The sequence below is a fragment of the Indolivaga capnocytophagoides DSM 22835 genome (assembly GCF_000426485.1).
In the GTDB taxonomy this organism is placed as follows: Bacteria; Bacteroidota; Bacteroidia; order Bacteroidales; family Dysgonomonadaceae; genus Dysgonomonas_A; species Dysgonomonas_A capnocytophagoides.
Map to the genome: position 1 here is coordinate 57,672 of NZ_AUFL01000004.1, position 230,686 is coordinate 288,357.

General features: G+C 36.3%; 196 protein-coding genes, 2 tRNA genes, 1 pseudogene and 1 riboswitch (2 of these 200 only partly in view). Of the genes and pseudogenes, 97 read left to right on the forward strand and 102 right to left on the reverse strand.

Going from position 1 to position 230,686, the window contains the following annotated elements:
- The 21 genes from K322_RS20510 to radA all read left to right on the forward strand — a co-directional run.
- Window positions 1-552, forward strand: the 3' portion of a protein-coding gene (locus K322_RS20510; protein ID WP_084158479.1) for an ABC transporter ATP-binding protein. 735 nt of this gene lie to the left of the window's left edge; 552 of the gene's 1,287 nt are visible here — the last part of the coding sequence; its start codon lies off the left edge, out of view; its stop codon occupies window positions 550-552.
- 18 nt (window positions 553-570) lie between these two features.
- Window positions 571-1,590, forward strand: coding sequence for a class I SAM-dependent methyltransferase (locus K322_RS0100255; RefSeq protein ID WP_026625046.1), 1,020 nt, complete (start codon window positions 571-573; stop codon window positions 1,588-1,590).
- A 13-nt stretch (window positions 1,591-1,603) separates the two neighbouring features.
- Window positions 1,604-2,479, forward strand: a complete 876-nt coding sequence (locus K322_RS0100260; RefSeq protein ID WP_026625047.1) for an N-acetylneuraminate synthase family protein — start codon at window positions 1,604-1,606, stop codon at window positions 2,477-2,479.
- A gap of 7 nt (window positions 2,480-2,486) precedes the next feature.
- Window positions 2,487-3,662, forward strand: a complete 1,176-nt coding sequence (locus K322_RS0100265) for an acylneuraminate cytidylyltransferase (RefSeq protein WP_026625048.1) — start codon at window positions 2,487-2,489, stop codon at window positions 3,660-3,662.
- A gap of 8 nt (window positions 3,663-3,670) precedes the next feature.
- Window positions 3,671-4,543 carry a 6-hydroxymethylpterin diphosphokinase MptE-like protein gene (locus K322_RS0100270; RefSeq protein WP_026625049.1) on the forward strand — a complete coding sequence of 291 codons (873 nt, stop codon included), beginning with the start codon at window positions 3,671-3,673 and terminating at the stop codon, window positions 4,541-4,543.
- Window positions 4,544-4,553: 10 nt separating this feature from the next.
- Window positions 4,554-5,240, forward strand: coding sequence for a CatB-related O-acetyltransferase (locus K322_RS21275; protein ID WP_035330968.1), 687 nt, complete (start codon window positions 4,554-4,556; stop codon window positions 5,238-5,240).
- 111 nt (window positions 5,241-5,351) lie between these two features.
- Window positions 5,352-6,917: a glycosyltransferase gene (locus K322_RS20050; RefSeq protein ID WP_051290530.1), complete on the forward strand. Its 1,566-nt coding sequence runs from the start codon at window positions 5,352-5,354 to the stop codon at window positions 6,915-6,917.
- An 8-nt stretch (window positions 6,918-6,925) separates the two neighbouring features.
- Window positions 6,926-7,834 (forward strand): glycosyltransferase, encoded by a 909-nt coding sequence (locus K322_RS0100285; RefSeq protein ID WP_026625051.1) that lies wholly within the window; start codon window positions 6,926-6,928, stop codon window positions 7,832-7,834.
- Entirely contained in the window at window positions 7,834-8,814 is a 981-nt protein-coding gene (locus K322_RS18225; RefSeq protein ID WP_051290531.1) for a glycosyltransferase family 2 protein, read from the forward strand. The genes K322_RS0100285 and K322_RS18225 overlap by 1 nt, the downstream gene beginning before the upstream one ends.
- Before the next feature lie 5 nt (window positions 8,815-8,819).
- Window positions 8,820-9,650, forward strand: a complete 831-nt coding sequence (locus tag K322_RS0100295; protein ID WP_026625052.1) for a glycosyltransferase family 2 protein — start codon at window positions 8,820-8,822, stop codon at window positions 9,648-9,650.
- Between the two features lie 2 nt (window positions 9,651-9,652).
- Window positions 9,653-10,564: an alpha-1,2-fucosyltransferase gene (locus K322_RS0100300; protein ID WP_026625053.1), complete on the forward strand. Its 912-nt coding sequence runs from the start codon at window positions 9,653-9,655 to the stop codon at window positions 10,562-10,564.
- Between the two features lie 20 nt (window positions 10,565-10,584).
- Window positions 10,585-11,856: a glycosyltransferase gene (locus tag K322_RS0100305; protein ID WP_026625054.1), complete on the forward strand. Its 1,272-nt coding sequence runs from the start codon at window positions 10,585-10,587 to the stop codon at window positions 11,854-11,856.
- 17 nt (window positions 11,857-11,873) lie between these two features.
- Window positions 11,874-12,719, forward strand: coding sequence for a class I SAM-dependent methyltransferase (locus K322_RS18230; protein ID WP_051290533.1), 846 nt, complete (start codon window positions 11,874-11,876; stop codon window positions 12,717-12,719).
- Between the two features lie 11 nt (window positions 12,720-12,730).
- Window positions 12,731-13,894 carry a glycosyltransferase family 4 protein gene (locus tag K322_RS0100315; protein WP_026625055.1) on the forward strand — a complete coding sequence of 388 codons (1,164 nt, stop codon included), beginning with the start codon at window positions 12,731-12,733 and terminating at the stop codon, window positions 13,892-13,894.
- Window positions 13,891-14,700 carry a glycosyltransferase family 2 protein gene (locus K322_RS0100320; RefSeq protein WP_026625056.1) on the forward strand — a complete coding sequence of 270 codons (810 nt, stop codon included), beginning with the start codon at window positions 13,891-13,893 and terminating at the stop codon, window positions 14,698-14,700. Before K322_RS0100315 ends, K322_RS0100320 begins: the two co-directional genes overlap by 4 nt.
- Window positions 14,700-15,605, forward strand: a complete 906-nt coding sequence (locus K322_RS18235) for a hypothetical protein (protein ID WP_051290534.1) — start codon at window positions 14,700-14,702, stop codon at window positions 15,603-15,605. The genes K322_RS0100320 and K322_RS18235 overlap by 1 nt, the downstream gene beginning before the upstream one ends.
- On the forward strand, window positions 15,602-16,483 hold the full coding sequence (locus tag K322_RS18240) for a glycosyltransferase family 2 protein (protein ID WP_051290535.1): 882 nt from the start codon (window positions 15,602-15,604) through the stop codon (window positions 16,481-16,483). The genes K322_RS18235 and K322_RS18240 overlap by 4 nt, the downstream gene beginning before the upstream one ends.
- Before the next feature lie 11 nt (window positions 16,484-16,494).
- Entirely contained in the window at window positions 16,495-17,313 is an 819-nt protein-coding gene (locus tag K322_RS0100335; protein ID WP_026625057.1) for a glycosyltransferase family 2 protein, read from the forward strand.
- 75 nt (window positions 17,314-17,388) lie between these two features.
- Entirely contained in the window at window positions 17,389-17,916 is a 528-nt protein-coding gene (locus tag K322_RS0100340; RefSeq protein ID WP_026625058.1) for a shikimate kinase, read from the forward strand.
- Window positions 17,917-17,935: 19 nt separating this feature from the next.
- Window positions 17,936-19,672, forward strand: a complete 1,737-nt coding sequence (locus K322_RS18245) for a T9SS type A sorting domain-containing protein (protein WP_051290536.1) — start codon at window positions 17,936-17,938, stop codon at window positions 19,670-19,672.
- 2 nt (window positions 19,673-19,674) lie between these two features.
- Window positions 19,675-21,039, forward strand: coding sequence for a DNA repair protein RadA (gene radA, locus K322_RS0100350; protein WP_026625059.1), 1,365 nt, complete (start codon window positions 19,675-19,677; stop codon window positions 21,037-21,039).
- Here the strand turns inward: radA and K322_RS0100355 are convergent.
- The 3 genes from K322_RS0100355 to K322_RS0100365 all read right to left on the reverse strand — a co-directional run bounded on the left by K322_RS0100355 (window position 21,028) and on the right by K322_RS0100365 (window position 23,175).
- Window positions 21,028-21,708 (reverse strand): RluA family pseudouridine synthase, encoded by a 681-nt coding sequence (locus tag K322_RS0100355; protein ID WP_026625060.1) that lies wholly within the window; start codon window positions 21,706-21,708, stop codon window positions 21,028-21,030. The genes radA and K322_RS0100355 overlap by 12 nt on opposite strands.
- 89 nt (window positions 21,709-21,797) lie before the next feature.
- A complete protein-coding gene (gene fabG, locus K322_RS0100360; RefSeq protein WP_026625061.1) occupies window positions 21,798-22,544 on the reverse strand; it encodes a 3-oxoacyl-[acyl-carrier-protein] reductase in 747 nt (248 codons plus the stop codon).
- A 37-nt stretch (window positions 22,545-22,581) separates the two neighbouring features.
- Entirely contained in the window at window positions 22,582-23,175 is a 594-nt protein-coding gene (locus K322_RS0100365) for a TetR/AcrR family transcriptional regulator (protein WP_026625062.1), read from the reverse strand.
- A gap of 458 nt (window positions 23,176-23,633) precedes the next feature.
- On the opposite strand from K322_RS0100365, the gene rplU reads away from it, so the two are divergent.
- Together rplU and rpmA are read left to right on the forward strand one after the other, a co-directional pair.
- Entirely contained in the window at window positions 23,634-23,945 is a 312-nt protein-coding gene (gene rplU, locus K322_RS0100370) for a 50S ribosomal protein L21 (RefSeq protein ID WP_026625063.1), read from the forward strand.
- Window positions 23,946-23,966: 21 nt separating this feature from the next.
- Window positions 23,967-24,236: a 50S ribosomal protein L27 gene (gene rpmA / locus K322_RS0100375; protein WP_026625064.1), complete on the forward strand. Its 270-nt coding sequence runs from the start codon at window positions 23,967-23,969 to the stop codon at window positions 24,234-24,236.
- A 95-nt stretch (window positions 24,237-24,331) separates the two neighbouring features.
- On the opposite strand, the gene K322_RS0100380 is transcribed toward rpmA, so the two are convergent.
- Genes K322_RS0100380 through K322_RS0100390 form a run of 3 tightly spaced genes read right to left on the reverse strand, consistent with a single transcriptional unit; the run spans window position 24,332 to window position 27,159 of the window.
- Window positions 24,332-25,057, reverse strand: coding sequence for a DUF4276 family protein (locus K322_RS0100380; protein WP_026625065.1), 726 nt, complete (start codon window positions 25,055-25,057; stop codon window positions 24,332-24,334).
- A 15-nt stretch (window positions 25,058-25,072) separates the two neighbouring features.
- Window positions 25,073-26,215, reverse strand: coding sequence for an AAA family ATPase (locus K322_RS0100385; RefSeq protein ID WP_026625066.1), 1,143 nt, complete (start codon window positions 26,213-26,215; stop codon window positions 25,073-25,075).
- A gap of 44 nt (window positions 26,216-26,259) precedes the next feature.
- The gene (locus tag K322_RS0100390; RefSeq protein WP_035330972.1) at window positions 26,260-27,159 is read right to left on the reverse strand and encodes an AAA family ATPase; all 900 of its coding nucleotides are present in this window, start codon (window positions 27,157-27,159) and stop codon (window positions 26,260-26,262) included.
- Between the two features lie 488 nt (window positions 27,160-27,647).
- Here K322_RS0100390 and mdh point away from each other — a divergent pair, with 488 nt between their 5' ends.
- From mdh to K322_RS0100430, 8 genes are all read left to right on the forward strand, one after another.
- A complete protein-coding gene (gene mdh, locus K322_RS0100395; RefSeq protein WP_026625068.1) occupies window positions 27,648-28,589 on the forward strand; it encodes a malate dehydrogenase in 942 nt (313 codons plus the stop codon).
- A gap of 119 nt (window positions 28,590-28,708) precedes the next feature.
- Complete coding sequence (locus K322_RS0100400) at window positions 28,709-29,461, forward strand: hypothetical protein (protein WP_035330975.1); 753 nt, start codon at window positions 28,709-28,711, stop codon at window positions 29,459-29,461.
- 12 nt (window positions 29,462-29,473) lie between these two features.
- On the forward strand, window positions 29,474-30,196 hold the full coding sequence (locus K322_RS0100405) for a hypothetical protein (RefSeq protein WP_157279356.1): 723 nt from the start codon (window positions 29,474-29,476) through the stop codon (window positions 30,194-30,196).
- A gap of 142 nt (window positions 30,197-30,338) precedes the next feature.
- The gene (dnaN, locus tag K322_RS0100410; protein WP_026625071.1) at window positions 30,339-31,463 is read left to right on the forward strand and encodes a DNA polymerase III subunit beta; all 1,125 of its coding nucleotides are present in this window, start codon (window positions 30,339-30,341) and stop codon (window positions 31,461-31,463) included.
- An 81-nt stretch (window positions 31,464-31,544) separates the two neighbouring features.
- Entirely contained in the window at window positions 31,545-32,315 is a 771-nt protein-coding gene (locus K322_RS0100415; RefSeq protein ID WP_026625072.1) for a 3'-5' exonuclease, read from the forward strand.
- Window positions 32,316-32,444: 129 nt separating this feature from the next.
- Entirely contained in the window at window positions 32,445-33,029 is a 585-nt protein-coding gene (locus K322_RS0100420; RefSeq protein WP_026625073.1) for a 50S ribosomal protein L25/general stress protein Ctc, read from the forward strand.
- A gap of 11 nt (window positions 33,030-33,040) precedes the next feature.
- Entirely contained in the window at window positions 33,041-33,604 is a 564-nt protein-coding gene (gene pth, locus K322_RS0100425; protein ID WP_026625074.1) for an aminoacyl-tRNA hydrolase, read from the forward strand.
- 113 nt (window positions 33,605-33,717) lie between these two features.
- Entirely contained in the window at window positions 33,718-34,143 is a 426-nt protein-coding gene (locus tag K322_RS0100430) for an RNA-binding S4 domain-containing protein (protein WP_026625075.1), read from the forward strand.
- 59 nt (window positions 34,144-34,202) lie between these two features.
- Here K322_RS0100430 and K322_RS0100435 read toward each other — a convergent pair whose 3' ends face one another.
- Complete coding sequence (locus tag K322_RS0100435; RefSeq protein WP_026625076.1) at window positions 34,203-36,749, reverse strand: ATP-dependent Clp protease ATP-binding subunit; 2,547 nt, start codon at window positions 36,747-36,749, stop codon at window positions 34,203-34,205.
- Window positions 36,750-37,524: 775 nt separating this feature from the next.
- Between K322_RS0100435 and K322_RS0100445 the strand changes: the two genes are divergently transcribed.
- From K322_RS0100445 to yidC, 8 genes are all read left to right on the forward strand, one after another.
- Complete coding sequence (locus K322_RS0100445) at window positions 37,525-39,075, forward strand: peptide MFS transporter (protein WP_084158480.1); 1,551 nt, start codon at window positions 37,525-37,527, stop codon at window positions 39,073-39,075.
- A 102-nt stretch (window positions 39,076-39,177) separates the two neighbouring features.
- Window positions 39,178-40,593: a peptide MFS transporter gene (locus K322_RS0100450; RefSeq protein WP_035330977.1), complete on the forward strand. Its 1,416-nt coding sequence runs from the start codon at window positions 39,178-39,180 to the stop codon at window positions 40,591-40,593.
- Window positions 40,594-40,755: 162 nt separating this feature from the next.
- Complete coding sequence (locus K322_RS0100455) at window positions 40,756-41,196, forward strand: YbaN family protein (RefSeq protein WP_026625079.1); 441 nt, start codon at window positions 40,756-40,758, stop codon at window positions 41,194-41,196.
- Between the two features lie 120 nt (window positions 41,197-41,316).
- On the forward strand, window positions 41,317-41,619 hold the full coding sequence (locus tag K322_RS0100460; RefSeq protein ID WP_026625080.1) for a DUF3467 domain-containing protein: 303 nt from the start codon (window positions 41,317-41,319) through the stop codon (window positions 41,617-41,619).
- Between the two features lie 350 nt (window positions 41,620-41,969).
- Window positions 41,970-43,517, forward strand: a complete 1,548-nt coding sequence (locus tag K322_RS0100465; protein WP_026625081.1) for a cytochrome ubiquinol oxidase subunit I — start codon at window positions 41,970-41,972, stop codon at window positions 43,515-43,517.
- 52 nt (window positions 43,518-43,569) lie between these two features.
- Window positions 43,570-44,733 (forward strand): cytochrome d ubiquinol oxidase subunit II, encoded by a 1,164-nt coding sequence (gene cydB, locus K322_RS0100470; protein WP_026625082.1) that lies wholly within the window; start codon window positions 43,570-43,572, stop codon window positions 44,731-44,733.
- A gap of 544 nt (window positions 44,734-45,277) precedes the next feature.
- Window positions 45,278-46,891, forward strand: coding sequence for a CTP synthase (locus K322_RS0100475; protein ID WP_026625083.1), 1,614 nt, complete (start codon window positions 45,278-45,280; stop codon window positions 46,889-46,891).
- Window positions 46,892-47,051: 160 nt separating this feature from the next.
- Complete coding sequence (gene yidC / locus K322_RS0100480; RefSeq protein WP_026625084.1) at window positions 47,052-49,010, forward strand: membrane protein insertase YidC; 1,959 nt, start codon at window positions 47,052-47,054, stop codon at window positions 49,008-49,010.
- Window positions 49,011-49,077: 67 nt separating this feature from the next.
- On the opposite strand, the gene pyrF is transcribed toward yidC, so the two are convergent.
- From pyrF to K322_RS0100565, 17 genes are all read right to left on the reverse strand, one after another.
- Window positions 49,078-49,902: an orotidine-5'-phosphate decarboxylase gene (gene pyrF / locus K322_RS0100485; protein WP_026625085.1), complete on the reverse strand. Its 825-nt coding sequence runs from the start codon at window positions 49,900-49,902 to the stop codon at window positions 49,078-49,080.
- A 6-nt stretch (window positions 49,903-49,908) separates the two neighbouring features.
- Window positions 49,909-51,618, reverse strand: coding sequence for a BACON domain-containing protein (locus tag K322_RS0100490; protein ID WP_026625086.1), 1,710 nt, complete (start codon window positions 51,616-51,618; stop codon window positions 49,909-49,911).
- A 21-nt stretch (window positions 51,619-51,639) separates the two neighbouring features.
- Window positions 51,640-52,347, reverse strand: a complete 708-nt coding sequence (locus K322_RS0100495; RefSeq protein ID WP_157279358.1) for an outer membrane beta-barrel protein — start codon at window positions 52,345-52,347, stop codon at window positions 51,640-51,642.
- 37 nt (window positions 52,348-52,384) lie between these two features.
- Window positions 52,385-53,470: a peptide chain release factor 1 gene (gene prfA / locus K322_RS0100500; RefSeq protein ID WP_026625088.1), complete on the reverse strand. Its 1,086-nt coding sequence runs from the start codon at window positions 53,468-53,470 to the stop codon at window positions 52,385-52,387.
- A 239-nt stretch (window positions 53,471-53,709) separates the two neighbouring features.
- A complete protein-coding gene (locus K322_RS0100505; RefSeq protein WP_026625089.1) occupies window positions 53,710-54,282 on the reverse strand; it encodes a terminase small subunit-like protein in 573 nt (190 codons plus the stop codon).
- A 127-nt stretch (window positions 54,283-54,409) separates the two neighbouring features.
- Window positions 54,410-55,102, reverse strand: a complete 693-nt coding sequence (locus K322_RS0100510; RefSeq protein WP_026625090.1) for an LrgB family protein — start codon at window positions 55,100-55,102, stop codon at window positions 54,410-54,412.
- Window positions 55,086-55,442: a CidA/LrgA family protein gene (locus K322_RS0100515; RefSeq protein WP_026625091.1), complete on the reverse strand. Its 357-nt coding sequence runs from the start codon at window positions 55,440-55,442 to the stop codon at window positions 55,086-55,088. Before K322_RS0100515 ends, K322_RS0100510 begins: the two co-directional genes overlap by 17 nt.
- Window positions 55,443-55,715: 273 nt before the next feature.
- On the reverse strand, window positions 55,716-56,543 hold the full coding sequence (locus tag K322_RS0100520; RefSeq protein ID WP_026625092.1) for a UDP-2,3-diacylglucosamine diphosphatase: 828 nt from the start codon (window positions 56,541-56,543) through the stop codon (window positions 55,716-55,718).
- 95 nt (window positions 56,544-56,638) lie between these two features.
- Window positions 56,639-56,956, reverse strand: a complete 318-nt coding sequence (locus K322_RS0100525) for a metal-sulfur cluster assembly factor (RefSeq protein ID WP_026625093.1) — start codon at window positions 56,954-56,956, stop codon at window positions 56,639-56,641.
- 198 nt (window positions 56,957-57,154) lie between these two features.
- The gene (gene radC, locus K322_RS0100530) at window positions 57,155-57,859 is read right to left on the reverse strand and encodes a RadC family protein (RefSeq protein ID WP_026625094.1); all 705 of its coding nucleotides are present in this window, start codon (window positions 57,857-57,859) and stop codon (window positions 57,155-57,157) included.
- 78 nt (window positions 57,860-57,937) lie between these two features.
- Window positions 57,938-58,504, reverse strand: coding sequence for an elongation factor P (gene efp / locus K322_RS0100535; RefSeq protein WP_026625095.1), 567 nt, complete (start codon window positions 58,502-58,504; stop codon window positions 57,938-57,940).
- A 202-nt stretch (window positions 58,505-58,706) separates the two neighbouring features.
- The gene (gene epsC / locus K322_RS0100540) at window positions 58,707-59,528 is read right to left on the reverse strand and encodes a serine O-acetyltransferase EpsC (protein ID WP_026625096.1); all 822 of its coding nucleotides are present in this window, start codon (window positions 59,526-59,528) and stop codon (window positions 58,707-58,709) included.
- Window positions 59,529-59,534: 6 nt separating this feature from the next.
- Window positions 59,535-60,476: an acyltransferase family protein gene (locus tag K322_RS0100545; RefSeq protein WP_026625097.1), complete on the reverse strand. Its 942-nt coding sequence runs from the start codon at window positions 60,474-60,476 to the stop codon at window positions 59,535-59,537.
- 2 nt (window positions 60,477-60,478) lie between these two features.
- Window positions 60,479-60,664 (reverse strand): hypothetical protein, encoded by a 186-nt coding sequence (locus K322_RS0100550; protein WP_026625098.1) that lies wholly within the window; start codon window positions 60,662-60,664, stop codon window positions 60,479-60,481.
- A 1-nt stretch (window position 60,665) separates the two neighbouring features.
- Window positions 60,666-61,919, reverse strand: coding sequence for a glutamate-5-semialdehyde dehydrogenase (locus tag K322_RS0100555; RefSeq protein WP_026625099.1), 1,254 nt, complete (start codon window positions 61,917-61,919; stop codon window positions 60,666-60,668).
- 5 nt (window positions 61,920-61,924) lie between these two features.
- Complete coding sequence (proB, locus tag K322_RS0100560; protein ID WP_026625100.1) at window positions 61,925-63,019, reverse strand: glutamate 5-kinase; 1,095 nt, start codon at window positions 63,017-63,019, stop codon at window positions 61,925-61,927.
- A gap of 208 nt (window positions 63,020-63,227) precedes the next feature.
- Window positions 63,228-64,859 carry a C69 family dipeptidase gene (locus tag K322_RS0100565; RefSeq protein WP_026625101.1) on the reverse strand — a complete coding sequence of 544 codons (1,632 nt, stop codon included), beginning with the start codon at window positions 64,857-64,859 and terminating at the stop codon, window positions 63,228-63,230.
- Between the two features lie 416 nt (window positions 64,860-65,275).
- On the opposite strand from K322_RS0100565, the gene K322_RS0100570 reads away from it, so the two are divergent.
- Entirely contained in the window at window positions 65,276-66,061 is a 786-nt protein-coding gene (locus tag K322_RS0100570; RefSeq protein ID WP_035330981.1) for a hypothetical protein, read from the forward strand.
- Between the two features lie 20 nt (window positions 66,062-66,081).
- Here K322_RS0100570 and K322_RS0100575 read toward each other — a convergent pair whose 3' ends face one another.
- Window positions 66,082-68,301, reverse strand: coding sequence for a tetratricopeptide repeat protein (locus K322_RS0100575; protein WP_026625103.1), 2,220 nt, complete (start codon window positions 68,299-68,301; stop codon window positions 66,082-66,084).
- A 33-nt stretch (window positions 68,302-68,334) separates the two neighbouring features.
- Window positions 68,335-70,620 carry a cation:proton antiporter gene (locus K322_RS0100580; protein WP_026625104.1) on the reverse strand — a complete coding sequence of 762 codons (2,286 nt, stop codon included), beginning with the start codon at window positions 70,618-70,620 and terminating at the stop codon, window positions 68,335-68,337.
- 371 nt (window positions 70,621-70,991) lie between these two features.
- On the opposite strand from K322_RS0100580, the gene K322_RS0100585 reads away from it, so the two are divergent.
- The 5 genes from K322_RS0100585 to K322_RS0100605 all read left to right on the forward strand — a co-directional run bounded on the left by K322_RS0100585 (window position 70,992) and on the right by K322_RS0100605 (window position 77,749).
- Window positions 70,992-71,546, forward strand: a complete 555-nt coding sequence (locus K322_RS0100585) for a helix-turn-helix domain-containing protein (RefSeq protein ID WP_026625105.1) — start codon at window positions 70,992-70,994, stop codon at window positions 71,544-71,546.
- Between the two features lie 150 nt (window positions 71,547-71,696).
- On the forward strand, window positions 71,697-73,343 hold the full coding sequence (locus tag K322_RS0100590) for an AMP-binding protein (RefSeq protein WP_026625106.1): 1,647 nt from the start codon (window positions 71,697-71,699) through the stop codon (window positions 73,341-73,343).
- A 412-nt stretch (window positions 73,344-73,755) separates the two neighbouring features.
- Window positions 73,756-75,291 (forward strand): Do family serine endopeptidase, encoded by a 1,536-nt coding sequence (locus tag K322_RS0100595; protein ID WP_026625107.1) that lies wholly within the window; start codon window positions 73,756-73,758, stop codon window positions 75,289-75,291.
- Window positions 75,292-75,487: 196 nt separating this feature from the next.
- The gene (locus tag K322_RS0100600; protein ID WP_026625108.1) at window positions 75,488-76,348 is read left to right on the forward strand and encodes a sigma-70 family RNA polymerase sigma factor; all 861 of its coding nucleotides are present in this window, start codon (window positions 75,488-75,490) and stop codon (window positions 76,346-76,348) included.
- Between the two features lie 144 nt (window positions 76,349-76,492).
- Window positions 76,493-77,749, forward strand: a complete 1,257-nt coding sequence (locus tag K322_RS0100605; protein ID WP_026625109.1) for a cation:proton antiporter — start codon at window positions 76,493-76,495, stop codon at window positions 77,747-77,749.
- A gap of 8 nt (window positions 77,750-77,757) precedes the next feature.
- Here K322_RS0100605 and ybaK read toward each other — a convergent pair whose 3' ends face one another.
- Complete coding sequence (ybaK, locus tag K322_RS0100610; RefSeq protein ID WP_026625110.1) at window positions 77,758-78,237, reverse strand: Cys-tRNA(Pro) deacylase; 480 nt, start codon at window positions 78,235-78,237, stop codon at window positions 77,758-77,760.
- Window positions 78,238-78,625: 388 nt separating this feature from the next.
- Between ybaK and K322_RS0100615 the strand changes: the two genes are divergently transcribed.
- The 11 genes from K322_RS0100615 (at window position 78,626) to K322_RS0100665 (ending at window position 89,176) form a co-directional block, all read left to right on the forward strand.
- Window positions 78,626-78,961, forward strand: a complete 336-nt coding sequence (locus tag K322_RS0100615; protein ID WP_026625111.1) for an RNA recognition motif domain-containing protein — start codon at window positions 78,626-78,628, stop codon at window positions 78,959-78,961.
- Between the two features lie 247 nt (window positions 78,962-79,208).
- The gene (locus K322_RS18250; RefSeq protein WP_246037253.1) at window positions 79,209-80,978 is read left to right on the forward strand and encodes an LptF/LptG family permease; all 1,770 of its coding nucleotides are present in this window, start codon (window positions 79,209-79,211) and stop codon (window positions 80,976-80,978) included.
- A 5-nt stretch (window positions 80,979-80,983) separates the two neighbouring features.
- Window positions 80,984-82,201, forward strand: a complete 1,218-nt coding sequence (locus K322_RS0100625; RefSeq protein ID WP_026625112.1) for a bifunctional 3,4-dihydroxy-2-butanone-4-phosphate synthase/GTP cyclohydrolase II — start codon at window positions 80,984-80,986, stop codon at window positions 82,199-82,201.
- 120 nt (window positions 82,202-82,321) lie between these two features.
- The gene (locus K322_RS0100630; protein WP_026625113.1) at window positions 82,322-83,515 is read left to right on the forward strand and encodes a pyridoxal phosphate-dependent aminotransferase; all 1,194 of its coding nucleotides are present in this window, start codon (window positions 82,322-82,324) and stop codon (window positions 83,513-83,515) included.
- Between the two features lie 222 nt (window positions 83,516-83,737).
- Window positions 83,738-84,838 carry an alanine dehydrogenase gene (ald, locus tag K322_RS0100635; RefSeq protein WP_026625114.1) on the forward strand — a complete coding sequence of 367 codons (1,101 nt, stop codon included), beginning with the start codon at window positions 83,738-83,740 and terminating at the stop codon, window positions 84,836-84,838.
- A 364-nt stretch (window positions 84,839-85,202) separates the two neighbouring features.
- Window positions 85,203-85,784, forward strand: coding sequence for a thymidine kinase (locus K322_RS0100640; protein WP_026625115.1), 582 nt, complete (start codon window positions 85,203-85,205; stop codon window positions 85,782-85,784).
- A gap of 176 nt (window positions 85,785-85,960) precedes the next feature.
- Window positions 85,961-87,349 (forward strand): magnesium transporter, encoded by a 1,389-nt coding sequence (gene mgtE, locus K322_RS0100645; RefSeq protein ID WP_026625116.1) that lies wholly within the window; start codon window positions 85,961-85,963, stop codon window positions 87,347-87,349.
- A 74-nt stretch (window positions 87,350-87,423) separates the two neighbouring features.
- The gene (locus K322_RS0100650) at window positions 87,424-87,933 is read left to right on the forward strand and encodes a DUF3806 domain-containing protein (RefSeq protein ID WP_026625117.1); all 510 of its coding nucleotides are present in this window, start codon (window positions 87,424-87,426) and stop codon (window positions 87,931-87,933) included.
- A 164-nt stretch (window positions 87,934-88,097) separates the two neighbouring features.
- Entirely contained in the window at window positions 88,098-88,286 is a 189-nt protein-coding gene (locus K322_RS0100655) for a hypothetical protein (RefSeq protein WP_026625118.1), read from the forward strand.
- Window positions 88,287-88,344: 58 nt separating this feature from the next.
- Window positions 88,345-88,815, forward strand: coding sequence for a CPBP family glutamic-type intramembrane protease (locus K322_RS21315; protein WP_026625119.1), 471 nt, complete (start codon window positions 88,345-88,347; stop codon window positions 88,813-88,815).
- Window positions 88,816-88,825: 10 nt separating this feature from the next.
- The gene (locus K322_RS0100665) at window positions 88,826-89,176 is read left to right on the forward strand and encodes a hypothetical protein (protein WP_026625120.1); all 351 of its coding nucleotides are present in this window, start codon (window positions 88,826-88,828) and stop codon (window positions 89,174-89,176) included.
- A 41-nt stretch (window positions 89,177-89,217) separates the two neighbouring features.
- On the opposite strand, the gene K322_RS0100670 is transcribed toward K322_RS0100665, so the two are convergent.
- From K322_RS0100670 to ileS, 4 genes are all read right to left on the reverse strand, one after another.
- Window positions 89,218-89,988 carry a DUF4296 domain-containing protein gene (locus K322_RS0100670; RefSeq protein WP_026625121.1) on the reverse strand — a complete coding sequence of 257 codons (771 nt, stop codon included), beginning with the start codon at window positions 89,986-89,988 and terminating at the stop codon, window positions 89,218-89,220.
- Entirely contained in the window at window positions 89,988-90,611 is a 624-nt protein-coding gene (locus K322_RS0100675) for a lipoprotein signal peptidase (RefSeq protein WP_026625122.1), read from the reverse strand. Before K322_RS0100675 ends, K322_RS0100670 begins: the two co-directional genes overlap by 1 nt.
- 327 nt (window positions 90,612-90,938) lie before the next feature.
- Window positions 90,939-91,319 carry a TraR/DksA family transcriptional regulator gene (locus K322_RS0100680; protein WP_026625123.1) on the reverse strand — a complete coding sequence of 127 codons (381 nt, stop codon included), beginning with the start codon at window positions 91,317-91,319 and terminating at the stop codon, window positions 90,939-90,941.
- Between the two features lie 132 nt (window positions 91,320-91,451).
- The gene (ileS, locus tag K322_RS0100685) at window positions 91,452-94,865 is read right to left on the reverse strand and encodes an isoleucine--tRNA ligase (protein ID WP_026625124.1); all 3,414 of its coding nucleotides are present in this window, start codon (window positions 94,863-94,865) and stop codon (window positions 91,452-91,454) included.
- Between the two features lie 187 nt (window positions 94,866-95,052).
- Here ileS and K322_RS0100690 point away from each other — a divergent pair, with 187 nt between their 5' ends.
- The 5 genes from K322_RS0100690 (at window position 95,053) to K322_RS0100710 (ending at window position 101,155) form a co-directional block, all read left to right on the forward strand.
- Window positions 95,053-96,582: a capsule assembly Wzi family protein gene (locus K322_RS0100690; protein WP_051290538.1), complete on the forward strand. Its 1,530-nt coding sequence runs from the start codon at window positions 95,053-95,055 to the stop codon at window positions 96,580-96,582.
- Between the two features lie 59 nt (window positions 96,583-96,641).
- Window positions 96,642-97,421, forward strand: coding sequence for a hypothetical protein (locus K322_RS0100695; protein ID WP_026625126.1), 780 nt, complete (start codon window positions 96,642-96,644; stop codon window positions 97,419-97,421).
- 26 nt (window positions 97,422-97,447) lie between these two features.
- Window positions 97,448-98,455 (forward strand): UDP-N-acetylmuramate dehydrogenase, encoded by a 1,008-nt coding sequence (gene murB, locus K322_RS0100700; RefSeq protein WP_026625127.1) that lies wholly within the window; start codon window positions 97,448-97,450, stop codon window positions 98,453-98,455.
- Between the two features lie 209 nt (window positions 98,456-98,664).
- A complete protein-coding gene (murA, locus tag K322_RS0100705) occupies window positions 98,665-99,969 on the forward strand; it encodes a UDP-N-acetylglucosamine 1-carboxyvinyltransferase (RefSeq protein WP_026625128.1) in 1,305 nt (434 codons plus the stop codon).
- A 28-nt stretch (window positions 99,970-99,997) separates the two neighbouring features.
- Window positions 99,998-101,155 (forward strand): iron-containing alcohol dehydrogenase, encoded by a 1,158-nt coding sequence (locus tag K322_RS0100710; RefSeq protein ID WP_026625129.1) that lies wholly within the window; start codon window positions 99,998-100,000, stop codon window positions 101,153-101,155.
- Between the two features lie 145 nt (window positions 101,156-101,300).
- Here K322_RS0100710 and scpA read toward each other — a convergent pair whose 3' ends face one another.
- The 3 genes from scpA to K322_RS0100730 all read right to left on the reverse strand — a co-directional run bounded on the left by scpA (window position 101,301) and on the right by K322_RS0100730 (window position 106,773).
- A complete protein-coding gene (gene scpA, locus K322_RS0100715; RefSeq protein WP_026625130.1) occupies window positions 101,301-103,448 on the reverse strand; it encodes a methylmalonyl-CoA mutase in 2,148 nt (715 codons plus the stop codon).
- A gap of 51 nt (window positions 103,449-103,499) precedes the next feature.
- Entirely contained in the window at window positions 103,500-105,362 is a 1,863-nt protein-coding gene (gene mutA, locus K322_RS0100720) for a methylmalonyl-CoA mutase small subunit (protein ID WP_026625131.1), read from the reverse strand.
- 490 nt (window positions 105,363-105,852) lie between these two features.
- Window positions 105,853-106,773, reverse strand: coding sequence for a glycosyltransferase family 2 protein (locus tag K322_RS0100730; protein ID WP_035330984.1), 921 nt, complete (start codon window positions 106,771-106,773; stop codon window positions 105,853-105,855).
- Window positions 106,774-107,062: 289 nt separating this feature from the next.
- Here K322_RS0100730 and K322_RS0100735 point away from each other — a divergent pair, with 289 nt between their 5' ends.
- From K322_RS0100735 to K322_RS0100765, 7 genes are all read left to right on the forward strand, one after another.
- Window positions 107,063-109,723: a DNA gyrase/topoisomerase IV subunit A gene (locus K322_RS0100735; protein ID WP_246037284.1), complete on the forward strand. Its 2,661-nt coding sequence runs from the start codon at window positions 107,063-107,065 to the stop codon at window positions 109,721-109,723.
- Window positions 109,724-109,818: 95 nt separating this feature from the next.
- The gene (locus K322_RS0100740; RefSeq protein WP_026625134.1) at window positions 109,819-110,667 is read left to right on the forward strand and encodes a DUF3316 domain-containing protein; all 849 of its coding nucleotides are present in this window, start codon (window positions 109,819-109,821) and stop codon (window positions 110,665-110,667) included.
- Between the two features lie 132 nt (window positions 110,668-110,799).
- Entirely contained in the window at window positions 110,800-112,461 is a 1,662-nt protein-coding gene (locus tag K322_RS0100745) for a hypothetical protein (protein WP_035330986.1), read from the forward strand.
- Between the two features lie 15 nt (window positions 112,462-112,476).
- On the forward strand, window positions 112,477-112,767 hold the full coding sequence (locus K322_RS0100750) for a putative quinol monooxygenase (protein ID WP_026625136.1): 291 nt from the start codon (window positions 112,477-112,479) through the stop codon (window positions 112,765-112,767).
- 98 nt (window positions 112,768-112,865) lie between these two features.
- Window positions 112,866-114,179: a hemolysin family protein gene (locus K322_RS0100755; RefSeq protein ID WP_026625137.1), complete on the forward strand. Its 1,314-nt coding sequence runs from the start codon at window positions 112,866-112,868 to the stop codon at window positions 114,177-114,179.
- A gap of 18 nt (window positions 114,180-114,197) precedes the next feature.
- Window positions 114,198-115,328: a tRNA guanosine(34) transglycosylase Tgt gene (gene tgt, locus K322_RS0100760; RefSeq protein ID WP_026625138.1), complete on the forward strand. Its 1,131-nt coding sequence runs from the start codon at window positions 114,198-114,200 to the stop codon at window positions 115,326-115,328.
- Window positions 115,329-115,417: 89 nt separating this feature from the next.
- A complete protein-coding gene (locus K322_RS0100765) occupies window positions 115,418-116,494 on the forward strand; it encodes an LptF/LptG family permease (RefSeq protein WP_026625139.1) in 1,077 nt (358 codons plus the stop codon).
- A gap of 69 nt (window positions 116,495-116,563) precedes the next feature.
- On the opposite strand, the gene araJ is transcribed toward K322_RS0100765, so the two are convergent.
- The gene (gene araJ, locus K322_RS0100770; RefSeq protein WP_026625140.1) at window positions 116,564-117,715 is read right to left on the reverse strand and encodes an MFS transporter AraJ; all 1,152 of its coding nucleotides are present in this window, start codon (window positions 117,713-117,715) and stop codon (window positions 116,564-116,566) included.
- A gap of 418 nt (window positions 117,716-118,133) precedes the next feature.
- Here araJ and K322_RS0100780 point away from each other — a divergent pair, with 418 nt between their 5' ends.
- On the forward strand, window positions 118,134-119,114 hold the full coding sequence (locus K322_RS0100780) for a 3-oxoacyl-ACP synthase III family protein (RefSeq protein WP_026625141.1): 981 nt from the start codon (window positions 118,134-118,136) through the stop codon (window positions 119,112-119,114).
- Window positions 119,115-119,313: 199 nt separating this feature from the next.
- Here the strand turns inward: K322_RS0100780 and K322_RS0100785 are convergent.
- Both K322_RS0100785 and K322_RS0100790 read right to left on the reverse strand, forming a co-directional pair.
- Window positions 119,314-119,397: transfer RNA gene (locus tag K322_RS0100785), tRNA-Leu, on the reverse strand.
- A 41-nt stretch (window positions 119,398-119,438) separates the two neighbouring features.
- Window positions 119,439-119,511: transfer RNA gene (locus K322_RS0100790), tRNA-Gly, on the reverse strand.
- A gap of 90 nt (window positions 119,512-119,601) precedes the next feature.
- On the opposite strand from K322_RS0100790, the gene dprA reads away from it, so the two are divergent.
- Window positions 119,602-120,720 carry a DNA-processing protein DprA gene (dprA, locus tag K322_RS0100795; RefSeq protein WP_026625142.1) on the forward strand — a complete coding sequence of 373 codons (1,119 nt, stop codon included), beginning with the start codon at window positions 119,602-119,604 and terminating at the stop codon, window positions 120,718-120,720.
- A 48-nt stretch (window positions 120,721-120,768) separates the two neighbouring features.
- Here the strand turns inward: dprA and K322_RS0100800 are convergent, their stop codons facing one another.
- The 10 genes from K322_RS0100800 to yiaA form a co-directional block, all read right to left on the reverse strand.
- Complete coding sequence (locus tag K322_RS0100800) at window positions 120,769-122,415, reverse strand: diphosphate--fructose-6-phosphate 1-phosphotransferase (protein ID WP_026625143.1); 1,647 nt, start codon at window positions 122,413-122,415, stop codon at window positions 120,769-120,771.
- A gap of 448 nt (window positions 122,416-122,863) precedes the next feature.
- Window positions 122,864-123,724, reverse strand: a complete 861-nt coding sequence (locus K322_RS0100805) for a M48 family metallopeptidase (RefSeq protein WP_026625144.1) — start codon at window positions 123,722-123,724, stop codon at window positions 122,864-122,866.
- Between the two features lie 241 nt (window positions 123,725-123,965).
- Window positions 123,966-124,754 carry a metal ABC transporter ATP-binding protein gene (locus K322_RS0100810; RefSeq protein ID WP_026625145.1) on the reverse strand — a complete coding sequence of 263 codons (789 nt, stop codon included), beginning with the start codon at window positions 124,752-124,754 and terminating at the stop codon, window positions 123,966-123,968.
- A gap of 67 nt (window positions 124,755-124,821) precedes the next feature.
- Window positions 124,822-125,664 carry a metal ABC transporter solute-binding protein, Zn/Mn family gene (locus K322_RS0100815; RefSeq protein WP_026625146.1) on the reverse strand — a complete coding sequence of 281 codons (843 nt, stop codon included), beginning with the start codon at window positions 125,662-125,664 and terminating at the stop codon, window positions 124,822-124,824.
- Window positions 125,665-125,734: 70 nt separating this feature from the next.
- Window positions 125,735-126,376 (reverse strand): carbonic anhydrase, encoded by a 642-nt coding sequence (locus K322_RS0100820; RefSeq protein ID WP_026625147.1) that lies wholly within the window; start codon window positions 126,374-126,376, stop codon window positions 125,735-125,737.
- A gap of 70 nt (window positions 126,377-126,446) precedes the next feature.
- On the reverse strand, window positions 126,447-127,037 hold the full coding sequence (coaE, locus tag K322_RS0100825; RefSeq protein ID WP_026625148.1) for a dephospho-CoA kinase: 591 nt from the start codon (window positions 127,035-127,037) through the stop codon (window positions 126,447-126,449).
- Window positions 127,030-127,914, reverse strand: a complete 885-nt coding sequence (locus K322_RS0100830) for a YbbR-like domain-containing protein (RefSeq protein WP_134435201.1) — start codon at window positions 127,912-127,914, stop codon at window positions 127,030-127,032. Before K322_RS0100830 ends, coaE begins: the two co-directional genes overlap by 8 nt.
- A 235-nt stretch (window positions 127,915-128,149) precedes the next feature.
- Window positions 128,150-128,482, reverse strand: coding sequence for a preprotein translocase subunit YajC (yajC, locus tag K322_RS0100835; protein WP_026625150.1), 333 nt, complete (start codon window positions 128,480-128,482; stop codon window positions 128,150-128,152).
- Window positions 128,483-128,592: 110 nt separating this feature from the next.
- A complete protein-coding gene (gene nusB / locus K322_RS0100840; RefSeq protein ID WP_026625151.1) occupies window positions 128,593-129,537 on the reverse strand; it encodes a transcription antitermination factor NusB in 945 nt (314 codons plus the stop codon).
- A gap of 135 nt (window positions 129,538-129,672) precedes the next feature.
- Window positions 129,673-130,095 (reverse strand): inner membrane protein YiaA, encoded by a 423-nt coding sequence (yiaA, locus tag K322_RS0100845; RefSeq protein WP_026625152.1) that lies wholly within the window; start codon window positions 130,093-130,095, stop codon window positions 129,673-129,675.
- 99 nt (window positions 130,096-130,194) lie between these two features.
- Between yiaA and K322_RS0100850 the strand changes: the two genes are divergently transcribed.
- The 3 genes from K322_RS0100850 to K322_RS0100860 all read left to right on the forward strand — a co-directional run bounded on the left by K322_RS0100850 (window position 130,195) and on the right by K322_RS0100860 (window position 132,269).
- Entirely contained in the window at window positions 130,195-131,361 is a 1,167-nt protein-coding gene (locus K322_RS0100850) for an AIR synthase related protein (protein WP_026625153.1), read from the forward strand.
- Window positions 131,362-131,436: 75 nt separating this feature from the next.
- The gene (locus K322_RS0100855; RefSeq protein ID WP_026625154.1) at window positions 131,437-131,811 is read left to right on the forward strand and encodes a CD225/dispanin family protein; all 375 of its coding nucleotides are present in this window, start codon (window positions 131,437-131,439) and stop codon (window positions 131,809-131,811) included.
- A 50-nt stretch (window positions 131,812-131,861) separates the two neighbouring features.
- Window positions 131,862-132,269 (forward strand): DUF2752 domain-containing protein, encoded by a 408-nt coding sequence (locus K322_RS0100860; protein ID WP_026625155.1) that lies wholly within the window; start codon window positions 131,862-131,864, stop codon window positions 132,267-132,269.
- Between the two features lie 4 nt (window positions 132,270-132,273).
- Here the strand turns inward: K322_RS0100860 and K322_RS0100865 are convergent, their stop codons facing one another.
- The 5 genes from K322_RS0100865 to K322_RS0100885 all read right to left on the reverse strand — a co-directional run bounded on the left by K322_RS0100865 (window position 132,274) and on the right by K322_RS0100885 (window position 136,085).
- The gene (locus K322_RS0100865) at window positions 132,274-132,795 is read right to left on the reverse strand and encodes a KdsC family phosphatase (protein WP_026625156.1); all 522 of its coding nucleotides are present in this window, start codon (window positions 132,793-132,795) and stop codon (window positions 132,274-132,276) included.
- Entirely contained in the window at window positions 132,792-133,562 is a 771-nt protein-coding gene (locus tag K322_RS0100870; protein WP_026625157.1) for a Rossmann-like and DUF2520 domain-containing protein, read from the reverse strand. The genes K322_RS0100865 and K322_RS0100870 overlap by 4 nt, the downstream gene beginning before the upstream one ends.
- A gap of 9 nt (window positions 133,563-133,571) precedes the next feature.
- Window positions 133,572-133,895 carry a LiaF transmembrane domain-containing protein gene (locus K322_RS0100875; protein WP_026625158.1) on the reverse strand — a complete coding sequence of 108 codons (324 nt, stop codon included), beginning with the start codon at window positions 133,893-133,895 and terminating at the stop codon, window positions 133,572-133,574.
- Between the two features lie 126 nt (window positions 133,896-134,021).
- Complete coding sequence (locus K322_RS0100880; RefSeq protein WP_026625159.1) at window positions 134,022-134,549, reverse strand: nitroreductase family protein; 528 nt, start codon at window positions 134,547-134,549, stop codon at window positions 134,022-134,024.
- A 165-nt stretch (window positions 134,550-134,714) separates the two neighbouring features.
- On the reverse strand, window positions 134,715-136,085 hold the full coding sequence (locus tag K322_RS0100885) for a sugar transferase (protein ID WP_026625160.1): 1,371 nt from the start codon (window positions 136,083-136,085) through the stop codon (window positions 134,715-134,717).
- A 191-nt stretch (window positions 136,086-136,276) separates the two neighbouring features.
- Between K322_RS0100885 and K322_RS0100890 the strand changes: the two genes are divergently transcribed.
- Genes K322_RS0100890 through K322_RS18260 form a run of 8 tightly spaced genes read left to right on the forward strand, consistent with a single transcriptional unit; the run spans window position 136,277 to window position 144,281 of the window.
- Entirely contained in the window at window positions 136,277-137,353 is a 1,077-nt protein-coding gene (locus K322_RS0100890) for a glycosyltransferase (RefSeq protein ID WP_026625161.1), read from the forward strand.
- 7 nt (window positions 137,354-137,360) lie between these two features.
- The gene (locus tag K322_RS0100895; protein WP_026625162.1) at window positions 137,361-138,422 is read left to right on the forward strand and encodes a glycosyltransferase family 2 protein; all 1,062 of its coding nucleotides are present in this window, start codon (window positions 137,361-137,363) and stop codon (window positions 138,420-138,422) included.
- A gap of 6 nt (window positions 138,423-138,428) precedes the next feature.
- Window positions 138,429-139,706: a hypothetical protein gene (locus tag K322_RS18255; RefSeq protein ID WP_051290539.1), complete on the forward strand. Its 1,278-nt coding sequence runs from the start codon at window positions 138,429-138,431 to the stop codon at window positions 139,704-139,706.
- The gene (locus K322_RS0100905; protein ID WP_035330989.1) at window positions 139,669-140,712 is read left to right on the forward strand and encodes a glycosyltransferase family 4 protein; all 1,044 of its coding nucleotides are present in this window, start codon (window positions 139,669-139,671) and stop codon (window positions 140,710-140,712) included. The genes K322_RS18255 and K322_RS0100905 overlap by 38 nt, the downstream gene beginning before the upstream one ends.
- Complete coding sequence (locus tag K322_RS0100910) at window positions 140,712-141,557, forward strand: hypothetical protein (RefSeq protein WP_035330991.1); 846 nt, start codon at window positions 140,712-140,714, stop codon at window positions 141,555-141,557. The genes K322_RS0100905 and K322_RS0100910 overlap by 1 nt, the downstream gene beginning before the upstream one ends.
- 4 nt (window positions 141,558-141,561) lie before the next feature.
- Complete coding sequence (locus K322_RS0100915) at window positions 141,562-142,608, forward strand: glycosyltransferase family 4 protein (protein ID WP_026625165.1); 1,047 nt, start codon at window positions 141,562-141,564, stop codon at window positions 142,606-142,608.
- Between the two features lie 9 nt (window positions 142,609-142,617).
- Window positions 142,618-143,460, forward strand: coding sequence for a beta-1,6-N-acetylglucosaminyltransferase (locus K322_RS0100920; RefSeq protein WP_026625166.1), 843 nt, complete (start codon window positions 142,618-142,620; stop codon window positions 143,458-143,460).
- Window positions 143,461-143,462: 2 nt separating this feature from the next.
- Entirely contained in the window at window positions 143,463-144,281 is an 819-nt protein-coding gene (locus K322_RS18260; protein ID WP_051290540.1) for a glycosyltransferase family 2 protein, read from the forward strand.
- 15 nt (window positions 144,282-144,296) lie between these two features.
- Here K322_RS18260 and K322_RS0100930 read toward each other — a convergent pair whose 3' ends face one another.
- The 11 genes from K322_RS0100930 to K322_RS0100980 form a co-directional block, all read right to left on the reverse strand.
- On the reverse strand, window positions 144,297-145,622 hold the full coding sequence (locus tag K322_RS0100930; protein ID WP_026625167.1) for an NAD(P)/FAD-dependent oxidoreductase: 1,326 nt from the start codon (window positions 145,620-145,622) through the stop codon (window positions 144,297-144,299).
- A gap of 217 nt (window positions 145,623-145,839) precedes the next feature.
- Entirely contained in the window at window positions 145,840-146,511 is a 672-nt protein-coding gene (locus K322_RS0100935; protein ID WP_026625168.1) for a DedA family protein, read from the reverse strand.
- A 136-nt stretch (window positions 146,512-146,647) separates the two neighbouring features.
- Window positions 146,648-147,292, reverse strand: coding sequence for a thiamine diphosphokinase (locus tag K322_RS0100940; protein WP_026625169.1), 645 nt, complete (start codon window positions 147,290-147,292; stop codon window positions 146,648-146,650).
- Complete coding sequence (gene pnuC, locus K322_RS0100945) at window positions 147,289-147,888, reverse strand: nicotinamide riboside transporter PnuC (RefSeq protein WP_035330994.1); 600 nt, start codon at window positions 147,886-147,888, stop codon at window positions 147,289-147,291. Before pnuC ends, K322_RS0100940 begins: the two co-directional genes overlap by 4 nt.
- Before the next feature lie 10 nt (window positions 147,889-147,898).
- Window positions 147,899-150,109, reverse strand: coding sequence for a TonB-dependent receptor (locus tag K322_RS0100950; protein ID WP_026625171.1), 2,211 nt, complete (start codon window positions 150,107-150,109; stop codon window positions 147,899-147,901).
- Between the two features lie 112 nt (window positions 150,110-150,221).
- A riboswitch (TPP riboswitch) is annotated at window positions 150,222-150,314 on the reverse strand.
- A 368-nt stretch (window positions 150,315-150,682) separates the two neighbouring features.
- A complete protein-coding gene (locus K322_RS0100955; protein ID WP_026625172.1) occupies window positions 150,683-151,258 on the reverse strand; it encodes a superoxide dismutase in 576 nt (191 codons plus the stop codon).
- A 410-nt stretch (window positions 151,259-151,668) separates the two neighbouring features.
- Entirely contained in the window at window positions 151,669-152,964 is a 1,296-nt protein-coding gene (locus tag K322_RS0100960; protein WP_026625173.1) for a tetratricopeptide repeat protein, read from the reverse strand.
- Window positions 152,965-152,991: 27 nt separating this feature from the next.
- Entirely contained in the window at window positions 152,992-155,562 is a 2,571-nt protein-coding gene (gene gyrA, locus K322_RS0100965; RefSeq protein ID WP_026625174.1) for a DNA gyrase subunit A, read from the reverse strand.
- 218 nt (window positions 155,563-155,780) lie between these two features.
- Complete coding sequence (gene secA / locus K322_RS0100970) at window positions 155,781-159,083, reverse strand: preprotein translocase subunit SecA (protein WP_026625175.1); 3,303 nt, start codon at window positions 159,081-159,083, stop codon at window positions 155,781-155,783.
- Window positions 159,084-159,159: 76 nt separating this feature from the next.
- Complete coding sequence (locus tag K322_RS0100975; protein WP_026625176.1) at window positions 159,160-160,746, reverse strand: alkaline phosphatase family protein; 1,587 nt, start codon at window positions 160,744-160,746, stop codon at window positions 159,160-159,162.
- Window positions 160,747-160,881: 135 nt separating this feature from the next.
- On the reverse strand, window positions 160,882-162,078 hold the full coding sequence (locus tag K322_RS0100980; protein WP_026625177.1) for a lipoprotein N-acyltransferase Lnb domain-containing protein: 1,197 nt from the start codon (window positions 162,076-162,078) through the stop codon (window positions 160,882-160,884).
- Between the two features lie 243 nt (window positions 162,079-162,321).
- Here K322_RS0100980 and K322_RS0100990 point away from each other — a divergent pair, with 243 nt between their 5' ends.
- Window positions 162,322-162,957: a SagB/ThcOx family dehydrogenase gene (locus K322_RS0100990; RefSeq protein WP_026625178.1), complete on the forward strand. Its 636-nt coding sequence runs from the start codon at window positions 162,322-162,324 to the stop codon at window positions 162,955-162,957.
- 62 nt (window positions 162,958-163,019) lie between these two features.
- Here the strand turns inward: K322_RS0100990 and K322_RS0100995 are convergent, their stop codons facing one another.
- The 5 genes from K322_RS0100995 to K322_RS0101015 form a co-directional block, all read right to left on the reverse strand.
- Window positions 163,020-163,931 carry a dihydroorotate dehydrogenase gene (locus K322_RS0100995; RefSeq protein ID WP_026625179.1) on the reverse strand — a complete coding sequence of 304 codons (912 nt, stop codon included), beginning with the start codon at window positions 163,929-163,931 and terminating at the stop codon, window positions 163,020-163,022.
- Window positions 163,919-164,698: a dihydroorotate dehydrogenase electron transfer subunit gene (locus K322_RS0101000; RefSeq protein ID WP_026625180.1), complete on the reverse strand. Its 780-nt coding sequence runs from the start codon at window positions 164,696-164,698 to the stop codon at window positions 163,919-163,921. The genes K322_RS0100995 and K322_RS0101000 overlap by 13 nt, the downstream gene beginning before the upstream one ends.
- 147 nt (window positions 164,699-164,845) lie before the next feature.
- The gene (locus K322_RS0101005) at window positions 164,846-165,331 is read right to left on the reverse strand and encodes a helix-turn-helix domain-containing protein (RefSeq protein ID WP_026625181.1); all 486 of its coding nucleotides are present in this window, start codon (window positions 165,329-165,331) and stop codon (window positions 164,846-164,848) included.
- Between the two features lie 566 nt (window positions 165,332-165,897).
- Window positions 165,898-169,236, reverse strand: a complete 3,339-nt coding sequence (locus tag K322_RS0101010; RefSeq protein WP_026625182.1) for an AAA domain-containing protein — start codon at window positions 169,234-169,236, stop codon at window positions 165,898-165,900.
- Between the two features lie 2 nt (window positions 169,237-169,238).
- On the reverse strand, window positions 169,239-169,769 hold the full coding sequence (locus K322_RS0101015) for a hypothetical protein (RefSeq protein ID WP_026625183.1): 531 nt from the start codon (window positions 169,767-169,769) through the stop codon (window positions 169,239-169,241).
- A gap of 191 nt (window positions 169,770-169,960) precedes the next feature.
- Here K322_RS0101015 and K322_RS0101020 point away from each other — a divergent pair, with 191 nt between their 5' ends.
- From K322_RS0101020 to K322_RS0101035, 4 genes are all read left to right on the forward strand, one after another.
- Complete coding sequence (locus tag K322_RS0101020) at window positions 169,961-170,572, forward strand: TetR/AcrR family transcriptional regulator (RefSeq protein WP_026625184.1); 612 nt, start codon at window positions 169,961-169,963, stop codon at window positions 170,570-170,572.
- A gap of 84 nt (window positions 170,573-170,656) precedes the next feature.
- On the forward strand, window positions 170,657-171,634 hold the full coding sequence (locus K322_RS0101025; RefSeq protein WP_157279360.1) for an Acg family FMN-binding oxidoreductase: 978 nt from the start codon (window positions 170,657-170,659) through the stop codon (window positions 171,632-171,634).
- A 431-nt stretch (window positions 171,635-172,065) separates the two neighbouring features.
- Window positions 172,066-174,087: a TonB-dependent receptor plug domain-containing protein gene (locus K322_RS0101030; protein ID WP_026625186.1), complete on the forward strand. Its 2,022-nt coding sequence runs from the start codon at window positions 172,066-172,068 to the stop codon at window positions 174,085-174,087.
- Between the two features lie 127 nt (window positions 174,088-174,214).
- The gene (locus K322_RS0101035; RefSeq protein ID WP_026625187.1) at window positions 174,215-174,616 is read left to right on the forward strand and encodes an acyl-CoA thioesterase; all 402 of its coding nucleotides are present in this window, start codon (window positions 174,215-174,217) and stop codon (window positions 174,614-174,616) included.
- Window positions 174,617-174,687: 71 nt separating this feature from the next.
- On the opposite strand, the gene K322_RS0101040 is transcribed toward K322_RS0101035, so the two are convergent.
- The 4 genes from K322_RS0101040 to K322_RS18265 form a co-directional block, all read right to left on the reverse strand.
- A complete protein-coding gene (locus tag K322_RS0101040) occupies window positions 174,688-175,521 on the reverse strand; it encodes an energy transducer TonB (protein ID WP_026625188.1) in 834 nt (277 codons plus the stop codon).
- Window positions 175,522-176,014: 493 nt separating this feature from the next.
- Complete coding sequence (gene rimM, locus K322_RS0101045; protein ID WP_026625189.1) at window positions 176,015-176,530, reverse strand: ribosome maturation factor RimM; 516 nt, start codon at window positions 176,528-176,530, stop codon at window positions 176,015-176,017.
- 18 nt (window positions 176,531-176,548) lie between these two features.
- A complete protein-coding gene (locus K322_RS0101050) occupies window positions 176,549-177,139 on the reverse strand; it encodes a DUF4290 domain-containing protein (protein ID WP_026625190.1) in 591 nt (196 codons plus the stop codon).
- A gap of 173 nt (window positions 177,140-177,312) precedes the next feature.
- The gene (locus K322_RS18265) at window positions 177,313-179,079 is read right to left on the reverse strand and encodes a S41 family peptidase (protein ID WP_051290541.1); all 1,767 of its coding nucleotides are present in this window, start codon (window positions 179,077-179,079) and stop codon (window positions 177,313-177,315) included.
- A 629-nt stretch (window positions 179,080-179,708) separates the two neighbouring features.
- Between K322_RS18265 and K322_RS0101070 the strand changes: the two genes are divergently transcribed.
- The 3 genes from K322_RS0101070 to K322_RS0101080 all read left to right on the forward strand — a co-directional run bounded on the left by K322_RS0101070 (window position 179,709) and on the right by K322_RS0101080 (window position 184,025).
- Complete coding sequence (locus K322_RS0101070) at window positions 179,709-181,553, forward strand: 2-oxoacid:acceptor oxidoreductase subunit alpha (RefSeq protein WP_026625192.1); 1,845 nt, start codon at window positions 179,709-179,711, stop codon at window positions 181,551-181,553.
- Window positions 181,554-181,558: 5 nt separating this feature from the next.
- On the forward strand, window positions 181,559-182,587 hold the full coding sequence (locus tag K322_RS0101075; RefSeq protein WP_035330999.1) for a 2-oxoacid:ferredoxin oxidoreductase subunit beta: 1,029 nt from the start codon (window positions 181,559-181,561) through the stop codon (window positions 182,585-182,587).
- A gap of 88 nt (window positions 182,588-182,675) precedes the next feature.
- The gene (locus tag K322_RS0101080) at window positions 182,676-184,025 is read left to right on the forward strand and encodes a DUF4026 domain-containing protein (protein ID WP_026625194.1); all 1,350 of its coding nucleotides are present in this window, start codon (window positions 182,676-182,678) and stop codon (window positions 184,023-184,025) included.
- 81 nt (window positions 184,026-184,106) lie between these two features.
- On the opposite strand, the gene purL is transcribed toward K322_RS0101080, so the two are convergent.
- The gene (gene purL, locus K322_RS0101085; protein WP_026625195.1) at window positions 184,107-187,793 is read right to left on the reverse strand and encodes a phosphoribosylformylglycinamidine synthase; all 3,687 of its coding nucleotides are present in this window, start codon (window positions 187,791-187,793) and stop codon (window positions 184,107-184,109) included.
- Window positions 187,794-188,042: 249 nt separating this feature from the next.
- Window positions 188,043-188,357 carry a hypothetical protein gene (locus K322_RS18270; protein WP_035331002.1) on the reverse strand — a complete coding sequence of 105 codons (315 nt, stop codon included), beginning with the start codon at window positions 188,355-188,357 and terminating at the stop codon, window positions 188,043-188,045.
- A gap of 132 nt (window positions 188,358-188,489) precedes the next feature.
- On the opposite strand from K322_RS18270, the gene K322_RS0101095 reads away from it, so the two are divergent.
- Complete coding sequence (locus tag K322_RS0101095) at window positions 188,490-188,846, forward strand: cupin domain-containing protein (RefSeq protein ID WP_026625196.1); 357 nt, start codon at window positions 188,490-188,492, stop codon at window positions 188,844-188,846.
- A gap of 31 nt (window positions 188,847-188,877) precedes the next feature.
- Here the strand turns inward: K322_RS0101095 and K322_RS0101100 are convergent, their stop codons facing one another.
- The 9 genes from K322_RS0101100 to K322_RS0101140 form a co-directional block, all read right to left on the reverse strand.
- Window positions 188,878-190,164 (reverse strand): solute carrier family 23 protein, encoded by a 1,287-nt coding sequence (locus K322_RS0101100; RefSeq protein ID WP_026625197.1) that lies wholly within the window; start codon window positions 190,162-190,164, stop codon window positions 188,878-188,880.
- A 102-nt stretch (window positions 190,165-190,266) separates the two neighbouring features.
- Complete coding sequence (locus tag K322_RS0101105) at window positions 190,267-191,388, reverse strand: aspartate aminotransferase family protein (RefSeq protein ID WP_026625198.1); 1,122 nt, start codon at window positions 191,386-191,388, stop codon at window positions 190,267-190,269.
- Between the two features lie 184 nt (window positions 191,389-191,572).
- Complete coding sequence (locus K322_RS0101110; protein ID WP_026625199.1) at window positions 191,573-192,928, reverse strand: MutS-related protein; 1,356 nt, start codon at window positions 192,926-192,928, stop codon at window positions 191,573-191,575.
- Between the two features lie 128 nt (window positions 192,929-193,056).
- Window positions 193,057-194,025 carry an N-acetyl-gamma-glutamyl-phosphate reductase gene (gene argC / locus K322_RS0101115; protein ID WP_026625200.1) on the reverse strand — a complete coding sequence of 323 codons (969 nt, stop codon included), beginning with the start codon at window positions 194,023-194,025 and terminating at the stop codon, window positions 193,057-193,059.
- Window positions 194,026-194,097: 72 nt separating this feature from the next.
- Entirely contained in the window at window positions 194,098-195,297 is a 1,200-nt protein-coding gene (locus K322_RS0101120) for an argininosuccinate synthase (protein ID WP_026625201.1), read from the reverse strand.
- 71 nt (window positions 195,298-195,368) lie between these two features.
- Window positions 195,369-196,004, reverse strand: coding sequence for a GNAT family N-acetyltransferase (locus tag K322_RS0101125; RefSeq protein WP_185095076.1), 636 nt, complete (start codon window positions 196,002-196,004; stop codon window positions 195,369-195,371).
- A gap of 29 nt (window positions 196,005-196,033) precedes the next feature.
- Window positions 196,034-196,498: an arginine repressor gene (locus K322_RS0101130; protein WP_185095077.1), complete on the reverse strand. Its 465-nt coding sequence runs from the start codon at window positions 196,496-196,498 to the stop codon at window positions 196,034-196,036.
- Between the two features lie 254 nt (window positions 196,499-196,752).
- Window positions 196,753-198,273 (reverse strand): replicative DNA helicase, encoded by a 1,521-nt coding sequence (dnaB, locus tag K322_RS0101135; RefSeq protein WP_026625204.1) that lies wholly within the window; start codon window positions 198,271-198,273, stop codon window positions 196,753-196,755.
- Between the two features lie 134 nt (window positions 198,274-198,407).
- Window positions 198,408-199,430, reverse strand: a complete 1,023-nt coding sequence (locus K322_RS0101140) for a gliding motility protein GldB-related protein (protein WP_026625205.1) — start codon at window positions 199,428-199,430, stop codon at window positions 198,408-198,410.
- A gap of 292 nt (window positions 199,431-199,722) precedes the next feature.
- Between K322_RS0101140 and tsaD the strand changes: the two genes are divergently transcribed.
- The 3 genes from tsaD (at window position 199,723) to K322_RS0101155 (ending at window position 202,777) form a co-directional block, all read left to right on the forward strand.
- Window positions 199,723-200,739: a tRNA (adenosine(37)-N6)-threonylcarbamoyltransferase complex transferase subunit TsaD gene (tsaD, locus tag K322_RS0101145; RefSeq protein WP_035331006.1), complete on the forward strand. Its 1,017-nt coding sequence runs from the start codon at window positions 199,723-199,725 to the stop codon at window positions 200,737-200,739.
- Window positions 200,740-200,897: 158 nt separating this feature from the next.
- Window positions 200,898-201,554 carry a hypothetical protein gene (locus K322_RS20055; RefSeq protein WP_051290542.1) on the forward strand — a complete coding sequence of 219 codons (657 nt, stop codon included), beginning with the start codon at window positions 200,898-200,900 and terminating at the stop codon, window positions 201,552-201,554.
- Window positions 201,554-202,777 carry a M48 family metallopeptidase gene (locus K322_RS0101155; protein ID WP_026625208.1) on the forward strand — a complete coding sequence of 408 codons (1,224 nt, stop codon included), beginning with the start codon at window positions 201,554-201,556 and terminating at the stop codon, window positions 202,775-202,777. The genes K322_RS20055 and K322_RS0101155 overlap by 1 nt, the downstream gene beginning before the upstream one ends.
- 53 nt (window positions 202,778-202,830) lie before the next feature.
- Here K322_RS0101155 and K322_RS0101160 read toward each other — a convergent pair whose 3' ends face one another.
- Both K322_RS0101160 and gltB read right to left on the reverse strand, forming a co-directional pair.
- Window positions 202,831-204,255: a glutamate synthase subunit beta gene (locus K322_RS0101160; RefSeq protein WP_026625209.1), complete on the reverse strand. Its 1,425-nt coding sequence runs from the start codon at window positions 204,253-204,255 to the stop codon at window positions 202,831-202,833.
- A 58-nt stretch (window positions 204,256-204,313) separates the two neighbouring features.
- Window positions 204,314-208,819: a glutamate synthase large subunit gene (gene gltB / locus K322_RS0101165; RefSeq protein WP_026625210.1), complete on the reverse strand. Its 4,506-nt coding sequence runs from the start codon at window positions 208,817-208,819 to the stop codon at window positions 204,314-204,316.
- 280 nt (window positions 208,820-209,099) lie between these two features.
- Here gltB and asnB point away from each other — a divergent pair, with 280 nt between their 5' ends.
- The 4 genes from asnB to K322_RS0101185 all read left to right on the forward strand — a co-directional run bounded on the left by asnB (window position 209,100) and on the right by K322_RS0101185 (window position 215,436).
- Entirely contained in the window at window positions 209,100-210,773 is a 1,674-nt protein-coding gene (gene asnB / locus K322_RS0101170) for an asparagine synthase B (protein WP_026625211.1), read from the forward strand.
- Between the two features lie 338 nt (window positions 210,774-211,111).
- Window positions 211,112-211,951 (forward strand): diaminopimelate epimerase, encoded by an 840-nt coding sequence (gene dapF / locus K322_RS0101175; protein WP_026625212.1) that lies wholly within the window; start codon window positions 211,112-211,114, stop codon window positions 211,949-211,951.
- Between the two features lie 44 nt (window positions 211,952-211,995).
- Window positions 211,996-213,228: an LL-diaminopimelate aminotransferase gene (locus K322_RS0101180; protein WP_026625213.1), complete on the forward strand. Its 1,233-nt coding sequence runs from the start codon at window positions 211,996-211,998 to the stop codon at window positions 213,226-213,228.
- 24 nt (window positions 213,229-213,252) lie between these two features.
- Window positions 213,253-215,436, forward strand: a complete 2,184-nt coding sequence (locus tag K322_RS0101185) for a glutamine synthetase III family protein (RefSeq protein ID WP_026625214.1) — start codon at window positions 213,253-213,255, stop codon at window positions 215,434-215,436.
- A gap of 80 nt (window positions 215,437-215,516) precedes the next feature.
- On the opposite strand, the gene K322_RS0101190 is transcribed toward K322_RS0101185, so the two are convergent.
- The 17 genes and pseudogenes from K322_RS0101190 to hisH all read right to left on the reverse strand — a co-directional run.
- Window positions 215,517-216,164, reverse strand: coding sequence for a hypothetical protein (locus tag K322_RS0101190; RefSeq protein ID WP_026625215.1), 648 nt, complete (start codon window positions 216,162-216,164; stop codon window positions 215,517-215,519).
- A 3-nt stretch (window positions 216,165-216,167) separates the two neighbouring features.
- Window positions 216,168-216,305 carry a hypothetical protein gene (locus tag K322_RS20765; protein WP_157279362.1) on the reverse strand — a complete coding sequence of 46 codons (138 nt, stop codon included), beginning with the start codon at window positions 216,303-216,305 and terminating at the stop codon, window positions 216,168-216,170.
- A 286-nt stretch (window positions 216,306-216,591) separates the two neighbouring features.
- On the reverse strand, window positions 216,592-218,049 hold the full coding sequence (rodA, locus tag K322_RS0101200) for a rod shape-determining protein RodA (RefSeq protein WP_026625216.1): 1,458 nt from the start codon (window positions 218,047-218,049) through the stop codon (window positions 216,592-216,594).
- A 9-nt stretch (window positions 218,050-218,058) separates the two neighbouring features.
- On the reverse strand, window positions 218,059-219,987 hold the full coding sequence (mrdA, locus tag K322_RS18275) for a penicillin-binding protein 2 (RefSeq protein WP_051290543.1): 1,929 nt from the start codon (window positions 219,985-219,987) through the stop codon (window positions 218,059-218,061).
- Window positions 219,980-220,492, reverse strand: coding sequence for a rod shape-determining protein MreD (gene mreD / locus K322_RS0101210; protein ID WP_026625217.1), 513 nt, complete (start codon window positions 220,490-220,492; stop codon window positions 219,980-219,982). The genes mrdA and mreD overlap by 8 nt, the downstream gene beginning before the upstream one ends.
- A complete protein-coding gene (gene mreC, locus K322_RS0101215) occupies window positions 220,482-221,339 on the reverse strand; it encodes a rod shape-determining protein MreC (RefSeq protein ID WP_026625218.1) in 858 nt (285 codons plus the stop codon). The genes mreD and mreC overlap by 11 nt, the downstream gene beginning before the upstream one ends.
- 71 nt (window positions 221,340-221,410) lie before the next feature.
- Entirely contained in the window at window positions 221,411-222,436 is a 1,026-nt protein-coding gene (locus K322_RS0101220; RefSeq protein WP_026625219.1) for a rod shape-determining protein, read from the reverse strand.
- Window positions 222,437-222,467: 31 nt separating this feature from the next.
- Window positions 222,468-223,991: a bifunctional phosphoribosylaminoimidazolecarboxamide formyltransferase/IMP cyclohydrolase gene (purH, locus tag K322_RS0101225; RefSeq protein ID WP_026625220.1), complete on the reverse strand. Its 1,524-nt coding sequence runs from the start codon at window positions 223,989-223,991 to the stop codon at window positions 222,468-222,470.
- Window positions 223,992-224,150: 159 nt separating this feature from the next.
- Window positions 224,151-225,116: an ROK family protein gene (locus K322_RS0101230; RefSeq protein WP_026625221.1), complete on the reverse strand. Its 966-nt coding sequence runs from the start codon at window positions 225,114-225,116 to the stop codon at window positions 224,151-224,153.
- 192 nt (window positions 225,117-225,308) lie between these two features.
- Window positions 225,309-226,406 (reverse strand): methylmalonyl Co-A mutase-associated GTPase MeaB, encoded by a 1,098-nt coding sequence (meaB, locus tag K322_RS0101235; protein WP_026625222.1) that lies wholly within the window; start codon window positions 226,404-226,406, stop codon window positions 225,309-225,311.
- A gap of 165 nt (window positions 226,407-226,571) precedes the next feature.
- A complete protein-coding gene (locus tag K322_RS0101240) occupies window positions 226,572-226,958 on the reverse strand; it encodes a DUF1573 domain-containing protein (RefSeq protein WP_026625223.1) in 387 nt (128 codons plus the stop codon).
- A gap of 72 nt (window positions 226,959-227,030) precedes the next feature.
- Entirely contained in the window at window positions 227,031-227,576 is a 546-nt protein-coding gene (locus K322_RS0101245; protein ID WP_026625224.1) for a GNAT family N-acetyltransferase, read from the reverse strand.
- Between the two features lie 119 nt (window positions 227,577-227,695).
- Window positions 227,696-228,397 carry a cell division ATP-binding protein FtsE gene (locus K322_RS18280; RefSeq protein WP_035331010.1) on the reverse strand — a complete coding sequence of 234 codons (702 nt, stop codon included), beginning with the start codon at window positions 228,395-228,397 and terminating at the stop codon, window positions 227,696-227,698.
- Window positions 228,398-228,402: 5 nt separating this feature from the next.
- Window positions 228,403-229,002 (reverse strand): annotated as a pseudogene (gene hisIE, locus K322_RS0101255) (bifunctional phosphoribosyl-AMP cyclohydrolase/phosphoribosyl-ATP diphosphatase HisIE); the annotation flags it as partial.
- 86 nt (window positions 229,003-229,088) lie between these two features.
- The gene (gene hisF, locus K322_RS0101260) at window positions 229,089-229,841 is read right to left on the reverse strand and encodes an imidazole glycerol phosphate synthase subunit HisF (protein WP_026625226.1); all 753 of its coding nucleotides are present in this window, start codon (window positions 229,839-229,841) and stop codon (window positions 229,089-229,091) included.
- A gap of 66 nt (window positions 229,842-229,907) precedes the next feature.
- On the reverse strand, window positions 229,908-230,636 hold the full coding sequence (gene hisA / locus K322_RS0101265; RefSeq protein ID WP_026625227.1) for a 1-(5-phosphoribosyl)-5-[(5-phosphoribosylamino)methylideneamino]imidazole-4-carboxamide isomerase: 729 nt from the start codon (window positions 230,634-230,636) through the stop codon (window positions 229,908-229,910).
- Window positions 230,633-230,686: the 3' portion of an imidazole glycerol phosphate synthase subunit HisH gene (hisH, locus tag K322_RS0101270; protein WP_026625228.1), read on the reverse strand. The gene runs 537 nt beyond the window's last position; only the last 54 of its 591 coding nucleotides appear in the window; its start codon lies beyond the right edge, outside the window; the stop codon is at window positions 230,633-230,635. Before hisH ends, hisA begins: the two co-directional genes overlap by 4 nt.

The window sequence follows — 230,686 nt, forward strand, 5'->3', positions numbered from 1 at the left end:
TATGCAACAGCTTCAGGGTCAATAGATGAGATAACAGATCTTTATTTAAGTAAAACTATCGAAAAAGAAGGCCGTTCAATTGTTTTTGAAGAGAAAAAGAAACATCCGGTAACATTAAAGGGATTATCTATTTATGCCAAAGGCAAAGATGCTGATTGGGCATTTGATACTACTGATACGCTGATAATAAAAATAAAATATGCGGTTCATTCTTTTGTAAAGGGAGCAAATCTTTCTTTTTCGTTATTAAGAGATGGTGTTGTCGTTTTTAAAACATGGGATATTGATCATGAAACCCATTTGTTCGAAGGACGAGAGCAAGGGACTTATGAGACCGAATTTATCTTACCTGATTTTTTATCTATTGGGCGTTATTCCATATTATTGGAAAGCGGTCAGGTTGGTGTTGGTGTTTTTGATAGATATGAGGATTGCTTAGTTTTCGATATTGAAAATGTTTATATTGATGGAGCTGCAAAAGGATTCTCTAGAGGAGGAATTGCAAAAGTCGATATAAAATGGAATACTCAGATGGTTAGTCATAATGTATAATACAAAACTTCAGCGAAAATGTTAAATAAACGGTTCAAGCAGGATGGAGTTGCTCACATACAATTGAATAAATTGCAATGTATAGCTAAGGAGCATGTTATGCGTGATGTTCTATCCGGAAAGTATTCATTTGAAACGATAAGCTGCCCTATTTGCAACAATAAAACAGACTTCGAATGTTTAGCAGAGAAAGATCGATATGGTCTTGATTGTCAAACCCTAATGTGTGTGAAATGTGGGTTGTTGATGACTAATCCAAGAATGAATCAGGATGCGTATAATGATTTTTATATGAATGAATATAGACAACTTTATACAGCATCAGAGATTTCTTCGGATCACTTTTTTGAGGAACAGGTTTATCATGGGACACAAATTTTGAGATACATTTTAGAACAAACAAATCTGAAAAATGTCTCTGATAGGAAAATTATAGAAATAGGCTGTGGTGCAGGTGGAATTCTAAAAGCATTTAAAGATAGTGGTAGTACTGTTCTCGGAATGGATTTAGGAGAAAAATATTTAAACTATGGTATTTCTAATTGGGGATTGGATTTAAGATTTGGAACAATTCAGAATCTGACAAAGTCTGACTCTCCTGATATTATAATTTACTCTCATGTATTAGAGCATATTTTGGATTTGGAGAAAGAATTAATCCATATAAAGGAAATATGTCACAAATCGACTCTCATTTATATTGAAGTACCCGGATTACTAAATATTCATAATGCATATAACGGAGATTTTCTGATGTATTTGCAAAATGCGCATACATTCCATTTTTCATTGAGAACATTGAAAAATTTATTTGCAAAATATGGATTTGAATTAGTACAAGGCAATGAATATGTACGAGCTATTTTTATCTTGTCGGATAAGAGTCTTGAAAATGGAAGTATTGTGAGTAATGAATTCAATACGAATTTGCAATATTTGAAAAAAATTGAGCAACGTTATCAACACCCAGTTGTGACGAAGGTAAAAGATAAATGTTATAATATTTTACGAAGATGTTATCATTTAGTAAAAAAGTAAGATAATAAAAATAATGAAAACTCCACAAATTATAGCTGAAATAGGATGCAATCACAAAGGGGATATTGAGATTGCAAAAGAAATGATTTATGTTGCTGCTAAATTTTGTAAAGCAGATGTGGTAAAATTTCAGAAAAGAAATAATAGAGAATTATTGTCCGAAGAAGAATACAATAAACCTCATCCTAATCCTTCGAACTCTTATGGTGAAACATACGGTGAACACAGAGAGTTTCTCGAGTTTTCTTTGGAACAGCATAAAGAACTGAAAGAGTGGTGTGAATCTAATGGTGTAGTGTATTCTACATCGGTATGGGATATTGCTTCTGCAAAAGAAATTGTAAGCCTAAACCCTCAATTGATAAAGATTCCATCAGCATGTAATCTTAATAAAGCTTTATTGACTTATTTATGTGATAATTACGAAGGGGAAATTCATCTTTCTTTCGGAATGACAACCCACGAAGAGGAAGAGATGATAGTACAACTGTTCGAAGAAAAGAATAAAGCAAAAAATCTGGTTATTTATAGCTGTACATCAGGATATCCAGTTCCTTTTGAGGATATCTGTCTGTTCGAAATAAAAAGACTATACGAAACATTTGGGTCCAGAGTAAAATCGATTGGTTTTTCAGGGCATCATTTGGGTATAGCCGTTGATTCTGCTGCTGTAGCATTAGGTGCAGAGTGGATCGAACGTCATTTTACGCTCGACCGTACATGGAAAGGAACAGATCATGCAGCATCTTTAGAACCTGATGGGTTACGGAAGTTAGTACGTGATTGCAGAGCTGTATATAAAGCTCTGACTTATAAAAGCACTGATATCTTAAATATAGAGGAGGAGCAGCGTAAAAAGCTGAAACGTAATCAGATAAAATGGAAATAAGAAGAATATGTCAGTCATAGCTTTTATACCGGTTAGAGGAGGTAGTAAATCCATACCCTTAAAAAACATCAAATCGTTTTGTGGTAAACCTTTAGTGTATTGGAATCTGGAAGCCTTACAGTCTGTTGATGTGGTAACTAAGATAATCTTAGCTACAGATTCTCAACAAATAGAGGACTGCGTTTCAGATTTTGGTTTTAGTAAAGTCGAAATATATCGTCGTTCCGCGTCTAATGCACAGGATCAATCAAGTACAGAAGATGTTATGTTGGAATATCTATCTGTTACAGATTTATCATCCGACACCACCTTTATGCTTGTACAGGCTACATCTCCGTTAACTCAGACAAATGATTTTATCGGAGGACTGGAATTATTCAATAAAAAAGAGATAGATTCGGTGTTGAGCGCAGTACCTTTTAAGCGTTTTATCTGGAATGTAAAAGGGCATCCTCTCAACTATGATTATAAACATAGACCCAGAAGGCAGGATTTTAATGACAGTTTTCTCGAAAACGGAGCATTTTATATCAATACTGTGGGGAATATATTAGAATCTAAGAACCGGTTATCAGGAAATATCGGAGTATACGGGATGCCCGAATATACTTCCATTGAGATTGATGAGCCGGAAGATTGGGTTGTGGCTGAAAGTATAATGAAAGAGCATATCCTTTCAAAGATGATAGATTACAAATCTTCTGTAAAACTTTTTCTGTCAGATGTTGATGGTGTGTTGACCGATGCCGGTATGTATTATTCGGAAAAAGGCGATGAACTGAAGAAATTTAATACCAGAGACGGTCTTGCTTTCAGATTATTGAAAGAACGTGGTATCAAAACTGGTATCATAACATCCGAAGATACTCAAATAGTAAAACGCAGAGCTGAAAAGCTTAAGTTAGATTATTTATATCAAGGACACATCGCAGGAGGTAAATTGCAAGCGGCTTTGGATATCTGTAAACAAGAAAATATTTCGATAGAAGAGGTTGCCTATATAGGGGATGATGTAAATTGTCTAGATTTATTGAGTAATGTTGGCTTTGCTGCCTGTCCCAGAGATGCAGTATCGGAGATAAAGGGTATAAAAGGTATAAATCTTCTTGACTCTAAAGGAGGAGAAGGTGCTGTCCGCGAATTTGTGGAATATCTGATAAAAAATCATCTGCTGGCTATATAAATTATAAGATGAAGGAAAAATTAAAATATTGGCTGATTCCTCCCGGTTGGATTAATCTGAAAGACAGACTGATAAAAGGCAATGTCCCGATTGTTGAAAAATACTTGCCGGAGAGTGTTACTGAAAAATTGAAAGAAGTAAAAGATATTCATAAAGGAGAGAGGTGTTTTATTTTAGCTTCGGGTCCTTCTATCAATAAGCATGATCTTTCAGTTCTTCAAGGCGAAACATGTATTGCCGTCAGCCAGTTCTTTCTGCATCCGCAAATCGAATCGATCAGGCCGAAATATCATTGTTTTGCTCCTCAGCATGAGCCGTTTGACGATACTACTAATCGCATTATCTTCGATAATTATAGAAAGTTTTACTCGTTTCCGGTCAAATGCTTTATAGGAACAACACCGTTTACTTATTCCTATTATAATTTCTTAGCCAAGAATCCGGAATATAATGTTGATTCATATTTTATCGATTATAGCAGAGCTGCTGATTTAAACGAACATAATTTCAGATCAAATGAAGTCTGGGATATAACAGAGCGTCCTTTCCTGATAAGAACTGTTATTTATGAGGCTATTCAACTAGCTTACTATATGGGGTTCAAAGAGATTTATTTACTCGGAGTCGATCATGATTATTTGAAAGACGTAGGACGTGTGACAAATCACCATTTTTACGATGATGGAAAGAGTTTTAGTGATGAAAAACATTTAGCTCAGATAACTAAAGAAGACTGGTTTTATATCTACCATTTGAGATGGAAACAATATCGGCTGATGCATACTTATCTGCACGAACAGGGTGTATCTATCAAAAATTTAACACCTGATAGTATGTTAGATGTATTTCCTTTTTCTACATTGGAAGAAGTTTTGAATTAATATCTTTTTTATGAAATACTTTATTCAGAGGGTTATACGGAAATTAGTGAACAAAATATATGGACAAGACTCACCTGTTTCTTGTTTGTTCGGGAGTACAGATGGCGATAATTTATTTTATAATAAGAATATTTGCTTTAACTCTTCTTTCCATAAAGATGCAAAGGTATATTCTAAATATACGGTTTTAGATTCTTACATTGGAAGATATACTGTTGTAGCTCAAAATGCTACTATAAGATTGAGTAATATCGGCAAGTTCTGTTCTATCGGAGCCAATTTTGTCTGTGGTTGGGGTATTCACCCAACAAATGGTATATCGACTTCTTCTATGTTCTATTCTACTCAAAAACTAAATGGTGTAACATTTAGTAAAACAGATAAGATAAAAGAGACACTGCCAATTTATATTGGAAACGATGTTTTTATCGGGATGAATGTAACTGTATTGGATGGTGTAACAATTGGAGATGGAGCTGTTGTAGGAGCTGGAAGTATTGTTTCGAAAGATATTCCTCCTTATGCAATTGCTTTTGGAAATCCTATAAGGATACATCGTTACAGATTTGATGACCATATTATAAAAGATTTACTGCAGATTAAATGGTGGGATTGGGATACGGATAAATTGAAGGATGTAGAAGAATCGTTCTTTGATATTGAATCTTTTATTGCTAAAGCAAAGAAAGACTTATAACCTAATTTTTAAGGTCTCAGAGCTATTTTTTGTTTTGGTAAGTGAAACAACCAAAGTTTTTTATAAACTAAAAGTATATAATTAAATACTTGCTGTTACTTATTATTCAAAATGAAATTATCTATAATAACCATAAATTACAATAATTCTGAAGGTTTGGAGAGGACTATTAATAGTATTATTAATCAGTCTTTTTCCGATTTTGAATATCTTGTAATAGACGGAGATTCGACAGATGGAAGTGTGGATGTAATAAGTAAGTATTCAGAGAATATCGATTATTGGATCAGTGAATCCGATTCGGGTGTATATAATGCCATGAATAAAGGCATTAAGCGAGCTACGGGAGAGTATGTCCTTTTTATAAATAGTGGCGATCTGCTTTATAATAATGATGTGTTGACGGAAGTCTTTAAGCATAATATCGATAATGATTTGATATATGGCGACCTTTGCCGGACTTTCCCTGATGGGCATTCCGACTTTGTTCAAATGCCTGATTTCGTAGGATGTGACCAACTGATGGAAGCGACCTTAACACATCCCACAACTTTTATTCGTCGAAGCTTATTCGAAAAATACGGGTTGTACAGAGAGGATTTGAAAATAGTTTCTGATTGGGCTTTTTTTCTGAAAATAATTGTTTTTTCGAATGTTTCACGAACCCATCTTCCTATCGTTATCTCTATTTTTGATATGGGAGGAATGAGTAGTTCGCAAGCTAATCTGGTACAGGCTGAACGACAAAAAGTGATATCCGAATCTTTCTCTTATGAGTTATATAATATTTACTATACTCATGGAGCCTACCGCGATTTTTATAATCATAAATTGTTTAGAGGAATAAGATCTGTAAAACATTGGGTTAAGAATATAATATCAAAAAAATATTGGTATGATTATATACACCGAACCCGCAAACATTCTCTTATTAAGGTATTCAATAAGAAGGTAAAAGAACAAAAAAAAAGCCCGTTATCCATACCTGTTATAATAATCAATTACAACAGATTAAAGGATCTGAAAGGACTTGTTTCATTTTTATTAGAGCGTAAACACGAGAATATTATCATAGTAGATAATAAATCTTCTTATCCGCCATTATTGGAGTATTATGAGCAGATAAAGGGTCGGGTTAAGATCGAAAAAATGGATCAGAATTATGGACATTTGGTATTCTGGAAAAATAAAGAATTGTATAATAAATATGCTTCAGGATATTATATCATTACAGATTCGGATATTCTTCCGAATAAGAATCTTCCGAATAATTATATAAACTATCTGATCAAAACCTTAGATGCTCATAAGGATGTGACAAAAGTAGGTTTTGCGTTGAAAATAGATGATATCCCTGATTCGTATGAACTCAAAGATAAAGTAATACATTGGGAGCAGCCTCATTGGCAAGGTAAAATTGGGGATGATTTATTTAAGAATGAGTTAGATACGACTTTCGCAATTTATCCTCCTTATTTTAATTATTCGACATTGAAAGAGTTTTATCCCAGCATAAGGATTGCTGGTAATTTTGAGGCTAAGCATATGGGATGGTATATTGATAATAATAATCTGACGGATGAGGATAGATATTATTATCAGAGTGCAAACAGTTCGAGTTCATGGAAATTTGACGAGCAAGGGAAATTTACAGGCGATTCGATATATACAAAATAATATAGGCTATGATATCTGTTATTATCCCCAATTATAATCATGCACCCTATCTGAAACAAAGGATTGATTCGGTTCTGAATCAAACTTATACGGATATGGAAGTAATTATATTGGATGATAAATCGACAGATAACAGCATCGAAATAATAGAACAATACCGGAGCCATCCTAAAGTAGTACAAATAGAATTGAATAAACAAAACAGCGGAACTACTTTCAAACAATGGCAAAAAGGTATAAGCCTTGCAAAAGGAGAATATATCTGGATTGCTGAAAGTGATGATTATGCCGATGAAACATTTTTGGAGAAAGTTGTCGGTTCGATCAATAAATATCACTCCGTATTGGGATGTGCCTTGTCTCATGTGGTGAACGAAAATGGGCATATCAAACGACCTCGTGCTGAGATTATTGAAGGCGAATATTGTGATAAAGATACATTAATAAAGAAACACCTGCTTCTTGGAAACGTAATTTACAATGCAAGTACGGTTGTATTTCGTAAAGATGCCATAGATCCGTCTATTTGGAAAGAGGTTACAAAGTTGAAGTATTGTGGTGATTGGCTTTTCTGGGCTACACTGATAATGAATCAGTATCAGGGAGTTTCGGAAGTAAAAGAATATCTGAATTATTTCAGAACTCATAGTGCCAATGTTTCAAACAGATCAGAGCAAAATGGATTAACATTTCTCGAAGGTTTTCCTATATCGAAGATGATTGCCAAGAAAGAGCATATCTCTTGGGATAAAACTTTCAGGCAGAAGTGGTTCTTCGAATGGCAGCATTACAGAACCTTTTATGGTTTTACAAAAAAGACAAGCTTTAAAATATTGATGATGTTTGCTCGAAAAGAGCCTATTCTTGTGTTTTATGAATTCAGACGTATTATTATAAGATTTTTCGGAAAAAGCTAATGACAGACAAACAATATCCATATCTGGTATCGGTATTGATGCCCGCATATAACGCATCCTTGTATATCAGGCAGGCGATTGACAGCATTTTATCCCAGACTTTTTCCGATTTTGAATTTCTTATTATAGATGATGGGTCTACTGACAATACCATAGATATTGTTAAAAAGTATACTGATACTCGTATCAAACTGATTCAAAATGAACAGAACAGAGGATTGGTATATACCTTAAATAAAGGATTGGATATAGCTCAGGGTAAATACATTGCCCGCATGGATGCTGATGATATTTGTACTTCGCATCGATTGGAGAAGCAAGTTGCGTATATGGAACGCCACTCCGGTGTCGCTGCATTGAGCTGTGCATTTCGGTTTATGAACACACCTCACGAAATACATTTCCCGACGGATAGTGAGCGTATTTATATAAAGCTGTTGGATAATACAGCTTTACTACATCCGGGTGCAGTACTGAGATCCGAAGTTTTAAAGCAAGAAAATATCCGCTACAAAGCTGATTATAAACATGCCGAAGATTATCATCTGTGGGTTCAGTTTGCCGAAAAGGGACTGGAACTTGGGAATCTGGATGATGTATTAGTTGAGTACCGTCAGCACGAAGGGCAGGTCAGCACAACCAAACAGGCAGAACAAGATCAGATAAAAGACAAGATTAAATTGGAGTTTTTGTCTTATTTCTTTAAAGACTTTTTTTCGGAACAGAAGTTACAGTTGGTAAATAAAGTGGATGATATTCCTTTTACTGAAAAAGTGATTCTGATTAATTCATTGAATAAGGTAAACCGAAAACAAAAATTTTTCAATCCTGCTTTATTCGAACATTATTTAAAGCAATTATTATATAAAAATAGAAAATCTGCAAACAATGCAGATTTCAAAAATTTTTTGAAAATGTTCCGAAAGAATGTTAGCTTTACGTTTATAATAACCGCTTTAATGATAAAAATGAAAGCATAATGCTCATGGGGAATCCTTTGATATCTATAATTATACCTTGTTACAATCAGGCTCAGTATTTGCCGGAAACTTTGCAATCGGTTATGGAGCAGGTGTACCCCAATTGGGAGTGTCTGATAGTAAACGATGGTTCACCCGATAATACCGAAGAAATAGCATTGGATTGGTGTAGGAAAGATACAAGATTCCGATATTTGTCAAAGCCGAATGGAGGTCTTTCCGATACCCGTAATTTTGGAATAAAGCATTCATCAGGTAAATATATACAAGTGTTAGACTCTGATGATAAGGTTTCGAGTGACTACTCCAAAGAGGCAATAGAAATACTGGAACAAAATCAGAATGTTAAATTGGTGAGTTGTAAAGTAATGCTTTTCGGTGATGATAGCGGTGTTTGTGAAATGCTGCCCTATACTTACGAGAACCTTCTTTTTAAGCGAAATTGCTTTTATCATTCATGTATCTATAGACGATCAGATTATGATAAAACGATAGGCTATAACACTAACATGAAAAAAGGCTGGGAGGATTATGATTTCTGGATAAGTCTTCTCGACAAGAACGATAAAGTAATAACCTTGAATAAGGTACACTTTTATTATAGAACAAAAGCAGTTTCGATGCGGACTCTTATATCTCTAGAAGATGAAGCGCAGCTTCGTATACAGATATTCAAAAATCATATAGACAAATATTTAGCGGAAATAAATCCGATAGAACAATATAAGGAATTACAGAAATTCAAGCTGATTGAGAACTCAACCCAGTATAGGCTGGGTGGTTATATATTAGCTCCTTTCAGATTAGTAAGTAACTTATTCCGAAAAAAGAAATAAAGATGATCTATATCGAATTAAATGGCAGGTTAGGCAACCATTTGTTCCAGATTGCAACCGGAGCATCTTTGGCTCGAAAATACAATGTCGGATATAAAGTCGTTTGTCATGACGGCTATAAACTGGCTCCGCCCGACAACTGCTATGTAAAGGAGTATATCGAGCAATTCCGCCCGAATATACTTCGGAATATAGATATTCAGATAGGGCGTCCGCAGACCGATTGCGATTATTATTACGATATAGAATATATATACAAAGAGATTCCCTATTCGGGGCGTGATATGCTTTTATATGGAGCATTTCAGTCCGAAAAATACTTTGATAAACCATTTGTTCGGGAATTGTTTTCTATCCCCGATGACGTAAAAGAATATATTCTTGGAAAATTTGGTGATATTATCCGCCAAGGAGTAACGTCTATTAATGTGAGGCGTGGAGATTATTGCCGTTTGCCGCATCAGTATGCCGTTTGCGGTATGTCTTATTACAATAAAGCCATCGATTTTCTGGGGCGTGATAAAATGTATCTGATAATCAGTGATGATATTGATTGGTGTAAACGGAATTTTAAAGGTGCTAATTTTTACTTTGTCGACGACGAAGAGCCTATTATCGATCTGTATATACAAACGCTTTGCGATAATAATATAATCAGCAACAGTACTTTCAGCTGGTGGGGAGCATGGCTCAATCCAAATAAAGATAAAGTGGTTGTATGCCCTGATCCGTGGTTCGGAAAATCATACAGCAATTACAGTACACAAGACCTGATTCCGGAGGAATGGGTACAGATAGAAAACAACCTTTCGTTCGATTTAAAGTGTTTGGCTATCTACCTGAGAGGTATAGAAAAGCTTCGGTCTTTAGTGCCTAAATCATTAAAGCATAGATTGAAACAATTAAGAAAATAAGGTTTAAAACCTAAGATAATATGAAAGTCGTAACATTAAGCACAAAAGATTCATTCGGCGGAGCTGCCCGTGTTGCTTTTCGCTTACATGAGGAGATAAATAAACTGGGGATTGATAACATGCTCTTGGTAAATAACAAGAGAAGTAATAGTCCAACAGTTCGTCTAGCTTCTGATTTTCATGATCATTTGAATCGGTTCGAGCGAAAATTGATGATGCTTGGACTAAAATATAAGGAACAAAGACGCAGACGTAACTGGGCCAAATATCCTAGAATGCAAAACAAAATATTGTCGGATATTGTCCTCTCTTTACTGAAAAATTCATTGGATAAGATACCCTTTGACCTTATACATATGCATTGGGTAGGGGAGAGCTATGTCGACTTTACGGAATTCGGATCGGTCAAACATCCTATTATATGGACATTGCACGATTGTTTTTCGTTTACTGCTCTTTGCTCATATTTTGAGGATTGCGATAAATATAAAACCCATTGTGGAGCATGTCCTCAATTAGGTTCTACTAAAGAGAAGGATTTTAGCTATAAAGTATTCGACATGAAACGGCAGAGATACGCCTCTCTTAACTTTGTTATAGTAACGCCCAGCCGATGGCTGGCTAAAGCTGCATCAGAGAGTGTATTGTTAAGGAAATATCCGGTAAGAGTTATTCCCAATGGATTGGATACGGAGGTTTTCAGACCAAAAGATAAAATGGAGGCAAAGAAATCATTATCTTTACAATCTGGTAAGAAAACAATCTTGTTTGGAGGGATCTCGGCGATGGGAGATCCTCGCAAGGGTGGACATCTACTGAAAGATGCGTTAAAATTATTGGCTGAAACCGAACTGAAAGACCAAATTGAATTGTTAATATTTGGTGCAGAGCAGAAGAATGGCGATAATCTGGAATTTCCGGCAAAGTATTTAGGGTATATTTCCGATGAAGATCAATTATGTGAGGCTTACAATGCCGCAGATGTAATGATTGTTCCTTCTACTTATGAGAATCTACCAAATACGATCTTAGAAAGCCTGTCATGCGGAACACCTGTTGTTGCTTTTGATATAGGAGGAAACCCCGATATGATAGATCATACCATTAACGGATATTTGGCTGATCCGTATGATATAGCCGATTTAGCGGAAGGTGTCAGGTTTTGCCTGAACAACAATAAGGACAATCAACTGGGGGGAAATGCTCGAAACAAAGTTCTGGAAAACTTTCGGATAGAAGATATAGCAAAGCGTTATATTGAATTATATAACGAAGTTTTAAATAAAGATTAGGGATAAGAATATACTTTATGGATAATATAAAATGTCTGATTTGTAATAATAATACAGAACCTGTCTTCTCAACGCGTGTATTGCATAAGTATGATGTAGCATATCATCGTTGCAGCTGTTGCGGATTTATGCAGACGGATACTCCATATTGGTTGGATGAGGCATATAGTAGTGCCATAACCTCTATGGATATAGGGCTTGTGTACCGCAATCTGGTATATTCGCCACAGGTGGAACATGTAATAAAATCGTCATTCGACTACAATAAGAAATTTTTTGACTATGCCGGAGGTTATGGCTTATTTGTCCGAATAATGAGAGACAAAGGTTTTGACTTTTATTGGGATGATAAATATTGTGATAACTTGTTTGCTCAGTATTTTACCTTAAACGAATTACCCGATGGGCAGAAGTTTGAAGGGGTTACCGCTTTCGAGATATTCGAACATTTAGTAAATCCGCTGGAAGAGATAGAAAAACTGTTCAGCTATGCTGATTCCATCATTTTTTCAACAGAACTTATTCCTCATAAAACAATAAAATCATATAACGATTGGTGGTATTTTGCACCCGAAGGTGGACAGCACATTGCATTCTATACTGAAAAATCATTTGCCGTAATTGCCGAAAAATTCGGCTGTACATTTTATACTAATGGCAAAGATCTGCATATCCTAACTAAGAAACGATTAGCTAAAAATCCATTGGCTTTTACTAAACGTACAACCTGGGATAAGATTGTAGATCGTTTGACCGGAATTTTGCAGCGTACAAAAAATAACAACCCCGTACCCGTCTACCTTCCGAGTAAGATAGGGCAGGATGTACAGTATATAAGAAATATAGTTCATAAAGAAAATTAACCAGTTTTACGATGAAGGTATTGTACGATCATCAGATTTTTGAACATCAGCGTATTGGTGGTGTATCCCGTTATTTTGCGGAGATCATAAGGAATATGCCCGATGATATTGATGTGGAGGTATCGGTGCAATACTCGTTCAACGAATATCTCAAAGGGCTTGATATTCCTTTTACATGGAAAGATCAGCTTGTATCTTATTATTCGTTTCTGCCTAATTTCAATTTTAAAGGAAAGAGACAGTTATACACTTATTTACAGAAAAACAATCCGGAGAAATATCCCGATTATTTCAAGGTTAATAAGCAAAAATCAATAGATAGCATCCAAAAAGGAGACTATGATATATTTCATCCCACTTTTTTTGAAGACTATTATTTAGATTGTCTGAATGGTAAGCCTTATGTGCTTACTGTTCATGATATGATTATCGAACTGTACCCCGAATTTATCAACAGCCCGTTATTTATCCAGCGAAAAAAGAAACTGGTGGATAACGCAGCTCATATAATCGCCGTATCGGAGAATACAAAGCTGGATATTATTCAGGTTTTCGGAACAGCCGAAGATAAAATCTCGGTAGTATATCATGCTTCGAGTTTATCAGACGAAGGAAAAATACCTTCGGGGCTGCCTTTTAAATATTTGCTATATGTTGGAGATAGGCGCATGGGATATAAAAATTTCAATTTTTTTGTATCTTCAATAAAGCCTTTGTTATCTGAATATAATGATTTGCATATTGTTTGTACCGGAGATAAATTTACGGATGACGAGTTAATATTCTTCCGACAATTGGGGCTTGAAGACTGTATGCATATTATATTTGCCCGTGATAACGAAATGTACCGATTGTATCAGTCTGCTCAGATGTTTATCTATCCTTCTTATTATGAGGGATTCGGGATTCCTGTTTTAGAAGCTTTTCAGGCAGGTTGTCCTTTAGTATTGGCTAATGCAAGTTGTTTTCCTGAAGTGGCGCAGGATGCAGGACTATACTTCAATCCGAAATCTCCGGTTGAATTAAGAAGTGCAGTTCGTGAAATTCTCGATAATAAAGAAGTCGGAGATACGCTGATTGCAAAAGGCAGAAAAAGATTATCTGATTTTTCGTGGCAAAAAAGTGCTGTACAGACATCCGAAATTTACCGTAAGGTTTTGAATGAAAGGTCATGACGAAAGTATCTGTAATTACAATTTCATATAATAATGCCGAAGGGTTGCGACGCACTATCGAGAGTGTTGTTGCTCAGAATTATTCCGATTATGAATATATCATTATAGACGGTGGTTCCACCGATAACAGCCTTCAGATTATAGAATCGTATGCCAGTCATATTTCTTATTGGGTGAGCGAACCGGATAAAGGAGTATATAATGCTATGAACAAAGGAATTGCTCAGGCAAAAGGCGAATACCTGCATTTCCTGAATTCGGGAGATTGTTATACTTCGGATCATGTGTTGAGCACGGTATTTTCGAAAGAATACAATGTTCCGTTATTAAGAGGTGTTCAGATTTGTGATTACGGGGATAGAACCGAACGCTGGGAGAATCTCGGCAACAGGGATGTAACTCTTTATGATATGTTTGTGAATACCCTTTTGCATCAGGCGACCTTTATCCGGCTGGATATGTTTGATAAATATGGCGGTTATGATGAGAATCTGAAAATAGTTTCGGACTGGAAATTCTTTTTTAAAGCCATTTTAGGCGGAGAGAAGACAGTTTTTCTTAATACAGATATTGTTCTCTTTGAGATGGATGGTATAAGCACTAATCGATCTTATGGAGAAAAACATCTCGAAGAGCGCAAAAAAGTAATATCCGAGCTTATGCCGCCTAATCTCTTAACCGATTATGAACGTCTGAGGACTTTAGAGAGCGATGCTTATATAATAGATACAATAAAGAAGCACAGTTTGATGTGCTTTGTGTTCAGAGCATTAAGCAAGGTGTATAAACTTCTGAAAATAAAATAATGACAAATAGCGAAATAAGGGTTGGTTATTTGATTTCATACGATTATGATTATATCAAAAACTCTCTGCCTCTGGTTTACGACGAGGTAGACTATATTGCTATCGCTGTAGATATAAACCGCAAAACGTGGGTCGGAAAGTCTTTTGAGATTCCCGATACGTTTTTTCAGTGGTTGAAAGATTTTGATAAGGACAACAAAATACATTTATATGAAGATGATTTCTGCGATTTGAATTTGACCCCCATGCAATGCGAGACCCGCGAACGCAATATGCTTAGTCGGTTTATGGGAGAAGGCGGATGGCATGTCCAGATTGATACGGATGAATATTTTATCGATTTCAAGGGATTCAAAAACTATGTATCCCGATATATGGACTATGATATTGAGCAGGTTTTATTAGTTCCTTTCTACACTATATTCAAAGAGGATAATACGGGCTTTTTTGTGGTGAAAGATGCCGAAGAATATGTTCCGGTAGCATTTAATAATCCGAAGTTTATCAGAGCCAGATATACCGAATGTAAAAGAACGCATGTTGTGCCAAGTCCTATATTGCATCAGAGTTGGGCGAAAGATGAAGTTCAGATTCGTAAAAAAATAGAAAATTGGGGGCATAAAAATGACTTTGATACCGAAAAGTATTTCCAACTTTGGAAGTTTGTGGATTCATATACTTATAAACGGTTGAAGAATCTGCATCCGTTAGCCGAAAATGCGTGGAAAGAATTGGAATATATTCCGACAACAAATATTGTGGAACTTATCGAAATACTGAAAAAGCAAGATCTGGAAAAGAGGGCAGAAACAGCTGTCTCGCAAAAGATAAAAGGCTCCGACTTTTTCCCGCCGATCTACTATCGGATAAAACGTGTATTGAAACGAAAGTTGAATAGAAGATGACAGATTATCCTAAAATATCTATTATTACACCTAATTATAATCAGGCGAAGTATCTCGAAGAAACAATTCTTTCAGTTTTGAATCAAGGGTATCCCAATCTTGAATATATTATTATTGATGGAGGAAGTACTGATAATTCGGTCGAAATAATAAAGAAATACTCTGATCGGTTGGCTTATTGGGAAAGTGTTCCTGATAAAGGAATGTATGACGCTATACAAAAAGGATTTGCCAGATCTACAGGTGAGATTATGGCATGGATCAATTCGGATGATATGTATCAGTCTAGATCATTTTTTACAGTAGCCGAGATATTTCAAAAATTTAATAAGGTCAATTGGCTTTTAGGTTTTCCGTCTGTTTATGATGCTCAAAGTCGTATTGTTGAATGTCCTCATACTTTGAGGCAATGGTCTAAATATGATGTTTATATAGGCCAATACCGCTGGATACAGCAGGAATCTGTATTCTGGAGAAGATCATTGTGGGATAAAGCTGGTTCGAAAATAGATGCTTCGCTGAAATATGCCGGAGATTTTGAATTGTGGAACCGCTTTTTTCATATTGATCACTTGTACGTGACAACTGCTATTTTAAGTGGTTTCAGAATGAGGGACGATATGCAGCTTTCTATGTCTCAGAAAGATGCTTACGATGACGAAATAAAGTCTGTTTTATCACAAAATATCTATACTGAAGAAGAACAATCAATATTAAAGAAATACAGTAAATACCGTTCTTTTTCTACTTTTCTGTCACGTTTCAAAATATTCAATAGTAAGTTGTTCCTGGATAAATTTAAGTTGGAAAATTTCGATTATCCTCCTGTTATCTATTTTGATCGGAAGATACAGGAATTTACAATTAATGCTAAATAAGTAAGTCTGATATGAAGCTCTCGATAATTACAATAAACAGAAATGATGCAGTTGGATTGGATAAAACAATCCGAAGTGTAGTTTCTCAGTCTTTCAATGATTACGAGTATATTGTAATTGATGGGGCATCGACTGATTCCAGTTTAGATATTATAAAGAAATACGAAGATCAGATTTACTATTGGGTGAGTGAATCCGATTCGGGTATTTACAATGCCATGAATAAAGGAATTCGTAAAGCAACGGGTGATTATCTTTATTTTCTCAATTCGGGAGACACATTGGTTGCTGAGGATGTTTTATCTAAAGTTTTTGAAAACGAATTGACCGAAAACTTTGTTTGTGGTAATATAATCTGGGATAAACGTGGCGATTTAATTGAAGATAAATGCTACAAAAACAGAGACTGGACTTTCTCACTTTATGATTTGTATGCCGGTTTTTTATCTCATCAGGCTTTTTTTATTCATAAAAATATGTTTGAAAAGTACGGATTGTACGATGAGCGTTTACGTATAATGTCCGATTGGAAACTCTTCTTTATAGCAATAGGAATTTATAGAGAAAGAGTCCAATATGTGGATGTTACCTTATCCGTCTACAATACAGATGGATTGAGCAGTACAATTGGAGGAAAAGCTATTCTCGAGGAAAAAAGGCTTGTTGCCGGAGAAGAACTTTCGCCTCAGGTTTATAATGAAATCGACAGGCTCTACTATTTAAGCCGACATGGCTTTTGGGTAGATTTTGTTCATTCGAAAAAGTGGATTCATTTTATGTCAAGAGCTTTTTTAAAGTTATGTACTTCTTTGCGTTTATCTAAATTGTAAAGAGACATAGATGAAATTATTATTAAATAGACTGTGTGAAGCCTATATTTTAGTTATTTTTGCAAAAAAGGCTTTATGAAACGTATTTTTCTGATAGGTTACATGGGAGTTGGCAAGACTACTGCCGGACGGGAATTGGCTAGGGTGATGAATCTTGAATTTATAGATCTTGATCACTTTATTCAAACCCGTTATAATAAGACAATTGCACAATTGTTTGAAGAGGGTGGCGAAGAAAAATTCAGAGAGATAGAGAATAAAGTCTTGAAAGAAGTCGCCGAGTTTGAAGATGTGGTAATATCGACAGGAGGGGGAGCTCCTTGTTTTTTTGATAATATAGAAGTAATGAATGCTGCAGGAACGACTGTATACCTTAAAGCAACACCCGAGTTGTTAGCTGCGCGATTAAATACATGTAAAGAAAAACGTCCTCTGATAAAGGATAAAAGCGAAGACGAATTATTGGCTTTTGTAGCCGCTAATCTAGAAAAAAGAGAGCCTTTTTATGGACGGGCTAATCTTATTTTCGAGACCGAAGAATTAGTAAACCGGGAAGATGTAGGGGCGTATGTACTTAAGCTGATGACTAGGATAAACGAATAATATAACGAGGGATATTTAAATGAAACAATACTTAAAATATATATTCTTGATGGTAATTTTTGCTCCATCGATGTTCTTAAAGGCACAAATCAGCGAGGGAGGTGTACCGCCTAGTTTTCAAGTCATGAATAAGTTAAGATCTTCTCAGATTGTCCCTATACATACAGTTCCTGTTAATATAGATGTTAAGAGATTAATATGGGAAGATAGTATTGCCGAAAGAAATCATAGTACCATACGTGTTGCAGAAGTATTCCCTGTTACTTTAAATATTGATAGTACCGGTATCTGGACATCTCTATCGGATACTCAAAAAATCTGGCAGCAAACAGTGACAGCCTCTGGAGCTGAGGGGCTAATTGTCAGTTATAAAGATTTTTATATCCCCGAAGGTGGAAGACTATTTATCTATAATGGAGATAAGTCTCAGGTGTTGGGTGCATATACACATGCAACAAATAAAGAAGGGGGTAAGTTTGCAACCGAAATTATACATGGAGATAGTTTTACTCTGGAATATGTTACATCTGAAAAATCACAAGAGAAACCCCGCATCGAATTACTTGATGTCGGATATGTTTATGATATCAGTTCTTTGTTGAGGTCTTCTACGGATATTAATATAAATTACGGTGTTAAAAGTAATGCTTGTATTCCCAATATAAATTGTTATCCTGAGAATAATAAATGGAAAGATAATAAAAGAGGAGTTGTATTACAGCTGGTAAAAAAAGAGACGGACAGAGGACCTGCCTGGTATGCTTGTACCGGAAGTTTAGTCAATAATACAAAAGAGGCCGGTGAACCTTATATACTTACAGCTGCTCACTGTCTGATCGGCGATAGCCCATCATCTATGCAAGGCAGTTACGATGCCAGTGTATTTTATTTCAATTACGAAGAACCTAGTTGTTCAAACGGTGTGTCGCAGCCTTCGCTTTCCCAGACTATGGTGGGATCGACCATCAAAGCATTTATTCCATTAAAGGCGGGCAGTGATGCTGCATTACTTCTCCTGAATTCACGTATTCCGGATAGTTATCAGGTGTATTTTAATGGATGGGATTACCGGAATAAAGTTCCTACTGATGGAGCGGTAATTCACCACCCGAACAGAGACGTGAAGAAAATAGCGAAATATGAGCCGGATGGAGCTAATCCAGCTGTGAATATTGCTACAATTACAGTGGAAGGTGTTACATGTGCTTCTTCAGCGCATTTTAAAGTTATTTATAATGGAGAAGGTGTTACTCAAAGCGGTTCATCGGGAGCACCCTTGTTCAATGAGGATGGCTTGATAGTCGGAACTCTTACTGCAGGAGGCAGTTCTTGTGATGAGCCTAAAAAGGCAGACTATTATGGTCGTTTTTATATGCACTGGGACAAATATCAGTCAGATGAATCAAATCCTCCGCAAACCAGAAATCTGAAAACTTATCTGGATCCGGATGGAGTAAGTTCCGGGTATCTGGGCGGATTCGATCCGAATGGAACTTCCGGTAATCATGAAATTATCAATGATCAGGTTGATTTTGTCCTTTTTCCGAATCCTGCTGATAAAGAAATAAATATAAATGCAAAATCATTGATCCGCTCAATACGTATATTCGATGTTGCAGGCAGGCTGTTATATTCACAAATGAATTACAATGCGTCTACTATAGCCGTAAATGTAAATGGATGGAGCAAGGGGGTATATAATGTTGTAGTACAAACATCCGAAGGTAAGATATCAGATAAATTTATAAAAAGATAAAAATGGCAAAGACTAAGTCTGTATATGTATGTAGTAATTGTGGTAATGATTCTCCTAAATGGCTGGGTAAATGTCCTATTTGCGGAGAATGGAATACATATGTAGAGGAAGTTATTGCAAAAGATACGGACAAAAAGAGACCCGGAGTTTTTCTTGATACACCAAAGGCCAGACCTATGCTGCTGAAGGATGTAGAAACAGGAGAAGATCCCCGGCTAGATCTTCAGGATGATGAACTGAACCGTGTATTGGGCGGCGGGCTTGTACCCGGATCTCTTATTCTTTTGGGTGGTGAGCCCGGTATCGGAAAATCTACATTAATTCTCCAGACTGTACTGTCGTTGTCATCATTAAAGACCTTATATATATCAGGGGAAGAAAGTGCCCGTCAGTTAAAGTTAAGAGCTGACAGGATAAATCCGTCTTCACAGAACTGTTATATTGTTTGTGAAACTAACCTCGAACAGATATTTGTTCATATACAAAATACTAAACCCGATTTTGTCGTGATAGACTCTATTCAGACGGTATTTACTGATGTTGTGGAATCTTCTCCCGGAAGTGTTTCTCAGGTAAGGGAATGTTCTGCGGCTATATTAAAATTTGCAAAGGAAACCGGTACTCCGGTTATTCTGATAGGGCATATCAATAAAGAGGGTAGTATTGCGGGTCCTAAAGTATTGGAGCACATCGTAGATACTGTTTTACAGTTCGAAGGAGATCAGCATTATATGTACAGGATACTCCGAAGTATTAAAAATCGTTTTGGAAGTACTGCCGAATTAGGTATTTATGAAATGCGTCAGAACGGATTACGTGAGGTAAGCAATCCATCGGAATTGTTGTTGACTCAGAATCACGAAGGGTTAAGCGGTGTTTCTATTGCTGCTGCTATAGAAGGGGTGCGCCCGTTTTTGATTGAGACACAGGCTTTGGTCAGTACCGCTGCATACGGAACACCTCAAAGATCGGCTACTGGCTTTGATATTCGCCGGATGAATATGTTATTGGCTGTATTGGAGAAACGTGCAGGCTTTAAGTTGGTCCAGAAAGATGTATTCCTTAATATTGCCGGAGGTCTGAAAGTGAATGATCCGGCTATAGATATGGCTGTTATTAGTGCTGTGTTGTCTTCGAGTCTTGATATATCAATAGAACGGAATGTCTGTATGGCAGGTGAAGTCGGATTATCGGGCGAAATTCGTCCTGTAAACAGAATTGAGCAGCGTATTCTTGAAGCCGAAAAATTAGGATTTACTAAAATACTTATACCTCATAATAACCTTAAAGGTTTTACGACTAAGGTAAATATCGAGATTATATCGGTTCGTAAAGTCGAAGAGGCTTTCCGTCAATTATTTGGATAACTGTTTCTCAAAAGCTTTCCATAGATTATCTTCCGGAACAGGAGCTGTGACTTCTATCAGTTTTTCCGACACGGGATGCATAAAGCTGATACTTCTGGCGTGCAGGCTGATTCCTCCATCAGGATTCGAACGGTCTGCCCCGTATTTTAGATCTCCTTTTATAACACATCCTATTTTTGCAAGCTGACATCTTATCTGATGATGACGACCTGTTTCTAAATCTACTTCCAGAAGATTGTATTTGTCGGATTTAGCAATTAGTTTGTAATGTAGAATTGCTTTCTTGGAGTTTGGTTTTTCTGTATCGTAAGCGTATGATTTGTTTTGCTTTTCATTTCTTACAAGATAATCCGCTAGAGTACCTATAGGTTCTTTCGGTGCATTTTTAGAAATAGCCCAATAGGTCTTTTTTATATCCTTTTCCTGAAACATCTTGTTTAAACGGGGAAGAGCTTTACTTGTTTTGGCAAATACAACAATACCACTCACTGGTCTGTCAAGACGATGAGTTACACCACAAAATACGTTTCCCGGTTTATTGTACTTTTCTTTTAACCATTCTTTGACTGTTTCAGATAAAGGTTTGTCTCCGGTTTTATCTCCTTGTACGATTTCGGATGTTGTCTTATTAACTATGATGATATGATTGTCTTCGTATAATACTGTCATTGCCTAAACTATAAATAAAAAATAAAGACACAAAGATAAACTTTATGCCTTTATTTATTTGTATTTTATATAATAAATAGGTTTCCCTTTTACATATTCATTCCACCGCAAACAGGAATAGCTTGTCCGCTAACATATGAAGATAGGTCTGAACCTAAGAATACTGCTACATTTGCAACATCTTCGGGTGTACCTCCTCGACGAAGAGGTATTTGTTCAGCCCATTTTGCCTTTACTTCGTCAGAAAGCGCACCAGTCATTTCAGTGATGATAAATCCCGGGCAGATAGCATTTGCACGGATACCACGAGATCCTAGTTCTTTAGCGATTGATTTAGCAAGACCAATCATACCTGCTTTAGATGCCGAGTAATTTGTTTGTCCTGCATTACCAGAAAGTCCAACAACAGAACTCATGTTGATGATGCTTCCTGATTTTTGTTTCATCATAACAGGAGTCAAGGCATGGATAAAGTTAAACGCTGATTTCAGGTTCACATTGATAACCATGTCCCATTGTTGTTCGCTCATACGCATCATAAGACCATCACGGGTAATACCTGCATTGTTTACAAGAATATCCACACGTCCGAAGTCTTTTACAATTTCGTCAACGACTTTGTGTGTATCCTCAAAATTAGCGGCATTGGATGCATACGCTTTCGCTTTAACTCCTAAAGCTTCGATTTCTTTTTCTGTTTGTTTTGCGTTGTCATCCACAGCTAGGTCAGTGAATGCGATATTTGCTCCTTCCTGAGCATATTTTAATGCGATAGCTTTTCCAATACCTCTGGCAGCACCTGTTATAATGGCTGTCTTACCTTCTAATAATTTCATAATAGGTTATTAAATTAATTATTAATTACTTTATTGATCAATCTTTTTTCTTTTTTATGCCTTCAAATATAAGGTGTGATATGTTCAGATATCTTCTCTTATTATCGGAGTCAATCGGATTTATAAGTCCCCGTATGTAGGGTACTTCCAAGCCTCTTAAGGCATTATGTAATATTTCGGCCGTAAAATCTACATCAGGCATGGATAAAGAACCTTCGTCGACTCCTTTTTGGAGTATTTCTTTAAGTATCTGGGTTTCTTTTCGGTCGAATGTCTTTCTTACATTTTGTACGCGCCATATATCTCTGAAAAAGTCGGCACGGAGATTACCGTTTCGGGCAACAACTTTTTTTACTGCATCTAAACGGGTGTAGAAGAATAGCATGAGCTTTTCATCAGCAGGAAGGTCTTTTGCCGCAACATCTTGCAACGCCTTCACCATATTGTCGAGTTCGGTCTCAACAACGGCTTTATATACCTCGTTTTTATTGTTGAAATAGGTATATAATGTACGTCTACCTTTATGAGAAGCTACTGCTATATCGTTCATAGTTGTGTTTTCCACACCAAGCTTTGCAAAAAGTTGGCGGGCAACGTCAATAAGCATATTTCTGGTTTTGGTAATTGCCATAAATTATGAAATTGCACAATGATTGATATTGTGTGCAAAAGTAATAGAAAAAAATTAAGTACGCATTTTCATCGACTTTTTATTTTAAGGTCTCAGGCCTTTTTGTTTTTTTTATCTATAAGTAAAATGTTCTCTGAAGTCACAGACTTTTCTTGTTAAAGAGCGTTTTTTTGATAAGTGGACAATGTTTTTTTAGGGGTTTCGCAAGAAAAAAAGGTATCATTCAGAAAAGTGCAGTTTCTCTGTAACTTTTGTAACCTTTTCTTTTCTGTATGGGGAGGATTCTTCTAACAAGAAGACAGTAATTAATTTGATATGTTTTCCCTAAAATTCAAAAGAATAGTTTGTTCGGTTCTGAATTTTTTCTTATTTTTGCACCCTGATTGCTAATAGGCTGACAAGTAATTGCATAAAGTGATTCGCCTCAGGCACATAACTTGTATAAATTTATATTGCAAATGTACGCAATTGTAGAAATTCAAGGACAACAATTTAAAGTAGAAAAAGGTCAAAAGTTGTTCGTGCATAAAGTAGCTGGAGACAACGGATCTGATTTCGAAGTAGAAAAAGTATTATTGGTTGACAACAGTGGAGCTGTAACAGTTGGTGCTCCTTATGTAAGTGGTGCTAAAGTTGTACTTACAGTCGGAGATGATGTGAAAGGCGAAAAAGTTTTAGTTTTTCACAAAAAAAGAAGAAAAGGACATCGTAAATTGAACGGTCACCGTCAACAATTTACTGAAGTTACAGTTAAAGATATTATTGCTTAATCAGTTAAAATTTAGAAGAAAATGGCACACAAGAAAGGTGTAGGTAGCTCGAAGAACGGCCGTGAATCGGAAAGTAAACGATTAGGCGTTAAAGCATTTGGTGGTGAAACAGTAAAAGCTGGAAATATTATCGTTCGTCAAAGAGGAACAGCTCATCATCCAGGTGAAAATGTGGGTATCGGTAAAGACCATACTCTATATGCATTAGTTGATGGAGTAGTAGTTTTCCGCAGAATGAAAAACGAAAGATCATTTGTATCTGTTCTTCCTAAGACGGAAGCAGAAGCTTAATCTATTTGATCTTAATCATATAAAGCAGACTGAATGTAAATTTAGTCTGCTTTTTTATATATAAGTCGAATGATGTATGTGTATGGGGAGTAAAGTTATTGTGCAGGTGATTTTATCTTTTTTACCGATTCTATAGCCTGAATAAGAGTGTCCAAAGATGGTAGTTTTTTTCTTACATCATGCCGAAGTTTGTTGAAATCGAGTCTGTTTACCATTTTTTCTACCTGCCATTGTTTTTTAGTATACGATTTACCTACTAATTTGTATATACGATTTAGATCTTCCGATGGATGTTCTCTGGATACTGGATCTACAGTATAAGGATCGAATCCTAAGTGATGCTCTATAAAGCGACCTGTAAGTCTTTTATCTATTTTCATAAAGTGGCTGGTTTCGGCAAGAAACCATGTTTCAACTTCTCTTACTGCGACAACTATATCAAAGGGGCTATTCAGGTTTCTTAATGCGTATGGCAAAAATTTTAAACCTTTTTCGAGTCGGGGCAACTCTTCTATCGGCAATGGGTATAAATCCCGAAGTCCTACAATGTAGTTGTAACCGCTTTCCCGAAGACTGTATATATTATCGAGTATTTCGGATTTTACGCGGTTGTCCGAGCCACAATCGTATATGAGGACTGTGTATGTGGGCTTGCGTGAAATACTGTAATTCCTCACAAACTCCCGTTTCGGAGCATTAGTTCCTCCTGATATTTTCTTTTGTATAATGGTAACATTACCGCTGCCAATAATCTCTTTTACAAGCCTATTGACAAAGATTTGTTCGGTTTGTCCTTCGACAAAGAATGCAATCTTTTTCATGTGAGTTGCTTGAGACTATTCTTCTTCTTGGTTTTCGAATCCGTGCAAGTAAAAATCTGTAGCAAGGAAATCGAAGTTGTTCAATCCGGTATATTTATAATCATCAAAAATATCCTTCGAATTGACGTAATTGTAGAATAACGAATATTTAGGTAAACGTTCTATAATTGTCCAGTATTTAAGGGGTATCTTATTCATTATGTACCGATCGTTGGTAGTTATGAATATCTGGAGGTATGAGTTATTTATTTTATGAATCAGTATGTCGATAAGTGATTTGGAGCGTGCAAAGTCCAATCCTTCACCAAGATCGTCAATAAGCAGACATACCGACATTTTGCTCATTAATGAGTAGTTGAGTTGTATGATAAAAGACAGTGCACGGAACATCCCTTGAGACATATCGACTTGCAGGGTAGGGGTTGGCAGTTCTTCTTCCTGTACGGATATGCCGATTCCTTTTTTGTTCTTTAGAAGATCTACCTCGCTGATGGAGTACCCTATCTGATTCATGTCGGCGATTATCGCCTGAATAAAACCGGCTCCAAAATCTTGTTTTCCTTTTGAGAATAAAGAGATTATATTATCAGGGTCAAGTCCTTTAGCTAATAGCAGGTTGTCGAATTCATCCTCTGAAACCAATAACGTGTTTTTTTCTATCTGATTAGTGAATGTATAATAACGGAGAGCATTACTCCACTCATAAATTTCTGCTATGTAGGGGAAATCTTCTTGGTTTGCGTGCAGCGATGTAATGAATTCGTTGTCTGATAAATCAAGCGGAATATTACCTTTTGCTTTTTCCGAAAATATACTGTTCTTTTCCCTGTTTATCTTCTCTATTCCGTTTACTGAGAGAATTTCACTGGTTATGGTAAAATCTTCAATAGTAATAGTATATTCGTATCTTGTGGAGTCTTCTTTGAGGGTTATCTGGTACTTTACATTTGGGTACTTAATCTGTGTGATTTTTTTACGTTCCGATAGTAGTCTTGCTATATCGCAGATTACCGCCAATGTACGGCTTTTGCCAACAGCATTCTTTCCCACAAACAAGTTGATATTTTGGAAGTCTGCCGGGTTGCCATTCTTGTCTTCGATACCCCATTCGTATGGTTTACCTTCGTATCTTACATATCTTAGGCTTTCGATGATCATGATTTGTCCTTTATTTTCAGTCGTTTATCAAACGGGCTATGATCTTATTTTTCTAATGAGAATGACTTAGACCCGATACGGTTTCCATCTGCAAAGATATCAACACGGTATGTTCCGGGCATTAAGAATTCTTCTACTTTCCAGAAAAGAGAAACATTTACCTCTTCTCCACCGTATTCTATTACACGTTTTATAGAATACTGAATGTTTCCGTTTTCGTAAGGGAATGTATTCGCTCTATTCTTTACTAATACATCGTCATCGGGTTTCATTATACGCACATAAATAGTTCTTTCCCCGGGTTCGGCTGTAATATTTTTGGTTACTGTAAATGAGACAATCAGTTGTTCTACTTTCTTTATCTTTTTCTGATCTTTACCTTTTAGATTTGTTGCCCGTACACTAATGGCGGTGGCATCTAGTTTGGCTGCACGAGTCACTTTTTCGTTTAGATTAGCTTTTTCCTGAGATACCTGATTTAAAGTACGGGTTGTTTCCTGATACTTATTAGTAATTTCTTCTTTCTCTTTCGTTAATTTTTCGTTAGCTCTATTTAGAGAATCAATCTGGGCAATATAAGATTTCAGTATTTTTCTGAGACTTGCCAATTCGTTGGTTAAACGGCTTATTTCAGCTTTGTCCGTTGCTTTTACAGTTCTCAATTCTTCTCTTAAACGCTGAACCTTAGCTTGCTCATTGCTTAATTGTTGTAAAAGAGAATCATTTTTGATTGATATCTTGAACCCTTCGTATTGTGTGTCAATACTGGCATATTCATCTTCGAGCTGCTGTTTTGATATCTCGTTTACCTGCTGCATTTCTTCTAATTGAGATTTTTGGTTAAAGATAAAATACGCAGCAATACCCATCGCGACCAGTAACGCCACGATTATTGCTATTAATATTTGATTCTTTTTGGAAGATGTGCTTGCTTTTTGTTCCATAATTTCGTTTACTGCTAATTAGGCTTTTTAGGTCTCAGACCCATTTATTAATATCGTTCTGTTCGTTTAAGCTTTCAGATCTTTTGGTTGGCTTATTAAGTAAGCCTGCAACTATTTGTTGTGTCTGAAAGTAGGACGTTAAATACTTGCTTCTACTTTATTTTAGTACAAATATATTATGTTTTCGACAGATAATATATATGTTGTTAAATACTTTATGATACTTTATACTTAAATTGATGTATTTAAAGAAGATAACAGACTGTACCAGTTGTGCTTGTCGGAGAAATAAAAAGGTCTCTCATCTATCTTTCATTATTTTTAATAAAAAGTAAAAAATTAAATGTCCAAAATCTTCATATATTACAAATAACAAGCTAATTTTGTTTCTCTATAGAGTAATAGAACTTATTTATAACGAAAATAAGGATACTCTCGTAAAAAAAATGAACATAATAATATTAATATAAATACTAAAATAAGAAACCATGTCTAAAGTAACAGTCGTAGGAGCCGGAAATGTAGGTGCAACTTGTGCTAATGTTTTGGCCTTTAAAAAAATTGCAGACGAAGTTGTAATGCTTGATGTTAAAGAAGGTGTTGCAGAAGGAAAAGCAATGGATATGAACCAAACTGCTCAATTATTGGAGTTTAGTTCAAAAATAAAAGGTGTAACTAACGATTATGCGGCTACAGCTAATTCGGATGTGGTAGTTATCACTTCAGGTATTCCTCGTAAACCAGGTATGACTCGTGAAGAACTGATCGGGGTAAATGCCGGAATCGTGAAAAGCGTTGCCGAAAATATATTGAAATATTCGCCTAATGCAGTTCTGGTAATCATCTCTAATCCGATGGATACTATGACATATCTTGCATCTAAAGTTACGGGTCTTCCTAAACATAAAGTAGTAGGTATGGGTGGTGCTTTGGATAGTTCTCGTTTTAAATATTATTTGAGTGAAGCGCTAGGCGTTAATCCTACCGAAGTTGAAGGTATGGTTATCGGAGGTCATGGTGATACTACTATGATTCCGGTCACACGTTTAGCTACATATAAAGGAATTCCTGTATCGGAATTACTATCAAAAGAAGCCTTGGATAAAGTGGTTGCGGATACTATGGTTGGTGGTGCTACCTTGACAGGCTTGTTAGGTACATCTGCATGGTATGCACCAGGAGCAGCCGGTGCGTCGGTTGTGGAAGCTATTCTGCATGATCAGAAAAAGGTAATTCCATGTTGTGTTGCTTTAGACGGTGAATATGGTCAAAGTGATATCTGTATAGGTGTACCTGTTGTACTTGGTAAAGGTGGATGGGAAAAAATTATCGATCTGAAACTAACAGCAGACGAAAAAGAAAAATTCGAAGCTTCTGCTGCAGCTGTACATAAAACAAACAGCGTACTAAAAGAAATAAAAGCTATTTGATTAGACTAAATAGCGAAAAGGTCTAAGACCTGAAATTTTTAATGATAAAGGAAATTCCGTATGGGATTTCCTTTATTTGTTCTATTTTTGCCATAATAATGAACAACACTTTTATTATTATGTATATTAGAGAATGGTATGTATTGATACTATTGATTTTCATATGTTTGCTTATTGGTTGTGATGACAATCAAAAAAAGATTTCAGAGATAGATCAGAAACTTACTGTTTTATATGATCGAGGATGTGATATCTCAGATTCATTAGAGTTTAGGCTTGAGTTTGAATCGGCTTTATCAGATCCGCGGACTTTCTTTAATCATCTGGATAGCTTATCGACCCGAATGAAAATAAAACAGTTTAATGATATTAAATCATATGAATTGGCTATGCCTGAATGTACAAAGGTAAGCGAATCTTTTGCTGTTCAGAGTGATGAAGATTGTATATATATTCAATATCAAGGGGAGGATAAAAATGCTTACTGGCTCAAGATCGCAGAGATAAACGAAGGGCGTGCCATATATAGAACGAAAGAATGGGTCAGAGATATTTATACCTTAGATGAGCAAGGTAAGAAATATTATGCAGTGGTGACATTTTTGTATAACGAAGAAGACGAGTTACAAACAGAAGAAGATTCTGGAGGAATGATACGTGTATATCGTAAAGATGGAAACGTATTAGTAAAAACAAATGAGTTATTCCCTTCTCGTAATATGTTTAATGAAGTACTAAGTCTGAGAATGGATAACTTTGCTTTTGATCCGAAAACAAAAACAGTATCTTATGATGAATATGGTTATACGCCGGGTGTAGATGGGGATATGAAAATTATAGGACGTATAGAGTGGCAGTTGAGATATCATTGATTTAATCTGTTTATGAGAAATAAATTATTAGGGGTGCTATTTATGTTAGTATTTCTTACACCAGATATTTTGTCTCAGGAGGTAAGAAATATTCCAAGAGTATTAGAAAGTGTCTGGAATAAGAGACATCAGGTAAATGTTATACCAGATGATGCTTTGTCCGGAAATTACGAAATCTTAGTATATCCTTATATTCTGAGGGATGATGAGCAGGATGGAATTATCTATGCATTGGAGGTTTCGTGGGAAAGTGCGGCTATAGGCGGACGTTATATAATAGAGATTACTCCATTACAGGTATTGCTTTATAGTCAGCATGACAATCCTAATTCAAATTATTTATATTGGATGCATAATTTGCAAGATGGAGAATATCAGGTCATAAAAGCGCATCTCGAAAAACTGGCATCCGACGAGACCGATATTTTGACTGATTCTTATTCCGGTAAATTGTGTTTCATGTATAACTGGCTCTTTACGGATCCGGCCTTGCGGAATCCTGATAAGGTTGCTCGGTTAAGAGAACATACTATATACGAAAAGTTATATGATCAGGCAATCAGAGATCATTTGTATCTGAATGCTTTCGTCGTTGTGAAAGAAATAAATGAATGCTTGAAGAACAATCATATTGATTTTCCTGAAAAGGACGATTTTTTCAGAACAAAAATCATCCGTATGATAAATGATAAGAGCGAGTTGAATGATACCGGAATAAGTGCAGATCTAGAATAACTATAGTACACTTTTATAGCTAAATATAAAAGTTTTCCACATCAATGTCAATGAGAATTTATTGCATTTGGGGATAAAAAAAAATATCGTTACTTTTGTTTAAATTAATCTGATTTTATTGTAACTTAATAAAACTAAATATATGAGATTTGTTGTATCTAGTACTGCTTTACTAAGTCATTTGCAGTCAATAAGCAAAGTAATCAATTCAAAAAACACATTGCCTATATTAGATTGTTTCTTATTAGAACTGAACGACTCTAAACTGACGCTTACAGCTGCAGATACAGAAACACGTCTTGTAACCTCGCTCGAAGTCGGTGAAGTTGAAGGTTCCGGAAAACTGGCTATCAATGCCCGTAATCTTTTAGATCCGTTAAAAGAACTGCCCGATCAGCCATTGACATTCGAGATCAATGACGATAATCTCGAGATATTTATTTATTTCCATAATGGAAAATATAATTTTATAGGTCAAAGCGGAGAAGAATATCCACAGCCTAAAGAATTGAAAGAAACAGCTATCAGTCTGACAATTGATCCTCAGTTGCTGTGTACTGCTATCAACCGTACATTGTTTGCCAGTGCTGATGATGAGTTAAGACCTGTAATGAATGGTATCTATTTTGATATCACAACCGAAGATCTTACATTCGTTGCTTCTGATGGGCATAAGTTGGTTCGAAGTAAAACTTTGTCGGTAAAAGGTTCTGAAAGAGCTTCTTTTATCCTGCCCAAGAAACCTGCGAACTTATTGAAGAGTTTGCTTCCCAAGGAAAATGAAGAGGTAAATATCAAATTTGACGAAAATAATGCTTATATAACTCTGTCGAGCTATACTATGACTTGCCGTTTTATAGAAGGACGCTATCCTAATTATAATTCGGTAATTCCGAAAGACAATCCCAATAAAGTAGTAGTAGACCGTCTTTCATTTCTGAATGCATTGAAGAGAGTTTCGGTATTTTCTAATCCTGCAAGCAGTCTGGTGCGTTTGCAGTTATCAGACAATCAGATGTTGGTATCGGCTCAGGATATTGATTTTTCGACAGCAGCCGAAGAAACAATTCCTTGTCAATATGAAGGCACTGCAATGAATATCGGTTTTAAATCAAACTTTCTGATTGAGATATTAAACAATATTCCGGCAGCGGAAGTTTCATTGGAATTGTCAGATCCCTCAAGAGCAGGACTTATATTTCCAATTGAAAAAGAGGAGGGTGAAGATTTGCTGATGCTTCTTATGCCTATGATGCTAAACGATTAAAAGAAGTTACTAACACAAAATATCTAAAGCATTATCATTTCCGGCTTCGGAGATGATAATGCTTTTTAAAGGCTTATAATAATGGAATTAAATCTAAAGAATCCGATCGTTTTTTTTGATCTGGAAACAACCGGAACTAACATTACTCATGACAGGATCGTCGAAATTTCGGTCTTGAAGGTTTTCCCGAATGGAAAGCAAGACATAAAGACAAAACGGATCAATCCTGAAATGCCCATCCCTGCGGAATCGACAGCAATACATGGTATTACAGATGAAGATGTAAAGGATGCTCCGACTTTTCGTCAGGTTGCAAAATCATTGGCAGACCAAATCGAAGGATGTGATTTAGCAGGTTTTAATTCCAGTCGATTTGATATACCTTTATTGGCAGAAGAATTTTTGAGAGTTGGTCTTGATGTCGACTTTTCAAAGAAAAAGCTGATAGATGTACAGATTATCTTTCATAAAAAGGAACAACGTACATTAGAAGCTGCATATCGTTTTTATTGCGATAAAAATTTGGAAGACGCACACTCCGCTGAAGCAGATACTTTAGCAACTTTTGAAGTTCTGAAGGCTCAGCTCGATAAGTATGATGATTTGCCGAATGATATGGCAAAATTGGCAGAAGAATATTCGTTCTTTAATGATAATGTCGATTTGGCAGGACGTATTATCCGAAATGAGAACGGAATCGAAGTTTTCAATTTTGGTAAACATAAAGGAAAGCCTGTGTCGGAAGTTCTACGTGTTGAACCGAGCTTTTATGCCTGGATGATGGACGCAGATTTCCCATTAAATACCAAACAAGCCTTAACTAAAATCAGGCTGAGAGAAATGAATAAGTAAACTATTCAACTATACCCGATTGTATATTCTAAATAATAGACTATCTTTGCAGTCGCTTTTCCGGCAAGCCCGTGTGATGGGAAATAAGGAATAGTCCTTAATTTTGAGTAACACATTTAAAATTAGAAAATGAAAACATTTGAATTAAAAGGATCTTTAAGATCAGATTTAGGAAAAAAGGCTACAAAAGCTGTTCGTAAAGAAGGAATTATCCCTTCAGTAATTTATGGTGGTGAAAAATCAACAGAAGCTATATCTTTTGGTGTTGCGGCATCGGATGTGCGTAAATTGATCTACACTCCAGAAATTTTCTTGGTAGATTTAAGCCTTGATGGAAAAGCTTACAAAGCTATATTGAAAGACATTCAATTTCATCCGGTAACAGATGAAGTTCTTCATTTAGACTTCCTTCATGTATTCGAAGATAAACCAATCGTAATAGAAGTACCTGTTGTGCTTGACGGTCTTGCTGAAGGTGTGAAAGCCGGGGGTAAATTGTCATTAGATACTCGTAAGTTGAAAGTTAAAGCATTGTATAATGCCGTACCTGAAAAACTTCATATCAATATCGAGCATTTAGCATTAGGAAAATCTATTCAGGTTGGAGAACTAAGCTTCGATGGACTTGAATTATTGAATGCTAAAAATGCTGTTGTATGTCGTGTTCAATTGACTCGTGCTGCAAGAGGTCTTGCTGCTAAGGGCGGTAAATAATAAGAAAATTGATGAAGTACTTAATTGCCGGTTTGGGCAACATTGGTGCAGAGTACCAACATACCCGCCACAATATAGGATTCAGAGTATTGGACGCTTTAGCTAAAGCGTCCAATATTGTTTTCACGGATAGACGTTATGGTGAAGTTGCTGAGCTGAAAGTAAAAGGCAAAACTTTGATACTATTGAAGCCATCGACCTATATGAATCTAAGTGGAAATGCTGTAAGGTACTGGCTGAAAGAAGAAAAAATTCCGGTTGAGAATTTGCTGGTTGTAGTTGATGATTTGGCTTTACCTTTTGGTTCCCTTCGTCTGAAAGGAAAGGGGAGTGATGCCGGACATAATGGATTGAAGAATATTCAATCTGTATTGGGTACACAAGTTTATTCGCGTCTGCGTTTTGGTATTGGCAGTGAGTTTTCAAAGGGGCGTCAGATAGATTATGTATTAGGCGAATTTTCGGATGAAGAAGAAAAGGCTCTTCCCGAGAGACTCGAAACTGCAGACGAAATAATAAAAAGTTTCTGTCTTGCAGGCTTGCAGAATACAATGAATCAGTATAATAACAAATAGGTGAATTGACCTGCTAAGGTCTCTATTTATTGCTTTAGTAAATAAAAATAGCTAAAAGCTGTTATAAACTCTAAGTATATCAATAAAATACTTTCTTTTACAGATCTATTGTTATGAAAGAAGGAAAAAATGAGGTTCGTATAGATAAGTGGCTATGGGCAGTCAGACTTTTTAAGACTAGGACAATTGCTGTAGAGGCTTGTAAAAAAGGACGTATAGCTATATCCGGAACAACTATAAAACCATCCCGAAATATTAAAGTCGGAGAGGTAATACAGGTCCGGAAGCCTCCTATAACATATTCGTTCGAAGTTTTGGCTTTGGCTGATAAAAGAATGGGAGCCAAGTTAGTCCCCGAATTTATGAAAGATGTCACCCCGGCTTCGGAGTATGCTATACTTGAAGTTAGTAAAGCAAGCGGTTTTGTCGATCGTGGCAGAGGTTTGGGACGTCCTACCAAAAAAGAAAGACGAGACCTTGATGAATTTATAGACGATTCATTTTTTGATGAATGGGACTTTGATTCGGATGAAGGATAATGATAAAAAAGGTTGCAAGAATATAACTTGCAACCTTTTTCTTATTCATATTTCTATAATTATTCTGCGTTAACAGGAGATTTCTGTACAACCTTGATCTTATTAGTTTCCTTGTCAAGAGTTGCTTCTATTATATCACCTTCTTTCAGATTACCTGTCAATATCAACTCTGCAATCTCATCTTCCAGATATGTTTGTATAGCTCTTTTCAAAGGTCTGGCTCCAAATTGGATATCATATCCTTTGTCTGCAATGAAACCTTTAGCTTCATCTGTCAGAACTAATGTGTAACCAAGCTCTTTGATCCGGTTGTTGAAGTCAGACATATCGATATCGATGATCTTATTAATAGACTCTCTGCTCAATTGGTCGAATGTGACAATGTCATCAATACGGTTCAGAAACTCTGGTGAAAATGTCTTGTTTAGGGCTTTCTGAATTATACCTCTTGAATATTCATTATTGATATTGTCAATTGCATTTCCAGCACTGAATCCAACTCCCTTACCGAAGTCTTTCAGCTGACGTGTTCCTACGTTGGATGTCATAATCAGAATAGTATTCTTGAAATCTATCTTATGTCCCAAACTATCGGTTAAATGTCCTTCGTCCAACACTTGCAAAAGCAGGTTAAATACATCGGGATGGGCTTTTTCGATCTCATCAAGCAACACTACAGAATAAGGTCTGCGACGAACTTTTTCAGTCATCAAACCACCTTCTTCATAACCTACATATCCGGGAGGCGCTCCGACTAAACGGGATACAGTGAATTTTTCCATGTACTCACTCATATCGATACGGATAAGTGCATCCGGAGAGTCGAACAACTGTTCGGCTATCTTTTTAGCTAGGTGGGTTTTTCCGACTCCGGTAGGGCCTAAGAACATAAATGTTCCTATCGGTTTATTCGGATCTTTCAGTCCGACACGGTTGCGTCGTATTGCCTTGACTATTTTATCAATAGCATTGTCTTGTCCTACAACAGCTTTTTTCAGGGTGTCACCCATGCCCAGAAGTTTTAAACCTTCGGCTTCAGCAATACTTTGTACCGGAATTCCGGACATCATAGAAATAACCTCCGCTACTTTTTCTTCATCTACGGTCTGTGGTTTTTCTTTAAGCTGTTGTTCCCAGTTAGTTTCTTCCTGTTCGAGTTGAAGCAATAGCTGACGTTGTTTATCTCTGAAACTTGCTGCCAGTTCGTATTTTTGAGCTTTTACTGCATTCGTCTTCTGGTCTACTATTTCTTTTAAAGAATTCTCTAATTCTTCGATGATGGGCGGAACGTGTATGTTAGACAAGTGCATTCTAGAACCGGCTTCATCCAAGGCGTCAATAGCCTTATCCGGGAAGTTACGGTCGGTAATATATCTGTCGGTCAGTTTTACACAAGCCTCAAGAGCGGCATCAGTATATTTTACATTGTGATGCTCTTCGTAACGTTCTTTGATGTTCTTTAATATCTGAAGAGTTTCTTCGGCTGTAGTAGGTTCTACCAATACTTTTTGGAAACGTCTTTCGAGTGCGCCGTCTTTTTCGATATTTTTACGGTACTCATCCAAAGTGGTTGCTCCAATGCACTGTATTTCACCTCTGGCCAATGCCGGTTTCAACATATTAGCGGCATCTAGAGAACCTGTTGCTCCTCCAGCTCCGACAATTGTATGAATTTCATCTATAAACAAGATGATATTCGGATTTTTAGACAACTCATTCAGAATCGCTTTGATACGTTCCTCGAATTGTCCTCTGTACTTGGTTCCGGCTACAACCGATGCCATATCCAGAGAAATAACCCTCTTGTCGAAAAGAACTCTCGATACTTTCTTTTGTATAATTCGCAAAGCCAGTCCTTCAACGATAGCCGATTTACCAACGCCAGGTTCACCGATCAATATCGGATTATTTTTCTTGCGGCGGCTAAGTATCTGTGCCAATCGTTCTATTTCTTTCTCGCGACCTACTATCGGGTCTAACTTATTTTCTTGCGCAGCCTTTGTCATATCCGTACCGAAGTTGTCGAGTACAGGTGTGTCTGAAGCTTGACGAGACTGCTGGGTATTGACATTCTGGTATGGCGCAGCATTGTCCAGAGAGTCATCATCCTCGTCGTCGGTAAAATCTGCCCCCATTTTAGGTGACAAATCTTTATCTATTTCTTCTTCTGTTGAATTTTTGATATACATAAATGCTCCTGCGTAATTAAGGTTTCTCGATTCTAAAGTCTGTGCGGCAATGTTGTCACTATCTTTTAATATCGCCAGTAACAGATGTTCCGAATCGGTTTCTTTACTTTTAGTTAAACGAGCTTCTAATATGCTCAATCTTAATATTTTTTCAGTGCTTTTAGTTAAAACTACCTCTTTGTTATCTGAATTGAGAGGCATATCTTGTTGGCTGATAATGCGACTGTCTACATCCAGCTTCAGATCATTCAGGTCTATCCCGAAGTCATTCAATGCCTGTACGGCCAATCCTTCCCCATTTCTAAGAATACCGAGCATCAAATGTTCAGGTCCCAGATATGAGTTCTGAAGACGTCCTGCTTCTTCACGGCTGTAGCTCATGATCTTGCGGACTCTTTGCGAAAAGTTATTTTCCATAATCTTTTATACCTTTTATTTGATGTTTCCATTTTTTGATATACAAATTCAACTTATAATGTTGCTATTTTTATATCCACAGACTATAAACAAAAATGATGCCATAAAAGTTGTAGTCATATTTATTATCCATATTCAATAGATGTATGCTATGATACCACCATATTTTACAAGCATATGAGATGAGTTAATCTGCCTTGTAAACTAAATATAAATATAGCGTTTTGAAGGATATCCTCACTCTTAAATATCAAATAATTGTCTTATGTCTGTTTTATTTCTTATTATTTTAATCTTTTCATAAATAATAAGACTCTAAATAATTGATATTGTTGCACAAATAACAGACAGGTAAAAATGATGTTTTTGCTTTTGTCTACTTGTTAGTGTATTTGTGTTTATATATGAATAAATAGGTCTTTGACTTTAAATATATAATACTTTTTGTAAAAAAAATAGGCTTTAAATGGTTAAAAGTGTAAAATTGAGTGCTTTTTTGATTTAATTCCAGTTTAAAATTTAGTGGTATGTTTTGAAATGGTGAGAAGTAGCTGCTTTTATGCTTGATAGGTAAATAAAATAGGCTGAGAACTTAATATCTTTTATTTTGATAAAGATTGACAAAAGGAGAGCAAACTCAATTATTTTTTTTATTTTTGTCACTCATGTATCAGCCGGAGTTAAACGTTTCTGTTTTTGATTAAAACAAACTCTTGCTGTTATGTTGGGTTAGTTAATAAATAGGTCTGTGACCTTAGTATAGATAAGTATAATAATGAAGACGTCAGAGCCTGAGCAAAACTCTTCGGAGTCAGCTCCTAAAGATGGAGGTGTGTCTGCAAAAAGTGCAGCATTGACCTTGGATCAGATTCAAAATTTTGAAGGAAAGTATCCCAAACAGTTGTGGTATCTGTTTACGGTCGAAATGTGGGAACGGTTTTGTTTCTACGGAATGCGTGGAATTCTGACTATTTTTATGGTCGATCAGCTATTCCTTCACGAAAAAGAAGCTAACCTCAAATATGGGGCAATACAAGCTTTTGTTTATGCCTTTACTTTTCTGGGTGGTATCTTTGCCGATAAAATTCTCGGATTTAAAAAATCGTTGACTTTTGGTGCATTGATGATGATACTTGGTAATTCATTAATTGCAATAGCTCCACACGATTTCTTTTACATAGGTATCACTTTATCTGTTATAGGTACTGGTTTCTTTAAGCCGAATATATCATCTATGGTCGGTTTTCTTTACAAGGACGGAGACTCTCGAAAAGAAGCTGGTTTCAGTATGTTTTACGCGGGTATTAATGTCGGAGCTTTTCTGGGAGGAGCAATCTGTGTCTGGCTAGGTAAAGATCACTCATGGAGTTTGGCCTTTTTGGCTGCTGCTATCGTTATGTTTTTAGGCTTGGTAACCTTTACTTTCACTAAAAAATATCTTGGACCCATTGGTGATAGTCCTCTGAAAGAGGCTTTGCCAAAAGTGAGATTGAAAAAAGAAATATTTGTATATATCATCGCTATTCTTACTATTCCTTTAATATATATAATGATCCAGAATACCGATTATACTGATTATTTCATGTATACAGTCGGACCTTTAGCTGTTATTTATTTTGGTTATCAGTTTTCGAAAATAGCTTCGAGTGCCGAACGTAAGAAGCTTACTGCAGCTTTTATCCTGATCCTTTTATCTATTATATTTTTCGCATTATTTGAACAAGCAGGAGGATCTTTAGCCTTGTTTGCTAAAAATAATCTACACGATAAACTTCTTTTCTTTCATGTCGATCCTAATATTGTAAATAATGGAGCTAACGCTCTTTTTGTGATCTTGTTCAGTCCATTACTCGGATTGTTATGGGTCTGGCTCGATAAGAGACGTTTGGAACCTAATACAGTTGTTAAATTCGGTATTAGTTTCGTTTTATTGGCTTTATCATATTATATATTCTTTTCTACAAAATTATTTGCTGATGGTAATGGTATGACATCTTTGAATGTGTTTACCGGAGCTTATTTTGTTATGACAATATCGGAACTTTGTTTGTCGCCGATAGGATTGTCTATGATAACAAGTCTTTCACCAAAACATCTTTCGGGTATGATGATGGGACTTTGGTTTTTGGCAAGTGCCTACGGACAATATCTGGCAGGGTTGATCGGAGCTGGAATTTCTAATCCGAATGAAAATGCTTCATTATTGGAAAAACTGGATTCTTATACAAGCGGATACGGACAATTGGCTCTGTATGCAATTATAGTAGCTGTAGTAGTGCTTGTATTTGCTCCAATGGTAAGAAAACTGATGCAGGAAGTGAAATAAGGTCTCAGGCCTTTTGATTAAGTTTGTTTTAAAATGCATCTAAAATGTCATATTTGGAAAATCAATAAACGGGTCTATGACCTTAATTAAAATAAATAATTTATGTCGACTGAAACAAAAGTGTATAGAGAACCCTCCGATAAGACCTTTCTAGGGCACCCTGTAGGTCTCTATTTATTGTTCTTCACTGAACTATGGGAACGCTTTTCGTATTACGGAATGCGTGCTATCTTGGTGTTATATTTGACCAAATCGTATATCGAAGGAGGTTTAGGATTCGAGGAATCTTATGCCAGTCTTTTATATGGATCGTTTACCGGCTTGGTTTACTTTACTCCGCTTATCGGGGGATGGCTTGCCGATAAATACCTTGGACATCGTAAGGCTATAACTATAGGTGGTATCACCATGTTCTTGGGGCAGATGGTTTTGTTTCTGGTGGCTACTAAAGCCGGAATGTATTCCGGGTTATTCTTGCTGATTATAGGTAACGGTTTTTTTAAGCCTAATATATCTACTCTGGTAGGTGGTTTGTATAAGCCGGGTGATGCAAAACGTGATTCTGCATTCTCTATCTTTTATATGGGTATCAATGTCGGAGCATTCTTTGCGCCTCTTGTAGTCGGTCTTTTTGCTAATCAATGGTTTGCAGATGTAGACGGAGTTACTGGAGAGATAATCCGTCATGCCTATAACTATGGTTTTCTGGCAGCTGCGATTGGTATGCTTGTAGGGCAGATATTGTTTAATACATTATCTAATAAATATCTGGGAGATCTCGGTGTTGATCCTGTTGGTGATGGTGCTGAAGAAGAAGCGGTCGCTGAATTAGACAAAGTGGTTGAGCATAAAACTCCTCTAACAAAAGAAGAAAAACAACGTACAATTGCGATTTTTGTATATTTCTTCTTTGCAATATTCTTTTTTGCAGGTTTTGAGCAAGCCGGATCTTCATTTACTCTTTATACTGAAAAATTCTTAGATAGAAGTATCGGAGGATTTACAGTGCCTACAGAATGGTTTCAATCTATCAATCCTCTCTTCATCGTTTTATTGACACCTGTATTTGCTCTGTTCTGGCCTTCGAAAGCCGGACAAAAAGTGACTACTCCGGTCAAGATGGGTATGGGGCTGATGCTTCTTGGTGTCGGATTTTTATTTATGGTCGGCGCATCGGCTAGTAGAGGAGGAGACTCTGCTGATATTGCAGTTAAAGCAAGCATGTGGTGGATGGTCTTTACATATCTGTTGCATACAATGGGTGAACTATGCTTATCGCCGGTGGGTCTTTCTACAGTAACTAAGTTGGCTCCGGTTAAATTGGCTTCTTTGTTGATGGGGGTATGGCTACTATCTTCTTTCTTCGGAAACCTTATTGCCGGTCAGGTGGCAGCGGCTACAAGCTCAATGGGAGCAGGAGCTGTTTATCAGGTTTTAGCGATTGCCGCTATAGCTTTTGGTGTGGCATTGCTATGTCTTAACAAAGTTTTGCTGAAAATGATGCATGGAGTAAGATAAATAATAAAGATATAATAAGCAACAGACGGCTTTCGAATTCTTATTCGGAAGCCGTTTTTGTGTCTATGTGTATATTTAACACTAGGCTTTCGTCTTTTCATCTGAAGAAATAATATTTTTGTGTATAACTAAATGTGTGTTGCGATGAAACTTAATAATAAAATGAAAAAATATATCTTTATCATATGTGGAACAATTAGTCTCTTCCTCGGACTTTTAGGACTGATTACTCCCGGATTGCCTACTACTCCTTTTATCTTACTTACAGGAGCTTTGTATGCTAAAAGCTCTCCAACTTTATATAAGAAACTAGAGGGTAATAAGCTTACCGGTATGTATCTAAAGAGACTCGAAACCGGACTTAGCTGGAAGGTGAAAATTATTTCTATCGGTTTTATGTGGGTAATGATATGTATCTCAGCTTTCTGGGTTTTCAGAGATAATTATACGATGCACTACTTGATGTTAGGGCTAGGGGTGATAGGTACTGTGGCTCAGTTGATAGCCCTGAGAAAGAAAAAACCGAAGGTTGTGACTCAGGAAATCCCTGTGGAGATCAATAATTCCGAAAATATAGAAAGTATTGATGAACAATATAAATAAATTATAAGTTATATAGGGAAATGGTTTATCAAAAATTTTGCCATTCTGTTAGATTTAATTTTCTTTGTGTAAGTAATATTAACGGATAAACCTACCCAAATATAAACTTATCAAATAATTATGAGCGAAAAAGATCAACAAAATCAGATACAGATCGAATTAACTGAAGATGTGGCACAAGGTTCTTATGCTAATTTGGCAGTAATCACACATTCATCGTCTGAGTTTGTGCTGGACTTTATCCGGATAGTACCCGGTGTCCCTAAGGCTAAGGTAAAATCTCGTGTAATTTTGTCTCCGGAACATGCTAAACGCTTGCTGTTAGCTTTGAATGACAATGTTAGCCAGTACGAAAAAATACATGGAAAGATAAATCTGGAAGGTGGGTCTGTTGGGGATTTTACTCCGGTAGGACAGGCTTAATTCCGTGTTTTGTTGACTTAGTCATAGACCTGTTTTACGCACGGGCTAAGAGGAAATCGGCACATCGATATATATTTTTTGAGTGAAGCTGGTTAGGTTTGGTTTTTCGGAATCGGACTATATCGTTTTCTATTAAGAATAGATGTGCATGTAGATTCCTCTTTTTTTAATTTTTGAACCTGAACTGAATACTATGAATTATATAAATAAATTAGTAATGGTGAAAATAAATTACGTTTGAATCCGGTGTTTTATACTTATGTTCAATCATCTTTTATGTGTCAGAAAATGAATGGCAAATCGGATGTGAAAAAACGAAAAATAGAATTAACTAATATATCGTCTATCTTATGGAAATTTTAAACTCTTCACTGATTGACTGGTCGAGAGCACAATTTGCTCTGACAGCTATGTATCACTGGCTGTTTGTTCCATTAACATTAGGACTCGGGGTCATAATGGCTATAATGGAAACGGCATACGTCCGCACAGGAAACGAGCAGTGGAAAAAAACTGCAAAATTCTGGATGAATATTTTCGGGATAAACTTTGCAATAGGTGTTGCAACAGGTATTATCATGGAATTTCAGTTCGGAACCAACTGGTCTAATTATTCGTGGTTTGTAGGGGACATTTTTGGTGCACCTTTAGCTATTGAAGCTATTGTTGCATTTTTTATGGAAGCCACATTTATCTCCGTTATGTTTTTCGGATGGACTCGTGTAAGCAAAAAAATGCACTTGGCTGCAACATGGTTGACAGTTACAGGTGCGACACTTTCAGCATTGTGGATATTAATTGCTAATGCTTGGATGCAATACCCTATAGGTATGGAGTTCAATCCGGACACTGTTCGTAATGAGATGACAGATTTCTGGGCAGTTGCTTTATCGCCCGTTGCGATTAATAAGTTTACTCATACAGTCGCTTCGAGTTGGGTATTCGGTGCTGCATTTGTAGCCGGAATTACAGCTTGGTATATGTTGAAAAAAAGAGAACCCGAATTTACAAAGCAAAGCATGAAAGTTGCGGCTATTTTTGGTTTTGTGGGTATTATTCTGACAGCTTGGACTGGTCATGGATCTGCACAGCAAGTAGCCGAGAAGCAACCAATGAAACTGGCTGCAATGGAAGGTTTATACGAAGGTAAGGAAGGGGTTGGACTTATAGCCTTTGCTATACCGAATCCCGATAAAAAATCTTATGATGACGGAGTAGAACCATACATCCTGAAAATTGAAATACCTAAAGGATTATCTGCCCTAGGGTTTAGTGATTTCGATGCATTTGTACCGGGTATAACAGATATTATAAAAGGAGGGTATAAAGACTATAAAGGCGATGTTCAATTGTCTTTTGCAGAAAAACAAGTTGCAGGTAAAAAAGCTATTCAGGCTTTATCTGATTACCAGACCGCACAAAAAGATGGCGATGCAGTTGCTGCCGAAAAAAATAGAACTATTCTGAAAGAAAATTATGCATATTTCGGTTATGGATACTTAGATAGCCCCGATCAGCTAGTGCCTAATATTCCGTTGGTATTTTGGTCATTCCATATAATGGTTTATCTGGGAGGATTCTTCGGTGCATTCTTCTTATTACTATGGTTCCTAAACTATAAGAATAAGCTCGAAAATACTAAATGGATGCTATGGATTTCGATTCTTTCTGTTCCATTGGTTTATGTTTGTAGTCAGGCAGGCTGGTTAGTTGCCGAAATAGGTCGTCAGCCATGGACTATACAGGATGTGCTGCCTTTACAGGCTGCTGTTTCAGCGTTGAGTGTTGAGTCTGTGAAAATTACATTCTTTATATTCTTTGTACTGTTTACTGCTCTTCTGATCGCTGAAATACGTATTATGTTGAATCAGATTAAAAAAGGACCTAAGGCCGAATAAGGTTGGATGTCATAATAAATAAGAGGTCTTGGACTATAAAAATATAATAACTATGATTGATTATTCATTTTTGCAACATTACTGGTGGTTCATCATTAGTTTGATTGGAGGTATATTCGCATTCTTACTATTTGTACAGGGAGGACAATCTATGTTGTTTTCTTTAGGAAAAGAAGACCGCCACCGTTTTTTGATGGTAAATGCTCTGGGGCGTAAATGGGAGTACACATTTACAACTCTGGTAACTTTTGGAGGAGCCTTATTTGCTTCGTTTCCCTTATTTTATTCGACTAGCTTCGGTGGAGCATACTGGGTTTGGATGCTTATCTTATTCTGCTTTGTTATTCAAGCGGTATCTTATGAATACATGTCGAAACCCGGTAATACATGGGGGCGTAAGACTTATCAGACGTTTTTATTTATTAATGGGTTATTGGGGACTTTCCTTGTAGGTGTGGCTATAGCAACATTCTTCACAGGTGCAGAGTTTGCTGTGAATAAAGGTAATATAGCGAATTTGGGAGTGCAAAATGTAACCGGATTGGTTATAAGCCAATGGCAAAACCCCTTACACGGACTCGAAGCTCTTGGCGATTTCCGTAACTGGTGCTTGGGGCTCGCAGTATTCTTCCTTGCACGTACCATTGCCTGTTTGTTCTTTATCAATCGTCTGGCTGATGAAGAACTTGTAGCTCGTTCCCGTAAATTTTTAGTATATAATGCAATTCCTTTTGTGGTATTCTTCCTTGCATTTGTTATTTGGACCTTATTATCTAAAGGATATGCGGTCGATCCAACAACAAAAGTTGTAAGTGAAGTTGCTAATAAATACTTCTTCAACCTGATTCAATTACCGATAGTTGGTATTGTATTCTTAGTTGGAGTTGTGTTAGTGTTATTTGGTATTATTAAAACGGTTATCTCTAAAACGTTCTCATCAGGTATCTGGTTTAGCGGATTGGGTACAGTATTAGCCGTTTGCAGTTTGTTGTTGATTACCGGTTTTAATAACACTCCTTACTATCCATCATCGGTGGATCCCCAAAGCTCATTAACTATACAAAATTCATCGTCAAGTGAGTTTACTCTTACTGCTATGTTTTATGTATCGTTGCTGGTGCCTTTTGTATTAGGATATATTATCTATGCTTGGAATGCTTTAGAAAAGAAGAAATTCAAGAAAGAAGATTTGAAAGAAGACGGACACGTTTATTGATTCGGATCTGATAATAAGAATAGGATAGGGGATGACAATGAAGTCATCCTCTATTTTTTTATCTATACTTAAAAAATACACATTACAATTATGGCAAAATACACAGAAGAACTAGGCACGAAAATACACCGATTTCAAAGAAATGACAGATGATGCCCGTACCGATATTCGATAAGTAATGAGAATGAATAATGATCAACAATTATTATTCACTGATCTTGTTACTTTTGTTACCTTTTAAGAATGTTTCTTAAATCAATATACCTTATCAAAAAATAGGATAAGTTTTCAGATTGAATCTAATGATATTTTTGTACTTTTGCATACTTAGAAGTCGCAGAGTTATTTGTTGCTTTGACAAATAAACGATATTAATTAAGGTTTTATCCTTTTTAATCACTTTGATAAGAGGAAGATACAAAAAGTATTATTACTAAAAGCTATTTTGATAAATATTACTTTTGCTTACTCAGGATGAAGTGGTATGTTTGTTTGTGTTTGTTTTTTATTGATTTTATAAATATCTATAATAAAATATACAATCGTGACTGATACTAAGTACATTTTTGTAACCGGGGGCGTTATATCTTCTTTAGGGAAAGGTATTATAGCATCTTCACTCGGTAAACTACTCCAAGCAAGAGGTTATAAAGTAACTATCCAGAAATTAGACCCGTATATCAATATTGATCCGGGTACCCTTAATCCTTACGAACACGGCGAATGTTATGTTACGGTTGATGGTCATGAAGCTGACCTTGATCTAGGGCATTACGAACGTTTTTTGAACGAGCCGACTCACAGAGATAATAACATTACCACCGGACGTATTTATCAGAATGTGATAAATAAAGAACGTAAAGGTGATTATCTAGGGAAAACAGTTCAGATCGTACCCCACATTACGGACGAAATACGACGTAATATCAAACTTTTGGGTGCAAAATATAACTATGATTTTGTTATTACCGAAATCGGAGGTACTGTCGGTGATATAGAATCCCTGCCTTTTATCGAAAGTGTTCGTCAACTGCGTTGGGAGCTGGGTGCAAAAAACAGTTGCTGTATACACTTAACGTATGTGCCTTATATTGCTGCTGCCGGGGAGGTTAAAACCAAACCGACCCAACATTCTGTTAAAAGTTTGCAATCTTCAGGAGTACAGCCTGATATGCTGGTTCTTAGAACTGAGCATCCATTAAATAAAGACATTCTTCGCAAAGTTGCTCTTTTTTGCAATGTAGAAGCTGACGCTGTGGTACAATCAGTGGATGTATCAACCATCTATGAAGTACCATTGAAAATGCAAGAACAGGGTATGGACGAAACCGTATTGCGTAAACTTGGTATTGAAGCCGGACCTAAACCGGACCTGAAACCTTGGAAAGATTTTCTGGATAAGAAAAAGAATGCAAAAGATACAATCACTATCGGACTTGTTGGGAAATATGTGGAGCTACACGATGCTTATAAGTCGATAAATGAATCATTGTTGCAGGCCTCGATATACAACGATCGTAAACTGGATTTGCAATTTATACATTCGGACAAATTGACCGATGAAAATGTCGCTGAAAAGCTGTCACATCTCGATGGCATAGTTATTGCTCCTGGATTCGGACAAAGAGGTATCGAAGGAAAATTCATTGCGTTGAAGTTTGCCCGTGAAAATAATTATCCGACTTTCGGTATTTGCTTGGGTATGCAGTGTATGGTGATCGAATATGCCCGCAATGTTTTGGGGCTGGATGATGCCAACTCTACAGAAATGAACCCTCAGACTTCGTATAAGGTAATAGACTTGATGGAAGAACAGAAGAATATTACGAATATGGGAGGATCAATGAGGCTTGGAGCATATAAATGTGCATTAGGTAAAGGAAGCCTTGTACATGAAGCGTACGGAAAGGATGTCGTAGAAGAACGTCACCGCCACCGTTTTGAATTTAATAATGAATTTAAAGCTCAGTTCGAAGAGTCGGGAATGAAATGTACAGGTACTAATCCCGAAACAGGATTAGTGGAAGTCGTGGAAGTTCCTTCTCTCAAATGGTTTTTAGGAGTACAATTCCATCCTGAATATAATAGTACAGTATTGGCTCCGAATCCGTTGTTTATGAGTTTTATTAAAGCTGTCATTGCTAATAAACAACATTAAGTATTAATGCAACTCTAGTTGGAGATTTTATTCTCTGTTGTATTTATACCAAGTAAGAGAATAAAGGTCTTAGACTTAAATAATAAGTGCAGCACATCCTTCTGACTTTAGTATTCGTTATAAGGATTGTTGTTTAATTTAGAAATTTACATAATAATCAATGGATAAAAACACAGGTATTGGCTTCGTTTTAATAGCCGCTATAGTGATTGGTTTCACCGTACTAATGAAACCCAGCCAAGAGGAGCTTGCTAAAGAGCAGAGATATCAGGACTCTATACAGAATGTACAAGCAAAGCAGGTCAAGGATGATATTAAAACCGCCGATTCTGCGGATAACGCATCAAAATCGGCGGTTGGTGAGTTCTTCGAAACAAATACCCAGGTTAGTAATGATACTGTAGCAGTTGCAGATAGCGACTCTTTGGCTGTCAATGCTTTTAAACAACAAAGTAACGCGGAACAAATTGTTTCACTCGAGAATGAGAAGATAAAGATTAATATTTCTTCTAAAGGTGGACAAATGATTAGTGCTCAACTCAAGGAGTACAATACTTATAAGGGTGATTCTTTGTATCTGTTTAAAAATGACGCTCGTTTCGCTTTGGAACTGATGAATAAGAAAGGGGTTACTCTTAATACATCTGAGGCAGTTTTTAGAGTAATCAAAAGTTCGGGTAACGAGCAGACTGTTGTTATGCGGATGAATTATTCCGAAAATCAGTATATTGATTTTATCTATGCTTTGGCACCTGATGATTATATGGTCAAATTTGACATTGCTGTTGTTGGAATGCAGGATATGTTAAGTGTTGATTGTTTGGAGAGATTTAAACTAAATTGGAATCAAAATCTTCGAAGGCAAGAAAAAAGCGAAAAGAACGAGCAACGTTATGCCCGTATCCACTATAAAGGAACAGATGGCAGTTTTGAAGAATTGAGTGATAGTCATGACGAATCGAAAGAAGTTCCAACCGGAGCAAAATGGGTTGCTTTTAAAGATCAGTTCTTTGCTTCGGTACTTATTGCAGATAATGAATTTACTTCTCCTACGTTAAATACAATGATGCTTCAGTCCGAAGATTATCTGAAAAGCTATTCCGCATCGCTGTACTTTAAACCTACATTAGGCGAAAAGGGAGCATTAGTCGGTGGATTCAAATATTTTCTGGGACCTTTGGAGTATTACATGCTTAAAGGCTATGATGATGGTGTCAAAGATAATGCACAGCAATTGGAATTAGATAAACTAATACCTTTAGGATGGTCGTTGTTCCGTATTATAAACCAGTATTTTATAATTCCACTCTTCAATATGTTGGAAAATACGGGTATGCAAATGGGACTTGTTATCTTATTACTTACGGTTATCGTTAAGATCATCATTTCCCCTCTTACATACAAGTCGTTTATGTCATCAGCTAAAATGAGAGTGTTAAAGCCTCAAGTGGATGAACTTAATGAGAAGTATCCCGGACAGGAGAAAGCAATGGAACGTCAGAAAGCGGTTATGCAGTTATACAGCCAAGCCGGAGTGAACCCGATGAGTGGATGTATCCCTATGTTATTGCAGATGCCTATCTTATTAGCATTGTTCTCGTTTTTCCCGTCTGCGATAGAGTTGCGTCATGAGAGTTTCCTTTGGGCTTCGGATTTATCGACATACGATGCTATTATAGAGTGGAATACTAATATTCCATTCATTTCAAGTTGGCTTGGTAATCATTTGAGTTTATTCTGTATACTGATGACTGTGACTAATGTTATCTATACTAAATTCAATATGGATGCCACAAATACTGGACAGCAACAGATGCCGGGTATGAAATGGATGATGATGTTTATGCCGGTTGTATTCTTCTTTGTCTTGAATAACTACCCTTCAGGCTTGACTTACTACTATTTCTTGTCTACTTTGATGACTATTATCATTACTTTAGTTTGTCGCTGGGTAATCGACGAAGATAAGGTATTAGCCAAATTGGAAGAAAACAAGAAGAAGCCTAAGAAGAAAGGTTTTATGGCTCGCCTTCAGGAGCAAGCAGAACAAGCTCAAAGAACACAGCAGCAACAAAAAGGAAAGCCTAGTTCAACAGCTAATAAAAAGAAAAAGAAATAAGGTTTTCAATTCTTTAATATAACAGAAAAGCGATTATCTATTGACAATCGCTTTTCTGTTGTTATACCTAGAAAATAGATGTTAGATACCCCGCCATTTCTGCTTGTATCTTTTTAGCTTCTGAAGCTGCTCTGTTTGCAAAGTCTTCAGTATTATCAGCATAAATAATACCTCTTGAAGAATTAACCAATAAGCCGCACTCTTTAGTCATCCCATATTTTACAACTTCGGCAAGAGATCCACCTTGAGCTCCGACTCCCGGTACAAGCAGAAAATGATTAGGTGCGTGTTTTCTTATATCAGCGAACATAGAACCTTGGGTTGCTCCGACAACATACATCAATTGTTCATCTGTTGCCCATTCCTGAGATTTTTTCAGTACCTTTTCGAAAAGCCTTTCACCATTACTGTCTTCTGTGAGCTGAAAATCAGCTGATCCTTTGTTAGATGTTAAAGCCAATAATATTACCCATTTATTAGGATAGATAAGAAAAGGTTTTACACTATCTTCTCCCATATAAGGAGCTACAGTTATAGCGTTTGCCTTTAGGTGTTCAAATGCTGATTTAGCATACATTTCGGACGTATTTCCGATGTCTCCTCGCTTAGCATCAAGTATAATAAACTGCTTAGGGTATTTAGTCCGAATGTATTCTATCGTTTTTTCTAAGGCCCATATACCTTTTATGCCGATACTTTCGTAAAAAGCAGTATTAGGTTTATAAGCTACACAATATGGAGCTGTAGCATCAACTATTGCTTTATTGAATGAATAGATAGGGTCTTCTTCTTCTAGAAGATGTGATGGGATTTTTGTCAAATCAGTATCTAATCCTACACAAAGGAAGGATTGCTTCTGTTTGATGTTTTCGATAAGATCTTGCTTAGTCATTGTTTATTATTTTATACTAATGGTCTCAAGACTCCAAGACTCGATGCTTCTTTGAGAGTCAGAGATATTTCTGATTACATATAATATGTCTCCGGCCTTACTGCTAAATATATAATAAGGGGTAACTTCATAAAATGCTGAAACATTATTGATAGATGTATAATAATCCTTTTCAAAAGAGATATCTTTTATCCAATAATAGCTCGAGCCATTGAATTGTTTAATCGCTGTATTAGTGGGATTATAATACGAATTCGTTTGATTTATTGCGTAAAATGTATTTGTTTTGGCATTATGATCTATCCATAAATATTCATTAGAGTAAGAGCTTTTTTCATTAAACTTGCCAATTTCCGGAAGATCATCCCATGTTGAAGTATTTATTGTTGGAGTTTTGACTATGGAACCATAAGAGCCGATCAAATAATTACCATTTTCTGTTTGAAATATTTTCTTTCCTAGACTTTGATGCCAATAGTACTCTGTATAATTATTATTATCATCTAATTTAGACAAATCCAACAGTATAACCCCATTAGGAGAAACATTTTCTCTACTTCCTATAATGTATGGTTTGTTCATAACCTTTATAAGATTACTATTTCTGTCAAGTTGCGATGAATATCGACTAAGCCTACTGGTATTTCCATCCTTAAGATTGATGGCATACAACCCGTCACCTGAGTAGGTTGTAGTATGTGTCGTAAAATAGCAATAACCATTTTCTCCTGAAACTACACTATGTGTATTTAGATCAATATTGAATTGTTTGCTTATTTTTCTTGTTGGAATATCTATCTCGGTAACAAGTTCACTGAACCCAATATAAGCAAGTTTTCCATCTTCGGTTGTACTTATGCAATTAGGAGATTTTGGTAACTCAATTATAGTTTGCTGATTGTTTTTGAAAACAACCATATTATCAGGGTTTTGAGTCAAAACATACAATTCATCATTTACTTTTGAATAATATACATCTTTTACTGTACCATTTATTGCATATATATTATCTGCATTTCCTTTCCTTCCTGATACTTTTACCTGAATAGTGATATTGGGTTTTGATTTATCATTAGTTTTTATAATAATTTTACCTTCATAGTCTTTTTCTTCTAATTTTTCTCTGTTTAATGTAAATAATACAGATTGTATAGAAAAAGGATTAATCGCTTTAGGACTGCTGCTACAAATTAACCATTCCGGCGTACTGTCAACAGACCAAACAACAATACCATTATTACTTGTATTAGTTATGGAGAGTTCTAACTGATCCTTAGATTTTCCGAAATTTAAAAGATCCGTACTTATAGATAAGGTTGGATTTCCAAGATTCTGATAAACTATATTAAATGTATAAACATTATTGTTTTGTTTGAAGTATACAGTTCCAAGCTCACTATAGCCAAGACCTCCAGAAAGATTAATATCAGAGCTGGTTCTATAGCTGAAATTTAAGATATTATTACTAACAGACCCCGTATTTGAATTTATTTCCAGCCAAGATGGATATTTGATAATCTGGCATGCCCCATCAGGAAGCCCATTAACTGTAACTTCAGCCTGAGTAAACTCAGAAACTTTTTTATCTAAAGCTAAAACTCCTTCCGTTTTTATCGGATTGTCGATATTATTCTTGTTTTCATCCAGAAAATCATTACTACAAGCTGTCAGGATTGTAATAAAACCTATCAAAACTAAATTATAAATTTTTCTCATTTTCAGTGTAGTTAGTTGTTTTTATTTGTAAAAGCGGATACCCAAGCCCAGATTCAGATGCGCCAGATTTATTTTATTGTCACCCGATAGTTTTCCGGATTGACTTTGGTAACCGTCATTAAGAGTTACTTTTCCTATTGTACCGACCATGCTGCTTAGAGTAGCTCCGATTGATATATTTTTTGAGCAAAAATATTCTATACCTATTTCGCTGTTCATCCCAATAGTTCCTCCTGTTGCAACTATATTGTAGATAGAGCGGGCTTCATCTCTATAATGAAGGTAGCCGATTGCGATTTGTGCTGTTAACTGGAATGGACTCTCACTATTAAATCTTGTCTGCATATAGAAAGACGGTCCAATAAAGTTATAATACATTCTTTCATCAATGTTAAGCATCTCAATATAACCATCTCCATCCGTATCAAATGCCAGATTATTTTTCTTTGACGATGATGTGAATAAGTGATACTTTAATCCTACACCCATATTAGCTTGAAAAAGATAATGGGCATCAATATCAAGGCTTTGTCCCCATTTAAGAGTTTTGTAAAAATCTTTAGCATCTTTTGAGGCCATTCCGGCATCAATTAAACTTCTTTCTGCTTCTTTAGAGCTGGCTGTTACATAAGATGCACTTCCTGACAAACCAAATCTCCATTTATACTCTTGAGCCGAAGCGTAGACTGTCGTCATAATAAGACTAAGAATAAAAAAAAGTCGAGTCATAGTATTAGTGTTTTAGTAGTTATAGAATGTGTGATGTTTATAATTCATTTTCTTTTAATCTCTCTGCATTTTCGGCAATAGTCAGTTGATCTATAATGTTTTGAATATCTCCATCCATTATTGCCGATAAATTATAAAGAGTAAGATTTATCCGGTGATCGGTTACACGTCCTTGCGGATAATTATACGTTCGTATTTTTGCAGATCGGTCTCCGGTTGATACCATAGTTTTTCTTTTCGAAGCAATTTCGTCCTGATATTTTGATAACTCAATGTCGTATAGCTTTGTCCGAAGCATCAATAATGCTTTTTCACGATTAGCTAACTGAGAACGGGCTTCCTGACACTGAATCATTATCCCTGTAGGTTTATGGGTAAGTTGAACTTTTGTTTCCACTTTATTTACATTCTGTCCACCCGCACCGCTTGATCTTGCTGTCTGCCATTCAAGATCCGCTGGATTTATTTCCACATCCACTTCTTCTGCTTCGGGTAAAACTGCTACAGTGGCAGCAGATGTATGTACACGTCCTTGGGTTTCGGTTTCAGGAACACGCTGCACACGATGAACACCCGATTCGTATTTCAGAATGCCATAGACCCCTTCACCTGATACGGTAAAGATTATTTCTTTAAAACCACCTGATGAACCTTCTGTATAGCTTGTGAGTTCAGTTTTCCAACCCTTCGTTTCGCAGTATTTCTGATACATACGATAAAGATCACCCGCAAATATTGCAGCTTCATCTCCCCCTGTGCCGCCACGTATCTCAACTATGGCATCTTTTTCATCCTGAGGGTCAGCAGGAACAAGCAATAGTTTTATTTCTTCTTCGAGTGAAGGTAACCTGTTGTTGGCTGATTCGAGTTCTTCTTTAGCTATCTCTTTAAATTCCGGATCTGTTTCATTTTCTAAAATACTTTTCGCTTCCGAAATACTATTTAAGACTTGTTCGTATTCATTTCTGGCATCTACGATTTTTTCCAAATCCCTGTATTCCTTGTTTAGTTTAACATAACGTTTCATGTCGGATATCACATTGGGATCTGTTATTAACTTTCCGATTTCTTCGAAACGAATAACTAATGCATCTAATTTTTCGAGGAGTGATTGTTGACTCATTATTTTGTATTAAAAGGCTTTTTAGGTCTCAGACCTTTCTGCTCTCCATTCAATAATAATCGGCACAGCCGACTATGTCATATCTCGGAGAAATGATATTATGTTTATTTTACTGCAAACTTACATAAAAACCGTGATTAATAAGCCTGTTGAATCAAAATCACAAGATGATTTTTTCAGAAAAGGTAACAAAAGTAACAAGATCAGTGACCAATGATTGTAGTTATTATTCATTCCCATTACCTATCGAATGCCGGATCGTAAGCAACCTCCGTCTCCGGAGAATCAGACTTGACTTTGAGAGCTTCTCGTCTTGCTTCCATTTCTTCTTCCGTGAAATTACCGCTGCCATTGTCTTGCAGAAATTGAAGTTGATCGGCTGCCTCTTGATTCTGTACTATGATTTCCCAGGGCACGCGAATGTTTTCCACTTTTTCTTCTATTTCACCTTCTTTAGCCATTGCCATTTTCAGGGTCTTTTCATCTGCTGAATATTCTTTCATGGTTACCGTTTTTCCGGTCAGATATATTTCACCGTACTCGTCTACGGCATATTTATAACGCGTTGTAGTTACGGTATAGCCATGCTCTAATCTTTGTTTGAGTATCTGTCGGGCTTTTTGAGCCAGCCGTTCGTCACGACCTGCACGGGCATCATCTATCATTTCTTTGAAATCGGTGTATTTCCGTGCCCATTGATAGAATGTTTTACGGCTGATGCTGTGCATTGTACAGATTTCACCCAATGTATACTCGTCTTGTTCTATTGCATCCGCTATTTTCTTGCCTAGTTGTTCTGTGTATTTTGCCATAATTGTAAAGTTTTTTTTAAGTATAGATAAAAAAATCTAAATCCGATTGTTGTTTGGATTTAGATTTTACCAAAGATCTGTGACCTTAATACTTAATAGAGATATATTATTATGGCTAAAATGCTTGTTACGATATCAAACTATGTACAAAAGGAATCAACAGAGCGGTCATAACACCCATCAGTCCGATAGCTAATCCACTGATAGCGCCTTCGATTGTTCCCATCTCCATAGCTTTAACTGTGCCGACACTGTGTGCTGATGCTCCCATAGCTAACCCTTTGGCTATACTACTCTTAATTCCTAACACTCTTAATACATATGGACCAACTATTCCGCCGTATATTCCGCAAAACAAAACGATAACAGCAGTCAGAGAAGGCATTCCCCCGCTTTGTGTCGAAATGTTTATGGCGATTGCGGTAGTCACTGATTTAGGCTCTAGAGTCATGACCAAAGCTTCGTCAGCACCTGTCAGTTTAGCAAGGACAATAACGCTGATAATACCCGTAATACTGCCTACGAATATAGAGGTAAGTATTGATATGACGTTGCCTTTCAGGTATGACATCTGTTCATATAGTATATACCCTAATGCAACAACGGACGGCCCTAATAAAAAACTGACAAATTGTCCTCCCTGCTGAAATTTATCATAGTCCATCTTTGTCACCTGTAGAAAGAGTATAATGATCGCTATTGATATAATTAACGGGTGTAATATTGCAACTCTTGTTTTTTTGAATATCCATTGACCAAACAAATAACTGCCGAATATGAGTACGAGTATAAACTCTGGAGTTTCAATTAATGCTTTCATCTTCTTTCTTTTTTTCCATGCGCTGTTGAACCAGTCCAACAACTGCGATTACTAAAATTGTGCTGATTGAGCATGTAATGATAATAGAAGCCCAGAATTTACTCAGAACACCGAATGAAGTCATAAGTCCGGCTCCGGACGGAATAAAAAATATTGCCATGTTTTTAGTAATGGCATTCGCTGTTGAGTCTACGCTATCCGTACGGATTAATTTAAGATAAAGAGCTAGGAATAATAACATCATCCCTATTATACTCCCGGGAACAAACCCTTTAATGAGGTAGCTGACACATTCTCCTATGAAGTAAAACAGAAGAATGATAAACATACCTTTTACCATTTTCATATAACTAATACCTAAAAATTAACGGTACAAAGTTATGCTTTTTTGAGCAGAGCTGCTTGTTTTATCTCAATTTATTTCGTTAAGATCCTATTTATTTTAGCCTTGATTAAGTATTGTTTTTATCCTTGTATTATGGATTAGAGGGTTCGGTGTTTTTTGAGGAGAATTTGCTGAAATAAATGGAATTGATTATTTGCTATATAATAAATAGTTATCTTTTCTATCTTTATAGATTCCCATATTGAAGGGAGCTAAAAATGAGATTTTTTAGTTTTCCTCCTCGAAGACTTCAAGAGACATTGTTTGTCCATCGAAAACAGCATAAGAAAAAAATGTGATCCAGTCTCCTAATATAATTATCCGTGAAGAAACCGATAACATGAGGTCGAGCATGATGTGTCGATGACCAAAAAGAAAGAAGTTGATAGATGGGGATTCTTGCAGCTGCTTTTTGGCAAAGAGAACAAGGTGTTCTTTATCTTCCCCCAGGTAATTCACAATTCCACCTGTAGCACGACTGTGGTTCGACCATTTGTGAGCAATTGCCAGAGCCCATCTCGGGTGTAGATTAGCGAATGCTTTACGGCACAATTGGCTGTGAAAGATGTGCCTGATCAATTTAAATGACCTCGAGTCATCTCCGAGTCCATCCCCATGAGCCAGAAAAAACTTCTTTCGGTATATTTCAGTGACAAGAGGTTCGGTATGAACAATCATTCCACATTCTTTTTGCAAATAATCAGTCACCCATACATCGTGGTTTCCGATAAAAAAATGAATTTCTATACCCGAGTCTGTCAGTTCTGCAATTTTACCGAGTACCCGTGTAAAGCCTCTGGGTACAACATACTTATATTCAAACCAAAAATCAAAAATATCACCTAACAAATAAATGGTTTTAGCATCATTCTTTACAAAATCGAACCATCTGCAAAGCTTTCGCTCGATGTCGTGGTTGACAGGGAGATTGTTGTCCGTTTGTTTTTTACTGCCGGGTAGAGTCAATGCTCCTTTGTCATTTGTATTGTTCTTGTTGTGTGATGCAGATCCCAGGTGAACATCAGAGAGGAAATATATTTTTTTCTTTTCAGACATATTAAGTATATGAAAATATTTAATGATATATCTTCAATTTATTACAAGCATAAGCCATTTACCTGCTAAGCAATAAAAAGGTCTGAGACCTTAAATTATAAGAACCCAAGTTCGAGTTTAGCTTCTTCACTAAGCATATCTTTATTCCATTCGGGCTCAAAAGTCAGATTGACAATTACGTTTTTGAGGCTTTTGATTGATTCGAGTTTTAAACGAACGTCTTCGAGTATAAAATCAGCAGCCGGACAGTTCGGCGCAGTCAATGTCATAGTAATGGTTACATTTTTTTCTTCATCGACATCAACATTATAAACTAAGCCTAAATCGTATATATTTACAGGAATTTCAGGATCATATACTGTTTTCAGCATACGTACTATTTCCTCTTCTAGTTGCATTATATTATTATCCATAATTTTGAAATTAAGTAATAAAATGTATCAAATGATATATTTGGGTTCATAACAGGCTTTGCTTATTTTTAGTAACCAAAGCTATAAAAAGGCCTGAAGCCTTAATAAAAAGCAAATTTAAGGAATAAATATCTTTATTCTGCTATTGATAAAGAATTTTGATTGTCTGATATAGAAAAGCAATGATGTTAGTTCTATTCAGATAATCCTGTTTTCGTCTTTATAGCTATAAAATCCATCATCTGTAATAATCACATGATCTATCATCTGGATATCGACAAATGATGATGCAACACTGAGTTTAGTCGTAATATCATCATCTTCCCTGCTTGGTGTTAAATTGCCCGATGGATGATTGTGTACAAGTATGATACCGGTTGCCAGACTTTCGATTGATTCCTTCATTATCATGCGTATGTCTATCGTTATTCCATTCAGACCGCCTTTGCTTACCTGTAATCTTTTTATAATCTTGTTAGCTGAATTTAATAATAATATCCAGCTTTCTTCGTGAGGTAAATCTCCTAAAATAGGCTGGAATAGATTGAAGATATCTATACTGGATTTTATCTGAGCCATTTTTTCTCTCTCGGAATCTTTTCTTCGTCTTCCTAATTCGAGGGCTGCAATAATGGTGATAGCTTTAGCTTCTCCTATACCGTTAAAGTTGTTGATTAGTTCATTTATTGATAATCGTCCTAAGGAATTTAGATTGTTTTTTACGAAGTGTAATATCCGTTGTGATAGTTCTACAGCCGTTTCATTCTTATTTCCCGATCCGATAAGTATTGCCAAAAGTTCTGCGTCAGACAGAGTCTGCACTCCCTTCATCAGGAGTTTTTCACGTGGACGGTCTTCTTCAGCCCAGTCTGTTATACGTAGTTTTTGTGTCGAGTTGTTCATAAAAGATCAAGTGTTGTATAAAAAAATCGTGTTTGGCACAAAGCTAAACACGATCTTTCGGAATATCAAATGATCTTCTTATTCTTTTACTCTTTCAACGTAAGATCCGTCACGAGTATTGATTTTGATTTTTTCACCTTCGTTTATGAATAAAGGTACACGCACTTCTGCACCGGTTTCTACGGTCGCAGGTTTTAATGTGTTGGTTGCGGTGTCACCTTTCAGTCCGGGTTCGGTGTATGTAATTTGCAATACAACATTCTGAGGTAGTTCGGCTGTAAGAATAGTTTCTGTTTCAGCATGCACCTGTACTTCTATTGTATCACCTTCCTTAAGGAAAGCCACCCCGTCAATCTGATTTCCGGGAATAGAAACTTGTTCGAATGTTTCGTTATTCATGAAATTATATCCCATATCATCTTTGTATAGATATTGATATGGACGTCTTTCGATACGTACTTCATCTAATTTGATTCCTGCGTTGAATGTTCTCTCAAGAATACGGCCTGTTGTAACACTGCGCATTTTTGTTCTCACAAAAGCAGCTCCTTTACCTGGTTTTACATGAAGGAATTCTATCACTACATAATATTGACCTTCGATGTCAATACACATACCGTTTCTTATATCTGCAGTAGTTGCCATAAAATGTATTTAGATTATTAAAATTATTCAGTTATGCTTATTAATAAGCTGATATGATATTTAAGATCGCAAAGATAGAAAAATATTACAAAGGCTTACAAATATTTATCTTGAAAAGGTCTCAGACCTTTTATTAAATCAATGAACAAGTTGACGAGTAGGAATGCATATCAGCTTGTTTACTTCTCAACTATAATAAGACCTATATTGTATAATTGAAAGAATCCAGATCCCCGAAATCCTGAGTCGTTTTAATTCTGGCTTCCGAATGATTGAACACGATAGAATAGGGGACGATGCTTTTTGTCAGCCAAACATTCCCCCCGATGGTTGAATCATGTCCGATAATAGTTCCGCCTCCCAAAATAGTTGCACCTGCATATATTACAACATTATCCTCGATGGTCGGGTGTCTCTTTTTACCTTTTAAGTCTTTGTTTACAAATAAAGCTCCGAGAGTTACTCCTTGATAAATTTTGACATTTTCGCCTATCTGAGTAGTTTCTCCAATAACAATGCCTGTGCCGTGGTCGATATAAAAGTTATTTCCGATGTGTGCTCCGGGGTGTATATCTATACCTACTTGCGAATGTGCATGTTCCGAAAACAAACGGGGGATAATGGGAACTCCCTGTTCGAACAGAATGTGAGAAATCCTATGTACCGATAGAGCATAGAATCCGGGATATGTAAGAATAACTTCTTCTATGCTGCGGGCTGCGGGGTCGTTCTGGACATAGCATTTGGCTTCGTTATACAGTTTATGTTGTAAATCGGGTAATCCTGAGATGAAAGATTCAACTATTATTTCGGCTTTCTCACGTCCCATTAAATTGGAGATGTTTTCCAGCAGTATCGAAAACACAAAGTGCAGAGGGCGTGTAGAGCATCTGTTACTTTTGCATATTGGAAATAATAGTTGCTGAAAGATTGTGTCCAGAGCCTCTTCCAACTCATTTTTATTGATCGGGAGTGTATTTGATTTAGACTCAAGAAGGTCTGATATATGTGATAAACTGTTCATTTCGGTTTATAGTAGAATTTTAAAATACTTGTTGCATTTAATCAGCAATACGCCTGTAACCAGCGAAGTTATAACAATATAAGGAAATGATATAATATTTACAGCGAATAATAAAGATGTCCATCTGAGCACCATAGGGTGTATATAATATACAGCCGTTGATAACTGGCTGATAACACCTTCGCTTTTATCTATACCTGTCTTACTGTGCTGTAAAACGAAAATAAACAATGCCGGACATAAGATTAGCAACGAAAACATTAGGTTGTTCGTCTTTTGCTGTATCATATACAGGTAGGATTCGGACATCAGAAATACAAAACCTATTGTTATGAGAATGATAACTGTGCTTTTTAATTGTTTAATATTGAATGTCTTAAGCAGATAGCCAAATAAGACAAACGGAAATCCAAAGAATAAACAATTGCGGTATTTGATCATTTCGACATTGGTATACGGGTCTTTCATTTGTATCATATAACCAATACCGAAAAGGATAATAGCTATAAGTATTAAAATAATCTTATTTTTGATAATCTTATTCACAAAGAAAAGTATAACGATTGCTCCAATAAGCCCCGGTAAATACCATAAGTGAAAAAATCCTGTGGCAAATACCCGGATGAATGTCGCGGTATCCAAATAAGGATAATACATAGGCAAATAAAACAGAGCCCATGCTATATACATTATAAAGAGTCGTTTTATATACTTTATAACTTTCGAAGTATTACTCAGGTCCAGAAAAAAACCATTAATAATAAAGAATAAAGGAACTGCTATTTTAGTTATTCCATGCGAAAAGAACCATCCGGATACATATCCCAACTGAGACCAGAATCCGCTGTCAGTCGGTGGATAAATGGATACAAATGGTGCGTGTATATTAATAACTAAAATACTTAATATAATCTTAAAGTAATCGAGTGTTATATTCCTTTCCTTCATTCTTAGTATTCTTCGTTGTAGCTGTCCCTGGCTCTTTTCCTGTCGTATATTTTTTTACTCTTGTGTACCTTTGTTGTGGCAGACCATCCTGTCGAATTTTCGATTTGTATTTCCCTGTCTGCTTTTTTTACAGCTTTTATATAGTCTTCTATTGTTATTTTTCTGTTTTTATTATTTTTCTTTTTCATTCTAAGGATTTCTTGTTTGTCCGTTCCCTTCAACAAGCCACTTATAACTGCATAATTCCTGTAAAGCCATTGGCCCTCTTGCGTGCATTTTTTGCGTGCTGATACCTATTTCGGCTCCTAATCCGAATTGAGCTCCATCCGTAAATGCAGTTGATGCGTTAACATAAACACATGCAGCATCTATCAGGGTTTCGAATAATTGGCTGGCTGATATATCTGCTGCGATAATAGCTTCGCTGTGCTGTGATCCGTATGCCGATATATGGGCAATAGCTTCGTTTATATTATTGACTGTTTTTACAGCCATTTTATAATCTAAAAATTCAGTACCGAAACTTTCGTCGGTGGCTTCGGCTAATAATTTTTCGGGATAACTGCCCGATAATACATTGTATGCCAATTTGTCTGCGAAGATTGTCACATTATCGTTAGACAGTTCTTCACAAAGATAAGGTAAATCTGATAATCGTTCCTTGTCTATAATGAGACAGTCTAGCGTATTGCAAACGCTTACACGCCTGGTTTTGGCATTATGTATGATCTTTCGTGCTATGTCACGGTCTCCGCTGGTATGGAAATAAGTATGGCAAACGCCTGCACCTGTTTCAATAACAGGTATGTGTGCATTTTCTCTCACATAATTGATCAGAGAGCTTCCTCCGCGGGGAATAATCAGATCGACATATTTCCGTGCGTTCAACAACTGATCTATAACTTCTCTCTCTTTTGGCAGAAGAACGCATATATTTGGGTTGAGCCCTTTTTCGTCAAGTATATTACGAATAATTTCGACAATAGCCTGATTCGAGAAGTATGCATCCGAACCACCTTTCAGGATACAGGCATTGCCTGATTTGAAACACAAAGAAAAAACATCGAACGAAACATTGGGTCTGGCCTCAAAAATTACACCAACAACGCCAAACGGCGCCGTTTTTTTTATCAGGTGTAATCCATTTTCTAAATGACGGTCGTCAAGCATACGTCCAACCGGAGAGGGTAGTGTTGCTACATTGCGTATATCGCTTACTATGCCTTTCAAACGGTCTTCAGTCAATTTCAGGCGGTCGTACTTAGGATTTTCCTTATCCATCCGCTGTAAATCTTTTTGATTTTCGGAAAGAATATGAAAAAAACTCTTTTCTGTTTCTTTGGCTATAGCCTCCAATATATTATTTATCTGTTCGTTGCTAAGCAGCAAAAGATCTTTGCTTGCTTTCTTTGCTGCTTCAAACAGCTTCTCCGTATCATCCATAACTTTTATTTGTCAATATATAAGTAATCGTAATGTATAATTGGTTTCGAATTATTATGTCCTATAAGTTTTGTTACTCCTTCGTTGTCAAAAGCTGTTCTGCCTACGCCTATTTGTTTTCCAGATTCATCTATAATCTTTACAATATCATCAGCCTCGAATGTACCTATAACATTAGTAATTCCAACCGGCAAAAGGCTTACTGCTTTATTGCCCGTCAATACCTCTTTCGCTCCGTTATTGATGTGTATCTCACCTTTGGCAAAACTTTCGGAGTGGGCGATCCATTTTTTTACAGTCGATACTCTTTTTGAAGAAGGATTGAATCGGGTACATATTGTTTGCGGTTTAGTTAATAAATCAGGCAATATGTTATCCTTTTTACCATTGGCTATAATCACTTCAACACCTTCTTCGGCTATTTTGCGGGCAATGTTGTACTTTGTCTGCATTCCTCCACGTCCTGCACTCGATTTAGATGTTTGTATATAGTCTTCTATATTGTCTTTTTTTGTATCTATTTCTAGTATGACTTTCGATTTGGGATCCGCCGGATTTCCATCGAAAATACCATCTATATTGCTGAGTATAATGAGAGTCCGGCAATTCATCATGGTCGCTACCAGTCCCGATAGTTCATCGTTATCGGTAAACATCAATTCATTGACCGAAATGGTATCGTTTTCGTTTACAATAGGGATAATCCCATTCTCCAGCATGACAGTCATACAGTTTCGCTGATTCAGGTAATGGCGTCTTGTCGCAAAATCTTCTTTTGTAGCCAAAATCTGTCCGCACACTATGTTGTAATGATCGAACAACGTGTAATACTGATTTATCAGCCTTACCTGTCCTACCGCAGAATATAACTGACGGGCTGAGACCAGATCCAATTTGTTTTTGGGCTTCAGAGCCGATTTGCCGGACGCAACCGCACCCGATGAAACCAGTATAATCTCGTATCCGAGTTTGCGGAGTTCAGCCATTTGGTCTACCAGTGCCGACATTCTTGTTATATCGAGAGAGCCGTCTTTACGCCCTAATACATTACTCCCTATTTTAATTACAATCCGGCATTTATATGTTGCCTTTGTTTTCATAATATGATATAAAAATTGCTTTATCTACAAAAATAATAAAATTGGATATATAAAATAAGGTCACAGACCTATTTATTACTTTGGCAAGTATAACCGACTAAGTTTGTTTAACTTGAAAATATATCATTAAATTCTTTCATTTACTAAAAAGCCGCAGTGATATATCTCTGCGGCTTTTGTTATAGAAAGGTCTGCGACCTTAGTAATGTTAATGTATTTTATACTTGTCTCCTGTTTCTTTAGCCACTTTATCATAATAGTTTTGCGGGTATCCAACACGCTGCGGTGAAGATGGACCTCCATGCTCGTTGCGGATAAATTGTCCGTCTTTTTCTTTACGAACTACTCCGTCCATATATTTTATAGTAAGGAATTCTCCTAGTTTTTTCCATCTGTCGAATGCAAATTGGGCTTCTTCTGTGCTGTAAGCAGTTAAGAAAGCTATGGCTTTGTCGGGAGATTCAGCATATAGTTGTTTTGCTTTTGCTTCGATTTCTGCTTGTTGAGAAATGAATTTGCCTTCCAGTTCCTGTTGCACTTTCTGTACCTCAGGGTACATATAGTTGTACTTGTTATATACCATATTAGACACCCAGTTGTGGATCCAAAATCCGGAAGTCCAAGAGAAGGTATACAAATCTCCATTGCCAATTCTGTAACATTCAGGAGTTTCGGTGATAGAACAATACATCGGTGTGAATACAGTCATAGCGGCATCATCTACTCCAAACCAAAGTACGCCTCCGATTGCATTGGGTAGCCATGAGCGCATTTGTGAAACAAATACAAAACCGGTTTGCTGTGTCGATATTGGACGTTCGTTACAATATTTTACAGAATCTGATTTCCATTCGAGAGGAGCCCATCTGTATGGTGATTCGAATGGTCCTGCTCCGGCATCGTAACGTCCGTCAAGAGGAGTATCTTCATAATGATCTCTCATCATCGCTTGTACATCACTCAAGCTCAGTTTTCTGTCTGGTTTGATGTATAATGGCATCGGGTCTTGTGTTTTACCCTGTGCGTAAGTCACAAATTTAGCCATGTCCTTATTGTAGCGGTTGAAAAAGCTCCAGACACGGGCTTCGCAAAAACGTTGTCCTCCGAAATCGAGCGGGTTGTATGCTTTCGCAAAGCTGAAGTCTGCATCTTTGCCCGAATAATATCCTTTTTCCTTAGCAAATGATATTACATCTTTCGAATAAATACAGTTTTTTGTATCATTCAGAGGAAACTGCTGTATCCGAGATTGGTTTGCATGTGCTGATATACAATCGTCCGGAATCCGTACGGCAGCCCACACTGCTCCTTTTCGGTCTTTTCCTTTTCCGATCATTTCAAGCACCCATATTTCATTCGGGTCTGCAATAGAAAATGATTCACCGCTGCTGGCGTATCCATATTCATTAACCAGGTCGGTCATTACTTTAATCGCTTCTTTGGCGTTTTTTGCACGTTGAAGTGTTATGTATATTAAGCTGCCGTAATCTATAATTCCGGCAGGATCAACTAATTCTTCACGTCCGCCGAATGTAGTTTCGGCAATTGTAAGTTGATGCTCATTGGTGTTTCCTACTACATTGTAGGTCTGTGCGGCTTGTTTTATTTCACCTAAATATTTTCCGGTGTCCCATTCATACACTTTCAGCATTTCATCTTTAGTGTAAGTTTTAGCCGGCCAATGATACAGTTCTCCGTATAACGCGTAAGAGTCGGCAGAGTAGGATACTAATGTAGATCCGTCTGTGGAGGCTGCTTTTCCCACTAATAGATTTGTACAGGCAAATCCATTCGGAAAAGATATTGCAGCCATAAAAAGCAGAAATAAAACCTTCTTCATTCTTTATATTTTGCAAATTATATTTAAACAGTAGCCAAATATCCGATTTTTTAGTCGAAAATCTGTACTTTTGATCGTAAAGATATATTATATCGAACAAAGAAGAAAATATTGATAGGGTGTATTTGACACATATTAAAATATTAAAAATATTTCTTATAATTTGATAATATTATATGTTGTAGAATATGTTTTTTTATTTGGTGTATAAGCCGGAAATCTTTTCCTTTGTATCGATAACCTAAAACAATCTTTTTACCTTAAACACTAATACCTAAATTAACTCATAAAAGGAGGTTTTGTGAAAAATCTCCTTTTATTATGTCCTGTCCATTATTTTATCTTATCTAATAGTTTTCTGCTCCGGATATTTATTACATTTGTTTGTTAATTTTTCTGAATATTATATCTATTGTATGAAAAAAGCATTGAAGGGGTATTTACTACTTATTTGTTTGTTGGTGAGCATGTCTGTATTATCGAAAAATGATCAGACCGAAATTCATTTTTTCTCGGTTTATGAGCTGTCTCCCAAAACAACAGCATTAGTAATTAATCAAGCAGAATCGGAAGATGATATCACTTTGTTAGATGAAGTATTTAATAGTATTGATGAGTCGGATTCTATTCGTGCCGAATTTTATTCTAGCTTGTATGACAATAAAAAATTTACGACACTTCATTATTATGACACTACAGGTGTCTATAAATTGATGATTAATAAGAAATTATCAAAAGAACTCTTGCCCCTTATTGAAAACGAATACTACATATATGGTTTAAAAGGATATTCTAAGTCTAAAATAAAAGACATAACATTAGCCTTGGATGAATGTATGACTAATGTATTTGCTTTTCCGCTACAGAATTTCGATGTAAAGCAAAATGGACATCCTGTTTTAGCAACAGATCAGAAGCTGGATATTGTATACGGAAAAGAGTATAAAGATGCCGAGCAAAAGATAAACCAATATTTCGATAACATCGAAGCGGATTATAAAGACCAGACTTCAGTGGTGGTATTCGCAAATATAGGCGATTTGTATCTGGCTTATAGTGATGATTTTAAATGGAATCAGAACCTGTCGGAAGATACTAAATGTTTTTTCCCGTCTCGGATGGCATTTAAAATAGAACCAGATAAGGGAGTTAATCTTATCTGGTCGGATGGTTTGGATTTATATGGAATTCCTTGTGATTAAAATTAAAGCCTTATAATATTTCAATCGAGCTTGTATCTGATCTCATCAAATAGAAGGGGCAAGAATGACTCATCTATTCCTGCGGATATTAGTTCTGCCTTGTCGTCCTCAAATAATTTTAGGAACTGATCGAATCCCGAAAGTTTTGATATCACATTTAAATAATGGCTAAGAGCTGTTTTTTTATTGTTTAGGCATAATTGTACATGTCCTGCATTCAGGAAATCATGAGCGTTGGGCTTGTCTGATAATATTTGTTGATAATATTTCTCGGCAACATCAAACTTCCGCAGAAGAAAAGCAGTCCATGCTATCGGACGCCATGCTTTATTACTTTTGGTTTCGAGTACTTCTACCTTGAAATAGCAGTTCAGAGCTTGTTCATATTCTCCTAATTCTAAATAACAGTGACCGATATTTAATTCAAGATTCAGATTGTTTGGATTTAATTGTGCTGCCCTTTGGTAATACTCAAGAGAATGTTTCGGATCTTTTAGAGAGCGGTATGTTTGCGCAATCCGCTTAATTATCCATGAATTATTAGGCGAAAATACTTCCGCTTGCAGATAAGCATCCAGTGCACCTTGCAAATCGTTTAATATCTGCTTACAGTATCCGATCTTTTGCCATATGTCAGAGTCTTCGATGTGAATTTTGACGAGTTTTTGATATACTGGTAAAGCATCCGAAAAGAAGTTTTTGTCGAAACAGAAATTAGCTATCTGCAGCATGTTTTCTTTTCCTGCAATGAGTGGGGATATCGAATTCAGATCATAAAAATTTAATCGTAGAGTAAATATGTCAAAAAAGTTGCTCCGGTATGGATATAGTTTGAAAAATCGGTACAAATCCTGTATATATTGATTTGAAATTACATCTTCGGCAATTGTCGGGTTAAGGGATTCTGCGTCCCTTTGTAATTCCTTCAATTGTTCGGATTCTTCATTGAATCGCATGGACATCATTTCGCGTTGAGCTGAAGGAATTTGTAACAGGCTCAAAGCAAAAGAGTATTTATCCGAATTACACATGTGCCCGGAATTGAGAACAGCTGTTTGAAGGAATCCGCTAGTGCCCTCTTTGCTCGAAAATATGGTTTGCAGTTCAGAATAAGTTGTATCGAAAGGTAAAAACCAGTTGCTCATATCTCCGAAGAATGTAAAATTCTTGAGATTGGCAAAAGTCGAATGAAAAACATCGGCTCCTTCCATCTGAAGACTCGAATATTCTTGCAGTTTATTTGCCAATCCCGAGTTTTCGAGTTCCTTTTTCCAATCAGGATTCTTATCGGCAAAATCGGTTTCACCCATTAAGTCCTCCATATTGAGCTTTTTTCCTGCGAGAGAATTGAATTTCATCATTTCAGGAATGATTTCCTCTGTCAATTTGCGGCTGATTTCTTCAGTCTCTCTTGATCTGATCAATTGCTTAACCACAGTTAGAATTGATTTTTTGAATGAATCATTTTCAATCAGCGCTTCAAGTCTGAAGTGGCATTCGGGATACAGTTTCCATCTCTTGTCATACATCTGTAGGACGATGATCAACCCGACTATCGCTCTTTGTCTGATGGTTATATCGCTGGCTTTACAAGCTTCGATAAGTACAGTTACTTTGCCTGAATCGAACCGATGAAAAAGACTCATCGTTATTGCTGATATAAATAAGCTCTTTTCACGGACAGGAACATCCTGATTAGATATAAAACTTAAATATTCTTCTTCGTCACCGACATTTGCTCTCGGTGAAGTAAATACAAAGTTAAACATGTCAGAGCCTATTCGCTCTCTTTTGATTGCCAGATCTCTCTTCTGTATGCGTGAGGTTTCGCTGTCATCAAGTAATTCAAGGACAGATAAGGATGCTGATATTTCTTTCAGCTGTTTTATGAAATCACTGAATGTTATAACCGGACGTGCAGCCATTATTCTCAAACGTTCATAGAATAAATTGGAAGAGTCTATCGAAAGCAGTTCGTCTGACGAATCATCTGTTATTTCATATAGTGTCCGCAGGATATTATTATATATAGTATCCTTTTGGGTATCTTCCAGTCCCTCGAACTGATAATGGAGCATATAGGTGTAGTTGGTCTCAAGTTCCGACAATCTTTCGGATATTCTCCAGTCCTGTACATTTACAACCAATTTTGTTAATAGCTCAAAAGCATCTTTCAACTGACGTTTTGACAGTTTATCGAGTATATTCTTTTTAATATTCAGTATTTCTGTACTGCTCATACTTTTCTCCCTTATTGTTTTAACCGCAATAATTTATTCATTCAATAATAGAACCGATGGCATTGACTTGATCCATGACGGATGTTTTTCTTTTAGCGTACGCCAGCTGTTGAGACTGATCATTACCAAATTGTGCTTGTTGAAGATATCTCTGTCAACGGGGATATTATTGTTCCAAAGCTGGAACAGATAAGGATTTACAGCCTTGATTTCTCTGACACTTTTTACAAAATCTATAGAACTGTCCATTAAGCCTATTCCGTCCCATAGGGTTATACGGACATACGAATGACGGGCAATCCGACCCATAAAATCACCAAGAAAAACATCATTTTCGTCAAGTACGGGCACTATCACGTTCTTTATCTCTGTAAGACCTTTATCAATAAATATGCCAACAGGTGCATTGGCGTGGGTTAAAATAGAACGTGTACCTTCGTCTAGTGATAAGATATTGGTTGTCGCAGCTTTTTTCGTTCTGGTTATCCACGAATAAATGTGCGAAGGAATGTGAAGTATTGTATTTGAGACTCCGAGTATATACCCCAGAAAATTCCCTTTACCTCCATAGATAGAGTTCTGGGCACTGATCAAGAGAAAATCATAATTGCCGTTATTACTCATCTGTGCAATCTTACGGGTTGGATTTGCAGCAACTTCAAAAATAGGTGTTATCGGTTGATTCAGAGCCTTGGATGCATATATTACCGGATCGAAAACATCGTGTTCTTCATCTTCCATATCGTGTTGGTACAAATTATTTCCCGGAGATATGTGTACCATATCTATTTCTGAATAAAGATGGTCTTTCTTTACAAAAGAACTGGCTATAAGCAGTAATTTCTTACCAACCACAGAATTCTCGAAAGAGATAAGTATTTTGTACGTCTTACGTTGTGATACTTCTGTTTCAACTGGTCTGTTTTTAAATATCCTTTCTATTAAATCCAGAATCGGACTTGTGAGAAATGTTGTCACCAAAGCCATTACGACCATCATAGCGAATATTTCGGGAGGGAGTATTCCCAGATCGTAACCGATATTCAATACTACAAGCTCCATCAATCCCCTTGTATTCATCAATGCTCCGATGGTCATACTCGATTTCCAGTCGAAACCTAAATATTTCGAAACAAGAGTTCCTCCTACCAGTTTGCCGAAAGTAGCGATAAATATAATGCATCCGCACAATGCCCAAAGTTCGGGAGTGTTGAGCAAGCCTATTTTAGTATTAAGTCCTGTATATACAAAAAACAGAGGTAATAAAACGACCAGCGAAATATCTTCGACTTTATCTACAAACAATTTTCTGAAATTGAGATTAGGAGGCATAATAACTCCTGCCAGAAACGCTCCGAAAAGAGGATGTATGCCGATTATACTTGTAAGATATGCCGATAAAAATAAGGTGAGAAAGAAAATTCCGATAACGGATTTGCTTATAATATTATTCGAAGTCTGGAGATCTGCAATCCTTTGAAGGAAAGGTCTGACCAGTTTAAACATTACTATAACATACAATACGGCAAATGCAATCACGTACAAAGAGCTGATAAATGTTCCCGCTTTTGCAATAGCTATTACTGCAGCTAAGAGACACCAAGCGGTGATATCATCGACGGCCGCACATGTAATGACCATTGCCCCTAATGGGGTTTTGTTGAGTCCCCTTTCATGCACAATTCTAGCCAAAACCGGAAATGCAGTAATACTCATCGCTATACCCATAAATAAAGCGAAAGGTAAAAAATGCACATCTGTAAACGTAAAATAAGGGTATATGAAGTAAGCGAATGTAGTACCCATGACAAAAAGCAGGCCTATACATGAGTGGCTTATAATAACGGCATCATTTGCTCTGTTCTTCAATACCTTGAGATCGAGTTCCATACCTACGATAAACATAAACAGAATAAGACCGATCTCACTCAGCAACTTTATATTATGGATTGATGATTCGGGAAATACAACAGCTGATATTTCCGGAAAATAAGCTCCTAGTAGTGAGGGACCCAATACCACGCCGGCAATAATTTCGCCAATAACTGTTGGTTGTCCTATGCGCTGGCATATCCATCCGAAGAAACGAACAAAAAAGAGTATTACTATGATCTGAAGAATTAGTAAGGCTGCCGAGCTTGTGGCTTCTTCTGCAACCGATCTTATAAAATCATTCCATGCTGAAGTGTTATTCGTTAATTCTGTAATATTCTTTCCTGCTTCCAGATTGCCCTTTCCCAGACTGATTACCGTATATAAAAGTAGTGCTGTTATAGTTAGAACTGAAGTGTAAAAAATTAAGTTTTTATATTTTTTCATATTTTTCGTACACCTTGGTTTTTTAAGGTCTCAGACCTATTAAAGATTTTGGTAAGATAAATAATCAAAGCCTGTTATAAACTAAAAGTATTTTCTGTTACTTAATCGGTGCAAAGATAAATATTTTGAATGTATATCGGGAGAGTTTCCTTTATTAAGATTTTTTTGCCTGCCTGCATTTAGTTTTTTCTTAACTTTGACTTTCGCTATTTTTTAGCTCTCAGACGTATTTATTGACTTTCCCGAGCAAAATAATAAGAAAGATTTATGTCTTAGGAAAATATATCATTAAATATTTACTGTTGTTTTAAAATGCAATACATCGTTATACTTACAAATACATGTTTAATAAATAAAATTTCATTTGAAATATGAATGAAGAACTAAAACAAATTGGACTGCGCCTGAAAGGGTTGCGTGATGCCATGGATCTTTCGAAGAAAGAATTCGCTGCATCCTGTGATATCCCTTTGGAAGACTACATTAAGTACGAGGCTGGAGAAAAAGATTTCTCTATAAGCATGCTTAAGAATATTGCGACCAAATACAATGTGGATATAACTACCCTGATGTTTGATGAAGAACCCCGCATGAGCAGTTATGCTCTTACCCGCCGCGAAAAAGGTCTTGAGATAAAGCGTGTCGAAGATTATCAGTATCAGGCTTTGGCAAGCGGATTTACAAACCGCAAAGCCGATGTTTTTGTTGTTACGGTTCAGCCTAAGAGTGATGATACCCCAATACATTTAAGCTCGCACCCGGGACAGGAGTTTAACCTTGTGTTTAAAGGACGCTTACTAATCCGTATAAACGGAAAAGATTTGATTCTTGAAAAAGGAGACAGCTTGTATTTCGATCCGAGTCTGCCTCATGGGATGAAAGCTTTGGATGGCAAGCCTGTGAAGTTTTTAGCTGTAGTTGTTTAAGGTTGCAGACCTCTTGGTAATCAATTAAAAGTTGAAGACGGAGAATGTTTTCAATTTAATAAAATCATTAAATATTTGCTTTTAATTTAAGTATAAGCAATGATAACAGAGTAGTTAGTCTACCTTAAACTTATCAAAAATAACAATACAATGTTAGAAAAATTTTTAACAAAAACATCTTTCTCTTCCATAGATGATTTCAAGCAAAATTTTCATATAAATGTTCCCGATAATTTCAACTTTGCCTATGATGTTGTAGACGAATGGGCAAAAGCAGAACCGAACAAAATAGCACTTTGCTGGGCTAATGAAGAAGGTGAACACATCAACTTTACATTCAAGGATATAAAGGAACAAAGCGATAAGGCAGCTTCTTATTTCCAGACTTTAGGAATCGGAAAAGGAGATATGGTGATGCTGATATTGAAACGCCGTTATGAGTTTTGGTTTTCCATTATCGGCCTGCACAAAATCGGGGCGATAGCTATACCGGCAACACACCTTCTGACCCCTAAAGATATTATATACCGCAATAATGCAGCTGATATAAAAGCCATCATCGTTACCGATGACGAATTTATTCATCAGCATGTAGAGGATGCGCTGCCCAAATCGCCAACAGTAAAACATATTGTGGCTTGCGGAAAAATAATTCCTCCCGGATGGAAAGATTTTCATAAAGGATTGAATGATGCTCCATTGTTTGAGCGTCCTGCTCATGTTAATAATAATGACGATATTTCATTGTTGTATTTTACTTCGGGCACAACTGGCGAACCTAAAATGGTGATTCATAATTTTACTTATCCACTCGGACATATTGTTACGGCTAAATATTGGCATAACCTGAATGAAGATAGTATTCACCTGACAGTTTCCGATACGGGATGGGCAAAAGCTGCATGGGGAAAACTCTATGGACAGTGGATTGTCGGAGCTACAATCGTTGCTTATGACCATGAAAAGTTTACTCCTGCAAAAATATTGAATCTGATTCAGGATTGTAAGATTACTTCCTTTTGTGCACCACCTACGGTATATCGGTTCTTGATTCGTGAAGATCTTTCTAAATATGACTTATCATCTCTTGAGTATTGTACAACAGCCGGAGAAGCTCTTAATCCTTCTGTTTTTGAGACATTTTATAAGGCAACAGGAATTAAGATGATGGAAGCTTTCGGACAAACCGAAACAACTCCTACCATTGTAACTTTCCCGTGGGTTGAACCCAAACCCGGGTCTATGGGGATTCCTAATCCCGTTTATGATATAGATTTGCTTACCGGAGAAGGACGTTCGGCTGAAGAAGGAGAATCGGGAGAGGTGGTTATTCGTACCGATCATGGCAAACCTTTAGGATTGTTTATGGGATATTATCGGGACGAGGAACTTACGAAATCTGTTTATGCCGATAATGTTTATCATACCGGCGATGTTGCCTGGCGCGATCAGGATGGGTATTATTGGTTTATCGGACGTATTGATGATGTCATCAAAAGTTCAGGGTATCGTATCGGACCATTTGAGGTCGAAAGTGCATTGATGACACATCCTGCTGTTGTGGAATGCGCCATAACAGGAGTACCCGATGAGGTACGCGGACAGGTTATAAAAGCGACCATTATATTAGCATCTGATTATAAAGATAAAGCCGGGGAGCATTTGATTAAAGAGATTCAGGATCATGTGAAAAAAGTGACTGCTCCATATAAATATCCCCGTATTATTGAGTTTGTAGACGAACTGCCTAAAACAATCAGTGGAAAAATTAAACGAGCTGAGATAAGAAAACAGTGATAGTTTTCTGTGTACATAGATAAAAATAGAAAAGCGGCAACATGTGCCGCTTTTCTATTTTTATCTATACACCAAGGGGCACAAAGACTCTTGTTTATAGAACGTTCTTTAAACGATAGAGGGATGGAAAAGGTTTCATACAAGGATGAACATAAAGTGCGTAACTTTTGTTACCTTTTTCGAATTATATAGTTTTCCATTGATGACTGATTCTTAGTTTCTGCCAAAATGTCATTAATACTGTTTGGCTAATTATGAAGTGTCTTGTTAAACGCTGTTAAGCCTAATTATAGCTGGTTAAAAGTGTTAAAAAAAGGTGATGTGGATGATTAAGTGAATGATTTTTGTGTATAAATTTGATATAATTAAAAAGCAATAACAGATCATTAGAAATTAATAAAACAGTTAGAATATGAAGAAACTTTGGAGGAATGCATCTACCTATATTGTAGCAGCGTTGATAAGTGTAGGTGCTTCATACGGAACGTTCAGCTATTTGAATAGCAGATCGGGCTATAGTACATCTGATATGTACAGTTATGCAAAAGAATTTGACCAAAAAAATGTTCATCTGGCGTCTTTGACGGCTGATGGCTACCCCGATTTTACTAAAACGGCCGAGAGTTCGGTACATGCAGTGGTTCATATAAAATCGACAGTTAAGGCTGTTTCGCAGGAATCAAGACGAGGAAGACAGCAAATGATAGACCCTTTTGAATACTTTTTCGGATTTGGTGATCGTGGCGGGCAAGATTTCGGGTATGGAACACCGCAGCCCAGTGTCGGTTACGGGTCAGGAGTTATCATCTCTAATGACGGATATATCGTGACTAATAACCATGTGATAGATAAGGCAACTGAAATAGAGGTTACAATGAACGATAATTCGAAGTATATAGCTAAGCTTGTAGGTGCAGATCCTACTACAGACATTGCATTGCTGAAAATCGAAGGAAAAGAGTTTTCATACATTCCTTTTGGCAATTCTGATAATCTGAAAGTAGGAGAGTGGGTGCTGGCTGTTGGTAATCCTTTCAATCTCACATCTACTGTAACTGCAGGTATTGTTAGTGCAAAAGGACGTGGAGGTATTGGAGCCGGACAAGGTGGTGATATGACCATTCAATCATTCATTCAGACCGATGCGGCTATCAATCCCGGTAACAGTGGGGGAGCATTGGTGAATACCGAAGGACAGTTGGTCGGTATAAACACTGCGATATACTCACAAACCGGAAACTTTGCCGGTTATGGTTTTGCTGTACCTGTTTCTATTGCGGCTAAGGTGGTAGCAGATATTAAAGAATTCGGAACAGTTCAACGTGCTGTACTTGGAGTGATGATCAGTGACATTTCTGTTGCTCAGGATGCTAAATCAGAGAAAGCCAAAGATCTAAAGGTAAAAGAAGGTGCTTTTGTTGGAGGTTTTGCAGACCGGAGTCCGGCTAAAGAAGCTGGAGTATTGGAAGGAGACGTTATCATAGCCGTGAATAATACTAAGGTGAAAAGTGTTGGGGAATTACAGGATCAAGTAAATAGGTATCGTCCGGGTGATAAGGTCGAATTATTGATTGACCGTTATGGTGCTCAGAAGAAAATATCTGTAGTCTTGAAAAACAGTTCGGGCAGTACTGCTGTAATGAAAAAAACTGATGGCTTGGCAATAATTGGTGCGGCATTTAAAGAACTAACAGCAGACCAGAAACGCCAGTACGGAGTAAGCTATGGGGTACAGGTTGCCGGAGTTGATAACGGAGGACGCTTCAAGAAAGAAGGAATTGAGAAAGGTTTCATTGTTATGAAAATCAATAATCAATCCGTATCTTCTGTAGAGGATGTTGAAGGCATTATTCAGGCAGTCGGAAAATCTCAGGATAAAGGTTTGTTTATATCCGGATTTTATCCAAACGGACGTACTAAATATTATGCTATAGATCTGGGAGAATAATAAATTAAACATATTTAACAATGAGTAACGTTTAATTCTCTGATCAAAAAGGGGAATTAAACGTTATTATATTAGTGATAACAGTAACATCGTGTAGAGTATCGGAATATGTTTTTCAATTAGATATTAGCTAAATTGATAATTATTTGTTACCTTTGCACACCCGTTTTAAATTAATATCTATACAATATAATAAATGAGACAGTTAAAGATTACAAAATCGATTACCAATCGAGAAAGTGCATCTTTGGATAAGTATCTTCAAGAGATTGGTAGGGAGGATCTTATCACTGTAGAAGAAGAGGTTGAATTGGCTCAGGCTATCAAGAGAGGTGACCGGGCGGCATTAGAAAAGCTGACTCGTGCTAATCTTCGTTTTGTGGTGTCTGTGGCAAAACAATATCAGAATCAGGGATTAAGTCTGCCTGACCTTATCAACGAAGGTAACCTCGGATTGATTAAGGCTGCGGAGAAATTTGATGAAACCAGAGGGTTTAAATTCATCAGTTACGCTGTATGGTGGATTCGTCAATCAATCTTGCAGGCTTTGGCCGAACAGTCTCGTATTGTCAGATTACCATTAAATCAGGTAGGTTCTTTAAATAAGATCAGTAAGGCTTTCTCTAAATTCGAACAGGAAAATGAGAGAAAACCTTCGGCAGAAGAACTTTCAGAACAATTGGATATTCCGGTTGATAAGATTGCCGATTCATTGAAAGTTTCAGGACGGCATATATCAATGGATGCCCCTTTTGTTGAGGGAGAAGACAATAGTTTGTTGGATGTATTGGTCAATGATGATGCTCCGATTGCAGACCGCTCATTGATTAATGAGTCTTTACAACAAGAGATTGAGAGAGCTTTGTCTACACTTACCGAAAGAGAAAGTGATATCATTAAAATGTTCTTCGGAATAGGATGTCAGGAGATGACATTGGAAGAAATTGGTGATAAATTTCAATTGACCCGCGAACGTGTAAGACAAATCAAAGAGAAGGCTATCAAAAGATTACGCCAAAATTCGAGAAGTAAATTGCTAAAAGGTTATCTGGGGTGATATAATCCGGATAAAGTAAATAAAATCAAAGGCTATCTGTTATAGATAGTCTTTTTTTTTGTTCTTACATGTTTGAAAACAAAATCGATTTTATATATTTGTTCCTCTTATTTATTAGGGTTTCTTATAAGTAAACACAACACAATGGAATTATACTACTCTTTTTCGATCTTAATTGTTATAGCTACAGTATTTTATTATTTGAACTTGCGGTTCTTAAAACTTCCGGCTACTATAGGTATTATGGTTATAGCCATGGTGTTATCAATAGCATTGGTTTTTATCGGTAATTTGGTAACAGCAGGTCCTTTACAGGATTTCTCGGTGCTAATCCGTAATATAGACTTTACGGAGATTCTGATGAACTGTATGCTTAATTTTCTTCTTTTTGCAGGAGCGATCCATATAAATATGAGTGACCTCAAAGAGCAGAAAGTCCCGATTATGGTTTTCTCTACATTGAGTGTTGTTATCTCTACATTTGTGGTTGGCTTTACATTGTATTTTCTGTTAAATGTATTGTTGCCGGTTGGCTTACATCTGAAAATATCTCTGATATATTGCCTCCTCTTTGGAGCACTGATATCTCCAACCGATCCGATAGCAGTATTGAGTATACTAAAACAAGCCAAAGTTTCTAAATCCCTGGAGACAAAAGTTGCGGGAGAATCATTGTTTAATGACGGGGTTGCTGTAGTTGTATTTGCGGTGATACTGAAAATTGCACAAGGAGAATCAATAGATTTGTCATTCACTCATATATCGTGGTTGTTTATAAAAGAAGCGTTGGGGGGATTTGTAGTTGGGGTTATACTCGGGTATATTGCGGCTCTGGCAATGAAAACAGCAAATGATTATAAACTTTCGGTGCTTGTGACTTTATCTGTGGTAATGGGAGGAGCGATAGTTGCTCATTCAATGCATATTTCGGGTCCGTTGACGATGGTTGCGGCAGGATTGATAATAGGGGAGTCGAAACGAAAAAGATACGATCTGGAAGAAGGGAATATAAATCATGTTGGAGCCTTCTGGGAATTACTCGATGAGGTTTTAAACGCTATACTATTCTTGTTTATAGGTTTCGAACTTTTATTAATACCAAATTTGCATGAATATTGGCTGATTGGTGCTATCTGTATCTTTGTAGTTTTATTTGCCCGTTATATTTCAATAAAAATACCAACATTGATAATTCCTTTTAAGGAAAAATTCTCAAGTGGAACTATTAAGATCTTAGTTTGGGGTGGTTTACGTGGGGGTGTTTCCATTGCGTTGGCTTTATCCGTACCCGAAGGTGATATGAAGCCGGTTTTGATTGCAGCAACCTACTTTGTTGTTGTCTTTTCTATAATAGTACAGGGGCTGACTATTGGTAAATTGGCAAATAAGATTAAGATTTAAGAATATATTTATTCGGATAGTAAATAAAAGATATGGGCTTCGGTGATCTTTATAAGATCAGCCGGAGCTATTTTTATCTGTAGCCCTCTTTGTCCTGCACTGATGTATATAAACTCAAAATTGTTGCAGGTTTCATGTATGTATGTAGGGAATTTCTTTTTCATTCCGATAGGAGAACATGCCCCTCGTATGTATCCGGTAATGCTTAATAGGTCTTTCATTAATATCATGTGACAACTCTTGTTTCCCGATGCTTTTGCCGCAACTTTCAGGTCTAATTCTTCGGCTCCTGGTATCACACATACAAAATAGCCCGATTTATCACCATGTAATACCAATGTTTTGAATACTTGTTCAATAGGTTCTTCAAGTTGTTCTGCTACATGTATAGCACTGAGATCTGACTCGTCAACATTATATGGAATGAGACTATAAGTTATTTTTGCCTGATCTAATAATCTGGCGGCATTTGTTTTATGTATTTTCATTAAGATGATAAATAGATAGCTGAAAGTGTATAATAGCATATCTTAAAGTGATAGCTATCCGTTGCTTTGATATGTTTATTTCGTAAATAACAAGGTCTAAAATCCTAATAGATGCAAAAATACGGATTTATTTCTGGGGAGCATGAAATTGATGTTAATAAAAGGCGTGAAGTATTAATTTTTAGTTAAAAAAGGCTTCGGGCTTAAACTTAATAACCTCAATAATATTGAATGTAATTTTTTATTCTTTATATTTGCGATGCATAGAGATATTTTACAGACAGTATTAAATTATTTTTCAAGTGACCTTGGTAAGTTTTTTCATTTCTCTCTGAAATTTGATTCTCTGCAAAACACAATTTTATTTATTTTTTTTAATTACATTTTTATGAACATTTTTATTGCAGGGTTAAGCTACAGTATCACAGATGCTGACCTAAATGATTTATTCGGAGAGTATGGCGAGATTACTTCTGCTAAGGTTGTTATGGACAGAGAAACAAACCGTTCAAAAGGTTATGGCTTTGTTGAAATGAACGACGAAGCTGCAGGTCAAAAAGCTATCGATGAATTAAATGGTGCAGAATATGACGGAAGAACTATTTCTGTATCTGTAGCACGTCCAAGAGCTGAAGGCGGACAACGCAGAAGCGGAGGCAACGGTGGTGGCTTCAACAGAAGAGGTGGTAACGGCGGTGGCGGTTACAACCGTGACAGATATTGATATTTAGATTTTTTAAAATATATGATATCAGAAGGGATAGTATTAACTATCCCTTTTCTGTTGTAAAGCAGCTTTTTTTGTTAACTTTGTGGTCTAAAAGAGAATTTTTTTTTTAGATATTCCGATGCTTTTACAAGTATAGAAACTATTAAGGTATATTGTTGTAAATCTTTCAGTTGCTTAATTAATGCTACGTATAAAACGGTTATACTTATATATATTACAGACTTTTGTACCTGTGTTTTTTATGACATTTGCCATTTGTCTGTTTATTATCTTGATGCAGTTCCTTTGGAAATATGTTGAGGATCTTGTAGGTAAAGGGTTGGAGCCCCATGTTTTGGCGGAATTGTTTGCGTATGCTGCACTTTCTTTAGTGCCTATGGCCTTACCGTTAGCTATTTTATTGGCATCTCTTATGACATTTGGTAATTTGGGCGAGAGATTTGAACTTACAGCTATTAAAGCTGCCGGTATCTCATTGTTGAAGGCTATGCGTCCTCTTATCTTGCTTATAGCCGCCGTTAGTGTGGGTGCCTTTTATTTTCAGAATGATGTAATACCAAGAGTCAATGTTAAGTTTCGGACATTGATGATCTCTATAAAACAAAAATCTCCGGAATTGCAGATTCCGGAAAATACATTTTCTTCGGATATTAATAATTACAATCTTTTTGTAAAGGAAAAAGATAAAGAAACAGGAATGCTTCGGGATGTGATGATATATGATGTATCGAAAGGTTTCGATAACATGGCCGTGATTGTTTGTGATTCGGCTAAGATGCGGACATCATCCAATAAAGATTATCTTTCTCTGACATTGTATTATGGACAGCAGTTTTCGAACGTGAAGCAGTCCGGTTTTAGAGAAAATATGCCTTCTCGGAGTGAGTTTGTTCCATATTCTCGCGAAATATTCAAAGAAAAACAGGTTATTATTCCATTTGATGCGAATTTCAATCGTATTGATGAATCAGCAATGGAAGGGACTCAGTTGGCGAAAAATGTAACTCAATTACGTTCGTCCATAGATTCGCTCAGTAAAATTGTAGACAGCCTTAATGTGACCGACCGTAAGGTGATGGTTAAATATGCCTATGTGTCGTCTCGAAATAATACTCCGCAAGATTCGGTTACTGTAAAAAATAAAGCAGATATTATCCCGATGTCATTCGATTCTGTTGTCAACTCATTATCTATGCAGGAAAAGCAGAGAATCTATTCCGATGCTTTTTCATTAGCCGACAATTCGAAGAGTGATATGCTTTTCAGGTCTTTTGCTAAGATCGATTTGCAGAAAAAAATCAGAGGACATAACGTTGAATTGCAAAAGAAATTTACATTGTCATTTGCCTGTCTTGTCTTTTTCTTTATAGGTGCTCCTCTCGGAGCGATTATCAGGAAAGGAGGGTTGGGTATGCCGGTGGTTATCTCTGTCATTTTGTTCATTATTTATTATATAATAGATAATGTAGGCTTTAAAATGGCCAGAGATGGAGTTTGGCCGGTTTGGCAAGGTGTTTGGTTAAGTTCATTTATACTGTTTCCGTTAGGAGCATTTATAACTTATAAGGCAATTAATGACTCGGCATTGTTTAATGCTGATGCTTATAGGAATTTTTATATTCGATTGTTTGGCGAAAGGGCTGCAATGCCGCTCGAAGAGCTTTATAAAGCCTATAACCGCAATGTTAAATACGGACTTCTGGCTTTTGCCGGATGTGTATTATTTTTATTGATGCATTTTCTGACAAAAGGATTCTTATCTAATATGACAGCCGTACTGGCTTCGATTAGCGGAATTATATATCTGGTATTATTCAGTGAGTTTGTAAGGGAAAGATATGAGTTTTATAAAAAAGCTCAGCAGAAAATAAGGATAACAGTAAAAGAAATAGCCTTTGTCCTTACGATAGGTCTGTTTTTCTATTTTGTTTTGTATCTTTATTATAAAAATAGAATGGCTAATATTATTGCTGAAAATGAAAGTAAAATGTCAACTGTTCAAAATATATAAATATTATGTCTGGTTTTAAATTAAATACAATAGAGGAAGCTCTAGCAGAAATCAAAAATGGCAATTTTGTAGTTGTTGTTGATGATGAAGACCGTGAAAATGAAGGAGACCTTATTATAGCTGCCGAAGCTATAACTCCCGAAAAAGTAAACTTTATGGAGACCCATGCCAAAGGTCTCTTGTGTGTTCCTCTAACCGGTGAGCGTTGCGATGAATTGGATCTGCCTATGATGGTTACATCTAATACATCGGTGCATGCTACACCATTTACCGTGTCGGTTGATTTACTAGGTCATGGATGTACTACGGGTATATCTTCATTTGACCGTTCGCAAACTATATTAGCTCTAGCAGATAAAGAAACTAAGCCCGAAGATTTAGGGCGTCCCGGTCATGTTTTTCCTCTAAGAGCCAGAGATAAAGGCGTTCTAAGCAGGGTTGGACATACTGAGGCTGCTGTTGATTTGGCTAAATTGGCGGGAATGCAGCCTGCGGGAGTTTTGATTGAAATAAAGAAAGAAGATGGCGAAATGGCTCGTCTTCCCGAATTGATAGAATTTTCGAAAGAACACAATCTGAAAATAATTTCAGTGGCAGATCTTGTTAAATACAGACTAGAACGTGAAACATTAATCGAAAAAGGAACAGAGGTAAAAATGCCTACCGAATTCGGAGACTTTCATCTTATCCCTTTCAGACAAAAATCGAATGGGCTGGAACATATTGCTTTGATTAAAGGTACATGGACAAAAGATGAACCGATTCTTGTTCGTGTTCACTCTTCATGTATGACCGGTGATATTTTTGGTTCGAAACGTTGTGAATGCGGAGAACAATTGCATAAAGCTATGGAAATGATTCAGAAAGAAGGTAAAGGAGCCATTGTGTATCTGAATCAGGAAGGACGAGGAATCGGACTTATGGCAAAAATGGAGGCTTACAAACTTCAGGAAGAGGGGCTGGATACCGTTGATGCTAATCTTCATTTGGGTTATAAAGCCGATGAAAGAGATTACGGAGTGGGAGCAGCTATTCTTAGGGATTTGAATGTTTGTAAGATGCGCCTGATGTCTAATAATCCCATCAAACGTGTAGGTCTGGAATCTTTCGGACTTGAAGTAGTTGAAAATGTACCTATCGAGGTAAAACCCAATCAATACAATATGTTTTATATGCATACCAAGAAAGAGCGTATGGGGCATACTTTGCATAATGTCGATTGAGAACTTTCTTTATTGGCTGACACCGGATATTATTTAGATTTATTGAATGTATTAATTACGGAAAGTTAGTCTTTGCTTTAGTTTAAACTTACTATTACTTATAAGAACAAATTTCAGAAAATGGCACAAGTCGCAGATCGTATCGCCAATTTATCAGCATCCGAGACATTGGCAATGTCGCAAAAAAGCTCAGAGTTAAAAGCTCAGGGTATTGATGTAATCAACTTGAGTGTAGGTGAACCCGATTTTTATACACCCGATCATATAAAGCAGGCTGCTAAGGATGCGATAGATGATAACTTTTCATTTTATTCGCCTGTGACGGGGTATTTATCTTTGCGAAAGGCTATTTGCGAGAAATTGTCAACGGAAAATAATTTGTTATTTGCTCCCGATCAGATTGTCTGTTCGAATGGAGCAAAGCAATCGGTATATAATACTCTGCTAAGTGTTGTGAATGCTGGAGACGAAGTGATTATACCTGCCCCTTATTGGGTTAGTTATGTAGAAATGGTAAAATTGGCAGAAGGAAAAAGTGTTATCATTTCTGCCGGAATAGATCAAAACTTTAAGATTACTCCTACTCAGTTGAAAGCGGCTATAACAGATAAGACCAGAGCTATTATTTTATGCTCTCCTTCTAATCCTACGGGTAGTGTGTATTCAAAGGACGAATTGAAAGGCTTAGCTGATGTTTTGTCTCAATACCCTAATATTATAGTATTAGCAGACGAGATATACGAACATATAAACTATATTGGAAAACACGAAAGTATAGCTCAATTCGAAAATATTCGCGAACGTGTGGTTATCATCAATGGTGTATCGAAAGGATATGCGATGACCGGTTGGCGTTTGGGATGGATTGCTGCTCCAAAGTGGATCGCTGCCGCTTGTAATAAACTTCAGGGACAATCCACTTCAGGTCCATCATCAATCACTCAGAAGGCAGCCGAAGCTGCTTATGTAGGAGATCAGACATGCGTGGAAACAATGCGTAAAGCTTTTGAGCGTCGCCGTGATTTGGTGTATAAGCTGACATCGGAAATAGATGGTTTTAAACTTGAAAAACCTGACGGTGCATTCTATGTGTTTCCGGATTGTTCATATTATTTTGGAAAATCATTTAATGGAAAGAATATAGCGACTTCAGGAGATTTGGCTATGTATCTTTTAGAGGAAGGGCATGTAGCATGTGTGGGGGGGCAAGCTTTTGGAGTTCCTGATTGCATCCGCTTTTCTTATGCAACTGCCGATGATTTATTGATAGAAGCTTTTAAAAGAGTAAAAGAAGCATTGGCAAAGCTGAAATAACTTTACTGAAATATAAAAATAAGAAAGACGGATCTGATATTCAGATCTGTCTTTCTTATTTTATAAATTAGCTATTATTTATGTGTTATAATATTGTATTGAAATGTAAAATTTAAATTTTGTGTTAAATAGATTTTTATTTAAATATAAATATGTCTTTTTGTTTGTTTTGTGGTCTTGGTTTTGTAATTTTGCACCCATTAAAAAATTAAAGATAAAGTTATGATAGTAGGAGTTCCAAAAGAAATTAAAAACAACGAGAACAGAGTTGGGATGACACCCGGAGGTGTAAAAGAATTTGTAAAAAGAGGACACACTGTATATGTTCAGCATACAGCAGGAGAGGGCAGTGGTTTTGACGATTCCTTGTATTTAGCTGCAGGAGCGCAGATCCTTGATAATATAAAGGATGTGTATAATGTTGCTGAGATGATAGTTAAGGTCAAAGAGCCAATCGAAGAAGAGTACAAACTGATCAAAAAAGGTCAATTGCTTTTTACTTATTTTCATTTTGCATCAAACGAAAAGTTATTGAATGCAATGCTGCAAAGCGGAGTTACTTGTCTGGCATATGAAACAGTATTGAATAAAGAAGGTTTGCTTCCTTTATTGATTCCAATGAGCGAAATAGCAGGTCGGATGGCTATTCAGGTTGGTATGCACTTTATGGAAAAATCTCATGGAGGTCGTGGTATATTGTTGGGCGGTGTATCAGGTGTGAGTCCTGCCAGAGTTTTGGTTCTGGGAGGCGGAATTGTAGGTTATAATGCTGCGGTTATTGCTGCAGGAGCCGGAGCTCAAGTTACTATAACTGATATCTCTCTTTCGCGCTTACGCTATCTTGATGAAGTCCTGCCTGCAAATGTTCAGACTTTATATTCATCGGTGCAGAATGTCGAAGAAGTTCTTCCGTATACCGATCTGGTTATAGGTTCGGTACTTATTCCGGGAGCTAAAGCCCCTCATTTATTAACTCGTGACATGCTTAAACTGATGAAAAAAGGAAGTGTCGTTGTAGATGTTGCAATAGATCAGGGTGGATGTTTCGAAACTTCTCATGCTACAACTCATACCGACCCTGTATACGAAGAAGAAGGTGTTATACATTATGCCGTAGCTAATATTCCCGGAGCTGTAGCTCGAACTTCTACTTTGGCTTTAACGAATGCAACATTACCGTATGCTCTTAAATTGGCAGATTTAGGTTGGGAGAAAGCCGTGGCTGAAGATGCCGGCCTTAAATCGGGTCTTAATATCGTAGATGGAAAAATTACATTCAAAGCTGTTGCGGAAGTCTTCGGGAAAGAGTGTCATATAATATAAGCTGTTTATTGTTTTTTCTATAAAAATTGACGTATTTCAAGAATCTTTTAGCTCTTAATAGATCTCTGTTTAGAGTTCACAATTAGAGAGTTGTAGAATAAAGATGCTGGTTTTGATTGTCTGTTATCGGCGATAATTGAAATCAGCATCTTTTCTTTATTCCACATTTATATAAAATCATTTTTATTTGTTTTATATATAATCTATCTTTGCACCGCTTAAGAGGAAAAGAACAAAATAATCTTTGGATATTAATGATAGTATTTTTGATAAAGTAAGTGATCATTAATTATCTGAAAAACCTGCTTGAAATAATAAATGGGTCTGTGACCTTCGATTTTTATCCGTTTATAGAAATAATAAAATGATTTATTCTGAAAATACATTGCACGAGACACCCCGAAGAGGAAGTATAGAAGTTATATGTGGTTCAATGTTTTCAGGAAAGACGGAAGAATTACTCCGAAGATTAAAACGGGCAAAAATAGCTAAGCAGGAAATTGAAATATTTAAACCGGCAATAGATACTCGCTATTCGGATGTTGAAGTTATTTCACATGATAAAAACTCCATACCTTCAACTGTTGTTGAACATTCGAGTAATATCTTGTTATTATCTTCTAATATTGAGGTTGTTGGGATAGACGAAGCTCAATTCTTTGATCAGGGATTGGTTGATGTTTGTCAGCAGCTTGCTGATCAGGGGATAAGAGTAATTGTAGCTGGTCTGGATATGGATTTTAAGAGAAATCCTTTTGGCCCGATGCCGGCACTATGCGCTATTGCTGATGATGTGAAGAAAGTGCATGCTATATGTGTTGAATGCGGCAGGTTGGCTAACTATTCATATCGCCTGATTTCGAACAACGATAAACAGGTGATGCTGGGAGAACTTCAGGAGTATAAGCCTTTGTGTAGGCTTTGCTATACACGTCTTAGAAAATAAGGCGTTTAGGAAAAAAGTGTATTAATGGATACCTTTTTGCGAAAAAAAGATATTCATGATTAGCAATACATAAATAAAATGTTTTTCGGCTATAACGGGCTGTAAATGTTTTATTTGCCAAAGTCGTAGATAGGTCAGCGACCTTTCCAGTATTTATTGATTAAAAAGGGCTCAGTATGAAAAGAGAACTAAAGAACATTGTTCATCAAACCCGATCTCTGATTAAAGGCGGAGATAAAAAGAAACTGAGAATTTATCTTGATAGCTTTGATATTTCAGCTATTGAAGATTTAATTGACGAGTTGCCCGATTATGCCCCTCTAATCATCGAGACGATGAGTGCGAACAGGGCTGTCAACGTATTTAGGATTTTAGATGTTCCCACGCAGGAGCGAGTCATTAAAAAGTTATCCAAGTTAAAACTAAAGGAGCTTTTATCCATTTTGCCCCCTGATGATCAGACGGCATTATTGGGAGAACTAAAAGATGAAGATCTGGTTCAGGAATTAATGGCTTTATTGTCTCCGGAAGATAAACTGGAGGTAGCTGCTCTTTTAGCCTATCCCGAAGATAGTGTAGGTCGTTTGATGACACCCGACTATCTGGCTATCAATAAAAATATAACGGTACAGCAAACTTTGGATACCATCCGGAAAAAAGGTAAAAATTCGGAGACGATAGACGTTATTTATATTCTTGATGATAATGGTGTCTTATTAGATGACCTTCGTATCAGGGATTTATTGATTGTAGATCCTTCGACCCCAATCTCCGATATTATGGATAACCGGTTAATATCACTGAATGCAGAAGATCCACAAGAAGAGGCTATTAAGATATTTAAGATGAACAACCGGGTTGCTCTTCCTGTTATAAACACAGAAGGCTTACTCTTGGGTATTGTTACTATTGATGATATTCTATGGGTTGCAAATGAAGAGTATTCCGAAGACATGCAACGGTTTGGGGGTAGTGGAACGTTAGATGAACCTTATCTAGATGTACCCTTGCATAAGCTGGTTTGGAAGCGTGCCGGATGGTTGATTGTCCTGTTTGTCGGAGAGTTACTTACAGCTTCGGTAATGCAGTATTATGAAGACCAACTGGCTAAAGTAATAGTATTGGCTATGTTCCTTCCTTTGATGATCTCGAGTGGGGGAAACAGTGGTTCTCAAGCTTCAACCCTTATTATTCAGGCTATGGCTGTCGGTGATGTACGTTTATCGGATTGGTGGAGAGTGTTCAGACGTGAGATACTATCAGGTGCAAGCCTCGGTCTAATACTTGGTATTATCGGATTTATACGTATTTATGTGTGGCACTTTATATTCCCTCATTTATATGGTGAACATTGGATTTTGGTGGCATCAACTGTTTCTATGTCCTTAATCGGAATTGTGCTGTGGGGATCTTTAATCGGTTCTATGTTGCCGTTTATCTTAAGACGTTTGGGTGCTGATCCTGCTACATCGTCGGCTCCTTTTGTTGCAACTATTGTTGATGTTACAGGTCTGATGATATATCTTTCTATAGCAGGTGTTGTTTTTGGTGCAATACTTCATTAACTTTAACCGGGCAAGGGCTCGCACCTTTAAATCTTTTATATCGGTGCAAGGATGCCCCTTAAAATAAGTATGATATGAAAACGGATGGATTTGAACATAAATCATTTGAGATCAATGGTCGTACAGTAGAGTATAAAACCAAGATTGTTGATAAGATTGAGCAAGATGTTGTTAATCTGAGTGACAAAGACAAGGAGTTTGTGGCTTATTGTCTTGTTGATGCGGAAATATTATTGAAACAATTAGATAAAGTCAAAGATCTTTCTGAATATTCAGCAACTGATCTGGATATTTTGATATACTATTGGCTCCATAATCGGTCTTGGTTTAAACTGGTTGAAGAAGATGAATTTATTAATGCCTTGGGGGCAGCTTTTGGTTATTTGATGAATAAGGAATGCCACACCGTATGGTCTATAATAAATGATGAGTATGGTAGAGATTTCACTTGTGTTTCCGAAGTACCCAAGTTTCAGACTTTTCCTTTCAGTTCGGTTTGGAAGGCGGTCGAAGAGGGTAGAGAGGGATCTTTGCAGGATATAATTGATCTGGTAAAGAAGCATCTAGAGGATAATGATTTTTAAAGTTTTACCCCTATTTTGATTTATAAATATAAAAGTGATAGTTTTCTATCACTTTTTTTCTTCCGTCTCTATTTTTAGACGGAAGGATCATATCTTTGATATATAAAATTGAACCGGTTGATTTTACAGAACTTAAAATAATTATTAATTAAAACTTTACTATTATGAACGTATTAGATTTACAAAATCTTGGAGTAGAAGAGATGAATGAAGAGGATATAAGGGATGTGGATGGAGGAAGAAGAGGTTGGTTGCCTGGTTTAATTTATGAGGCGTATGAATTTGCTTGTGATTATATCGAATTTGGGAAAAAACATTCAGATATAGTTGAAGTTGGTGCTAATTGTATGTAATATAATCAATAAGAAGTTCGCTGACCAAAAGCGAACTTCTTATTTAAACTTGATATGAATGTTAAAAGTATATAGATACTTCCTACAATTAAATCTCTCTTATGTATTTCTGATTTTATTGTTTACCTTATTAATATTTCCTACTTTAATATGCAATATAATAACAGTTTTTACATCTTGTTCGGAAAATTGGGCAGAAATAGATTTACCATATAAAAGTTTATCACTTAATATTATAACAATAATATTTATAGCACCTGTTGTGGAAACTTTTATATATCAATTTTTGCCATTTTCGCTATTATTTAGAGCTTTAAAAATTAGACCTATTTATGTCATTTTTTTCTCTTCTTTTCTCTTTGGAGGAATGCATTATTATAATATTATTTATGTAGTTTATGCTTTTTTATCAGGATGTATATTGATTTTTGCCTATATAATTTTTTATAAGAGGAAGTTTTATCCTTTTGTAATGGTTAGTATAATACATTTTATCATAAATTTAATAGCTTATATAAGATATATCTAATAATAAATAAATGAAAATAGATTCCATAATACTATTTGAAGAACAATCTTTGGAGTACAAAGGATGGCTTATCAATATTCAGAAGAAGAGTTTCATCTTGAATAATAAATTTTATATTCAACTTTCAGTACCTGAAAATTCAGTATCAAAATTATCCGGTTTGACTCAATTTAATTCTAAAATACAGATTCAGAGAAGTATAAAATGGAAATGGATTGATCTTTTGGGTAATAATAACAGAATGTTTGATAAATGCAGCGAAGAAATAAAATTGTATATTGATTCAGTACTAGGTGATGTGATATCTTATCTAAAGAATTATCAATCCCAAGATTTAGGTGTAAATATGGATGATAAGTAAACATAAAGGTGATTTTTAGAAAATATCCCTTATGTTCTCTCTTATTTTCTTCTTTGTCCTTTTATCGAATCATTTTTTACAGTTTTCTCCAGATCTTCGGTATTCTTCAGATTTATATTATACAACAATACTTTACCATTGGTTTTCGAAAGGTCATTTATATGTATATACCCACTTATCTCCTTTATTGTATCCTGAACTTGGGGATTCACTATTTTGGGGGATATTCCATCCGTAAATTGTTGAACCTTTGTAATTGTTGTATCGGGATACTCAAATCGTACTGCCAGTTCGCCATTCATATCACCACGTATGCCTAATGTTTTTAGCGATATTTCGAACTTCGAAAAAGATTTGCTTTTTATAGAGTCTATATCAAAATCAAGAAAAGTGTTAGAACTTGTAAGGTAAGTATAGTATGGTAACACATTGTGATTGTATTCACGTATTTTCCCAAAATTCGGAACTTCTTTAAGAAATTCATTCGATTCTCTCTTCAGTCTGGATGAAACGGAGTCTGTAATCCGCATATATTCTTCGGGATGATCGGCATACCATACTAATGACGAATCAAGTTGAGCTTGTGTTATTCCATGCTTTTCAAATACTCCTTCGAGTAAAGCTGTCTTTTTATCCGCTTGGTTGAAATCTTGATAACGAGTTTGGTATATTGCATCAACTAGTTGCATATCATGCAATACATCCATCATTTTGTCTCTGGATAACTTTCCGTTATCGTTGCCGCATGCTGCGAAGCACAGGCATAATACCGGAAATGATGCATAATATATGAATCGATGATTTTTTTTCATTATTCATTAGGTTTTTGCATTGTGTCCTGCAATGTTTTCCTGTAGAATATCAATAATAATATGATACCAACGGTTATTGCCGAGTCGGCAAAATTAAATATTGGTCTGAAAAAGATAAAATCTTCTCCACCCCATACTGGAATCCAACTCGGGAAAGTTCCTTCTATTAGTGGAAAATAAAACATATCCACAACCTTTCCGTGTAACCAGCTCGAGTATCCTTGTCCGAAAGGAACAATGGATGCTACATGCCCGGGATAACTTGCTGTAAATATTTCGCCATAGAATACACTATCTATAATATTTCCGATGGCCCCTGCGAGGATAAGGGCAATACATGCAATATATCCATGTTTAAAGTTGCGGGTAACTAACAGATAGAGATAATATCCGATGAAGCCTACAGCAATGATACGGAACAGGGACAGAAACAGTTTGCCTAAAACTTCTATTCCGAAAGCCATTCCGTTGTTTTCCACGAAATAAATTTTGAACCAGCTAGCAACATCAATAGTCTCATAGAGAGCCATATTTGTTTTAACCCAAATTTTGATAACTTGATCAATAATGATTACGAGAAGTACAACTGTAATAGCTGTTGCTCCCTTCGGGAATTTTTGCATAAAATATGACTAAATAAGTAAACACAAGTTATGAGATTCTCAAGTCTGTACAAGCTATTAAGCAATAATAACTACTTATTGCTGTTATACTTGGATGAACAATAAGAAGGTCTGGAGACCTTAAGTCTATACTTGTCTTGTTATTAAATAGGTCGGAGACCTTGATTTCAGAAGAAAAAGTAGTAAAACTATTGTGTAATCTCACTACTTTCTCTGGATATTTTTTATTAATTAATACTATTTAAGTAACATAAGCACCTGATGCTATGTATTTAACATAACATGTTGTTTTTAAAGTTACTTCCTGATAAATAAAGCTTTACGACCTTATTTAGAGCCTCCGGTTTTAGCTTCGATGCTCAATGTTGCATGTGGCACAGCTCGAAGACGTTCTTTCGGAATCAATTTGCCGGTTTCGCGGCATATTCCGTAAGTTTTGTTTTCGATCCGGATCAACGCAGCCTGTAAATTTTGTATAAACTTCATCTGACGTTGAGCTAAGCGTCCTGCTTCTTCTTTTGATAGAGTGGCAGCACCTTCTTCAAGAACCTTGAATGTCGGAGATGTATCAGTAACATCATTTCCGTCTGAGTTTGTTATTGAAGCTTTAAGGGCTTCATACTCATCTTTCGCCTTGTCCAACTTTTGTAAAATCAAATCGCGAAATTCATCCAGCTCTTCATCTGTGTATCGTGTTTTTTCTGTCATAGTCATTTCGTTTTTAGAATTTGCAATTTAATTAATTATTTAAATAACAGAAAGTATTGAAACGCTATAAAAATAGGTTCTAATATTCTGCTGTTTCTATACAAAACCAATTTACAAAAAAGGTCTGATATCTTAGACTTTTTCTATTGAAATATTCAATACAATATCGTCCATATCTGTAATCTCAGTTCCTTTTACATCTGTTTCAAGCATAATACTGTCTGCCAGTACCTGTCCTGCAATATATTCTTTGTATTCCGATATTGCACCTTGTATTTGTTCTAGATCGGATATTTTTACTTTAATACGGTCTGTTATATCCAATCCGCTCGTTTTACGGATATTTTGTATCCGGTTGACTAATTCCCGGGCAATACCTTCTTTCTTTAAAGAATCGGTTATTGTAATATCTAAAGCAACGGTCAAGCGTCCTTCGTTTGCAACCAGCCAACCTTCGATATCTTCTGAGATGATTTCAACATCAGCAGTTTCTATGGTTGCGGCTTGTCCGTCTATATCGAAAGTATATGAGCCGCTTTTTTCGAATTGCCCGATAGCTTCCTGGTCCATTGTTTGAACTGCTGCGGCCAGTTGTTTCATTATTTTTCCGTAGCGTGGGCCGAGTTTTTTAAAATCGGGTTTTACTTTCTTTACCAAAATACCAGCTGCATTATCGACATATCTCAACTCTTTGACATTTACTTCATTAAGAATCAAATCTCTCACGGCTTCGATAGCGCATTCCTGCTCTTTATCAAGTACAGGGATCATTATCTGTGTCAAAGGCTGGCGCACTTTGATGCTTACTTTACGGCGCAAAGCCAATATCATAGATGATATACTTTGGGCTATTTGCATCCGTTCTTCCAAAGCCTTATCTACTACAGCCTCATTATAAACAGGGAAGTCAGCTAAGTGAACAGATACCTCTGGATTTTGTTCACAGGCCGATGTCAGGTCTATGTATAACTTATCGGCGTAGAATGGTGCTATTGGAGCAATCAGTTTCGATATAGTTTCCAAACAAGTGTATAATGTTTGGTATGCCGAAAGCTTATCCTGAGTCATTTCACCTCCCCAGAAACGTTTACGGTTGAGACGCACATACCAGTTGCTCAGATTATCGTTAACGAAGTCTGATATGGCACGACCTGCTTTTGTCGGTTCATATGTATTATAATATTCATCTACATCGCTAACCAGTGTGTTTAACAGTGAGATAATCCATCTGTCGATTTCGGGACGTTCTGTAACCGGAATTTGAGGTTGTGAATTGTCAAACTTGTCGACATTTGCATATAACGCAAAAAATGAATATGTATTATAAAGGGTTCCGAAGAACTTACGGCGAACTTCATCAATACCTTCAGTGTCGAATTTCAGATTATCCCAAGGCGAAGCATTGGTTATCATATACCAACGAAGCGGATCGGAACCGTACTTTTCTATTGTAGCAAAAGGATCGACTGCGTTTCCGAGACGTTTCGACATTTTGTTGCCATTCTTATCCAAAACAAGTCCGTTCGAAACAACATTCTTAAAGGCAACACTTCCTCTGACCATTGTAGAGATGGCATGCAGGGTGAAAAACCATCCACGGGTCTGATCTACACCTTCTGCGATGAAATCAGCTGGATATATCTTCACAAATTCTTCAGCACTGATATTGGGGAAGAAGACCTGTGCAAAAGGCATCGCACCAGAGTCGAACCAAACATCGATAAGGTCTAACTCGCGTTTCATCGGTTTTCCCGATTCAGAAACCAAAATAATATTATCAACATAAGGACGGTGCAAGTCTATCTTTTCGTAATTATCTTTTTCCAGATTTCCGACTTCAAAATCTTTCCAAGGGTTTTCAGTCATGAATCCGACTTTGATCGATTTCTCGATTTCTGTATACAGTTCTTTTACCGATCCGATACATAATTCCTCTTTACCGTCTTCTGTTCTCCATATTGGAAGTGGAGTTCCCCAATAACGGCTACGGCTCAAGTTCCAATCTTGAAGGTTTTCGAGCCATTTACCGAAACGTCCTGTTCCTGTCGATTGGGGTTTCCAGTTGATTGTTTTGTTTAATTCTATCAATTGGTCACGGCAAGCGGTTGTACGGATAAACCAACTATCAAGAGGATAGTATAGCACGGGTTTATCTGTTCGCCAGCAGTGAGGATAATTGTGCACATGTTTCTCTATGCGAAATGCTTTGTTTGCTTGTTTAAGCATTACACAGATATCTATATCGAGAGTCGGGTCGTTTTCGGTCAGAGTATCATCATAATCGTTTTTGACATAACGTCCGGCATACTCTTTATAAAGTTCTACATTGACGTTCTTCTTTACATATTCAGCGTCAAGGTCTTCTATCTTGAAGTATTTACCTGTAAGATCTACCATCGGGCGAAGATTTCCGTCCTTGTCGGTCAGCATCATTCCTGGTACCCCGTTAGCTTTGGCTACTTTAGAGTCATCCGCACCAAATGTAGGGGCAATGTGTACAATTCCCGTACCGTCTTCGGTTGTAACGAAATCTCCTGTAACAACTTTAAACGCTCCTTCTCCCGGATTGACCCAAGGTATAAGCTGTTCGTATTCCATTTCTGCCAGATCCGAACCTTTCCAAGAGCCTACGATTTTGAATGGTATAAGTTTGTCTCCTGATTTGTAATCTTCCAGAGCAAGGTCTGCAGCCTTAGGATTGAACAGGCTCGATACAAGAGAATTGGCTACAATGGCAGTCATCTTCTCTCCTGTATATGGGTTGTATGTTTGTACAGCTACATATTCAATTTCAGAGCCTACGGCCAATGCTGTATTTGAAGGCAATGTCCAAGGCGTGGTAGTCCATGCAAGAAAATAAGCTATACCGAAATTATTCATTTCGGCCTTTGGACCTTTTATCTTGAATTGAGCCACACAAGTTGTATCCTTAACATCGCGGTAGCATCCGGGTTGATTCAGTTCGTGTGAACTTAATCCTGTACCGGCAGCAGGCGAGTAGGGTTGTATGGTATAACCTTTGTAAAGGTATCCTTTGTTATACAGTTCTTTAAGCAGATACCATAAAGTTTCGATGTAACGGTTGTCATATGTAATGTATGGGTCGTTCATGTCTACCCAATATCCCATTTTAGTAGTCAGATCTTCCCACTCTTTGGTATATTTCATTACCTCTTTGCGGCAGGCATCGTTATATTCATCAACCGATATTTTCTTTCCGATATCTTCTTTGGTTATTCCTAAAGCTTTTTCTACACTTAACTCAACAGGGAGTCCGTGTGTATCCCATCCGGCTTTGCGGTTTACCAAAAAGCCTTTCATTGTTTTATAACGGCAGAAAATATCTTTAATTGAGCGAGCCATTACGTGGTGAATACCGGGCATACCATTTGCCGAAGGAGGACCTTCATAAAAAACAAAAGTAGGCGCACCTTTTCTTACATCAAGGCTTTTCTGGAATAAGTCTAATTTATTCCATTTTTCCAACATTTCTTTATTGATGTCAGATAAGTTGAAATTATTGTATTCTGTAAATTTTTTGCTCATAATAGCAGACACTTTTCCGTTAAAAAATTGGCGCAAAGATAATAAAAAAAACACATATTGCGAATATTTCGCGGGGTGGAGATATTAAAATATGGTGAATATGCAGTAGTTTTAAAACGGCTGTTCATTATATCCGATATAATAGTTCCTTTTTTATTACATTTGCTTGATTTTTAATATTAGGAATATGCGTATCGCTTGTGTTGCTTTTTTATTCTCGGTGTTGTCGATAACTCCTATTGTCAGCCAAAATCCAGAAAAGGATTCTGATCAATCCCTTGATAGTACGGTTTTGCTGGATCCGGTAGTTTTGACCTGTTATATGAATCCGAATAGAATATCAATTAATATAGAAACTTTAGGCACATTCACTGATGGTGATTTTGCTCCGTTTTGGCTTAGTAATAATAAATTCGGGCTAGGATCAGCTGAGAATAGTAATCAATATCTGAGGATTAATTCTTTAGGAAATCATTATTTCTATGTAGGAGGCTCACCCTTGAATGTGACGATGGGAGCAGATATATTGGTGTCTCATAATATGCAGTCCGATTTTAACTTTCACCAGTTATATGCTGATCTTAAATACCGAAATACTGTATTTTCTGTAGGTGCTAAAGAAAGATATTCGCTATTCAAGAATAAGCTATTGAGTTCCGGAGGGATGACACTTTCAAATAATGCACGCCCAATACCTCAGGTTGAAGTTAGTATTCCTGATTTTGTAACAGTACCATATACAAAAGGGTATTTGCAATTTATAGGTGGATTGTCTTACGGTTGGTTTGGCGATGATAAGTTCAAGAAAAGAAACGCAGCAGACGGATACTATGCCGAAAAAGTGTTGTATCATCGCAAATATGGGTTTCTGAAATTTGAAAAAGTACCTGCATGGAGTTTTATTGTAGGAGCCGAAATGGATACTCAGTGGGGAGGACGCTTTTATCATGCTGGAGAATACTGGGACAAAGGTTCAGCAAAATTGAGAGATTTTTTTAAGGTATTGATCCCGATGAAGGGTGGAGCCGAATCGAATCTTACCGATAGGCAGAACATTGTGGGAAATGTGTACGGAAGTACTCATTTTATAGTTGAGCATAAGCGAAAAGAATTTTCGATAAAAACTTATCATGAGCATTTTTTCGAAGATCATTCAGGTATTATTTTTAAGAATATTCCTGATGGATTATACGGTCTGGAATTGAATCTGAATAAGAAAGGATGGCTCACAAGTGTTTTATTTGAATATTTGCATACAAAAGATCAATCTGGCCCTTTCCTTTGGGATGAGAATGAAGAAATACCTGTCCAGGTGAGCGGTGGCGATAACTATTATAATCATGTTGATTATGCTTCGCTTAGTAACTACGGCTTTGTTTTGGGTAATCCCTTTCTTACATCTCCGATTTATAATAGAGGACAGTCCCTTACCGTATTTAATAATAGATTATCTACATTTCATGGAGGTATTAGCGGGTATATACTTCCAAGCCTGCAATACAGAGCATTGGTCAGCTATTCTAGAAGTTGGGGTACAGATCGTATTCCCTCGCGAAATATAAGAAATCAGTTTTCGAGTATGCTCGAGACCGTTTATATAGACCCTCGCTTGTCGGGGTGGAAATTCTCTGCGGCATTTGCTTTTGACAGATCCGGAATGGTCGGAGATAATACCGGAGTACAATTAAAAATTTCTAAGTGCTTTGAAGTACAATAAACACTGATTTATTTCTATTTTTGTAAAAGAAATAAGTTTAATCCTAGTTTTATCTTAATATGGATAACCTCAGGTCTGCGATTGCAGACAAAGTTCTGGATATATCGGCTTTTAATGGAGACGATATGAAAGCTAAACTCGAAAAGATCAATCGTTTTCGGGATTTTGCAAATGCCTGTCAATTACTGATAAAAAAATATCCGGCAATAGAATCTGAATTACTACAGATGGTCGAAAATAATGATTTCGATACGCGGATTGCTTCTTCACGTGTGGATACCATTATAAGGCTATCCGAAAGAGAAAGTGATGGTGTACATACCGCATCGCAAGTTGTTGAAGATGATATTCATAATCTTGAAAAAATAACAGAAGAGATAATTTCTTCTGAAGAAGTGCCACCCGTTGCAACTGCTACCGCTGATCTTACAGCATCAGGTCGGTCTCAATCCTATGGAGAGTCTCAGGAATCAAAGTCCATAGGATCTCAAAAAGCAACTAACTTGCTCACTGAAGAGGGATGTGATGAACCCGAAAAAATAGGTCAATACGTCGACTTTGAAGAAATCGATGAGAATGCAGCTAAACCTGTTGATAATTTTATTAACCCTGTGGTTGAACGTAAATCTTCTATCGTTATTGAGGAAGACAACAGGAAGAAGGACACTGTAAAGAAAATTATTCAGGTTTGCGGTATTATTGCGATTGTAGTGGCCTTGATTTTTATTATCAAATTCGTAATTAATAATTGGGTTGCCATACTTTATGGGCTTGGAGCTCTTGTGCTGGTAGGAGGAATTGTTTATTTCTTACTGAAAAAGAAGAAATCTGACGAATAAGGGTCTCAGACCTTAAATAATGCAATATGTATCAATATAATATACAATTAAAGAAATATAATTCGTTTCGGACAGAGGCTGTCGCAAAAATATTTTTCGAACCGGAAAATATAACGCAGCTAAAGCAATGCCTGTTGGACTTTCCGAACGAAAAAAAACTTTTGATAGGAAGCGGATGTAATCTTTTTTTTACCAAAGATTTCGATGGATTGGTTATTCATCCTCAAATATTAGGAGTGAGAGAGATTTCTGATGTTTCAGATGAGTCTGATGATGTTTATCTGGAAGTTATGGCATCTGAAGATTGGGATAAACTGGTGGAATTTTGTGTTGATAAAGGATATTCGGGTCTCGAAAATTTATCATATATCCCCAGTACTGTCGGTGCGGCTCCTGTTCAGAATATCGGGGCATACGGAGCAGAAGTCAAAGACTGTGTGCATGAAGTGATAGCTTTGGACACTAATACACTCGATGTTGTTTCTTTTTCTAATGCAGAATGTGAATTTGCTTATCGTGACAGCGTATTTAAAAGAAATGCGGACAGGTATATAATTATATCTGTAGTATTTATGTTGAAAAGGTCATTTACTTATGTTGCGAAGTATTTTGATTTAAACAAGGAGTTGGAAGATGTTGTAGTTCCTACAATCGAAGATGTCCGTGATGCTGTGATTCGTGTGCGTCAACGTAAATTACCCGACCATCTGGAATTGCCCAACTGCGGAAGTTTCTTTAAGAATCCGTATATTACAAACAAAGAGGCTGATAAAATAAAAGAAGAATATCCTGATTTGCCGATTTATCCCGTTAATGATAACTTGGTAAAGACGTCTGCGGCTTTTTTGATAGACAGAGCAGGTTATAAAGGAAAGCAGCTAGGACAAGTCGGCACATATCCGAAACAAGCTTTAATTATTGTTAATTATGGATCACCCGACGGAAACGATATTGTTTACTTTAAAAATGAAATCCAGAAAGCTGTCTTTGAAAAGTTTTCCATAGAGCTGGAGCCAGAAGTTAGGATTTTATAATATAGATCAGTAATTCGAAAATTTATCTATACGGAAAGTGGTGGAGATCCTCTTATTTATAGAACGATTTTTAGAAAAACAGGGAAAGAAAAAGGTGACCAATATAAAAGTGCAATTTTGGAGTAACTTTTGTTACCTTTTATCAAATAAATATAAATTAATAGATAAGGTCTGAGAACCCCAAAGAATATTTAATCAATTAAAGATACATGGCATCATTTATTATAGAAGGCGGTTGCCGCCTGAAAGGTGAAATAACTCCTCAGGGAGCAAAAAACGAAGCATTACAGGTTATTTGTGCAGTTCTATTAACCCCTGAAGAGGTTATTATAGAGAATATACCCGATATTCTGGATGTCAATAATCTTATTTCTCTTCTTGGAGATATGGGAGTGAAGACCAGTCGCCTGAATGAAAATACCTGGTCGTTTAGGGCTGACGAGGTAGATTTGACTTATCTTGAGAGTCCCGAATTTTTGAAGAAAAGTGCTTCATTGAGAGGTTCCGTAATGATTATCGGTCCTTTAGTAGCTCGTTTCGGCAAAGCATTGCTTCCTAAACCGGGAGGTGATAAAATTGGACGCCGTCGTCTAGATACACATTTTATCGGTATTCAGAAGTTAGGTGCAAACTTTGATTATGATAACGAACAGCAATTATATTCTATCACAGCCGAGAAGCTTACCGGAACTTACATGCTTTTGGATGAAGCTTCGGTAACAGGTACTGCTAATATTATAATGACTGCGGTTTTGGCCGAGGGTGAAACTACTATATATAATGCTGCTTGCGAACCTTATTTACAGCAATTATGCAAGATGCTGAATAAGATGGGGGCTAAAATATCCGGAGTAGCATCTAATCTGATACGTATTGAAGGTGTCAAAGAACTGGGCGGAACAACCCACCGTATTTTACCGGATATGATCGAGATCGGAAGTTTTATCGGGATGGCAGCAATGACCGGTTCTGAGTTGACAATCAAAGATGTATTTTATGATGATTTGGGTATTATACCGGATACATTCCGTCGTTTGGGCATTACACTCGAACGTCAGGGAGATGATATTCACATTCCGGAGCATAAAGAATATACAATTGATACATTTATAGATGGTTCCATATTAACTATCGCTGATGCTCCATGGCCGGGGTTGACTCCCGACCTTATAAGTGTATTATTGGTTGTGGCAACACAGGCAAAAGGTAGTGTATTGATCCATCAGAAGATGTTTGAAAGTCGCTTGTTCTTTGTTGATAAACTGATAGATATGGGTGCTCAGATAATACTTTGCGACCCGCACCGTGCAACAGTTATTGGTACAGGACGCCGTTCTATGCGCGCTACAGTCATGACGTCACCTGATATCCGCGCCGGTATTGCTTTGCTTATCGCTGCAATGTGCGCAGATGGAAAGAGTGTGATACATAATATAGACCAGATAGACAGAGGATATCAGAATATTGATGTCCGTCTGAATCAATTGGGTGCTAATATATTAAGAATGAACTAATCATTAAAAGAAGAAAGGGATACACATAATGGAAAATTTTAGTTTTGTTAATCCTGTAAAAATTATATTTGGTAAGGATACCATAAAGTCTTTATCGAAGGAGATTCCTGCCGGAAGTAAAGTTCTTATAACTTATGGAGGGGGAAGTATTAAGCATAACGGAGTTTATGATCAGGTCATAAAAGCTTTATCAGCTTTTGATTTTTATGAGTTTTCAGGAATTGAGGCTAATCCTCATTACGAGACTTGTATGAAAGCCGTGGAGTTGATCAAAGAGAAAAACATTGATTATGTACTTGCTGTAGGAGGTGGTTCGGTAATTGATGCTACTAAATTTATTGTTGCAGCCGCTTGTTTTAAAGGTGATGATCCATGGGATATCCTGAGTAAGCAAGCGCGTATCGAAAGAGCATTGCCTTTTGGTACAGTATTGACTATATCGGCTACAGGGTCGGAAATGAATAGTGGAGCTGTTATAACCAAAGCTGAAACTCATGATAAGTTGGCTTTCGGCTCATCTAAGTTATATCCTAAATTTTCAATTCTTGATCCGGAGGTAACTTATTCATTGCCATTGAAGCAAGTAAGTAATGGGGTAGTGGATGCATTTGTGCATGTGATAGAACAATATGTTACGTATCCTTCACAGGCAATGATTCAGGATAAGTTTGCGGAAGCCGTTTTAGTGACTTTGATAACCGAAGGTCCGAAGGCGTTGGAAACTCCTCGTGATTATGATGTTCGTGCCAATCTGATGTGGGCATCTACTTGGGCTTTGAATGGATGGATCGGTTGTGGTGTTCCCGAAGATTGGGCAACACACCGTATTGGTCATGAGCTCACAGCCTTGTATGGACTAGATCATGCTCAGACTTTAGCCATTGTTCTCCCTGGTGTATTGAGTGTCTTGAAAGATCAGAAAGCAGATAAGATACTTCAATTAGGAGAGATGGTTTTCGGCATCTATAATAATATGTCGAAAGACGAACGTATTGATGAAACTATTAGAGCTATAATTCATTTCTTCGAAGAAATGCAGCTTAAGACCCGTTTATCGGATTATGGATTGGGACAGGAGGCTGTAGATGCCGTTTCGAACCGAATCAAGGAGAGAGGTTGGAAACTTGGTGAAAAGGAAAATATAACAGCAGATGTTGTGAAAGAGATTCTGACTTTGAGAATGTAGTATCAACTAATGAGCAGAGAGAAGGTAAAAACACTTAAGGTTGTTTCAGTGATATTAAATTGAGGTGCTAGTCTTCTTTTGGATAAACAAAAAAAATCGCTTCTCTTTCGGGAAGCGATTTTTTATTGTTGATTATCAGCTGATCTTACTCTGCTAATAATATCTTCATGATTTCAACAGCAGCTTTGGTTACAGGAGAACCTGGTCCAAAGATCGCTGCCACACCTGATTTGTACAAGAAGTCATAATCCTGTGCTGGAATAACACCTCCGGCAATTACAATAATGTCCTCACGTCCTAGTTTTTTGAGTTCAGCAATAACTTGAGGTACAAGAGTTTTGTGACCAGCAGCCAGAGAGGATACTCCAAGAACATTAACGTCATTTTCTACAGCTTGACGGGCAGCTTCTTCCGGAGTTTGGAACAATGGCCCCATATCCACATCGAATCCACAGTCAGCATAACCTGTTGCAACTACTTTTGCTCCACGGTCGTGTCCGTCCTGACCCATTTTAGCAATCATGATACGAGGTTGACGACCTTCTTTCTTAGCAAATTCTTCAACAAGTCTACAAGCTTCCTGGAATGTAGGGTCTTTTTTAGTTTCTGATGAATACACGCCTGAAATAGTTCTGATTATAGCTTTATAACGTCCTACTACAACTTCGCAAGCATCGGATATTTCACCCAGAGTGGCACGTAAACGAGCTGCTTCTACTGCAAGTTCAAGTAGGTTACCTTTTTTAGTTTTTACGCATTCAGTGATTGCTTCCAATGCTTTCTTAACAGCAGCATTGTCACGCTTAGATTTCAGATCATTCAATCTTTCGATTTGTTGACGGCGCACTTCAGTGTTGTCAACATCAAGAATATCAATAGGATCTTCTTTTTCGAGACGGTATTTATTAACACCGATGATTGTTTGATTTCCAGAGTCGATCTTAGCTTGAGTACGAGCAGCAGCTTCTTCTATACGCATTTTAGGAATACCGGTTTCAATAGCCTTAGCCATTCCTCCTAATTTTTGTATCTCTTGGATAAGCTCCCATGCTTTATGTACAAGTTCATTGGTCAGAGACTCTACATAATAAGAACCAGCCCATGGGTCGATTTCTTTACAGATCTGAGTTTCTTCCTGTATATATATCTGAGTATTACGTGCAATACGAGCAGAGAAGTCTGTTGGTAATGCAATAGCTTCATCCAAAGCATTGGTGTGAAGAGATTGTGTATGACCAAGAGCTGCAGCCATCGCTTCGATACAAGTACGGCCGACATTATTGAACGGATCTTGTTCGGTCAATGACCAACCCGAAGTTTGAGAGTGAGTACGTAATGCCAGAGACTTTGGATTTTTAGCACCAAAGCTCTTAACTATTTTAGCCCACAATAAACGACCTGCACGCATTTTGGCGATTTCCATGAAGTGGTTCATCCCAATAGCCCAGAAGAATGATAGACGAGGAGCAAATGCATCAACATCAATACCTGCGTCGATACCAGCTTTCAGGTACTCCATACCGTCAGCTAAAGTATAAGCCAACTCAATATCAGCAGTAGCACCAGCTTCTTGCATGTGGTAACCGGAGATAGAAATAGAGTTGAATTTAGGCATCTTCTGAGATGTATATTCGAAGATATCAGCGATAATCTTCATAGAGAATTCCGGTGGGTAAATGTATGTATTACGCACCATAAATTCTTTAAGGATATCATTCTGGATTGTACCCGCCATTTCTTCCAATTTAGCACCTTGTTCAAGTCCTGCATTGATATAGAAAGCAAGAATAGGAAGTACAGCTCCGTTCATTGTCATAGATACAGACATCTTATTCAATGGAATACCATCAAAAAGAACTTTCATATCTTCAACCGAACAGATAGATACACCGGCTTTACCTACGTCACCAACAACACGAGGGTGGTCGGCATCGTATCCACGGTGTGTAGCAAGGTCAAATGCTACAGAAAGACCTTTCTGTCCTGAAGCAAGGTTACGGCGGTAGAATGCATTTGATTCGGCTGCTGTAGAAAATCCTGCATACTGACGGATTGTCCATGGACGCATGGCATACATACCTGAATATGGTCCGCGTAGGAATGGAGGAATACCGGAAGCATAGTTCAGATGTTCCATTCCTTCCAGATCGTCTTTTGTATAAACAGGTTTAACAGGTATCAATTCCGGTGTGATCCAGTTTGCTTCGATACCATTTTGAGCAGACCATTCGGCAGCATTTACTGCCTCAAATCCTGCGTTTTTTATATCTATATTTTTGAAATTTGGTTTCATTATTATTCTTTTTTGTATAAAACAAAGTCAATACTTAAAAAGGCTCGACCTTTAATTGATACCTAGTTTAGCATTAAAACCTTTCAATGTTTCAAGAACGTTGCTCTTCACATTGATGAAGTTTTCAATACCAACAGCTTTAAGATCATCTGTAGAAGCAGGAGCACCGGCAACAACAAATATCTCTTTTCCGCCTTTTACCAGTTCATAAGCTTCGGGAGCCAGAGTTGTGTATTCATCATCGCTTGAACAAATAACAATAATATCGGCGTTCTTTTCACGAGCAGCTTTTATTCCGTCTGCAACAGTTTCGAAACCAAGGTTGTCTATAACTTTATATCCTGCACAGGCAAGGAAGTTGCAAGAGAACTGAGAACGAGCCAAACGCATTGCCAAATTACCTATAGTCAACATGAATGCGACAGGTGTTTTTCCCGATTTTTCGGTAGATAAGCGCAGGTTTTCGAATTCAGTAGCCAGACGTGTTGCAGGTAGTGCAAGTAAATCTCCGTCTTTGTGAGAACATCCGCATCCGCACGCATTGTCTTTTTTGATTTTGTTAGCTGCAACTTCTGTAAAGTTAGGGAATTGGTTAGTACCAAGAAGAACCTCGCGGCGTGTAGCTAATGCTTTGAAACGAGCATCAGAAGATGCTTTGATTGCATTTTGTACAGTTCCGGCTTTAAGAGCTGCGTAAAATCCGTTTTCGTCAATTTCAAGGAAAAGCTTCCAAGCTTCTTCTGCGATAGATGAAGTTAGGTTTTCGATATAATATGAACCTGCTGAAGGGTCGGTGATTTTATCGAAGTGACATTCTTCTTTCAATAATAGCTGTTGATTACGAGCTATTCTTTCAGAGAAATTGTCTGAATCTTTGAAGCTTTCATCAAAAGGAAGTACAGTTAAAGAGTTTACTCCGGCTATAGATGCAGACATTGCTTCTGTTTGCGAACGAAGTAAATTTACATGAGCATCAAATGTTGTCATGTTGTATGTAGATGTTTCTGCGTGTGCATATATTTTAGCTGCACATCCGCATTCTGCATTAGGTGTGTAAGCTTTAACTATTTCAGCCCATAACCAGCGGGCAGCTCTAAATTTAGCTACTTCCATAAAGTAGTTTGAGCCGATACCGAAGTTAAATTTGATTTTTTTAGCAACAAGTGTTGCATCCAATCCTTTTTCTACCAGTTTGCTAAGTATTTCGTTCCCGTTAGCAAGAGCAAAACCAAGTTCCTGATATATGTAAGCTCCGGCATTATTAAATTTAGTAGCATTTACATTTAATACTCTGAAATTAGGAAGAGATTCAGCAGCAAGCACCACTTCAGCTGCTTTTGCAGCCCATTCGCTATTGTCCGTACCATGTTTTAGGATTGGTTTAAACGGATCATAATTTACCGAACCGTAACATTCCGATAGGTTTACATCTTTTGATTTCAGGTAATCAACAAGGATTTTAACCAGTTCCAAAGATTTTCTGTTGCAGGTACTGAAGTTTAATTCTACAGCTTCGGGGCAGATGTCATTTAGTAAGGTTTTGATATTTTCGGCATTTACATCATCACCTGCGATAATGAATCCCAAGGATGTAATACCTTTATTCAAAATATCCAATGCTTTAGCATTAGCTGCTTTGAAGTCGACTACAGTAATGTCTTGGCGAACATACCAGTCATTGTCTTTTTTAGTACCTCTTACATAAGGGAATTCTCCGGGTAGAGCATCTGTGGTTTTTAAGCCTTCGATGTTTTCACTTCTGTAAAAAGGATTTACTTTAAATCCCTCGTTTGTTTTCCAAACAAGTTTCTTTTCGAAATCAGCGCCTTTTAGATCAGCTGTGATTTTTGCCATCCACTCTTCAGTAGAGATAGCAGGAAAATCTGTAAAAAGCTTTTCTTTTAGATTTGCCATGGTCTATTAAATAATGTTTTAGTATATTGGTTTATCATATTGACTATGAATATATTCTGATCTATATTTTCTATCAGGAAATAGATTTTTTCTTACTATATCTGAAACTGACATACTTATATCACCAAAAAGCATTACAAAAATAGCTTTTTTGTTTGGGATATACAGCCAAAATACAATTTAATTAACACTCCTGGTTTTTATTTTTATTTTAGCACAAGCTGTCCATCCGTCTGTTTATTTGCAAAAGGTAACAAATCAGTGGTCAGTTAACAGTTATCTAAAATCAGTTCGAAGTTACCATTGTTCATTTTTAATTATCCATTTTCTCAAAAGGTAACAAAAGTTACTCCAAAATTGCATTTTTTTATTGGTTACCTTTTTCCTGCTTTATATTATAAAAGGTCTGCGATCATTTCTCTATAGATAAATTTTTCAATTACTGATACTCTTCCCATAAAGCACTTTTCCTGATAGTGAAACTTCTGATTCATGTTTTGTCGGATCTGTAGTCCGAAAATCTTTTATAAGTATTCATTATGATCATTTCTTTGGCTTTCCAATATTCTGTTTTTTTGTTGTTTTTTCTAAAGCTAAAGTAAATAATAGCTATATTTAATTTCAGCTTATATATACTGTGCAGCGTTTGGAGTTGGAATATACCTTTCGTTTTGTGAAAAAATAAATATTTGCTATACCAATGTTCACTATACGACCACTTGTTTAATTCCTCGCTTTTGTTTTCCGCCGAACCACCCTGTAAATGGATGATTTCAGCATTAGGAACTGAAACTATTTTATAGCCCGTTTTACGGACTCTGTAACATAATTCAACTTCTTCGAAGTACATGAAAAAATCAGGATCGAATCCTTTAAGGTCATCAAATATATCTTTTCGTATTAGTAAATCCGCTCCGACTATCACTTTTACTTCTTTGGGAATTTTAGAATAATTAAATCCCGGTGTACGCTTTATGTTGAATATAATTTTATATTCATAAGTAAGAAAATCGGTATTGTATAATGAGGATGCCGGATTCATGTCTTTTCTATACATGTTACCTCCACAAATTCCAGTTTTTGGATGTGATTCCATGTAGTCGGCTAGAATACCTACAGCATTATTTAATAACAAGGTATCGGGGTTGAGAAAAAACAGGTATTTACCTGATGCCAGGGTTGCACCGAGATTATTCGCTTTACCGAATCCAAGATTTTCTCCCGCAAAATGAAATATTACGGTTGGATATTTTTTTATCAGATTATTTATAGAGCCATTGGTCGAATTATTGTCTATTACAATAGTTTCGAACCGGATGCCTGATGTTTTCTCGTAGATCGAAGAAAGGCAGTCGTCTAATAATTTTTCTGTATTATAATTGACAATGATAATGCTTACCAAATTTTCCATTTAAGCAACAGCAAGTATTTAATGATATATTATACATATAATAAAGATGCCTGAGATGTATATCAACTCATTTACTAGTCAGCTTATAAACTCGTTTACTGATCTTCTTTACTTGTCAAAATTAGTAAATATTCGGATATAAACTCTTTTTGAAATCCGCTCAAAAAAGTTATCTTTGGATAATTTTAAGAATTTGTAAGGTCTATTTATACCAAAAGCGTATATGTTTCCAGAAGATATAATTGACGATGTGAATAATGAGGAAGAGAATCGTTCTTCCGAAAATGAAATGAATGAGGAAGAAGGAACTGAGTCTTCTGTTCATTCAGAATATAAGGTTCCTGTTAAAGACTCGGAAAATCAGCTCCATTTGTCGGGGATGTATCAGAATTGGTTTCTCGACTATGCTTCGTATGTAATACTGGAGCGTGCTGTTCCTCATATTGCCGATGGTCTGAAGCCTGTACAGCGTCGTATTTTGCACTCGATGAAACGAATGGATGACGGACGTTATAATAAGGTGGCTAACATTATCGGACATACCATGCAGTTTCACCCTCACGGGGATGCGTCCATTGGTGATGCCTTAGTACAGCTGGGACAGAAAGATATGATGGTCGATTGTCAGGGTAACTGGGGTAATATTCTTACCGGTGACGGTGCTGCTGCTCCCCGTTATATTGAAGCACGATTGTCTAAATTTGCTGTAGAGGTAGCCTTCAATCATAAAACAACCGAATGGAAACCTTCTTACGACGGGCGTAATAAGGAGCCTATAACATTACCCATCAAGTTTCCTTTGCTTTTGGCACAAGGAGTTGAAGGTATTGCCGTAGGTTTATCATCAAAGATATTGCCCCATAATTTTAATGAATTGTGCGATGCTTCTGTTGCATACTTGCAAGGCGAAGAATTTACTCTTTATCCCGATTTTCAGACAGGCGGATTTATTGATGTAAGCCGTTATAATGACGGAGAAAGAGGTGGGGCTGTTAAGGTTCGTGCAAAAATATCTAAGCTGGATAATAAAACGCTGGTAATTACTGATATTCCTTACGGACGTACAACTTCTTCATTAGTAGAGTCTATACTCAAAGCCAATGATAAAGGTAAGATCAAGATACGTAAAGTTGATGATATTACGGCCGGTAATGTAGAAATACAGATACATCTGGCAGCAGGAGTTTCTTCCGATAAGACAATTGATGCATTGTATGCGTTTACTGACTGCGAGATAAGTATTTCGCCTAACTGCTGTGTTATTGAAGATAGCAAACCTCACTTCCTGACTGTAAGTAATATTCTGAAACGTTCGACAGACAATACATTATATTTGTTGAAATGGGAGCTTGAGATTCATAAAAGCGAGCTGGAAGAAAATTTGCATTTCTCTTCATTAGAAAAAATATTTATCGAAGAGCGCATATATAAAGATAAGCAATTTGAGGAAGCACCTAATATGGATGCTGCTGTACAACATATCGGAAAACGACTTGAGCCATTTACTAAACTCTTTATTAGGGAAGTAACCAATGAGGATATTCTGAAATTGATGGAGATCAAGATGGGGCGTATTCTCAAGTTTAATTCGGACAAAGCAGAAGAACTTATTGCCCGTTATAAAGCCGAAATTGAAGAGATAGAGCATGATCTGGCAAACATTGTAGATTATACAGTTTCGTGGTTTGTAATGTTGAAAGAGAAATATGGAAAAGCTCATCCGAGAATGACCGAAATACGTAATTTCGATACCATTGTGGCTACTAAAGTGGTAGAAGCAAATGAAAAGTTATATATAAATCGAGAAGAAGGTTTTATCGGAACGTCTCTTAAAAAGGACGAATATATATGTAACTGTTCTGATATAGATGATATTATTCTTTTCTATAAAGATGGTAAATATAAGATCGTAAAAGTAAGCGATAAGATGTTTATTGGGAAAAATATATTGTATGTCAATGTATTTAAAAAGAATGATAAGCGTACTATATATAATGTTGTATATCGTAGCGGAAAGGTAGGACCTTATTATATGAAGCGTTTTGCTGTAACCGGTGTCACTCGAGATAAAGAGTATGACGTGACTATGGGCGACGAAGGTTCTAAGATTGTTTATTTCAGTGCTAATCCTAATGGCGAAGCTGAAACAATCCGTGTATTACTGAAACCTCGTCCTCGTCAAAAAGTGCAGTTATTTGAAAAAGACCTGAGCGAAATAGCGATCAAGGGGCGTCAGTCTATGGGTAATATGCTCACAAAAGCAGAAGTTCATAAGATTACCCTTCGTCAGAAAGGTAAATCTACTTTAGGTGGTCGAAAAGTATGGTATGATCCGGATGTATTGCGTTTGAATTATGATAACAGAGGGCAGTATCTGGGCGAATTCCATAGTGATGATCAAATTCTGGTTGTAAAAGAAAACGGCGATTTTAATACAACAAACTTTGATTTAAGTAACCACTTCGAGCCGGGTATCATCAAAATCGAAAAATTTGATGAGCATAAGATTTGGACAGCTGTATTATTCGATGCCGATCAGGAATATATGTATCTGAAACGCTTTACTTTTGAGACTAGTAATAGGGTTCAGAATTTTTTAGGAGAGAATTCCAAATCTAAATTGTATATTCTTACCGATATTGTGTATCCAAGAATCGAATTAGCATTCGGTGGAAATGATTCATTCCGGGGGACTCAAGAAATAGATGCAGAAGAGTTTATAGCGGTTAAGAGCTTTAAAGCGAAAGGAAAGCGTCTGTCTACATTTGAAATTGGAGTTGTAAGAGAACTTGAGCCTATTCGATTTCCTGAGAAAAAAGAAGAATCGGAAGATGGAGATGAAGATCAAGATGGTTCTGTAAAGATCGAAATAGATGACGATGATTCTTCTGCTTCGGATACTGATATTATTGATGATATGACAGGACAGCAACAGATTGATTTTGAGTAAGATTCTCGTTCTGTTTTGATATTCCGATTGTAATATGGTAAAATGGCATAAATAGGAAATGAGATATTAATCTTTAGAATAAACACCTTTGTACTATGGGCACATATAGGTTAATAATTGTATTACTGAGTTTAATTTGTATTACGAATTTCAATACTGTATGTGCACAAGATGAAGATTCGCTGCGTTATTATTCAACCAACAAAGCGACATCGTTTGCCATTGGACGAGCTAATATGTATGATACATATTTATCGCCATTAAAATACAAGGGGACTTCCTTTCGGTTGATGGATGAGCGTATGAAACGGACATCGTGGTTTAACCATCGTTTTACACGTCAGCAAATCATTGATCTCGAAGTGACCAGTACCGAAAATCCGGCAGGCAATGCCCGCGAATATTCTATAATAGGACAGTATAGCTGGGGAGGACATTATAATTTATACAGGACAGAAAAATTTCGTTTATCCGTAGGAGCATTGTGGAATATAACCGGAGGAGTGATATACAATCAGCGAAATTCGAACAATCCGGCATCGGCAAAAGCTCATTCTAACATCAATTTATCTTTGATAGGTTTCTATAATTGGAAAAATATTACTTTCAGAGGACAATTAGATACTCCTTTATTTGGAATTTTATTTTCGCCGCATTATGGGCAGTCATATTACGAGATATCTTTAGGGAATAGTGTAGGTGTTGTCAATTTTGCATCAATACATAATCAAAGGGCTTTGCGAGGTTTTTTTACGGCAGATATCCCAATTTCGAAAATATCATTGAGGATAGGTTATTTGGGGTCTTTTTATCAAACAAAAGTCCATGATATAACCTCACATATTTATTCGAATAGCTTTGTTATCGGCTTTGTTTCCGAATCAATAAATCTGAGCGGCAGTAAGATCAAGACAAACAAAATAATCAACAGCAGTTATTATTAGAACTGTGATGAATAAAATAAGTAGTTAATTAATTTAATGGAGAGACTATCTTCCAGTAAGAGCTTTTTAGGGATTCAGAATTTTATTATAGCTGGAATAATACGGAATTCATTATACCAATTTTGTCTTTTTATGGTCATTTTGGTTATCCTCTCAGTAGGAATGATTTACTGGTATTTTCCGGATACCGGAATTGTGACCTCCGGCGGCAGTGATTTACAATTTCATGCTAATCGTTTTTATGCGATTGTACAGGCTATAGATTATAATACATTTCCTTTTTATATCAATACCGAAGCCTTAAATCATTACGGATATGCTGCTAATTTATTTTATCCCGATTTAATGCTTATTCCTTTTGCTTTATTGGCTCCGTCAATAGGTTTCGCGACAGCCTATAAGCTTATGATTTTTGTTTATACCCTTTTGTGTGGCATTTTCTCTTTTTGGAGTTTAAGCAGGATAACAAAAGACAACCTGATTGCCTGTTTGTTCTCCTTATTATACACTTTTGCTTTGTACCGCATAATTGATATTTCGTATCGGGGAGCATTAGGCGAATTTATCTCTTTCACGTTTGTGCCACTTGTCTTTTGGGGACTGTATGAGATTTTATATGGAGATTTCAAGCAGAGGTGGTATATTATCTCGATAGGCTTTATTTGTTTGATATATACCCATTTATTATCTGCTTTATTGATATTTATAACAGTCTGTATAGGGCTTGTAATTTGTTATAAATCAATAAAAGAGAATCCTTATAGGTTATTATATCTTGTTTTGGCTGGAGCGGTTTCAGCGATTGTATCTTCAGCCTTCTTACTTCCAATGTTCGAGCAATTAAACGACAATTCATTTTATTTTCAAACACACCCTTTGGCTGAAGCTATAGGACCTCAATCTGTAGAATTGAAACGAGTGCTTTGGGGGGTATTTAATGGTTTGACTGATAATAGACTGCGTATAGAAACTATTGGGATAATATTAATAATTCCTTTGTTTTTTCGTTTGGCGATCATTGGTAATCATCGTTATCTTCGTGTTGCAGATAGCTGTACGTTTGTTTCTTTCATATTGATATTTGCTTTGTCTGATATTTTTCCGTGGTATATATTTCCGTTTAATAAGCTGGCTATCTTACAATTTCCATTTCGATTATTGCAGCCTGCCAGTTTTCTGCTAGCCTTTTCAGGAGCGGTTTACCTATCTATTATAAGCCGGCAAACTAATCGTAGGATAATAATTGTTGCATGTCTTATTATTATAATTGGGTATAGTATACGTCTAACAGGAGGAGTTTATCAAGGGTATATAAAGTATACTGTGAATAATACAGTAACCCATAATCTGGATCAACTGGAGATAGTTGGTGCTGAATATTTATCAAGCAAAGTGCCTTCTGTTCCGACGGAAGATATACGTTATCGAATAGATTATGTTGTTAATCGTAAAGATTCAGTAAAAGCAGAAAGGAATACTATAATAAAAAATATATCAAGGGAAAAAGATAAATTGAGATTGGAAACAGAACAATCTGAACCCGGTAATCTTGTATTACCTTTGCTTTATTACAAAGGATATAGAGCAGTTTTTGATAATAGTAAAGAATTAACTGTATCTCAATCCGAAGATGGTTTGATTGAAATAGAAAGCCCCGCGTCTTCTCAAATAATAGTTTGGTACGATGGTACATTAGCACAGCGTGTCGGTTTAAGTGTGTCTTTGGTGTCATTATTGGCACTGTTATTATATATTGTTTACATTGAAAGACAATCAAATAAATTAAAAAAATAACAAAAAAATAAAACGATGAAAGAGTTGAAAATTGTAGCTACTATTATTCTGAAACCTAAATACAAAGACGAAGTATTAAAAGCTTTACACAATGTGGTAGACGCTACCCGAAAAGAAGAAGGGAATGTGTCGTATGACTTGCATCAGAGTACTTCCGAAAGTTTATCTTATACTATATTAGAGGTTTGGAAATCAGAAGAAGCAATAGCTATACACAATGCCAGCACTCATTTCGATGAATTTAAGAAAGCAATCGATGGTAAAATTTCCGATCTCCAAATAGCAATTATAAAACAGGTGTACTAAGTATATTGTTACAAGATCTAACATAAAATATAATAATTTGATTCGTTGCAAATGGACATTTGTATGTATCTTTGCACCATCATCATTTTAATAGATATATGATATCTAATATTCTTATAACTTTTCTATTCGTTTTTCTGAATGGCTTCTTTGTTGCAGCCGAATTTGCAATAGTAAAAGTGAGAGGTTCGCAACTCGAACTAAAAGCACAGGAAGGGAATCGTTTTGCAATTCTTTCCAAGCGTATTGTAAGCCATCTTGACGCATATCTAGCAGCCACTCAGTTAGGAATTACTTTATCCAGTCTTGCATTGGGATGGATTGGGGAGCCTGTTGTTTCTAAGATGATTATAAGTTTGATGGAGCTCGTGAATGTAAATGTAAGCCCAGAATTGGCGCATAGTATTGCACTGCCTGTTGCATTCCTTATTATCACAGTACTGCATATTGTGTTTGGTGAATTGGCTCCAAAGTCTCTGGCAATACAAAGTCCAGAGAAAACTACGTTGTTTATATCTTATCCGTTACAGGCATTCTATTGGATTTGTCGCCCGTTTATCTGGCTGCTTAATGGATTAGCGAACTTGATACTTCGTATGTGTGGACTGCACACTGTGTCTGAAGCTGAAACATACAGCAGTGATGAGTTAAGGTATTTGGTGGATCAGGTAAGGGAGAGCGGAAATTTTGAAGATACTAACTATGATATAATAAAAAATGCGTTTGATTTTTCGGAGCGTACTGCCCGTCAGGTAATGGTTCCCCGTACGCAGGTTTTAGCCATAGATGTAAACGATTATGATGAAAAAACTCTCGAAACTGTTATTGAAGACGGATTTTCCCGCATACCATGTTATGAGGATAATATCGATAATATTATAGGTATCGTTCACCTAAAGGATATTCTGAAAAAAATGCGTCAGAATGATCATGTTGATATTCGTTCGATAGTTCGTCCTGTATCGTTTGTTCCAGAGAGTAAACGCATCGGAATTATACTGAAAGAATTTCAGGTGAAACATCAGCAGATAGCTATGGTGTTGAATGAATACGGTGGTATAGAAGGTATTATAACGATGGAAGATATTCTAGAAGAACTTGTCGGAGAAATTCAGGACGAGTATGACAATGAGATTCCATTTGTTGAACAAACATCAGGTAATACCTACTCCGTGATTGCTACAGCTGCCATTTCGGATATAAACGATCAACTTCCCCATACTATAGACAAAGCCAAGCAATATGATACATTGGCCGGGTATTTGATCGATAAATTCGGTCGTATTCCTAATACCCATGATAAACTTGAAGCTGAAGGGTATGAGTTTTCAGTGTTGAAAAAAAATAAAACATCTATTGTTTTGGTGCAATTGAGAGATCTGGAAGAAATCTCTGAAATTGCAGATAATTGATTTCCGCTAATAATTTAAATGAAATTCGAATTACAATATAACGATTCACAATCTAATGCGAGAGCTGGATTGATTACTACAGATCACGGTCAGATCGAAACTCCTATATTTATGCCGGTTGGGACTCAGGGAGCAGTAAAAGCTGTGCACATGCCCGAATTGGTAAATGATATTCAGGCACAGATTATTCTCGGTAATACATATCATTTGTATTTGCGTCCGGGGCTTGATATATTGAAACAAGCAGGAGGATTACATAAATTCAATAGCTGGGATAAACCTATTTTAACAGATAGCGGTGGTTTTCAGGTATTCTCATTGGCTCATAACCGAAAGTTGACGGAGGATGGGGCTATTTTCCGATCTCATATCGATGGATCTAAGCATATATTTAGCCCTGAGCGTGTGATGGATATCGAACGGACAATTGGGGCGGATATAATGATGGCCTTTGATGAGTGTACACCCGGAGATGCTGAATACTCTTATGCGAAGAAATCGCTTGATCTCACCGAACGCTGGCTTGATCGCTGCATAGCGCGTTTCAACGAAACAGAATGCGAGTATGGATACAAACAGGCATTATTTCCCATCGTTCAAGGATGTGTTTATCCGGATTTAAGAAAGCGTGCAGCCGAAAATGTAGCATCTAAAGGAGCCCAAGGTAATGCTATAGGTGGATTGGCTGTAGGTGAACCAACGGAGAAGATGTATGAAATGATAGAGGTTGTAAATGAAATATTGCCTAAAGACAAGCCTCGCTATCTGATGGGAGTTGGTACTCCTGCAAATATACTTGAGGCAATTGAGCGTGGAGTAGATATGTTCGATTGCATTATGCCTACCCGTAATGGACGTAATGGACAGTTGTTTACAAAATATGGCATATTGAATATGCGTAATAAGAAATGGGCAACTGATTTTTCACCGATTGATCCCGAAGGAACTTCTTTTGTCGATACTTTATATTCTAAAGCCTATTTGCGCCATTTATTTATTGTTAACGAAATTCTTGCACTACAAATAGCGTCAATACATAACTTAGCATTTTATTTGTGGCTGGTAAAAGAAGCGCGTAAACATATAATAGCGGGAGATTACTACCTGTGGAAGCGTTCTATAATAGATGATGTTACACGACGATTATAATAAGGGCAAGGTCTTTTATTAACATTCGGAGCATAACAGAAACAGGCGAAATATATTATTAAATATTTTAGATTACTTAAATAGCCTAAATGCTTAGTATACTAGATAAATATATAATACGGAAATTTTTGGGAACTTATGTGTTCTCCATTCTGTTGATAATTTCCATAGCGGTAGTTTTTGATATAAATGAGCAATTGGATAAATTTCTGAAAAATGATGCGCCACTTAAGGCTATTATTTTTGCCTATTATATGAATTTTATTCCTTATTATGTTAACTTGTTTAGTCCTCTGTTCGTTTTTATATCTGTAATCTTTTTTACCTCCAAGCTGGCCGATAATTCAGAGATTATATCGATGTTGGCAGCCGGAATGAGTTTTAAACGGTTGATGAAACCCTATATGATTTCTGCTGCTATTATAGCATTGGCTAGTTTTCTACTTACCGGTTTTATCATACCGCCTGCAAATGTGGTCAGGATAAAATTCCAGAATAAGTATATTAAGAATAAGGCTGTTACTTATGCGGAGAATATACAGGTACAGATTGAACCCGGAGTCATTGCCTTTTTTAAAAGATACGATGACAGAGATAAGATGGGATCTTCTTTTTCTTTGGATAAATTTGAAAATAAAGAGTTGGTTTCTCGCTTGACTGCACGGACTATTCAATATGATTCAGCTTATCATTGGACTGTTAATGAGTATTCGATTCGTGAATTTCAGGGAATGAAAGAGCATATATCTTCGGGATCTAAATTGGATACTACTTTGACTATTGTGCCAAGTGATTTCCTTATATCGAGCAACGATTTTGAGCAGATGACTACTCCCCAATTACACAAACATATTTCCCGGCAAAAGGATAGGGGGATCGGTAATATTCAATCATTCGAGATTGAGTACCACAAACGTTTTGCATCTATTGCTTCGGCTTTTATCTTGACTCTGATAGGTGCCGCCCTGTCATCACGTAAAGTCAAAGGCGGAATGGGGTTAAACATTGGTATTGGATTATTACTTAGTGTATCGTATATCTTATTTATGACCGTAAGTTCAACCTTTGCTGTTTCAGGATTAGTAAGTCCGCTTATTGCAGCTTGGATTCCTAATGTAATTTTTATCGGAATAGCTGCATTCCTTTATAGGAAAGCCCCCAACTAATGCTGATTTAAAATAAAAAAACGGAGGAGCATAAGATATTATGCTCCTCCGTTTTTTATATCAGAAATTTTAAGCTTTAGCTTTCGATATCTTGGTATAATAAAGAAAAGTAATAAAGCCTATTGCAGCAAGAAATATCCCGGGAATAGTGGAGTATCTTTCTGAATAATTTTGTTCAATAGGAATTCCTCCAAGAAATGCACCGATTGCATTACCAAGATTGAATGCGACCTGTACACAAGCAGCTCCTAACATTTCTCCACCTTTAGAATTTTCTAACAAAAGGATTTGTTGTGGAGCCGATAATGCGAACAAACAGCCTGTTGTCAAAAACATTAAAAGGAATGAGGCCCATTGAATTTCTGCTAAAAGGAATATTGCAGCTAGTAATATCACAACTAATCCTTGTGTTGCTGTTCCTACTTTTGCTGGAGAGAATTTATCGGAGAGTCCTCCACTTATAATATTTCCTAAAACCATACCTAATCCTGCAAACATCATCACTCCTGTCATCGAAGACTCGGCAAATCCGCTGCAATTAGTCATCACAGGATTGACATAACTGTACCAGCAGAATATACCTCCATTTCCCATAATAGTGGCTATTATAATAAGCCAGGGGGCTTTATTTTTCAAGAAACGGAATTGACCTTTCAATCCGGTATCTGGAAGAGGGGCTAGTGCCGGAATCCACTTATATATAAAGTAGAAGATGATTAAGGCAATAAAAGCTATAATCGAATATGTAATCTGCCACGAGAACTGATGACTGATAAATGTCCCCATCGGTACGCCTACAAGATTGGCAAATGTCATACCGGAAACCATTCCGGCGACAGCAGATGTTTCCCGTCCCTCTTTTGCTACCTTTTGAGCAACAATTGATCCCACACCGAAATATGCTCCATGTGGAAGTCCTGATATGAACCGGAAAACTAAGTTGAGCCAGTAATTAGAAGATAACGCAAAACAAAGATTTCCTATAAAATAAATGCAGACCAGCATTAATAGGGTTTTCTTTAGAGATATATTACGGGCGAATAGAACTAAAATTGGTGCACCTACTGCTACTCCGATGGCGTATGCCGATATAAAATGACCTGCCTGTGGTATGCTGATACTTAAGTCTTTTGCTATATCCGGAAGCATACCCATCATTCCGAACTCGGACATTCCCAAACCTAATGTACCTAAGGCTAGGGCAAAAATCGATTTTCTCATTTAATTCATAAAATATGAACAAAATTACATAATTATTAGAAACGAAAGCCTGTTTCAGTAAACGAATGTAGTAAGTTTACGATTGAAATTAGGAAATTCAGTAAGATTGGTAATAATAAGAAAGCCTCCAGGTGGAGGAGGCTGATATTCTTTTAAGTGTGTAGTAAGAAATATCACCCCGGTTTCACAACTAAGATGAGTTTGTTATAAAAAGTAATAATTCAAATATATGCATCTTAAATGGAAAAACAAACTGTCTTTGTTGCTTTTTTTGATAAAGTGTATGATATCGTAAAAGGATGGCAGATATTTGTAATATTGTTGAATATAAGTCTATTTATCTAATACTGCAGAACCAGAAGGTCTTTGTTTTGTTATATTCAGTATACAAAACTACCAAATAGAAATAATTAGTAAAATGATACTTGAATCTACATTTTTTTATAATTCTTCATTGGAATTGAAGAATGATGAAACGATCAAATATTTTGAAGCGCAAAATATTCCTATCTGCAAAATTCAGGCATCGTTAGGGCGGAAAAAACGTTATATCATTGATTCTGCTAATGGGCAAAAGGAAACAGTGATATCTATGGCTGTAAAGGCTGCTAGAGGAGCTATCGAGGAGTCAACCATTGATGTGAACGATATTGATCTGGTTATATTTGTAACCAGTTTTCCTGAACAGTTGGTTCCTTGTGGTGCTTTATTTCTGCATAAAGCGATTGGATCCAATCCTTATACCCAATGTTTTGACCTTAATGCAAGTTGTATCGGTGCTTTTATAGCTTTAGATCATGCCAGTAAATATCTAAAGTTAACACGTGGTGCGAAAAAGGCACTCATAGTTAGTGCTGAACATTTTTCACGAGTCGAAGATCTTGATAATCCGGTGACAGCATTTAGTTTTACTGACTCAGCTTTTGCTATGATTATTGGAAATAGTATAAATAATGAAGGTTATATTGACAGCCGTTATTATTCCGATCCTTCATTTAGTCAAACGATTCGTTTCCCTGAACATGGATTCAGTAAAACCGAATCGGCAACTCCCAAGCTTTATTGGGATCGGTTTGATGGGAGGGGGAGTGTCAATTTTATGAGAAATGAACTTTTGGGTTTTCTTGAAGAAAATGGACTGTCTTTTAGTGACATCTCTCTGTTTTTATTCTCTCAATTTTCTTATCATAATATACGGTTGATACAAGAGCATTTTGAAATTCCAGATGACAAAATACCTTTGGTTTGTTTTGATATTGGTTATACAGGAGCCTCAAGTCCTTTTCTTGCATTACATGAGTATTTACGAAAAGGAGGAGAGTTGAATACAGGAGATTATTTGCTAATTTGGACATTGGGGGCCGGTTATCAGGCTGGAATGATGATTTGGCGTTTTTAGCAATCTTGTCTTTAAATGGTATAAATAATACAATATGGGAATAAAAAAGGTTGTCATCACGACAACCATCTTCATAACCTTAAATCTAATACCATGAAAAATATGTTACAAAGATAAATTATTGAAAACACTGGAAAATACCATTAAATAGGTATTTCTCTAAAATAACCAAAGGCTTTCAATATCTTGAAAGCCTTTGTACACACGAGGGGATTTGAACCCCTACGCCCTTGCGAGCACTACCCCCTCAAAGTAGCATGTCTACCAATTCCACCACGTGTGCAGGTGTATTTAGAAAAAAAAATGTGACCATTGCCACATTTGAGCGAAAGACGGGATTCGAACCCGCGACCCCGACCTTGGCAAGGTCGTGCTCTACCAACTGAGCTACTTTCGCGATTACGGGTGCAAATATAAAGTCATTTTTTATTATACACAAATTTTTATCCAAAAGATTTCAATATCTTTGATGATATAAATACGAGCAATGAACAACAACACAACAAAGCTATTCTTTCAGATAGCACTTACTCAAATAAACGGAGTTGGTGATGTATTAGCCCGCAATTTGTTAGATGAAATCGGAGATGAAGAGCGCATATTTAAGTCTTCTAGAAAAGAGTTAATGTCAATTCCCAATTTTTCCACACATTTAGCGAATGAAATCTTAAATCCGGAGGTATTGCGAAAAGCAGAGAAAGAACTCGACTTTATAACAAAGAATAATATCCGAACATTCTTTTATAAAGATCAGAATTATCCATATAGATTGAAAGAATGCATAGATGCACCTATTTTATTCTATTACAAAGGGAATACAAATCTGGATAATACTAAAGTGATCAGTATTGTTGGAACCCGTAAATCAAATGGTTATGGCAATGATTTCTGTGATCGGTTTCTCGAAGATATAGCGTCTTCTTTTCCTGATGCATTAATTGTTAGTGGACTGGCTTATGGAATAGATATTCAGAGTCATAAATCTGCAATCAGGGTTGGACTTCCTACTGTTGGTGTTTTGGCACATGGTTTAGATCGTATTTATCCGTCAGTTCATCGTCAGATTGCAATAAATATGTTAGACAATGGAGGACTGCTTACCGAGTTTGTGAGTATGACAGAACCTGACAAGTATAACTTTGTCAAACGAAACCGGATTGTTGCAGGATTAGCTGATGCTACTGTTGTTGTACAATCTGATATGAAAGGAGGGTCGCTTATTACAGCTGATTTAGCGTGCTCTTATGACAGAGATGTCTTCGCTCTTCCCGGGCGGATTACTGATAAAGAATCAGGAGGGTGTAATATGCTGATTGAACAGAATAAAGCGGTTATGCTACTGTCTGCCGAACAGTTTATCCAATATATGCAATGGGATGTTAAGAATAAAGTTCAACCTCGTCAACAAGAGTTATTCCTTAATTTATCTCCTGATCAGCAGGCGGTTTACGACTTGTTGCTTGAGAATGATTCTTTGCACATCAATGCCTTATCAATGCAAAGCAATATGCCTCTGACTTCTTTACTTCCATTATTGTTGATGATGGAGATGAAGGATATAATACGTACCTTACCTGGAAATAATTATGAACTGGTATATAAATAATAGAACACCGAAGATTGAAGAACCTTCGGCGTTTCTATGAAGTATATTTTATTTACCTAGCTCTAATTTTAGAGTTATCGTTGGTTGATCACATACTTCTGTTGGTCCAAAATATTGAATTGGTCCCGGATATACATATTCAGTACCCACAGCCCATTTCTCGCGGTTTGCAGCGAAAAATTTAAAAGGAGCACCATCTAATTTAACTAATGCTTTTTGGATAACCGGTTTCATCTCTCCATGACGGCGTTCCATATTCATCATCATTGTTACAGGTACACCTCCGGCAATCCACTGATCAGCGGGAGCTGTTGTATTGCGTACAGATGACATATATCCAGTTTTACCTGCAGCAATAATAGCAGAAGCTGTATATCCCAAAGAATAACAATAATCGGCATCATAATTAGAAGGAGCAGCACAACGTCCTTCATATCCGAAGAAGTGAACCTGAGAAGCGAATTTACCTGAATATTTTCCGGCTTTTTTCCATTCTGCAAGTTTGTTTCCAACCATTTCAGCCAATAGCTTTTCTGTTTCGATCAAAGAAACCTGAACATTGCCATGAGGGTCACGATCTAAAGTCAACTGACGGGCAACACCTTCCGGTAAGCTTTCGTATATAGCAGCATTGACTGCAGATAGGTTTTTGATAATATATTGACGTTTTTCGTCTTTTGCAACAGCGTTGAATTCATCCTGATGATGAGCTAGGAAGTCATTCAATTCTGCAATAAGAGCCTTCATAGCAGGGATAAATTCAATAAGGCCTTCTGGGATAAGAACTGTACCGAAGTTATTTCCATTAGCAGCACGGTTTGCAACAGCTGTAGCTATTTCAGTTACAATATCATCCAAAGATTGGTTTTTAGCTTCTACTTCTTCTGAAATAATGCAGAAGTTTGGTTGGGTCTGAAGCGCACATTCTAAAGCGATATGAGAAGCTGAACGACCCATTAGTTTGATGAAGTGCCAGTATTTACGGGCAGAGTTACAGTCTCTTTCGATGTTTCCAATAACTTCCGAATAAACTTTACATGCAGTATCGAACCCGAAAGAAGTTTCGATCATTTCGTTTTTCAAGTCTCCATCGATTGTTTTAGGACACCCAACGACTTGTACTCCCGCATTAATAGCTGCATAATATTCAGCTAGTACACAAGCGTTTGTATTAGAGTCATCACCTCCGATAATAACAAGAGCTTTGATGTCTAATTTTTTTAATATTTCAAGGCCTTTGTCAAATTGTTCTTTAGTTTCAAGTTTGGTACGACCCGATCCAATAATATCAAAACCACCTGTGTTACGGTATTCATCAATAATTTCAGAGGTTAACTCCTGATATTTATGATCTACCAATCCTCCCGGTCCCATTAGGAATCCGTATACTTTGCTATCTTTATTTAGACTTTTAATTCCATCAAAAATACCAGCGATAACATTGTGTCCACCTGGAGCCTGTCCTCCAGATAGAATAACACCAACATTCATAGCTGGAAAATTAGCTTTTTCAGCTGATTCAACGAATTTTAGAATAGGCATTCCATAGGTGTTAGGAAAAAGTTTTTTTACTTCATCCTGATCTGCAACAGATTGTGTTGCAGCACCTTCTTCTACTCTCACTGAACCATACAATGCTTTAGGCATTTTAGGCTTATAAGCAGCTCTGGCTACTTGTAATGCGCTTTTTGTCATTTGATTACTTGTTTGATTATTTTAATTAATTATCTGATGATGTTGCTATTTAGGGAATCTTTATATAGACTCATGCTTTACAAATTTCGTTATTTTTTTTGAATAATAAAAAGGTTACAAACTAAATAGCGAACAATTATTATTGAATACAGCCTGCTTTTCTCTTACTGTTAAATATATTGTGATTCTTGGATTGTCAATGTTTGATATTATAAAAGGTAGCAAAGTATACACAAAATTTGTAACTTTTCCGATGTCTATTTTTTTGATTATAGACCTTCTTATATAAACTCCATTTTCAATAGAATGAAAAAGGTAACAAAGGTTACGTAGATATTCCATTTTCAGGTCGCTTCCCTTAATTATCCTGTTTTACTTATAGATAAAAGAACAAAAAAACTTCCGGTTATACATAAACCGGAAGTTTTTTTAGAGTGAAGCCAGAGTATTAGAATTTCCATTGTTCGGATGTTTTTGCATTCGAATTTGATGTATTCTTCGTAGTTCCACCTTTATAATATTGCATTGCTTCAGGCAATTCTTCTTTTATTTTTTTGATTCGCGTTTCGTCTGATGGGTGGGTGCTCTGAAATTCGGCAACACTTTGACCTCCGGTTTTTTGAGACATTCTTACCCAAAAGCTTTCAGCTAACTGAGGATTATACCCTGCCATTGCCATAAAGATTAGCCCAAGCTTATCTGCTTCTAATTCCTGTTTGCGGGAGTAGGGGAGCATTACTCCATACTGAGCGCCAAGCCCGTATACCGAAGATGCTACAGTCTGCACAGTAGATGATGCCCCGCCCAAGGCCACACCTAGAGCTGCATTACCGTATTGTGCAGCTACTTGTTGGCTCATTCGCTCATTCGCATGTTTTGCAACAGCATGTGCCACTTCATGCCCGAGTACAACAGCCAATCCGGTTTCGTCTTGAGTAACAGGCAAGATGCCTTCATAGACAACTATTTTACCCCCCGGCAAACAAAAGGCGTTGACATCAGCACTTTTTACCAGGTTGAATTCCCAAGAATAGCTTGATATAAGACTTTCCATACCATTGGCTTTCATGTAGGTTTCAACGGCGTTTGCTATGTTTCTACCTACTTTTTGTACAAGAGCTGTATTAGCTTTATCCGTAGACTTAGGTGCGGTCTTTATAAATTCATTGTATTGTTGTAGACTAAGTGTCAACACTTCCTGATCGGATACAAGCAGCATTTGTTTACGTCCGGTGACAGGAACACTACCGCATGAGGATAACAATATAGCGGTCGTTAGTAAAGTTAGTAGTGAATAGTAGTATTTCATATTAAATAACTATATGTTTCTAATAAATTTTGCATTTGCTCTCGCTGCTTGAAATGTTGACTTTGCAAGAATAACAGCAAGAGCAGGTTATCGCTTTTAAATCTGTCATTAAATACTTTCAGTTACTTGATACATAATCGTAAGTAAACAAAAAAAAATTTCCTTAACTTCGGTATTATAAGTTCTTAAGACTTGAACACTTATTGAATAAAAAAAGTTTAATGGTTATCTCCCTCAATGTTTATTCTTCATCTGTGTTACAACACTTACAGCCTTCGTGTTTTTCAAGTACGCGATGTGGAAAATCGCCATGTCCAACAATCTCTATCGGACAGGTTGTATATGTTTGCTCGAGCCAATTTGTTGAGATATTTGACCCTGCATGATAGTGTAATCCTTCGTTAACGCAAGCTATATTTTTAACCATAGAAACGACGGTACCTACATCGTGCGAAACCAGTATAATGGCTGTATTCTTGTTGATCTCCTCCAGTATTTTGTAAAAGTCTGTTTCGAATCGTTTATCGACATAAGAACTCGGCTCATCAAGTATCAATAAATCAGGGTCATCAACAATTGCTCTACCTAAAAGTGTACGTTGTAATTGTCCACCCGAAAGATTTCCGATAGGTCTCTCAAGAAAAGTACTTAACCCCATTAAATCAGCTGTTTGTCTAGCCTTGTTTCTCTGCTCTTCAGTATAATAAGAAAAAAGCTTTCTTTTTGCTGTTAATCCGGATAGAATTACATCAAAGACAGATATAGGAAAATTTCTGTCTATTTTATTAATCTGAGGTAAATATCCCAGATTAATTTTACTTTCTATATTATTCTTGTAGAATTTTACAGAACCCTCGGTTGGTTTTATTAAACCTAAAATAGTCTTGAGTAAGGTTGTTTTTCCGCCTCCATTCGGACCAATGATACCCAAAAAGTCGTTTTCATAAACAGTAAGATCTACATTTTTCAATATAGGCTTATTGGCTTCATATCCAACTGATATTTCTTTTATTTCGAGAATCTTATTCATTTTAGTAAAGCATATATATATGCAAGAGCTTATTCTGAAAGTAATAGTTCTAAAAAAGTCTGAGACCTTATTTGCCGGCAATAGCTTTCGCTATTTTTATTAGCTCTTGATCCCAGTTATACGATAATGGGTTTATAATAACAATTCTGGCTCCTGTTTCTTTAGCTATTGGTTCAGCATTTTTTATATCATATTCTTCTTGCATGAATATAACTTTTATATTCTCTTGCTTCGCTTTTTTCACCAATTCGGCTATCTGTCTTGGTGTAGGGTTTTTACCATCTACTTCTATACTGTATTGGTGTAACCCATACTGTTCTGCAAAATAGCTAAGTGCCGGATGAAATATAATGAAAGATTTGGTAGGAGCTTCTGCAACATAGCTCTTTACTATACTGTCGGTTTGTTGAATTGATTTTTCTAAAGCTTTGAAATTATCCAGATAATAATCTTTATGTTTAGTATCATGCTGTATAAGCGCATTGTACATATTGGTCGCTACAGTAAGAGCTGTTTGTGTCGAACTCCATATATGTGGGTCTCCGTTGGCATGACCATGATCGTCATGTATTGTCTGGATTCCGAGCGAACAATCGATTATACTCATCTGAGGATTATTTATACTGATGTTTTTCAGCCATGTATTTTCAAAACCCAGATTTCCGATTTTAAAATAGATCTCGCTTTTGCCAATATTTACCATCTGCGCCGGGGAAGGATCGTATGTCTCTGGATTAGAGCCTATCGGTATCGCAGTATTTACAGTATATTTATTGCCAACCAGCTTATCTAATAAATATTTTTGAGGTTCTATTGATACCGATACTATTTTCTCTTCAGATTTCTTAGGAGGAGTGCAAGCCTGAAAAACAGATATGCAGAGAATAGATATAAATAGCAGATGTTTCATATTTAGTAATAATAGCTTTAGATTATTTGCTTTGACTTTATACTATTGCCAAAAGCAGTAAAAAATTGATTTATCCTAATCGGAAAATGTTATGTATTCGTTCGAACTCTTTTTCACAATTAACATCCATATCTGTCAATGAGCCATCCTGTAAATCGTAAACCCATCCTACTATACGAGGATATCCTGTTTTTTCGAATGATTCCCTAACTTCTCTTATTTTGATTACATTAATACATTGTTCGTAGATGTTGATTTCCACAAAACGGCGATAGCGTTGTTCAAAATCCTGTATCTGGCTAAGTTCTTTTTCATGCAATCTGTATACATCACGGATACTTCTTAACCAAGGGCTTATAATCCCCGAATCGGTGAAATTCATAGCAGCCTTGATGCCGCCACAGTTATAGTGTCCGCATACAATAATGTATTTTACCCGTAGATTTTCCACTGCATAATTTATTACAGACAAAGCATTCAGATCAGTGTTCAGTACCATGTTGGCTATATTACGGTGGACAAAAACCTGACCGGGTTTCAAACCCATGATCTCGTTTGCATGTACCCGACTGTCGGAACATCCGATATATAGAAAATCAGGATTCTGTTCTTCTGCCAGATGGTGGAAGAAGTCGGGATTTTCGGCTAATTTTTGTTCTACCCAACGTTTATTAGCCTCAAAAATATCATTATATAAATTGTCTTCAATCATTGTACGTAAAACTAGTATTTGATAATTTTTTTTATTTAACTGCCTGTTGCATTTATGCTTATCAACGCAGTTACAAGGTCTGAGACCTCAATATATTTATTAAATCAGTACATTGCTGTATTAATGATTTTTTTTCATCGTTGTATATTATATAATCAGCCATTTCCGCTTTCTTCTCATCTGGCATTTGGCTTGATATTCGTTCTTCCACTTTTTGTCGGCTTGTTTTATCACGAAGCATGGTTCGCCTTATCCTTTCTTCCAAAGGGGTGTATACCATCAACACTTTATTCGTAAAACGGTTCATTCCCGATTCAAATAAAATTGCCGTTTCTACTGCAACGACAGGCATGCTGTTTTGGTCTTCGACCCACCTACAGAAGTCTTTATCTACTTCAGGATGTATTATGGAGTTAGTTATTGTGAGTTTTTGTTTGTCATTGAATATATACGATGCGAGAAGAGGTTTATTTAGTTTTTCTCCATCATATAAATCTTCGCCGAAAGCTTCAATCAATTTTTTTCTGATAACCGGAGATGATTCTGTTATTTTTTTACTTTCGATATCAGCAATATATACAGGCACATCCAACAATTTTATTATCTCGCTGACTGTAGATTTTCCGCTGCCTATTCCTCCTGTGATACCTAATTTAATCATTGTTTATGATTTCGTTTTTATATTCGAAAATATATTGAACATTAGGTGGTGTGATAGTGAGGTTTCGGACAAATCCTGGGCTCGATGTTATTCGTACAGGTACTGAAGCCTGTTTTGATTCTTGCAGTCCATTATAATCTATGGCAACGGAGAAGTCTTTTTCACGGATCGAATCAACTTCCGAAACTCCTACAAAAAATGTAAGTTTAACCTTGGATGGGAAAAACTTAATCGTCAGTTTTTCCGGTAGATTGAGACATTCTACCGGGACCTCTACAGTCTTTTGTGTATAGGCCTCTATCGGTACATCGACATAAATATAAGCAGGGGAAAACTTGATACGCTCTTTATTCGCTAATGAGTATTTGAGCCGCTTATTTGCACTCAACCCACTAACGGTATCATTAGACGTATATGCAAACATAATTTTATTCAAATCTGCCTGCGATCCATATGCTGTAATACTATCTGGGGTTATTTTCAGATCGTTATTCAGAAAATATCCGGGAGATAAGTTCAGTTGTCCGTCAAATATTACCGGTATTTTTTTACTTTCGAGAGCTGCATATACAAATGAAATGCGTATAGGATCATATGCTAGTACTTGCGTAGATATTGGTAGCGATTTTCTGATGAAAAGATCAAAACTGCTGCCTTGTAGAACTTTTGAGTTCCCGTTTTTGATAATCGATTGTACATCTATCCTCAAAGTATCTCTTTTTTTGAAATAATACCTGAACATCGCAAAACCGTCATCCTTGATTCGCATAGTGATGTTTGATGGCAGTGTATCCTGAAATATAATACTGTCGGGAATAGATATATACTTGATGGGGATGTTAATCGTTGTCTCGAAATTCTTATTATATATCTGCATGAACCATAAGATCGTAGCTATTAAAGTAAAAAAGGAAAAAGTCAGAATTTTTTTCCACGATATTCGTTTAAAAAAAATCCTGACCCCTTTCCATATTTGTTCTTTAGCACTGCTCATTTGCTTATGCTTCTGTATAAGTTGTACATTAATATATCAGGGTGTTGATTCCCTAAAAAGCTTAGAACAATAGTGCCGAAAATTCAGATTATCGCCACTTTCTTTAACCTGAAACGGTTTATGCATCTTTCTTTACTTCTGTTGCAGCCGGAGTTTCGCCTGCTGCGAATACAGATGCTTTATCTATTTTAATTCTTACATTATCTGCAATTTCTACAATAAAGAAAGTTTCTCCAACTTCTTTTATACGGCCGTGTATACCGCCTGCAGTAATTACTTTATCTCCGTTTTTCATAGCACTACGAGCTTCTTGCAATGCTTTTTGTTTCTTTTGTTGTGGACGGATCATGAAAAAGTAAAATACAACAATAATCAATCCAAACATAAGGATTGTACTCCATGCTCCACCTCCGGGACCTGCTGCTTGTAAGAATACGAATAATGAATTCATAAGTTTTATTTCTTATATTTTATATAAACTAAGGTAAAAGTCAGATTAAATTCTGATACTTCTTTTACAAAGATACTTTATTTTGTAAAATATGAAAGTATATAACCTTCTTACTTTCCTTGTTGTTCTATTTTTTTTAATAACTTGTTTTCTGCTTTTAGCTCCGATACAATTGCATCCAAAATACCATTAATAAACGAAGAACTCTTCTGTGTACTATATGATTTCGCAATATTTATGTACTCGTTCATAGTCACATTTATAGGTATTGACGGGAATGAAAGTATTTCTGTAATAGCAGCCTGCATAATGATCATATCCATAAATGCAATACGTTCCGATTCCCAGTTTTTCGCATATTTATTAATCATGTCTCGTGAGCTTTTCACATTGAACATCGACTCACGTAAAAGTTTTACAGCGAAAACACGATCTTCTTCATCTTTGAACATCGAAAGCAATTCTTGCTTTTCTCCGTTTTCATATTCGAATTTTTTGATTGTTTTCAGAACAAAAGACTGAACGATTTCAATGTCATCGTTCCAGTAAACGCTCTCTTCTTCAAGAATATCGTCTAATTTCTCATCACAATAAACCATCGACTTGAATATTTTCCGCCAAAATTCACGATCACTTTCATAATCAGAGATCACATTTTGCGAATATTCAGCATAAGTGTCCGATTTCAGGATGTTTTCAAGTAATCCTTTTACATAATTATCATACTCATCCCACGATAAGGGTCTTTCTTCCAAATATTCGTTGAATTGAATATTTGATTTCAGCTGTTTTATAAATAGATTGTCAATTAGCTTTGTGTTTGGATTCAGATCTTCGTCTGTAGGAAGTAGTTTGGCTTTACGGGCTTCGACGCGTTTAGCATAAGCATCGGTGGTTTCTACAAGTAGCAGTAGTAAAAAATAATAGAGGTCATATGATTTTTGTAAGCTGAACATGAGTTCGTTTTCAGCTTTTTTCAAATCTCCACTACCATTCTGGTAAGTTGAATACAGAATTTGTATAACTCTAATACGGATAAGAACGCGATTAATCATTGATCAAATAATTTGGATTGCAAAGATAAGTATTCCTTGTTATATTTCGATCAGTTACGACATCTCTTTTTTATAAGAAAAAAGGACTTTATTGACAAAGCCCTTTTTATATGGTTTTCAGATATACCTATTCCCTTAGGATTCACTGTTCTGTGTTTCTCTTTTATTTTCAATATCAGCATTGTCTCTGGTGTTTTTTTGTACCGATATGGCTCCAAATAGAGCTAAAATAAATCCAAAAGCGTAAAATCCTTTTTCGCTTGGTAAAATTTCAGCATTAATAAGTCCAATAGCTAATAGTACTATAGAAATAACTATTGACGCCCAACTGATGCCATAAAATATATCGCTGACTGGAATTCCATCGATGCGGTCCCGTACACTTTTTTGAACTGCTACCGCTGAAAATAATCCATATAACAAGATCGTAAAGTAATAGCCTTTTTCACTTAATAGCATCTCGGCTCTCCATAATCCAACCAAAAATCCGGCCATACCTAAAAGGAGCGCAGCCCATGAGGCGAAACCAAAGGCGAGTGATGTTTTTTCTTTTTTCATAAATTCGAGTGTTGTGATTAAAATACGGGTCAAAGATATATTAATTTTTGTTACTTTTGTACGAAACATGTCTAAGACTATCTTATATACAATAACATAATGAGCGATCAGAGATACAATCAGAGAGGAGTGTCGGCATCTAAAGAAGATGTGCATAATGCGATAAAAGATATTGATAAAGGCTTATACCCCAAAGCTTTTTGTAAAATAATACCTGATGTGCTGGGAGGAGATCCTGCATATTGTAATATTATGCATGCAGATGGAGCCGGGACAAAGTCTTCTCTGGCATATATCTATTGGAAAGAAACAGGAGACTTGTCTGTGTGGAAAGGTATTGCTCAGGATGCGTTGATCATGAATATTGATGATCTTCTTTGTGTAGGAGCTACAGATAATATACTCTTATCCTCTACTATCGGGCGTAATAAACATTTGGTTTCAGGAGAAGTTATTTCAGCGATTATCAATGCAACTAATGAATTGTGTGCTGAATTATCTGACTTAGGAGTAAATATATATCCAACCGGAGGGGAAACAGCTGATGTAGGTGATCTGGTTCGTACTATAATTGTTGATAGTACTGTTACCTGCAGAATGAAAAGGGCTGATGTTATCTCAAATGATAATATCCGACCGGGAGATGTTATCGTAGGATTATCATCTTCGGGACAAGCTACTTATGAAAAACAGTACAATGGAGGAATGGGCAGTAATGGTTTGACTTCGGCTCGCCACGATGTTTTTGCTAATTATCTGGCAAAAAAATATCCAGAAAGCTATGATGCTTCTATTCCTTCTGAATTAATATATTCGGGGGGGAAATCTCTGACGGACAATGTGGAAGGAGTTGATATTGATGCTGGTAAGCTGGTTCTTTCGCCAACCCGTACATATGCTCCTGTAATTAAAGAAATATTAGATCAATTGAGACCTCGGATACATGGTATGGTGCATTGTTCGGGGGGAGCTCAGACTAAAGTGCTGCACTTTGTCGATAAAGTACATGTTATTAAAGATAATATGTTTGCTGTACCTCCTTTGTTTAAATTGATACAGGAACAATCGGGTACAGATTGGAAAGAAATGTATAAAGTATTTAATATGGGACACAGGATGGAGATTTATCTTGATTCTGAACATGCACAATCAATAATAGATATATCTAAATCCTTTGGTATTGATGCTCAAATAATAGGTAGGGTAGAGAAGGCTGACAAAGCCAAGCTCACCATCAGAAGCGAATTTGGTACTTTTGATTATTAGGAAGAGACGTAAATTTCGACATCATACTGTTACTTTGAAATAATATAATGTTAAATACTTTCATTTGTATTGTCTATGGAAAATAAATCATTTACACAAAACACAAATTTTGGATTCGATAATCCTGAGGGACAGAATTTACCGCCCAAACCCAATAATTATTTACCTCTTGCTATTATTGGAACTGTTGTTGGTCTCTGCAGCCCTTGTTGCATAGGATTAATATTGGGTATAATTGCTATTGTGTTTTCAACACAAGTAGATTCGAAGTATGGTTATAAAGATTATTTCGGTGCAGAACAAAGTTCTCGAAATACTAAAATTTTATCTTTAATAGCTATCGTATTAGGAGCTTTGAATCTGATATATACTATAATAATGTTTGCTACAGGCAGTGGTGTCGCTATGCTTGAAGCATATCAGGAAATATTAGATCAATATGCCAGATAGGCTGTATTATAATTGTAGAAGGGCAGCTTGATCAGCTGCCCTTTATCTTTATGAAAAAGTATATAATAATAGTAATTTCGATTATAATTCTGGCATTAGTTCTCATAATGTATTATAATTATGAAGAGTCGAACAGTGCTTGGAGTGTTCAATGCAGTTTGTACCATGTAACAGGATTATATTGCCCTGGATGTGGTGGGCAGAGAGCATTTCATTATCTGCTGCATGGAGAAATGACTAAGTCTTTGCGTTATAATGCGTTATTTATCATGAGCATTCCTTTTTTTCTTTATCTGTATTACATTATGGTGCGTGTATACTTGAAGAAAGGGAAGTATAATGCAAAGGGTTTCCTTTTTTCTAAAAACTTTGCTATTGTATTTCTATTGATACTAGTTGTATATTTTATATTGAGGAATATTCCTTTTAGTCCATTTACATATCTGATACCTTATTAACAGGTTACCAGCCGAAAGCTTTGTCATTCATCCATGTTCCCTGTGCTTTCATTACTTGTTCAATTACATCACGGGCAACACCTTCTCCTCCCTTTTTGTGAGAAATATATTTGGCAATACCTTTTATTTCGGGTGCTGCATCAGCAGGAGCAACAGGCAAACCAACTGTTTGCATTACATGAAAATCGGGCAGATCATCACCCGAATACAAAATTTCTTCAGGTTTATAACCTGTTTTCGCCATGTAATCGTTCAAGTCGTTTATTTTGATTGAGGATCTCATGTATATGTGCTCTATTCCTAACCGGGCAAAACGCTGCCTTACTGCATCTGTGTCTCCGCCTGTTATGATCGCAAGACCATAGCCTGATTTACAGGCCAGATTCAATGCATATCCGTCTTTGATATTGACCATGCGCATAGGAGCTCCTTCTATGGATAAAGGAATACAGTCCGGAGATAGCACACCGTCCACATCAAATATAAATGATTTTATTTTTGTTAGATCGTAATTAATCGTACTCATTGATTTTTTTTATTTGTTTCGTGAATATATTCACTTATCGATTTATAAATATTTTTTAAACGTTTGTCTTCCAGTAATGTGAGATGTTTGTCTATAACATTCGTATCATATCGTACGGCAGGTCCTGTTTGGGCATCCTTTGGAGATATTTGGTGGACTTTAGCTGCAGTCTCATCAATTAAAGGTAGAACCACATCAAAAGGAATACCTTCTTTTTTTAGTATATTTTCGGATATCGCATACATCTGATTTACAAAGTTACACGCAAATACTCCGGTAAGATGGAGGTATTGACGTTTATCGGATGAGAGGCTGTATACCTGATCTGATATTTTACAGCATATGTCTTGTAATATCGAGAGGTCTTCTTTAATATTAGTTTCTATAAATAGAGGAATTTTTCGAAAGTCGACCAGTCGGTCTTTATTGAAAGTTTGAAAAGGATATAAAACTCCAAACCTTGGGTTGTACTTATCGAATATTTCTAAAGGCAGGCTTCCTGCGGTATGCACCCATAATCCTTTATTCGGAGGTATATTATTTAATAAATCAGTTAAGACCGAATCTTTTACCGAAAAAATGTATAAATCGGCATTAGGAGAGATTTCCGACAAATTGGTTATTGCGATAGCGTCTACTTTACCGGCAAGAAATGCTGCAGACTCTATTGTTCTGCTATATACCTGAATGATATTAAAAGATTTACCATGCAGTGCCAGAGCAAGGTTAGTAGCTAAGCGTCCTGCTCCTATAAATACGATATTCATGTTGGAAATTTATTTCTTTGAGGTCAATACCATCGCTAAACCGATACCAATTAAGGCTATAGGAATTATGAATGTTGAATAGTTTTGCAGCCATCCGAAGAAAAAGTCAAAATTAATAATGACACCGATTGCTGTAAAAACTATACCTATTGTTTTTTCTGTTTTGGTTATTAAAAATATTAGCCCTGCCACCAGAAAAAAAGTACCGATGTTCATCATTTTACTGATGTATGGTATATTTTCAAGTATTCCAGTTTTACTCAGCAGATAGATAATTCCGACTAATAGTAATATTAGTCCGAATGGAAGCCTGTTATTGGATATTTTTGCCATATGGCTTAATTTATTTTTTGATGAAAATATATTGGAGATCTTTAGCTTTAATATCTGATTTTGAATAACAGAAAGTATTAATGATGTATTTCAGTCTTTTGCAAAGTCAATAAAAAGTCTGAGACTTTAAAATTTGCCGATATGAACTTTTTCCCATTCAAGTTTATCATCATCTATAAGGGCTTTTTCTTGTCCTTTATGTCCGATTGCTATAATAGATAAAACTTGTAATTGCATAGGAAGCTCCAAAAGGTCTTTGATACATTCTTCCGATGGTACTTCTGCAGCATTATATCTGTCTCTGATTTGTATCCAGCAACTACCCAATCCAAGGTCTTCAGCTTGTAGTTGCATCATAATCGATGCAATTGACGCATCTTCTATCCATACATTACTGACCAAAGGATCGGCTGCAACCACAATAGATAAGGCACTTTCGGGTAGAAATTTACAACCCATTTTTTTTACATGGCTTAGTTTTTCTAATAAGTCTTTATCTTCAACAACTATAAAGTGCCAAGGTTTTGCATTCTTTGATGATGGAGATTTAAGACCTGCTTTTAATATTAGTTCTACATGTTCCGGAGCGATCAATTCTTCTGTGAATTTTCGAATACTCCTGCGTCTTGTTATTAATTCGGAAAAACTGTTCATTGAAATTATATGTATAAATTTAGAGTTTATCGGTTTTATGGCATATTGCTGAGTGATAACTATTTGCAGTGATTATCTACAATTAGCCCCAAAACAGATAATCCACTAAGTTACTTTATTCTAGTAAATAATTGTATGTTCTTCGACCCGAATATAATTGGGTGTTTAGTTTTCTTCTGCAAGCCTGTTGATAAGCTCTTCGTTTTCAATTGCTTCTTTAATACCTTCAGTACTGCTCTTTTTTAGAAGTACAGTCAGTGTTTGCATGATAAGCTTTACATCCATCGCAAAAGAATACCCATTGATATACAGAAGGTCGTACTTCAATTTGTCTTGTACAGAGGTGTTGTATTTTCCTTGTACCTGAGCGAGACCAGTAAGTCCTGCTTTTACTCTGTGGCGTAGATTATATTCCGGTATTTCCTTACAAAATTGCTCAACAAAGAAAGGGCGTTCGGGACGTGGTCCTACAATACTCATATCTCCTATGAGAATATTGTATATTTGAGGGAGTTCATCTAAGCGGGTAGCTCTAAGTATATGTCCCAGTTTTGTTATTCGTTTGTCTGATTCTTGAGCCAAAACAGGACCCGAAACAGCTTCTGCATTTTCAATCATTGTCCTGAATTTATAAATCTGGAAGATTCTTCCATACTGGGTAACCCGTTCCTGCTTAAAGAATACTGATCCTCCTCCGATCTTTAAACACATTGCAACGATCAGAAAAGGAATAAGAAGAATAATCGCTCCTATAATGCAAATACTTAAATCTAATATTCTTTTTACAAAATTATTTTCGGCATTAACATCGAAAGGCCGTACTTTAAGTATTGGTGTATCTTCTATCTGTACAAAATTTGCATTAAAAAGAAATATTTCCTGAAATTTTGGCTCATAACAAAACTCTTTGTCTCTGCCAACACAAAATTCAGCGATGCTCTGCTTTGTCGTTTCATCTACATCTTCAGATAGAAAAGCAACATCACAGGCTTCTATGTGTTTATCCAGATTAGGTGAATCTGGTGTACATATAAAATTGACATTCGTCCACATTCCATTCGAACTAAGAAGCTTGAAAGCCAATTTTTTTGCCTTTTGATAACCTATAACAAGAACTTTCTTCTTTACATTCGCTATCAGGTATCGTTTATTTATAAATAAATGCCAGAATGACAATAAAATTACCTGTATAAAAGAACTCATTATCAATATACTTCGAGGATAGGCGAGCCTTCGGGTAAGGAAGCTCATTGCCATCGTCAAAAGAAAGAGACAAGCAATTGATACTGTAACAGAATAGGAAACTCCGAATAGAGTAAACTCTTTGGGTTTATCCAATTCAAATACGTGTCCGATTATTAAATAAAATAAGCCTATATAAGGAGCCATTGATACGACAGCCTGAAGATTATCGTCATATGCCGCGAGAGTGTCTTCGAAATAAAGATAAGACAAGTATGTTGAGAAATAGATGATCAGCAGATCAAATATCATGATAAAGAAGCTAAATCCCCTGCGTGTGAATAATCGGTCCATGTATAATCGTTATAAGATAAGAAAGAGGGTAAATATCCAATATTAGTATGCAAATTTAAAAATATATTGCAAATATACCTCTTTGTATCAATTAAAACTTGGAAGCCAATAAGGGCTAATAATTTTCTGATTCGTGGTTTTATTGTTAAAAAACAGTACATTTGTCATTGTATTCAGAATAAATTAAACATGTGAAAATATTTCAAGTAATAACCGTTTCCGAGTTTGGCGGAGCACAGACTGTTGTCGCAAATCTCGTTGAAAAACTGAAAGATAGAAATACTGTTTATATAGTATATGGGGGGAATGGCGAAGCATGGGCTCATTTAGATAATCATGAAAATTTGATAAGGATAAGTGAACATCGTAAGCATATCTCATTAAAAGATATTGGTTTAGCTGTTCGTTTATTCAGGCTTCGTTTAAAATATAAGCCAGACGTTGTTCATCTGCATTCTTCTAAGATGGGAGCTATAGGCCGACTGGTATTCAATCCTAAAACTATTGTTTATACGGTTCATGGATTTGATTCAATAAGAAAAGGTTTTAGAAAATTCCTTTTTGTAGAGAAACTATTAAAAAACAGAGCAGCGAAAATAGTAGGAGTTAGTAAATACGATATAGAAGGGCTTAATGAAGAAGGTATATCACATAATGTAGACTTGGTGTATAATGGGGTTATAGATTATAGCCGGGAAGATTGGATAGTAAACGAAGAAGATCCTATTATTGAAAAGCTTGAATACATTAAATCTCAATCATCGTATACTCATATTGTAATGTGTATATCTCGTATTTCAGCTCAAAAGAAATTTGATCTTTTTACAGAAATAGCTGAAATACAAAAGAATATTGCTTTTGTGTGGATTGGAAACAAAACAAATATGGATGGATTACCCTCAAATGTATTCTGTATGGGAGAGTCTTCTTTTGCATATAACTATCTCAGATATGCGGATGTATTTGTTTTACCTTCTAACTATGAAGGGCTCCCGATGTCTCTTCTTGAGGCTTTGTCTTTTGGTGTTCCTGTTGTTGCTTCTGCTGTTGGGGGGATTTCGGAGGTGCTTGACGGTCGTAATGGTTTTGCTGTAGAGAACAAGGCTTCAGTGTTTGCCGAGCAAATTGATTATATTCTCAATCCTGAAGTTTATCCGGATATGAAGACCAATGCACGAAATTCGTATTTGAGGAATTTCACAATAGATAAAATGACAGAGGGATACAAAAATATATATGACACAATAGTTATAAAGAGAAAACGTTAATCATTATATGAAAAGTCCGTTAGTATCTGTTTTGATGCCATGTTATAATGTGGAATTGTATGTAGAAGATGCTCTTACTTCTATTATGAGACAGACATATACTAATCTCGAGATTATTGTAATAAATGATTGTTCTACGGATAATACTCTATCTATTCTTGAAAATATAGCATTGCGGGACAGTCGGATAAAAGCTATCAGTAATTCTTCGAATCTGAAGTTGATCGATACTCTGAATAAAGGAGTTGAGATATGTTCAGGTGAGTATATTGCCCGTATGGATGCGGATGATATTTCATTTCCGGATCGTATTGAGAGGCAAGTCGCTTTTTTGGAAGAGAATAAAGATTATGATATTGTCAGTACCCAGTTTTATACATTCAAAACTGGAGTTAAAAAGAAAAATTTATATCATAATCCTGAAACAAATGAAGACTTAAGGGCGTATTTACTGTTTCGCTCAGGAATCTGTCATCCCGCAGTAATGATTCGTCGAACTCTTTTTTCTGAAAAAAAATTGTCTTTCGAAAAAGAATACCTACATGTTGAAGATTATGCATTGTGGGTAAAAGCTGTTTATGTAACTAAGTTGGCTAATCTGGCAGACCCTCTTTTATTTTACAGGGTTCATGACAGTCAAGTATCGGTTGTAAACGAACAAAAACAGTTGGATAATAAGAAAGCCGTATTTAAAATCCATTGCGAGAAACTGGGACTACCCGTAACTCCAGAGTTTTTTGAGATATATTCCTCTGTTGCAGAATGTGTACCACTCGTTTCTTCAGTAGATTATTTATATAAATGTGAAAAGTTGATGCTCTTGATCCAGAGCAAAACGGATGCAAATAAATTTTGTTCACCTGAATATCTGGAGAGATTATTATCTTTGCACTGGTTACGTTTATGTGCTAACTCTGAGTTAGGCATGAAAGCTGTTCGGTGTTGTAAAAAATCGAAATTGTATATAAGGGAAAATTATAGTAATCAGGATATCTTTATTTTATATATAAAGTGCATCTTTCGAATGAAGTATAAAAAGTCCTTTTTATATAAAATCTTTTTCAGATAGGTTCTTATGAAAAAATATTTAGGGGTAATCATACTCTTTATAATAGTCTTCTATACACTATATCCGCAAGCAATATCTTTTTTCGGGTATTCATTTCTATTTACTGTTGCGGCCGGAGGACTCGGTTTATATTTATATCAAGGTCGTCCATTTCCCGAGATTATAAATATAGCTCTCGCTTATTTTCCGATTGTTCTTCTGTCGTGGATTACTGTATATATGACTTCATATAGTGATCCATACCTCTACGATTATACTAAGAGCCAGATAGCATGGTTATTTGGTTCTTTTCTCGTTGTGTTTTTATTCTTTATTATACATCCCCGAGGAAGTTTTATTCTTTTCTTGTACTATATTATTGGAGCAATTTTAGCTCAGTGTATTATTTCTATAGCCATGCATCAAAATGAAGCAGTCCGGAATTTTTTCAATTCATTGCAGATGTCCGACTTTGTAAATCAGATAAAGCGAGATGATACTGAAGGAAAACGTCTGCTAGGCTATGGTGTTGCTTTTTTTGGTGCTGGTGTATCATGTGGATTTGCCCTTATCTTGATTGTTTATATTGCTATCAAGGGAAAGTTTAGAGTAGTACAATTGGCTCTATTAGCTACCGTATATTGTATAATATTATATGTTGGATTGTTATCTGCACGAACTACATCTATCGGTTTATTTGCAAGTCTTATTCTTGCGGTAATACTTTTAATAACAGGCAATGCCCCAAGATCACAATTGTTTAAATTTGTTGCAGTCGGAGCCTTATTAGCTTCGATTGGTTCTACTCTGTGTTATATTTACTTTCCGGAGTTTTCGGATTGGGCTTTCGAAGGATTTATAAATTATCAAAAGAGCGGAAAGTTTTCTACTCAGTCATCTGATGGATTAGAGAATATGTTTATATTGCCATATACTTTCGATCAATGGGTATATGGTTGGGGGCATATGGAATTCTGGGGTAGTGATGTCGGCTATACTCGATTATTATTTTGGATTGGATTGCCCGGAACAATAGCATATTTTCTTTACCAGTTTATTCTGATGAAAATGTCTTTTACTAAAGATCAGGCTTGGGTTTTTACATTATTAATAGCATATGCATATAACATAGCATTGAATGTTAAGGGATTATCGGATCTAAATCTTTTTATGTATTTCTTTATATTTTATTTTTTGCATTACAAATACTATATATATACACCACAACTATATAGACTTGGAAAGATTAATAAAAATAAACTTCATTATGCCGTTCAAAGCAAGGCGGCCAATGGGCGGATTTAAGATTATGTATGAATATGCCAATCGGTTGTATGACCTGGGTTATTCTGTGCATATAACATATCCTCTCAAAACCAAATACATGGAATATAGACTTCCTTACTTAATTCGTAAAGTTCTTACATATTTAGAAGGCTTTAGAACAAGTAGATGGTTTATATTCAGAAATGGCATTACTATGTCTTATGTAGATGCTATTTGTGATAAAGAAGTGATGGATTCAGATGTTGTTATTGCAACATGGTGGTCTACTGCCTTAGATATGGGTAAATTACATTTGTCAAAAGGGAAGAAAATAAATCTCATACAGGGGTATGAAAATTGGATAGGACATATTGACGAATTGCATTCTTCCTATAATATGTCAGATACAACAAATATTGTAGTTGCTTCTTATTTACAGAATATCGTTAATAATTATACTACCAATCTTACATATCTTATTCCGAATGCTATTGATAGTGATAAATTTCAAATAACTACTCCTATAAAAGACCGGAATCCTTATTCAGTTTGTATGATGTACTCTGTACAAGAAATAAAAGGGTCACAATATGGATTAGATGCCCTGTATGGTTTAAAAACAAAATATCCGCAATTACAAGTCGATTTATTTGGAATTTGTTCCAAACCTGAGGGATTACCGGAATGGATAAGATTCTATCGCGATCCTGAAGATATTGCCGGTTTATTTAATCGAAATTCGATATTTATAGCGAATTCATTGACAGAAGGAATGGCTCTAACACCTATGGAAGCTATGTTTTGTGGATGTGCCTGCGTATTAACGGATATTGAGGGGCATTCTGAATATGGGATTGATAATAATACGGCTTTGTTATATCAAGCTAAAAATACGAATGAACTGATGGGTAAATTAGAAATTATACTGTCGAATGATGATCTTAGATTATCTATCGCTGTAAAGGGGAATGAATATATTCAGCAGTTTTCATGGAATATAGCAGTTGATAAGATGGATGAAATTGTAAAAGTACTTTTAAACTGATGAAGCGTAAAATAGCTATATTACTTCGGGTTTATGATAGAATTGAAGATTTAAAATATAACCTGCAGATAATAAAAGATACATGGAATGCTTTTGATTATTATATAGTTGTAGTAACCAATGGATATTCTGATGGGTATACTATCAAAGATAATATAGCTTCTCAAATAGATGATTTAGTGATATTAAACAGCAATTCAGGGCATCGTAGGGGTAGCTCTCAACTTTTACAGGAAGGGCGTTTACATATTCCTATGGATTGTGAATATACTATCATCCTGGAAGCTGATACATGGGTATATTCCGATCGGACTATAGCTAAATATATTGCGGTAATGGATGGCAATACGAATGTAGTCTGGGCTAGTGCCGATTGGTATGATAAAGATTATTCTTTAGCTGTAGATATAGCCATAATCAGATCTAAGTATATACAAGACCATGAAGGATTATTTGATATTGATTTATATCCGGAATGCTATATTGCTAATTATCTAAAAGAAAATGGAGGTAATTTTATTCTTATTAAAGAAAATATGCCTGTACATATACCTAGTTATATGTCTAAATATCCTTATATAAATGATCATAAGAACAAAAGATTTTATATATTTCCGCAATCTCAAATGGTTACACACCATATAGAGTTTCTGAAGAACGGAATGTCACAAAAAAAATTATATTTCAATATTGTATCTGGCAGAGACTATTTTCCAGATGAAAAGCCTAAAAATAGAACATGGCAGATATTCAAAATCCGATTTTGGATATTATTCAGCTCTTTACTCCCTAAAAAGAGTTGGTTTAAAGGGAAAAAATACAGAGTATTGAATAGAGAATTATAAATATATGTTTGTTGTTAATGGCCGATTTTTGACGCAAAAGCCAACTGGTATACACCGTTATGCTTTTGAAATATGCAACCAACTTTATCAGTTGGGTGTGGACTTTTATGTAGCCATTCCCAAGAATATAAATCCAGATTACAAATACTCTTTTCGAACAGTTGAGTGTGGTTCTTTAAATGGGCATTTATGGGAGCAGATAAGTTTGCCTCTATATCTTAAAAAACAAGGAAGCCCCTTATTGATAAGCTTTTCAGGATGTGGACCTTTAATTTATGATAATCAGATAATAACTATTCATGATGTTTCACATGAAAGGCATCCTGAATGGTTTGCAAAAAGTTATTCGAGGTACTATGGATATATGATGCCTCGTATAGCTCGTAAAGCACACGCTATAATAACGGTCAGCGAATATTCAAAGAAAGAGATTATTGATGTATTTGGGCTTTCCGATAAAAAGTTGTTTGTTGCGAATTGCAGTATTCCAACTTACCATCTTAATCTTGTTGAAAGTAACCAGAATATTACAGACAGGTATATTCTTTCTGTATCATCGTTCGATCCTCGTAAGAATTTTCGGCGATTAATAGAGGCTTTTAATAACATTGATGATAAAACAGTAAAGCTTTATATTATAGGCATGCAATTTCAGGCTTTTAATACTCCTGATCTGAATGATTTGCATAACGAAAATATAGTAATGCCCGGCTATGTTGATGACAACCGGTTGAATGAATTGTATAGAAATGCTCTTTGTTCTGTCTATCCATCTCTTTATGAGGGTTTTGGTATTCCTCCACTAGAGTCGATGGTTTGTGGATGCCCTGTAATAGCTTCGAAAATAGAAGCCATTGAAGAAATTTGCGAGGATGCAGTATTATATATTGATCCTTGCGATACAGCAGATATAACTCAAAAAATCAATTTATTACTTTCAAATGCAGATTTACGCCGTAATTTGAAGGATAAGGGATATCAACAAGTGAAAGAATATTCATGGGAGAAGTCTGCAAAAAAGATAATGGAAATAGTTAGAAAATTTGAGTAAGTAGTTGTTATGAAAATAGCCTTATTGATACATGCTCATACTAACCCTAAGCAAGTCGCTCGTTTGGTTTCGCGTCTGCTTTGCGATGACGTTGATATCTATATCAATGTAGACGGTAAGGCTGATATCTTGCCCTACAAAGATATGATTCGTGAAGCTATTTTCTTGAAGAATAGGGTAGAAGTGGTGTGGGGGAGATTTTCTCAGGTACAACAGATATTGAATTCTTTTTCGGAGATTCTATCATTCGAACAAAATTATTCTCATATATTGTTCATTAGCGGGCAGGATTATCCCGTGTTACCTATTAATGATATTGTCCAAAAGCATCGGGATAAAGCGGCTAATAACTTTATCAGTTATTATAAATTAGGTAATGACAGTTGGTCTTTATTAATGAAAAAGCGGTATGAATATTGGCATTTTCTTCCAAATAGGGATTTAAGGAATAATAAATATGTAAAAAAACTGTTTAGAAAGCTAGGTTTTAAGCGTAAATATCCATTTGTAGAAGCCTATTATGGTGCTTGTTGGTTTAGCCTGACTCTTGACAGTGTGAAGTATTTACTCAAATTTACGAATGAAAACCCTCATGTAGTGAAATTTTTTCAGCATTCAGGATGTGCCGATGAGCTATATATACAGTCGGTATTATTAAATTCTAATATGAAAGACAATATGATTAATAATATTTATCGTTATTTTGATTGGAGAGATAATGGGAAAAGTCCTAAAATATTAACAAAATCTGATTTCCCATTGATCAAAGATTCTGATGCGTGGTTTGCCCGTAAAGTCGACGGCAAAGATATCGAATTGCTAGATTTGTTAGATCAAATAAATAGTCATTAAAGATGAATACGGATAAGGTTTCGATAGTAACAGTTGTATTTAATGGTGTTTCGATTATAGAAGATACTATTAAAAGTGTTATTAATCAGACTTATGATAATTTGGAGTATATAATTATAGATGGAGGTTCTACTGATGGAACAATTGATATAATAAAAAAATACGAGGATAAAATATCACTATGGATAAGTGAACCTGATAAAGGAATCTATGATGCTATGAATAAATCATTAGACCGACTATACGGTTTGTGGGTGAATTTTATGAATGCTGGAGATTATTTTTATTCAGAAAATGCAATACAGGAAATATTCGGGCAAAATAATGATTATTCTTCATATGCCGTTGTTTATGGTGATGCTGAATACCGTTTAAAAAGCTTTTCGTATATCCGACCAGCTTATGATTGTGATAGAGATCATTTTATGCCATTCTCGCATCAGGCGGCTTTTGTCAGAACGGATATAGCGAAGAAAAATCGGTTTAATCTGAAATATCGGATTGCAGCCGATACCGAATTCTTTTTGAGACTGAATAGAGAAGGGTATGATCTGAGGCATATTCCCGTAACGGTATGTTCATACGATGCGTCAGAAGGATTCAGCATGAATAATGAAATTAAGCATGCAAAAGAATTTATTGCGATGCAGATTCAATATGGAGCTCTGAAAGATTCTCCTTATTTTAAGAAATATATGCGAAATGCCTATTTAAGGCAGTATCTGAGGATGTTTATTCCTGATAATATATGGCAGAGAATGAGAGAAAATAAAATTCTAAAACAAGATGATATTCAAATAAAAAGGAAAACCAAATTTTGATTTTCCTTTCACTATTCATTCGTAATTCTGTTCCCGATCATCTAATTCATCGTACATCTTATTTTTCTTTGGACGAATTAGTAATCGAAGAGATACATCATAAGTTATATAACTCCATACCCAATCAATAAATACAGATACTTTATTTCTCATTCCCACTATCGAAAGGATATGTACCCAGAGCCATAGCCACCATGCAACAGTACCTCCAAAGTGTAATTTCCATAAATCAGCAACAGCAGCATTTCTTCCGATTGTAGCCAGAGAGCCTTTATCGCTATAAACAAACTTCTCCTTTTGATTATGCCCTTTTACTTCATTGTTAAGGTTTCTGGCTAAAGTACGAGCCATTTGTATAGCGACCTGAGCAACTTGTCCATGCCCTTTGGGAGAATTATCCGATAAGAGAAGACAAGTGTCACCGATTGAATATATGTTGTTATGACCTGCCACAGCATTGTACTCATCAACAACTAAACGACCTCTGTTATAGGCATCGTCATTTAATCCCGCAAGGCTGTTTGCTTTTACACCTCCAACCCAGAATACATTTCGAGATTTAAGTTCTGTTCCATTACCTAATTCTACAACAGGTTCTTTATAATCTTTTACAGGGATATTTTGGTGGATAATTACCCCTCGTTTTTTTAAAGTTTCTTCAGCTTTAGCTGATGCTTCTTCAGACATAGCAAAGAGTAGGCGAGGGGAGGCGTCAACCAGATGTATTTCCATCTTGTTGAAATCGAGTTCCGGATAATCTTTAGGAAGAACTGATTTTTTCATGTCAGCTAAGGCTCCGGATAGTTCTACACCGGTAGCACCACCTCCTACAATAACAAAGGTAAGATGCTCTTTTACTTTTTCTTCAGTTCTTGCACTCAGGGCTTTTTCGAAACTTAGTAATATTCTATTCCTTGCTAGTAGTGATTCAGAAATAGACTTCAATGCATATGTTGAATCTTTAAGCTTATCATTGCCGAAATAGTTTGTATCGCATCCTGTGGCTATTACAAGATAATCATATTGGATTGATCCGATACTGGTTTCAAGTATTTTTTTCTCAGGGAGAACCTGTTTTGCCAGACAAGTCCTAAAATGAAAATCTTTGCGTTTATGAAAGGTTTTTCTCAGAGGATAACTGATCGAACTAGGTTCTAGTCCGGCAGTTGCGACCTGATACATTAGAGGTTGAAACTGATGATAGTTTACCTTATCAATCAGTACAATCTGAAAATAGTTGGAGTCGATTTTCTTAGCCAGTTGTAATCCTGCAAAGCCACCGCCGATAATAACGATTCTTTTCTTTGATCCCGAATCGGGTATATTAGCTATATATTCCATAATGAATTAACCTAAAATTAACTATAATGTTTGTTTAATGATATTATTCGAATGATAACCAATAATTTACTTGATAAATTCTAAAAAGAGAAAAGGCTAAAAGAAAAATACCATTTTGCTTATAGAACATTTTTGATTCATATAAGTTCAATGGTATTTAGAGTATCTAAAAAAGGTTTTAATGGCTAAGACCTTTCAATATTCTATTTTTCCAGGTTTATTCCACGGCTTTTTTGCTTGCTAATTTTGCTTTAACAAATTCAAATACACCGGGTAAGATAGACACTATTACAATTATGATAACTACCTTTTCTAAGTTTTTCTCTACCCAAGGAATTCCTCCTACAAGTACTCCCAATGTACAGAATATCAAAACCCAGGCAATACCTCCAATGATATTATAAGCGGCAAAATGCTTGTAACTCATTTTTCCCATTCCTGCAACAAAAGGGGCAAATGTTCTTACGATTGGGACAAAACGCGCTAAGATTATGGTTTTACCTCCATGTTTTGCATAAAACTGGTTTGTTTTCTCAAGATATTCTTGCTTAAATATCCTGGAATTCGGATTTCCGAACAGTTTCTGCCCAAAAAAGTGCCCGATCGTATAATTGACAGCATCTCCTATAATTGCAGCTACTATCAGAATAAGGACAAGCCAATAGATATGTAAATCGTTTTCGGGTCTGACAGCTATTGCTCCTGCTAAAAATAGTAGAGAATCACCGGGAAGGAATGGTGTTACAACTAATCCCGTTTCACAGAAAATGATTAAGAATAAAATAGCATAAAACCACATTCCATACTCATTCACTAACATATCAAGTGTAGGTCCGGTGTGAAGTACCAAATCGTGGATAAACATCCACACGCTGTGTAAAAAATCCATGAGAATTATAATTGTTTGAAATAACTTAAATTCTTTTCCCTAAATTGTCATGATCAGATATAAAACCCTAGACACATCACAAATATAGATAATTTCTTTGGCAAGATGCGGCCAGAATATTACATTTTAGTAACTTTTATTTAAATATCCGGAATAAAACGAGTTTACCGTTTGTTTCAATCGAAAATTCGTCACTTTCTGCTTCATTTAATGTTCCTTGCCACCAATTGGTAAAAGTCCTTTTGTGTACCGGGTACTTTAAATTATGAGTTGTTATTTCTCCTTCAGCGACAGTGAAAATTGAAACTTGTTGTCCTGCAAAACTTTCAAATCTCGAATCGCTGTCAACCGGAGTAAAAATGCCAAAATCGGTAATCATCTGTACAGTCGCTTCATTCATGTATTCAAGTAGAAGGCTTATATTGCCCAATGTATGATCCTCACGTTGCCCGGTGGCTCCGAGTATAATCAGATTAGACATACCCTTTTCGAGACAATAATTTACCGCTTTGGTAAGATCATTGGTCTCCTGATCCGGATTGCGGAACAGAATCTTTGCATAACGCTCTTTACTTTCTACTCCAAGCGAGTCACAGTCGCCGACAATAGCCTGCGGCTCTATATTCGTATGCTTTAATTTATTGATGGCTCCATCGCAGCATACAAGGTAATTACTGTTTCTTAGAATAGATAATGGGACCTCATGCTTAGGAAAATCTCCATTCGCTAAAATAACCGCATCCGCCTCGGATAAAGCCGTAGGCATTTCAAAGTATTTCATTTGTCTTTTTTTGCTAAATTTCTCCATCTGATGTATCCGAATACCGATACAATGCTATATACCAGATACATAATAGATGTTGGATATAGATCCTGTCCAAAATAGATACATACCGAGACGATATTTACAACAATAAGTAAAAGCCATTGTTCAACATAGCGTTGTGCCAGCATCCACATGGCTATTATACTTAATGTGGTGATGAAAGTATCTCCATAAACGACATGGCTGTCTGTATAATTTTTTGATATGTAAGCGATAATCACAAATGTAACAATGGATATTATGAACAATGGTAAGAATAATCGGGTAGGAGTGTGTCTTAACTCTATCGATATATCTTCATTTTGGCCTTTTTTAGCCGATTTTAGCCATTTTACCCACCCATATGCACCAGCTATTATATAATATATATTGATGCACGCAAATGAATAGAAAGTAGCATGAATATAAACGTATGTATAGAACGAAGACATTGCTATACCTGTTAGCCACATCCATATATTTGCTTTATATTCAAAATAAAGATATAGGAGCCCGATAATGGCTCCTATAACTTCTATCCAGTTTTGTTTTATAAACTCTAAAATAATCATTCTCAAATTCTTAAAATCGGATTCCCAATTTAGCCATGATATTTCTGGTTGCTTGTGGATACAGTCCTGTATATACAATTTCAGATCCATCCTCGAATTTATCTGTCGCAACCCAGGCATTGCCAACATAGCGTTTGTTCAATATATTGTTGACAGAGAATTGAATATCTACCTCTCCGATTTTCTGTGTCTTGAAAGTATATCCTAAAACAATATTACTCACAAAATAGTCAGCCAGACGGTTATCCTTATTTGATGTATTGTCGTAATACTGTTTACCTACATACTTGCCAACAAGAGCCAAAGATAATGCTTTATATGGAGTGATTGTCAGTATACCGCTACCGATTACGTTAGGAGAAAATGAAATATTGGTAGTCCCAAGATATTCAGATGTCTGTTTTACGAATTCATAATCATTCTGATTATTGTAGAGATCGTAATAAGCTGTATAGTTCTTTATCTTATTCTGACTTAGCGTAACGTTTGCATCTATCCGTATCCAGTTGGCTGGTTGTACAGCTCCAGACAGCTCTATACCCATACGGTAGCTTGTAGGTACATTCTCCATTAGCTTATAACCTACATCATTCAATTTTCCGGTTTGTACCATCTGATCTTTATATCTCATGTAATACAAATTTGCATTAAAAGAAGCTATCGCTGAAGAGTATCTATAGCCCAGTTCATAATCGAACATTCTTTCGGGTTGAATTTTTTGTGTACTTCCTCCTTTGACCGATTCTTTGATGTCTGTTCTTAAAGGTTCTCTGTTTGAGATAGATAAAGATGCGTACACTTCATTATTATTAAATGAATAAGATAATCCGGCTTTCGGGTTGAAGAAACTGTAATAGTTCTTATTTGTGATATTTTCCAAATCATCATCTATTCCTGACATTCTGTAATCTATATATCTGTATTGCATATCTCCGAAAATGGCTAGATTGTCGAGAATATTATATGTAATTTTGCCGAATACACTGAATTCTTTTTTATCGGCATCTCCTCTGTACCATTCATATTTGTCGGATATGTTTTTGTTATATTTAACCCATAAGAGCTTTCCGTAATGATCTCCTTGATAAGATGTTAGATTGCCACCTCCTGTCAGGGTAAGTTTATCGGAAATGTAATTCAGTGTAAAATTACCTACGTAAAAGTTATTTTTCATCAACTTACGTGTGATTACATCAGATGATTTGTAAGTACTGTCATTTACTAACTGAGGATCTAATCCATATTTTTTGAACTTCTGATCAGCTTTGTAATTTTCATAATAGCCATATCCATGATTGTAGCTTAAGCCAACATTCAACGATAATTTATCGGATAAAGCATTTGAATAAGTAAATTGAATTATATCCGAATAATAGTTATCTGTTTCATTTTCATAATAATGAACATTTCCGGCTTCATCATAATAAGCTCCAGCTGGATTGTATTTCCTGTCGGTCTTTAATTGTTCTGGGCTTATCCCTTCCCATGTGATTCCCGTATGCTGGATGCCATTGAGGTAGCTCAGTTTGAACAACTGATTCTTGTTATAATATGATGCTGATGCATATGCCGATCTGTGATTAACTTTTCCATTCCTTATATACCCATCTCCGGTAACTCTGGAGTAGCGGGCATCAAAAGATAATCCGTTTTTCAGAATACCAGTTCCGGCCGCGATAGTAGATGTAAAAGTATTGTAACTGCCTACACCAGTCGAAGCTTCTCCATATGCCTGAGGTCTTGTTCCTTGAGTTTTTAGAGAGATACTTGCTCCGAATGCTCCGGATCCATTGGTTGATGATCCTACACCTCTCTGTACCTGTATGCTTTGGAGCGAATTCGATAAATCGGGTATATTGACCCAATAAACTTCTTGACTTTCGGGATTATTCAAAGGCATTCCATTGAGTGTAACATTGATGCGTGTAGCATCCGTTCCTCTGATTCTAAAAGATGTATTGCCTACTCCTGACCCATCTTCTGAATATGCAACAATAGATGGGAGTGTTTGAAGGATATAAGGTATATTTTTAGCTGTATTATTAGCTTTGATCTCTTGTGCACTGACATTATTGAACGCAATCGGAGCATGTTCGTTGACACGGGTCGCTGATACTATAATTTCGTTCAGATTTACTTGCTTTAAGCTGTCAGGCAATTCTTCAGCTTGCATGACTAGAGTAGTCATCAATGCCGATAATGATATAATTTCCTTTTTCATTTAATAATTAAAATAATTTTTGACAAGCCCAAATTGGGCTTTATCAACTTAATAAATAAAAAAGGGGATATTAGAGAATTTTACCTATTTGTGAAGTAGTATGCGTTACGCGCGATTTGCATATCTATTTCCCTACGCCGGCATTATCCGGATCAGGTTATATGGGTATAATCTCAGCCTGCTTGTGCAGACACCCCTAGATTTCGATGCAAATATAACTATATTTTAGATAAGAGTTATCTGATTTTAGTTAAATAAGGAGCCTAATGATGCAGACGGTAGGATAGGGGGCTGGTTGTCGAAAAGGTTACAAAAGTTGCACGCTCTATATTCAATATTCGGATAATAACCTTTTTATGGGTTGACTTTCCTCTAAATCTAAAAAGGTGACAAAGGTTACACACTTTATGTAATTCTTATCCAATTACCTTTTCTTTATTTTCTTAATACCGGTTATTCAAAGAGCTCTTTACTTATAGATAAAAAACTCAAAATGCTGATTCGTATATAAAATAAAAAGCTGCCTTCTATCAGAGGCAGCTTTTATATTGGTTGGTTTTAGGAAATATCTTATTAATAACGAGCACTAACTACATCCCAATTGATAATTTTCCAAAGTTCGGCAAGGTGATCTGCACGACGATTTTGATAATCAAGATAGTATGCATGTTCCCAAACATCAAACCCTAATAGAGGAGTAAGACCTTTAACTACAGGATTGCTTCCGTTTGGTTCTTTTTCAATTGAAAGTTTACCGCTTCCGTCTTTAGCTAACCATACCCATCCTGAACCAAATACAGCAGCACCAGCAGCATTGAATTCTTTCTTAAAGTTTTCAAAAGAACCCCATTGAAGATTGATTGCTTCAGCTAATTTGCCTTTAGGTTCACCACCGCCATTTGGACTGAACGATGTGAAATATATTTCGTGGTTAAGGATTTGTCCGGCATTATTAAATACACCACCTTCAGAGTCTTTTATGATAGAAATCAAATCCATATTCTCGTATTTTGTTCCGGGAACAAGATTATTCAGGTTATTTACATAAGTTTGAAGATGTTTACCGTGGTGTAATTCGATTGTTTGTTGACTGATTACTGGTTCAAGTGCATTTGTTGCATATGGCAACTTAATTAATTCAAATTTCATAGCTTTCGTATTTTTATTATCAGTATTATTATTGTTTGATAAATTTAAACTTAATAAAGTTATTAAGAAGTAAGAGATTATACTTGTCATACTCGTTTTTATTAGGTTTGATATACAAATTAAACAATTATAATTGGTATTTGTTTATTGATAACTATTGATTCTTTATAGATTATTTCTAATATGAGATAGGATATTCTAATTATAGCATATTCCGAGAGTGTTACTTAATATTGGATTTTAAAAGAATTACATAATTAAACATAATGGTAATTATGTAACAAAAAAAGAAGTGGAAAATGAAACCTCTGAGAATTGATTATATAGAATAATTATTATTCTGCGTGAAAATAAATAAAGGTCACTCAAGTGAGCAACCTTTATTCTTATTTATTTATTATTTATAAATATTAATATTTATATTTTTCCAATTCTTTGCTGGCTTCTTCGTATTTATCGTTGATATCCAGATTGTAATAGACGTTTTGCAATTTTACATACATTGCTTTTAAGTCTCCTTCATCAGCTTTACGTGCTAATAATGATTCTTTGTATTTTTCTAACAAAGGAATAGCTTTATTGTAAAGAGCTTTAGCCTGATCATCTAATGCAGCTCTGTCTTTAGCAACAGAAGTATTTCCTGCTTGTTCTTTCAAATTCTGAGCTTGTAGAATATATGATACAGCAAGACCCTCTAATGCTCTTTCGCAATTAGGATCTTTTGATAAAGCAGCACTGTATGTGTCATCTGCTGTTTTATAGTCCTGTTTTTCAGCATATAATGCCGCTTTTACACTATACATATCACATGCTGAACTTGGAGATTCTGCAATAGCTTTATCTAGATAAGCAATGGCTTTATCTCTTTCTCCTTTTTTGATATACTGATTGATCAGATTAGGTACAAAGTACTTGCTTTCAGGGAATTTTTTAGCTCCAGCTTCTAAGGTTTCGATAAACTTAACAGTATCCCCTACACTCTCGTATTCACTTGCTAAAAGTTCATAAGCTTCGTTTTCTTTGTATGTGCTGTTAGCTACAAATGGCTCACTTATAAGCTTATTTAATAGAGTAATGGCTCTTTGTGTTTCTTTTTCCTTAACTGCAGCATCTCCACCCTGACTTGCTTGTATCGCACAAATCACGGCGTAATACTTGATTGTTTGGAAAGTACTGTCATTTGTATTTATCTTATCTTTTTCATCATCGAAAACAGCCATAGAAGGTATTTCCCAATATTTTTGGAAAAAGTCAGCTGCTTTAGAGTATTCTTTCTGATTATTGTAATACACACCACCATTGATGAATGAAGGGTGATTAGCTCTCATTATAGTTGCAATATCTTTGCGGTATTTATTTTTGATCTTGCCTTTCTCATCAGGTAATTGACCCAATTCATCAGCTTTTACATATGGATCATATGTTGCAAAAAGAGCAGTATACATTGTTTTTTCATCAGGTTGCTGCTGTAGCATTTGTTTCATGTTTTCAGCTTCAAACTGCTTGTTTTCAATATCTCCAGCCAGTTTCCATGTTTCAGGATCATTCTGTGTTTCAGGATTGGTCAGAGCCGGCTTTATTAAATCACGAGCCTCACTGTAATTTTTAGAATTCATTGCTCCTTTCGCATCTTTCACCGCTTTCTTCTGAGCAAATGAAAGTGTAACGAGCATACATAATCCTGCTGATAAAAGTATTTTCTTCATCTGTTATTAAATTTTGTTTGCAATTATTTATTCCTCAGATTTAGTTTCGTCGTCTGAAACTTCATTATTGTTTATAACATCCGGATTTTCGGATAGTTCGATATTTTCAATTTCTTCGTCTTCTTCTTTTTCAGACAATACTTTACATACAGATGCTATCTGGTCGTTTCTTTTACCCAGATTTATAAGTTTGACACCTTGAGTAGCACGTCCCATTATACGAAGATCTGCAACTTTGACACGAATAGTAATTCCCGACTTGTTAATAATCATCAGATCGTTTTCGTCCGTTACATTACTGATAGATACCAATTGTCCTGTTTTATCAGTGATGTTCATGGTTTTAACCCCTTTACCACCCCTGCTGGTTATACGATAAACTGGCTCACCGTCTTCATCATTTAATCTGGTACGTTTACCAAATCCTAATTCTGATACAACCATGATAGTTTCGTCCTGAGTATCTTTTGACATCGCTATCATTCCGATAACTTCATCCGAGCCGTCTTCTTCTATGCGCATACCTCTAACTCCGGTTGCAGTACGTCCCATTTCGCGAACATCAGATTCATGAAAACGGATAGCCCGACCTTTACGATTAGCCATAAGTATTTCGCTATTTCCATCAGTAAGAAGTACTTCTATAACTTTATCGTCTTCACGAATGGTTATTGCATTCACTCCATTTTGACGAGGACGAGAGTACGATACAAGTCTGGTTTTCTTGATAACACCTTGTTTTGTACAGAATACAAGGAAGTGATTATTCACAAAGTCTGGATCATTTAATCCCATTACTTTGATAAATGCATTCACTTTATCATCCGCTTCAATATTCAATAAGTTCTGAATAGCCCTGCCTTTTGCATTTTTACTTCCTTCTGGAATATCAAATACACGCAACCAGTAGCAACGTCCTTTTTGTGTAAAGAACAGCATATAATTGTGCATAGAAGCAGGATAGATGTATTCTACAAAGTCAGCATCCCTGGTTTCCGAAGCTTTAACCCCCACGCCTCCTCTGTGTTGAGCTCTGAACTCGGTTAAAGGAGTACGTTTGATATATCCCATATGAGATATGGTTATAATCATCTCATCATCAGCATAGAAATCTTCAGGATTCATTTCCACATCGGAATAAACGACTTCTGTACGACGGACATCTCCATATTTATCTCTAATCTCAATTAGCTCGTCTTTGATTACTTTCATACAAAGTTCTTCATTTTCAAGAATTTCTTTCAGATAAGCAATCAATTTTTGTACATCTTCGTATTCTGCGTGTAATTTATCCTGCTCAAGTCCGGTCAACTGACGCAGACGCATTTCTACAATCGCACGAGCCTGTATCTCTGTCAGTTCAAATCGTTTGATAAGTCCATCAATTGCATCCTGAGGCGATTTAGAACCTCTGATAATAGCAATAACTTCGTCAATATTATCTGATGCAATAATCAAACCTTCCAGAATGTGAGCACGTTCTTCAGCCTTTTGCAGATCGAATTTAGTACGCCTGATAACAACATCATGACGGTGTTCTACAAAATAAGCAATCATCTCTTTCAGGTTCAAAGTACGTGGACGTCCTTTGACCAAAGCAATATTGTTAACACTGAAAGAACTTTGTAAAGCCGTAAGTTTAAATAGTTTATTCAAAACGACATTACCATTGGCATCACGTTTTATATCAACAACAATGCGCATACCAGTACGATCTGATTCGTCGTTTACATTGCTGATTCCTTCTATTTTTTTATCGCCAACAAGTTCGGCGATATGCTTGATAAGTTCGGCTTTATTTACAAGGTATGGAATTTCTGTTATAACGATTTTTTCGTGATTGCCATCCATCTCTATTTCGGCTCGTCCACGCATTACAACACGTCCACGTCCTGTTTCGAATGCATCACGAACACCTTGATATCCATAAATGAATCCTCCTCCGGGGAAGTCCGGTGCAATAACATACTGCATCAGTCCATCTACATCAATATCTCTATTTTCGATATAAGCAATTGTCCCATTGATTATTTCGGTCATATTGTGTGGCGGCATATTTGTAGCCATACCAACTGCAATACCCGAAGCTCCGTTGATCAATAAGTTTGGAATACGTGTAGGAAGAACAGTTGGTTCTTTTAATGTATCATCGAAGTTCAACTGCATATCTACAGTATCTTTTTCGATGTCTTTCAGCATTTCTTCGGCCAATTTGCTAAGGCGCGCTTCTGTATAACGCATCGCTGCTGGACTGTCTCCATCGACACTACCCATATTTCCTTGTCCATCAACCAATAAATATCGGAGACTCCATTCTTGAGCCATACGTACCATTGCAAAATATACGGATGAGTCTCCGTGTGGGTGATACTTACCTAATACTTCCCCAACAATTCTGGCTGATTTCTTATAAGGTTTATTTGATGTATTACCTAGTTCACTCATCCCGAACAGAATACGGCGGTGTACAGGTTTAAAACCATCTCTAACATCGGGTAATGCTCTTGATACAATAACAGACATTGAATAGTCAATGTATGCCGATTTCATTTCATCCTCGATGTTGATTTTAATAATTCTGTCTTCCTGATCTGTCATTATCTTTAAAGATATGTTAACATTAAATTTTGTTTATCCTAACTAGCTTATTAAGCGTAAAAAATCATGCTAAGTTACGAATTTTCTTTCGATTTCTGAAATATTTTAAGACAAAGTAACGTTATCCGGGACTGGTATTCTCTATCAAAAATATAGCTCTATCTTGTTTTTAATCAAACAGATAGAGCTATATTGTGGGTTAAGGTGATATTTACTCCTTAGAATTCATCTTTTCCATGGCAATTTTTGTATTTTTTGCCACTGCCACAGAAACAAGGATCATTTCTTCCTAATTTCTTTTCTACTCTTATAGGAGCTTGTTTTGGCTTATTTTCTTCTGCCTTCTGAGAAGGTTTTCCACTTTCATCAGCATCTTCTTTTTGAGTTTTATATTTGCTGAAATCAGTTTTTTCTTCAGGAGCTGCTTCTTTTACTTGTTCGGGCTGACGTACAGGTATCTGTCCTCTCATTAAGATTGCTACAGCTTTTTTATTCAGTGTATCAACCATTGTTTTAAACAGATTGAAAGACTCCAACTTATAAATCAACAAAGGATCCTTTTGCTCATAGCTGGCATTCTGCACAGAATGACGGAGTTCGTCCATTTCTCTCAGATGCTCTTTCCATTGTTCGTCAATAGTATGAAGAAGAATCGATTTTTCAAAAGACCTAATTACACCCTGAGAGCCTGTTTCGTATGCTTCTTTCAGATTGCAGGTTATATTGTACACTCTTTTGCCGTCTGTAATTGGAATAAGGATATTCTCGAAGCTTTGACCTTGGTTTTCGTACACATCTTTGATAACAGGATTTGCAATCTCTGCCAATCTGTCCATTCTTTGTTTGAAGTTTTTGATAGCATATTCATATACTGTATCTCCAACTTTTTCGGGTTTCATTGATCTGAATTCGTCTTCTTTGATCGGACATTCAATAGCCAATACTCTCAGTAATTCGATTTTCAGTCCTTCATAATCCTGAGCATCAACATACTGATCTGTAATTGCTACAGCCGAATCATAAAGCATATTTATAATATCGATACCGATACGTTCTCCCATAAGAGCATGGCGGCGACGTTTGTAAATAACTTCACGCTGAGAGTTCATTACATCATCATATTCCAAAAGACGCTTACGTATTCCGAAGTTGTTTTCTTCTACTTTTTTCTGAGCACGTTCGACAGACTTACTTAACATATTGTGTTCAAGCACTTCTCCTTCTTTGAATCCCATTTTATCCATCAAGCCGGCAATACGTTCTGTTGCGAACAAACGCATCAACTGGTCTTCTAGAGAAACAAAGAATACAGATGACCCTGGATCTCCCTGACGTCCTGCACGACCACGCAACTGGCGGTCAACTCGTCGAGACTCATGTCTTTCTGTACCAATAATTGCAAGACCTCCAGCAGCTTTAACCTCTGCTGATAGCTTGATGTCTGTACCACGACCAGCCATGTTAGTTGCAATGGTTACCATTCCTGTCTGACCGGCAAGAGCAACTATTTCTGCCTCTTTCTGGTGTAACTTGGCATTCAGTACATTATGTTTGATCTTACGCTGGGTAAGCATTCTGCTTAATAATTCCGAAATTTCTACCGAAGTAGTACCTACCAATACGGGGCGTCCCTGAGAGATTAATTCTTCTACTTCATTGATTACCGCTGCATATTTTTCACGTTTGGTTTTATAGATACGATCATTCATATCTTTACGTGATATAGGACGGTTAGTAGGAATAACAACAACATCCAATTTGTAGATGTCCCATAATTCACCGGCTTCGGTTTCTGCTGTACCCGTCATACCCGCAAGTTTGTTGTACATACGGAAATAGTTTTGAAGGGTAATTGTAGCAAATGTCTGTGTAGCAGCTTCTACTTTTACATGTTCTTTCGCTTCAATAGCTTGGTGAAGTCCATCAGAGTAACGACGACCGTCCATAATACGACCGGTCTGTTCGTCTACAATCATTACTTTATTATCAATAACAACATATTCATCATCTTTTTCAAATAATGTATATGCTTTAAGTAATTGATTAACTGTATGTAATCTTTCTGATTTAACAGAGTAGTTCTGCATCAGTTCATCTTTCTTTTCAGCTTTTTCTTCATCCGAAACTGGAGCATTTTCTATTTCGGCCATTAAAGCACCGATGTCAGGCATTACAAAGAACTTAGGATCGTCATAATTTCCAGATAACAAGTCAATACCTTTATCTGTAAGCTCTATACTATTGTTCTTTTCATCGATAACAAAATACAGATCGTCTGTAACAATGTGCATATTACGCATTTGTTCAGCCATATACTGTTCTTCAGTTTTGAGCATAGATGATTTAATGCCGGGCTCACTTAAGAACTTGATAAGTGGCTTATTTTTAGGAAGCCCCTTGAATGATCTGTATAGAAGTAATGAACCTTCTTCTTGTTCTTTCGAATCTGAAGAAGCCATCTTTGATTTAGCTTCAGCCAAAAGTTTAGTACATAGGTCTCTCTGAGCTTTCACAATAATTTCGACACGAGGACGAAATTCATCAAACATCTGCTCTTCACCTTTTGGTATTGGTCCGGAGATGATAAGAGGAGTTCGGGCATCATCAATCAATACAGAGTCAACCTCGTCGACAATCGCATAGTTATGTTTACGTTGTACTAAATCCGAAGGACTTACTGCCATATTGTCACGAAGGTAGTCGAATCCGAATTCATTATTAGTACCGAAAGTAATATCAGCCTGATATGCTTTACGTCTGCCTTCTGAGTTGGGTTGATAATTATCTATACATTCTACAGACAAGCCGTTGAACATATATAACGGTCCCATCCATTCAGAGTCACGGCGAGCCAGATAATCATTTACAGTGACAACATGTACTCCGTTTCCTGTCAAAGCATTAAGAAATACAGGTAGTGTACCTACAAGAGTTTTACCTTCGCCTGTTGCCATTTCGGCTATTTTTCCTTTGTGAAGAACAACCCCTCCAAACAGCTGAACATCATAGTGGATCATATCCCAGGTAATTTCATTACCTCCGGCAACCCAATGATTCAGATAGATGGCTTTATCTCCTTCTATTCTGACAAAGTCTTTTGTTTGTGCTAACTGACGATCGAAGTCTGTAGCGGTTACAATTATTTCTTCGTTTTGTGTAAAACGGCGCGCTGTATCCTTTACAATTGAGAAAGCTTCGGGCATAATTTGCTCCAATACAACTTCAAGCTTTTCAGTAATTTCTTTTTCAAGCTTATCTATTTGAGCCCAAATTTCTTCTCTTTGATCAATATCGATTTCTTCGATACCGGCTTTCAATTCTTTAATTTTATTCTTTTCAGTTGCAACATGGTCATTGATTGTTTGCTTTAACTGAATGGTTTTTGCTCTTAATTCATCATTCGAAAGAGCTTCTATCGCAGGATATGCCGCTTTTATTTTTTCGACATACGGATTTATCTGCTTTGCATCTCGATTCGCTTTATTTCCAAATATTTTGGACAAAATGTCATTAAATCCCATATTATTAGTTTGTTATTATTTCCTTTTGTGATTAATTCTTTTTATGCTTAAAACAATTGAATTATTGTGCTTCTTTTCACATAAATTCGGGTAAAGGTTGATCTTTTGCCGCATTTGGAGAACGAATTCGCAATACTTTAGATATTGTTGGTGCTATTTCTGTAGCCTTAACTGTCCTTTTTATTTTTTCCGGCTTAATATTGTATCCCCAGAAAATAACCGGAGCAACGATCGCAGCCTCTCTTTGTATTTGAGTTTGTTGTGTAGGATTCTTCTCATCCACAATCTGATATCCGGGTTGAATTTCGACAATGATATCTCCGGATAATGTCTTGTCAAGCATATTTCTATAAGAAGACATATTCAGATTAGTCTCACCACTTAAAAGTCTCAATGATGTAGTCGCATCCTGAATTCCTGTGAATTGTATTACAAATTCAGCCGCTTTATCCTGAATCTCTTTCAGATTGATATTTTTGCTTTCTATTAGCTTACGGTTCAGATATATCTGCTGATCATGGTATCTCTCAACCCATTGTTCTTTGCCGTAAACCGCCATTAGATACATATTCAACAAAGCCTCGCAACGATTGGTATAGAATACCCCTGTTGATTGTTTTGATGTTTCTGTTATAATATAATTTGAATTGTAATATCCTGTGGATGTGACGAATATAAGTGCATTTTGTAATCCTACGGTTTTCTCTACCTGGTCAAGTAAAGACGCTATATCTTTATCTAATCTGATGTAAATGTCTTGTTGCTCAACTGAATAATCAAGACTATTTGCGGCTGTATAATTTCCGGCATAATAAGTGATTGCTAAAAAATCGGGATAAGAATGCTTTCCCATATCCGTTTTTAGCATTAAGTCTATAGCCGTTTTTGTTGTATTTTCGTTAGCAAACGGAGTTTCTTTTAGTTGACTGTATAAATTAGTTGAGTTTGTTTTCCATATATAATCCAAATACTTAAAATCTCCGCCATAAGGTGAAGTATTGTATTTATCAGCACCTAAAAGTAGTTGCCATCGTAAACTTTCAGGATGATTGGAGAATATTCCGTTTCTATTTTGCTGGTCAACAGTCCAATGGAAATCTTTATAAAAGGTAGATGTAGCCCATTTGCCAGTATAATCCTCAATCCAATAAACACCATTAGCCTGATGCCCACCTGAAATTATTGCTTGAAATGAGTTTGGTGCAAATGCATATATTTCAGATTTGTTTTGTGAGGCAAACTTCAGTTCGTCGGCAATAGTAGAAACACGTAATGCTGCCGGAGATAATTTTTCTTTGGTATAATTCCCTATAAATGAATTATCTTCGAATATAGGGGATTCTGTATTTTTGTCCGCTGAGAATTTCGTTTTTCCTATAATGCCATGATAGAACGGATTGGTTCCAGTATAGATAGTTGCTATTGAAGATGCTTCATTAACATTCGGGTACTCAAATCTGATATTTGAATATACAAGCCCTTCATTTAATAAGCGGTTAAAACCTCTTTCTGAGAATGAATGTTTGAAAAGTTCCAAATAATCACCTCGCAACTGGTCAATAGTGATGCCAATCACCAACTTAGGAGTATCCTTCAAAGTTGTTTGAGATTGTATCGATGCAACTGTTAGTACAGCTACAAGTGAAGTGATTATTCTTATCATTATATTTCGATCCTTAATACTTTATATGTATAAAGGGTTGTAAGTTTAAGTAACAGACATATTTAATGACATATTTTAAAGTGATAACTAGCTGTTGCTATTATGCTTATAAAGTCAATAAATAGGTCTGAGACCTTAATGGTTATTATTCTTTCTGTAATTTAATACATTTGTTCCTGATCTGATGCATAACGCAAGGATATAAGGAATAAACGCTATTTCTAAGTATTGCGGTATCAAAAACCACGCCAAAAGAAATACTATTAAGATCGCAAAGTTAATAAAATGATAGTAGTAGACATACTTTGATCTAAATTTTATTAGAAATAAAATTGCAGCAATAATTTGAACAGGGTTGAGCCAAACGAAATTCCAATTTGGATTAGTACAAGGATGAACGGAAAAGTACATCAAAAAGAAGATTATAAAGCCAGCTGTGCCTGCTACGAAGAAAAGAATAAAGTCAAATATCTTAGAGGCAATCATACAATTCTTTTTATAAGAGATATAAGAAAAAACAATAGTAAACAGCAAAAATATCAAACCATACCATAGCGGTGTATTGAATGATGGAGATACGAATGTGCCGGCACTATCTTGGCTTAGTAGTAAATTTTCTTCAGAAACCAAGCGGCGTATGTTTTCGCCTTGTTTTATTGTAGCACTCTTGTAAGAGTGTAGCAGATATGATGGTATAAAATCTTTCTGATGATCAGAAATTACTTTATCAGCGTCAGCTCCTATTACCAAATCTATTCCAAATCGAACCCATGGTTGCCCACTTACACATTCGTGAACTAAGTCTCTGTATGTTTGCAGCTTATTAGTTGCTGTATATTGAATCGTTCCATGTATATTTTTCTCAATAATATCTCTTGGACGTGTCGAGCAATTATCATAAAAATAATTATAGCGGTAAACTCTGTTTTCAGGTAGGGCGTTGCTAACTAAAGCATCCAATATTCGTTGCTTTTCATCCAACGTAAGATTTAGTACTTGCTCTGTAATGCCAATTCCTCGATTTTTATAACCGGATAAGTATTGTGAAAAAGAATATCCAGCAACCATGTAATCAGTTTCGCCCTTGACAAAACGGTACATAAAATTAGGGCTGTCAAAATCGAATATCCCATAATTGAAAACTACGTCTAAAAAAACAGAAGGGTCGTTGATACGTATCGCAGTGTGCCCGAAAAGCGCATAAACTTCTTTGTCCCAAGGCGTATTAGTTAATAAACTGACTTTGGAGGAGTCAGATAATTGAATATTTTGTCCTGTAATAGTTACTGATGATATTAAAAATATCAAAAAGTATAATAACTTTTTACACATGTGTATTTAGCTGATTTATAAGTAAGAGAAAGTATTTAATGACGTATTTTATCGGTAACAGATGGCTGTTGTTATTCCTGCAAAGTCAATAAATAGGTCTGAGACCTTAAAAGTTCTCTTTGTCCTCAAATATACAAATAAAATTAAGACAAAAGTGAAAAAATATCAAAATGAAATAAAAAGTATGCTTACTATTCTAAAATGTGTATTTTTGTATACGGAAAATTAAAAAATAAAAGACATATGAAACATTTGTTAGTTGTTATCTGCTTATTTAGCTGTGGATTATTTGCATATTCACAACAAGAAGTTATAAATCTGCCAGCTCCAGTGAAATCCGGAGGAAAACCTTTGATGGATGTATTAAGTGAAAGAAAATCTTATCACGGAGGATTTGTTGATAAAGATCTGGATAATCAATCATTATCAAACTTATTATGGGCTGCTTATGGATTTAACAGGGCTGAAAAACGTACTGTGCCATCAGCCAGTAATGCTCAAGAGTTCGATATTTACGTTTTGTTAAGAGATGGAGCGTATATTTATGATGCTAAAGCAAACACTTTGAAGTTAGTTGTTGCAGGAAGTTTGAAGGAACATTTAGCAATGGATAGACAACCATATGTAAAGGATGTGGCTTTGCATTTGGTGTATGTTGCTAATCTGGATAAAAGTAAGGCCGGAAGGGATGGAGTATTACTTGATACCGGATATATTTCTCAAAATGTATACCTGTATTGTACTTCTGCAGGTCTGGGAACTGTTGCACGTGCTTCATTCAGCCGAAAAAATCTTCCTATAGCTTTGAAATTAACAGATAAACAAGAGATTACTTTAGTTCAGGCTGTAGGGCCAGTCGATCCTGCATATGCTGATTAAAGTTATTAAGTAATATATTCCGAAATAAAAAAGAGCAATATTCAATTATTGCTCTTTTTTATTTATATATCCAATGCTCCGATTAATTCTTTTATATGTGATATGTTGTGGTGATCGAGATAGCCTTGTATACCATCGACTACTTTCTCTGAAATAGTTGGATCTATAAAATTATATGTCCCGATCTGAATAGCGGATGATCCCGCCAATATAAATTCGACAGCGTCTTGCCATGAAGCTATACCACCCATACCTATAATTGGTATTTTAACAGCATTATAAGTCTGCCAGACCATACGAAGGGCTACAGGTTTTACGCATGGACCGGATAGTCCTCCTGTAACAGTCGAAAGTACGGGCTTTCTCTTATTTATATCTATTGCCATACCCAGTAGAGTGTTGATGAGTGAAAGTGAATCTGCACCTTCTCCTTCAGCCGCTTTTGCTATTTCTGTAATATCGGTTACATTTGGCGAAAGCTTAACAATCAGCGTTTTATTGTAAACTTTTCTAACAGCTTTCACTACATCGGCAGCAGAACAAGCTGATGTGCCGAATGCCATGCCTCCTTCTTTTACATTAGGACACGATATATTTAATTCTATACCGGGTACTTTGTCCAGATCTGACAAGCGGGCGGCACATTCTGCGTAATCTTCAATGGTTGATCCTGACACATTTACAATGATATTAGTGTCAAAGTCTTTGATCTCGGGATATATATGTGATACAAAGTAATCGACACCTTTATTTTGCAACCCTACTGCATTGAGCATTCCCGAAGGTGTTTCTGCCATCCGTGGATAAGCATTTCCTTGTCGGTCATGAAGGGTTGTGCCTTTTACACAAATACCGCCTAATTTGCCTAAATCAATAAAATCGGAATATTCTTTTCCGTATCCGAATGTTCCGGATGCAGTCATTACCGGATTTTTGAGATTCAAATTGCCTATTTGTATATTTAGCTTATCCATTTCAAATCTTTTATATTAAAAACAGGTCCTTCAGTGCATACACAGATGTTTCCTTTCGTTGTGTTTTCGACACAGCAAAGGCAGACTCCAAAGCCGCAAGCCATAGTATTCTCGAGCGAAACTTCGCAATCAATCTGATTTTTGTGAGCATAATTGGCTACCGCCATCATCATAGGCTTAGGACCGCATGTATATATTTGAGTAAACGATTCCTTATTCAATATAGAATGGTTGATTACATAACCTTTTTCTCCATGAGATCCATCTTCTGTGGTAGTATATACATCACCATATTTGACAAATTCATCCAGTTGTAATAAATCTTTATGAGAACGAGCTCCTAATAGAAATATAGGAAGATAACCTTGTCTTTTTAGTTCAGCACCTAAATATAACATGGGTGCCGTTCCGACTCCTCCTCCTACGAGTAATATTTTTCCTGTTCTTTTATCCGGAATGGAAAATGAATTACCCAAGGGTAATAGAAGATTAACCAAATCGCTTTTTTTGTATTGAGACATCCGTCGTGTTCCATCTCCGATTACTTGTACTAAGAGCCAAAGCTCATTCTTTTCTTTGTCGATAAAGTTTACAGAAATGGGACGTCTCAAAAATGTGGTTGGAGAATCTGATACATGTACTTCGACAAATTGTCCAGGATGCATATCCGGCAATAAGGCTCCGTCTGCTGTTGATAGTTTGAGGAGACAATAGGTTTGATTGAGCTGAAGGTTTTCGGTCACAACCAAATCGAGCATTTTTTTCATGCAATAAAAATTCTTGTATAGTGAATAAGGTCTGAGACCTTTTTATTACTTTGACAAGCATAGTAGCAACAAAGATTTAGTAAGGTTACTAAATGCTGTGTCAAAGTTAAGCAAAACTTATTGCTTTTCAGAAAAAAAAATCTTAAATCAGTTTTGATGAGAATTAAAGGTCTCAAATGTGTTGTCAGTATAATATATGATTATCTGCTTTACTTTTTTTTCTTTAGCTTCTTTATATATAATTCGCTCATTAATAACTTCATGTATGGGTTTAGGGAAATCGTTAACCTCTGTATCCTTGCGATATTCGGTCTTTTCCGTATAAATAGTCGGATTTACTGAATTGTCAGACGGCAACTGGGCGAACAGATCCGGTAGAGCCGAAGATATTTGCTCATGTGCTTCTGAACTATTCTTATAATCACTTTTGAACATTGGACCTGCTCCGGTCAAAAGCCAGTCACTGTTTATCTCCGGCATTTTAGCTAAGATGCGTGTAATAACATCGAGACTAGGATTGTTACGTCCATTCAATATATGAGATATTACAGCACGTCCTATTTGCAAGGTATCTGCAAAACGGGCAGGCGTCATATTCTCTATTTCCATTATCTGTTTGATCCGATCTTTCATTTTACTTTTCTGTATAAATTAAGAATACACATAAGTATATAACAAATGTAAAACAAATAATCAACAAAAATAAATAGATTGCGTATATTTTTGTAACACCTGAAATATATTTTTGTATACGTAAGTCTGTATACATATGGATATATTTAATTACATCTGTAATATACTATAAAGTTTTAATTTATATTATATTGTTATAATACTTATTTATAGATATTTAAAATTATAAATATGTTCACATACTGATCTAATGTTGGTTATAGTAGTAGTGTCGCCTTTACAATATTAAATAATAACTTCATGTATAAAACATTACATATTGATTATTAGTTAATTATGTATTGGTTGTTAGCTGATTATTGCTTGTCTTAAACACATACACATATGAATATTAGATACATATGTATAATATTTGTTGTAAATTAAAACTAAAACATATGTATCTGAATTTATTAAATAATATAGAGATGAAATTTAATATATATATGTGTATAATTGTTGATTGAGTGTAATTGTATATTAAATTACACTTGTATATATTTTATTAAAAAAAATATGTGACTGTTTTATTGAAAAGATGCAAGAAATTGTTTATAGATTGGATTGATAGATAAGATTTGGCTATTTCCAACAGCAAAAAATTGCTGACGAGCTCGGGTTAATGCTACATTGAGTTTTCTGTCTACTGTTTTTTCTGTATTAAGATTGCAAAAGAAGTCTAATTGATCTGGTTTGTTGATGCAGAACGATAAAATTATAATATCTCGTTGACTTCCCTGAAACCTTTCTACAGTATCAATCATAATATCTTGTAATTCAGTATTCTGGGACTGAAAAAGTTTGTGTTTTATTAATGCTATTTGATTTCGATAAGGAGTAATGATTCCTAATGTTTTATCGGGAATAAACTCTAAATTTAGTTCTTTATATATTTCTAATATAGAATTTGACAAGTTTACTACAATATCAGCCTCATTATAGTTGACTTTATCGCTCTGAGAATTCGATATTTCGGAGCAATCGAAAAAGTGTCGCCGTTTATTCAATATTATTTTATGATATACATTGTTTAAATTTATTTCTCTTTGAATTAAATTTTCAGTCTGCCAATCATTTGTAGTTAATAAGATGTTATCATAAAAATGTTTATTCGGAAATTCAGCTAATTCTTTATGCATTCTACCTTGATAGGTTAAAGTGTCATATGCATGCTCCCATCCGTTACTCTTACATTGTCTGAATAATCGTTCAAATAGAGATTCTCTACAATTATATAATTTTATTATGTTTAATATAGGATCTTCTACTTTAGACTTATTTTCATCCTGAAGGGTTATTGTCGACAGTTGTTTGTGGTCGCCTATCATGATAAATTTATCTACTTTAGGTAGAATTCCTATAACCTGAGGTTCTAGTATCTGAGATGCTTCGTCTATAATAGCCAAATGAAAATCCTTTAAATCAAAAATCTCTGGACGTCCAGTGATTGCGGCTAAAGTTCCTACAAATATGCGTTGTTTTTGGATTATATTGCGCAGCTCTTCCCTACTCTTTGTTTTTGCTGCTATATTTTGCAGAAGTCTGTGCCGGTAATTGTCATTACATGATAGTTCTGTACCAATGCGTATATACTTGTCACAGCTCTGATCATCGCAGTTAAAAGCCTGGTTAATAGATTCACACAATTCATCTACTGCTCTGTTAGTATAGGCTATAACAAGAATATTCTGTTCGGTATTGTTATAGTAGTGCTCCAACAATTTACGAGCATAGATGGAGGTTTTTCCTGTACCCGGAGGCCCTACAATCAGAAAATAGTCATCGGCATCTATCGCTTTGTTTAATATGAAATCCTGCTTATTTTCTTTGTTAAGTGTGTAATTATTAACTGATTGTCTATCTTTGGATTTAGGAATAGCTACACCTAGTAATAATTGGCGTTTCCGTATCGGTGACGAAATAAAACTGAATAAGCTTTTATACATGTTCACATAAGTATGATCAAGCTTATCATGTTCAATTACCCAAGTCGTGTGTTTTTCGAAATAAGATCTATTCTTTTGTTTGTACCTAAAGCGGAGAAGCAGATTATTATTGGATATTTCAGCAATAGTACCTTTTAATATCTGATTAGTCAGAGCCGAATCTTTTTCTTTGTCTTTTGGGTATAGAATACAAATTTCGCCTTCTCTGAAGTTGATAAAATCTACATTATCACTTCGTTGAAATAGGATCTTCATATCCTTCCCAGAATCATCTATATCGATTATTTTTAGTCCTTCGACTAAATCGAAGTTGTCGAGTCGTTCTTTATATTCAGTAGTCCATAAACTGGCTGTTGAAGAATTAGATTCGAAATAATTATCTCCAATTTTTTGTATGTATAGTTCTCTGGTTATAAAAGTTATGAACCTATAAAAATAAGCTTTTTCTAGCTCCGGAATATTTCTGAGTTGCTTGTCAAAATCGAGTATTTGTTGAGTGAAAAAATCCGGCACTTTACCGTAATTATCTAAATTGCATATATAGCGAATTAAGTTATCGACAGTATTATTATCTCCCGTATAAATAGCATGTTCAGTAGCGATAATCAAATTCCGCTGGTTGATTATTTCCTTTTCTAGTTTTTGATATGGGGCAGCCATCCTAAGGTTTTCTCCTTGGTTTTCAGCGGCAGAGTACAATATAGAAGAAGATATCCTGCGGTCATCTAACTCAAACACAGATTTGATAATCAACCGGTATATAGTTGTCTGAATCTCATGATTCAAAGCTATTTTAGTCGGGTCGTTTTTAGGATAAGGTACCCCACCCGATTTTAATTCTATTATCTGAGCTTTATTTTCGGAGAGTTGCAGAAGGTCTAGTCTTCCCTGAAATCCATATCGCTCACAAAAGAAGGACGGTTCTAAAGTACAATTGGCGGGGTTTATTTTATTTACAGGAAAATCCTGTGTTATTACTCTTTTTATATTAGCAAATTGAATTTTTGCTTTCGACATAAAGGTTCTGAAATCACCGACTTGTTTTATATCGGAACAACTGGTAAATTCGAATGGCTTTTCTTTAAAAGCTTTGAGAAAACAATAATCGAAAGTGAGGTTTTCCGGATCTTCCGTAAAGATGAGTTCATCCAGAAAAAAGTTTGCAAGATTTCCCATCAAAATATAGTGAGAATTTACGGGAGGTTCGAATCGCTTTCTGAAATAATGCAAGTATGATATGCTGTAGTTTTGGAAGCATTCGGCCATTGCAGAAGCATCAATCAGGTAATTCGGCTCTAATACTATGAATTTAGGAATATAATAACCTTCCTTATCAATGTAATAATCTATTATATTGATTTGAGCTCCGATCCAAATCTTATCTATACTTGAATTGAATATAGTATTTACATTTTCAACATTATATCGTATATCTATTTTATTCGAAATATCTTCGGTTATACCTGTCAGCAGGTTTTCAACTCGATTGATTTTAGTAATTTGAACTCTAAGGCAGGGAGTATTCTTATCTTTCTTTATATTATCGAAATCTTTTTCAATATCAAAATCTTCCGCAGGATATTCTTCATCATTGTATATAATCGAGCAAAATAGTTTAATGGTATTATATGCTTTTTTGTATTGCTGCGGAGATACTAGGTTATTCTCATTTTTCAGTAGAAAAGATGTCTTAACCCTTATTGTTTGAAGTTGCCATTCCAGAGAAGGCGGTAGGTTGTATTTCTGTGCAATAAATACCAGACGTGAGAATAATGAAGGAAACTGTAAAGTTTCACCTGATGTGATTTCCTTACAGTTCCTTTCTAAAACCTTTTTCAGGCTTATATATTTCTCTCGAAGCGTACTTGTGGAGATATTGATATCTGATATTTCTTGTTGTACAGCTTCGTATTTATTCATTCTCAATATTCGCGGACAGTTAAATCTAGATTATTGCACAAAGTTATGTATAAATTTCGACCCTGGGTCAGATATGAATACCCTTTAACTGTAACATCAATCTTTCCTTTCTGATTAAGTAATATCATCGCATCATACATGAAATTAATATATGCGTTATCATTGGTGATATCTATCCCTGCATTATTTACATTATTGGGTACATTTATATTATAATCAAGCAGCAATGTTCTTCCATTAACAGTGATACTATAAATATTTATATCGTCATTTCGGGATAGATCTCCACTAACATTTACCCATGCATTTTTTAAGTAGATGTCAATAATATCTTCTTTGGAGAAGTTGACATTAGGGATATCTTCTATATAAATGGTAGTTCGGGCTTCAAAATTTCCATTTTGAGTTATAGGTAAAAACATTGGATCGAAATTGCTTTTAACTAAATAATCCTTGTCATCATCAGAACAAGATGTCAGAGCAAGACCTAGTATTAAGGCCATTAAAGAATACAATAGAAAATTCTTTTTCATTTTCAAGAATAAGTTAGAATTGTTAGTTGTTTTATATTACATATAGTGGCAAATATAATGAAAGTTATTATGATTTATAACAAAGAATAGAATATGTTAAATTTTTTTGTTGTAAAAAAGCAGCAATTTATTTGCGTGTCACCGATTGGTTACATATATTTGTTACCAATCAGTAACATTGCTTATGTATTATGGAAATAATTAATAATGAGAAAGATCGAGAATATACTAAACAAAAGCTAATAACGGCTGTTGGAGTTGTTATAAATAGAGATGGATTTGAAAAGGTGGGAGTAAATGCAGTTGCTAATGAAGCGAAAGTTTCTAAAGTTTTAATTTATAGATATTTCGGTTCATTAGATGATCTGATAATAGATTATCTCTCCCAGAATGATTTTTGGATAAGCTTTTCAATAGATTTACCAAAAGATGATAATCTCAAAGAGTTTTTGAAAAAACTATTTAGAGAACAGATTTTTCAATTAAGATCCAGTAAGCTGATGGGACGTTTGCATCGTTGGGAGTTGTCCGCTAATAATAGTGTCATAGAAAAACTGCGATTGAGACGAGAATCAAAAGGAATTACTCTCATTACAGTTGTCAGTCAGCTGGCTCAATATCCGCAAGAAGATGTCGCAGCATTAGCTACAATTTTAAGTGCATCCATTACCTACTTAACAATGCTCTGTGAACATTGTCCTATGTATAATGGCATCGACCTGCAGAGTGAAAAAGGTTGGAGTCAGATTGCAAAGGGGGTAGATTTGCTAATAGATGCATGGTATGATAGCCATAAAAAATAAGACTTATTAAAAAATATCATCGTGAAAAAAGATAATATTAAAATTTTTGTACTGTTTATAATAGTATTCATAATTAGTCAGAAGATGGAAGGACAGGTTAATAATGATTTCAGAGCAATGATAGAAGCTGCTACGAAGGCTCCTTCAGGGCATAATACTCAGCCATGGCTGTTTAAAATACACAAATCACAGATAGAAATTTTGCCAAATTGGCAAGATACCTTGCCTGTTGTAGATAAAAATAATAGAGAACTGTTTATAAGTCTTGGTGCAGCCACCGAAAACTTGTGTATAATGGCTTCTCATTTGGGATATGCTTCTTCTGTTAAAATAGAACAAGCTGAAAAGAAGATCGTGATAGATCTCGTAAGACAACATGATGTACAAAAAAATGATTTGGTATTACAGATTGATGAAAGACAAACTAACCGTAAGGTGTATGATGGTAAGACAATCCCTTCTGATATTCTGCAGATATTGAATAATCTTAAATTATATAACAATACAAGTTATTACACAATTGGGAAAAGTGATACATTATATTCAGTATTAAAAGAATTTATTCGAAGAGGAAATGATATTCAAATGAATAATGATGCTTTTAAAGAAGAACTTCTGAAATATATGCGATTTAATAACAGGGAGATTAAGCAAAACCCAACAGGTCTTACGTTTAAGGTGATAGGAGCTCCGGCATTGCCTGCGGTTATATCTAAACCTGTTGTGAAATCTTTTCTAAAAGCAGAGAAACAAAATAAGTCTGATATCGAAAAAGTAGATTCCTCTTCAAATTTAGTGCTTTTTACTACAAAGAAAGATACTTTTGAAGATTGGATAAATCTAGGACGGAGTCTTGAAAAATATCTATTGAAAGTTACCGAATTACACCTAGCTTATGCATTTATGAATCAGCCTTGTGAGGAGGAGGATTTGGCCGAGGAGCTGCAAAATTATATATCTCTAATTAAAGGTGAATACCCTACTCTGCTTTTGAGAATTGGATATGCGGATAAAGCACCTTATTCACCCAGAAAGAATATCGATGATGTTATAGTGAAGTAAAATTATGATGTGATTTGTGCATTTATCTATCAAATTATAACAGATAAAACTTAAAGGTAAAATTCTCTTTTTATACAAATGTGATCACTTATAATCAGTTATTTATGTAAATAACAAAAGTAGTTTACAGATAACAAACGTATACATCGGATTATAAATATTATCGACTAATCTTAAAGTATCAGTGATATTGTAAAAAGATCTTTCAATACTAATTGAAAGATCTTTTTATTTAGATAGAATTATGATAAAGAACTTTTTGCTGAAAAATAAATAGTATATTTTTTATAAAATAACTTGCTATGATTTATATAGTTACTTAGGGTATAAAGATGATCTATGCTTTTGATTATTTTCTGTATAAATAATAATTACTTACTTTGACGGCGATTTAAGGTCTTAGACCATTATTTAACTAATTTAAAATTAAAATGAATCAGAAACGATTTGAAAAGCCGAAAGCTTATCGATTCAAGCGATTTGCAAAAAAAGCTTACAGTGCATTTAATAGTATGCACAAAGTGGTGAATATCGGAGTCATTTCGGGTTGTATGCTTACATTCGCCCATTCGACCCAGACTTCAGCGCAGAACAAAATCAATGCCGGTGACAATCAGAAAGTAACAGAAAAAGAACTGGAAGAAGTGACAGTTACGGCATCCAGAGTAGAACTGTCTCTTAATCAATCGCCGAAACTTGTTACTGTTATTACAAGATCCGAAATTGATCGGGCTCCCATCCAAAGTATCCAAGATTTGTTGAATTATGTGTCAGGTATAGATGTTCAACAGCGTGGCGGCCACGGAGTACAAGCCGATATTTCGATCCGGGGAGGATCATTCGATCAAACAGCAATTCTACTCAATGGAGTCAACCTTTCCAATCCACAAACAGGTCATTACAGTTTCGATATTCCTATCAATCTTTCAGATATCGAACGCATTGAAATCATTCACGGTCCTTCATCTATAATTTACGGAGCCAGTGCTTTTTCGGGAGGTATTAATATTATTACCCGTAAAGATTTAGATCATAAAGCATATGTTAAAGTCGAAGCCGGAAGTTACGGGCTATTCGGAGCTGAAGCAAATGGTGTTTATGGTAATAAGGATGTATCTTCGCGCTTATCAGCCGGATATAGTAGATCGGACGGATATATTTCTAATAGCGACTATGATATATTCAACTTGCTTTGGCAGACGCGCTTAAATGTGGAGAAGTCTAAAGTGGATATACAATTGGGCTATTCTGATAAACAATTCGGAGCCAATACCTTCTACTCCGCAGCATATCCGAATCAGCAAGATAAGACCAAATCGTATTTTGGATCGGTAAAGGGTGAAGTCGGAAATAAATTGAAATTCATCCCTTTAGTTTACTGGAATAGGCATGATGATAACTTTCAGTTGAATAAATACAGTGATGGTCATAACTTCCATCAAACTGATGTATACGGTTCTAATTTGAATTTACAATACCATTCAAATATAGGTATTACTACATTTGGCGCAGAATTTCGCAACGAAGGCATAAAAAGTAATGTTTTGGGGCTACCAATGAAAAGTGCAGATGGAAAATACACAAAATCTGACAGCCGTACGAATATAAGTTATGCTTTGGAACATAATCTATTGCTCGACAGATTTTCGTTAACAGCTGGCATCTTGGCTAATTACAATACTGCGTTGAAGGGAAAATACAAATTTTATCCCTCAATCAATATGAGTTATCAGTTATTAGACGAACTAAAAGTTTACACATCCTGGAATAAGGCAACCCGTATGCCTACATTTACCGATTTGTATTATACTACAGTGACGCATATAAGTAACTATGATTTGAAGCCCGAAGATTCGGAATCTTTCGAGTTGGGTTTTAAATACAATACCCCACTGCTAAAAGCTTATGCTACAGGGTATATTATGAAAGGAAAAAATCTGATCGACTGGATTAAAAGAACGGCTGACGATGAAAAATGGGAATCTATGAATCTCACTGAGATTGACAAGCAGGGTGTCGAATTAGGTGCTTCTTTATCTCTGTATAAGTTATTCCCGAACTTGGATCCATCGACAACCTTAAAACTTGGGTACACACGCTTGCATCAAAAGAAAAATTCAGACGATTATATATCAAATTATACACTCAATTATCTGAGAGACAAACTGACGGTTGGCTTAAATCATCCTATTTATAAAGGATTAAGTGCTAGTTGGAATTTTAGGTGGCAAAAACGTATGGGAACTTATCTCAAGTATGAAGATCTGAAGCCTACAGTTCAGGTTCCCTACCCTGCTTTTTCGACTTTAGATGTTCGGCTTGACTGGAAGTTTCAGGACTTTGCTGTTAATCTGACTGCAAATAATATATTTAATAAGAAATATTTCGATTTAGGAAATGTACCTCAAGCTGGATTTTGGCTTATAGGAGGTATCAGCTATACACTGAAATAATTTGCATGATACAGATATTAAAGATATTTTTGCCGGACTGTTATTTGTTGAAGTAACTAAAAGTACTTAATGTACACGTTGTAACACTTAATAAAGTAATAAGAAGGTCTTTGATCTTAATCTGAATATGGAACCTATTTTTCAATACAAAATGAAAGTGCGTGACTATGAATTAGATGCGCAAGGTATTGTGAATAATGCTAATTATCAGCATTATTATGAAGTTGCCCGTCATGAATTCTTAGAATCATGTGGAGTTAGTTTTACCGAAATGCATAATCGAGGTCTCGATGCTATTGTTTCGAGTATTACGATTAAGTATAAAAGGTCGCTTGTGGGATCTGACGAGTTTTTTTGCACCATAAATTTGGAAAGAAAAGGCATCCGTTATTATTTTAATCAACAGATTATAAGAGTTTCGGATGGAGTGCTTTGTTCGGAGGCCAGAGTCGAAGTCGTTTGTTTATTTAACGGCAGACCTGTAAAACCGACAGAGTTTGATTTGGTATTTGAGAAGTACCTGTCTTAAGCATTATCTTGATATAGTTAAAAAAGGGATTCTGATTATCAGAATCCCTTTTCTCAGTTATGATATTGGGGTTATCGTTGTAGCTTGAATAATACAGGCAAAGTATAATATACAGCAACATTTCGTCCGTTTTGCATACCGGGTATCCACGTTGGCATTGATCTGATGACTCTGGCAGCTTCTTTATCCAAAGATGGGTCTACCGATCGTAAGATATTGATATCTGAAACCTTACCATTCTTTTCAACAACAAATCGTACAACTACGCGGCCTTCAATTCCGTTTTCTGCAGCAATAGGCGGATATTTGATATTATTGCTTATATATTTCATCAGCTCAGCTTCACCACCCGGAAATTGAGGCATCTGTTCTACATGTTCGAAACGTTTGTTAGGTTCATCTTCTTGAATTATATCTCTACGAATTGTAAGATCTTCAAGAGAAACAGCATCGGATGCTGTAGATCCGTTCAAATTATCGGCAATAGATATTTGCAGAGTTCTGTTTTCATTCAATTCTTCCTGAGTACGCATTTCTCGGTTCTCATCCACATTTGCATCTGCTGTTATAGTCGGAGGCGTAAATTGAATAGCGGCTCTGGTTGGCGGTGGCGGTGGTGCAATCTCTTGTTTAATGACTTCTTGTTGCTCCAATTTCTTTTCCAATTCAATGTCTGAGATCTTAATAACATCATCCATTGCTATTTTATCTTTATTGGGCTGTACTGCCTGTAGAAAAGAAGGTAATGCAGACACAACTCCGACAAATAAGATGATAACTCCAAATGCAATAGTATGCCGTTTGGAAGATGAACGTCTCAGAGCATATGCTCCATAAGTTTTGTTCTTGCCTTCGAAAACCAGATCACACCAGTCGGTCGAATTAAGTTTAATTTCTCGTGCCATAGTTGTATGTATTAAAAGATTTATTCTTCTTGTTTACTTAATAGATACATTCTGGGAAATAATTCCATAAATAGATATAAATAAAATCATATAATATTTATATATTTCTGTAAATCAGTGTTTTATTATACTTATTTGATGTTTACATAAATTAGATTGATTAAATAATTGATAAAAACAATAGATAAAAACATGTTTTAAAGCATGAAAATTTTGCAGGTGTAAAAATATATACTATCTTTGTACAAGAAAGGTTTAGATATTTAGTGTTAGAACTAGGTAAAAAGGTTGCAGATTGGTTATTTAATTGGTTTAGTCCAATATTTTAGGTTTAGGTTATTAGTAATATTCAAAATCTCTTGGCTTTTCTATAAGCTATGGAAAATAAAGAGAGATTTTTGTTTTGATTAGATTTGTGATATTCAATAAGAAAAAAAGAGAATATATTATTAATATATTCTCTTTTTATTTAATGTATAATTTCTTGTTCTTGTCAGATAAGGCCTTCCGGTAGCTTTACATATAGAATTTTGTTATCTGAATCTATGTCAATGACAAAATCATCGGAGGCTGGAATAATCAATTCTTCGTCTTCTGGAGTATTTATGAGGAATAATGTATTTATAGTAGAATCATCAACAGATATAATTTTCCCCAAATTTCCTTTTTCTTCGTCCGACACTTCAAAATCGAGAAAGTAGTCTAATGAATATTCGGCGTTATCAGCTTCTTTGAAATATTCTCGGGGAAAATAGACTTCCAGTCCGCTGAATTTTTTAGCCTGCAAATCGGATGTTATATCCTCTAGTGTAATCAATGCTGTTTCAGCTCCCTTAAACCGATATTCCTTCACAAAGAACGGAACATATATTCCATCAATCAAGCAGATAAGGTACGGACAATCGGCTTTATCAAAAATATCGTTATCGAAAGCGAATGATATTTCACCTTTAATACCATGAGGTTTGATAAATTTACCGATTTTGAAAACTTCGTCTTCTTTAATCATACAGAGTCTAAGAGTCTTTTACTTTTTCTTTTGTCCGTTATTACGTGGGGGTTTACGTTGATTAAGTTCTTTCATATCAGATAATTTGATATCTGAATTACGTTTATCTATCTTGCGGTTTGATAGTTCGTATAAATCGACAAACAGCTTAGAATCATCAACTTCTTTATTCCACTGTATGTATGTTTTCTTCATATGGTTAAGAACCAACCAAATAAGCTGATCTTTTTCTTTTCCTTCAGGATAATCAGATGCTATTGTAATTAGTTTTTCCAATGTTTTTCCATAATGCTTGAAATGCATTGTTGGACGGCTATACGCCACTTTTCCCGGTTTGGAATATAGATTTTCTTTTTTGATAATTTCGTAAGGGTAATCTATATCAAGACTAAAATCGGACATAATCGCCAGGTGATCCCATAGGATATGTTTAAAGTCGTTGACATCACGTAAGTGTGGAAACATATTACCCATTATATTGATAATGGTATTGGCACATTTGGTACGTTCATCTCTGTCTGTAATCGTCAGACAAAAATCGACCATATTTTGAATATTCCGTCCATATTCAGGAAGGGATAGTTTCTTTAATTGCGTATTGTAATTCATGCAAATATGTATGTAATAATAAAAAGAAAAGTCTATAAGAAAGTTTTTTTATAAGGTTTCAACCTATCGGGAATCCCTTTTTTGTAGTTCTTTAGTTCGACAAAGATAATAAAAAAAGTATCTCGTTTAGATTCGAGATACTTTTTTGTATTTGTTTTTAAGAAATTTATAGATTACTCTACACCGAATTCTTCTTCAGACCCTGTTTTAGATGCTAAATCGATAATTTGACGTCCCGGAGTAAATATTTCTTTATATTTTGCTTGATCATTAAGAAAAGTTATCACTTCTTTTACATCCTTGTCGTATTTTAATCCTTCAATATGTTCTCCTTTTTGGAAATAATAACGTTTCGCTATTTCCATGTTTATCAGTTTTTCTATTGTTTCCTTGAAATTATCCAGGTCTCTATCCAGATTTGGAACTAACTTGGCTTCCAAAGCTTTATATTCATCTGATGCTGTTTGTGAGTAACCTTCAAAATCCATCACTTCTTTTAAGGCTTTAAGACGTTTTTCACTTAAACCGTCATATTTAAAGTCTTTCTGAGATTTAACAAATTCTTTGAAATTAGTATAATCTTCATCACTGATGCCAAATGATTCGACAGGAGCTATCTTGTTATGATTTAAAGCCCAATTTGTGACCCAATCATTTATTACATATTGATTTATAAGATAATAGGTGATACTTGGTGTTTTCTGTACTTCTAACTTAATATCAGGTGTAACACCTCCACCGTCTCTGACTTCACGTCCTATTGCAGTTTTGAATACCGTAGTCAAGCTATCAGGAATACGACCGACACTGCCATCTTCATTTCTGTGTGTATAATCAATGGCTTGGATACAACGACCGCTTGGAATATAGTATTTCGAAGTTGTAACTTTCAGGCTGCCTCCATAGGGCAATTCACGGGGTGCTTGTACCAAACCCTTACCAAAGGTGCGTTGTCCGATAATTGCAGCCCTGTCTAAATCCTGCAATGCTCCGGATACAATCTCAGCAGCAGACGCAGAACCTCTGTCTACCATTACTGCCATAGGGATTGTGGTATCAATAGGATCAAGAGTTGTTCGGTATGTTCTGTCCCACTGTTTCATTTTGCCTTTAGTACTTAAAACGATTTCCCCTTTAGGTACGAAGAAATTTATGATCTGAATGGCTTCTTCCATTATTCCTCCACCATTACCTCTAAGATCGAGAATGAGCGAAGTTGCACCTTTACTCTTCAGGTCTAGAAATGCTTTCTTTACGTCTTGTGCGCACTTGTCTGTAAATCCGGTAAGGATGATATATCCGACATTGTTATCTAATAGTCCATAATAAGGCACTGAGGATATCTGTATATTCTCACGAACAAGCTTTACATCAAAAGGTTTCTTAACACCGGGACGTTCTATTTTGACTGTTATTTCAGTTCCAGCTTGTCCTTTTAGCCGACTTGTTACTTTGTTCGATAATGTTTTACCATATAGTTCGCCCGATACTTTATCAGCCTGAGTCATATCTTCGCCGTTGATGGCTAATATTATATCCCCTACTTTCAGTCCGCTTTTTGCCGCAGGCATACCTTCATAAGGTTCCACTACTACAACCATATCCCGTCCGTCAATGTTCCGATACGAAATCACAGCACCGACTCCTGCATATTCACCGGTTGTCAGAACCGTAAAATCAGAAACCTGTTCTTCCGTCATATAATCGGTATAAGGATCCAGACCTGCCAGCATATTGACAATCCCTGATTGTATTGTTTTTTCAACATTCAAAGTATCTACATAAAACATATCGAGCTGCTTCACTACAGAATTAAAAATCTCAATATTTTTATTTATCTCAAAGTAGCGTTTGTCTTCATTTTCTTTTTCCTTCTCCTGAGCTTGTACTCCGTAAAAGAAAAAGCTTGCACAAACAAGTAAGCCAAGTCCTTTTTTCATCTATAATATATATGTTAATATGTTATTTATTTTATTGTAATTCCGCTAATCATTCAATGTTTTAAGATTGTAACTTCTTATTGAAGTTATGCTTAATAAAGCAATAGATAGGTCTGATCCTCTGATATCCTATATACAAAGGCAAAGTAACAATTTTTTTTACAATTTGAAGATTCATTTTTGTTATATAATAATAAATCAAAGGGATGAAAAATTATCTATACCTAAAGAAAGGTTAAGCAAAGTGGATTCTATTTGGATGGGGTGTGATATAAGGAAAAAAGGAGGCTTAATAAATACTGTAATTATGATGTTACTTTTGTAACCTTTTTCAATAATCCAATCTTTACATGGGATTTAGCTTTTGTCTGAAAATCCCTTCATCGTGGGATAAAAGAGAAAAAGTGTCACCTTAAGGAATGTAGTTTTATAGATACTTTTGTTATCTTTTTATTCTTTGAAAAAGTCAGAAAATCAAATATTTTCTGGTTGACTAAACAACTCTTTAGCAATATGAAACAAGTAGTCACTTTAAATCATTGATTTCGTAGATAATCTTGTTGAAATACTTGTTAAATCGAGCCTTCTTTCTTTTCTTTGTCTTATAAAATAATAAAACTAAAAAACTCATGTCAGATCAGGTTCAAATAAAAGATGTTCAGGATATTGTCATCCGATTTTCCGGAGATTCCGGCGATGGAATGCAGTTATCCGGAACATTATTTTCAAGTTTATCTGCAATACTTGGAAACCAGATAGCTACATTTCCCGACTTTCCGGCCGAAATCAGAGCTCCCCAAGGTACATTAAGCGGAGTGTCGGGCTTCCAGATGCAGATAGGTAAAAGCGTTTATAATTCAGGAGGAAATACGGATGTTTTAATTGCCATGAATCCTGCTGCATTGAAAGTCAATGCAAAACATGTGAAGAGTAATTCTGTCATTTTGATAGATACCGACTCTTTTACAAAAAGGGATCTGGAAAAAGCGGAATTCAAGACAGATACTCCTTTTGTTGAATTGAACCTGACTACACAGCAAATTGTAGCAGTACCTATTTCTTCTTTAACTAAAGATAGCCTGGCTGATTTTGATTTGGACATGAAAAGCAAGATCCGTTGCAAGAACATGTTTGCTTTGGGACTTGTCTGCTGGTTATTCAACAAGCCCATTGATGTTGTAAACGGAATGCTATCTACCAAGTTTTCGAAAAAACCGTTATTGGCACAAGCTAATCTTACGGTTTTAGCGAATGGCTATAATTATGGACAAAACCGTGATATGACAGTCACATCTTATAGAATAGAATCTCTGAATATGGAGAAAGGGTTTTATATGGATGTAAATGGAAATACCGCAACAGCATACGGACTCATTGCAGCAGCGGAGAACGCTAATCTGCAATTATTCTTAGGCTCCTATCCTATAACTCCGGCTACAGATATTCTTCATGAATTGGTTAAGCGCAAAGAATTAGGCGTTAAAGTTGTACAAGCCGAAGATGAAATTGCTGGCGTTTGTACTGCTATAGGTGCAAGTTTTGCGGGAGATCTGGCTGTTACTTCTACATCAGGACCGGGCTTGGCTCTTAAAGGTGAAGCTATAGGCTTGGCTGTTATGGCCGAATTGCCATTGGTTATAGTAGATGTTCAGAGAGGGGGGCCATCAACAGGATTACCAACAAAAACAGAACAGACCGATCTTCGTCAGGCATTGTACGGAAGAAATGGTGAAAGCCCTATTGTTGTGGTTGCGGCAACTAGTCCTACTAATTGTTTTGATTCTGCATATTGGTCTTCAAAAATAGCATTAGAACATATAACTCCGGTTATATTGCTTACCGATAGCTATATAGCAAATGGAGCTTCGGCTTGGAAAATTCCCGATTTGAAGAATTATCCCTCAATAAAGCCTCATACTATCGACCAATATAAAGGTAATGAATGGAATGTCGCTGTACGTGACGAAAACACTTATGCCAGATATTGGGCAGCTGCCGGCACTGCAGGTTTTACTCATCGAATAGGTGGACTCGAAAGAGATTACAATACGGGAGCAATCTCAACAGATCCGGATAATCACCAGAGGATGGTTGATACAAGGAAAAACAAGATTGCAAAAATAGCGGACTTTATTCCCGAACAAATTGTTTTGGGGGATGAATCGTCCGAAACTCTGGTTGTTGGCTGGGGTGGAACATACGGGCATTTGCGTGAAGCTGTAGAGTTGATGAACAGAGATGGAAAAAAGATTGCGTTATCTCATTTCTGTTTTATTAGTCCGTTGCCTAAGAATACCGAGGCTATTTTGCGAAAATATAAGAAGATAATCGTAGCAGAGCAAAATAACGGACAATTTGCCGGATACCTTGCTGAACAGTTTTCAAACCTACCTATCGCAAAATATAATGTTGTGAATGGACAGCCTTTTGAAGTAAGTGATTTGGTTGAGTTTTTCACTAAAGAGATTGAATAATAAACATGGATACAATATTAAAACAAGCACCTCACGAAACAAGAGATTATAAAAGTGACCAGTATGTACGTTGGTGTCCCGGGTGCGGAGATCATGCTATACTTACCTGCCTGCATAAAGCAATGGCTTTCTTGCAGTTGGAACCACATCAGGTTGCGGTTATATCGGGAATCGGATGCTCCTCTCGTCTTCCTTATTATATGAATACTTATGGTTTTCATACTATCCACGGACGAGGTGCAGCTGTGGCTACAGGCGTAAAAGTGGCAAAACCCGAATTATCGGTTTGGCTTGCAACAGGAGACGGAGATAGTCTTGCTATCGGTGGTAACCATTTTATACATGCAGTAAGACGTAATGTTGATATTAATATTTTATTATTGAACAATAAAATTTATGGGTTGACCAAAGGGCAATACTCTCCTACCTCGGATAGAGGATTTGTTTCAAAATCATCGCCTTATGGTACGGTTGAAGACCCTTTTCATCCAATAGAACTAGCATTAGGTGCAAGAGGGATGTTCTTTGCCCGTTGTATAGATGTTGATCTTAAAAACACATCGAATATCTTTGTCGAAGCCGAAAAACATAAGGGTACATCTGTTGTGGAGATACTGCAAAATTGTGTAATATTTAATGATAATATTCACAAAGAAATTGTAGATAAATCATATCGGGATGATCGTACCATTATGTTGAAACAAGGCGAGAAAATGATTTTCGGAACCAATATGGATAAAGGGCTTGTTCAAGACGGGTTTAATCTGAAAGTGGTAACTATCGGACAAGATGGTTATACAATGGAAGATATTCTTGTACATGATGCTACAACTCCTGACAATACATTACACCAAAAACTAGGGTTGATGGATCCTAAAAATGGTTTTCCTTTGGCGTTAGGTATTATGAGAAATGTTAAAGGATTGTGTTACGACCAAGAAGTAGACAGACAGGTAAAAGAAGTACAATCTCATAACAAGACCCGTTCATTGCAGGATTTGCTGATGAAAGGTGAAGTTTGGGAAGTAAAGTAAATCGGGTTTTGTTCAATTTCAGTTTTCTTGATTTCGAATATTCAAATATATTTCATATTTTTAAATTTCATGAATCAAACAAACATATATGACAAATCAAGAAAAATATGATTTACTGGCAGAAGGTGGGCAAAATTTATCTTCGGGAATGGCAGTGATTCCTACCCATGATGTAAATTTTGAACCTGCTTTGATAGAAAAAGCTTTAATAAGTAACAAACATTTCAAATTGAAGGCCTTTTCTCCTATTCAAGATTTCGGTTTGGGAGAAAAAGCCTTTAATGCTCAAATAGAGTACGATGAAAATACATATAGTATAAATCTTTATTTAGATTTAGTCACTAATCTCAATCTGCATGAATATAGATTCGGTAATAATGTAGAGCAGGAATTAATTGAGCTAGCGACACAGCAAAAATATTTTGTTGGAGTATCCATGTCTTTTAGTGATGATATACTGAAATCATTTCATTTACAGCTAAAAGTTTTGAATGCCATAGTACCAGATGCTTCACTGTGTGTAGATTTCATGTCTTTGAAATTACTTTCTCCCCAATGGCTGGCAATGACGGCTAAGTCCATGATTCCTCCGTCTCCCGATTATCTTTATACGATACATGCTGTATATAATGACGAACCGGATGGAACACGTCATTATTGGTTACATACACATGGATTGCATCGTTGTGGTTCTGTCGAATTGGAAATGGTAGATATTACCCAATATCCGGAAGAGATGAATACGATGTTAAACATGGCTGCAAAAAGACTGCTAAACGGATCTATTGCTGAGCAAGAACGTTTCATGATCGGATATGATGGTATGGGCATAGATCTTTGCTGGTTACGCTGGGAAAAGGCTCTTAAAGACTTTGCTGATGATGTTATTGGTGGATTTAACGACCGTAAAGATGATAATGATATACATGCCGAGCCTGTAGGTGTGTTATATGCAGTACAAGAAGGTAATATGTCTTCTCCTGAAATATATGGAGCAACATTGGCCGAGAATCCAATTTATTACATATCTAATGAAGAAACCTATCGGATGAGCTGCCTTGCTAAAGAACGCTTTGCTTTTTATACTGAACTTTTCAAGACACACGCCCCGAAAGAAGAGAAAAAGTCTTTTCTTTCGAAAATATTCGGTTCGGGAAAGCCTAAAGAGTCCGAATCATCTTGGCGTTTCTTGGTGAAATTAGGATTACATGTTGATAATGATAAATCGGGAAGTGAAAAAGAACATCTCTGGTATGACGTACTGTCAATTGAAGGAGATAAGATAACAGGACGGTTACTGAATCAACCTTATTGGATATCAGGACTGAATGAAGGAGATATCAAAATATATCCTTTAGAATTATTGACGGATTGGTTAATTTATGGGCCCGAAAGTACATATACATCGGACACTATCTACGAATTGGGGTATAAATAAAGTTTGCTGTTACTATACTTAAAAACAAAGAAAGGAAAGCTAAAATTAGCTTTCCTTTCTTTGTTTTTATTTAGGGCTTAATTACGCTAATGTATTCTCAATCCATTTGCGGGCATTGATAAATGCTTCCATCCATGGAGTAACATCATCCCTACGGTTCTCAAAAGGATAGTATGCACATTGCCAAGGGAATATTGCACGTTCAGGGTGAGGCATAATTGCCAGATGTCTACCATCTTCCGAGCAAACAGCAGCTGTGTTGTAATCCGATCCGTTTGGATTCCCGGGATATGTATCATAGATGTATTTACCTACAATATTGTACGCCGATTCTTCTTCGGGTAAGATGAAACGTCCTTCCCCATGAGCGACCCATACACCTAATTTACTACCAGACAACGAACCAAACATGACCGAATTATTCTGAGGTATTTCAACACTTAAGAATGTTGATTCGAATTTGTGTGAAATGTTATGATCCATTCGAGGTTTTACTGAACGGTTTGGAAATACCAATCCTAATTCCATCATCAGCTGACAGCCGTTACAAACACCAAGGCTGAGTGTATCTGTACGCTTATAGAACTTTTCAAGAGCATTTTTAGCTTTGTCATTAAACATGAAGCTGCCTGCCCATCCTTTTGCCGATCCCAAAACATCAGAGTTGGAAAAACCTCCACAAAATACAATAAGGTTTATATCTTCGAGTGTTTCACGCCCTGACGCTAAGTCTGTCATATGTACATCTTTCACATCAAAGCCGGCAAGGTAGAGTGTATAAGCCATCTCTCGCTCTCCGTTCGTCCCCTTCTCTCTGATAATCGCAGCCTTGATACCCGAACTGCCTTCGCGGTTTGGCGTAATTTCAAGATTGGATAATCGTCCACTGAATGATGGATTGATCTTGTACTGTACGGGTTGATTCTTATAGTTTTCGAAACGGGATTTGGCACACTCTTCCCCACTCTGTTTTCTGTCTAGTAGATAAGAAGATTCGTACCATATATCGCGAAGTTCATCAATATCAAATTCTTCATAGAACTCATCTTTCTGAATTGTCAGTTTACGGGTTTCTGTGGGTCTTGCTACAATAGCATATCCAATACCATAATCATCCAGAATCTTTTCTACCAAATGGTGATGCTTTACCTGAATCAATACACCTGGATTTTCAGAGAACAAAACTTTTACGATATCAGCATTGTGCAATTTATCCAGACGTGCTTCAAGTCCTCCCTGAGGGTTCGCAAAACACATTTCTAACATTGCAGTAACCATACCTCCATCGGATATATCATGTCCGGCAAGAATCAGACCCCGGTCAAGAAGCTCTTGTACACATCCAAAAGCATTCTTAAAGTATTCGGGATCCCGTACAGTCGGAACTTCTTCGCCTAGCTTACTCATCGTTTGAGCAAGAGCCGAGCCTCCCAGCTTAAATGTATCGAAAGAGAAATCTATATAATATAAATAAGTTCCTTTGATATAAGCTAATACGGGAGATACTATCTTGCGTATATTCTTAACTTCTGCTGCTGCCGATATAATAACTGTTCCCGGTGCATATACCTTGTCGTCTCCGTACTTTTGAGTCATTGATAAAGAATCTTTTCCGGTAGGAATATTGATTCCCAGATCACAGGCAAAAGCAGAACATGCTTCAACAGCATTATAAAGACGAGCATCTTCTCCCGGATTACGGCAGGGCCACATCCAGTTTGCGCTTAAGGATACACTCTTCAAACCTTCTTCCAACGGAGCAAAGACGATGTTTGTCAAAGCCTCTGCTATCGCAATAACAGATCCGGCTTCCGAATCAACCATTGCTACTTGTGGTGCATGTCCGATTGAAGTAGCAATACCCGACCGTCCTCTATAATCCAAGGCCACAGCACCCAAATCACTCAAAGGAAGCTGTATCTCACCCTGACATTGTTGACGGGCAACTTTACCTGTTACAGAACGATCGACCTTATTGGTCAACCAGTCTTTACATGCAACAGATTCCAATTGAAGAACATTTGTCAGATGCTTTCTTACGCTTACCAGTTTATAGTCCGGATTTGCATAATATTCATCTACAGTGCTGTCTGTCATGATTGTTTTAGGAGCTTTCCCGAAGAAATCCTCCAAGCTCAAATCAATTGGTCGTTTTCCATCAGCTTGTTCAAAAACAAACTTCATATCGTTGGTTGTTTCTCCAACCACATACATCGGAGAACGTTCCCGATCGGCTATTTTTTGTATAGTTTCAATCGTTTCGGATGGAACAAGCATTCCCATTCTCTCCTGACTTTCGTTACCTACAATTTCTTTAGATGATAAGGTTGGATCTCCAACAGGTAACTGAGAAACGTCTATCTTTCCTCCTGTATATTCGACAAGTTCTGATAAGCAATTAAGATGTCCACCTGCACCATGGTCATGTATCGATACTATGGGGTTTTTATCTCCTTCAGATAAAGTACGAATAACATTCGAAACACGTTTTTGCATTTCGGGGTTGGCTCGCTGTACAGCGTTCAATTCAATTCCGCTTGAATATTGACCTGTATCCACTGAAGATACAGCTCCTCCGCCCATTCCTATACGGTAGTTGTCACCTCCTAAAAGAACAACTTTTTCTCCCGGTTCCGGTTCATTTTTTATAGCATCGCGTTTATTGGCAAATCCGACACCTCCGGCAAGCATTATCACTTTATCATAAGCAAACTTTTTACCGTTTTCGAAGTGTTCAAGGGTCAAGACTGAACCACAAATAAGAGGCTGTCCGAATTTGTTTCCAAAATCAGATGCACCATTTGACGCTTTTATCAATATTTCTTCCGGAGTTTGGTACAACCAATCTCTTTCGGGCATTGTTTGCTCCCATTCACGACCTTCTTTTGTCCGAGGATAAGAGGTCATATAAACAGCAGTACCGGCAATAGGTAAAGAACCTTTTCCTCCACCCAATCTGTCCCGGATTTCGCCTCCGGTACCTGTTGCAGCACCATTAAATGGCTCTACTGTTGTGGGAAAGTTATGAGTTTCGGCTTTTAGAGAAATAACCGATTTTATTTGTTTAGTTTCGAAATAGTCCGGTTTGTCTCCACTTGCCGGAGCAAATTGTTCTATTTCTGGGCCATCATTGAAAGCAACATTGTCTTTATAAGCAGATACAAGCTTATTTAAGTTGGTATTCGCTGTTTTCTTAATTAACTGAAATAATGTACTTTCTTTTTCCTCTCCATCAATAATAAATGTACCGTTAAATATTTTGTGGCGGCAATGTTCAGAATTGACTTGAGAGAAACCGAACACTTCACTGTCCGTTAATTTTCGATCTAGCTTTTTACTAAGATCATTCAGATAATCTATTTCCTCAGAACTAAGCGCAAGACCTTCCTTCTCATTGTAAGCTGCTATATCTTCAATTTCAATGATAGGGTCAGGAGTTTTGTTTATTGTAAACAATTCTTGTCCAAGACCATTGTATATTTGTTGCAACATAGGGTCATAAGTAGAATCTTTATCTCCCGCAAAGAACTCTTCTATACGAATAATGCCGATGATACCCATATTTTGAGTGATTTCAACGGCATTTGTACTCCAGGGAGTAATCATTTCTTTACGAGGCCCGACAAAGTATCCTTCTATACTCGAGGATTCGACCTGATTTGCTTCACCGAATAGCCATTTTAATTTGGAGATATCGGCTGTGTCGATAACCGACAAGGACTGGACTGCAATTATGTTTTTTGCTGAATTAAGGAAAAAAGAGATCATACTTTGATTAAGATATATTATCACTTTACTAATCTGCGATCAAAGTTAATGAAAAGAATATAACAAATAAAGACTATTCTGATATTTCGATCTTAAAAAAGTAAGGTCTCTGACCTTTTATTGACTTTGCAAGCATAAATGCAACAGACAGTTATCATTTTTAAATGTGTCAATAAATACTTCCTCTTACTTAAAAGGTTGATAATAAATTATTACCAACCTTTTTTGCCTATCGAAAGATGTCCTATCTTATTTCTTTTTATCATCATCGAGAATATCGCTTGCTTTTTGAGCAACGTCTCTGGCTGTGCGTTTTGCTTGTATAGTTATATCTTCAACTTTGTCTTCTATTTTGTCTGAATATTCGCGAGCCTTCTTTGAAAATGTATCAAACAGAGATTTAGCTTGCCCTTTCAGATCCGAATACTTTTCTTTAAAGAATTTTTCCCAATCTATTTCGATTCCTTCTTTATCCATAAAGTCTTTGACTACTTTCATAGCTTTAATAGACTGTTCTTCGCTTAATCCGGCTTCTTCCTGTAATCGTTTGAGTAGGTTTTCCATAATGTTATCTGCTTTTTAGTTCTATGATAAATAACATAAAATATGGTAATATAGTTTATATAAGTGTCCAATATTTATTGGAATGATTCTGAAAAAAGCGATCTTTGTTAAAACCTAAAACTAAAATATACAATGGATAAGATTTCAAGTAAGCCTTTTTTCATCAGTAATCAAGAACCTGTTTATACTATAGATAAAGGTGTGACCCGTCAATTTATAGGATACACTAATGATCTGATGACCGTGAAAGTAATGTTTGAAAAAGGAGCTATAGGATATCTACACAAACATGTACATACACAATCGGCTTATATTGCTGCCGGAAAATTTGAAGTAATGATCAATGGCGAAACAAAAGTACTGATAGCTGGAGACGGTTTTCTTGCCGAATCTAATATAGAGCATGGCGTTGTGTGTCTTGAGAGTGGGATTATCATTGATACATTTACTCCTATCCGTAAAGATTTTTATGAGACTATAAAAGAATAAGCTGCTCTATGCAGCTTATTCTTTTTATTCATCATTCTCCAAACATATCTTTAAAATCAACCACTTCCTTTCCTGGTAGAATTTGATTTAGGACTATACCTATAATGGAAGCTAAAGCCATACCTTCGAGTGAAAAATGGCTGCCTACATGTATTGCTGCTCCTCCGATGCCAATCACTAGTATTACTGACGCTATGATAAGATTACGTTTCTGGGAAAAATCTATTTTATTTTCGACAAGCATACGTAATCCGCTTGATGCGATAATACCGAATAGCAGAATTGATACCCCGCCCATTACAGGTGTAGGGATGGATGATAAAAGAGCTGCAACCTTTCCGCAAAAACCGAAAAGAATAGCAAATATAGCTGCACCGATAAACAAATAAATGCTGAAAGCTTTCGTTATAGCCAGTACGCCGATATTTTCGCCGTAAGTTGTCACTGGAGGTCCTCCTATAAAAGATGCTATAACTGATGCGACACCATCTCCCAGCATCGAACTGTCTAATCCCGGATCAGCAAGCAGGTCTTTTTCAACAACCTTACTTAATACCAATTGATGTCCGATATGTTCAGCAATAGGAACAATGGCAACCGGAACCATCAATAGAAACACTTTCCACGTAAAATGAGGTGTAAAATGGATGAATGGCACTTCGAAAGGTGGAACCTGAAACCAAGGAGCATCTATCACCTGCTGAAAATCGACAATATTCATTATCACGGCAAAAATATATCCTCCTATAATCCCCATTAAAACAGGTACTACACTGAGAAAGCCTCGTGTGAATATCGCAAATATTATAGTAATAAGCAAAGTTACGAGCCCGACCAGTACATAGTTAATGTCGTATCCTCCATCGTGGTTGGTAACCATACTTACCGCAACTGATGAAAGTCCGAGTCCGATAACCATAATTACTGGGCCTACAACAATAGGAGGCAATAATTTCATTAGCCATTTAGTACCCGTTTTGGCAATAACAAGAGCCATTATAGCATAAACCAGACCAACCATAAAACTCCCCATCATTATACCGGCAAACCCATCAAAAGCTTTGGTCGCAATAATAGGGTTGATAAAGGCAAAAGAAGATCCTAAGTAAGAAGGAACCTTCCCTCTTGTTACTACAATAAAGGCCAGAGTTCCCAATCCGCTCGAAACAAGCGCAACAGCTGGACTCATACCCGTTAGTGCAGGAACCAGTACTGTGGCTCCAAACATCGCAAATAAATGTTGAATACTCAGTAAAAACCACTGAGTTAACTTGGGCTTATCTTTAATGCCCAGAACAATTTTGTCAGATGAACTCATACTCTACTCTCAATTACTATTTTTATGGTAAAAATTTAGGTTTTTTTAGGTCTTCATAAAAAAGGAAGCACCAATAACAAGCACTTCCTCTAGAATAATAAACTATAATATCTGCTTAAACTTATTCAAAAATAAGTCAGCCTGATCTTTTGTTAAGCACAACGGCGGTAATAACCTGAAAACATTGGTACCAGTTGCACCCGTGAATATTTTTTCTTCAAAAAGAAGTTTGGTTCGCTTTTCTTTGATGGGTTCATCTAATTCTATACCTATAATGAGACCTCTTCCTCTTACTTCTTTTACTTTAGGTAATTTCTTCAATTCTGAGATCAGATAATCACCTATCGTTTTGGCGTTCTCTATTAGATTCTCTTTCTTGAATATGTCAAGAACCGCTATTGCTGCCGCACAAGCCAGATGATTTCCTCCGAACGTTGTACCCAGCTGCCCATAAACAGCTTTAAACCTCGGATTGATTAAGACAGCAGCCATCGGAAAACCGTTTCCTATACCTTTTGCTACCGTTATTAGATCAGCCTCGATTCCTGCATATTGATGGGCGAAGAATTTTCCGCTGCGTCCGTATCCTGATTGTATCTCATCCAGAATCAATATTGTACCTGTTTCGGTACAAATATCTCTGAGTTGTTTTAGAAATTCATCATGGGGTATATGTATGCCTGCAACACCTTGAATTCCTTCTATGATTACAGATGAGTATTCTTTTGTTTCGAGTTCCTTTTTTACAAACTCAATATCATTGAACGGAGCAAAGGTTGTATTACCTGATTGATTTACCGGAGCGCTATAAGCCGGTATATCGGTAACAGCTACAGTAACAGATGTACGTCCGTGAAATGCTTTACGGAAAGCAAGCACTTTTTTTCGTCCATTATGAAAAGATGCCAGCTTTATAGCATTTTCATTGGCTTCGGCTCCCGAGTTGATCAAAAATAGTTCGTAATCGGGGTAACCGCATTGCTCTCCTAGTTTCTGTGCCAATTCTTGTTGTAATTTATTTATTACTGAATTGGAATAAAATCCGAGTTTATTTAATTGATCAGTTATCTTTTCCACATAATAAGGATGAGTATGACCAACCGAAATAACGGCATGACCTCCATATAGATCCAAATACTTGTTGCCTTTATCATCATATACATAGCAACCTTCTCCTTTTACGATATTTAAATCGAATAATGGAAATACATCGAATAGTTTCATATCTTGCTTTTATAATTTAGGTCTTAGACCTCTTTCTGTTTATTTTTCAAAAAGGTAACAAAAGTTGCAGATAAATTGCATTTCTTCTGTTGTATCCTTTTTAATTTATAGAGAGCATCCTACTATCTCTACCGCTTTTTTGTATAGATAAAAAATTGATACTAATTCTGTTTGACGAACCAACCTAGTTCATGCTATTATTCGTCAAAACCTCATTAATCATTTCTACAACTCGCTCCCGTCGGATGATGTACATACCCAAGCGATCCGCCGAGACTCCATCTTTTAGTTTGTAAGTATAAACAGGATGCCCATTTTCTTCTTTTATCTCAAAACATCTGAAACTTATATTTTCATTTACTTTCAGTTCTTCGGCGGCTTCTACAATATGCGTGGAAATTACAAAAAATGAGCTCTTGATCTGAGCAAATGCCGAGACAATGGCTAAAGTACCATCGTAGGCATCTTTTACATTGGTTCCTCTGAATAATTCATCGAAAATCACTAACATATTACTATTTGTTTTCAATCGTTTAGCAACATGCTTAACCCTTAATACTTCCGCATAGAAATGGCTGTATCCTGATTCTAGATTATCCGAGATATTAATTGTTGTGCATAATCCCGATATCAGACTCATTCTGAAACTATCTGCGGGAACAGGAAAGCCTGCATGTGCCAAATACACAGCAACACCCAATGATTTCAGAAATGTTGATTTTCCTGCCATATTCGGGCCTGTTACAAATAATAGATTCGAGTCCTTTCCAAATTCAATATCATTAGATACAGCATTAGTCACAAAAGGATGAAATAGTTTTTCTGCTTTTAGACAATTCTCTGATTGCGGAAGAACCTCAGGATAACAGAATTTGTATTCCTGAGCAGCCTTTGCTATAGCCAAATAAGCATCATATTCATAAATTAATTCGAAAATAAATTGAAGGTTTCTTTGTTGCGAATACCTGAATATGTAATTATACTCTGCTATATCATAAGCTTTTATATCTTTTATATCAAGTAAGACTTTCATTTCAGGAATACTCAATATACTGAATACTTTTTCATTGTTTTTCAGAAAAAGATTAGGATATGCTCCCTCTGATTTCACTTCTAATTCTTTGCAAAATTTGTATAGTTTCTGCAATATGGAAATGATAGATTTTACACCTTTTTCAACGACAAAATAATTTTCGCTTGATCTCAACTTGTTCAATAACTGATTATTTATCGGACGCCATATTTTAGTCGGACGTCTCAAAGAATATTCTCTATGCTTCTGGTAATATTCGGCAAAACTGAGAGTATCCTTATCTATATCAAGATCTATCGGCAGATGATCTTGGAAAAAAGAAATAGCATCTTTTCTATCGTTTATAGCATCGAGATCTGTCAGCGGAACAGATAAAAACTGATGAAGTTTACTCTGTCCTCCCTTACATGTAGTAAAGTCAAACAACCCGAAAATAGATTTAGAATCTTGACTTGCTGCAAAAATATCCAAATCTTTCTTTGTCTGTATATCAACCTCGAATGCCATATTGTATAGTTTAAGTAAATAAAACGAACTAAGGTTTCAGACCTACTTATTGCTTTGGTAAGTAAAGCTGCCAAAGTCTGTTATAAACTAAAATAATATTTATCTTAGACCAAAGCTGGTCTGATACCTTAAAAAGCAGATGCTTTTAATGCTAATCCTTCTTTTTCACTCAGACCAAACATCAGATTCATATTGTGAACAGCCTGTCCCGATGCTCCTTTTACGAGATTGTCAATACAAGAGAGTATCAGAAGCTTATTTCCGTGCTTTTCAAGATATAATACACATTTATTAGTATTAACTACTTGTTTGAGATCCGGATTTTTATCTGAGACGATTACAAACGGACTTTCTTTGTAATAATCTAGATACAATTTTTCAGCATATTCCACACTTTCTTCAAAATTTAAATACACAGATGCAAAAATACCTCTTGTAAAGTTTCCCCTAACGGGTATAAAGTTAATATCTTCCGAGAAATTATGCTGCAAATGGAGTAACGATTGCTTTATTTCTGTCAGATGTTGATGTTCGAATGCCTTGTATACCGATATATTGTTCTCTCTCCAGCTGAAATGCGATGTTGCACCTGGTTTTACTCCTGCTCCCGTTGATCCCGTTATTGCATTTACATGTACTTCCGAGTTCAGGAGCTGTGCTTTTGCCAATGGTAGCAAAGCTAATTGAATAGCTGTTGCAAAGCATCCCGGATTGGCTATTCGAGAAGCTTTCTTTATTTCGTTTTTATTTAGTTCCGGCAGCCCGTATACAAAACTGTGCTCCGAAGACTCTTTTCTGTAATCAGTGGATAAGTCTATTAATCTGAGATTTGATGGGATTTCATTTGCTTCCAGAAACTTCTTTGTGTCTCCATGTGCGGTACAGAAAAACAATACATCTATTTTATTGTATGGGAGTTGATCTGTAAAAAGCATATCGGTTTCACCAAGTAAACCTCCATGAACATCAGTCAGCTTATTTCCGGCATTACTGGTACTGTTAACAAAGACAAGTTCTACTTGCGGATGATTAATCAATAGTCTGATCAGTTCTCCTGCAGTATATCCTGCCCCACCTATAATTCCTGCTTTTATCATCATTATTGTATTTTCAAGTTGTAATAAACTCATGTTATGATATTTATCATATAAACAAATAGGTCTGAGACCTTATTCTCCATTTTTCTTCTGAACCGCATGATAAATTTTGTTCGGAATAGAATAAATCTTCGTAAAGCCTTTTGCATCATCCGATGTCCATGCTTTATTAACCTCTCCATATTCTCCAAAGTCAGCTTTCATCAAGTCATAATCACTTTCTACACCGACAAGGGTATAATGATACGGTTTCAGTTCCACAATTACTTTACCCGTTACATTCCGTTGAGAGCTTTCTAGCATAGCTTCAATATCACGCATAACAGGTTCAAGATATTGAGCCTCGTGAAGAAACATTCCATACCAGTTACCAACCTGATCCTTCCAATATTGCTGCCATTTAGATAAAGTATGCTTTTCCAACATCTTATGTGCATTAATGATAACAAGCGGAGCAGCAGCTTCAAAACCTACACGACCTTTGATACCAATGATAGTGTCACCGATATGCATATCTCGTCCTATAGCATAAGCCGATGCCAGTTCTTCAACCTTGTTGATGGCTTCTATCTTATTATTATATTTTACTCCATTTATTCCACTTATCTCTCCGTTTACAAAATTTAGAGTTAAAGTTTCGGAACCATTTTTTTGTAATTGAGAAGGATACGCACTTTCGGGTAAAGTCTGGTTGGATTTGAGAGTTTCCTTGCCACCAATACTTGTACCCCAGAGCCCCTTATTGATAGAATATTCCATCTTAGTGAAGTCTGCTTCATATCCGTGCTTTTTCAGATAATCTATTTCATATTCACGGGTAAGAATCATATCTCGGGTTGGAGTAATAATTTCTATTCCGGGAGCTAATACATCGAATGTCAGATCAAAACGCACCTGATCGTTTCCAGCACCCGTACTTCCATGAGCAACAGCATCTGCTTCTATTTCTTTTGCATAATTGATAATAGCTATAGCTTGAAAAATACGCTCCGAACTAACGGAGATCGGATATGTACCATTTCGTAATACATTTCCAAAGATCATGTATTTGATACTTTTCTCGTAATACTCCTGAGTTACATCAAGAGCTACATGCTTTACAGCCCCCAGCTTATAAGCTTTTTCTTCTATTATTTTCAGTTCGGCTTCCGAAAAACCGCCTGTATTAGCAATGGCTGTATATACATCATATCCTTTTTCTTCTGATAAGTATTTGGCACAGAACGATGTGTCCAAACCTCCGCTAAATGCTAAAACAACTTTCTTTTTCATCTTTGTTTATTTTTTGTAAGAGCAAGAGCTTAAAATACAAAAGGTGATTCATATTCTAAACTTTTGTTCGTTTATTTAGAGGGTCTGAGACCCTTTTCTTCTTTTCGTATTTTTTTGACAAGTTCTTTTATTATGGGCTTATCTTTGTGCGTCTCCGGATCGTAAAGCATCGCTGTGCATATGCAGTATTTGCGATCAGTACGTTCCAGGACATCATGATTTTTACAGCCTTGACATCCACGCCAGAATGCTTCATCATCAGTTAGCTGGGCAAATGTAACGGGAACATATCCCAATTCGGTATTTATTTTCATGACAGCAGCCCCTGATGTAAGACCAAAAACTTTTGCCTCAGGATAGCGAGCTCTACATAGAGCAAAAGCCATTTGCTTAATTTTTTTAGCTAAACCATGTCCTCTGAATTTGTCAACTACAATTAACCCCGAGTTTGCAACAAACTGTTTGTTACCCCAAGTTTCTATATAACAAAATCCGGCAAATTCATCTCCTGCCAATGCAATTATGGCTTTGCCTTCTTTCATTTTTAATTCCACATATTCCGGCGATCTTTTAGCAATGCCAGTTCCGCGGACTTTGGCGGCAGCTTCTATTGTATCCAATATCGTCTGAACATATCTGATATGTTCTTCAGTGGCAATGTTGATCGTAATATCTACATCAACCCCTATTTTTTGTTCTGTTTCCATCTTTTTATCGATCGATAAAATATTGTTGATCATTGAATATTTGGTATAAACATAGATAGAGATGTAATTACATCTTCTCTACTTACATTTTCTTTGGGTATTAATAATATTGTATCATCCCCGGCTACGGTACCGAGTATAGTACGGGTTGCTTTGTGATCTATTTCTCCGGCAATAGCCATTGCATATCCCGGTCGAGTTTTGATAACAGCTAAGTGACCTGAAAATTCTATACTGATAAATCCATAAGCAGACAGACCACCTCTTTCTCCCAAAATATGACTATCAATCGAATTTTCCGTCAATTGATAAGCATATCCTCCAGATGTAGTAGGTGCTTTGACGATCTTCATCTCCTTAATATCTCTGGATAGTGTCGCCTGAGTCACATCATATCCCTTACTTATCAATATATTAAGGAGTATATCCTGACTGGTTACATCGGTAGAAAGAATTGCATCTTTAATTGCCTTGTGTCTGTTTTTTTTACTCATATCCTGAATAATTATACAATATTGATGCAAATTTATACATAAAAAATGTATAAACTATATTTTTCAATTAAAAAAATGAATATTTACAATAATTTTACATACTCTTTACGAGAACTGAAAATTAATCCATTTTGAATGATCTTTATTCTTCTGTATTATAATTATAATCAACATAAAAGGAGATGTGTAATATTACACATCTCCTTTTATGTTGATTAATCTATCAGATTAACTTCTCTATAAATAAAGTGAGGTTAGAAGGGAACAACATCGTTTCCGCCAATCGGAGGGAAATTATTATTTGAAGCCTCGATCTGAGGTGATGAGTTCATGCGTGACCCAAATTGAGAGTCATTATTATATTCGTCTTCAATATTCTGAAAACGTGCAAATTCGCTTTTAAATCTGAGTAAAACATCTGCTGTAGCACCATTACGGTGTTTGGCGATAATAATTTCGGCAAGTCCAACTAGAGAGTTACCTTTTTCATCTTCCAATATTTTATAATACTCCGGACGGTGAATAAAGCATACCATATCGGCATCCTGTTCAATGGCTCCGGATTCACGAAGGTCAGACAACTGCGGACGCTTACCTTCTGCTCCTGTACGTCCTTCAACTCCACGATTTAACTGAGACAAGGCTATAATGGGAATGTTCAACTCTTTAGCTAATCCTTTTAATGAACGGGAGATCATACTCACTTCCTGTTCACGGCTACCATAGTTCATTCCACTGGCATTCATCAACTGTAGGTAGTCAATAATTATCATTTTGATACCATGTTCCCGAGATAGTCGTCTGGCTTTTGTCCTTAATTCAAAGACTGATAAACTGGGAGTATCATCAACAAACAAGGGAGCATCATATAATTCTTTTATCTTAAAATCGAGCTGCTCCCATTCGTAAGGGGCTAGTTGTCCGTTTTTGATTTTTTCACCGGGAATTTCACACGTATTTACAATCAAACGATTAACAAGCTGAACATTGGACATCTCGAGAGAAAACAAAGCTACAGGATAATTATAGGTTACAGCCATATTTTTAGCCATGGAAAGGACAAAAGCTGTTTTCCCCATCGCCGGACGAGCTGCAATAATCACAAGGTCGGAATTTTGCCAGCCTGAAGTTATTTTATCCAGATTATTAAATCCGGTTTGCAGTCCACTCAAACCTTCCGGGCGATTTGCTGCTATTTCAAGTAAGTTTAAAGCTTCTTTAATAACCGGATTTATCTGCGTTACATCCTTCTTTACATTGCCCTGAGATATTTCAAATAGCTTACTTTCGGCTTCCTGCATTAAATCGTCAACATCAGATGTTTCATCAAATGCTTTATTGGTTATATCCGATGAAAAACCAATAAGCTCACGAGCCAGATATTTTTGAGCTATAATTCGCGCATGAAACTCAATATGTGCGGCAGAAGCTACTTTTTCGGTTAACTGTGCAATATACATCGGACCTCCGACAGCATCAAGTTCTCCTGTCTTGCGTAATTCTTCTACTATAGTGAGCATATCTACTGGAGCCTGTTTAGAGGCTAAGGCCACAACTGCTCTATAAACAATTTTATGAATATCATCATAAAAACTGTCGGGCTTAAGGATATCACTTACCTGAGAGTATGCATCCTTTTCTAGCATCAGAGCACCCAGAACAGCTTCTTCTAGCTCTCTTGCCTGTGGTTGAATCCTCCCTATTTCTGATAACGGCTGATTATTTTCTTTGCCACGCCCTTTATTATTGTAACGTTGACCCTTTTTATTATCCATTTCTCTTTCACGTTTTGCTACTTCAAAGATAATTCAAATATGTCAGTCTCAAAAGTAAAGTTATTGACACGAAATGAACAATTGCTAACAAGAAAAATAAAAACCGCCATCAATTATTGAGGACGGTTTCATTTTTATGGATTATATTTTGCGGACTTTAATAAAAGCTGATTATTATTCTCTAATAATATCGATTGCAAATCATGTCCTGTGTTTTTCGCATAGTTTTTAATTATCTGTAATCCCAACCATAAACCAACTCGTCCGGGAGATTCAGCAGATATAATTGCTGTATATGGTGCATCTTCCATATATTTTTGAATGACTTGAGAATCACTGTTAAACAGATAATTATGATCAATAGTCATTTTCCAGATGTCCTTTGCATGTTCTTCGCACCATTCTTGTTGCTGTTCTGTATAACCTAATATATCAGATTCATCCCATTCAGGCAACAATTGATTAAGTGCATAAAGTATTTTTCCTTGATATATCACTTCTGAAAGAAGATCCTTTCGTTGATTTGTTTCTCTGAATTCTGACATCAGCCATGCTTTCAGAAAATCGCGTACAATATACTTCAGCTCCATCTGAATAGTTTGGTAAGACTCAAAGAAAGGCTTATATCCTGAATAGTCTTTACCCAAGTACTTATCCGTGGATACTGAAATAATACTATCTAATACTATTGTGTTTGCTTTAAATCCAGACACATGGATCGATAATCCCGGTAACTCTTTTCCTCTAAAATATGTCTTTATTAAATCATTGGCTTTCGTTAATTCTAATTCATATGTAGATAAATCAGAAAAAAGAGTTAAAGCATCAGCATATATTTTAGATAAAGCTGCATTAGAAAAATAAGGCTCCATTAATTGCTTAAAAAGAACAGGATTATCTAATTCTTCATCTTGCAGGTTGACCGTAACAACACCAAAAGCCTTCAGAAAATTAGGGTACTTAGTTCTTAAGATTGTATATTGCTCCTCTGTGGGATTAGCAAGATAACTATGAAAATCTTTATCAAAACGCTGTATTTTTAAAATGCTTTGATCTTGTACATATGTCTTATTATGCGGCTTTTCAGTGTTACCTGCGCAACTATTGAATGATGATAATGTGATGAAAATGAAGATGAAACTAATTGCATATTTCATATATGTTTATGATAAAAGTCAGAAAGAATATTAAAGTCAAAAGTAATTAAATTTCTTAAACACTGTATCGTTCAATAATTCTTTTTCATGCCATCAAAAATTTTATCAATGTTAAATCCGTATCTTATTGATTTTTTCGATACACTCATTCTTTTGAGTTCTTGAAATAAACATCTAAATTTGTGAGTTTTTTGGTCTTAGATCAATTTTGAAAATAAATTAAATATAATTCAGACAGGCAGTTATAATCCTTTTGGATATTGATACTGTCTTAGTATTAAGATATACAATTATGATTACAATTTTAGGAATAGAATCATCTTGCGATGATACAGCAGCTGCTGTTATCAGGGATGAAGTTCTATTGTCCAATATAATTTCGAGCCAAAAAGTCCACGAAAGTTATGGAGGAGTGGTTCCGGAGTTAGCATCACGTGCTCATCAGCAAAATATAATCCCGGTAGTGGATGAAGCTTTAAAAAAAGCAGGTGTGTCAAAAGAAGAAATAACTGCAATAGCTTTCACTCGAGGACCAGGTCTTATGGGATCATTACTAGTGGGAACCTCTTTTGCCAAAGGTCTTGCAGCATCATTAAATATACCGATGATGGATATAAACCATCTTCAGGCGCATGTTTTAGCACATTTCATCAAAGAGGATAAAGAAGATCAGAATCAACCGGATTTTCCTTTTTTATGCTTACTTGTTTCGGGTGGTAATTCGCAAATTATAGTTGTAAAATCACATAAGGATATGGAGATCATCGGACAGACCATTGACGATGCAGCCGGAGAAGCTTTTGATAAATGTGCAAAAGTAATGGGATTGGGATATCCCGGAGGTCCTATTGTAAATAAGCTTGCGAATCAGGGAAATTCTAACCGGTTTACATTTAATAAGCCACATATTGCAGGATATGATTATAGTTTTAGCGGATTAAAAACGTCTTTCTTGTATTTTTTAAGAGATGAATTGAAGAATGATCCGGACTTTATAGAAAAGAATAAAGAAGACTTGTGTGCATCGTTGCAAAAAACAATTATAGACATTTTGATGGATAAATTGCGAAAGGCATCTAAAGATTTAAACATCAAAGAGGTAGCTGTGGCCGGAGGAGTTTCTGCGAATTCAGGTTTAAGGGATGCTTTTGAAGAGCACTCAGTCAAATATGGATGGAAAATCCATATTCCTAAATTCGGATACACTACAGATAACGCTGCCATGGTTGCGATTAGCGGGTATTATAAATATCTGGATAAAGAGTTTTGTGAAATGGACGCTGCTCCTTTTGCAAGAGTTACAGTGTAACAATAAATTGCGATATTTTTAGTTTATAAATATACAGAAGATAAGACACGTTTATCTCCTGTATATTTTTTAAGAACAACACATTAGGTATAAGTTGAATAAAGTATGTATATATTTTGTTCGAATAAGCCACAAACTCTATAATACCTTTTTTTTATATGAGGGATAATGATAATATAGGTGATTTTGATTACGAGAAAGATTTTAACGAGGCTTTCAATAATGTAACTGAATCTGAAATAATAGATAATCAGCCATTATCTTTAGATCCGGTAATAGAACGCCGATCTATTTTTCCGATGGAGGATCCAGTTGATAGTACACAGCAGAATAATATAATTAGCAATGAGACTGTGATGCAAATGATCACAGAAAACAATATTGAAGATTTTGAGCGACTGAAGGCTGAGCAGAATTTTCCAATGGCTGTTTTAGGTGGAGTATTGGCTTCAATTATTTGTGTATTCATTTGGACAATAATTACAGTTGCAACCAAGTATCAAATTTCCTACATGGCTATGGGGGTTGGTGTTGCTGTGGGATTTACGATTCAGAAGTTTGGTAAAGGCTTAACTCCTGTTTATGGTATTTTAGGTGCGGGACTTGCGCTTATAGCCTGCTTTTGCGGTAACATTATCAGCTATACTTGCTTTATTGCAGACCAGTATGAAAGTTACTCATATCTAGAGGCTATTTCAAATCTCAATTGGGATATTTCGATGAGCATAGCCATTGAAACATTTCAACCAATGGATGTATTATTTTATGGTCTTGCTATATATACAGGATACATGTTTTCAATAAAACGTAACTGATGATTTATTATTTATTACTTATAATTGTTTCCTTTGATTTTATCTGGACTCAATATCTGGCGTATCGAAATCGTAAAAGAATGTCTGACCAGGTTCCGAGTGAACTGATCGGGATTTATGACAATGAAAAATACAGGTTACAACAATCATATCAAAAGGAAAACAGCCGATTAAATCTTCTATCGGGCAGTATATCATTTATTTTATTGTTTACGATACTTCTTCTATCGGGTTTTGGTTGGTTAGATTCCTTTATTCGCCTGTATGTTTCTAATCCTATGCTTATTACTCTTGTATTTCTATGTGTAATATTTATTGCCAGCCAGATATTATCATTGCCTTTTTCTTACTACGATACCTTTGTTATTGAAACAAAATATGGTTTTAACAAATCTACAAAAAGCATATTCTGGATTGATTCTGTCAAAAGTTTAATCTTGAGTTTGATTTTGGGTGGAATTATACTTTCAGCTATTATCTGGTTTTATCAGAATGCCGGAAATTTAGCATGGATATATGCGTGGGGAATAGTAACTCTATTCTCGCTGTTTATGACTTTGTTTTATTCGAATCTAATTGTACCTCTATTCAATAAACAAACTCCATTAACCGATGGTGACTTAAGAAATTCGATAGAGCAATTTTCACAAAAGGCAGGTTTTGAGCTTACCAATATATACGTAATGGATGCCTCGAAACGAACAACCAAAGCAAATGCCTATTTTACAGGACTTGGAAATAAAAAGAGAATTGTTTTATTTGATACATTAATAAATGATTTGACAACTGATGAAATTGTGGCCGTACTAGCTCATGAGATAGGGCATTACAAAAAAAAGCATACAACAATACAATTGATAGTTTCAATCCTTCAAACAGGATTATTATTATATATCCTGTCTTTTTTCTTAAATAGTATGAGCGTATCAGAGGCAATGAGCAGTAATATACCCTCATTTCATCTTGGGTTGTTGGCCTTTTCTCTATTATTTACTCCTATTTCAATAATTACAAGCCTATTGATGAATATGCTAAGCCGTAAAAATGAGTATGAAGCAGACCATTACGCCTGTAGTTTCGGCTTCGGAGAATTTCTTATCAGTGGATTAAAAAAACTATCTGTAAAATCACTTAGTAATCTTAATCCCGATCCATTGAATGTATTTTTTCATTACTCACACCCTACCCTTTTGCAACGTATAAATAAGATCAAAGCAAATTAGCTTAAATAAAAAAAGCGAGTCTAGATCAACTCGCTTTTTTCTAATATTGTCTTTTATTTCTTCAAGAAATCATCTATATGCTTAGCTGTTTTTCGACCCGAAGCAATACTTGTTACAACCAACGATTGTCCGCTGACACAGTCTCCAGCTCCAAACACTTTCGATATATTAGTAGCCCTGTTGGCATCTGTAGCAACATTTTTGCGAATATCATCTACTTTGATTCCTAATTCTTCGAGCAAACCTTCCTGTATTGGGTGAATAAATCCTAAAGCAAGAAATGCATAATCGATTTTCAGAATCTCGGGTTTACCTACTTCTTTCATAACCATGCGTCCACTTTCATCTTTCTCCCAAGCTATTTCAACAAGCTCTACTCCGGTCAGAATGCCGTTCTCGCCAATAAAACGTTTTGTGTTGAGAGACCAACGGCGGTCACAACCTTCCATATGTGAAGAACTGGTTTTGAGTACTGTTGGAAATGGTGTAGGCCATACGTTATCCAAATCTTCCAATTTAGGAGGTCTAGGCATAATTTCTATTTGAAGAATATTTGCCGCTTGTTGACGATTCGCTGTTCCAATACAATCAGAGCCTGTATCTCCTCCACCGATCACCAATACATTTTTTCCTTTAACATCAATAATCTGGTCGGCAGGAACTTCATCTCTGGCTACAATTTTATTTTTCACTGTTAGGTATTCCATTGCATAATAAACACCCTTCAATTCACGTCCGGGAACAGGTAAGTCCCTTGGAACCTGTGATCCTATGGCCAAACAAACTGCATCGTAGTCTTTCATCAGGTCTTTGCCTCTGACGTCGATACCCACTTCTGTATTGTTTATAAATTTCACACCTTCAGCTTCCATTAAACTTATACGGCGATCTACTATATTTTTATTCAGTTTGAAATCGGGTATACCAAATCGCAATAGTCCTCCGGGGCGACTGTTTTTTTCATAAACAGTTACATCATGTCCCTTTTGATTCAATTGATTAGCAACAGCAAGCCCTGATGGACCTGAACCGATTACTGCGACCTTTTTCCCCGTACGAACTTTAGGTACACGGGGCTTTATATATCCTTCTTGGAAAGCATGCTCTAAAGCTGATGCTTCATTTTCACGAATAGTTATTGGAGACCGATGGAGAGACAGTACGCAGGTCTTTTCACATGGAGCAGGACAAATACGTCCTGTAAATTCCGGAAAATCATTAGTCTGCATTAGTACTTCAGCAGCCAATCTCCAGTTTCCTTTATAAATATAGTCTTGCCATTCGGGCATCTTGTTGCCTAGCGGGCATCCCCATTGACAAAATGGAATACCGCAGTCCATGCAGCGTGATGCCTGTAATTGACGGTCTTCGGAGTTTAAAGTCTGCTCTACTTCTCCGAAATCCAGAATACGTTCCTGAACAGGACGATATCCTGCGTCTTTTCTTTTTACTGTTAAAAATGCTTTTGGATTTCCCATCTTACCTACAGTATATTTTTTCTATTGATACTTCTTTAAACAAATAGGTCTATGACCTTTAATAATCGAATTCGACATTAGCGATTTTCTTTTTCAGAGCTTCCATCTTTTCTTCCTGTAATACCTTTTTGTATTCGATAGGCATTACTTTGATAAAACGGTTCACCTCTTCTCCCCAATTATCAAGAATTCTCTTAGCCTGAGGACTTTTGGTAAACTCATAATGATTGGAAATAAGCTGACGAAGTTCTTTGCTATCCGCACTGTCTTCGATTAACGAAAGTTCTACCATCTCCATATTACAGAAGAAATCGAAATCTCCATCAACATTATAAACATACGCTACACCACCACTCATACCTGCGGCAAAATTGCGTCCTGTACGTCCAAGAACAACGGTACGCCCTCCTGTCATATATTCGCAGCAGTGATCGCCTGCTCCTTCAACTACAGCTGTAGCGCCACTATTACGAACGCAAAAGCGTTCGCCTACCTGTCCGCTGATATATACTTCACCTCCCGTGGCACCATATAATAGTGTATTTCCGGCAATAATATTTTCTTCGGGTTTATAGGTGCTTGTAGCTGGGGGGATTATTACTAATCTACCGCCCGAAAGTCCTTTACCTACATAGTCGTTGGCATCTCCTTCAAGCCTGAAAGTTACACCATGAGAAAGGAATGCTCCAAAACTTTGTCCGGCAGATCCTTTAAATGAGCACTGTATAGTATTGTCGGGTAAACCTGCATTTCCATACTTCTTGGCTATTTCGCCGGAAAGCATCGCACCTACTGCTCGATCGGTATTTTTGATCGGGCGGGAAAGTTCAACAGGCATACATTTTTCTATCGCAGGTCGTGAAGTTTTTATTAATTCAACATCTATCACTTCACTTAACTTGTGATCCTGTTCTTTGGTATGTTTTACTGCATTTACTTTAGCTTCTGCAGGATGATAAATAATACGTGATAAGTCGATCTTGCTTAACTTACTCGTTGAATCGTCTTTTACAAACTTCAACAGATCGGAGCGTCCTACAACTTGATCGAGAGAAGTAAATCCCAAAGCAGCAAGATGTTCTCTTACTTCTTCTGCCAAGAAATTGAAATAATTAATTAGATACTCACTTCGACCTAAAAATTTCTTTCTCAATTCTTCACTCTGAGTAGCAACTCCAACCGGACAAGTATTTAAGTGGCATTTACGCATCATAATACAACCTAATACAATCAATGCACTTGTAGCGAATCCGAATTCTTCGGCTCCCAACATGGCAGCAACGATAATATCATGACCGGTCTTTAACTGTCCGTCTGTTTGTAAGCGTATTTGTCCTCGAAGATTGTTTAAAACGAGTGTCTGTTGTACTTCCGAAAGCCCAATTTCGAGAGGTAAGCCTCCGTATTTAATAGAACTTAAAGGACTTGCTCCTGTTCCGCCTTCGCATCCGCTTATAAGAATCAGATCGGCTTTCGCTTTAGCAACCCCCGCCGCAATAGTCCCTACTCCACTTTCAGAAACGAGTTTAACACTGACAATAGCTTTGGGATTGACATTCTTCAAGTCAAATATCAATTGAGCCAAATCCTCAATGGAATAAATATCGTGGTGTGGAGGTGGAGATATCAGTGAAATACCCGGTATAGAATGTCGGGTCTGTGCTATGATCTTATCAACTTTAAATCCGGGCAATTGACCTCCTTCTCCGGGTTTTGCACCCTGAGCTATTTTGATCTGAATTTCATCTGCATTAACCAGATATTCGGTTGTTACACCAAAACGTCCGGATGCAACCTGTTTGATTGCGGAACGGGCATTTGTTGCAAATCGTTCTGCCAATTCCCCCCCTTCGCCGGTATTACTTTTTCCTCCAATGGCATTCATAGCTACAGCCATAGCCTCGTGAGCTTCGCGGCTGATAGAACCAAATGACATGGCTCCTGTTACAAATCGTTTAGTGATAGCCGATGCCGATTCTACCTCAGATATATCTACAGGCTTTTTCGCCGGATCGAAATCAAGAAAATCACGAAGGAAAATCTTTTCTGATTTTTGGTCTATTCCATCTGTATATTCCTTAAACTTTTTGTAGCTGCCGAGACGGGTTGCCATCTGGAGTTTCATTATTGTTTCGGGATTCCAGGCATGGTCTTCGCCTGTTCTTCTCCAAGAGTAAACCCCTAGATTGATAAGCGAGGTATCTATATCGTTATCAGAATAAGCATCTTTGTGACTTGCGATTGTATCTGAAGCAATATCACTCAGGTCAGCACCTTCAATTTTTGAAGTTGTACCCTTAAAGTATTTATTGATAACGGATGAATTAAGTCCTACTGCTTCAAACAATTGAGCACCTAAATAACTTTTCAGAGTAGAGATACCCATCTTTGACAAAGTCTTGAGAAGACCTTTATCTATAGACTTGATATAGTTTTTCTCTGCTGTATGAAAGTCCAGTTGAACTGTTCCGTTTTTTACTAAATCTTCGAGAATAGCAAATGACAGGTAAGGATTTACAGCGTTTGCACCATACCCGAATAATAATGCAAAGTGCATTACTTCACGAGGTTCTGCCGATTCTACAACAATATCAATCTGCATACGCTTCCGTCTGTCTATCAAATAATGATGAACGGCAGATACGGCAAGTAATGATGGTATAGCAGCATGGTTTGCATCGACACCTCTGTCGGATATAATAATATAATTGCTTCCGTTGTCCACAGCTTTTTCAGCCTGTAAGCAAAGGTCTTCAATTGCTTTTTCAAGACTAGATGCCCCTTTCTTAGGGTCGAAAAGCATAGGGATAATATTGGCCTTAAATCCTTTGTATTCAAGGTGGACTAATAAATCCAGCTCTCGATTGGTTATAATCGGGTGTGTCAACCTTACCATCTTACAGTGTTCGGGTAATGGTTCTAGGATATTTTTATGTAGAGAACCGATATACCCAGACAGAGACATTACCAACTCTTCTCGGATTGGGTCAATCGGAGGATTTGTTACCTGTGCGAATAATTGTCGGAAATAACTGAAAATCCGGTAGTTTTTATTCGATAATGCAACTAATGGAGCATCATTTCCCATAGATCCGACAGGTTCCTTTCCATCTCGAGCCATTGGTGTAATCAGCTTTTCAATGTCCTCTTTATAATATCCAAAAGCCTGTAAAAGCTGAGCATAATTATCTACTGTATATTTTATGCTTCTACCCGAAGATATATCATCTAGCGAGATCCTGTTTTTGTTCAGCCATTCTCTGTACGGATATGCTTTGGCAAGATTTTCTTTTAATTCGGTATCGTATTGTATAGTTCCGGTTTCGGTATCTATCATCAACATTTTACCAGGTTTCAAACGTCCCCGTTCCTTAATTTCGGAAGGTTCAAAAGGAAGAACCCCGGTTTCGGAAGCAACCACCATTACATCATTGTGAGTAATAAGATAACGAGCTGGACGTAAACCATTACGATCTAATAGTCCGCCTGCATAACGACCATCCGAAAACAAAATTGTGGCAGGACCATCCCAAGGCTCCATAAATATAGAGTGGTATTCGTAGAATGCCTTTAAATCTGAAGATATCGGATTTTTAAAGTTCCACGACTCGGGAATCATCATAGCCAGAGCGTGAGGCAGAGATTTGCCCGACATCACCAAAAACTCCAATACATTATCAAAAGATGCGCTATCGCTCATTGCCGATTGTACAATAGGCCAGATATCATTGACATCGCCTAAGGCTTCTGACTTAACTACACTTTCGCGGGCTTCCATCCATAGACGGTTGCCGCGTATTGTATTTATTTCCCCGTTATGCCCCACTAAACGGAATGGCTGAGCCAAATCCCACGTAGGAAATGTATTTGTACTGAAACGAGAGTGTACCAAAGCAATACCACTGGTAAAGTTCGGATTTAACAAATCAGGAAAATAATGTCTTAACTGAAGAGATGTTAACATCCCTTTGTAAATTATCCTCTTTGTTGACAAACTCACTACATATGAGTTACGCTTGTCTTTGAGCGTAGAATTCAGAATCATCTTTTCTACTTTCTTACGAAGCAGATAAAGTTTTAATTCTAATTGATCCTGAGATAATCCCTCGCCTGTAATGAAAATCTGTTTGATTGAAGGTTCGTTCGATTTCGAAATTTCACCAAGAATATCACTATTGACAGGAACATCTCTAACAGCTAACAGGTGTAAACCTTCTTTTTCAACCAAATCAGAAACCGCAACCATACATATTTCGGCTTCGAGTTCGTCTTTTGGCAAGAAGATAAGACCTGTACCATATCGTCCTTTCTCAGGGACAGGAATACCTTGCAGGAGTATAAACTCATGAGGTATTTGCAGCATAATACCGGCACCATCACCGGTCTTATTATCTGCACTTTCTGCTCCCCGATGGGTCATATTTTCAAGTACTTGCAAGCCATTTTCAACAATGGCATGCGATTTTGCTCCTTTCAAATGGAGCACCAGACCGACACCGCAAGCGTCGTGTTCGTAACTTGAATCATATAATCCATGCTGCTGTGCTAATGATAAGTCTTGCATATTACTTCTAAGTTAATAAATATAAGCGAATCAAATTCTAGTTAATCAAAATGGTAGTTATTTTCGCAAAGATAAAAATATTTACCATATAAAACTGATTTGATTGACATAAAATCAGTTTTACCTTTGATTTTTATAACAATTTATCTAAAATTTTACTTTTTGTTTCTAATTTTCAGCTAATTAGTATTTATGTGATTTATTATTAGATGAAAATAAAATAAAATGATATATATTTGCTAAAATTTCGACTAAAAAATCAAGTAAAATATAATTATATATGTGTGGATTTGTAGGAGCATTTGAATTAACACAAGATCTGGAGGTCTTGCGTTCGCAGGTACTTAAAATGGCAAAAAAAATCCGTCATCGAGGACCGGATTGGTCAGGAATATATTGTGGTGACAAAGCTGTACTTGCTCACGAGCGATTATCAATCGTAGATATAACATCAGGAGGACAACCTTTATATAGCAAGGATAAGAAGCTTGTGCTAGCGGTTAATGGTGAAATATATAATCACCGAAGCATTAGGGCTAAATACGCAGATAAGTACGAATTTCAATCTCAATCTGATTGTGAAGTTCTTTTAGCTTTGTATCAAGATAAAGGTATAGACATGCTTGAAGATCTTAACGGAATATTTGCTTTTGCTCTATTCGATATTGAGAACAACAGGTATATTATTGGTCGAGACCACATGGGGATTATCCCTTTATATATAGGTTATGATAAAGCCGGACAGTTATACGTTGCAAGTGAATTAAAAGCTTTAGAAGGGTTTTGTCCTAACATCAAAGAATTTCCGGCTGGTCATTATTTGGATAGTCGTGAAGGAGAAGTAAAGCAATGGTATAAGCGTGATTGGATGACTTACGATAACGTAAAAGATAATTCAACAGACATTGATGTTCTTCGAAAAGGATTGGAAGATGCGGTTCATCGCCAGCTAATGTCAGATGTACCTTATGGGGTTTTGCTTTCGGGAGGGTTGGATTCTTCAATAATATCGGCTGTCGCTAAAAAATTTGCGGCTCGCCGTGTTGAAAATGATAATGAAACCGAAGCTTGGTGGCCTCAGTTGCATTCTTTTGCGATTGGTCTGAAGGGGGCTCCCGATTTAATTGCTGCAAGAAAAGTCGCGGAGCATATCGGTACCGTTCATCATGAAATTAATTTTACGGTAGAAGAGGCTCTCGACGCATTAAGTGATGTTATATACCATATAGAAACTTATGATGTGACAACAGTCAGAGCATCTACACCAATGTACCTTTTGGCTCGATTTATAAAGTCAATGGGCGTCAAAATGGTGTTGTCCGGAGAGGGTTCGGATGAGATTTTCGGTGGATACCTTTATTTTCATAAAGCACCCGATGCAAAAGCATTACACGAAGAAACAGTTCGAAAATTAGATAAATTACATCTATATGATTGCCTGAGAGCTAATAAAACGTTATCGGCATGGGGTGTTGAAGGGCGTGTGCCATTTTTGGATAAAGAATTTATGGATATAGCTATGCGAATTAACCCCGCAGATAAAATGTGTGGAAGAAATGGCAAAATCGAAAAACATATCTTGCGTCAGGCGTTCGAAGGATATCTCCCCGAAAGTGTTACCTGGCGACAAAAAGAACAGTTCTCAGACGGAGTTGGTTATAATTGGATAGATTCACTTCGTGAAATGGCAGAGAAAAAGGTTTCTGACAAACAAATGGAACGTGCTGCCGAGCGATTTCCTATAAATCCCCCGATGTCAAAAGAGGAGTATTGGTACAGAACCATGTTTGAGGAGCATTTTTCTTCAGCATCAGCAGCAAGTACTGTTCCGTCTGTTCCGTCAGTAGCATGCAGTAGTGCTGTTGCTTTGGAATGGGACGAATCTTTCAAAAACAGAATAGATCCTTCCGGGCGGGCTATAAAATCAGTACATGCAGAAGCGTATGATAAATAATCATTTTTATGCAATAATTAAGCAATACAAATTATCTTTGTATTGCTTTTTTTAATTACAAATTGCTTGTTGTAGATGACAGATATAAATCAATTTATTAATATCATCTATAATAAAAACAACTAACTAATAAACAATGTTATACAAAAAGAATCCATGTAAAATAACAACTCTAACATTATCTAACTATTTATTATCAATAATATCTTTTTTGCTTTCAATATGATTTGTTTTGATAATCAAAAATAAGATTTAGACAAAAAATCTTGCAAGATTGAATAATTTATATCAAATTTGTATTGTAAAATAAACAAAAGCTCTAAAAACATCCATAAAAGATGAGAAATTTTAAGTTTACCAAAATGCAAGGCGCAGGTAACGACTATATCTATATAGATGGTGCGACAAACCTCATAGAAAATCCCTCACAACTCGCTATAGAATTAAGCAATCGTAATTTCGGTATAGGTTCGGATGGGCTTGTGCTGATATTTCCTTCCGAAACTTGCGATTTCAGAATGCAGATGTTCAATTCGGATGGATCAGAATCAGAAATGTGTGGAAACGCAACCCGTTGTATTGGCAAATATGTATATGACAATGGTTTGACCGATAAAAAAGAAATAACACTGGAAACCAAAGCCGGAGTTAAATATATAACATTATTGGAAGGAGATAAAAGATCAAGAAAAGTTACGGTCGATATGGGAGAACCGATTCTTGATCCGGTCTTGATTCCTGTAAATATCGAAGCTAATCCAGTTCTTAATCAACCTTTGGTTATCGATGGTAAGACATGGCAGATTAACTGTGTATCGATGGGGAATCCTCATGCTGTGATTTTCACTGAAAGAATTAAAGATTTTGATCTTCCTGTGTTGGGTCCTAAATTCGAAAACAATCCCGTATTTCCTCGCCGAACTAATACAGAATTTATTGAAGTTGTAGATCGTAAAACTCTTAACATGAGAGTCTGGGAACGAGGAGCCGGGGAAACTCTAGCTTGTGGAACAGGAGCCTGTGCTGCTACTGTTGCTGCAATATTAAACAATTATACAGATCGTAAGATTACAATTCATCTTTTAGGTGGTGATCTGGAAATTGAGTGGAGAGAAAGTAACAATCATGTATATATGACCGGAGATGCTGTGACGGTATTCGAAGGTATAATCTTATAAAAGTAGTCAGTATTTCATAAACAAAAAGAACCTAGCTGTAGCATATGGCATTAATAAACGAAAATTATATCAAACTACCGGGAAGCTACTTATTCTCGGATATTGCAAGAAAAGTAAATGAATTTAAAGCAGCAAATCCATCTGCTAATATTATAAGGCTTGGTATTGGTGATGTAACAAAACCATTACCTAAAGCTTGTATCGATGCAATGCATAAAGCTGTGGACGAAATGTCTGACAGTTCTACATTCAGAGGATATGGCCCCGAACAAGGCTATGATTTTCTGGTTAATGCAATTGTCGAAAATGATTATAAGGCCAGAGGTTTGGATATTCAAACTGATGAAGTATTCGTAAGTGACGGATCAAAGAGTGACACCGGTAATATTGGAGATATCTTAGGAACCGATAATGTAGTTGCAATCACAGACCCAGTATATCCAGTATATGTTGATACTAATGTGATGGCAGGACGTGCCGGAGACTTGGGTTCCGATGGTAAATGGAATAAGATCGTATATCTGCCATGTACCGAAGAAAATAATTTTGTGCCTTCATTACCAACATCAAAAGTTGATATTGTTTACTTATGTTATCCGAATAACCCGACCGGAACGACCTTAACTAAAGATCAGTTAAAAGTTTGGGTAGATTATGCTTTGGCGAATAAAGTTCTTATTCTATTCGACTCTGCTTACGAAGCATATATCACAGAAGATAATGTTCCTCACAGTATTTACGAAATAGAAGGAGCAAAGAAAGTCGCTGTAGAGTTTCGCAGTTTTTCTAAAACAGCAGGATTTACAGGTACTAGATGTGCTTATACGGTTATACCAAAAGAATTGATCGCCTATACAAGTAAAGGCGAAGAAATTCAATTGAATAAATTATGGAACCGTCGTCACACAACTAAGTTTAATGGCGTACCATATATCATTCAGAGAGCAGCGGAAGCATGTTATTCTCCCGAAGGCAAAAAACAAGTAAAGGAAACTATCCAATATTATTTGAATAATGCAAAGATAATAAGAGAAGGTCTTGCCGCTCAAGGTCTGAAAGTATACGGTGGAGTTAATTCTCCATATATCTGGGTGAAAACACCTAATGGTATGACATCTTGGGCGTTTTTTGATTACCTCCTTAATGAACTTAATATAGTAGGAACACCCGGAGTAGGTTTTGGCCCAAGTGGCGAAGGGTATTTAAGATTGACCGCTTTCGGATCTCTCGAAAATACCAAAGAAGCTATCAATAGATTAAAGAATATAAAACTATAATATCCACAACAAAAATCAGCTTTTATGTCTAAGTTACGTTTCAAAGCTGTTGCTGCCGCAGCAAACAGAAAACCTGTAGAGGTAGAAAAGCCACAAGGCAAAACGTCCGAATACTACGGTGAAAAAGTATTCAATCGCAAAGCAATGTCTAAGTATCTGTCAAAAGAGACATTCAAAGTGATGAGCAAGGTTATCGATAAAGGTGAGCCGATAGACAGAGGTATTGCAGAACATGTTGCTGCCGGTATGCGTATGTGGGCTCTTGAAAATGGAGCAACTCACTATACTCACTGGTTTCATCCTTTGACCGATGGTACTGCCGAAAAGCATGATGCTTTTGTTGAGCATGACGGTAATGGTGGTATGATCGAAGAATTTAGTGGAAAAATTCTTGCACAACAAGAACCGGATGCATCGAGCTTTCCATCTGGAGGTCTTCGTAATACATTCGAAGCGCGTGGGTATTCAGCTTGGGATCCAACATCACCAGCATTTATTATAGAGGACACTCTTTGTATCCCTACTATATTTATTTCATATACAGGAGAATCATTAGACTATAAGACTCCTTTATTAAAATCAATAGCAGCAGTAAGTAAGGCTTCGATTGATGTATGCCATTATTTTCCTGGAAGCGAAGATGTTACTAAAGTAAATTCTAATCTTGGCTGGGAACAGGAATATTTCCTTGTAGATGAAGATTTATATGCTGCACGCCCCGACTTAATGTTGACTGGACGTACTCTGATGAGTCACGAAAGTGCTAAGAATCAACAGTTGGAAGATCATTATTTTGGATCTATTCCACAACGTGTTATTAAATTTATGGAAGAATTGGAGTATGAATCTTATGCTCTAGGTATTCCGGTTAAAACACGTCATAATGAGGTTGCTCCTAATCAGTTCGAATTAGCACCTATATATGAAGAATGTAATTTGGCTGTCGATCACAACCTTTTGGTTATGTCTTTGATGGAGAAAATTGCTCGCCGTCATTCATTTCGTGTACTTCTTCACGAAAAACCATTCAAAGGAATCAACGGATCAGGAAAACACAATAACTGGTCTTTATCTACCGATACAGGCATTAATCTATTGTCTCCAGGTAAGGATACCGAAGAAAATCTTCGTTTCATAACTTTCGTTGTGAATATTCTTGCAGCTGTACTTAAAAATAATGGATTGCTTAAAGCATCTATATCTTCAGCGACAAATGCACACCGTTTAGGAGCTAATGAAGCACCTCCTGCAATTATTTCGGTATTCTTAGGAACTCAGGTTAGCGATATTCTTGATAAATTCGAGAACAGCTCTGTTAAAGATGCTATTACAGTTGACGACAAAAAAGGCGTGAGCTTGGGTGTTGGACAGATTCCTGAAATCTTGTTAGATAATACAGATCGTAACCGTACTTCTCCTTTTGCTTTCACCGGTAACCGTTTCGAGTTCCGAGCAGTAGGTTCTTCGGCAAACTGTGCATCAGCATTGACTGCGTTAAATGCATCTGTAGCTGATCAACTGAGAACTTTTAAAGCAGAAGTTGACGGGCTGATTGCAACTGGTAAATCTAAAGAAGAAGCTCTTTACGAAGTACTTAAGAAATATATTAAAGAATCTCGTGCAATCCGTTTCAACGGAAATGGTTATAGTGACGAATGGAAGGCCGAAGCTGCTAAACGTGGACTTGATTGCGAAACAAGTGTTCCTGTTATTTATGACAGCTATACTTCAAAACAAAGTATCAAAACTTTTGCAGGTATCTTGTCTGAAGTAGAACTTCATGCCCGTAATGAAGTGAAATGGGAAACTTATACTAAGAAAATTCAAATCGAATCTCGTGTATTGGGTGACCTCGCATTGAATCATATCATACCGGTATCTATCACATATCAATCTATCCTTCTTGTTAATGTCTCGAAACTAAAAGATGTATTCGAAGATTATAAAGAAAAAGGAGCAGAGCAAATTCGTTTGATCGATAAAATTTCAGGACATGTAAATGCTATTAATGCTAAAGTACATGAAATGGTTGATGCTCGTAAAAAAGCTAACAACATCGAAAACGAACGCGAAAAAGCAATCGAATATCATGATGTAGTAGCTCCTTATTTGGATGAAATCCGTTATCATATAGACAAATTGGAATTGATTGTTGATAATGAAATGTGGCCTCTTCCTAAATACAGAGAATTATTATTCATCAGATAAGCAAGCAGACTTTCTATTGAATTATAAATAGTAAAAGCAGTGGAATACATCCACTGCTTTTTATTTATCTGATTACTTTTTTATCGAGGATAAGAGACACTTGTGATAGTACGGGCAATTTTCAGATCAGGATATTTTTCTTTGTATTGATCAATGATATTTTCAGTAAAATACAGGAGAACAGGCCCCAGACTTCTTAATGGCGGATAAATTCCACTGGGACTGATCATGTATGTGTGTGTTATATTATCCACGCTGAATGTCATTTCCCCATACGTATTACCAGAAATCTTCAAATTCTCAGAAAACTCACCGGTATGTAATTCTTTCTCTTTCGAATCAGTAATAGTAACTTTTCCTGATTGTGTTGTAATATAGGCTAATACTATAATATTATGTTTCTTAAATAATATATTATTATCCATTTCTGATAGTAATAGAGTTTTGTCGGCATCAGATATGCCGTCAATTTCTACCCCTACATCTCCTGTGTAGATTTTTTTAATGCCTTCTTTTACTTCCAGATTTACCTTTAAAGAATTATTATCCGCATCAGTAATTGTGATTCTGGTAGTCCCTACTTTGTATGGCGTCACCTTGTATACTCCGGGTTCGTAAGTGTCAGCAGATGCAATCTCGCTATACATAGAGTTTTCATCTTTATCGGTAACTACAACTTTATATGTTCCGTTACCTCCTTTGATACGGAATTCGAGAGTGCTTTTCACATCTCAAGATAGAGATTGTGCCGATACCCATTTATCATTTTCTTTTTGTTCAATTCTTAGGCTATTTTCATCATCATCACTGCAAGACAGAGAGAATGCAAAAGTAAATAGCACAATAAATAGTGTTAGTGTTTGATTCATAAAATAAAAGTTTTAGTCTTGTTTGTTTATAATTGGTGTTGTTATGCAAATATAAACAAAGAATGCTCTCTATTTACTAGAAAGCATTCTTATATTTTATAGAGAAAGTTAAAATTCAAAGCCTAGCTTAAGAGTTATGGCATTGAGACTTAAATATTTCTATCAGATAAAGCAAATCGGGAACCTAAGGGCGGAGCTAAATAATTATCCCTCTCATTACCTTACTATTTTTTAGGTAAATGGTTTCTTGCACATAAAGTCCTGCGCTAATAGAAACAGGACAAATTTACCGTCTTTTCCGTGCCATATCCAACCTCAGGAAAATAAACAGCAATATAGTAAATGCTAAAATAGAAGATCCTCCATAGCTAAAGAATGGCAATGGAATACCGATTACAGGTAATAATCCGATGACCATACCAACATTGATAGTCATATGAAATAAAAATATAGAGGCTACACTATAACCATACACTCTTGAGAATGTACTTTTCTGACGTTCCGCCAAAAAGAAAAGCCTGAGTATAAGAACCGAAAATCCGATAAGTACCAATACTGATCCAACAAAACCTTGCTCCTCTCCTACTGTACAAAAAATAAAATCGGTATCTTGCTCAGGTACATATTTTAATTTTGTCTGAGTTCCATTCAGAAACCCCTTCCCCATGACTCCGCCTGATCCTATTGCTATCTTGGATTGGTTAACATTATATCCTGCTCCCATCAGATCGTCTTCCATACCTAGCGATACTTTAATACGGATTTGCTGGTGAGGTTGTAATACATCTGTAAAAACATAATTGATAGAGCTTACATACGCCATACTGAAAACTGCAAAAACTGCAAATAAGAGGTATGTCTTACTCCACTCCTTAACAGCCATAACCAGCAAATAAACAATGAGAGCTGAGATACCTATAATAGCAATAATACCCCAATCAATTTCAACATTCAAGAAATCCATTAAATAAGAGATACCTCCAAGTAAGGCTGCTCCTCCCAATATTATAAATGCGGTTTTATAATCTTTGCGAAAATTAATAATCAATATTGCTGTGACAATCACAACAAACAGCACCGCGATACATTCCCCCAAAGTTAATGTGCCCATCTCTATATCCGAATATTTTAATCCGAAAATGAATAGTACTACAGCACATAACCCTGTAAATAAAACCATGCCGGGTAGTCCTTCTCGATAAAGAACCAAAACAAAAGCAACATAAACAAGTGCTGATCCGGTTTCTTTTTGTAGTACAATAAGAAGCATCGGTAAGACCACTATTGAAGTTATTATAACAAGGTTTTTTAACGTTAATAATCTGAAATTATATCGATTAAGGAATCTTGCTAAAGCAAGAGCCACCGCAAATTTCGCAAATTCGGCGGGTTGCAACCTGATGGAATCCGTAATAACCAGCCAAGATCTGGATCCTTTTATATCTGGAGCCACAACAATAGTCACAGCCAATAAAAGCATAAAAAAGGCATAAATCATATATGCGAAAATATCATATATACTACTTTCAAGTTTTAGTAAAACAAAGCCGACTGAGAGAGAAAATCCCATCCACATCAATTGTTTTCCTGCCCGTCCCGAAAGATCGAATAGACTTGTTTCATGCTCATAATCATAACTGGCTCCGTATATACTTAGCCAGCCTGCCACAATGAGGAGCAGGTATATTATCAGAATAATCCAGTCTACACTACCGGTTATATGATCATCTTCTTTTCTTAACATTATAGACTATTAATCAACAAGTTCTTCACTACCCATATTTTCCGAGGTTGCAACTTCGGCTTTACGAGTCGGCCAGCTGGTAATTACATTTGGCAGAACAACAGCTTTAGCCATATTTTCCTCAAGATACTTTTCCGATTCAGGTATCTGTCCTTTGAGATATTTGGTCAACATTAGTTTAGCAATGGGTACTGCAAAACGTGCTCCAAATCCTGCATTTTCAACTAAAACAGCTATTGCCACTTTCGGATGATCAACGGGTGCAAAACCCATGAACCAAGAGTGATCCCGCCCATGAGGGTTTTCGGCTGTACCGGTCTTCCCTCCTACAGGAATATCTTGTATGGCAGCCCCCCGGCAAGTACCTGCCGTTACAGCTTTTGCCATACCATCAACAATGGTTAGGTATTTATCTGTAGATGCCTTGGTATATCTTTTTTCAACAAATTCCTTCTTTAAGGGTTGGTCTTGAATTTTTCGAACAATATGAGGTGCAATATAATAACCTCTGTTTGCAATAGTTGCACCTAAGTTTGCCACTTGCAAAGGTGTTGCTAAAACTTCGCCTTGACCAATTGCTATCGAAATCACATTCTGAGCATACCACTTGTTGGTTTTGAATGCTTTTGTATAAAACTGGCTGTTAGGAATAAAGCCCCTTTTTTCGGAAGGAAGGTCAACTCCTAATTTATACCCAAATCCCATAGAAACCAGATAATCTTTCCATGTATCGAAAGCCTCACTGATATTTGCATATTTTTTACGGTTGCTCAACATTGCATTCAATCCATAGCAAAAATAAGAGTTACAAGATGTTGCTATAGCCGGAGCCAAAGCCAAAGGAGATGCATGTCCGTGGCATTTGGGACGTCCTCCTCCCGGAGGATAGCCATGAGCGCACGAGTACATCGTTTCGGGGGTTATGATACCTTCTTGCAAAAAAGTCAATCCCTGAGTCGTTTTAAATGTTGATCCCGGAGGATATGTACCTTGTATTGCCCTATTGAATAGAGGTTTTGATGTATTTTGCTCTAATAGTTTATAATTCGCACTGAAATCACGTCCTAATAATGTGGATGGATTGTACGTCGGGGCAGTTACAAGGCATAAGATTTCTCCGGTCTCCGGTTCTATCATCACAATAGCACCTATTTTGTTCTGCATCAGGTATTCACCATAAGCCTGCAAATCAATATCTATAGAAAGTTGCAGGTTTTTACCTGATACGGGAGCTTTATCGTGCATTCCGTCTTCGTATTTACCTTTGATTCTACCATGTGCATCACGAAGTAAAATTTCAACACCTTTTTCTCCTCGGAGTATATTTTCATATGAATTTTCAAGACCCGATTTACCTGCATAATCACCACGAGCATAATAAGGATCTTCTTCAAGTGTCGATCTTCCCACTTCAGCTACATATCCTAGTACATGAGCCGCATTCACATAATTATATTGACGTAAAGCCCTATTTTGGATATAGAATCCGGGAAACTTGTATAATTTTTCCTGAAACAAACCATATTCACGTACATTCAGCTGCGTCATGAATGTCTGCATTGTGTACGAAGAGTACCCTGGATTGAGACGACGGTCTTTCACATCATCAAACTTTTTCAATAATTGTTCTTTAGTCAGTCCCAATATATTGCAAAAATCAACAGTGTCGAAAGGTGCCACTTCTCTGGGAATATAAACGATATCATACATCGGTTGATTATATACCAACAGCTTGTCGTGCCTGTCAGAAATAGTACCTCTGGCAGGATATAAAGTTTTTTTAAAGAAGGCATTACTGTCTGCCGAATCTTTATATTCGTGTTTTACTATTTGAAGATTGAATAACTGACATATCAAGGCAACCACAATTATAATAACTATGGCAGAAATTGTATAAAATCTTTTTTCTGAACTTAATTGATTGTCTTGCTTACTCATGTTTTCTTCTCTTTACCGAAAAACCTTCAATAGCGTAGATGAGTATAGTTGTAAATACTGTACTTGACAATATGCGTAGTACAATAATTGCAGGGTTAAAATATGAGAAGCTATTAAGTGATATCAATATTGCATGATGTATAAAAACTCCTACAAAGGCATACTTCATAAAGGCAAAACCCAGATTATCCAAACTGGGGACAAAATTTTCAAAGTCTTCCCTTTCGAAAAATAACCGTTGTATTGGCAAACATACAAATGCAAGCAATACTGATGCTGCGGCATTCACTCCTAATGTATTACAAAAAACATCAATACAAATACCTAATAAGAACCCTAAAAATATGAGTAAGTTACGGTTTGTGCCCAATGGCATCTTCAGTATAAAATAAATATATAGAAGAGGTGTTGCATATCCCATAAAAGATATATGGTTAAGCACCAATACCTGTATCAGTATCAGCATAACGAACAATATGAGTTGCTTCAACCAATTACTTGTCATTTTCTGTTATTTCTTTTTCAAGTTTGGAGAGTTCGTCTCTGTTTTCATTCTTTATGATCAGCACATCTTTCAAAGAGCTAAAATCTGTAGATAACCGTACTTTCAATACCAAGAAATTATCATCGCTCTGCCCCTTTGAACTTTCTACAACGCCAACCATTATACCTTCGGGAAAAATACCTGAGTATCCACTAGTGATAATTGTATCTCCGACCTCAAATTTTTCGAATCGGGGAAAACCTTCGAGGCTGGCATATCTGTAATCCTGAGCGTCCCATGTAAGAGTCCCGGGAATATTCGATCCTTTAACTTTACAACTCAATGCTGTCTTAGGATTGATAATTGGCTGTATCAGAGAGTAATTATCAGATACTGTCCGCACAATACCAACTATACCCTGCTGTGATATAACTCCCATATCTGAATGCAAGCCATTCTTACTCCCCCCGTTGATGGTTATATAATTTTTTACCTGAGAGATACTATTGTTTATAACCCTCCCTATAATATAATCATAGTGCTTGTGAGGCAATGAATCTTGCAGAACGGCATTAGTCTTAATACTATCTGTACTCATTTTGTGGATATAACTTTCGAGTACTAAAACACGGTTCTGCAACTCTGCATTTTTAGATAATAAATCCTGATTTGTTTCTTTTAGTCCGAAATAGGATATGACATGTCCGGAAACATCATAAACTCTTCCAACAATTTCGTTCGAAGAGTTTAGATATATGCTTCTTTGAAAAGAATTATAATTAAATATGAAATAAAAACAGACTACCTCGAGGGATATAAAAACAAACCACGAACTGTTTTTAATCAAGAAGGCGACTAAGTTACGCATGTATAATTATCAAGCCTTTGCACTCTCTCAAATGCACAAATATAAATGTAATAAGTATAATCCTAATCCGATTATCTCATTAAGAAATTGAATTTCTCAATATTATTAAGGGCAATACCTGTGCCTTTTGCAACAGCATGCAAAGGATCTTCAGCTACATAAAAAGGAATACCTATTTTATCGGAGAACCTCTTGCTCAATCCTCTCAGCAATGCACCACCACCGGTCAGATATATACCGTTCTTAACGATATCGGCATACAATTCGGGCGGAGTCTGTTCCAAAGCACTAAGAATAGCCGAGTCCATTTTTGATATAGACTTATCCAGACAATGTGCCATCTCCTGATATGAGATAGGTATATCCATAGGCAGAGAAGTCATTCTGTTAGGGCCGTGTACAATAAAATCTTCAGGCTCTTCATTTTCCGCAAGTTCGGTTAGAGCCGATCCTACAGCTATTTTAATTTGTTCAGCAGTACGTTCTCCTACTTTGATATTATGTTGACGACTCATATATTCCTGAATATCCTCAGTAAGGTCGTCTCCTGCAATCTTGATAGATTTATTAGACACAATACCTCCGAGTGAGATAACTGCAATTTCAGTTGTACCCCCGCCTATATCAACAATCATATTTCCTTCGGGAGCTTCAACGTCAAGACCGATACCAAGGGCAGCTGCCATCGGTTCATATATCATATAAACGTCACGTCCTCCGGCATGTTCTGCAGAGTCACGAATTGCACGAATCTCAACTTCGGTACTTCCCGATGGGATACATACAACGATCCGTAAAGATGGGGAGAATAACCTGTTTTTATTGTTGATCATTTTGATCATACCTCTGATCATATGCTCGGCTGCTGTAAAATCGGCAATCACACCATCTCTCAATGGCCGTATTGTACGTATATTTTCGTGAGTCTTACCATGCATCTGGCGGGCTTTATCTCCGACCGCTATCACCTTATCGGTTTTACGTTCGAGAGCAACAACAGACGGTTCGTCAACAACTATTTTTCCGTCTTTTATAATGATGGTGTTGGCAGTACCAAGGTCCATCGCTATTTCTTGAGTAAAGGAAAACAATCCCATGTTTATTTTTTTCTTTTAAAGCATTAAATAATCAGTGTTTGAAATGACGAATACCTGTCATCACCATCGAAATGTCATGTTCATTACAATATTCGACAGATAAATCGTCTTTAATAGACCCTCCCGGTTGAATTACAGCTGTGACACCTTCGTTTCCTGCTATTTCCACACAATCGGGAAACGGAAAGAATGCATCGGATGCCATAACCGCACCTTGCAGGTCAAATCCGAATGAGTGAGCTTTTTCAATTGCTTGCCTCAAGGCATCGACTCTCGATGTTTGTCCGGTACCTCCAGCGAGCAACTGATTGTCTTTTACTAATATTATAGCATTTGATTTTGTATGCTTTACCAGTTTATTAGCAAACAACAAATCAGCAAGCTCAGTACCTTGTAATTGACGGTTTGTTATCAATTTCAGATCAACTTCAGTTTGAATACTTAGATCCTTATCCTGAACCAACACTCCATTCAGTAACGAACGGAATTGTTTTGTTCCGGATAACTCTTTCTTCTGCACCAAGATAATACGATTTTTCTTTTGTTCCAAAATATCTAATGCATCCGCATCATATGCAGGTGCGATAATTATTTCGAAAAAGATTGTATTTATCTCTTCTGCTGCAGCTCTATCAACTTTCCTGTTAGTGACAATAATACCTCCGAATGCCGAAACCGGATCAGCAGACAAAGCTGCTTTCCATGCTTCTAACACAGAGCTTCGGGATGCGATTCCGCAAGCATTATTGTGTTTTAGAATAGCCAATGTTGTATCTTCAAATTCACTTATCAGAGAAACAGCTGCATCTACATCCAACAAATTATTGTATGATATTTCGCGACCATGCAATTGCTCAAACAGTGCATCGAAGTCTCCATAAAAAGCACCTTTCTGATGTGGATTTTCACCGTAACGCAATGTCTTTAAGTTATCTTCTGCTTTACGGAATGCCGAATCTTCTTCTTTATCCATATAACTGAAAATAGCCGAATCGTATCCTGAAGATACGGCGAATGCCTCTTTTGCAAACCATTTGCGGTCTTGCAAGTCTGACTGTCCTTCTTTTTCGTTCAACAAATCAGCCAGAGCTGTATATTGTTTTTTAGATGGAACAATTATAACATCATTGTAATTTTTAGCTGCAGCCCTTATCAAAGAAATACCGCCTATATCAATCTTTTCGATAATATCTTCTTCCGATGCTCCTGATGCTACAGTTTCTTCAAACGGATAAAGGTCAACAATTACCAAATCTATATCAATAATGTTATACGCTTTCTTTTGTTTTACATCTTCCTGCAGATCTCTCCTGTTCAGAATTCCTCCGAATATTTTCGGGTGAAGGGTTTTTACACGTCCTCCAAAAATGGAAGGATATTCGGTTAATTCTTCCACCGGAGTACATTCAAATCCTAACGATTTGATAAAATCACGGGTTCCCCCAGTTGATATAAATTGTACACCTAGCGTATTCAATTTTTTCAGGATTTCGTCCAACCCATCTTTATGGAAGACAGAGATTAATGCAGTTTTAATTTTTTTCGAAGAAGACATAATGAATTGTATAACTTTAATGGCTAACAAAGGTATAAAATCTATTTAGATAGTAAGATTCCCTAACAAAATAATTTTCTCTATTTTATACTTGTTTATGAAAAAAAACAGCTCTTATAGCAAGACCTGCTATAAGAGCTGTTTAATATGATATTTTTATTAAAATTCTTTAACTTCCCAACCTAGTGCACTTGCTCCTAATACAGCAGCATCACTTTCTTTCAGTTCAGACATTAATAACTTTACTTTGTTTCTGAATATAGGCAGCATACTTTCTTCCATATGGCGTTTTACCGGGTTAAAAATCAAACTTCCGGCTTTAGTTAAACCTCCAAACAAAATTATAGCTTCGGGGCTTGAAAATGCTACGAAGTCAGCAAACGCTTCTCCTAATATCTGGCCTGTGTATTCAAAAATTTCTTTCGCTAAGGTATCACCTTGTTGAGCAGCTTCGGCTACATCTTTTGATGTTATTTCATCTATATTGACATTGCGAAGTATACTTTCGTCTTTGCGTGATGTCAAAAACTCTTTTGCGGTACGTGCAACACCTGTAGCTGAAGTATATGTTTCAAGACAGCCTTTACGTCCACAACCACATAAACGACCGTTAGTACGTCGTATTGTAGTATGTCCTAGTTCGCCGGCAAAACCGTCATGACCATATACCAATTGACCGTTTACAACAATACCGCTACCAACACCTGTTCCCAGAGTTATGACAATAAAGTCTTTCATTCCACGTGCTGCACCGTATGTCATCTCACCGATAGCAGCTGCATTAGCATCGTTTGTCAGTGATACTGGTACTTTTATACGGTCAGATAACATCTGAGCTAAAGGAATTAGACCTTTCCAAGGCAGGTTTGGAGCAAATTCGATACAACCTGTAAAAAAGTTTCCGTTAGGAGCTCCTACCCCGATTCCTTTTATATTATCTGCACCTCCAACCTGATCTATAACTTCTTGCAAAGCAGAAGACAAGTTGGTTACGTATTCATTTATTTCTTTGTGTGCGGCTGTTTTGATAGAACCCTGAGCTATTATGTGCCCTCTCTTATCCACTACACCAAAGACTGTATTAGTACCACCGATATCAATACCAATTGCATATGGTTTTTCCATGATAAACTTTATATTATAATTCAACAATGACTGGTTTCTGTTTCATCTAATTTTGGCACCTCTGATAGTCCTATCTTTAAAGAATGAATTTGTGATGTGGTATCAATTATTGGTTTTCGCCAAAAAAACGTACAAATATAATTTTTTATTTGTTATGTATGAAGTATTCAGCTATCATAAATCGTATATTTTCTATTCTTTAAAATAGGTATTTAACACTTTTTTAGCAGCGATAAACGAACTGATCTGTGAATTTAAAACCTGATACTCGCAATTTTTCAGTTCGGACTGAACTTCGGGGTTATTGTAAAATTTCGATTTTAATTGTTCGTTTATTGTTTCATACATCCAATATTTCGACTGTTCGTTACGGCGGTGGTTGAAGTATCCGTTTTTATGTGTAAAGTTAACATAGTCGTCTACCATATCCCATATTTCTTTTATGCCGGTGCCATAATATCCGGAATATAACAGAACTTTTGGAGACCATCCCGACTCGGGTAGTGGAAATAAATGAAGAGCATTGCGAAAATGTGCCTGAGCCAGTTTTGCTTTCTCCAGATTATCACCATCTGCTTTGTTGATAATAATACCGTCGGCCATCTCCATTATTCCTCTTTTGATACCCTGCAGTTCATCACCTGTTCCTGCGAGCTGTATAAGAAGAAAGAAGTCGACCATAGAGTGTACAGCGGTTTCCGATTGTCCGACTCCAACTGTTTCAATAATAATTTTATTGTATCCGGCAGCTTCGCACAGAATAATGGTTTCCCTGGTTTTGCGGGCAACTCCACCCAGAGAGCCAGCTGATGGTGAAGGTCGTATAAATGCATTTTTTGCTACACTCAGCCTTTCCATACGGGTTTTATCACCAAGTATACTTCCTTTCGAAACCTCACTTGATGGGTCTATTGCCAAAACAGCCAATTTATCATTTGGGTTATTTTCAAGCAAATACATTCCGAATGAGTCTATCGAGGTACTTTTTCCGGCCCCTGGAACTCCGGTTAAGCCTACTCGCAACGAGTTTCCGGAATAAGGCAGGCATTTTTCTATTATTTCCTGTGCTGTACTCTGATGTTCGTATTTCGAACTCTCCACCAATGTCACAGCCTGACTCAGCAAAGAGATATTTCCTTTGAGAATTCCTTCAACGTACTCATTCACCGTATATGTTTTCTTCTTAAAACGCTTGAAGTCTTTCATATATGGATTTATCATGGGTTTATCTGATGTTCCTTCATTCACCTGCAGTGCATGAAATTCGTGGTCGTTTTCGGGATGTTCCATAATAAAATTCTATTTTGTTGTATAAAAAAAATCGGTCTCAGACCTTAAAGATAGGACAAAAATAAAAAAGACTGAAAAAGTTTAACACCTTATTCAGCCTTTAATTATGTTTTAAGGTCTCAGACCTTTGTAATGCTCTCGTTGCGAGATTGTATCTTCTGAAAATTATTTACGGGGCAATACTTCACCTTTTATAGTTAAGGTATAAACTACATCCGCTTCATTTGTAAATACAGTTATACGCTTGTCGAAACTTCCGATACGTCCGGTTGTAGAATAAGTCACTTTCACCACGCCTTTTTTTCCGGGCAGTACAGGATCTTTTGTATAAGAAGGTGTAGTGCAACCACAACTTGTTCTTATATCTTGTATAATCAATGGTTTCTTTCCTGTATTTGTGAATTGGAATTCGCAGGTTACCGAACCAACTTCTTCCGCAACTTTCCCGAAATCATGACTTAATGATGTAAATTTAGCTGATCCACCATCCTGAGCCATCAGGCATGTAAGGCTTACAACCATAGCTATTAACAATAAGCTAATTTTTTTCATAATTCAGTGTTTATTAGTTAGAATACTGCGCAAAGTTATAAATATTAGCTTAAACAGTATAATTTTTTAATTTTATTTAGATATATCTTTCTTATAAACATTTTTATAGATGGTGTCTCTGACCGTTTCGAAATTTGCAGGAAACCCTAAATCACGATAACTCAGCATTTTCATAGGAATACTGTCAAATCCTTCAATATATGGAGGTTGTGCATACTCCATATCCCATATATCAAAACCATTTTTCTTGTAAAAATTATATCTTCTTTCGGCAAAATCCGATGATTCGGGAAGTTCTATCTCTCCAACCAATGGTAATGTCGTTTCAGTAAATAATGCCTTAAGAGATTTAGTTCCCGAGCCGCCGTTACGCTGTTCGGGGCTGATAGCAAAATGTTCTATGAACAAAAAAGTTTCAAAATCCCATAAAGTGATGAATCCAACTCTTACCTCGTCTTCATTTACCAGCAGATAAACAGTAAAGCGATTGTCATCCTCTATAATATGATGTAATTCCAAAACAGGACGGCGCTCATTTGCAGGAAAGCTCTCTATATATAGCTTCTCTACAAATTCCAAATCCGATTTATTATTAATTGTAACTCTACGTAAAATCATCGTTTCTTTTATTTTAAGGTTACAGACCTAATTGACTAAGCGAAGTTTCGTCATTTATAATTATTCCCATATATTTAGTGAGAGAAAACAGGTTCAATATTTTCCTTCACTTCGTTAATTTAATTAGACTGCTGTCCGATTGATCCTGAAAGAACTACTTCTTTCATCGATCCATCATCACATTTTATTATACGTCCATGAAATTTTTGTACAATAGCATAATTATGTGTCGACATAATTACAGTAGTTCCTTTCTGTGAAATCTCGTGCAATAACTTTACTATTTGTGTACCTGTCTCCGGATCCAAATTACCGGTAGGCTCATCGGCTAGTATAAGATCGGGAGAGTTCAGTAGTGCCCGTGCTATTACAATACGTTGCTGTTCACCTCCTGATAACTCATGGGGCATTTTGTAGCCTTTGTTTTGCATGCCTACCTGAGTCAATACTTCACGTATCCTGTTATCAATGGCATCCTGACTGTCCCAGCCTGTTGCTTTAAGTACAAATTCGAGATTTTTCTCTGCCGATCGGTCTATCAATAGTTGAAAATCCTGAAATACAATACCTATTTTCCTTCTGAGAAAAGGTATTTCTTTTCGTTTCATTGTATTCAGACAATAGTCAAGGATATATCCGTCTCCACTATTAATAGGAACTTCATGATACAAGCTTTTCAGAAAAGTACTTTTTCCTGATCCTACTTTTCCAATCAGATATACAAAGTCTCCTCCTGAAATCTGAACATTCAGATCTTGCAATATAGGATTGCCGTCACGGCTAATTCCTACTCCTTTGTAATCAACGATAACACTGCTCATCGGCTTTATTTTTTATGTCTCTTTTGAAGCTCTCTTGATAAATCTTCAATACTCAAACCTTTTGAGGTAAGCAGTACTATTAAATGATATAGCATATCCGCCGATTCGTAAATCAGGCGTTCGTCTGTTCCGTTACATGCCTCTATCACCGATTCGATAGCTTCTTCCCCGACCTTCTGTGCCATACGGTTTACTCCCGATTGAAACAGTGATGTGGTATATGATCCCTCAGGCATTTCCTGATGACGCTTTTCGATGAAATGCTGTAAGTATTTGAAGAACATGATGTCTTCTTTATTTTCTTCTTTAAAGCAAGTGTCATCTCCGGTATGGCAAACAGGCCCTACTGGGTTGACCTTGATAAGCAGGGTGTCTTTATCACAATCTTCCTGTATGCTTATAACATGAAGAAAATTACCGCTCTCCTCACCTTTCGTCCACAGACGTTGTTTGGTACGGCTAAAGAAAGTCACCTTTCCTGTTTCCTGAGTTTTAGTTAATGCTTCCTGATTCATATAACCAAGCATCAACACCTTATTTGTTTCGTTATCTTGTATGATGGCAGGAATTAAACCATCTACTTTATCAAAATCCAAATTCATCTGGTTTGTATATTTTAGGTACTCAACCTTTGTGTTCTATATCTCTCTTATCTAACAATAAAAGGCACAAAAAGATCACAACTGCCGTTTTATCTTACATTAATACCTTCCGTACGAAGATACTGTTTTAAATCTTTAATTGCAATTTCTCCGAAATGAAATACGCTGGCAGCCAGAGCCGCATCGGCTTTTCCGTCAATAAAAACATCTTTAAAATGCTCCATATTGCCTGCTCCACCTGATGCTATTATCGGAATATTTAATGATTCGGATAATTTGCATAAAGCTTCATTGGCATATCCCTGCTTTACTCCGTCATGATTCATGCTGGTGAAAAGAATTTCGCCCGCTCCCCTGTCTTCAACTTCTTTAGCCCACAGAAACAGTTCTTTGTCCGTAATATTGCGTCCTCCGCTTGTGTAGCACATCCATTTGCCTGCATCAAAACGGGCATCTATAGCACATACACACACCTGCGAACCAAAATTACCTGCAATCTGATCTATGATTTGAGGATTACGTAACGCTGTTGAATTGACCGACACTTTATCCGCTCCTGCACTTAACAGGCGGTCAACATCTGTCAATTCGTTTATACCTCCGCCGACGGTAAATGGTATACTGATATTCAGTGCAATTCGCTTCACCAGATCAGTGAAGGTTTTCCTTCCTTCGTGAGTTGCTGTTATATCCAGAAAAACCAGTTCGTCAGCACCTTCATTGCTATATTTGACAGCCAGCTCCACAGGATCACCCGCATCTCTTAGGTTCACAAAATTAATGCCTTTGACAGTAGTACCATCTTTAATATCAAGACAAGGTATAATTCTTTTAGCAAGCATATTGTATTGTTTATGCCGATGCAGAAATATTATTCAAGACAAAATTTCCGCACCGGATAATCATTCTTATTTTCTGTTTTGTATCTCAACCAGATCTTTCAGGCTGATTTTATTTTCATAAATGGCTTTACCCATAATAATAGCAGGTACACCTGCAGCTTCGAGGTGCAATATATCTTCTTTGCAAGACACTCCCCCACTGGCAATCAAGTATACTTCGGGTATCTGATTAAGTATCTGTTTGTATAAATCAACAGCAGGCCCTGCAAGCATTCCATCCTTAGAAATGTCGGTACATACTACTTTCTTTACACCATATTGGATGTAATTGGCAATATAAGGAACAACAGCAAGGCTTGTGGCTTCCTGCCATCCCGACACAGCTATTTGATGATTTTTGCTGTCAGCTCCTAATATAATTCTGTCACCTCCGTATTTTTCTACCCACGACACAAATAGTTTGCGGTTCTTAGCAGCAACACTTCCCCCCGTAACCATTGCAGCTCCGGCTTCGAATGCTATATCGATATCTTTATCACTTTGAATACCACCACCAAAATCAATAACCAGAGATGTATGCGTAGCAATATCTTCCAATACCTTATGGTTAATTACATGTTTGGCTTTGGCTCCATCAAGGTCTACCAGGTGTACTCTATGAATACCGGCATCCTCGAATTGTTTTGCAACTTCCAAAGGATTCTCGTTGTAAATGGTTTTAGTATTGTAGTCGCCTTGCGACAAACGCACGCATTTACCATCGATAATATCGATAGCCGGAATTATTTCTATCATAACTTTAGGAAATTAGTTAATATTTGTTCGCCAACACTTCCGCTCTTTTC

Coding starts and splice junctions, on each gene's coding strand:
- K322_RS0100255 (WP_026625046.1), top strand. CDS start 571: ATGTTAAATAAACGGTTCAAGCAGGATGGAGTTGCTCACATACAATTG.
- K322_RS0100260 (WP_026625047.1), top strand. CDS start 1,604: ATGAAAACTCCACAAATTATAGCTGAAATAGGATGCAATCACAAAGGG.
- K322_RS0100265 (WP_026625048.1), top strand. CDS start 2,487: ATGTCAGTCATAGCTTTTATACCGGTTAGAGGAGGTAGTAAATCCATA.
- K322_RS0100270 (WP_026625049.1), top strand. CDS start 3,671: ATGAAGGAAAAATTAAAATATTGGCTGATTCCTCCCGGTTGGATTAAT.
- K322_RS21275 (WP_035330968.1), top strand. CDS start 4,554: ATGAAATACTTTATTCAGAGGGTTATACGGAAATTAGTGAACAAAATA.
- K322_RS20050 (WP_051290530.1), top strand. CDS start 5,352: ATGAAATTATCTATAATAACCATAAATTACAATAATTCTGAAGGTTTG.
- K322_RS0100285 (WP_026625051.1), top strand. CDS start 6,926: ATGATATCTGTTATTATCCCCAATTATAATCATGCACCCTATCTGAAA.
- K322_RS18225 (WP_051290531.1), top strand. CDS start 7,834: ATGACAGACAAACAATATCCATATCTGGTATCGGTATTGATGCCCGCA.
- K322_RS0100295 (WP_026625052.1), top strand. CDS start 8,820: ATGGGGAATCCTTTGATATCTATAATTATACCTTGTTACAATCAGGCT.
- K322_RS0100300 (WP_026625053.1), top strand. CDS start 9,653: ATGATCTATATCGAATTAAATGGCAGGTTAGGCAACCATTTGTTCCAG.
- K322_RS0100305 (WP_026625054.1), top strand. CDS start 10,585: ATGAAAGTCGTAACATTAAGCACAAAAGATTCATTCGGCGGAGCTGCC.
- K322_RS18230 (WP_051290533.1), top strand. CDS start 11,874: ATGGATAATATAAAATGTCTGATTTGTAATAATAATACAGAACCTGTC.
- K322_RS0100315 (WP_026625055.1), top strand. CDS start 12,731: ATGAAGGTATTGTACGATCATCAGATTTTTGAACATCAGCGTATTGGT.
- K322_RS0100320 (WP_026625056.1), top strand. CDS start 13,891: ATGACGAAAGTATCTGTAATTACAATTTCATATAATAATGCCGAAGGG.
- K322_RS18235 (WP_051290534.1), top strand. CDS start 14,700: ATGACAAATAGCGAAATAAGGGTTGGTTATTTGATTTCATACGATTAT.
- K322_RS18240 (WP_051290535.1), top strand. CDS start 15,602: ATGACAGATTATCCTAAAATATCTATTATTACACCTAATTATAATCAG.
- K322_RS0100335 (WP_026625057.1), top strand. CDS start 16,495: ATGAAGCTCTCGATAATTACAATAAACAGAAATGATGCAGTTGGATTG.
- K322_RS0100340 (WP_026625058.1), top strand. CDS start 17,389: ATGAAACGTATTTTTCTGATAGGTTACATGGGAGTTGGCAAGACTACT.
- K322_RS18245 (WP_051290536.1), top strand. CDS start 17,936: ATGAAACAATACTTAAAATATATATTCTTGATGGTAATTTTTGCTCCA.
- radA (WP_026625059.1), top strand. CDS start 19,675: ATGGCAAAGACTAAGTCTGTATATGTATGTAGTAATTGTGGTAATGAT.
- K322_RS0100355 (WP_026625060.1), bottom strand. CDS start 21,708: ATGACAGTATTATACGAAGACAATCATATCATCATAGTTAATAAGACA.
- fabG (WP_026625061.1), bottom strand. CDS start 22,544: ATGAAATTATTAGAAGGTAAGACAGCCATTATAACAGGTGCTGCCAGA.
- K322_RS0100365 (WP_026625062.1), bottom strand. CDS start 23,175: ATGGCAATTACCAAAACCAGAAATATGCTTATTGACGTTGCCCGCCAA.
- rplU (WP_026625063.1), top strand. CDS start 23,634: ATGTACGCAATTGTAGAAATTCAAGGACAACAATTTAAAGTAGAAAAA.
- rpmA (WP_026625064.1), top strand. CDS start 23,967: ATGGCACACAAGAAAGGTGTAGGTAGCTCGAAGAACGGCCGTGAATCG.
- K322_RS0100380 (WP_026625065.1), bottom strand. CDS start 25,057: ATGAAAAAGATTGCATTCTTTGTCGAAGGACAAACCGAACAAATCTTT.
- K322_RS0100385 (WP_026625066.1), bottom strand. CDS start 26,215: ATGATCATCGAAAGCCTAAGATATGTAAGATACGAAGGTAAACCATAC.
- K322_RS0100390 (WP_035330972.1), bottom strand. CDS start 27,159: ATGGAACAAAAAGCAAGCACATCTTCCAAAAAGAATCAAATATTAATA.
- mdh (WP_026625068.1), top strand. CDS start 27,648: ATGTCTAAAGTAACAGTCGTAGGAGCCGGAAATGTAGGTGCAACTTGT.
- K322_RS0100400 (WP_035330975.1), top strand. CDS start 28,709: ATGTATATTAGAGAATGGTATGTATTGATACTATTGATTTTCATATGT.
- K322_RS0100405 (WP_157279356.1), top strand. CDS start 29,474: ATGAGAAATAAATTATTAGGGGTGCTATTTATGTTAGTATTTCTTACA.
- dnaN (WP_026625071.1), top strand. CDS start 30,339: ATGAGATTTGTTGTATCTAGTACTGCTTTACTAAGTCATTTGCAGTCA.
- K322_RS0100415 (WP_026625072.1), top strand. CDS start 31,545: ATGGAATTAAATCTAAAGAATCCGATCGTTTTTTTTGATCTGGAAACA.
- K322_RS0100420 (WP_026625073.1), top strand. CDS start 32,445: ATGAAAACATTTGAATTAAAAGGATCTTTAAGATCAGATTTAGGAAAA.
- pth (WP_026625074.1), top strand. CDS start 33,041: ATGAAGTACTTAATTGCCGGTTTGGGCAACATTGGTGCAGAGTACCAA.
- K322_RS0100430 (WP_026625075.1), top strand. CDS start 33,718: ATGAAAGAAGGAAAAAATGAGGTTCGTATAGATAAGTGGCTATGGGCA.
- K322_RS0100435 (WP_026625076.1), bottom strand. CDS start 36,749: ATGGAAAATAACTTTTCGCAAAGAGTCCGCAAGATCATGAGCTACAGC.
- K322_RS0100445 (WP_084158480.1), top strand. CDS start 37,525: ATGAAGACGTCAGAGCCTGAGCAAAACTCTTCGGAGTCAGCTCCTAAA.
- K322_RS0100450 (WP_035330977.1), top strand. CDS start 39,178: ATGTCGACTGAAACAAAAGTGTATAGAGAACCCTCCGATAAGACCTTT.
- K322_RS0100455 (WP_026625079.1), top strand. CDS start 40,756: ATGAAAAAATATATCTTTATCATATGTGGAACAATTAGTCTCTTCCTC.
- K322_RS0100460 (WP_026625080.1), top strand. CDS start 41,317: ATGAGCGAAAAAGATCAACAAAATCAGATACAGATCGAATTAACTGAA.
- K322_RS0100465 (WP_026625081.1), top strand. CDS start 41,970: ATGGAAATTTTAAACTCTTCACTGATTGACTGGTCGAGAGCACAATTT.
- cydB (WP_026625082.1), top strand. CDS start 43,570: ATGATTGATTATTCATTTTTGCAACATTACTGGTGGTTCATCATTAGT.
- yidC (WP_026625084.1), top strand. CDS start 47,052: ATGGATAAAAACACAGGTATTGGCTTCGTTTTAATAGCCGCTATAGTG.
- pyrF (WP_026625085.1), bottom strand. CDS start 49,902: ATGACTAAGCAAGATCTTATCGAAAACATCAAACAGAAGCAATCCTTC.
- K322_RS0100490 (WP_026625086.1), bottom strand. CDS start 51,618: ATGAGAAAAATTTATAATTTAGTTTTGATAGGTTTTATTACAATCCTG.
- K322_RS0100495 (WP_157279358.1), bottom strand. CDS start 52,347: ATGACTCGACTTTTTTTTATTCTTAGTCTTATTATGACGACAGTCTAC.
- prfA (WP_026625088.1), bottom strand. CDS start 53,470: ATGAGTCAACAATCACTCCTCGAAAAATTAGATGCATTAGTTATTCGT.
- K322_RS0100505 (WP_026625089.1), bottom strand. CDS start 54,282: ATGGCAAAATACACAGAACAACTAGGCAAGAAAATAGCGGATGCAATA.
- K322_RS0100510 (WP_026625090.1), bottom strand. CDS start 55,102: ATGAAAGCATTAATTGAAACTCCAGAGTTTATACTCGTACTCATATTC.
- K322_RS0100515 (WP_026625091.1), bottom strand. CDS start 55,442: ATGGTAAAAGGTATGTTTATCATTCTTCTGTTTTACTTCATAGGAGAA.
- K322_RS0100520 (WP_026625092.1), bottom strand. CDS start 56,543: ATGTCTGAAAAGAAAAAAATATATTTCCTCTCTGATGTTCACCTGGGA.
- K322_RS0100525 (WP_026625093.1), bottom strand. CDS start 56,956: ATGGATAATAATATAATGCAACTAGAAGAGGAAATAGTACGTATGCTG.
- radC (WP_026625094.1), bottom strand. CDS start 57,859: ATGAACAACTCGACACAAAAACTACGTATAACAGACTGGGCTGAAGAA.
- efp (WP_026625095.1), bottom strand. CDS start 58,504: ATGGCAACTACTGCAGATATAAGAAACGGTATGTGTATTGACATCGAA.
- epsC (WP_026625096.1), bottom strand. CDS start 59,528: ATGAACAGTTTATCACATATATCAGACCTTCTTGAGTCTAAATCAAAT.
- K322_RS0100545 (WP_026625097.1), bottom strand. CDS start 60,476: ATGAAGGAAAGGAATATAACACTCGATTACTTTAAGATTATATTAAGT.
- K322_RS0100550 (WP_026625098.1), bottom strand. CDS start 60,664: ATGAAAAAGAAAAATAATAAAAACAGAAAAATAACAATAGAAGACTAT.
- K322_RS0100555 (WP_026625099.1), bottom strand. CDS start 61,919: ATGGATGATACGGAGAAGCTGTTTGAAGCAGCAAAGAAAGCAAGCAAA.
- proB (WP_026625100.1), bottom strand. CDS start 63,019: ATGAAAACAAAGGCAACATATAAATGCCGGATTGTAATTAAAATAGGG.
- K322_RS0100565 (WP_026625101.1), bottom strand. CDS start 64,859: ATGAAGAAGGTTTTATTTCTGCTTTTTATGGCTGCAATATCTTTTCCG.
- K322_RS0100570 (WP_035330981.1), top strand. CDS start 65,276: ATGAAAAAAGCATTGAAGGGGTATTTACTACTTATTTGTTTGTTGGTG.
- K322_RS0100575 (WP_026625103.1), bottom strand. CDS start 68,301: ATGAGCAGTACAGAAATACTGAATATTAAAAAGAATATACTCGATAAA.
- K322_RS0100580 (WP_026625104.1), bottom strand. CDS start 70,620: ATGAAAAAATATAAAAACTTAATTTTTTACACTTCAGTTCTAACTATA.
- K322_RS0100585 (WP_026625105.1), top strand. CDS start 70,992: ATGAATGAAGAACTAAAACAAATTGGACTGCGCCTGAAAGGGTTGCGT.
- K322_RS0100590 (WP_026625106.1), top strand. CDS start 71,697: ATGTTAGAAAAATTTTTAACAAAAACATCTTTCTCTTCCATAGATGAT.
- K322_RS0100595 (WP_026625107.1), top strand. CDS start 73,756: ATGAAGAAACTTTGGAGGAATGCATCTACCTATATTGTAGCAGCGTTG.
- K322_RS0100600 (WP_026625108.1), top strand. CDS start 75,488: ATGAGACAGTTAAAGATTACAAAATCGATTACCAATCGAGAAAGTGCA.
- K322_RS0100605 (WP_026625109.1), top strand. CDS start 76,493: ATGGAATTATACTACTCTTTTTCGATCTTAATTGTTATAGCTACAGTA.
- ybaK (WP_026625110.1), bottom strand. CDS start 78,237: ATGAAAATACATAAAACAAATGCCGCCAGATTATTAGATCAGGCAAAA.
- K322_RS0100615 (WP_026625111.1), top strand. CDS start 78,626: ATGAACATTTTTATTGCAGGGTTAAGCTACAGTATCACAGATGCTGAC.
- K322_RS18250 (WP_246037253.1), top strand. CDS start 79,209: ATGACATTTGCCATTTGTCTGTTTATTATCTTGATGCAGTTCCTTTGG.
- K322_RS0100625 (WP_026625112.1), top strand. CDS start 80,984: ATGTCTGGTTTTAAATTAAATACAATAGAGGAAGCTCTAGCAGAAATC.
- K322_RS0100630 (WP_026625113.1), top strand. CDS start 82,322: ATGGCACAAGTCGCAGATCGTATCGCCAATTTATCAGCATCCGAGACA.
- ald (WP_026625114.1), top strand. CDS start 83,738: ATGATAGTAGGAGTTCCAAAAGAAATTAAAAACAACGAGAACAGAGTT.
- K322_RS0100640 (WP_026625115.1), top strand. CDS start 85,203: ATGATTTATTCTGAAAATACATTGCACGAGACACCCCGAAGAGGAAGT.
- mgtE (WP_026625116.1), top strand. CDS start 85,961: ATGAAAAGAGAACTAAAGAACATTGTTCATCAAACCCGATCTCTGATT.
- K322_RS0100650 (WP_026625117.1), top strand. CDS start 87,424: ATGAAAACGGATGGATTTGAACATAAATCATTTGAGATCAATGGTCGT.
- K322_RS0100655 (WP_026625118.1), top strand. CDS start 88,098: ATGAACGTATTAGATTTACAAAATCTTGGAGTAGAAGAGATGAATGAA.
- K322_RS21315 (WP_026625119.1), top strand. CDS start 88,345: ATGTTAAAAGTATATAGATACTTCCTACAATTAAATCTCTCTTATGTA.
- K322_RS0100665 (WP_026625120.1), top strand. CDS start 88,826: ATGAAAATAGATTCCATAATACTATTTGAAGAACAATCTTTGGAGTAC.
- K322_RS0100670 (WP_026625121.1), bottom strand. CDS start 89,988: ATGAAAAAAAATCATCGATTCATATATTATGCATCATTTCCGGTATTA.
- K322_RS0100675 (WP_026625122.1), bottom strand. CDS start 90,611: ATGCAAAAATTCCCGAAGGGAGCAACAGCTATTACAGTTGTACTTCTC.
- K322_RS0100680 (WP_026625123.1), bottom strand. CDS start 91,319: ATGACAGAAAAAACACGATACACAGATGAAGAGCTGGATGAATTTCGC.
- ileS (WP_026625124.1), bottom strand. CDS start 94,865: ATGAGCAAAAAATTTACAGAATACAATAATTTCAACTTATCTGACATC.
- K322_RS0100690 (WP_051290538.1), top strand. CDS start 95,053: ATGCGTATCGCTTGTGTTGCTTTTTTATTCTCGGTGTTGTCGATAACT.
- K322_RS0100695 (WP_026625126.1), top strand. CDS start 96,642: ATGGATAACCTCAGGTCTGCGATTGCAGACAAAGTTCTGGATATATCG.
- murB (WP_026625127.1), top strand. CDS start 97,448: ATGTATCAATATAATATACAATTAAAGAAATATAATTCGTTTCGGACA.
- murA (WP_026625128.1), top strand. CDS start 98,665: ATGGCATCATTTATTATAGAAGGCGGTTGCCGCCTGAAAGGTGAAATA.
- K322_RS0100710 (WP_026625129.1), top strand. CDS start 99,998: ATGGAAAATTTTAGTTTTGTTAATCCTGTAAAAATTATATTTGGTAAG.
- scpA (WP_026625130.1), bottom strand. CDS start 103,448: ATGAAACCAAATTTCAAAAATATAGATATAAAAAACGCAGGATTTGAG.
- mutA (WP_026625131.1), bottom strand. CDS start 105,362: ATGGCAAATCTAAAAGAAAAGCTTTTTACAGATTTTCCTGCTATCTCT.
- K322_RS0100730 (WP_035330984.1), bottom strand. CDS start 106,773: ATGGAAAATTTGGTAAGCATTATCATTGTCAATTATAATACAGAAAAA.
- K322_RS0100735 (WP_246037284.1), top strand. CDS start 107,063: ATGAATGAGGAAGAAGGAACTGAGTCTTCTGTTCATTCAGAATATAAG.
- K322_RS0100740 (WP_026625134.1), top strand. CDS start 109,819: ATGGGCACATATAGGTTAATAATTGTATTACTGAGTTTAATTTGTATT.
- K322_RS0100745 (WP_035330986.1), top strand. CDS start 110,800: ATGGTCATTTTGGTTATCCTCTCAGTAGGAATGATTTACTGGTATTTT.
- K322_RS0100750 (WP_026625136.1), top strand. CDS start 112,477: ATGAAAGAGTTGAAAATTGTAGCTACTATTATTCTGAAACCTAAATAC.
- K322_RS0100755 (WP_026625137.1), top strand. CDS start 112,866: ATGATATCTAATATTCTTATAACTTTTCTATTCGTTTTTCTGAATGGC.
- tgt (WP_026625138.1), top strand. CDS start 114,198: ATGAAATTCGAATTACAATATAACGATTCACAATCTAATGCGAGAGCT.
- K322_RS0100765 (WP_026625139.1), top strand. CDS start 115,418: ATGCTTAGTATACTAGATAAATATATAATACGGAAATTTTTGGGAACT.
- araJ (WP_026625140.1), bottom strand. CDS start 117,715: ATGAGAAAATCGATTTTTGCCCTAGCCTTAGGTACATTAGGTTTGGGA.
- K322_RS0100780 (WP_026625141.1), top strand. CDS start 118,134: ATGATACTTGAATCTACATTTTTTTATAATTCTTCATTGGAATTGAAG.
- dprA (WP_026625142.1), top strand. CDS start 119,602: ATGAACAACAACACAACAAAGCTATTCTTTCAGATAGCACTTACTCAA.
- K322_RS0100800 (WP_026625143.1), bottom strand. CDS start 122,415: ATGACAAAAAGCGCATTACAAGTAGCCAGAGCTGCTTATAAGCCTAAA.
- K322_RS0100805 (WP_026625144.1), bottom strand. CDS start 123,724: ATGAAATACTACTATTCACTACTAACTTTACTAACGACCGCTATATTG.
- K322_RS0100810 (WP_026625145.1), bottom strand. CDS start 124,754: ATGAATAAGATTCTCGAAATAAAAGAAATATCAGTTGGATATGAAGCC.
- K322_RS0100815 (WP_026625146.1), bottom strand. CDS start 125,664: ATGAAACATCTGCTATTTATATCTATTCTCTGCATATCTGTTTTTCAG.
- K322_RS0100820 (WP_026625147.1), bottom strand. CDS start 126,376: ATGATTGAAGACAATTTATATAATGATATTTTTGAGGCTAATAAACGT.
- coaE (WP_026625148.1), bottom strand. CDS start 127,037: ATGATTAAATTAGGTATCACAGGAGGAATAGGCAGCGGAAAATCTACA.
- K322_RS0100830 (WP_134435201.1), bottom strand. CDS start 127,914: ATGCAGATATATAATAAGAATTTCGAGACAACGATTAACATCCCCATC.
- yajC (WP_026625150.1), bottom strand. CDS start 128,482: ATGAATTCATTATTCGTATTCTTACAAGCAGCAGGTCCCGGAGGTGGA.
- nusB (WP_026625151.1), bottom strand. CDS start 129,537: ATGATTAATCGCGTTCTTATCCGTATTAGAGTTATACAAATTCTGTAT.
- yiaA (WP_026625152.1), bottom strand. CDS start 130,095: ATGAAAAAAGAAAAAACATCACTCGCCTTTGGTTTCGCCTCATGGGCT.
- K322_RS0100850 (WP_026625153.1), top strand. CDS start 130,195: ATGAGCGATCAGAGATACAATCAGAGAGGAGTGTCGGCATCTAAAGAA.
- K322_RS0100855 (WP_026625154.1), top strand. CDS start 131,437: ATGGAAAATAAATCATTTACACAAAACACAAATTTTGGATTCGATAAT.
- K322_RS0100860 (WP_026625155.1), top strand. CDS start 131,862: ATGAAAAAGTATATAATAATAGTAATTTCGATTATAATTCTGGCATTA.
- K322_RS0100865 (WP_026625156.1), bottom strand. CDS start 132,795: ATGAGTACGATTAATTACGATCTAACAAAAATAAAATCATTTATATTT.
- K322_RS0100870 (WP_026625157.1), bottom strand. CDS start 133,562: ATGAATATCGTATTTATAGGAGCAGGACGCTTAGCTACTAACCTTGCT.
- K322_RS0100875 (WP_026625158.1), bottom strand. CDS start 133,895: ATGGCAAAAATATCCAATAACAGGCTTCCATTCGGACTAATATTACTA.
- K322_RS0100880 (WP_026625159.1), bottom strand. CDS start 134,549: ATGAACAGTTTTTCCGAATTAATAACAAGACGCAGGAGTATTCGAAAA.
- K322_RS0100885 (WP_026625160.1), bottom strand. CDS start 136,085: ATGGACCGATTATTCACACGCAGGGGATTTAGCTTCTTTATCATGATA.
- K322_RS0100895 (WP_026625162.1), top strand. CDS start 137,361: ATGAAAAGTCCGTTAGTATCTGTTTTGATGCCATGTTATAATGTGGAA.
- K322_RS18255 (WP_051290539.1), top strand. CDS start 138,429: ATGAAAAAATATTTAGGGGTAATCATACTCTTTATAATAGTCTTCTAT.
- K322_RS0100905 (WP_035330989.1), top strand. CDS start 139,669: ATGCCGTTCAAAGCAAGGCGGCCAATGGGCGGATTTAAGATTATGTAT.
- K322_RS0100910 (WP_035330991.1), top strand. CDS start 140,712: ATGAAGCGTAAAATAGCTATATTACTTCGGGTTTATGATAGAATTGAA.
- K322_RS0100915 (WP_026625165.1), top strand. CDS start 141,562: ATGTTTGTTGTTAATGGCCGATTTTTGACGCAAAAGCCAACTGGTATA.
- K322_RS0100920 (WP_026625166.1), top strand. CDS start 142,618: ATGAAAATAGCCTTATTGATACATGCTCATACTAACCCTAAGCAAGTC.
- K322_RS18260 (WP_051290540.1), top strand. CDS start 143,463: ATGAATACGGATAAGGTTTCGATAGTAACAGTTGTATTTAATGGTGTT.
- K322_RS0100930 (WP_026625167.1), bottom strand. CDS start 145,622: ATGGAATATATAGCTAATATACCCGATTCGGGATCAAAGAAAAGAATC.
- K322_RS0100935 (WP_026625168.1), bottom strand. CDS start 146,511: ATGGATTTTTTACACAGCGTGTGGATGTTTATCCACGATTTGGTACTT.
- K322_RS0100940 (WP_026625169.1), bottom strand. CDS start 147,292: ATGAAATACTTTGAAATGCCTACGGCTTTATCCGAGGCGGATGCGGTT.
- pnuC (WP_035330994.1), bottom strand. CDS start 147,888: ATGATTATTTTAGAGTTTATAAAACAAAACTGGATAGAAGTTATAGGA.
- K322_RS0100950 (WP_026625171.1), bottom strand. CDS start 150,109: ATGAAAAAGGAAATTATATCATTATCGGCATTGATGACTACTCTAGTC.
- K322_RS0100955 (WP_026625172.1), bottom strand. CDS start 151,258: ATGAAATTTGAATTAATTAAGTTGCCATATGCAACAAATGCACTTGAA.
- K322_RS0100960 (WP_026625173.1), bottom strand. CDS start 152,964: ATGAAGAAAATACTTTTATCAGCAGGATTATGTATGCTCGTTACACTT.
- gyrA (WP_026625174.1), bottom strand. CDS start 155,562: ATGACAGATCAGGAAGACAGAATTATTAAAATCAACATCGAGGATGAA.
- secA (WP_026625175.1), bottom strand. CDS start 159,083: ATGGGATTTAATGACATTTTGTCCAAAATATTTGGAAATAAAGCGAAT.
- K322_RS0100975 (WP_026625176.1), bottom strand. CDS start 160,746: ATGATAAGAATAATCACTTCACTTGTAGCTGTACTAACAGTTGCATCG.
- K322_RS0100980 (WP_026625177.1), bottom strand. CDS start 162,078: ATGTGTAAAAAGTTATTATACTTTTTGATATTTTTAATATCATCAGTA.
- K322_RS0100990 (WP_026625178.1), top strand. CDS start 162,322: ATGAAACATTTGTTAGTTGTTATCTGCTTATTTAGCTGTGGATTATTT.
- K322_RS0100995 (WP_026625179.1), bottom strand. CDS start 163,931: ATGGATAAGCTAAATATACAAATAGGCAATTTGAATCTCAAAAATCCG.
- K322_RS0101000 (WP_026625180.1), bottom strand. CDS start 164,698: ATGAAAAAAATGCTCGATTTGGTTGTGACCGAAAACCTTCAGCTCAAT.
- K322_RS0101005 (WP_026625181.1), bottom strand. CDS start 165,331: ATGAAAGATCGGATCAAACAGATAATGGAAATAGAGAATATGACGCCT.
- K322_RS0101010 (WP_026625182.1), bottom strand. CDS start 169,236: ATGAATAAATACGAAGCTGTACAACAAGAAATATCAGATATCAATATC.
- K322_RS0101015 (WP_026625183.1), bottom strand. CDS start 169,769: ATGAAAAAGAATTTTCTATTGTATTCTTTAATGGCCTTAATACTAGGT.
- K322_RS0101020 (WP_026625184.1), top strand. CDS start 169,961: ATGGAAATAATTAATAATGAGAAAGATCGAGAATATACTAAACAAAAG.
- K322_RS0101025 (WP_157279360.1), top strand. CDS start 170,657: ATGGAAGGACAGGTTAATAATGATTTCAGAGCAATGATAGAAGCTGCT.
- K322_RS0101030 (WP_026625186.1), top strand. CDS start 172,066: ATGAATCAGAAACGATTTGAAAAGCCGAAAGCTTATCGATTCAAGCGA.
- K322_RS0101035 (WP_026625187.1), top strand. CDS start 174,215: ATGGAACCTATTTTTCAATACAAAATGAAAGTGCGTGACTATGAATTA.
- K322_RS0101040 (WP_026625188.1), bottom strand. CDS start 175,521: ATGGCACGAGAAATTAAACTTAATTCGACCGACTGGTGTGATCTGGTT.
- rimM (WP_026625189.1), bottom strand. CDS start 176,530: ATGATTAAAGAAGACGAAGTTTTCAAAATCGGTAAATTTATCAAACCT.
- K322_RS0101050 (WP_026625190.1), bottom strand. CDS start 177,139: ATGAATTACAATACGCAATTAAAGAAACTATCCCTTCCTGAATATGGA.
- K322_RS18265 (WP_051290541.1), bottom strand. CDS start 179,079: ATGAAAAAAGGACTTGGCTTACTTGTTTGTGCAAGCTTTTTCTTTTAC.
- K322_RS0101070 (WP_026625192.1), top strand. CDS start 179,709: ATGTCAGATCAGGTTCAAATAAAAGATGTTCAGGATATTGTCATCCGA.
- K322_RS0101075 (WP_035330999.1), top strand. CDS start 181,559: ATGGATACAATATTAAAACAAGCACCTCACGAAACAAGAGATTATAAA.
- K322_RS0101080 (WP_026625194.1), top strand. CDS start 182,676: ATGACAAATCAAGAAAAATATGATTTACTGGCAGAAGGTGGGCAAAAT.
- purL (WP_026625195.1), bottom strand. CDS start 187,793: ATGATCTCTTTTTTCCTTAATTCAGCAAAAAACATAATTGCAGTCCAG.
- K322_RS18270 (WP_035331002.1), bottom strand. CDS start 188,357: ATGGAAAACCTACTCAAACGATTACAGGAAGAAGCCGGATTAAGCGAA.
- K322_RS0101095 (WP_026625196.1), top strand. CDS start 188,490: ATGGATAAGATTTCAAGTAAGCCTTTTTTCATCAGTAATCAAGAACCT.
- K322_RS0101100 (WP_026625197.1), bottom strand. CDS start 190,164: ATGAGTTCATCTGACAAAATTGTTCTGGGCATTAAAGATAAGCCCAAG.
- K322_RS0101105 (WP_026625198.1), bottom strand. CDS start 191,388: ATGAAACTATTCGATGTATTTCCATTATTCGATTTAAATATCGTAAAA.
- K322_RS0101110 (WP_026625199.1), bottom strand. CDS start 192,928: ATGGCATTCGAGGTTGATATACAGACAAAGAAAGATTTGGATATTTTT.
- argC (WP_026625200.1), bottom strand. CDS start 194,025: ATGATAAAAGCAGGAATTATAGGTGGGGCAGGATATACTGCAGGAGAA.
- K322_RS0101120 (WP_026625201.1), bottom strand. CDS start 195,297: ATGAAAAAGAAAGTTGTTTTAGCATTTAGCGGAGGTTTGGACACATCG.
- K322_RS0101125 (WP_185095076.1), bottom strand. CDS start 196,004: ATGGAAACAGAACAAAAAATAGGGGTTGATGTAGATATTACGATCAAC.
- K322_RS0101130 (WP_185095077.1), bottom strand. CDS start 196,498: ATGAGTAAAAAAAACAGACACAAGGCAATTAAAGATGCAATTCTTTCT.
- dnaB (WP_026625204.1), bottom strand. CDS start 198,273: ATGGATAATAAAAAGGGTCAACGTTACAATAATAAAGGGCGTGGCAAA.
- K322_RS0101140 (WP_026625205.1), bottom strand. CDS start 199,430: ATGAAATATGCAATTAGTTTCATCTTCATTTTCATCACATTATCATCA.
- tsaD (WP_035331006.1), top strand. CDS start 199,723: ATGATTACAATTTTAGGAATAGAATCATCTTGCGATGATACAGCAGCT.
- K322_RS20055 (WP_051290542.1), top strand. CDS start 200,898: ATGAGGGATAATGATAATATAGGTGATTTTGATTACGAGAAAGATTTT.
- K322_RS0101155 (WP_026625208.1), top strand. CDS start 201,554: ATGATTTATTATTTATTACTTATAATTGTTTCCTTTGATTTTATCTGG.
- K322_RS0101160 (WP_026625209.1), bottom strand. CDS start 204,255: ATGGGAAATCCAAAAGCATTTTTAACAGTAAAAAGAAAAGACGCAGGA.
- gltB (WP_026625210.1), bottom strand. CDS start 208,819: ATGCAAGACTTATCATTAGCACAGCAGCATGGATTATATGATTCAAGT.
- asnB (WP_026625211.1), top strand. CDS start 209,100: ATGTGTGGATTTGTAGGAGCATTTGAATTAACACAAGATCTGGAGGTC.
- dapF (WP_026625212.1), top strand. CDS start 211,112: ATGAGAAATTTTAAGTTTACCAAAATGCAAGGCGCAGGTAACGACTAT.
- K322_RS0101180 (WP_026625213.1), top strand. CDS start 211,996: ATGGCATTAATAAACGAAAATTATATCAAACTACCGGGAAGCTACTTA.
- K322_RS0101185 (WP_026625214.1), top strand. CDS start 213,253: ATGTCTAAGTTACGTTTCAAAGCTGTTGCTGCCGCAGCAAACAGAAAA.
- K322_RS20765 (WP_157279362.1), bottom strand. CDS start 216,305: ATGAATCAAACACTAACACTATTTATTGTGCTATTTACTTTTGCATTC.
- rodA (WP_026625216.1), bottom strand. CDS start 218,049: ATGTTAAGAAAAGAAGATGATCATATAACCGGTAGTGTAGACTGGATT.
- mrdA (WP_051290543.1), bottom strand. CDS start 219,987: ATGAGTAAGCAAGACAATCAATTAAGTTCAGAAAAAAGATTTTATACA.
- mreD (WP_026625217.1), bottom strand. CDS start 220,492: ATGACAAGTAATTGGTTGAAGCAACTCATATTGTTCGTTATGCTGATA.
- mreC (WP_026625218.1), bottom strand. CDS start 221,339: ATGCGTAACTTAGTCGCCTTCTTGATTAAAAACAGTTCGTGGTTTGTT.
- K322_RS0101220 (WP_026625219.1), bottom strand. CDS start 222,436: ATGGGATTGTTTTCCTTTACTCAAGAAATAGCGATGGACCTTGGTACT.
- purH (WP_026625220.1), bottom strand. CDS start 223,991: ATGTCTTCTTCGAAAAAAATTAAAACTGCATTAATCTCTGTCTTCCAT.
- K322_RS0101230 (WP_026625221.1), bottom strand. CDS start 225,116: ATGGAAAAACCATATGCAATTGGTATTGATATCGGTGGTACTAATACA.
- meaB (WP_026625222.1), bottom strand. CDS start 226,406: ATGGAACATCCCGAAAACGACCACGAATTTCATGCACTGCAGGTGAAT.
- K322_RS0101240 (WP_026625223.1), bottom strand. CDS start 226,958: ATGAAAAAAATTAGCTTATTGTTAATAGCTATGGTTGTAAGCCTTACA.
- K322_RS0101245 (WP_026625224.1), bottom strand. CDS start 227,576: ATGATTTTACGTAGAGTTACAATTAATAATAAATCGGATTTGGAATTT.
- K322_RS18280 (WP_035331010.1), bottom strand. CDS start 228,397: ATGAGCAGTGTTATCGTTGATTACAAAGGAGTAGGAATTAGCCGTGAC.
- hisF (WP_026625226.1), bottom strand. CDS start 229,841: ATGCTTGCTAAAAGAATTATACCTTGTCTTGATATTAAAGATGGTACT.
- hisA (WP_026625227.1), bottom strand. CDS start 230,636: ATGATAGAAATAATTCCGGCTATCGATATTATCGATGGTAAATGCGTG.